Origin of the sequence: Pseudomonas syringae pv. tagetis, from assembly GCF_022557255.1 — a bacterium.
GTDB classification, from domain to species: Bacteria; Pseudomonadota; Gammaproteobacteria; order Pseudomonadales; family Pseudomonadaceae; genus Aquipseudomonas; species Aquipseudomonas caricapapayae.
In genome coordinates this window covers 5,386,259-5,616,944 of sequence record NZ_CP092923.1, presented here as the reverse complement: position 1 = coordinate 5,616,944, position 230,686 = coordinate 5,386,259, and the positions used below count along the sequence as shown (strand labels likewise).

Genomic DNA, 230,686 nt, shown 5'->3' with positions numbered 1-230,686 from the left:
CTGCCTTGGTCTGAGTGGATCATTACTTGCTGCTGTGGTTTGCGTCGCCACACAGCCATCAACATCGCATCGATAGCCAGGTCGCTGCACATCCTTGGCTTCATTGACCAACCAATTACTTGGCGTGAGAACAGATCCAGCACTACTGCCAGGTAGAGCCATCCTTCATAGGTGCGGATGTAAGTGATATCGGTCACCCAGACCTTGTTCGGCTCACTGACCTTGAACTGCCGCGCGAGGTGGTTGGGCGAGGCCACTGTTGGTTTTCCACCGTAAAACCCTGGACGCCGCCGATAGCCCGTTTGCGAACGCAGCCCCTCCGCCTGCATCAAGCGCCCGACCCGATTTCGCCCGCATGCCTCTCCCAGCTCACGTAGGTCATCGTGAATTTTGCGATAGCCGTATACACCTCCGCTTTCCAGCCAAGCGTGTTTGATCAAGCCAAGCAGACGTTGATCTTCTTTCGCTCGGGCAGATTGAGGCTCGGCCAGCCAAGCGTAGTAGCCGCTGGCGTGCACCTTGAGGGTTTGGCAAAGGCGCCTCACCGGGTAAGCAGTCGAGTGCTTCTTGATGAAGGCGTACTTCAGCCACACTCCTTGGCAAAGTACGCGGCGGCCTTTTTTAAGATGTCTCGCTCTTCAGTCACGCGCTTAAGTTCAGCGCGTGGATTGCGCAGTTCTGCCTGCTGATCGTCGTCTTGCTGACGCTGCTCTTGGGGCTTGCTGTAGACCTTGATCCAGGCGTAAAGGCTGTGCACGGACATGCCCAGGCGCTGGGCGACATCGGCGACAGGTTTGCCTTTTTCGGTCACTTGCTTGACCGCTTCGATCTTGAATTCTTCGGGGTAACGCTGACGACTCATGGCACCTCCTATTTGGGCCTCATTATGAGGCTTGGAGGTGTCTAGGAAACCAGGGGCGATTCACAGCTTTCCCACCACGGGTTACATAATCGAAGTGATGCATATGCACTCGGCAATCTGCAGTTAGCGTGAGTTTCGCGCAGGTGGGTAGTAAGCCACGCACGCGAAAACACTCTGCTGTCACGGAGTGCATTGCCGCAAAAAAAATGCTCATAGGCTCATTGTGGCAGCTGTGTGGCACAGACCCAAGGGTTTTTGTTGCCAAGAATGAGGTAGGTGCAGCAGGGTCGAATCATGGGCTAACAAGAAGGTCGCGAACAAAAAGCCAGTGGAAAAAGCACTTATCCCCCTCCCGCCGACGGGGTCCGCGTCCGTTTTTTGTGCAAACCCAGATGCGATGAAAGCAATACTCCAGCCCAAGCCAGCCGTGGGGTTGCGTAGGGGAGCTGCAATTGCACAACGTGCAAGCTTGTGCAGGAAAATGTCAGCGCCTTGCACAGCGAGCGACAGGGCGGTGCAGGCGGGGGCAATCCTCGGAAGCCCGGCCTGCTTGGGCGAAAAATTGGAAAACCGAGGAATGGGGTGGTTTTCCAAATCGACACCGGTCTCAAAGCTGCGCACCAGGGCATCGGCGGCCAGATCAGATCCAACCTCTACAACTCAAGCAGACCGGGATCTGTAGCCGCATTCAGGGGCCTTTGGAGATTGCACACGATTGCACGCGCTGGTGACGATCTACAGGCCTTCATGCCTTGCAGTCAGGTTTTCGAAAAAGGGCGTTTTAAATGAGATCGAATCTCAGGTATGGGAGGGTGTTTTCAAAAAGAGCGATATTAGCTATATGACCCACGAACCTAGGCTGGAGGCCACGGTTTTACTGGGCTGCGCGTATTACATCGAAACGTAATATGAAGCGATATGAAAGGTAATATTTTCCTGAAACCCCCGGATTCATTGGGTTTTAGGGAATGAAAATATAGCTTTAGTAAAAGGTAATATTATCGCCTTTGTATCGCTTCAATATTACCTTTGCCCGGAAACGCTGAAAGCCACGGCCTGCAAGGGCTGCAGCCATTTTTCCCGAGCCGTATTACTAATATTACCTTTTTTCTGACCCCCCTCAGATTTTGAACGGGGCACCCTGTACCGAGCGGTTGGCCAGGGTCTCGCGCTACTGCTCATGAGCGTCTGTAGCTGCGGTTGGAGCTCGACGGGGAGCGCGTAAGACAGGCCCGATCGGTGGCCTTGTTACGTGGCTTATTACGTCTGGGGGAAAAAACAAGGGCCTGCATCGCTGCAAGCCCTTGATTTATATGGTGCCGGCACCAGGAGTCGAACCCGGGACCTACTGATTACAAGTCAGTTGCTCTACCAACTGAGCTATACCGGCGTAATGGGCTGCGAGTATATAGAGTCTGATGCGCTTGTAAAGCCTAGCTGTCTGATTCAGTTGAAAAAAGTCGACCGTTGGCGCTTCGGGTCGGATACGGGCGGGTGGTGGTGCAGGACGTTTCTGTTGGTTTTGGCGGAATGGTCTGTTTGGTGGGGCGGATCGGGGCCGTTTTGGGTGTTGATTTTGCTGCTGGCACGAACAGCTTTTGCAGATCGGAGCGCTGGTTTTTTAACCTGGTCGCGCAAACCGATGTGTCCAGCGTTGATGGCTATCTGGTGCATGAAAGAGCGCGGAGCGGGGCTAGGCATTTTGGGGCGGTTGCGGGAGCGGAGGGCTTTGCATAGGCTTGTTCTCAACGGCCCAGGCTACTGAGTCAGCAGCACGGGTCGTTAGCTTTTCAGCCAGGCAGATAAAGGACTATCTCATGAGTGGCGCGATGGATCGTAACCGGACTTGGGGTGTTGTATGCCGCGGACGGGTCATTCACTGAAGAGTTGTTGAAGGATATTTGCAGTTGCGTCTGGCCTTTCGGCTTTGCGCAGGGTGGGGCTGAGGATGGCTGTCTGAATCGCATGAATGTGCGTCTGGACGCTCACGAAAGCTTCATCGATGTTTCAAGAAATGCCCGGATCCTCTGGATTCGGGCATTTTCTTGTGGGCTGGTTCTGCTTGCGTGGCATTTGCACTGGAGATATGGGCTTTTTGGCCGATATAGCTGTATCAAAAATGGCAGTCAGCCATGGACAGCAAGTGCAATGCAGAGAACGCCTACGCATTACGAGCTGCTGAGTGTTGCTCGCGATGCCTCTCCTGAGCAGATCAAGAGGGCTTATCGCAAGCTGGCGCAGAAGCTGCACCCGGACAGGAATCCCGACCCGTACGCCTCGGACATGATGGGCGTCGTCAACGCGTCCCACGATGTGCTGGCGGACCCTTCACGGCGTGCGGCGTATGACGCTCAGCTTGCCGCCGATGAGCATAAGGCGCGTATGGACGCGCTGCGTCGCAAGCAGGCGCGTGCGGCGGGTGGCCAGGCGGTTCATGCGTACGCCGCCACTTCTGCTGCAGCCACTGTGACGCCTTCCCGGGCGGCTCGGCCGGGCCCGACTGCCAAGGCTTCTTCTTCCGCTGCATCATCTTCCCATGGCAAGCGTCGCCGCAGCGCTTGGCGTTGGGCACTGGTGTTTGTGGTGTTTTGTGCGGGCGGGGCATGGATGGGCTACGACCCGGATGCAGGCAAGGCCTATGTGCCAGCCGAGCCAGTGCCGGTTGCGCAGACGTGGGTCAAGCCAGCGCCCGTTACGCCGGTTGAGGAGCCTGCGGCCAGCCCTGCCAAACCGGTGGATGCTGCGGCGTCCGAGTGTGAGGTGCCGGCGCTTGATCCGATGGGCGCGCCGTGGCCGGACAAGCCGGGCTATGTGAAGGACATGCCGGTGCTCAAGGACAACGGCTGGTCGCAGATCACTGTGGATAATTCGGCTGGCGAGTCGGCGGTGTATGCCAAGGTCACGGATGCGGTGGGGCGCAGAGCGTTTCGGCATGCGTTCGTGCCAGCCGGAGCAGTGTTTACGTTTGCCAAGATGGACCCGGGGCTGTATCTGCTCAAGTACAAGATGATGAGCACGGGCTGCGCTTTTGCGTCGGGCCGGATCTTGCTGGAGGAAACGCCGATGGGCAGTCAGATCAAGTCCAGCGCTTACAAGCTGACGCTGCGCAAGCTGCAGAATCGCAGTGTGCCGTTTGCGCGGTTGAAGGAGGATCAGTTTTAGCGGTTGAGCCGTGACGTGTATGCGGCGTCGCCTGTTCAGTCTTCGCGGATAAGCGACGCGTCGCCCGGTCCGCTCCCAACGGGTTCTGCACACGTGTGTTGAGATCATGTTTTGCAACGCTTTCAGGCCGGTTTTTGCAGGCTTGATCTCTTTCTTTTGAAGGACATTTCCGAGAGAATCCCTAGCCGCTTGCGCCCCTCGATATGTGCTTCTACTCTCCGCCCGTCGCTGCACATCAGTGATCGGGTTTAGTAGCCCGTAGTGAGTTAAGGCGTAACACAGCCGCGCTTCATCAGGCGTTGTCCCGATGCTATGGCGACTGTGCGCTTGGCACCTTCGGGTGCGCCGGTTCTTAGCTCACCGGTCTACTAACTCGCGTACAGTTGCCGCCCTTCGTTTAGTAGCGAAAAGGCAGCGACTTCATAGAAGGAGCTAAGCATGGTCAAAATTACCCCCGATCCCCCCAAAAAACAGTCCGGCACCGCGCCGGTCTTCGATAATGCCGTCGTCAAGCGTGCCATGGCGTATTACCTGCCGGTCTCGCGACCCGCCAAGGAAGCCCAGGACAGCAAGTTCGACTTCATCAGCCTGGAAGCGACATTGGTACATGCACTGGATTTCCTGCGTTGTGCATCGGCCACCGCGCACGAACTGGGCAATGAACTGACCGGATCGCAACGTGATCTGCTGTTCGCGTCCATGCACATGGTGGAAATGGCGAGCGTCATGGTCGAGCGTTCGCTGGAGTGTGTCGAAGAGGTGTGAAACCTCGCGCCAGACAGGTCATGCACAGGCACTTTGCAGTGCATGATCGAGCCACGCAAAAGGCTTGTTCCAGAGCCTTTACCAAATCTTTATGCACAATTGCTGCATAAAGAAATGCGCGTGTTACCAGATATACGTATTTGGACGGAATGGGCCGCAAGGCATTGTTTTTGCGGGTTCCGGAAAGGATTGCGGGAAAAAATAAGGGGCTTCAGTAACTGGTGCGCCAAGCTTTAACGCACTCATCCACATTTTCATCAACAGACTTATCCACAGGTTGCTCAATCGATTTACATCACGATTTTCGAGCCAGAATCAGCAGGTTGCGCGGTGTAATCCGGCTGTCACAGAAAGTGCCAACGCTGACGCTATAACCCTGCTCGTGGACATACATCGCACGGTCCAGCACCAGCCACATTTCCAGCGGCCGGCGGAACAGGTCGCGGACCAGCTCCAGATTGCGCACTTCGGCCAGCCTCTTCCAGCCAGCGGCCTCCAGAGCAGGCCAGTCCTGCTGGCCGGGAGCCGGCAGATTTTTCAGTTGTGCCAGATGGCCGCAATAGTCTGCGTAGGACGCGTCCAGCCATGATGTCGGCAGCGAAGGCGTGGGCAGATAGTCGTCGATGCCGCGCAGGTTGCGCTGCAGCAGGTCGAAGCCCAGGCGACGGGCCATCGAGGTGTCGCGTTGACGACGTACCCGAGCGCCGGCTGTCACGGTTTCGCTGAGTGGCAGGCCGAGTTCGTCTCGCGACAGCTTCAAACCGGACGCCTTGCCCTCGCCGGACAGCGGCTGATAAAGGTCGTGCCGGGTGCGGTTGTAACAGCATGGCGCGATTGCCATGTAGCGGCAGCCGGTCTGGCTGGCCAGCTCCATCAACTGAATGTGCAGGTCGCCGCAGGCATGCAGCGCCACGGGTGTGTGTTCGGGTTGCAGGCAGCGCCAGGCGTCGTCGGCCATTACGTCCTGTTGCACATGCCGCGCCTCGATGCCTTGCCGGGCACTGAGGGTCAGGCCCGCTTCGATCAGCGCGGGGTCGCGCTCCAAACAGGTCAGGCGCTGACCACGCTCGATCAGCCGACGCCCCAGATGGCCTTTGCCCGCGCACCAGTCCAACCAGTGAGTCGCAGTGTCGCGTTTGTCCAGATGGCTGGCGAAGGCTTCGATCTGCTGCCATTTGCGCCCCGGCACGTCGACACTCATGCGCGCATCGACGGGCTGCAGAGGGTGAGCGGGCAATTCGCAGACATGGCTGAGGGCAACGGCTTCGCTGGCCAGTTGCGTGAACGGGAACGGTGCGTCGAGGCGCGCCGGGTGGTTGTGCGCGGCCTCGGCCTGCTCCAGCGTGCGTTGTCGCAGCCAGTGCGCCAGCTCAGGGTATTTGTCTTCCCAGGGCAGGCGCAGGTGCGTGAACGGTTTGGGTCGCCACAAGGCCTGATGCGCGAACAGAAAGCTGTCCAGCGCACGGAAGTGGCTGCCGAGGTGTTCATCCTGCAAGCAAGGTTCAGAGGGCATAGTGGCGGCCTCGCGGGGCAAGGTGCTGACTGGATCGACGCCAGCACCCTTCATATCAGCGCCCCTGACTGGCGTCTACACGCAAGAGCTTTTCCAGCAGGCGGAAGCCTTGCACCAGCACGAACGTCATGACCAGATAGAACATACCGGCAGCGAAAAAGATTTCAACCGGCAGGTAGGTGCGGGCGATGATCGTACGCGCCATGCCGGTCAGTTCCAGCAGGGTGACGGTGCTGGCCAGCGCGCTGGCCTTGAGCATCAGAATGACTTCGTTGCTGTAGGCAGGCAGGCCGATGCGTGCTGCGCGTGGCAGGACGATGTAGAACAGCGCCTTCCATTTCGACATGCCCAGCGCCCGTGCCGCCTCGACTTCGCCTGCCGGGACCGCCTGAATCGCGCCACGCAGGATTTCTGCGATGTAGGCGGCAGTGTGCAGGGTCATGGTGACGACCGCACACCAGAACGGGTCGCGCAGGTAGGGCCACAGTGGCCCCTGACGCACGGCATCGAACTGGGCCAGCCCGTAATAGACCAGAAACAGTTGCACCAGCAGAGGCGTGCCGCGAAAGAAAAAGATGTAGGCGTAGGGCAGGGCGCGCACCGGCCAGTGCCGCGATGCGCGGGCGATGCCCATCGGGATGGCGAGGATCAGCCCGGCAATGACGGCAATGGCCACCAGTTCCAGCGTCAGGGTCGCGCCCTGTGCCAGGCGTGGCAGCCACTTTATGATGACTTCCCAGTTCATGACGCGCTCCTCAGAAAGCCGCGGCTGGCGCGTTTTTCGAGGAAATACATGCCGATCATGGCCAGCACGGTCAGGCCCAGGTACATGATGGCCGCGACCATGTAGAACGTGAAGGCCTGTTTGGTGAAGCTGACGGCGATTTGCGCATGGCGCATGATTTCTTCCAGGCCGATCACCGAGACCAGCGCGGTGTCTTTCATGAGGATCATGAACAGGTTGCCCAGGCCGGGCAGGGCGATGCGCCACATTTGCGGCAGAACCAGCTTGAATAGGATGCGCGAGCGCGACATGCCCAGCGCCAGTCCGGCTTCACGGTGGCCTTTGGGAATGGCGAGAATTGCCCCGCGAAACACCTCGGTGGCGTACGCGCCGAAGCACAAGCCCAAAGCGATAACCCCGGCAGAGAAAGCGCTCAATGCCAGATTGGGGATGCCGAACAGCTCGCCCAGCGCACGCATGCCGTTGACGGTGCCGAAGTAGATCAGCAACACCCAGAGCAGCTCGGGAATGCCGCGTACCAGCGTCGAGTAGGTGCTGCCCAGCCATTGCAGTGGCTTGTAGGGCGAAGTTTTGGCCAAGGCGCCGAGCAGTCCGAGCAGCAGTCCCAGGCACAGGGCCGAGAGTGCAAGCTGAACCGTCATCAGCGCGCCAGCCGCAAGGGCTGGGCCGAATCCGTGGAGATCAATGTTCATGGGCAGGCTTTGTCAGGACCGGTCGCCGCGCTTCAACCGCAAGCAGCGGCGACGCTGTCGGGTGAATCAGAGAATGCTGAAAGGAAAATACTTGTCGTTGATCTTTTTGTAGGTGCCGTCAGCGATGATTTCTTTCAGGGCTGCATTCAGGCGCTCGCGCAATGGGTCGTCGCCTTTGCGCACAGCGATGCCGATCTTGTCATTCTCTACAACGGGCTCGCCCTTGAACTCGAAGTTCTGGCCAGCTTCGCTTTTCAACCATTCATAGCTGACGTACTTGTCCGCCAGCATGACGTCGACGCGGCCGGATAACAGGTCCAGGAAAGCGTTTTCCTGGGTGTCGTAGAGTTTGGCGTCCAGGATATCGAGCTTGTCTTCCAGCCAGGTAGCCGCCAGGGTCGAGCGCTGCGCCCCCACCGACTTGCCCGCCAGGCTTTCTTTGGCCTTGTCGATCGAAGACACATCGATGGAGGACGTTTTCGGTGCCAGAAATTGCAGTTTGTTCGAATAGTACGGATCGGTGAAATCGACCACGTCCTGGCGCTCTTTGGTGATCGACAGCGAGGAGATCAGGAAGTCGAACTTCTGGGCGTTTAGCGCCGGGATGATGCCGTCCCAGTCGGAGGTCACCACTTCGCACTCGACTTTCATCTTGGCGCACAGGGCGTCGCCGATCTCGCGATCAAAGCCGACTACCTGCCCGCTGGCATCCTTGTTGTTGAACGGAGGGTAAGCCCCCTCGATGCCCATTTTCAGTTTTTCGGCAAAGGCACTGCTGCTGAACGCCAGTGTGGCCGCGGCGATCAGCAAGATCTTTTTAAACGACTGCATGGGTGTTGCTCCGTTAGCGGTGACTCGACATGAATTGTTTGCAGCGTGCCGACAGCGGGTTTTCGAACACTTGCTGCGGTGTGCCCTGTTCTTCGACCATTCCCTGATGCAAAAACACCACTTCACTTGATACCTGACGCGCAAAATTCATTTCGTGAGTCACCAGCAGCATGGTCCGGCCTTCCTCGGCCAGCGCGCGGATGACCCCCAGCACCTCCTGAACCATCTCTGGATCGAGTGCCGAAGTGGGCTCGTCGAACAGGATAACCCTGGGCTGCATGGCCAGCGTGCGTGCAATGGCAGCGCGTTGCTGCTGGCCGCCGGAAAGCTGCGCCGGGTAGGCATGACGCTTGTCGGCGATACCTACTTTTGCCAGCAGCTCTTCAGCCACTTCGATGGCTTCGGCCTTGCTCTGACCCAGGACACGACGCGGGGCTTCGATGATGTTATCGAGCACGCTCATGTGCGGCCACAGGTTGAAGTTCTGGAACACGAAACCGATCTGGCTGCGCAGTCGATTGATCTGCCGGTTATCGGCGGCGATCAGTTGACCGTTGCGCGCAGCCTTGAGTTTCAGTTCTTCGCCGGCCACCAGAATCTGCCCCTGATGCGGGTTTTCCAGCAGGTTGATGCAGCGCAGCAGTGTGGACTTGCCGGAACCTGATGAGCCGAGGATGGAGATGACATCGCCGTCGCGTGCGGTCAGCGAGATGCCTTTGAGCACCTCAAGCTGATCGTAGCGTTTGTGCAGGTTGCGGATTTCCAGGGCGGGCGTGGCCTCAGCCATGTGGGGTCCTCATCGAAGTGTGCGCTCTTGCTGCTGGCGAACGCCAAGCTAGCACAGCGTTTGAAGGACAACCATCAGCGTTGCAGGCTGAATTTGACGGCCATCGCCGGGTTGTCGCGTCGCAACAGCAGCCTGTCGCTGGAAAGCAGGCATGATGCCTGTTTCAGGCAGGCGTGCGCGAAAAAGGCGCGATGTTGCCAGCTTTGGCCGGGTGTTGGAAGCAGCTTTTGCCGAGCGGCAGCCTGTTGTGCGCACCATCTTTGAGCTGGTCGGTGGCTTGAGTGCCTTTTTGGTGCGCGCGTGTAGACGATTCTGAGGCGTTCGGTAACAAATCCTACAGATCAGGCAGACAGATCGCTTTTCTCCATGCCCCGGTGGTCAAGCCGCACACCGTGTATTCTCTGAGCGACGTCGTTTTTGAAATATTTTGGCGTAATTCTTGCGTCAAAAATAAAGAACGGCACCGTAGGTTTCTCTTTACGTAACGCTCCGGTGTGTCTCGCTCGTCTTGCACAGGTGGTTTTATGAGCAGTACCGCTAACTCTTCCGAGCTCGAACAAGGGCTGAAACCTCGACACATTACGATGCTGTCGATCGCTGGCGTGATTGGCGCAGGATTGTTCGTCGGCTCCGGCCACGCGATTGCCGAAGCTGGCCCTGCCGTGCTGCTGGCTTACGCCGCTGCAGGTACGCTGGTTGTGCTGGTGATGCGCATGCTGGCCGAAATGGCCGTGGCCTCGCCTGACACCGGGTCGTTTTCGACCTACGCCGACCGTGCCATCGGTCACTGGGCCGGGTTCACCATCGGCTGGTTGTACTGGTGGTTCTGGGTGTTGGTGATTCCGCTGGAAGCCAACGCTGCCGCGACCATTCTGCATGCCTGGTTCCCGAACATCGCGATCTGGATGTTCACGCTGGTCATCACATTGCTGCTGACTGCGACCAATCTGTTCAGCGTGAAGAACTACGGGGAATTCGAGTTCTGGTTCGCGCTGATCAAGGTAGTGGCAATCATCGCTTTCGTAGTGCTGGGTGTGGCGGCGATCTTCGGCCTGCTGCCGACCAGTAACGTCAGCGGTGTCAGCCATCTGTTCGACACCGGGGGCTTCCTGCCTAACGGCATGGGTGCGGTGCTGGCGGCGATGCTGACCACCATGTTCTCGTTCATGGGCACCGAAATCGTGACCATTGCCGCGGCCGAGTCCAAGAACCCCGGCAAGCAGATCACCAAGGCCACCAATTCGGTGATCTGGCGGATCTTCCTGTTCTATCTGGTTTCGATCTTCATCGTTGTGTCGCTGGTGCCCTGGAATGATCCGCGCCTGGCCGAGGTAGGTTCGTATCAGACCGTGCTCGATGCGATGGGCATTCCGAACGCCAAGCTGATCGTCGATCTGGTGGTGTTGGTGGCAGTGACCAGTTGCCTGAACTCGGCACTGTATACCGCTTCGCGCATGCTGTTCTCGCTGGGCAAGCGCGGCGATGCCCCGGCGGTATCAAGGCGCACCAGCAAAGGCGGCACGCCTCACTGGGCGGTGATCATGTCGACAGCGGCAGCGTTCCTGACCGTATTCGCCAACTACGTCGCACCTGCGGCCGTGTTCGACTTCCTGCTTGCCAGCTCCGGTGCCATCGCCCTGCTGGTGTATCTGGTGATCGCGGTTTCGCAGCTGCGTATGCGCCAGAAGCGCATCGCTGCGCGCGAGGCCATCGACTTCAAGATGTGGCTGTTCCCATGGCTGACCTGGGCGGTCATCGCGTTCATCGTGGCGGTGCTGACGATCATGCTGCTGCAGGAAGACCATCGCATCGAAATCATCGCCACCGGCGTGCTCAGTCTGTTGGTGATCGGCGCCGGCCTGCTTGTTTCACGTCGCCGTAAAGCCGGGCGTGTGGGGGCTGCTGCGCTGGGTTGATCTGGCTACCGTGCTGATGCCTGGCATCGGCACGGTCCTCCGTCAGCGTGCCGCCCTGGTGTCTCTCTTCATCAGCAGGTCGGAGGCCAGGGTGTAATCCTTCTGGAAGGCAGGGCTTTCGATCCATTCGATTGCCGTGTCTTCATCCTCATCGTGATACATGGCGCGGTACACGATCAGCAGACCCATCATGAAGTCCGTGGCGGGATCTTCTTCCTCTTCGGAAACGACCAGTGCCAGCACCGGGTATTGCAGGAAGACCACGCACAGCGCCAGCTGGCTGATGGCTTCTGCTGTTTTCATGGCGGTGAAAAGATCGTCGTAGTCAGCCGGATCGAAGCCGTTCTCGACAATGTCACTGAAGTCGAAGGTATTCAGATCGAGTTCGACATCATCAAACGGCTGATTGACCAGCGCCGAGGCAAACACCGGATGAACCAGGCTGGTTGCGGCCTTGCCCGAGCGGTTTTGTTTGGCCTTGATCTTTGCGCGCTTGGCACGTTTTTGCTGCTTGTCTGGCGAGGCCATGAACGGTCCTTTGGCTGGCGTGAGGTGCAATGGCCGCTATTGAAGCGCAGACGTGGTAAATAACCAAGGTTTTGCTGGTTTTGACCCGCATCTGCAAATTACCGCGCTCACGCCAGACGCCGCGCTCATCTGGCGTTTCGAAGGGCCGGGTTGTCCGGGTCATAACCATTGGCTGCCAGCGATAACTTCAATCTGGCGAGAAAAGGCAGCCCATCCATTCGCAAGGCGTCACTGATAACTTCTGCTCGCGACATTCCATGACCTCTGGCGTCTCCGAGGATGCTTTCTGCATAGGACAGACCGGTGCTCAGGGATTGCATGCTCATAGGGGTGTGTTCAATGAACGCCTCTGGAGGTATGCCGCTCATCTGTTTGAGTTTGTTACCCAGCTTTTCCGCTTTTGCGAGGTCGCCGTTGATATACAAAACGGCTGAATCGGTCATTTGGCCATGGCAGGCGGGACCTATGACTTTACCTTGTGTGATCGCACTTTCCTTCTCGATCAGTGCAGCCATGGCGCGCGTCAGCTGTGTTGCGTATTGGGGCTGTACGCCGATGGTCAATCGCCCTTGATGCTTACCTTCGCGGCGTTCATGTCTGGGGGTAATTCGATAGAAAAACGTTTTTGCGTTTGGACTCTCTGCAATGTACTTGTCCAGGTTGCGGTCCTTTTTATTCACCACTTTGTCATGATCCTGGCTGCGCACCTCAATGCCGTGTTTGCCGTTCAGTGCCTTTAGCGTTTGCAGGAACTCTTCTTGCTGCTCCTCGCTCATGGGGCGAGAGTGAGGAGCATCATTTTTATAGATTTTGTAGATGTCCATCCGAGAAGGGTTGGACAGCTTTTCCGCCTGCTTGGCCCACTCATGAAAGCTGTCAAAAGTATTTTGCGCTGCCTGTCTGGCCGTGGGTTTGATGGCTGTTGCGGCTGAGCTGCTTTCGCCCCGCTCAAGGTTGTCAAAGCGTCTATCCGGCACAGGGCTCTGGTGCAAGGCAGTACGTGTCGATGCGGCTTTCTGATTGAGTACTTGGGCAATCTGCGCGCGCTGACTGCTGCCGCCTACCAGCTGGGAGACCCCTTTGAAAAAGCTTTTCGCTTTGGATTGTTGTTCGGGGCGAAGGACTGCGATCGTTCCGTCATCGGCTGCTTGAATCTCGTATCTTTTGCCGTCGACCTCAAGTTGACCATTGGCTTTGAGCGCTGGAATATCAAGGTTCGACTGTCTGAGCTCTTGCACACTGGAGAAGCGTGACTGAATGGGGTTCATAGGTTGATTCTCACGAAAAGGGACATCGGGTCTTGACGCGCTTATTGGCTGGCTTCACGCCAGCTCCTCATCCACTCCAGCAGACTCGCCATTTCACGCTTGAGCATCGGGACGCCGAGTTTTTCTCGAGGAATGCTTTGATACGCGTGATAAAGGCCGCTTTTCTCGTCCAGACCAAGACCGGGGCCTGCATTGAGTAACGGATTGAGCGCTCCAGCCAGAAGACGCTGCTGAGGTATGTCTTCGGGCGTCTCAAGCAAGCCGATCAACAGCAGGCGTTCGCGCGCGTGATCGCATAACAGCGTCAGCGCAAACGTGTTGTCGATGATCATGTTGCACGCCCCGTGATCATCAAATGCCAGCGGTTGCATGTCGAGGGATCGGGATAAGTCATCTAGCAGAGTCTTGTAGAAAAGGTTACTCATTAGCCTGCTCATCAACGCAAGTTCATCAATGAGTGGAGCGTCTGCTCAAGGCGGTTCCGTGCGTGCACTGAAAAATGCTCAAGCGTTCCAGCACCGTAAGCGTATGGCCAACACAGATTGTGCGATCAACGGTCTGATCCGTAGATGTTAGAATCAGCGGCAAGCCTGACTTAACGCGGGTACGCATTGGGCGTTTTGGGACGTCAACCTTGGATAACCAGACGGACCGGAAGGTGCAGTAATGTTTCTAAGTCTTGAAGTTCGCAGCTATGAGAGGGAAAACCCTCACCACCACCACGAGCATGCTCAATTGGTACTGCCGATTCGTGGCGAAATGGAAATTGACGTAAACGGTTGCGGCGGCTGCATAGATCAATCATTGGCAGCGCTTGTGACACCTGGCTCGATCCATTCGCAGCAGACTAACCTCGATAGCCGTTTTTTAGTCTTGGACTGTGCGCCGACGACTCTGGAAACGCTCCATATCGAGCGTCTCGCTCAGAAAATATATGTGCCCATTTCCCCCGCAACTCGTCGGCTTATAGAGTTCGCTGAGCTAATCGGCAACGCACAATTGTCCATCGCGGCCTCCCAATTGGGGCCTCTGCTTTTGTCGTCCCTAAATCCGGAAATCTCCTGCTTTCCAGACCCCATGGAGCAGTTGATCGCTCGTCTTCGGGCGGATCCTGGAGCGAACTGGAGCAATGAGGCCATGGCCAAAGTGGCAAAAATGAGCATGAGTCAGCTGCACCAACGTTTCCGGCTACGGTTCGAGATGAGTCCGCAAGCTTGGTTGACTGATTTACGCCTGCAAGAAGCTCAACGATGGTTGCGTGGAACCTCATTGACCATATCCGAGATTGCCTTGCGTGCCGGTTTTTGCGACCAGGCATCGCTGACCCGTGCCATGCAGCGCGTGAGGGCCACGACCCCGGCGGTTTATCGTAAAACGCAAAAACAGTCTGGGTAAAACATCCCGCAGTTACCGACAATACTCCCCGAATCAGTTGCTCCAGACTTCATCCATAACGCTTTGGAGCGCGGATGAAATGTTTGCTGATCGATTACTGCTAAAGGGCATTGTCTACGGAGTTTGCGCGGGCCTGTGTTGGGGAGTGATCTTCCTCGGCCCCCAGCTCACCCCGGGGCTGAGCGGCCTGCAATTCGCCGTTCTGAGATTTCTCTGCTACGGCGCGATTTCGGTGGCCTTGCTTATGCCCCGCTGGAGGCGCGTTTGCGCCAATCTCACTATGGCCGACTGGAAGTCACTCTTCTGGCTTAGCCTGATTGGGAACCTCATTTACTACACGCTGGTGGGCACCGGTGTGCAGTTGGTTGGCATTGCCACAACGTCTCTGATCGTCGGACTCATTCCGGTGGTCGTCACGCTGGCAGGTCGTCATGACGTCAACGCCGTTTCTTTGCGCAAGCTCACTCCCTCGCTGTGCTGCGCTGTGGGCGGGGTCACACTTATCAGCTGGCACGCGCTGATCAACGGCGACAGGCCCGATACACTGACAAACATCGCCGGAATTCTATGCGCGGCGGGCGCGTTAGTGACATGGAGTTGGTTCGCAGTGAGCAACGCTCGGCGGCTGGCTCAGGTAGCCAGCGTTTCCGCCCATGACTGGGCACTGCTGACAGGGGTCATGACTGGCGCTCAATCACTGCTTTTGGCGGCACCTGTCCTGGGTTGGCAGGTCGGAACGCATGGCAATTCCGAATGGCTAAATTTTGTCATGGTAGCCGGTGGCGTAGCGTTTTTATCTTCGGTTGTGGGGGGGGCGTGCTGGAATCAGGCGAGCCGACTTCTACCACTGGCACTAAGCGGACAAGTGCTCGTGATTGAGACGTTAGCGGCGCTAGTATTTGGATTTCTATGGGAGCATCGGCTGCCCGACTCATATGAAATTGCGGCGATTGCACTTCTGGTTACCGGTGTCGTGTGGTGTCTGAATTGTCATCGTACTCCCCGTCACTCTCCGGCTGTTTAACTCGTACAGAGACGCTACAGCGACAGGAATACGGAATACCCCTACCAGTTGTGATTAATTGGTCACCAACTATGCGGTAGCAGCTGATCGATCTCATTCGCCCGGTGAGTCGGCAGGCGCGTGAGAACATCTCTCAGATACGCATACGGATCAAGACCATTCAGCCGCGCCGACTGGATCAGACTCATGATCGCCGCCGCGCGTTTTCCGCTGCGTAGCGAGCCTGCAAAGAGCCAGTTCTTGCGCCCAAGAGCCCATGGCCGGACGCATACCCAGCACCGAACAGTCGACACAAAGCGGGACAATAAAAAAACCGCAGGGCGCGGTTTTGGGTTGGTGCGGGTTATGCCGTCGTCATCGTTTGCCTGGTTTGGCAAAGGCTTCGGCTTCGTCCATGCGGGTGGCAAACATGTTCACGGCCTCGACCGCGTCGCTCGCGCCGTCGCGGATCTGGACGATGACCTGTCCGGCCTGATCGGCCAGGGTCACACCACGGATGGCACCTTCCTGAGTGGCGTCCATGCTCGCCACCGCTTCGCGTGTTTCGGCGAGGATCTTGCCGATCATTTCGGCAATCTCGGTGGTAGAGCCACTGGTGCGTCCCGCCAGTTGCCTAACCTCGTCGGCAACCACCGCAAAGCCGCGGCCTTGATCGCCCGCCCGTGCCGCTTCAATCGCAGCATTGAGGGCCAGCAGGTTGGTCTGGTCGGCAATGCCGCGAATGGTGTTGACGATGGCGGTGATCTGCTCGGAGCGGTCTCCCAACTGACTCACCAACTTCGCCGACGCGCCGATGTTTTCGGCAATCTGACGCATTTCCCGAGCGGTTTCCTGAATGACCAGGGTTCCCTGTTCGGCCACTTTTTCGGTCTCTGCCGAAATGTGATAAGCGCGCGACGCGCCATGCGCATCTGCTTCCTGCTTCTCGACACGGTGGGTGATGTCGCTGGCGAACTTGACGATCTTGTAGAGCTTGCCGTCGACGTCAAAAACCGGGTTATACGTGGCTTCCAGCCAGACAACCCGGCCATGTTTGCCCAGGCGCTTGAACTGATCGCCGATGAACTCGCCCTGATTCAGCTTGCGCCAGAATTCGGAGTATTCCGGGCTGTTGACCAGTGCTGGTTCGCAGAACGATCTGTGGTGTTTGCCTTTGATCTCGTTCAGCGCATAACCCATGACGTTCAGGAAGTTGCTGTTGGCAGTGATGACATTGCCATTGGGCTCGAATTCGCAAACTGCCATGGCCCTGTCTACTGCCGCCAGCTTGCTGGTGGTCTCGTTCTCCAGCATTACGCGTGCGGTAACGTCCAGGGCGTACTTGACCACCTTGAAGACGTTGCCCTGCGTGTCTGACACCGGGTTGTAGCTGGCCTCAAGCCAGACACTGTGGCCATTCTTGCCGACGCGCTTAAAGGTACCGGAGATGAATTTCCCGGCCTTCAAGGACGCCCAGAGATCGGCATACTCGCGGCTGCGCAGTACCTCCGGTTCGCAGAAGTCGCGGTGCGTCTTGCTTGCCAGCTCGTCCGCCCGGTAGCCCATCGCCGCGAGAAAGTTATCGTTGGCCCTGAGAATCTTTCCGTCGAGACCCAGCTCGACCACCGCCATCGATTTTTCCAGCGCGCTTGTCAGTCCTTTGAGTCCATCGACCTCGGCCTTCATGGCTGTCAGTTCAGCTTTGTTCTTGTTTCCGAACATAACCTGCCCCTTGGTGTATTTGTGGACTTACTGTAGTTAGAGTATCGACTCGAAACGCTGTGGCATGAATGCGCTTTGCAATAATCCGAAAAATAAATCAAGCAGTTTTTCTGGCGTCAGGAAAGTTGCGTTTTTTCTGCCAAAAAACACGCGGCACTTGAGTATCGTGGTTGCGCGAAAGTGCTTTGCCCGCCAAATCCCGGACAAAGAAAAGCCCGCGATGGGGGAGCGGGCTTAAGGATTCACACTTGAGAGCAGCTCCACAATGACGCGGCCGCTGTGAAAACTTTGTGAAGAGTGTTCACGGTGTTCACTTTTTTTCTGGCTGAATGGTGTTGGTCACTTCGGACGTCGGCACGAAGGTCTTCGACTCTTCGGCAGCCGCTTCCTTGGACGCAGCTTTGTCCTTGGCCGCTTCGGTGTTCTCTTTCGCCGCCTCGTTCACTTTTTCCTGGGCAGATTCCATTTTGTCCTGGGATTTCTCCTGATGAGCCTGAGCGTCCTGTGCTTTCTGTTCGGACTTGCTGTCGCAGGCAGCCAGACCCAGCGTGGCGGCGATGATGAGGGCGGACGCAGTAAGTTTGAGCACGGAATTTTCCTTGTGGAAGCAAATGTATGGCTTCGAGGGTGGCCAGGGAAAATTAGTTCAATGGGATGAGCGTGCTCATGGGCGCTCTCGTCCGCGCTTCTGCGTCAGCGCTATGGTTTGTGGTGGCTATGAATTTTCCAGCCTCAAACGCACGGAGAGGCTAATTTCGCTCGTGCGGCCTTCAACTCATGATCAAGGCTTTTCAAGTGGTTCAGGTATGAACCCCTGATCCCTGAGAGACTTGATGACTCCTCGAATCAGATAGTTGTTTGAAAAACCGATGGTGTACTGTCTGGCACCCGCACTGAGGGGCAAAAGCATTCCTTGATCCACTAGCTTTCTAATCAGGTAAGTTCGTTGATTGCTTGACTGTCGAGGCAGCACTTTTGCTACATCTGCAGACTTTACGATCTTCAGCTTGATTGCGGCAGACAGCACTGACTCTTCTGTTTCTGTGATCCATTCTCGTTCACGTGCGAACGCCACAGCCGGGACAAGGATGCATTTGGTCAGATAGGCATAGTCTGTGAGGCGGTCGACTTTCTCAGCCTCATCACGAATACCTTGCAGTACGTATGTGCACCACTCCTCAAGCCCTTCTTTTGTTCCTTTGTCGGCCTTGGCAAGCATGGCGTAATAACGCTCTCGATCATTGCAGAACACGGCCGTAGGATTCAGGACGCACCCGCCTGTGCTGACGTTGAAGCCGTACTTTATCAAGAGTGCGTAGGTAAGCAGTCTGACCACGCGACCATTGCCGTTGCCAAATGGATGTATCCATCCAAATCTGTGGTGGGCCAACGCTACCTTCATGAGATCGTATTTTGGAGAGTCTTCACGATTCACGAAGTCGACAAGCTCCTGCATATAAGCCTGAACCTGAATGAAATCGGGCGGCAGGTGGTCAGATTGGGATATCTGGACACCTCCATTGCGGTAAGCGCCAGGCGTTCTGTCGCCTTCGCGTACCAAATCATCGGCCGTCATCGCGTGTAGTTCTCGAATCGTTTGCTCGGTCAGCACAGCGCCCGGCGTCATGATCTGCTCAAGGTAATCCATTGCCCTTTCAATGTTGGCAACCTCGCGCAACTGGTCCGTTGCTCGAGCCTTGCCTCCTACCTTGCTGTCTATGTAGTCCGCCAAAGTAGTGTGGTTGCCTTCTATACGGGCAGACCCAAGGCTTTCCAGTGCGTGGAAAAGCGATTTGAGTTGGTAGAACACCTGCGGTGGTGTATCGCCTTCAAGCCTGAGGCGACGTAGATGCTCCAGTTCGCTCAGCACATCAACCAGATCTGAGTCGAAGGACGGATTCAAAAGCACAAGATCATGGTGAGTAAACGTAGGCATGCGAGAAATATCTCAGTGGTCTGAAATGTTATCTTGAAAAAAATTCTGTTAGATGCCGTATTTAAAGGGCTTAGCATAGCGTGCAGAAAAAATTATCTTGAATTCAGCTTTGTGCTAAGTGAAAAGGGAGAATGGTTAAGTGGAATGTATCCTCGGTTGGTGGAGGCGGGCGCTTGACCGTGTGGTGAGAGGAGGTTTCCAGATCGAATGGGATCTGCCTACATAACTTTGGACTTACAAGAGGGGGGGCGTTTGGAAACCCCAGACAGCAAAAAGCCCGCACGAGGCGGGCTTTTTGTGTGTTTTCAGGTGTGCTTGGCATCACCTGAAAACGGAAGGTGGTGCCCAGAGACGGAATCGAACCGCCGACACGGGGATTTTCAATCCCCTGCTCTACCGACTGAGCTATCTGGGCAACGGGGCGCATTAGACGTGTTTTTCAGGAGGTCGTCAAGCGTGTTTTTTAAAAAATTCGAATTATTACCGACGCTTACGACCTCCACTGCGTGAAACGCTTTATTTTTCGGGGGGTACGTAGCCTTCGGCCTGGGCGTATTCTTCGCCCGAGAGAAATTTGTCCATCTCGGTCTGAAGGAATTTGCGGTCTTCGGCGTTCATCATGTTCAGGCGGCGCTCGTTGATCAGCAGGGTCTGGTGTTTCTGCCAGTCGGCCCAGGCTTTTTGCGAGACGTGGTTGAAGATGTCTTCGCCCTTGGCGCCAGGGTAGGGCGCGCGTTCCAGGCCAGGCAGTTCTTCTTTGTATTTGCGGCACATTACGGTGCGGGTCATGACGACTCTCCTGCGTTCAATACGTCGGCTGCGCGTTTGAGCAGCTTTTTCACCGGGGCAGCAAGGCCCAGGCGTGGCGGGGTGGCGAGGTTATACCAGAGCCAGTCGGCCTCGGCCACGTGATCGGCGGACTCGCGAACCTTGACCAGCCAGGGTTCGATGCTCAACTGGAAGTGGCTGAAGGTGTGGATAAGCCCCGGCAGTTCATGGTGCTCGCCCAGTTGCAGCGCATGTTGTGTGGCCAAGTGTTGCAGATCATCGAAGTCATCCAGTTCCGGAAGGCTCCACAGGCCGCCCCACAAGCCGCTGGAGGGGCGGCGATAAAGCAGGATCGCGCCGTCGTCGTTGGCGAGCATCGGCATGAGCGTGCGTTTCTGCGGGACAGTCTTGCGTGGTTTGGGGATCGGGTAGCGTGTTTCCAGGCCCAACATATGCGCCTCGCAACTGCGCTCCAGCGGGCAGAGCAGGCAGCTGGGTTTGCTGCGGGTGCAGAGTGTGGCGCCCAAGTCCATCATCGCCTGGGTGTAGTTGTTGACCCTGCTGTGCGGTGTGAAGCGTTCGGCAGTGGCCCACAGCTGTTTGGCCACCTTGGGTTCGCCGGGATAGCCTTCTTGCGCCGTAAAGCGCGCCAGCACACGCTTTACGTTGCCGTCGAGGATCGGCGCGCGGATGCCCATGCTCAGGCTGGCAATGGCGCCTGCGGTGGACAGGCCGATGCCGGGCAGCAGGATGAGTTTTTCGACGTCGCGGGGAAATTCGCCGTCGTGATCGGCCACGACGATTCTGGCGGTCTTCTGCAAGTTGCGGGCTCGGGTGTAGTAACCCAGACCTGTCCACAGGTGCAGCACTTCGTCCTCCGGGGCCTCAGCCAGCGCCTGCACGGTCGGCAGGGCTTCCATGAACCGGTCGAAGTAATTCAGCACGGTGCTGACTTGCGTCTGCTGCAGCATGATTTCCGATACCCAGACCCGATACGGCGTGATGCCTTGTTGCCAGGGCAGGTCATGTCGGCCATGACGGTCGTACCAGTCCAGCACGGCGCTGGAGAATTGTTCAGGTTGCATGGCCTGGTGGGCTCTCGTTGTCGGGTATGAGTAGGTAGATGAAACGTTGCGCTAGTGAAGCGCCGCCGGGGCGCTCCTGAGCAGTCCACGTTGCTTTAGCGTTTGAGCAGTCCCTTGAGGGCGTCCTTTAGCTCTGGGCTGACCTTGTCACCGAGTTTTTCATTCAGCTTGTCCTCAAGCTTCTCGCTGATTCGGTCGCCCGCCAGTTTTGCCGCGATCTGGCCGACGCCTTCCTTGTCGAGACGGCAGGCTTTGGCACCCAGCTCCAGCGGGCCGCGGCACTGCACGGGCCATTCGATGCCGACGAAGCGCGGATTGACCTCGCAGGCCGGGTCCGGCATGTCGCTCTTGTCGCCTTCGATGATGATGCCGACGCGGTAGTTCATGCCCAGGACGCGCAGGTCGATGTCCCCGTTACCGTTGACGGTCAGGCCCGGAATACGGACCTTGAGGTCCGGGTTGCTGGCCACGCCGTTGCGCACTGTCAGGTTGCCGTTGAGTTGCTGGAACGGCGTGTCCTTGGCGCGTGGTTCGCCGGTCAGCGGTTTGCGGTTCAGAGTCGAAATCCCCTTGCACAACTGCTGCTCCAGGTTGGCGTTGACCAGCACGCCGTTATTTAGCACGAAGCTGGCGGTGCCGTTGAGGCTGTCGATCAGGGCTTTTTCGCTATTGCCGGTGCCGCTCAGGTGGCTGTCGAGGGTCAACAGGCCGCGTACCGGCGGTGTCTGACCCTGGCTTTCCAGAATGCGTTCGACCGGCACTTTGACAATGCGCGTCTGCACATTTGCCACAGGGGTGTCCGGACGCGCGTCCAGGTTGCCCTTGACCTCGAAGTTGCCGTTGTAGAGATCGCCACTCAATGTATCGACCTTGATGACGCCAGCGTTTGCCTGGGTTTTGAACGCTGCATTGTCGATAGGCAGTTTGTTCAGGGTCAGCTTGCCGAAGTTCAGGTCGGCTTCGACATCCAGCGTGCGCAAGCGCTCCAGTGGCAGCAGTTTTGTAGTGCTCCAGGCCGCCTTGGTGGGTTGTTCGGGCAACGGTGAGTCGCCTGCAACCGCGGCGGCTTCACCCGACTGCACTTCGGATTTGCGTGCGGCCTTGGCACCTTTGCTTTCTTCGCTCTCAGCCGGGCGGTAGCGGTCGGCGTCGAAGGTGTCGCCCTTGAGCTGGACGCGCAATGCCTGCCTGGCGAAATCGTCCACCGCGATGCGGCCAGTGAACGTGCTGTCATCGACTTTCAGGTTGAGGTTTTCAAGCGCAAGGCTGGTGGGCGTGCCGGCGAGGCGCGTGACCATTTCAACCTTGCTCAGCGCGCCCTCGGACATGGCTGGCAACGGCTGGCCGATGTTTTCGAAGAACGTGCGCAGATCAAGCTGGGCAATGGACAGGCCGCCGCTGATCTGTGGGGTTTTATCCAGATCGCGGGCACGCAGCTCGCCCAGTGCCCGCAGCTGGTTGGCCGACACTTTGAGGCTGTTCCATTCGGCGATATTGGCAGCAAGGTCAACCAGCAACTGGCCTTGCGCCGAGAAGGTCACGGTCTTGCCCTGCAAAGGCTCGCCGGCGACTTCGCCGGACAGGCGCATGTCTTCGAATTGATAGCGTTTGAGCACGCGGTCCATGCGCAATTCGCCGACCAGCTCGGTCTTGGCGCGCACGACTGGCTGGTTGGTGCTCAGGAACGCCGTCAGTTTGATCGGGATGTCGGATGCTTCACGAATCGGTCCGGTACTCAGTTGAATGCTCTCGGCGGTGAAGGTCCGACCCTTTCGGGCATCGCTGTAATCCACGCGGGCGTTGTTGACCGTCAGGCTGTCGATATCCAGCCGGATTGGCTGAGAAGGGCGCTCCGCTTTGGGCGCGTCCGGTGTCGGCGCGGGTGCGGGCTCGCCAGGCGTTCCGGCACTTGCCGCAGCAGGCTTGCCGATGTCTTCCCAGTTGCCGTGACCGTTTTCATCACGGTGCAGGGTCAGGTTCAGGCCTTCGACACGAATATCGCTCATCTGCACCTGACGACGAAGCAGTGGCAGCACTCGAACGGACAGGCCCAGCATCTGCACATCGGCAAAGGGCTGATCGGGGGCGGTCAGGGTGGCGACATGGGTGTCGTGCAACTCCAGGCCGAGCCAGGGGAACAGGCTCCAGCCGATATCGCCATTGAGCGTCAGCTCGACGTTGGCCTTGTCACGTGCCAGCTGGCGAATCTCGTCTTTATAGTCGTTGGGATCAAACAGGTGGCTCAGGGCGAAGCCGAGAGCCACGATGATCAGCAACAACCCGAGAATAAACAGCCCCAGGATTTTGCCGAACGCTTTCATGGGCGAGTCCTTGTGTCGATGTTCAAAAATAGCCCACGAGTATACCGCTCTGACGAGCGTACCGGGCTGCGGATGCCGTTATTGCAGTCTGCTGCACGGTATGACGGCGCAGCAATCGTCCAGCGTCAGCCAGAGAGCAGAGGGAAAATCATGGGCCGCTTCTTCGCGTTACACCTTCCTGGCGTTTCCAGACGAGTCGAACACTCACACAGTCAGGGCGCAACTAAAGCGCGGACAGAGTTCTTCTTATCGTGTAATTGATTGTATCTATGGCGTCATAGAGCGCGCGGATTAACCTATGAAAATAGATAATAAAAAGCATGTAACGAGATGCTTATTTGCCATCAGAGAGTGATAGTCTCCGTTTTTGCTGGCTCAGGTGCGTCTTTTTGTCACGTATCTGAACAACCTGCCGATAAAACAGACATGGCCGCTCGGCATGGAGTCTGTGGCGGACCAGCGGACCATCTGCGAGCTTCACACATTGGGGTAATTATAATGAGCACAAGCACAGCCTTGGGCGGCGCTGCCGTTCAGCCTGCGTTCTTGTCCAAAGAGCGCATTATCGCCAAGCCCGGTTTCAACCGTTGGCTTGTTCCACCTGCCGCACTGGCAATCCATCTTTGTATCGGTATGGCTTACGGCTTCTCGGTGTTCTGGTTGCCGTTGTCGAAAGCCGTGGGTGTTACCGCCCCCGTCGCCTGTACTCCGGACATGGGTTTCCTCGCGCAAATGTTTGCGTCGACCTGCGACTGGCAGATTTCCATGCTGGGCTGGATCTACACCCTGTTCTTCATCTTCCTGGGTTGCTCGGCAGCCATTTGGGGTGGCTGGCTGGAACACGCAGGTCCGCGCAAGGCCGGTGTTGTTTCTGCCGTGTGCTGGTGTGGCGGTCTGCTGATTTCCGCGTTGGGTATCTATACCCACCAGATCTGGCTCATGTGGCTGGGCTCGGGCGTGATCGGCGGTATCGGGCTGGGGTTGGGCTATATCTCCCCGGTATCGACGCTGATCAAGTGGTTCCCGGACAAGCGCGGCATGGCGACCGGCATGGCAATCATGGGCTTTGGTGGCGGCGCAATGGTGGGTGCACCGCTGGCCACCGCGCTGATGGGGCATTTCGCTTCGGCTGAAAGCGTTGGCGTCTGGCAGAGCTTCGTGGTGATGGCGGTAATCTACTTCATCTTCATGATCGGCGGCGCGCTGGGCTACCGCGTTCCACCAACCGGCTGGAAACCTGAAGGCTGGACCGCTCCGGCTGCCAAGGCCAAGAACGCGATGATCACCAACCGCCACGTGCATGTCAGCGTGGCCTGGAAGACACCGCAGTTCCGTCTGGTCTGGCTGGTGCTGTGCCTTAACGTTTCGGCGGGTATTGGTATCCTGGGCATGGCTTCGCCACTCCTGCAGGAAGTGTTCGCCGGCAAACTGCTGGGCAACGATCTGACCTTCAGTCAGCTCAATGCCGACCAACTGAAAGCCATTGCTGCGATTGCAGCCGGTTTCACCGGTCTGCTGAGTCTGTTCAACATCGGCGGCCGTTTCTTCTGGGCTTCGTGCTCGGACTACATCGGGCGCAAGGCAACTTACTTCGTGTTCTTCGCGCTGGGTTTCCTGCTCTATGCATCGGTGCCGACACTGGGTCATATGGGCAGCATCGCGCTGTTCGTAGCGGCGTTCTGTGTCGTGCTCTCGATGTACGGTGGCGGCTTTGCAACGGTTCCGGCTTATCTGGCTGACCTGTTCGGTACGCAGATGGTCGGTGCGATTCACGGTCGTCTGCTGACGGCATGGGCTGCGGCCGGTGTGCTGGGTCCGGTACTGGTCAACTACCTGCGTGAGTATCAGCTCAGCCACGGTGTTGCACGTGCCGATGCCTACGACATCACCCTGTACATCCTCTCGGGTCTGCTGGTACTGGGCTTTATCTGCAACCTGCTGATTCGTCCGGTTGCCGACAAGTACTTCATGACCGACGCCGAACTGGCTGCTGAACAAGCCATCGGTCACGACAAGGGTGCCAACGCCACGACTTCGCTGGAGTGGAAGGCATCTGCAGGCAGCAAGCCGGTGGTCATCGCCGCCTGGCTGGCGGTCGGCATTCCGTTGGCGTGGGGCGTCTGGATCACCCTGCAAAAAACCGCAGTGCTGTTCCACTAAGGCCTGCCGTTGATAGAAAAGCGCTTGCACCTCGGTGCAGGCGCTTTTTTTTGCCTGTTTTTTGTGCGCTGCGCCCACGAAAATTGATTGCGATCTGACTCGTATTCATGCGGAGCACGGGAACGATGATCATCGCGTCCGGATGGTGTTCGCCGCGATAGCCATATTCAGTTGACCCTATGTACTCGAGGCACTGCCCGTTCCGGTGCATACGCTGCTACATTAGTCAGCTCTGATTTTATTGCCTGAAGGAGTTGTTTGCATGCTAGCCCACGTGGAGTCATACGCCGGTGATCCGATCCTTTCGCTGATGGAGACCTTTGGCAAGGACTCGCGGGCGGACAAGGTCAATCTGAGCATCGGTTTGTATTACGACGCACAGGGCCGTATCCCTCAGCTGGCATGCGTAGCAACGGCGCAACAGCAACTGGCCGAAGGCGAACAGGCGGCGTCTGTGTACCTGCCGATGGAAGGCCTGGCGGCTTACCGGCAGGCGGTGCAGACCCTGTTGTTCGGGGCGGATCACCCGCTAGTGCGGGCCGGGCGCGTGGCCACCATCCAGACCGTGGGCGGCTCCGGCGCACTCAAGGTCGGTGCCGATTTCCTCAAGTATGCCTTCCCTGACTCACAGGTCTGGGTCAGCGATCCGACCTGGGAAAACCATAACGCACTGTTCGGCGGTGCCGGCTTCAAGGTCAACAGCTACCCGTATTTCGATGCACAGACCGGCGGCGTCAGGTTCGAAGCCATGCTCGATACGGTGCAGGGCCTGCCTGCGCAGAGCATTCTTTTGTTGCATCCGTGCTGCCATAACCCGACCGGCAGCGATTTGTCGGTCGAACAATGGGACCGGTTGATCGAGGTGATCAAGGACCGTCAGCTCATCGCCTTTCTGGATATCGCCTATCAGGGCTTTGGCAAAGGCATCGATGAAGACGCCTACGCGATCCGTGCAATGGCCGACGCAGGGATCACAACCCTGGTCAGCAACTCGTTCTCGAAAATCTTCTCACTGTATGGTGAGCGAGTCGGCGGGCTCTCGGTTGTCTGCGAAGACGCGGCTTCTGCTGCCAATGTATTCGGCCAGCTCAAGGCGACTGTGCGACGCAACTATTCCAGCCCGCCTGCACACGGTGCCTTTCTGGTGTCAAAAGTGCTCAATACGCCGCACCTGCGCGACCAGTGGCTGAGTGAAGTCGAGGCTATGCGCCTGCGCATCATCGACATGCGCACTCGTCTGGTTGAAGTGCTGGCGCAGAAGGTTTCCGGGCATGATTTCAGCTTCATCCTCAGGCAGAGCGGCATGTTCAGCTACACCGGGCTGACACCGCAGCAGGTTGATGAACTGAAAGACGTTCACGGCATTTACATGCTGCGCAGTGGCCGTGTATGCATGGCGGGTCTGAATGAAGGGAATATCGACAAGGTATGTAACGCAATCGCGAGCCTCTTCGCTCACTAAATGCCCTGCTGGTCGTCTGTTTACTTCATGGCGGGCGCATCTGGGCCTATAATGCTCGCCTTTTTTCGCCCAATGATTTTGCGGAGCTGGTGATGGCCGAACGTAAGGCGTACGTCGAGCGCAATACTCTGGAAACCCAGATCAAAGCCTCGATCAACCTGGATGGCACCGGAAAGGCCCGATTCGATATCGGTGTGCCTTTCCTTGAGCACATGCTCGACCAGATCGCCCGGCACGGGCTGATCGACCTGGACATCGAATGCAAGGGTGACCTGGCTATCGACGACCACCATACGGTAGAAGACGTCGGGATCACCGTGGGTCAGGCGTTCAGCCAGGCCATCGGCGACAAGAAGGGCATTCGTCGTTACGGCCACGCCTACGTGCCGCTCGACGAAGCGCTGTCGCGCGTGGTCATCGACTTCTCCGGGCGTCCCGGCCTGCAGATGCATGTACCGTATACCCGCGCCACTGTGGGCGGCTTCGATGTTGACCTGTTTCAGGAGTTCTTTCAGGGCTTCGTCAACCACGCCAACGTGACGCTGCACATCGACAACCTGCGTGGCACCAACACTCACCACCAGATCGAGACCGTGTTCAAGGCCTTCGGTCGTGCCCTGCGCATGGCGGTCGAGCTGGACGAGCGCATGGCCGGTCAGATGCCATCCACCAAGGGTGTGCTCTGATGCAGACGGTTGCGGTCATCGATTACGGCATGGGCAACCTGCACTCTGTGGCCAAGGCGCTGGAGCACGTAGGCGCGGGCCGTGTGCTGATTACCAGTGACGCCAAGGTAATTCGCGAAGCCGACCGTGTGGTGTTTCCGGGTGTGGGCGCGATTCGCGACTGTATGGCCGAGATTCGCCGCCTGGGCTTTGATTCGCTGGTCAGGGAAGTCAGCCAGGACCGCCCGTTTCTCGGCATCTGCGTCGGCATGCAGGCGTTGCTCGACAGCAGTGAAGAAAATAGCGGTGTGGACTGCATCGGTATGTTTCCCGGTCAGGTAAAGTTTTTCGGCAAGGACCTGCACGAAGACGGCGAGCACCTGAAAGTGCCGCACATGGGCTGGAATCAGGTCGCTCAGGCGGTGGATCACCCGCTGTGGCACGACATTCCGGACCTGGCGCGTTTCTACTTCGTGCACAGCTTCTATATCGATGCTGCCAATCAGCGTCAGGTGGTCGGGCGTGGTCACTATGGCCTCGATTTCGCCGCTGCGCTGGCCGACGGTTCACGTTTCGCCGTGCAGTTCCATCCGGAAAAAAGCCACACCCACGGCCTGCAGTTGTTGCAGAACTTCGCCGCCTGGGATGGTCGCTGGTAAGCGCATGAGCAAAGCCAAAGGCAAGCCACCGATCCTGACCCTTTCGCCCGAGCATGAGCAGCAGGCGATCGACAAGCTCAAGCGTCTGTTCGCAGACCGCTTCGAGCTTGACCTGGGCACATTCGAAGTGGCTGAGGTGCTTGAGCTGTTCACCCGCGAGATTGCCCCGCATTACTACAATCGCGCCATTTTCGATGTTCAGCAGCACCTCAAGGAGCGGTTCGAGAGCATCGAAAGCGACCTTTGGGCGCTCGAAAAGAATTGAAATACAAGCAGCTTTTAGCGTCGCGCTTCAAGCCGCAAGAATCAGTGAGTACGCATACTTGCAGCCAATCGCTTGCAGCTTGCCGCTCTTTTTGACCAAGGAAACAGCATGCTGATTATCCCCGCTATCGATCTCAAGGACGGCGCTTGCGTGCGTCTGCGTCAGGGCCGGATGGAAGACTCCACGGTGTTCTCCGATGACCCGGTGGCCATGGCCGCCAAATGGGTCGACGGTGGTTGCCGCCGTCTGCACCTGGTCGATCTGAACGGTGCGTTCGAAGGCCAGCCAGTCAACGGTGATGTGGTCACGGCCATCGCCAGACGCTACCCGAACCTGCCGATCCAGATCGGCGGTGGCATCCGCTCGCTGGAAACCATCGAGCACTACGTAAAGGCGGGTGTGAGCTACGTCATCATCGGCACCAAGGCCGTCAAGGAGCCCGAGTTCGTGGCTGAGGCCTGCCGTGCGTTCCCCGGCAAGGTGATCGTCGGCCTGGACGCCAAGGACGGTTTCGTCGCCACCGACGGCTGGGCTGAAGTCAGCTCGGTGCAGGTCATCGATCTGGCCAGGCGCTTCGAGGCCGATGGCGTATCGGCCATCGTTTACACTGACATCGCCAAAGACGGCATGATGCAGGGCTGCAACATTCCGTTCACCGCCGCATTGGCGGCTGCCACGCGGATCCCGGTGATTGCTTCGGGTGGTATCCATAATCTGGGCGATATCAAGGCGCTGCTCGACGCCAAGGCTCCGGGCATAATCGGCGCAATCACCGGTCGTGCGATCTACGAAGGCACGCTGGATGTGGCCGAAGCTCAGGCCCTCTGCGACCGCGAACAACGCTGAACAGCTGGAGATTGAACCTGTGGCCCTAGCCAAACGCATCATCCCTTGCCTGGACGTCGACAACGGTCGAGTGGTCAAGGGCGTCAAGTTCGAGAACATCCGGGACGCAGGCGATCCGGTGGAAATCGCTCGTCGCTACGATGAGCAGGGTGCCGATGAAATCACCTTTCTCGACATCACTGCCAGCGTCGACGGCCGTGACACCACGCTGCATACCGTCGAGCGCATGGCCAGTCAGGTGTTCATTCCGCTGACCGTTGGCGGCGGCGTGCGTACCGTGCAGGACATCCGCAACCTGCTCAATGCGGGTGCGGACAAGGTCTCGATCAATACTGCTGCAGTGTTCAACCCCGAGTTTGTCGGTGAAGCCGCTGCCCGCTTCGGGTCGCAGTGCATCGTGGTCGCGATTGATGCCAAGAAGGTCTCAGGGCCGGGCGAAACCCCGCGCTGGGAAATCTTTACCCACGGCGGACGCAAGCCCACCGGGCTCGATGCAGTGTTGTGGGCAAAAAAGATGGAAGAGCTGGGGGCCGGCGAGATTCTGCTGACCAGCATGGACCAGGACGGCATGAAAAACGGCTTCGACCTGGGCGTCACGCGCGCCATCAGCGATGCGCTGGGTATCCCGGTGATTGCTTCCGGCGGCGTCGGCAACCTTGAGCATCTGGCGGCCGGTGTCATAGAAGGCCACGCCAGTGCGGTACTGGCGGCGAGTATTTTCCATTTTGGCGAATACACCGTCCCCGAGGCCAAGGCCTACATGGCCAGTCGCGGGATTGTAGTGCGCTGATTCGCTGCGCTTAAAAACGAGTGTCGCTCGTTTCGGACCAAGGGTCTGAAATGACCGGCGCTCGTTTTTTTTCAGGCCCTGCGTCTCTGCTTTATTGTCTGTAAGCGACATCGCAGAGTACCGGGCTAGACAGTACATCGGGTTCACGGCACTCTGCATGCGTCGTTCACGATCGAGTGCCGGAATATGTTCAAACGTCTATTTCTTGCACTGATCGGGGCCGGAGTCTTGTTGAGTGAAGGTGCCCGAGCCGACGACCCGGTGCCTTACTCCATGGTGTTGCTGACCGAAAACTTCCCGCCGTTCAACATGGCGGTCGATGGCAAGAATTTCGCGCAGGAAACCAACATCGACGGCATTGCTGCTGAAGTGGTGCGCGAGATGTTCAAGCGCGCGAATATCGGCTACAGCATGACCCTGCGCTTTCCGTGGGACCGCGTTTACAAACTCGCGCTGGAGAAACCTGGTTACGGCGTGTTTTCCACCACCCGCCTGCCTGAGCGCGAGAACCTGTTCAAGTGGGTCGGCCCGGTAGGATCCTACGACTGGATCATGCTGGCGCGCAGCGACAGCCCCATCACATTGACGTCACTGGAGCAGGCCAGGGATTACCGGATCGGTGCCTACAAGGGCGATGCCATTGGCGAACGCCTCAACGCCATGGGCCTGAACCCGATCCTGATGTTGCGTGACCGGGACAATGTGAAAAAGCTCGCTAACGGCCAGATCGACCTGTGGGCGGTGGGCGATCCCGTTGGCCGCTATCTGGCCAAACTGGAAGGCGTCACGGGGTTCAAGATGGCGCTGCGTTTCAACAGTGCCGAGTTGTACCTGGCCGTCAACAAAAGCACGCCAGACGAAGTTGTCGCTCGCTTGCAGAAGGCACTCGACCAGATGCGCGCCGAAGGCTGGGTCGATGCCGTCAAGGCGCGCTATCAGTAATCGCTTACCCTGCCGCAGGCGACGGGATGAGGTCTTCGCGCAACGCGGATGGCTGACCGTTGATGTCGTGGGCGTAGGTGCAGATCTTCTCATCATGATCGGCTTCATTATCAACCCCTGATAAATGTGTCTTGGCCCCCATTATTGAGACACCTTCCTTTAAACCGGAATTGACACATTTATCAAGGCTGAAGCGGTGGTGGACATGTAAAGCAGGCTCGGCTTACCTCTGGTATTGAACATGCCGACGTCAGGAGGGCGTATTCATGTACCTGCTTCTGCTGAACCGAGCTGATTACAGTCAATCCTGATTCAAGTACGGCCTGATGGCAGACAGCCGTTGTGAGGGGTAAGGAAATCCGAGAGCGTTCACGGCACTCCACACGTCGGTATCTGTGAGCTTGAGTAAGCCCCAATCGGCAAAAAACTCCGTGAGGTTGCGTTTGGCGGCGATGGAAGCACTCAACACGAAATATTTAAGACCTGGGGTCGGGCCTGGATTTTCTCTGATGTAACGATGCCATGCAGGCATAAAGCCTTCGCCAAGTCCCTTGCGCAGTTGTTCAAATATTGCTTGCGGGTCAGACTCGGGCGCCCCGTAGGTTTTCGCGGTGCGTGGTAATGCCAGCCAATCCAGGGTGCCAGACCAGCGATCAGGGAAGACGTATGTGTATTCGTTTATATAGTGTTGGCTGACTGCAAGGGCATACAGATTAACGGAGACTTCGGCAAAGGGACCGTAGGAGATGTAAGAGGTTTGATAATGGTGTCCATATTCGTGCAGCGCGACCCATCGCTCAGTGGCCAGCCCCCCGAGTAGAGCCTCGCTGAACTCACCGATCGATTCTCTGTGGGGCAGGGCGATGTAACCTGTGGACGCATGGGGATTTGCACTGGCGGAGCCTTCCACCGCATAGAGCAAAAGAGCCGACCTTTTATGGATAGACGTGGAACCATCCTGCCCGCTGACCTCCGCTTCCAGGCGCATGACCTCCTCATGAGAATGCACTATGGCACTGGGGGCGACATGGGAAAACTTGAGCGTCGTGTCCCGTAATGCCGCAATAACCACGTGCGTCCCCACCAGCTCGACTTCAGGCGCATCGGTGAGGAGGAGCATTCTAAGCCATTGGAGTTGAGTGGTAACCCTATTGACGTAGTAGGGCATCGGGATCACCCCATTCCCGAAGGTTACCCGCGCTGCGCCGGTCGTGGGGCCGGTCAGCTTACGGATGTGAATGGCACCGCCCAACGGGTCTCGAATAGTGTTTAGCCCTCGGGTCAGACGCGTTGCCCGCATGTTCTCGGACTGCTCTGAAGGGTTGTTGCGGTTGGCCATGCCTTGTGTGCCGACCAGCAAGGTCAGGTTATCGACGTTGCCCCATGCCCATACCTGAATCTCTTGCCCTGCTGGCGCAAAGTAGCCGGTTGGCTGATAGTCGGCCTTGCGGAGCCACCAGGACATCTCGGCCTGCTCGGAAGCTGCGTCCTGCATGGGTCGAATAAGCAATGAGCGCGCGTGAGGGAATCCAAGCGTTGAATCCAGTGCGTAAGAGCAAGTATTTTGAGAATGGCTGCATATTCGGATACGCAAGGTATCGGCGGTATGCAGATAGTCAGGCGGTACGGACGGGTTGGAAAAGACTCCGCCGCTGACAATACCGATGCCTTTCCACTCTGTACCGGAAAATGCTTCTGCCCGCCCCGACTGCATAGTGGTTGAGCCACTGACTGAGAGGCTGTTGTCGGGGTTCCTGTGTGATGACAGGCGCGTCAGTATCGGGCGGACATGAAACGTCGTATCAGTGCCTGGAAAACCGGCTACACGCAGGCGGATGCGTTCAGGGTCTACAAGATAACTTGCAGGCACATCCGGATTAAGTAAACCCATGGCAACCGAGCCTATGGAGGCCCAGATGCCATCTGCTCTCAGTGCCTCTACCGTCGCGCCGTTTGCGCCGTAGATCGCGACAACGACCTCGACGCGATCATCTGAAACTGCCGCTATGTCGATTGCTACAATTGAAACTGCTTGCGTTGCCGGCGGTTCGGAGTCCGCTGTGGAGGTGACGCAGGTGAAGCCTTGCAACGCCCCCGCGCCAGTGATGGCTGAAGTGAAATCGCTCATCGAATGATACCTGTTGCTGCCCGGTCACTTCATGACCGAGGGAGAAATAGTGGGCAGATACGGGCCTGGACGTGATGGCCACTATGCTCGTGCCTGTGATTTTCTCGTACAACAGTGGGAGTGGTGGATATAGTCAGAGGGGATCTGCTATCGGATGTCCATACTGCCCAAACCGAGTAAACACAGTGTGTACCTGCCCTCGATCAAGGTGTACTGACAGAACTGACAGGTAGGTGTGGTTGTGCTTACTGCGTCAGCGATAAATCCCATTCTTGCCATGTGCTGCGCTCGCCTGGTTACCGCGCTCGCTGATAATGCTGCGCAGGTCGATCCATTCGACGCCCTGGGCCTTGAGTTTAGGTAACTCGCGCTCCAGCACGTCCAGCGTGACAGGGTAGGGATGACCGATAACCACTGCCGAACCGTGCTTGCGGGCGAGGTTGATAGCGGTCTGCAATTGTCGGCTGATGGCCTCTGCAGTGCGCTCGTCGTCCAGAAACACATCGCGCGAGACGCTGGCCAGACCGATACGCTGCGCCTCGGCTGCCGCCACGGTTTTCGCGCTGGTGCGGCTGTCCACGAAAAACAGATGGCGCCGTTGTAGCTCGGCCATCAGCCAGGCCATGGCGACCGGTTCGGCAGTCATCCGGCTGCCCATGTGATTATTGATACCGGCTGCATAAGGTACTTTCAGCAGGGCAGCGTTGAGACGGCTTTCCAGCTCAGGCAGTGGCAGTTCGGGATGCCAGGCGTATGGGCCTGTCGCGGGGTCCATCGGCATGTGCAGCATGACCGTCTTGCCTGCGCGATGAGCCTCGCGGGCAAACTCGGTGGCATGCGGGGTATCAGGCATGATCGCCAGCGTGACCGGGCCTGGAAGCGCCAGTGTGCGGCTGTCGCGCGCCGGATTCTGACCCAGGTCGTCAATGATCAGGCTGAGATAGGCTTTCGAGGGTTTTTCAGCCTGATCAGCTGGCGCTGCGTGGGCAGCGCCAGTGATCGAGAGGGCCAGAAGTAACAGAGCGAGAACACGCATCCGTCAATTGCCGCGGGTGATACTCAGCCCCTTCAGCAGGCTGAGTGCCTGACTGAGCTGGAAGTCGTCATCCTGCGGACGCGCCTTGGCTGCTGCGCCGCCTTTGAGGGTTGGCTTGTCGGCACCGCCGTTGCCATTGCCCAAGTGGCCCATCAGGTCGGCTTCCTTGTAGTTCTCGCCGTCGGCTTCGCTGGTGACCTTGGCCCGGCGCACCACGATGTCCGGATTGATGCCCTGAGCCTGGATCGAGCGGCCATTTGGCGTGTAATACAGTGCTGTAGTGATCTTCAGCGCGCGATCGTTGTTCAGCGGCAGGACGGTTTGTACCGAGCCTTTGCCGAAGGTGTCGGTGCCCATGAGAATCCCGCGTTTCTGATCTTGCAGGGCACCGGCAACAATTTCCGATGCCGAGGCACTGCCACCGTTGATCAGGACTACCAACGGCACGCCTTCGCTGGCATCTGCCGGATCGGCCGAGAAGCGCAACTCGGAGTTGGCGATGCGGCCTTTGGTGTAGACGATCAGGCCCTTGGTGAGGAAGTGATCCGCCACCTGCACGGCCGATTGCAGCACGCCGCCGGGGTTGTTGCGCAGGTCGAGGATCAGACCGCTCATCTTCTTGCCATTGTCCTTGCGGAATTTGGCCAGCGCCTTGCCGACTTCGTCACCGGTCTTGACCTGGAACTGGGTAATGCGGATATAGCCGTAGCCGTTTTCCAGCATCTGCGCCTTGACGCTCTTGACCTGGATGGTCGCACGCGCCAGCGTCACGTCAAACGGAGTACCACCGTCGCGCACCAGCGTCAGGGTGATCTTCTCGCCGATCTTGCCGCGCATCTTGTCGACCGCTTCCTGCATGTTCTGGCCCTGGGTCGGCGTGCCGTTGATCTTCACGATCAGGTCGCCTGCCTCAATGCCTGCCTTGGAAGCCGGTGTGTCGTCGATGGGCGAAACCACCTTGACGAAACCGTCTTCGACGCCCACTTCGATGCCCAGACCACCGAACTCGCCGCTGGTGCTTTCCTGCAGCTCCTGAAAGTCTTCCGGGCCGAGGTAGGCCGAGTGAGGGTCAAGGTTGCTGAGCATGCCCTTGATGGCGTTCTCAAGCAGGGTCTTGTCGTCCACCGGCTCGACGTAGGCTGCCTTGACCCGGTCCATGACCTCGGCAAAGGTACGCAGCTCGTCAAGTGGCAGCGGTGGCTTTGCACTGGCATTGGTCTTGGCGGGCGTGACTGCTGCAGGCGTGGCTGGCGCGGTCTTCTCGGCAGCTTGCGCCAGAGGCGCGCCGATAACGATGGCAATTGCCAGGGCCAGCGAGGTGAGGCGGGACAAATGCAGCATGTCTAACGAACTCCTACAGATATTGACGCCGACTTATCCTTGAGTGCGGCACCATTGGGCCGGATCGCTGGGGCGACCCTGCTGACGAATAGCAAAGTACAACGCTGCCGTGTCCTGACCGCCACTATTGCCGACCGTGGAAATCGCTTCACCGGCTTTTACAATGTCGCCTGCCGACTTGAGCAGGCTCTGGTTATGCCCATAGAGGGTGAGATAACCGTTGCCATGGTCGAGAATGACCAGAAGCCCGGCACCACGCAACCAGTCGGCGAACACCACTCGTCCGCCATGCACGGCATGTACCTGGCTTCCGGCTGCGGCGCTGATCATGACGCCGTCCCACTTGGTCCGTTCATCATCACCGCGGGCTTCACCGAAACGCGCAAGCAGTCGACCATCAACAGGCCATGGAAGTTTTCCTCTGGCCTCTGCAAAAGGTCCGCCGTAGGAAACTCCGGCACTGGAAACGACTGCGCCGGGGGCTTTGACCGGACGACGCGGTGCGGGTTCATCATCGCTTTTACTGCTGCTGCTATTGCTGTTGTTGCGTGCGACGGCTTCAGCTTCGCGCTGACGTTTCTCCTCCGCCTCACGTGCAGCAACCAGCGCTTTCTGGCGAGCCTCTTCGGCTTCACGTGCCTGCCGGGCCAGCGTTTCCTCGATGGTCTTGAGGACTTTGGCCAGATCGGCCTGATCCTGCTGACGGGCCTGCAGCTTCTGATCGCGGGCCTTGTAATCCTGGTTCAGCCTGGCCAGCGCCTGCTGGCGCTCCTGACGCACTTTGGCCAGCTCTTCGCTCTGACTCTCCAGGCTGCTCTTCTGCACCAGCAATTGAGCCTGTTGCAGGTCGATGTCTTTTTCGACATTGGCCAGCTGGCGCAGGGTTTCATTGAAGTTGCGCAACTGCTCCAGGCGCGCCTGGCTCAGGTAATCGTAATAGGTGAGGGTTCGGGCGAACTTCTCGGGGTGTTGCTGATTGAGCAACAGCTTGAGGTATTCCTGGCGGCCACTCTGGTAGGCGGCGCGGGCCTGGATAGCAATCAGGCGTTGCTGCTCTACACGAGCGCTGTTCAGTTTCTTTTTTTCACTGTCGAGCTTTTGCAGCTCGGCTTCCGTCTTTTTTAGTTCCTTTTGCAGGACCTCGACCTGCTTTTCCAACTTGCCCATTTCGGTTTCAGTGGTGCGCAGGTCCTTCTGGACGCCTGCACGTTCTTCCTGAAGCTTGCCCAGGACTTTTTGCAGCTCCGCCACATCCTGACGCGCAGCATCTATCTGTTTTTGGGTTTGCACGCGCTCGTCTTCGGCAAACGCCGGATTGAGCAGGCAGATCAGAGCAAGGGCAATCAAGGCGCGAAGCATGTGGATGGGCGATACCGAGGAATTGTGAGAAAAAATGTCAGGCCTAGTATGCCCGCCATGCGCTGCAAAAAAAACGCCCCGCAGCCACTGCTTTAGGGCTTGAATCATAAAAAACCGGCCTTGCCTGATGGCTATGGGCCGGTTTTCAGCGGTTTACTCTGCCACGAGGATCGAGTGGCCGGTCATTTCCTGCGGTTTCTCCATGCCCAGCAGGTGCAGCATGGTCGGTGCGACGTCAGCCAGAACGCCCCCTTCGCGGACTTTCAGCGGGCGTTTGCCAACGTATACGAAAGGGACCGGCTCCGACGTGTGCGCAGTATGCGCCTGCCCGGTGGAATCGTCGGTCATCTGCTCGACGTTACCGTGGTCGGCAGTGATCAAGGCTTCACCGCCGACTTTTTCCAGCGCCTGGGTAATACGGCCGACACACACATCCAGGCATTCCACCGCCTTGATCGCTGCTTCCATAATCCCGCTATGGCCGACCATGTCGCCGTTGGCGTAGTTGACGACAATCACGTCATAACGCTGATGCTCGATGGCATCGACAATTTTATCGGTCACTTCCGGCGCGCTCATTTCCGGCTGCAGGTCGTAGGTGGCGACTTTCGGCGATGGGATCAGAATGCGCTCTTCACCGGGAAACGGTTCTTCACGACCGCCGGAAAAGAAGAAGGTGACGTGGGCGTATTTTTCGGTTTCGGCGATGCGCAGTTGCGTCTTGCCGTTGTCTGCCAGGTATTCGCCCAGCACATTTTTCAGACTGCCCGCCGCGAAGGCCGAGGGTGCAGGGATGCTTGCAGCGTACTGGGTCAGCATCACGTAATTGACCTTGGGCTGGCGGGCGCGCTCGAAGTCCTTGAAATCGTCTTCGACGAACACGCGGGTCAGTTCACGGGCGCGGTCAGCGCGGAAGTTCATGAACACCACGGCGTCGCCGTCTTCCACGCGGGCAGGTTCGCCGATGCGCGTGGCCTTGACGAACTCGTCGTTCTCGTCACGTGCGTAAGCGGCTTCAAGCCCTGCGACACCGCTGTCTGCGTGGAATTCGGCGGTGCTGTCGACGATCAGACTGTAGGCAGTGGAGACGCGGTCCCAACGGTTGTCACGGTCCATCGCGAAGTAACGGCCAATGATCGTGGCGGTGCGGCCCTTGCCCAGACGCGCGAAGGTCTGATCCATCAGCTCAAGGGATTTTTTCGCGCTGCGCGGCGGCGTGTCGCGACCGTCGAGAAACGCGTGCAGGTAGATCTTTTCCGCGCCACGTTTGACCGCCAGTTCGGCCATCGCCACCAGGTGATCCTGATGGCTGTGAACGCCGCCATCGGACAGCAGGCCCATGATGTGCACAGCCTTGCCGGCGCTGACAGCTTTATCCACAGCGGCGCAGATGGTCGGGTTTTCGAAGAATTCGCCGTCGCGGATCGCTTTGGTCACCCGAGTGAAGTCCTGATACACCACGCGGCCGGCACCCAGGTTCATGTGCCCGACTTCGGAGTTGCCCATCTGACCGTCCGGCAGACCGACGTCCATGCCCGACCCGGAAATCAGGCCGTTGGGCATGGTCTGGTAGAGACGATCCATGACGGGCATCTTTGCCGCCAGAATGGCATTGCCTTCATGGCTTTCGCTGTGTCCGAAGCCATCCAGGATGATAAGAACCAGAGGTTTTGGCGTGGCAGTCATAGAACCCACTCGATGCTGATTGGATAAAGAGATAGACAAAGTACAAGGGAACGGCATTTTAAGGACAAGTTCAAACGGCGTCACTGCCGTACGGACTTTGGCCGACCTTGGCTGCTGTGTATACTGGCCGACATTTTAACGCCCTGGAACCTACTGATGGTTGCTCACCTGCTTGAATTCGCCACTAACCACTATTTGATCACCGGTGCCTTCGTCGTTCTGCTGGGACTGCTGATCGCGTACGAACTGAGCAAGGGCGGTGCCAGCCTGAGCACTCGCGAGCTGACCGCACTGGTCAACAGCGATCAGGGCGTGGTCATCGACGTGCGCTCGAAAAAGGATTTCACCGCAGGCCACATCGTGGGCTCCCTGAACTTTCCGCAGGACAAGGTACTGACCCGTACCGCCGAGCTGCAGAAATACAAGGACAAGACGTTGATCATAGTCGATGCAATGGGGCAGCATGCTGGCACCACCGCCCGTGAGCTGCTCAAGTCCGGCTTCAAGGCGGCCAAGCTGTCCGGCGGCATTTCCAGCTGGCGCGGCGACAATCTCCCTTTGGTGAAGTGAACATGGCTCAAGTCATCGTCTATTCCAGCGACTACTGCCCGTATTGCATACGCGCCAAGCAACTGCTGCAGAGCAAGAGCGTGGCCTTCGATGAAATCCGCGTGGACGGCAAGCCGCAGCTGCGTGCAGAAATGACCAAGAAAGCCGGTCGCACTTCTGTACCGCAGATCTGGATCGGCTCTACCCACGTGGGCGGCTGCGATGACCTGTTCGCTCTGGAGCGTGCCGGCAAGCTTGATGCGCTGCTGGCCTGATTCCCTTAAACTTTCAGCCCTACCTGACAAGGATCCGAGATGACCGATCAACCGAACAACGGCGCTGTTGCCAACGAAGAAAACGGCCCGCAATTTTCCCTGCAGCGTATCTACGTTCGCGACCTGTCGTTCGAAGCGCCAAAAAGCCCGGCGATCTTCCGTCAGGAGTGGACGCCGACCGTCAGTCTGGACCTCAACACCCGTCAGAAGCAGCTGGAAGGCGATTTCTACGAAGTCGTGCTGACCCTCTCCGTAACCGTCAACAACGGGGACGAAGTGGCCTTCATCGTTGAAGTGCAACAGGCCGGTATCTTCCTGATCAAGGGCCTGGACGATGGCGCGATGAGCCATACCCTGGGTGCGTTCTGCCCGAACATTCTGTTCCCGTATGCACGTGAAGCGATCGACAATCTGGTCGTACGCGGCTCGTTCCCTGCGCTGATGCTGGCCCCGGTGAACTTCGACGCCCTTTACGCGCAAGAGCTGCAACGCATGCAGGAAGCCGGCGAAACGCCGACTGTTCAGTAAGCGTTACCGCTGCAAGCAAAAAGCGCCTTTCGGGGCGCTTTTTTGTGTCTGTTCAAATAGCGGCGATTGACCACGCGTATCCTCGTGCATGGGTTTTACTGCGCATGCTGTTTGTATGCTTTTTATCGGGATGTTACTGACGACGCAGAGTGCGACATCAGTGACAGGGCGAAGGAACCCGACGCAGTCGGGCCGGAAACGGAGCCAGTGGATTTGGTTACTTTGGCCCCATCAAAGTAACTCGCCGAGGGGCGAAAAGCTGACCCGAGTCGAACGCAAATCCCCCTGACACCACAGAACCGCCGTATGACGCAGAGCGTCACGAACTGCGTGTCGACGCGGAGCGTCGGCACGATAATCATCAGTGCCTTCAGCCAAACTGCTCTAAAACGCTTTTCAACCGCGATCGCACAAACGACGCCGATTGCGACGTAAGTGACAGGACGAAGGAACCCGACGAAGTCGGGCCGGAAACGGAGCCAGGGGATTTGGTTACTTTGGCCCCCTCAAAGTAACTCGCCGAGGGGCGAAAAGCTGACCTGAGTCGAACCCCAATCCCCCTGACACCACAGAACCGCCGTGTGACGCAGAGCGTCACGAACTGCATGCCGACGCGGAGCGTCGGCACGATAGTCATCAATTTCCGAGCCGCGTCTTTAACCCAACTGCTCTAAAGTGCTTTTCAACCGCGATGGCAAAGACGACGCAGAGTACGACGTAAGTGACCCGAGTCGAACCCCAATCCACCTGACCTCTCAAAACCGCTTTGTGACGCGGAGCATTGGCACAAGTGTCAGTAAGATAATATCCATATGGACCGGCAAAGCCCCGCACTGGGGCCTAAGCAAATCCGTGCTGGCGCCAGGCCTCATAAACCGCCACGGCGACGGTGTTGGACAGATTCAGGCTACGGCAGCCTTCACGCATGGGCAGCCGCAGGCGGTTGTCACTGCTCAGCGAGTCGAGAATATCGGCGGGCAGGCCACGGCTTTCCGGGCCGAACAGAAATGCGTCACCTGGCTCAAAGCTGGCATCGTGAAAAGGTCGCGAGCCCTTGGTGGTGAAAGCGAACAGCCTCGGGTTGCCGATCTTCTCCAGACAGCTTGCCAGGTCAGCATGCGTCTGCAGCGTGGCATACTCGTGATAGTCGAGCCCGGCACGGCGCAAGCGCTTGTCGTCCAGCTCGAAACCCAAGGGTTCGATCAAATGCAGGGTGCAGCCACTGTTGGCGCATAGCCTGATGACATTGCCGGTATTCGGCGGAATTTCTGGTTGAAAAAGGATGACGTGAAACATGCACGGCTCCGAACGAAAGGACGGGATGCATTCTACCCCTGAAGAGGACCCGAGACCGAAGCTGTGGCCGCGTGTTCTTGGTTCGATGGCAATTGTCGGCTTTACCGTGGGCACCATTATCGGTCGTCTGCAGCAACCTGACCCGGTTGAACTGGAACAGATCGAGGAGTTGCCAGCCGGGCTGGCGCTCTGGTTCAACGAAGAACCGAAGTATCGCGGTGCCACTGTCGATGGTGCAGTGGTACTCAACGTCGATGCTTCAGGACAGCCGTGGACGGGCCAACTGAGGTTTGACAACAGGGTTGCACGCTGGAAGGTGGAACGAGGAGAGAATGGGTTGGTGCTGACGCTCCTGGCAGCCCGTCCACTTCATGGCGACTGGCGCACTGAGAAGGTGGACGGGCGCTGGAGACTGGAGGTCAGTCTCCGGGAGGAATAAAAGAGGGGAATCCCCGGCCTGCCTGTACCAAGGTCCCCAAAACTGGTGATGTAATACCTACTGCAGAGTGCGTGCCAGTTTTGAGAATTAATCCGAAAGAACAGGCTCGGCTAGTCATATCCGGTTAAGCACCGCTTGAGTCCTGAATCCCAAAAAATAAACAAACCATTGAATCTTATGGGTATTTTGTGAGGGTCAGATGCCTCGGGTTGATTTCGGCAATAGCCGATGTGAATCGTTGGCGCTGACGCCGCGAATCCTGCAAGCCGCGTCGGACGCGGTTGCCCATCGTCTGACGATGCACTCAATTTGCGCATCATCGCGCCATACACACCCATACTGATGCATTAACGCGGTTGGTCCTGCCAAGGCACCAGCTTGCGTTGCAGTGCACGCAGGCCCAGCTCCATGGCAAACGCGATAACGGCAATCACCAGAATCCCCAGAATCACAACGTCGGTCACCAGAAACTGCGCTGCCGACTGCACCATGAACCCAAGCCCGCTGGTGGCGGCGATAAGCTCTGCCGCCACCAGTGTCGACCAGCCCACGCCCAGGCCGATGCGGATCCCGGTAAGGATGTCCGGGAGCGCGCCGGGCAGGACCACATGACGAATCAACTGCCAGCGTGTTGCGCCCAGTGCCTGTGCTGCCCGCACTTTGGCCGGGTCAACGGTGCGAACTCCGGTGGCGGTAGCGATGGCAATTGGCGCGAAGATCGCCAGATAAATCAGCAACACTTTGGAGAATTCGTCGATACCGAACCAGATAACGATCAGCGGCAGGTAGGCCAGCGGTGGTATCGGTCTGTAAAATTCGATCAGCGGGTCGAAGATGCCTCGCGCAACGCGGTTGTGGCCGATGGCGATGCCCACCGGGATGGCCGTCACAATCGCTGCACCCAGGGCCAGACCGATGCGTTGCAGGCTGGCATGCAGATGCTGCCAGAGTGTGGCGTCCATGTAGCCTTTGGTTGCCAGCAGCCAGCCTTTGCTCAGCACATCCGCTGGCGACGGCAGGAACAGCGGTTCGATCCAGCCCGCGGCAGTCACGGCCCACCAGAGGGTCAGCAACGCCGCTAGGGTCAGCCCGCTGATCGCCCTGGTGCCTGGATAACCGTCTGACGCCGGGGCAGCAGGTTGTTCGGCCAACGGTTTGGCGATGCTTGCCAGGTTGTGGCGATCCATCGGCTCATGGCCGCTTACAGGCTCATGGCTGCTCATACACGCTGCTCCCGAGTGCGTTGGGAGAACACCCTGGCCAGCACATGTTCGCGGGTCTCGATGAAATGTGGATCGGATTTTATCGCACGGGCCGATTCGCCAGCGCTGTAGCGGCGGCTGAAGTCCAGGTGCAGATGCTCGTCGACCCGACCGGGGTTGGGGGCGAGCAGAACAAGATCGGTGGCGAGGAACACCGCCTCTTCTATATCGTGCGTTATCAGAAACACTGGCTTGGCGGTACGTTGCCACACTTGCAGCAACAGCTCCTGCATCTGTTCGCGGGTGAAAGCGTCCAATGCCCCGAACGGCTCGTCCATCAACAGGATGCGCGGGTCGGCTGCCAACGCTCTGGCCAGACCGACGCGTTGCCGTTGCCCGCCGGACAGCTGCCATATTCGCCTTTGATCAAAGCCCATCAGATCCACCAGTGCCAACATCTCCCGTGCTCTTGCTTCGCGTTCTGCACGGCTGACACCTGCCAGTTCAAGACCAAATGCAACATTGGCCAACACATCCTGCCAAGGCAGCAAAGCATCGTCCTGAAACACTACACCGCGCTCGGCGCTCGGCCCCTCGACGACAATCCCGTCAAGGGTAATGTGACCGCTGTCGGGTTTGATAAAGCCTGCAATCAGGTTCAGCAACGAGGTCTTACCGCTGCCGGAGGGTCCAAGCGCGACCAGCAGTTGCTGTGGGCCCAGGCTCAGATTGATGTCCGCCAGCACCGGTGCCGCTGCACCGGGATACTGTGCGCCGATACGCTCCAGCCGCAACAGGGCCATGCCGTGTCTCCTTTTAATCAAGGCGCTTAGCTAATCAAGGCGCTTAGCGAGGAATGAACCGGGTGCTGACGTAAGGCGAATAGTCAGGTAGCGGCGCGTCTACCTTGCCCTGCTCTTTAAGGAATGCTGCAGTTTTGCTCACGGCCTCAATGGTTGGTGCGCCCAGCAACGCCGTCTGTTCGGCAGCCAGCGGGTAGACGTTGCCTTGCAACAGCGCAGGAACGTCAGACGCCTTGGCACCTGACAGCCTGGTCAGCTTGTCGATATTGGCCGGGTTGGCGATCCATGCAGCGGGGTCCTGGCGATAGTGGGCATAGGCATCGAGCGTCACTTTGGCGAATGCACTGACAATCTCCGGATGTTTGCTGGCGAAGTCCTTGCGCACGATCCATGCATCGAAGGTAGGGGCTCCGACCTTGGCCAGTTCGCCGGAGGTGATCAGCACCTTGCCGGTTTCCTTCGCAACGCCCAGTGCGGGGTCCCAGACATAGGTGGCGTCGATGTCGCCGCGCTTCCAAGCCGCAGCAATGGCGGGCGGCGCAAGGTTGAGGATCGTGACCCTCGCCGGATCGATGTTCCAGTGTTTGAGTGCAGCGAGCAGGCTGTAATGGCCGGTGGAGACAAAGGGCACGGCTACCTTCTTGCCGATCAGGTCCTGTGGCGAGTCGATCCCCGAGCCATTGCGGGCGACCAGGGCTTCGGCAGCGCCAATCTGCGTTGCAATCAGGAATGCCTCAACCGGGAGTTTGCGCGTAGCGGCTGCTGTGAAGGGGCTTGAGCCGAGGTAACCGATCTGTACATCGCCGGAGGCGACCGCCGTAATGACGTCCGCCCCGTTATCGAATTTGCGCCAGGAGATTTTCGAGTCGGTGGCTTTTTCATAGGCGTTATCGGCCTGGGCAACCTTGGCCGGGTCGACGGTCGTCTGGTAGGCAACGGTAAAGTCGGCTGCTTGTGCGATGAATGTTGTGCCAGTCAACGACAGTGCAATCAGCAGGCGCAGGGGAAAATGCAGTTTCATGGTGGCGCTCCGAATCAGACGAGCTTGGGACTGGCTGGATTAGGAGCCTAAGTGATCTAAGAAAATACAAATAAATAACTTTTAGATATTAGCTTATGAAAGGTTCTTATCCGCTTACCTGCACATCAGAGGCTGTTACGCATCTGCCAATCGGCTCAGGTGCGAGACGCCGGACACCGAAATTGCTTTTTTGTTCACCTGGACGACCCTTGAGCGCGTGTTTCAGACGGTCAAAAACGCTGAAAAAAGCCTGTTTTAAGCGGTTTTTAGAAATTATTTCACGATGGCATAGCGCCAGACGTCAAAGTGGTGACAACTGTCATATTTCTTCACTAACCTCTCTGAAGTGCCCGTTTTACAAGGCTTTTACTGGCAGGCTGATTGCACCTTGCCGTTGGCGACAATGACCGGCTGGTTTGGATTTGACCGGTAAGTGGCACAAAACGAAATGATCTGACGAGCGGTACCAAAATAAATTTTGGGAATTACGCAATTAGGTCGATACACTCCGTGACGTCCTGGCTGACACGAGTTGTGACATATACCTGATTGTTATCAGGAGCTGATAAACGGTTCCTTTTGGGCATGAAGAATTTTCACTAACGTTCGGCCACCGACATGCGCGGTCTAGTCAAAAGTCGGGGTGTACAGAATCCATTGACCTCCAGGTCGGGACTGTCGCCTATCGCAATATCTCTGGGTCAGGGCAATGCCCGGCACCAGAGACATAAAAAATTAGATTCACGAGGAGCGTAGTTAATGAAGAAGTCCACCCTGGCCTTGGCCGTAACCGTCGGTGTATTGGCCCAGCAGGCCGGTGCAGCTGGTTTCCTTGAAGACAGCAAAGCGTCCGTTAGTTCTCGTACTCTGTATTTCGACAACGATTTCCGCGAAGGCACTACCCACAACAACCGTGAGACGGCCACTGGCCTGAAATTCGACTACCTGTCGGGCTTCACTCAGGGCACTGTGGGTTTCGGTCTGGATGTCCAGGGATTGGTCGGTGTTCACCTTGATGGCGGCCGTGGCAACCACGCTGCTGCAGCAAACGGCGGTATTCTGCCTACCGACACTGACGGTTCTGCGGTCAGCGAGTGGAGCCGTCTGGGCGCCAACGGCAAGGTACGCTTCTCGAAAACCGAACTGAAAGTCGGTAACGCATTGGCACCTAACCTGCCAATTCTGGTCAGCAACGACGGTCGTCTTCTGCCCCAGGCTTTCCAGGGCGGCATCCTGACCTCCAAGGATCTGGACACCGTTACCTTCACGGCTGGTCAGTTGAACAAGTCCATCGGCCGTGCTTCGAGCAACTGGACTGACCTGTCCATTGCCGGTGCTTCCGAGACTGCCGATCAGTTCCGCTTCGCCGGTGCTGACTGGAAAGTTACCAAAGACCTGACCCTGCAGTACTACTACGCCAACCTGGAAGACTTCTACAAGCAACACTTCCTGGGTCTGGTTCATGTCTACCCGATCAGCGACAACCAGTCCTTCAAGACTGACCTGCGTTATTTCAACAGCAGCTCTGACGGCAAGAACAGCGACGCCGCGACGGGCTACCGTTTCAACAACAACAACGGTTATGCCAAGAACGCTGGCGAAGTGGATAACTCCACCTGGTCTGCCATGTTCACCTACTCCTTGGGTGGCCATGCATTGATGGTTGGCCATCAGCAGGTTGGCGATGACGGCGGTATGGTTTTCCTGAACCAGGGCAACGTAACCAAGAACGGCACCAGCACTTCGAGTCTTGAAGGCAACGGCGGTTCCAGCTTCTACCTGTTCACTGACTCGATGATCAACGGCTTCAACCGTGCGGGTGAAAACACCACGTTCGGTCAGTACTCGTATGACTTCGCCAAAGTGGGTGTTCCAGGCCTGAAAGCAGCAGTTGCTTACCTGCACGCAGACGACATTCGCGACCGTACTACCGGCAAGGAAGAGTACTCGGAGTGGGAAACCGACATGCGCGTTGACTACGTGATCCAGAGCGGTCCGCTGAAAGGCTTCGGTACCACCCTGCGTCACGGTACTTACCGTGCCGATGGCGACCTGAACAACTCGACCAACACTGACCAGACCCGCCTGATCTTCAACTACACCTACAACTTCATGTAAGTGTATTGAGGTCCAGAGAAACCCCGCCTCGTGCGGGGTTTCTTTTGCCTGTTTTTTGATATTCCTGACAGCTATAGGAGGCGCATTATTTATTCTTTTTAACTTCCCTGGACAGGGCGCACAGTAGTGCTATACCAAGGCCTACCCGATACAGACAAGGAGCAACACCATGACACTGCGACTTGGCGACATCGCCCCTGACTTCGAGCAGGAATCCAGCGAAGGTCGTATCCGTTTCCACGAATGGCTCGGCGATAGCTGGGGGGTATTGTTTTCTCATCCTGCCGACTTCACGCCGGTCTGCACCACCGAGCTGGGCTTCACCGCCAAATTGAAAGACGAGTTCGCCAAGCGCGGTGTGAAAGCCATTGCGTTGTCGGTGGACCCGGTTGATTCGCATATCAAGTGGATCGACGACATCAACACCACGCAAAACACCCAGGTCAACTTCCCGATTCTGGCCGATGCCGACCGCAAGGTCTCCGACCTGTATGACCTTATTCATCCCAATGCCAACGACACGCTGACTGTGCGTTCGTTGTTCGTGATCGATCCGAACAAGAAGGTGCGCCTGACGATTACTTATCCAGCGAGTACCGGGCGTAATTTCCACGAGATTCTGCGCGTTATCGACTCGCTGCAATTGACCGACAACTACAAGGTCGCCACGCCCGCCAACTGGGTGGACGGCGATGACGTAGTGATTGTGCCGTCGATCAAGGACGAAGCCGAAATCAAACAACGCTTTCCCAAGGGCTACAAGGTCGTCACACCTTATCTGCGCCTGACACCTCAGCCAAACCGCTAATTTTCGATCTACCAAGCGTGGGGTTATTCGGGCCGATTTATCGGCCCTTTTTTATGGCGTTCGAGCACCTCTCGTTCACTTCAGTGCCGGACCATCAAGACAGGACGCAGAGCATCCAGAACGGTATGCCGACGCGGAGCGTCGCACGATAGTCGACGTGCCTGGCGCGGCACACTCAGATTAAGCATCTCACGGTAGTCGAGACCATCGTTCCTCGCGCTCCAGCGTGGGAATGCCGTGCGTGACGCTCTGCGTCTCAAATCTGCATCGCGCCGCAGAGCCAGAGTCGGACGCAGAGCGTCCAGAACGGCATGCGACGCGGAGCGTCGCACGATAGTCGACGTGCCTGGCGCGGCACACTCAGATTGAGCATCTCACGGTAGTCGAGACCATCGTTCCTCACGCTCCAGCGTGGGAATGCCGTGCGTGACGCTCTGCGTCACAAAATCTTCGTCGCGCCGCAGAGCCAGAGTCGGACGCAGAGCGCCCAGAACGGCATGCGCCGCGGAGCGTCGCACGATAGTCGACGTGCCTGGCGCGGCACACTCAGATTGAGCGTCTCACGGTATTCGAGGTCATCGTTCCTCACGCTCCAGCGTGGGAATGCCGTGCGTGACGCTCTGCGTCACAAATCTTCGTCGCGTCGCAGAGCCAGGGTCGGACGCAGAGCGTTCAGAACGGCATGCGACGCGGAACGTCGCACGATAGTTGAAAAATAGTGCGGTCCTTCATATTCATTTAAGGAATAACTAAATGAAAAAATAAGATTTATAGATATAAAAAAGTGCTGTTAAGGTCGTGCCTATTCCCGCCTTGTTCGTCTCCTACTGGCCGATCAGGCACTGGCCAACACCCCGCTAAAGGAGCGCGTATGCGCACTGTCATTTTGCGTCGAAGTCTTGTCGCGCTGTTTGCTGCTGCGGTCGCTCTTGGTGCGGTCACGCAGGCCCAGGCGGAAGACCTGCGCATCGGTTATCAGAAATACGGCACGCTGGTGCTGCTCAAGGCCAAGGGCTCGCTGGAAAAGCGTCTGGCCGAGCAGGGCGTCAAGGTTCAATGGACAGAGTTCCCCGGTGGCCCGCAGCTGCTTGAAGGTCTGAACGTAGGCTCCATCGACTTCGGTGTAACCGGCGAAACACCGCCTGTCTTCGCCCAGGCCGCTGGCGCGGACCTGCTGTACGTGGCTTACGAGCCACCGGCGCCGACCAGTGAAGCGATCCTGGTGCCCAAGGATTCCCCTGTTACCTCGGTCAAAGACCTGAAAGGCAAGAAAGTCGTCCTCAATAAAGGTTCGAACGTCCATTACCTGTTGGTCAAGGCGCTGGAAGATGCGGGCCTGAAATACACCGACATCCAGACTGTCTTCCTGCCTCCGGCCGATGCGCGCGCCGCTTTCGAGCGCGGCAGCGTAGACGCCTGGGTCATCTGGGACCCGTACCAGGCTGCTGCGGAAAAACAATTGCAGGCGCGGACCTTGAAAGACGGCACCGGCATCGTCGACAACCACCAGTTCTATCTGGCGACCAAGCCTTACGCGCAAAAGAACCCGAAGGTGATTCAAGCCCTGGTGGAAGAAGTCCGTGCGGTGGGCGAGTGGTCCAAGGCTCACCCTGACGAAGTGACCCAACAGGTCGCGCCGTTGCTGGGGCTGCCCGCCGACATCACCCTGACTTCAGTAAAACGCCAAGGCTACGGTGCACTGTTCATAACTCCACCGGTTGTAGCGGCGCAGCAGAAAATTGCCGACACCTTCTATCAGCTCAAACTGATTCCAAAGCCGCTCAGCATCGCTGATGTGGTCTGGACACCTCCTGCTGCTGTTGCTCAAGCACAGTGATCGTCAGGCCCTTCGAGGAGACAACTCCATGAGCCTCAGTGCTTCGCAACGCATCGTTCACCGGCTGGCGCCCTGGGCACTTCCAGTCCTGTTGCTGGCCGTCTGGCAGCTGTCAGTCAGCGCCGGGTGGTTATCCACACGTATTCTTCCTGCACCCAGCGCAGTCATCGAGGCGGGTATCAATCTGGTCGCGAGTGGCGAAATCTGGACGCATCTGGCGATCAGCGGCTGGCGTGCCGGGATCGGTTTCGCTATCGGCGGCGGCATCGGCCTGGCTCTGGGCTTTATTACCGGCCTGAGCAAATGGGGCGAGCGCCTGCTGGACAGCTCGGTGCAGATGATTCGCAACGTCCCGCATCTGGCGCTGATCCCGCTGGTCATCCTGTGGTTCGGTATCGACGAGACCGCCAAGATATTCCTCGTGGCGCTGGGCACTCTGTTCCCGATTTATCTGAATACCTACCACGGCATCCGTAACATCGATCCGGCGCTTGTGGAGATGTCACGCAGCTACGGCCTGTCTGGTTTCAGCCTGTTCCGTCATGTGATTCTGCCGGGTGCGATGCCGTCGATTCTGGTGGGCGTGCGCTTTGCGCTGGGCTTCATGTGGCTGACGCTGATTGTGGCGGAAACCATTTCTGCCAGCTCCGGCATCGGCTATCTGGCGATGAATGCGCGGGAGTTCCTGCAAACCGACATCGTGGTACTGGCCATCGTGCTGTACGCCGTGCTCGGCAAGCTGGCCGATCTGGCTGCCCGCGGTCTGGAGCGTGTCTGCCTGCGCTGGCACCCGGCGTATCAAGTGAGCAAAGGCGGTGCAGCATGACCAGTCTTAAACAGCAACCTCCGCATTTGCTGCGTGGTATCCCGCTGGCAGTACGCAACCTGAAAAAGGCGTTTGGCACTCGCGAAGTGCTTAAGGACATCGACCTGCATATTCCGGCCGGTCAGTTCGTCGCCATCGTCGGCCGTAGCGGCTGCGGTAAAAGTACCTTGCTGCGCCTGCTTGCCGGCCTCGACAAGCCAACCGAGGGTCAATTGCTAGCAGGTTCTGCACCACTGGACGACGCTCGTGAAGACACGCGTTTGATGTTCCAGGAGGCGCGTTTGCTGCCCTGGAAAAAGATCATCGATAACGTCGGCCTTGGCCTGAGCGGCGATTGGCGGGCGCAGGCGCTTGAAGCGCTTGAGGCCGTTGGCCTTGCCGAGCGCGCCAACGAGTGGCCAGCGGCATTGTCCGGTGGCCAGAAGCAACGTGTTGCTTTGGCTCGTGCGCTGATTCACAAACCGCGTCTGCTGTTGCTTGATGAGCCTCTGGGCGCGCTGGATGCTCTGACCCGCATCGAGATGCAGCAACTGATTGAAAAACTGTGGGGCCAATACGGCTTCACGGTGCTGCTGGTGACTCACGACGTCAGCGAGGCTGTGGCCATTGCCGACCGAGTCATCCTGATCGAAGAAGGCCAGATTGGCCTGGACCTGCTGGTCGACCTGCCGCGTCCACGTGTTCGTGGCTCGCATCGCCTTGCGGCACTGGAAGCCGAAGTCCTCAACCGCGTGCTGGCCCTGCCAGGCTCGCCACCTGACCCGGAACCGTTTTCGCCACTGCCCACGCAACTGCGCTGGGCAAATTAACCCTGATCCCCAAAGGAAGACATGCCATGACTATCAAAGCCATCAACGTTCGTAACCAGTTCAAAGGCACCATCAAGGAAATCGTTCACGGCGACGTACTGTCGGAAATCGACGTACAGACCGCTTCCGGCGTTGTGACCTCGGTCATCACCACCCGCTCGGTAAAAGAGCTGGAACTGGTCGTCGGCAGCGAAGTAATCGCCTTCGTGAAGTCGACTGAAGTCTCCATCGCCAAGCTGTAAACGATGGGCAAAAAACACCCCGGACGGTTATAGCCCTCCGGGGTGTTTAGCTTTTTTACCTAGCCGTTCTGTGAGGTAGGCGAAGTATCGGTTTTGCCGGATGCTGGCGTCATGATGTTTCTTGCTTTAGCTACTCTGCTCATAATGCGGTCCTCTTGACTAAAAACATCGGCAAATACAACCCCAAATAAGCATCAAACACCCGCATGCCTTCCTCAGCCATGCGCGGTGTGATCGCGTCATGCAACTGCACTGACCGCGCATATACCCGGTCCCCCAGTTCCATCGCCAGCGCAAACACATCCACGTCATCCGGCAGCGCGGGCAGTTGAAAGTGGCGATCGAATACCTCCAGCATCAGTTGCCCCAGTTCTATGTCATGTTGGCGGTCGGCCTGGTTGATTTCAGTCAGGCCGTGCTGGGCGAGGATCAATTGGCGGGCGGCGGCGTCGGCGTTGTAGATGGCGAGCATGCGCAGTTCGACGATGCGTGACAGATCGCGCCAGGTGGTGAGCTGATCGTGATCGATGGGTGCTTGCAGCGATGCGCGGAAGGCGGCGTGGATATCGGCGGTCAGTGCTTCAAGCAGGGCCGGAACGCTGGCGAAGAAGTGATACACCGACGACGGCGGAATGCCGGCGCGCTCGGCAACGCTGTAGATCGACAGGCTGGCCACCCCTTGCTCGGCAAGCAGCGTGCGTGCGGCGTCGAGAATCGAGTCGATTCTGGCCTGGCTGCGTGCTTGAGGTTTACGAGGTGCGGCGGCGCGTGTCATGGGCGTGGCTCTTGGCTGGGCTGCGGGGATTGTAAGGGATTCTGACGGGATGAATCGCTGTCGTCGCCAAACGATTATCGCTCCCGCGCTCCGCGCTCATCGGTATACAAAAATCCAACTGTTTATCGTGCCAATGCTCCGCGTTGGCATGCAGTTCGTGACGCTCTGCGTCACAAATTCGGGCCGCACTGCATGTTCAAGATCGGACGCAGAGCGTCCAGAACGGCATTCCCACGCTGGAGCGTGAGGAACGATAGGTGTCCGGGGCATGCACGCCAGACAAAAACGCCGCAAGGCTCAAAGCCTGCGGCGTTTTGTAGTGCTCAGCCTCAATCAGACCGTATGCAGATACCAGTTGTACTCGAGGTCGGAGATGGAGTGTTCGAACTCCTCCAGCTCGCTCTCTTTACAGGCCACGAAAATATCGATGTATTTCGGATCGATGTATTTGGCCATGACTGGGTCATCGTCCAGCTTGCGCAATGCGTCGCGCAGGTTGTTCGGCAGGCTCTGTTCATGCTGCTCGTAGGAGTTGCCTTCTACCGGGGCACCAGGCTCGACCTTGTTGACCAAGCCGTGATGTACGCCCGCCAGGACAGAAGCCATCACCAGGTACGGGTTGGCATCGGCCCCGGCAACGCGGTGTTCGATGCGCACAGCATCTGCGCTGCCGGTCGGCACGCGCACGGCTACGGTTCGGTTATCCAGGCCCCAAGTCGGCGAGTTGGGGACATAGAACTGGGCACCGAAACGGCGGTACGAGTTGACGTTCGGGCACAGAAAAGCCATTTGTGCCGGCAGGGTCTCGAGCACACCGCCGATTGCGTGACGCAATGCGGCGTTCTGCTCGGGATCCTCGCTGGTGAAGATGTTCTTGCCGTCGCGATCCAGAATCGAGATGTGAACGTGCAGACCATTGCCCGCCTGACCCGGATAGGGTTTGGCCATGAAGGTCGTGTCCATCTCGTGATCGTAGGCAATGTTCTTGATCAGGCGCTTGAGCAGCACGGCGTAATCGCACGCCTTGATGGCATCCGCGACGTGATGCAAGTTGACTTCGAACTGTGCCGGGGCGCTTTCCTTGACGATGGCGTCGGCAGGGATGCCTTGCTCCTTGGCACCTTCAAGGATGTCCTGAAGGCAGTCGACGTATTCGTCGAGGTCATCGATCAGGTAGACCTGTGTCGAATGCGGGCGTTTGCCGGAGATCGGGGAGCGTGGCGGTTGCGGGCGACCGTTCACGTTCTCCTGGTCGATCAGGTAGAACTCCAGTTCGAACGCTGCGCAGATGGTCAGGCCCATTTCATCGAATTTGGCGACGACCTGACGCAATACTTCGCGCGGATCGGCAAAAAACGGATCACCTTCGATTTCGTGCATGGTCATCAGCAATTGCGCGGTAGGGCGCTTTTGCCACGGCTCGTTGCACAGGGTATCGGGGATGGGGTAGCAGATACGGTCGGCATCACCGATATCCAGGCCCAGACCGGTGCTTTCCACCGTGGAGCCATTGATATCCAGGGCAAATAAAGAGGCCGGCAGGTTGATGCCTTTCTCGTAAACCTTATGGAGGCTGGTGCGTTCGATGCGTTTGCCACGCACCACACCATTCATATCTGCAATCAGAAGGTCAACGTACAGAACCTCAGGATGTTCCTTAAGGAACGCGTTCGCTTCGTTAAGCTGAACGGCACGCGGGGGTACCGACATGATGCAACACCTTTGTTGTTAAAAATATCAATCATCAATGATTGCGGATCTCAGTCAATCCGAAAGCCATGATGAAGTCAATAGAGCCACTTTTGCCCTAAAACTGCGCCATATGGCCTTTTTTGCTGCTATTTAGGGCGTTTTATTCTGTTTCCTGGTAATGCTGAATACAGGCTTGAGCGGCCTGTCTTCTATTATTAACGGGCTGTTGTATAAAAAAATGAACGAGGCTAAGCTCGATCGCAACCCAATAGAGCAACAATAGCGGGGGTCCAATGCGTCACCTTCCCTTGGTCGACACGCAGGTATCCAGTCGGTACCGCGCCCATCATGCCTGTGATATCAGTGCTCGTGGTGGATTGACGCACATTGCGACATTCCCGGACGGCCATCAGAGCCCGTCTGCTCTACTCTCAAGGCTGGACATTACCACTATAACGGCGTCGTCAGTGTGACCGTCCCGTCTGGAAATCCGGCTCTGCAGCTGTCACCTTACCCCTATTCGGCTCTCGCCGAAACGAGTTGTACCCATGACGCCGATGCGTCTAGAAAACGCCTGATCACGATCAGGACAATAAAACCCTGAGGTATTTATGAGTACCAACCTCGACCAGCTCACCGATTGGTTGAAAGAACACAAGATTACCGAAGTCGAATGCATGATGTCCGACCTTACCGGCATCACCCGCGGCAAGATCTCGCCGACCAACAAATTCATCGCTGAAAAAGGCATGCGTCTGCCTGAAAGCGTGCTGTTGCAGACGGTAACCGGTGACTATGTAGAGGACGATATCTACTACGAGCTGCTGGACCCGGCAGACATCGACATGATTTGCCGCCCCGACCAGAACGCGGTGTATCTGGTGCCCTGGGCGGTAGAGCCCACAGCGCAGGTGATTCACGACACCTACGACAAGCAGGGCAACCCTATCGAGCTGTCGCCGCGCAACGTCTTGAAGAAGGTCCTGAAACTCTACGCCGATCAAGGCTGGCAGCCCATCGTGGCACCCGAGATGGAGTTTTACCTGACCAAACGCAGTGATGACCCCGACTATCCGCTGCAGCCGCCAATCGGTCGCTCCGGGCGGCCCGAGACCGGGCGGCAGTCGTTCTCCATCGAAGCTGCCAATGAGTTCGACCCATTGTTCGAAGACGTCTATGACTGGTGCGAGCTGCAGAATCTGGATCTGGATACGCTGATCCACGAAGACGGCACGGCGCAGATGGAAATCAACTTCCGTCACGGCGACGCTCTGTCTCTGGCTGATCAGATTCTGGTGTTCAAGCGCACCATGCGCGAAGCCGCCCTCAAGCATGACGTTGCGGCGACCTTCATGGCCAAGCCGATGACCGGCGAGCCTGGCAGTGCCATGCACCTGCACCAGAGCATCATCGACATCGAGACCGGCAAGAACATCTTCTCGAATGAAGACGGGACCATGAGCGAGCTGTTTCTGAACCACGTCGGTGGTCTGCAGAAGTTCATTCCCGAGCTGTTGCCGCTGTTCGCGCCCAACGTCAACTCGTTTCGCCGCTTTCTGCCCGACACTTCGGCCCCGGTGAATGTCGAGTGGGGCGAAGAAAACCGCACCGTCGGCCTGCGCGTGCCGGATGCCGTGCCGCAGAACCGCCGTGTGGAAAACCGTCTGCCGGGTGCCGATGCCAATCCTTATCTGGCCATCGCCGCCAGCCTGCTGTGCGGGTTTATCGGCATGGTCGAAGGCATCAACCCGAGCGCGCCAGTGGTCGGACGTGGCTACGAGCGGCGCAATCTGCGTCTGCCGTTGACCATCGAAGACGCGCTGGAGCGCATGGAAAACAGCAAGACCATTGAAAAATACTTGGGCAAGAAATTCATCATCGGTTATGTCGCGGTCAAGCGCGCCGAGCATGAAAACTTCAAGCGCGTGATCAGTTCCTGGGAGCGGGAATTCCTGCTTTTCGCCGTCTGATCGCGCAGAGCGCTGCTGCGGCTGATGCACGGCGCTCTGACAACTGACCTGATCAAAGGAAGTGCTGCATGAGTGCCAACAACCCGCAAACCCTCGAATGGCAGGCCCTGAGCAGCGAGCATCACCTGGCACCGTTCAGCGATTACAAGCAGTTGAAAGAGAAAGGCCCGCGCATCATCACTCGCGCCGAGGGCGTTTATCTGTGGGACAGCGAGGGCAACAAGATCCTCGATGGCATGTCCGGCCTGTGGTGCGTTGCCATTGGCTATGGTCGCGAAGAGCTGGCCGACGCTGCCAGCAAGCAGATGCGTGAGCTGCCTTACTACAACCTGTTTTTCCAGACCGCCCACCCGCCGGTGCTGGAGCTGGCCAAGGCTATTTCCGAGATCGCTCCACAAGGCATGAATCATGTGTTCTTCACCGGCTCAGGCTCCGAAGGCAATGACACGATGCTGCGCATGGTTCGTCATTACTGGGCGCTCAAGGGGCAGCCGAACAAGAAAACCATCATCAGCCGCGTCAACGGTTATCACGGTTCGACCGTCGCCGGAGCCAGTCTGGGCGGCATGACGTACATGCACGAGCAGGGCGACTTGCCGATCCCGGGGGTGGTGCATATTCCGCAGCCGTACTGGTTCGGCGAAGGTGGCGACATGACACCTGACGAGTTTGGGGTGTGGGCTGCCGAGCAACTGGAAAAGAAAATTCTCGAACTGGGCGTCGAGAACGTCGGGGCATTCATCGCCGAGCCGATCCAGGGCGCGGGCGGTGTGATCATCCCCCCCGAGTCCTACTGGCCAAAGATCAAGGAGATCCTTTCCCGCTACGACATCCTCTTCGCCGCCGATGAGGTGATTTGTGGCTTCGGGCGCACCAGTGAGTGGTTCGGTAGCGATTTCTACGGCCTCAAGCCAGACATGATGACCATCGCCAAAGGGCTAACCTCCGGTTACGTGCCGATGGGTGGCCTGATCGTACGCGATGAAATCGTTGCGGTGCTCAACGACGGCGGCGATTTCAATCACGGCTTCACCTACTCGGGGCATCCGGTGGCGGCTGCGGTTGCGCTGGAGAACATACGTATCCTGCGCGAAGAAAAGATCGTCGAACGGGTCAAGTCGGAAACGGCACCGTATTTGCAAAAGCGTTTGCGTGAGTTGAGCGATCATCCACTGGTGGGCGAAGTCCGCGGCGTCGGGCTGCTGGGGGCCATCGAACTGGTGAAGAACAAGGTCACTCGCGAACGTTACACCGACAAGGGCGCGGGAATGATCTGTCGAACCTTCTGCTTCGATAATGGCCTGATCATGCGGGCTGTGGGCGATACGATGATCATTGCGCCGCCATTGGTGATCAGTGTTGCGGAAATCGACGAGCTGGTCGAAAAGGCTCGCAAATGCCTGGACCTGACGCTGGCGGTATTGCAGGACTGAATCCGCAAAAAAAGTGTCGATTCAAGCGCGATGTGCGTTGTTTTAGGGGCCTTGGCTTGTAAGCCTGCCCAGGAAATTGCCAGACTAATGGCTACACGCCGCTAACTGACGGTCAGTGATAAAAATACATTGGAGCTACGCATGAAAAAATTTGGCAAGACCCTTCTCGCGCTGTCCCTGATGGGCGTTGTGGCCGCCGCTGCGCAGGCCGATGACAAAGTGCTGCACGTCTACAACTGGTCCGATTATATCGCGCCGGACACCGTTGCCAAGTTCGAGAAGGAATCGGGCATCAAGGTGGTCTACGACGTTTTCGACAGCAACGAGACGCTGGAAGCCAAATTGCTCGCTGGCAAGTCCGGCTATGACATTGTTGTGCCGTCCAACAACTTCCTGGCCAAGCAGATCAAGGCCGGTGTTTATCAGGAACTGGACAAGTCCAGACTGCCGAACTGGAAGAACCTGAACGAATCGCTGCTCAAGGCCGTGTCGGTCAGCGATCCGGATAACAAGCATGCCTTCCCGTACATGTGGGGGTCGATCGGTATCGGCATCAACCCGGACAAGGTCAAGGCTGCACTGGGGGCCGATGCGCCGGTCAACTCGTGGGATCTGCTGTTCAAGCCGGAGAACGCTGCCAAGCTGAAATCGTGTGGCATCAGCTTCCTCGACTCGCCGACCGAAATGTTGCCGATTGCCTTGCATTATCTGGGCTACCCGACCGACTCTCAGGACAAGAAGCAGCTTGCCGAAGCTGAAGCGCTGTTCATGAAGATTCGTCCGTCGATCGGCTATTTCCACTCGTCCAAGTACATCTCGGACCTGGCCAACGGCAACATCTGTGTAGCCGTCGGTTACTCGGGTGACATCTATCAGGCCAAGTCGCGTGCTGCCGAGGCCGGTGGCAAGGTCAAAGTTGCCTACAACATTCCGAAAGAAGGCGCTGGCAGCTTCTATGACATGGTCGCCATTCCCAAGGATGCCGAAAACGTCGAAGGTGCCTACAAGTTCATGACCTTCCTGATGAAGCCGGAAATCATGGCCGAAATCACCAACGCAGTACGCTTCCCGAATGGCAACGCAGCGGCCACGGCACTGGTCGACAAGGAAATCACCAGTGACCCTGGCGTTTATCCACCTGCCGATGTCCAAGCCAAGTTGTATGCAATCGCGGACTTGCCGGCTGCAACCCAGCGGATCATGACCCGCAGCTGGACCAAGATAAAGTCAGGTAAATAAGCCTGTCATCAAACCTGTGGATGCTGCGTAGCCTTGGCCACGCAGCCTCCAGCAGACAGGAATATTGCCTAAACCTTTGCTGGATGGACGCATAGACGGTAAGTTGCGCGCCGGTTTGGTTTTCCGGACGCCCTCCGGCGCTCAGGCCCCTCTGTTAAAAGGACTCATTCTTTGTCTATTTCTATTTTTTCCAAAACCTTGCTGGCGGCTGCCGGGCTGATGCTGACGATCAGTGCTCAGGCTGAATCCACCGTGCATATTTATAACTGGTCCGATTACATCGGCAAGACCACGCTGGCGGACTTTGAGGCGACCACGGGCATCAAGCCGATGTACGACGTGTTCGACTCCAACGAAACCCTGGAAGCCAAGCTGCTGGCCGGACGCACGGGCTACGACGTGGTGGTGCCGTCCAATCATTTCCTCGGCAAGCAGATCAAGGCCGGCGCTTTCCAGAAACTCGACAAGTCGTTGCTGCCCAACTACAAGAATCTCGACCCGGCGCTGCTCAAGCGTCTGGAGAAGAACGACCCTGGCAACCAGTACGCAGTGCCGTATCTGTGGGGCACCAACGGCATCGGTTACAACGTCGACAAGGTCAAGGCCGTGTTGGGCGTCGACAAGATCGACTCCTGGGCAGTGTTGTTCGAGCCTGAAAACATCAAGAAGCTGTCCATTTGCGGCGTAGCGTTTCTCGACTCTGCCGATGAAATGTTGCCGGCAGTGCTCAACTACATGGGGCTGGACCCCAACAGCACTAAGGAAGCCGATTACAAGAAGGCCGAAGCCAAGCTCATGGCGATTCGTCCTTACGTGACCTATTTCCATTCCTCCAAATACATTACCGACCTGGCCAATGGCGACATCTGTGTTGCGGCCGGTTTTTCGGGTGACGTGTTCCAGGCCAGGTCCCGTGCGGAAGAAGCAGGCAAGGGCGTGAAGCTTGCCTACAGCATCCCGAAAGAGGGCGGCAACCTGTGGTTCGACATGCTGGCAATCCCGGCGGACTCGAAGAACGTCAAGGCCGCCAGCGCTTTCATCAACTACATGCTTGACCCCAAGGTAATCGCCAAGGTCAGCGATGAAGTCGGCTACGCCAACCCCAATCCCGCTTCCGGCGAGTTCATGGACCAGAGCATCCGTACCGATGAAGCGGTTTATCCGCCTCAGGAGGTGCTGGACCGCCTGTTCGTGAACAGCGAGTTGCCACCCAAGGTGCAACGTCTGATGACCCGCAGCTGGACCAAGGTCAAGTCGGGCAAATAAAAATCCAGCTCCCGGCCGTATTGGCCGGGTTGCGTACCTGTTGGGAGTTTCACCCATGGCAGTTGCCTCCGGCGCCTACAAGAAAGCCCTCGAAGGCGGTCAGCAACCCAAAGAGGTGCTGGTCAAGATTGATCGGGTCACGAAAAAGTTCGACGAGACGATTGCGGTGGACGACGTGTCCCTGCAGATCAACAAAGGCGAGATATTCGCCCTGCTTGGCGGCTCCGGTTCCGGTAAATCGACACTGCTGCGCATGCTGGCCGGGTTCGAACGGCCTACCGAGGGCCGCATCTACCTCGACGGTGTCGACATTACCGACATGCCGCCGTACGAACGTCCGATCAACATGATGTTCCAGTCCTACGCCCTGTTCCCGCACATGACCGTGGCGGACAACATCGCCTTCGGCCTGAAACAGGACAAGCTGGCCAAGCCGGAAATCGAAGCCCGCGTGGCGGAAATGCTCAAGCTGGTGCAGATGACTCAGTACGCCAGGCGCAAGCCGCATCAGCTCTCGGGTGGTCAGCGTCAGCGTGTGGCCCTGGCCCGTTCGCTGGCCAAAAAGCCCAAGCTGTTGCTGCTCGACGAGCCAATGGGGGCGCTGGACAAGAAGCTGCGTTCGCAGATGCAGCTGGAACTGGTAGAGATCATCGAGCGCGTTGGCGTGACCTGCGTGATGGTGACCCACGATCAGGAAGAGGCCATGACCATGGCCGAGCGCATCGCGATCATGCACCTGGGCTGGATCGCGCAGATCGGCAGCCCGATCGACATCTACGAGACCCCGACCAGCCGTCTGGTCTGCGAATTCATCGGCAGCGTCAACCTGTTCGAAGGCGATGTGATCGAAGACATGGAAGCTCACGCGCTGATCCGCAGCCCCGAGCTGGAGCGCAATATCTACGTCGGCCACGGCGTCAGTACGTCGGTGGAAGACAAGCACATCACCTACGCGCTGCGCCCGGAGAAACTGCTGATCACCACCGAGCAGCCGGGCTTCGAATACAACTGGTCGCGTGGCAAGGTCCACGACATCGCCTATCTGGGCGGTCACTCGGTGTTCTACGTCGAGCTGCCGGGCGGCAAGCTGGTCCAGTCGTTCGTCGCCAACGCCGAGCGTCAGGGCGCACGGCCTACCTGGGGCGATGAAGTCTACGTCTGGTGGGAAGACGACAGCGGCGTGGTACTGCGCTCATGAAAATCCGCAAGATCAAGCGCGCGTTCGAGCGCATAAAGCCCAACGGGCGGCAGATGGTCATCGGCGTGCCGTTCCTCTGGCTGTTCCTGTTCTTTGCCTTGCCGTTTTTGATCGTGCTCAAGATCAGCTTCGCCGAAGCCGACGTCGCGATCCCGCCGTACACAGAGATTTTCAGTTACGCCGACGAAAAGCTGCAGATGGTCCTCAACTTCGCCAACTACACCTTGCTCAGTGGCGACGACCTGTACGTTTCGGCCTATCTGGGTTCGCTGAAAATGGCCTTTATCAGCACGCTGCTGTGCCTGCTGATCGGCTATCCGATGGCCTATGCCATCGCCAGCGCCCGTAAAGACCTGCAAACCGTACTGTTGCTGCTGATCATGATGCCGACCTGGACCGCAATCCTGATCCGCGTCTACGCCTGGATGGGCATTCTCAGCAACAACGGGCTGCTCAATGCCTTCCTGATGTGGCTGGGCCTGATCGACGCGCCGTTGCAGATCCTCAACACCAACCTGGCGGTGTACATCGGCGTAGTCTATTCCTACCTGCCATTCATGATCCTGCCGCTGTACGCCAACCTTGTGAAGCACGACACCAGCCTGCTGGAGGCTGCGTCCGACCTGGGTTCCAGCACGTTCAACAGCTTCTGGAAAATCACCGTGCCGTTGTCCAAGAACGGCGTGATCGCCGGCTGCATGCTGGTGTTCATTCCCGTGGTGGGCGAGTTCGTGATCCCCGAGCTGCTGGGTGGTCCGGAAACCCTGATGATCGGCCGCGTGTTGTGGCAGGAATTCTTCAACAACCGTGACTGGCCGGTGGCTTCGGCGCTGGCGGTCATCATGCTGCTGGTGTTGATCGTGCCCATTATCCTGTTCAACCGCAGTCAGGCTAAAGAACTGGAGGGCAAGGCATGAGCCGCTTTCGATTCTCGAACCTGATGCTGGTCCTGGGTTTGCTGTTCATCTACGCGCCGATGGTGATTCTGGTCATCTACTCGTTTAACGCCTCGCAGCTGGTGACGGTCTGGGGCGGCTGGTCGGTGAAATGGTACGTCGGCCTGCTGGACAACTCGCAACTGATGGGCTCGGTGATGCGCTCGCTGGAAATCGCCTGCTACACCGCCGTTGCGGCGGTGGCGCTGGGCACCATGGCTGCGTTTGTGCTGACCCGCATCAGCCGCTTCAAGGGCCGCACGTTTTTTGGCGGGCTGGTGACTGCGCCGCTGGTGATGCCGGAAGTGATCACCGGCCTGTCGCTGTTGCTGCTGTTCGTGGCCATGGCGCAGCTGATCGGCTGGCCGCAGGAGCGCGGCATCATGACCATCTGGATCGCGCACACAACGTTCTGCGCCGCCTACGTGGCGGTGGTGGTGTCGGCGCGGCTGCGTGAGCTGGACCTGTCGATCGAGGAGGCGGCCATGGATCTGGGGGCACGTCCGTGGAAGGTGTTCTTCCTGATCACCATCCCGATGATCGCGCCATCGCTTGCTGCCGGGGGCATGATGTCGTTTGCGTTGTCGCTGGACGACCTGGTACTCGCCAGTTTCGTCTCCGGGCCGGGATCGACGACCTTGCCGATGGAAGTGTTCTCGGCCGTGCGTCTGGGTGTGAAGCCTGAGATCAACGCGGTTGCCAGCCTGATCCTGCTGGCCGTGTCACTGGCGACCTTCCTGGTGTGGTTCTTCACCCGCCGCGCCGAAAACAACCGCAAACGTGCTATCCAGCAAGCCATCGATGAAAGTGCAGCAGATGCCTGGAAGCAACCAGACCCGAGGCGTGCTCCGACGGCCTGACAGCTGCGGCACGGCAGGACGCAGAGCGCCCGGAACTGCATGCCTGCGCAGAGCGCTGGAACGATGACCACACTGGATTTGAGATCAGGTTATCGTTTCACGCTCCAGCGTGGGAACGCAGTTCTCTCCGCGCCCGATCCTGATCCTGATCCTGATCCTGATCTTGCGGCGCGGCGCCTTGGCACGATATTCACCTAACTGCTACGCGCCCGGCACCAACCGCAAAACCCCTTCCGTATGCTCCGCCACGTCCTTCTCGCTGAAGCGCTGCGGCACGTATTCGCCGCTCACAAACGCCTTGGCCTGATCCGAATAATGCTTGTCGAACGGCACGCCGCTTTGCCCTACCGGGTTGATCCCCAGGCTATGGGCCGGATCGGCGAAGTCGATGAGGCGGCGGGTCGAGGGGCCGTAGCCGACCGGCCATGGGGCAGGGCGGATGCTGGATGACAGGTTATTCGGTACTTCATGCGTGCCCGGTGCGGCATAGGGGCCAACGTTGAAAATCATGTCCAGCGGCTTCTGTGAACCCATCGGGTGGCCCTGCGTGAGGGTGTGGGCCTTGCCCCACACCCATTCATCCGGGTTGGTGCCGTACAACGACTTCAAGTGCGACACGCTGGCCCGCCACGCTACCTTGACAGTATTGGCGCGACTTTCTTCGTGGGGGGAATTGCGATTGTTCCACCACGGCGAATCGGCATCGGCGGCCAGGCGCGGCAGGGCGGCGTCCAGTACGCGGGTCGACAGCAGTGTTTCAAACATCGTGTCGCCCAGTTCGTCGTGGAAGGTCTCTTCGGTCAGGTCGAACAGGAACTGGTTGAACAGCGTGGCACCCACCGAATCCACAGGGTAATCGCCTTTCCAGCTGGCCATGCGCTCCACAAGGGCGAGTTCGTCCGGGTCACTGACGACGCCGCGCAGCACCGGGATCAAGGGGGTGAGAATGCTCGGTGCATAGTCGGTCTGCGTACCCAGTTGGAGCGCTTTGCTGGCTGCCAGGTCCCACTTGACCGTAGAGTCGCTCAGTTGCCGGTTCAATTCCTGACCGCGCTCGGCCGGGTTGTAGTAACCGGGAATCTGCATGCCGGTCGGCGACAGGGGCTGGAAGTTGGCTGACACGATGTAGCCACGCGCCGGGTTTTCTTCGTGCGGGTTGGCGCTGAACGGGTAGAAACCGAGTTTATCGGCCTGCGCCGTGCTGCCATCCAGAATGAAGCCGGGGTTGACGCCTTCCGGGCGGATCGGCAATTGCGCCGCTGCCCACCAGCCGATGTCACCCTTGGCATTGGCCCAGACGATATTGAGACCCGGCGACTGGATCTTCTCGGCGGCGTTACGCATCTTCTCCAGCGTATCGGCACGGTTGGCCTCGTAGAAACCATCCAGTACCGGGTTGGCCGACACCAGAAAGGACCACCACATGGCAATCGGCGTCTGGCCCGCGTTCTTGCCCATCACATTATTGACGATCGGGCCGTGCGGCGACTCCAGCAGCGTCAGAACGACTGGCGATTGACCTTTGACTGCAATCTGTTGCTCGGTGCGGGTCATGTTGACCCATTGCCCGTGATACCAGACCTGATCGGGATTATCAGGATTGGTCTTCTCGGCGATCAGGTCCACGTCATCGTTCTGGAACATGGTCAGGCTCCAGCCAAAATCCATGTTGTGCCCCAGAAACGCAAACGGATTGAGCCCCGGAAAATGTCCGTACAGCTCAAAGCCCGGCGCAGACAGCTGCGCTTCGTACCACACAGAGGGCACGGAGAAGCGGATATGCGGATCGCCTGCCAGTATCGGTTTGCCGCTTTGCGTGCGGCTGCCGGAAATCGCCCAGGCGTTACTGCCCTCGAACTGCGGCAGACCCGCGTCTTCCAGCGCTGTGTGGCTCAACCGGGCCAACTGCGCCAGGCCTTTCCAGTCGCCGCTGGCCAACGCCGGCCTGGTGCCCAGAACGCCGTCCGGATGCCAGTCCAGGTCAAACACCTTCAAATAGTTCGGACCCAGCTGATCGCGCACATACGTCAGCAGTGGTTCGGTTCTGAACGCTGCCGCGAAGCTGTACGCCAGGTAGCCACCGATGCTGACCGTGTCTTCGGTCGTAAAGCGCCGCTTGGGGATGCCCAGCGCGTCGAATTCCATCGGCCTCGCATGAGTGTCCTGATACTGATTGACGCCGTCGATGTAGGCTTCCAGTGCTTTCCAGGTGGGCGTGTTCTTGTCCTGACGTGCGACATAAGCGTCGGCATGCTGGCGAATTCGCAGGGTACGAAACAGTTTGTCGGTCTCGACCAGGTTCGGTCCAAGTATCTCCGCCAGTTCGCCGCGCGCCAGGCGCCGCAGCATTTCCATCTGGAACAGCCGGTCCTGAGCATGGGCATAACCCAGTGCACGGTAAAGATCGGCTTCGTTTTCGGCCCGGATGTGCGGCACGCCACGTTCGTCATACCGCAGAGTAACGGGGGCCTGGAGACGACTCATGGCAATTTCGCCATCACGGACCGGTTGTTTGCTATTGACGTACCAGCCCGCGCCACCTGCAAGGACGGCGATGACAATAGCGAGAATGACGAGGCTGCGTTTCATCCGGTTTCTCTATAAATGGCGTGAGGCATGGGTGAGTACTATGGTGAACAACATGGCAGCAGACTGACTGCCGGCCTTGCTGGATACAGCGCGAAAGCCTACCGCGATCAAGTGCAAAGCAGGCATTAAGATAGCGCTCGCTATCGTACAGACCGATGGCGATACGCCGATTCATGACTCAAATACGTGATTGCAGCGGCGCAGCTTGCCATGCCGGAGCATACAGAAGAATATCGTTACACAATTTTACTCACCGCCTGCCGGAATCTGGAAGCCACATGTCCGCCACGTTTGACCCCGATAAACTACGCGCCAGCCTGCTGCCGCTGAATGTCATCGACCCGCTTTCCATGGACGGACTGGCCTATCAGCGTTTCTACGGGCTGGCCGGGCTAGGCGGTGAAAAAGTCATACGCAGCTGGCTGGGGCGGCTTGATGTCGCGGGTTACGAGGTTGTCGGGCAGGTGTGGATGCCTGACAGTCCGGTCGCCACGCTGTTTCTGTTTCACGGGTTCTATGACCACATGGGGCTGTACCGTCATGTGATCGAGTGGGCGCTGAATTACGGGTTTGCCGTGATCGCCTGCGACTTGCCGGGGCACGGACTGTCCAGTGGCAGTCGGGCCTGTATCAATGACTTCGCCGAATACCAGCTCGTGCTGCAACGCCTGCTGCTTGAGGCCGAAGGCCTGGGGCTGCCGCACCCTTGGCACCTTTGCGGGCAAAGCATGGGTGGCGCCATCGTGACCGATCACCTGCTGCATCAGGGGCATGACACGCCAGCGCAAGGTGAGGTGATCCTCCTGGCACCTCTGATCAGGCCAAGGGCCTGGGGCTGGTCGCGGTTGAGTTATCAACTGCTGAGACCGTTCGTCAACGGCATTGCCCGGCGCTTCACGGAAAATTCCAATGCGCCCGCGTTCCTGCCTTTTCTATTGGCGGACCCTTTGCAGCCACGCCGCTTGCCCACTGCCTGGGTCGGCGCGCTGTCGAAATGGATCGTGCGTATCGAAAGCGCACCACGCAGCCTGCGCAGCCCGCTGATCATTCAGGGCGAAGCGGACATGACGGTGGACTGGTCTCACAACCTTGCGGTGCTGAACGGCAAGTTCAGCCAGCCGCAGATTCTGATGTTGGGCCATGCCCGACATCATCTGGCCAACGAGTCGCCGGAGTTACGGGCAAGGTATTTTGACTTTCTGGAAGGGCGACTTCGTTAGGCTCTTCCAGCCTTGCCGGCCTGCAGGGCCTTTACCTGCCGCCGCAGGCGAAAGTTATCAATGGCCAGCGTGACGAGCGTCAACGTCCCCAATACGGCTGAGGCGTCCTGCCCCAGAGAACTCCAGAACAGCCAGGCTAAAAAAGCCATTGCAATAGCGGTAGCGAGTAGGGCCAGAGAGTCCTTCATACGGTTGTTTCCATTCAATTGGCCTGAGGCGCTTGAGAAATCGGGCGGTTTTACTGACCGGGATTCAAACTCGACGCACTTTGCCCGACCGCCAGTCCGGCGCGAATCGCGGCCAGTGCGGCTTGATAATAGGCTTTGCCTTCGGGCGACTCGGCGAAGGTCGAGAACTCTTCGAGTTCCGGATCGGAGAGGTCGCGGTAGACATACAGCAGCGTGTTATTGAGATCAGCGCTGATCTGCGCCATCAGGCGTTCGCGCTGGCCTTCGAGCATGCCTTGCGCCTGACCGCCGCCCAACAGACCGGGAATCATCTGGCTCAGACTGTCGGCGGCAACGCCGGCGATAGCCAGGCTGACTTCCGCCCCCGCCTGCCTGGCAGGCAGCGCCTGGGCGAGGTGGCCGATCAGCAACTGACGCGTTGCATCCGCTTCGATATGAGGCAGACCCTGCGCATGCTTGGCCAACTGGTCGGCGCGGGTAGCAGTCAGCTCTGCATTGACGATCTTGCGGCCCAGTGGCGATTGAAAGAATTGCAGTGCCGGGCTCGGATCCTTGAGGCCTTCGCGCAGGCGCTTTGACGCGCGCTGGTCCATGGCCTGGGGGGCGAAGCGCTGATTGCTGTTATTGACCAGCGCCTGATAAACAGCGGGCGGCAGGTTGTTGCTGTAGCGCTGTTGGGCAGCCTTGAGAGCATCGTTGAAATGCGCGCGCTGTTCCGGCCAGCCTGCAGCTTTATACAACTGATCGTAGCTGTCTGCCCAGGCAGGTGAGGTGCAGAACATCAACAGCAAAACAAACAAACGACGCATTGGGGACTCCTGTCGGCAGGCCGCTATTCTCCGGGTGTTGGCGGGGACTTGTCGAGTTATGAGTGCCTTTGGCGAATGAAATCTCCCGCGTGTGATACGGCATGTATACGCCTCTGTCGGATTTCATGGCTTATGGATACTATGCACGCCATGCACATACCCTCTGACCATCCACTGCTGCTTCGAATCGTCGACGACCTGGCCGCCAACGGCTGGTCGCAGCAGAATATTTTCCTGCCCGAAGCTCTGACTCTGGAACTTGAGCAAGAGTGCCGAAAACGTGCTGCCGAAGGCGAGCTCGAACCTGCCGCTATTGGCAAAGGGCCGGCGCAGGAAATACGCGAAGGCATTCGTGGTGATCGCATCCAGTGGCTTGAAGCAGGGCAGGTGCAATGCGGCGACAGTTATCTGCACCTGATGGAAAGCTTGCGTCAGGCGCTCAATCGCGGCCTTTTCCTGGGACTGGAAGACTACGAAAGCCATTTTGCGCTGTATCCTCCCGGCGCTCGCTACCTCAGGCATGTGGATCGTTTCCGCGATGATGATAAGCGCGTGGTGTCGGCGGTGCTCTACCTCAATAATGCCTGGCTGCCCGAGCATGGTGGTCAGTTGCGCATGTACCTCAAGGGGGATGTCGCTTACGACGTCCAGCCTACAGGTGGCTGCCTGGTGGTTTTTCTGTCCGGTGATATTCCCCACGAAGTCATGCCCGCCAGCCGAGACCGACTGTCATTGACGGGCTGGTTCAGACGCCGAGGCAATGAGCTGTTCCAGTGACGTTTATGGCGCGATCATGAAAACTGTTTCATGAATGCGGTGAGCCATTAAGCCAGACTGCGGTCTATCGTGAGCATTCCTGAACCGACGGATTTGTTGTGTGAGGGTCGACTTACTTCAACTGGAGCCGGAGCAATCATGAAGTCCTTATTTTCTGGAACGATGGTCGCGGGCCTGTTGCTCAGCGCATCCATGCTGGTCAACGCCGCCGATATGCCACGCACCGCATCCCCTGAAGGGGCCGAGGTGTACATCATCTCGCCCAAGGATGGTGAAACCGTCACTTCACCGTTCAAAGTGCAATTCGGTCTTAAAGGCATGGGCGTTGCGCCGGCAGGTGTGGATGTTCCCGAGACCGGTCACCATCATCTGCTGATCGACGTGAAGGACCAGCCAGCGATGGATGCTCCGCTGCCGGTCAGTGACAACATCCGCCACTTCGGCAAAGGCCAGACCGAGACCGAAATCAACCTGCCACCGGGCCAGCACACACTGCAGTTGCTGATGGGCGACAAAGGCCATATGCCGCTGAACCCTTCGGTCGAGTCGAAGAAGATCACCATCAATGTGAAGTAGGTGTGTCAGCGAGGTGGGGAGCCGGGCGTCACGAAAAGGCATTCGGGAGCACTGGGCTTTCAGGCTTCTGCCCAAAGGGCGTGGGAGCTTCAGGAGGTTACGACGGCTGCGATGGGCTGCGAAGCGGCCCTGAAACCTGCTACCTCCGGTGTGTCTGATGTTTGCTGCCGGTTCCCGGCAGTTCGCGGACAAGTCCGCTCCCACACAATCTAAGCGTCGCCCGGTCCGCTCCCACGCCCTTTGGGCAGAATCAGAAGCAGACTTAGTGGGGCGGTATTAAAACAACACGCGGCTGCGGATGGTGCCTTTGATCTGTTGCAGCTTGGCCTGGGCGAGGTCCGAGTATTCGGCGTCGACGTCGATGACCACGTAACCGACCTTCTCGTTGGTCTGCAGGAACTGACCGGAGATGTTGATGCCGTTCTCGGCGAAGACCTTGTTGATCTCGCTGAGCACGCCCGGGATGTTCTCGTGGATGTGCAGCAGGCGGTGCTTGCCAGGGTGAGCCGGCAGGGCAACTTCCGGGAAGTTGACCGAGGACACCGACGTACCGTTGTCGCTGTACTTGACCAGCTTTTCCGCCACTTCCAGACCGATATTGGCCTGCGCCTCGGCAGTCGAACCACCGATGTGCGGCGTCAGGATCACGTTGTCCAGACCACGCAGCGGGCTTTCGAAGATGTCGTCGTTCGAGCGTGGCTCTACCGGGAACACATCGATGGCCGCGCCGATCAGGTGCTTGTCCTTGATCGCGTCAGCGAGGGCATCCAGCTGGACAACGGTGCCGCGTGCCGCGTTGATCAGGATGCTGCCCTTCTTCATCGCGCGAATTTCTTTTTCGCCGATCATCCACTGGGTTTCCGAGGTTTCCGGCACATGCAGGGTCACGATGTCGGACATGCCCAGCAGTTCGTTCAGGCTGGACACCTGGGTGGCGTTGCCCAGTGGCAGCTTGGTCAGGGTGTCGTAGAAATACACCTGCATGCCCAGGCCTTCGGCCAGAACCGACAGTTGGGTACCGATCGAGCCGTAACCGATGATGCCCAGCTTCTTGCCGCGGATTTCGAAGGAATTGGCCGCGCTCTTGATCCAGCCGCCACGGTGGCAGGAAGCATTCTTTTCGGGGATGCCTCGCAGCAGCAGGATCGCTTCGGCCAGCACCAGCTCGGCCACCGAACGGGTATTGGAGTAGGGCGCATTGAACACCGCAATACCGCGCTCGCGCGCTGCATTGAGGTCAACCTGGTTGGTGCCGATGCAGAAGCAGCCGACTGCAACCAGTTTTTTGGCGCAATCGAACAGCTCTTCGGTCAACTGAGTGCGTGAGCGAATACCGATGAAGTGCGCATCGGCGATCTTTTCTTTCAGTTCGGCTTCCGGCAGAGACTTGGTGTGGTACTCGATGCTGGTATAGCCGGCTGCCTTGAGGACGTCGACAGCGGACTGATGGACGCCTTCGAGAAGAAGGAACTTGATCTTGCTCTTGTCGAGGGAAGTCTTGCTCATCTGCGTAAACCTGTGTCCCGAAGAAAATTGGCAGGGGGTGCCCGGTTCGGCTCTGGGCACGACTCACGGGGGGCGTATGCTAGCATATGAGCCCCGCGAAACCTCATCCCGTAACGTGAACCGTTCTCAGGATGCCCATGAATTGTTCGAGAGTTGAGTCCATGACCGATCGCGCTTTGATTGATGAGCTGCAGACCGTGGTTGACACCGGCAAGGTGCTGACCGATGCCGATTCTCTGCAGACTTACGGCAAGGACTGGACCAGGCAATTCACCCCTGCGCCGCTGGCCATCGTGTTTCCGAAGACCACCGAACAGATACAGGCCATCGTACGCTGGGCCAATGAACGGCTCGTGGCGCTGGTGCCATCCGGGGGACGAACCGGGCTGTCTGCAGCAGCGGTGGCAGCCAACGGTGAAGTGGTCGTGTCGTTCGATCACATGAATCAGGTGCTGGAGTTGAATCTGACCGATCGAACGGCGGTCTGCCAGCCTGGCGTGATCACTCGACAGTTGCAGGCCCTGGCCGAAGACAACGGCCTTTATTACCCGGTCGATTTCGCCTCTTCGGGCTCCAGCCAGATTGGTGGCAACATCGGTACCAACGCAGGCGGTATCAAGGTCATTCGCTACGGCATGACGCGCAATTGGGTCGCGGGCCTTAAAGTGGTCACCGGCAAGGGCGACCTGCTGGAGTTGAACAAGGACCTGATCAAGAACGCTACCGGCTACGACTTGCGTCAGCTGTTCATCGGGGCGGAGGGTACGCTGGGTTTTGTCGTCGAAGCCACTATGCGCCTCGACCGTGCGCCGAAAAACCTCACCGCAATGGTGCTGGGCACCTCGGACTTCAACTCGATCATGCCGGTGTTGCATGCCTTTCACGGCAAGCTCGACCTGACCGCTTTCGAGTTCTTTTCCGACAAATCCTTCGCCCGTGTCATGGCGCGCGGTGATGTACCGTCGCCCTTCGACACGCCATGCCCGTTCTATGTGCTGCTGGAGTTCGAAGCAACCACCGAGGACCTGGCCGATCAGGCGCTGGCGACCTTCGAGCACTGCGTCGAGCAGGGTTGGGTGCTCGACGGTGTGATGAGCCAGAGCGAACAGCAACTACGCAATCTGTGGAAACTACGCGAGTACATCTCCGAAACCATCTCGCACTTCACCCCGTACAAGAACGATATTTCCGTCACCGTTTCGAAAGTGCCGGAATTTCTGGCCGAAATCGACGCCATCGTCGCTGAACACTACCCGGATTTTGAAGTGCTGTGGTACGGCCATATTGGCGACGGCAACCTGCACTTGAACATCCTCAAGCCCGAAAGCCTCGACAAGGCTGAGTTCTTCTTCAAATGTGCGCAGGTCAACAAGTGGGTGTTCGAGACAGTGGAAAAATACAACGGCTCGATTTCCGCCGAGCACGGGGTCGGGATGACCAAGCGCGACTATTTGACGTACAGTCGCTCGCCGGTTGAAATCGAATACATGAAAGCGTTGAAAGCGGTGTTCGACCCTAATGGCATCATGAATCCGGGGAAAATATTCGCCGTTTGATGCCTGTTGGATCGCACACCGGGATGCCAACACAGCCACGCCACACTTACCAGACCCAGGAGACGTCATGAGCTACCAGCACAAATATGTCGATGGCACCAACATCCACTTCCCGCTGGGCAAAGTGGTCTGCATTGGCCGTAACTACGCCGAGCACGCCAAGGAGCTGGGCAACCCGGTGCCTACCGAACCGCTGTTGTTCATGAAGCCCGGCAGTGCGGTGGTTGCGCTGGAAGGAGGGTTCACCATCCCGGCAGATCGCGGCTCGGTGCATTACGAAGCCGAGATCGTGGTGTTGATCGGAAAGCCTTTGAGCAAAAACCCTTCACGTGAAGAAGTGCTCGACGCTATCAGTGGCTTCGCGCCCGGCCTGGACCTGACCCTGCGCGATGTCCAGTCGCGTCTGCGTGAGAAAGGTCTGCCATGGGAGCTGGCCAAATGCTTCGACGGTGCTGCGGTGATCCCGCCGTTCGTTCCCGCCGAGACCTTTCCTGACCTGACCGACATCGGCATCCGCCTGACCATCAACGGCAAGGTGGTTCAGGATGGCAACAGCAACCTGATGCTCAACCCGATTGTGCCGATGATCCAGCACATGGCTGCCAACTTCTCGTTGCAGGCCGGTGACCTCATCATGACCGGCACCCCTGCGGGCGTAGGCCCGTTTGAAGCCGGTGACGAAATCGTCCTGGAGCTGGTCGGGCAGACGCCGTTCAGCAGCGTCGTTCGTTAAGCGCATACCCGCCTCATGCTTCATCCAGAGCCACGCGGGTCATTCCCGGGTGGCTTTTGTTTATCCGGTGGTTGATAGTTCAGTCCGTTTTGCGTTTTTTTCACACCTGCTCTGGATAATCCCGCCGACCTGCGCGGGTGCGCACTCGCGGACGCCCAGTTGTTACGAACCGTTGTCACGAAGTCCAATTTGCTCAGGAACACTTGAATGGCCATTCCTGCCTCAACGCCGCCTCGCGCCAAAAAACGCTTTGCCTTTATACGAAACATGCGCTGGTATTCGTGGCTGTTACTGGTTGCCCTGATGGGCTATGGCCTGGCGTTCGCAATGCACTGGGATGATCGTGCCTTGCTGTGGTTTCAGGAAAGATTCGAGAGCAAGGCGGGTCGTCACGCCAGTATCTGGCTGCCGGACTATCATGTAGATATCGATGCCAAGGTGTTGTCGGGCATGGAAAAGGACGAAGCTTCGGATCTTTCCTACAACCCGCTTACCAAAACGTTGTTTGCGGTCATGGGCAAGAATGCATTTCTGGTGGAGCTGACGCTCACAGGCGATGTGCTGCGCAAGATCCCTCTGGTGGGCTGGAGCAATCCGGAAGGGGTTGCAGTCATGAACGACGGGCTGATGGCGATTACCGACGAGCGTCAACACATGTTGACCATCGTCAAGGTGACCGCCGATACCACCAGCCTGAACATTGCGGATTTTCCCCAGTACGATCTGGGCAAGTCTGCGAACCAGAACAAGGGTTTTGAAGGCATTGCCTGGGACCCGCGTCGTCAACAGTTGATACTGGGGGAAGAGCGTCCGCCGGCATTGTTTATCTGGCAAAGCAACGGCAGTGACGTGCTGAAAGGTGACAAGCAGCAACTTCCGAGTCGTGCGCTGGACATGCGCAACCTGTCCTCGCTGAGCATCGACCCGCGCACAGGTCATATGCTTGCGCTTTCGGCCGACTCTCATCTGTTGCTGGAAGTCGACGAACAGGGCGAGCAGGTGAGCTTCATGACCCTGCTGGGCGGCATGAATGGCTTGAAGGATACGATCCCACGTGCCGAAGGTGTTGCGCTGGACGAAGCCGGTACGTTGTACATGGTCAGCGAACCGAACCTGTTCTATTCGTTTCACAGGACGCTTCGCAAGCACTGAGCCAGGACGGCAGATACGTCAATAGCCGATACACATTCGGCAAAAATATAGCACCATGCCATTAAGCTTGCTTTCAGAATGGCGTGGTATCAATGCCGCCCGCTCAACCTGCCGAGTCACCTCAATGCGCCGCTCCATCCGCTCTTTATTCCTGCTTGTCGTCCTTGTTCCGTTGGTTGTGCTGTTCATGCGCGCCAATGAGCGCTACCGCTACGTGGAGCGCGTATTGTTCGACTGGCAAGTGTTCTGGCAGTCCGACTCGCTTCAGGCCATTGGTCTTGATCAGTATCGTGCTGTGACAGAAGAGCAGGTTATCAAGGGGCTTGAGGATGATGTCTCGGGCCTGAGCTACGACCCGTACCGCAAGAGCCTGTTCACGGTGACCAACCAGAATCCTGAACTGGTCGAACTCAGCCTGGATGGTCGTGTGCTGCGACGTATTCCGCTGGTGGGGTTTGGCGATGCAGAGGCCGTTGAATACATCAGCCCCGGCGTTTACGTCATCAGTGATGAGCGTCAACTGCGGCTGATTCAGATTCATGTGGATGACAACACCAAAAGTCTGAACGCCGCCGATGCCGAGCAACTGACGCTGGGGCTGACGACCAGTGGCAATAAAGGCTACGAAGGTCTGGCCTATGACTCGCGCGGCAAGCGCCTGTTTGTCGCCCGCGAGCGCGATCCTGTGCAAATCATCGAGGTGCGCGGCTTTCCCAGAGTCAATGCCGATGCACCGGGTAATCTCCAGGTGATCACTGACGGCAAACGTGATGGCAAGCTTTCCGTGCGCGATCTGTCCAGTCTGCAGTTCGATGAGGCGAGCGGCCACCTGCTGGCGCTGTCCGATGAGTCGAAACGCATCCTGGAACTCGATACCACTGGCCGGCCGATTGGCAGTGGTTCGCTGAAAAAAGGCGACATGGGCTTGAGCAGGAGCGTGCCACAGGCCGAAGGCATGGCCATGGACGACGAAGGAACGCTGTATCTGGTCAGCGAGCCGAACCTGTTTTATGTGTTCCGCAGGCCTTGAGTCTTTGAGGCACATGCCCACCTTGCGTGGGCATGTGCGATTTTATAAGCGTGTCAGGGTCTTCACGCCTTCAGCGGTACCCAGCAGCAGCAGGTCGGCCGGGCGGGCGGCGAACAGGCCGTTGGTGACTACGCCGACAATGGCGTTGATCTGTGCTTCCAGTTCCACCGGGTTGGTGATGCTCATGTTGTGCACGTCGATGATGATATTGCCGTTGTCGGTCAGGACGCCTTCACGATAAACCGGGTCGCCGCCCAGCTTCACCAATTGCCGGGCAACGTGACTGCGGGCCATCGGGATAACCTCGACCGGCAGCGGAAAGGCGCCCAGCACCGGCACCAGCTTGCTGCCGTCGGCGATGCAGATAAAGGTTTTGGCCACGGCCGCAACGATTTTTTCGCGAGTCAGCGCTGCGCCGCCGCCCTTGATCAGGTTCAAGTGCTCGTCGCTTTCATCAGCGCCGTCGACATAAAACTCCAGATCGCTGACCGTGTTCAGCTCATAGACCGGAATGCCATGACCCTTGAGACGCGCTGCCGTGGCTTCCGAGCTGGCAACCGCGCCGTCGAATGCTGCCTTGTGCCTGGCCAGTGCATCGATGAAGCAGTTGGCCGTGGAGCCGGTGCCGACGCCCACAATGCTTTTGTCATCGAGCTTGGGGAGGATAAAGTCGACAGCTGCCTGGGCGACTGCCTGTTTGAGTTGATCCTGGGTCATGCGGGCTCCACGGTGCCTGGTGTAGATAGAAGAGGGGGTGCAAAAAGGCCCGCATTATAGCGGCGACTGCGTTGCAAAGCCCTGTCATTCGTATGGTCGTCTTTCGGCACGCAGGGTAGACTTCCCGGCCTTGCCCGCTTCGTCAGTGATGCCACCCCGATGCTTGAACAGTACGTCAAGAAAATCCTCACCTCCCGCGTGTATGACGTGGCCATCGAAACCCCGCTGCAGGGTGCTCGCCAACTGTCCGGGCGGCTGGGCAATCAGGTGTTGCTCAAGCGCGAAGACCTGCAGCCGGTGTTCTCGTTCAAGATTCGCGGGGCGTACAACAAGCTGGCGCAACTGACCCCACAAGAGGCCGCATGCGGCGTGGTCACCGCTTCGGCGGGCAACCACGCGCAGGGCCTGGCGCTGGCAGCGCGTGAACTGGGCATTCTGGCCACCATCGTCATGCCGCGCACCACCCCGGAAATCAAGGTCGAGGGCGTGCGCTCACGAGGTGCCACAGTGGTGCTGCACGGCGATTCATTCCCCGAAGCGCTGGCTTACTCGCTGAAACTGGTCGATGAGCAGGGCTTCGTTTACATCCATCCCTATGACGATCCCGACACGATTGCCGGGCAAGGCACCGTGGCGATGGAAATCCTTCGTCAGCAGCCGGGCCGCCTGGACGCCATTTTCGTGCCGGTCGGTGGCGGCGGTCTGATTGCCGGTATCGCGGCTTACGTCAAATACCTGCGCCCGGAAATCAAGGTGATTGGTGTCGAACCGGACGATTCCAATTGCCTGCAGGCCGCAATGGCCGCAGGTGAGCGCGTGGTGTTGAGCCAGGTCGGTCTGTTTGCCGATGGCGTGGCGGTGGCGCAGATCGGCCATCACACCTTTGAGGTGTGCCGTCATTATGTCGATGAAGTGATCACCGTCAGCACCGACGAGATTTGCGCTGCGATCAAGGATATCTACGACGACACCCGCTCGATCACCGAGCCTGCGGGCGCGCTGGGCGTGGCCGGGATCAAGAAATACGTCGAACAGCGCGGCATCAGCGGCCAGACGCTGGTGGCGATCGACTCCGGGGCCAACGTCAACTTTGACCGCCTGCGTCACGTTGCCGAGCGCGCCGAGCTGGGCGAAGGCCGCGAAGCGATCATTGCCGTGACCATCCCCGAGCAACCGGGCAGCTTCAAGGCGTTCTGCGAAGCCATCGGCAAGCGCCAGATCACCGAATTCAACTACCGCTACCACACCGACCGTGAAGCCCACATTTTCGTCGGCGTGCAGACCCATCCGGAGAACGACCCGCGCAGCGCGCTGATCACCAGCCTGACCGGCCAGGGTTTTCCGGTGCTGGACCTGACCGACAATGAACTGGCCAAACTGCACATCCGTCACATGGTCGGCGGGCATGCCGAGCGCGTCGACGATGAGGTGGTGCTGCGTTTCGAGTTCCCTGAGCGGCCGGGCGCGCTGTTCAACTTTCTCAACCGCCTGGGCGGGCGCTGGACCATCTCGATGTTCCATTACCGCAACCACGGCGCAGCCGATGGCCGCGTGGTTGCCGGGCTGGTCGTGCCCGAAGAGGAACGGCATCTGGTGGGGGCGGCGCTGGACGAGATTGGTTACCCGTACTGGGACGAGAGCGAGAACCCGGCGTACCGGTTGTTTTTGGGCTGACGTTAGACGCAGAGCAGGCTTCTGCCTGCAGGGCGTCGCCCGGTCCGTACACATAACGCGCTTCTGCCCGGAGGGCATGGGAGCGGACTTGTCCGCGAAGGGCTGCGAAGCGGCCCTGATACCGGTAACCTCGGTTGCGTCTGAAGTACCGTGTGTACCGGTCTTGCTGCCGGTTCCCGGCAGTTCGCGGACAAGTCCGCTCCCACACAAGCGAAGCGTCGCCCGGTCCGCTTCTACATTCTGATCCAAGAGGAGCACCCCGTAATGGAACCCATCACCACCCTCAATACCCTGCACATCGCCGCCATCGCGTTGTTGCTGATCAGCGCTCTGGTGTTGGCCAGCGGGGTGGTGAAGGTGCGCCTTGAAGGCGACACGACCGTGCAGAATCGCCTGCTCAAGCGGCCATTGCTGTTTTTCTGGGTGCTGATGGCCGTGTGTCTGGCAACGCTGCCGTTCAGCGGCTGGTGGCTGGTGCATCTGAAAGGCTTGTCGCTGGGCCAGACCTGGGTGCTGGGCAGCAGTGTGCTTTACACCCTGGGTCTATGCAGTTGGGTGTGGCTGGTGGCCAGGCTCAACCGCTTGCGCCTCGGTGCCAAGGGCGGCAAGCGAGGCTTTACCCTGGCGCTGACCGTGATCAGTGTCGTGTGCTTTGTGGCGATGGCCGGTCTGATGGGCTTCAAACCGGCCTGAACGGTGCCAGTATTCAGTTGCGCAGGGTAATCACCGGCCAGCCACGACGTCCGGCTTCGGCGCGCAATTTGTCGTCTGGATCGACCGCAACAGGGTTGGCTACCTGCTCCAGCAACGGCAGATCGTTCATCGAGTCGCTGTAGAAGTAGCTGTCCTCAAGGCTGAATGCATTGTCTTCCAGCCACTGATCAAGGCGTGTCACCTTGCCTTCACGGAAGCAAGGCACACCTGTAGTGCGGCCTGTGTAGCGTCCGTCAGCCATTTCGCACTCGGTGGCCAGCAGCGTATCAATCCCCAACCGCGCCACGATAGGAGCCGTCACAAAGCGGTTGGTGGCGGTAATCACCACCAGCTTGTCGCCGGCCTCGCGGTGTTTGTCGATCAATTCCAGTGCCTTGGGCAGCATGATCGGTTCGATGCAGTCGCGCATGAACTCGCGATGCCACTGCTCGAGCTGCGCCATGTCAGTGTTGCCCAGAATCTCCAGGGTGAAATTCAGGTAGTCGGTCATGTTCAGCGTACCGGCCAGGTAATCCTGATAGAACTCGTCATTGCGGGCTTTGTAGGTGGTGGCATCAAGGATCCCTCGCTGGCACAGATAATCGCCCCAGGCGTGATCGCTGTCGCCGCCCAGAAGCGTGTTGTCGAGGTCGAATAAAGCCAGGCGCATAGGGTTACTCGCTGAAATAGTTGAAAAAAGAGCCCCAGAATACGAGGTTTTCACAAGTCTTCACATAAGGTGATAAGCCTCGTTGCTGGTTTGATCGCCTTTGTGGAACAATGCGGCGACATGCGTTTGCGAGGTTGTTGCCGTGATCGACCCCGATGGTTTCCGTCCTAATGTCGGGATTATTCTGACAAACGATGCTGGTCAGGTCCTATGGGCTCGGCGTATTAACCAGGATGCCTGGCAGTTTCCTCAGGGTGGTATCAACCCGCAGGAGACGCCGGAAGACGCGCTTTATCGTGAATTGAACGAAGAAGTCGGGCTGGAACGACACGATGTGCAAATACTTGCCTGCACTCGAGGCTGGTTGCGCTATCGTCTGCCGCAACGCCTGGTCCGTACGCACAGCCAGCCGCTGTGTATCGGCCAGAAGCAAAAATGGTTTCTCCTGCGCCTGATCTCCAACGAGCAGCGGGTGCGGATGGATTTGACCGGTAAACCGGAGTTCGATGGCTGGCGCTGGGTCAGTTATTGGTATCCGTTAGGCCAGGTGGTGACATTCAAGCGCGAGGTGTATCGACGCGCACTCAAAGAGCTTGCCCCGCGCCTGTTATCGCGCGACTGACACGGAGTTCGACCCCGAGCCATGCTCAATACGCTGCGCAAGATCGTCCAGGAAGTTAACTCCGCCAAGGATCTCAAGGCGGCGTTGGGCATTATTGTGTTACGCGTCAAGGAGGCCATGGGCAGCCAGGTCTGCTCGGTCTACCTGCTCGATGCCGAGGTCAACCGCTTTGTACTGATGGCCTCCGAGGGCCTCAACAAGCGCTCCATCGGTAAAGTCAGCATGGCACCGAATGAAGGCCTCGTCGGTCTGGTCGGTACACGCGAAGAACCGCTGAACCTCGAAAACGCTGCAGATCACCCTCGTTATCGTTATTTCGCCGAGACCGGGGAAGAGCGTTATGCCTCGTTTCTGGGCGCGCCGATCATCCACCACCGTCGTGTGGTCGGCGTGTTGGTGATCCAGCAAAAGGAGCGCCGCCAGTTCGACGAGGGCGAAGAAGCCTTCCTCGTGACCATGAGCGCGCAACTGGCGGGCGTTATCGCGCATGCCGAAGCGACCGGCTCGATTCGCGGTCTGGGTCGCCAGGGCAAGGGCATTCAGGAAGCCAAGTTCGTGGGTGTTGCCGGTTCGCCAGGGGCGGCAGTCGGTGTGGCGGTGGTCATGCTGCCGCCTGCCGATCTGGAAGTGGTACCGGACAAGACCGTCACTGATATCGCCGCCGAGCTGGCGTTATTCCAGAACGCGCTGGAAGGTGTGCGCAATGACATGCGCACCCTGTCAGCCAAACTCGCTACCCAGTTGCGCCCCGAAGAGCGGGCGCTGTTCGACGTCTACCTGATGATGCTCGATGACGCCTCGCTGGGCAGCGAAGTGACCGATGTCATCAAGACCGGCCAATGGGCGCAGGGAGCCTTGCGCTCGGTGGTCAGCGAGCACGTCAAACGTTTCGAACTGATGGACGATGCCTACCTGCGCGAGCGGGCTTCGGACGTCAAGGACCTGGGCCGACGTTTGCTGGCTTATCTTCAGGAGGCGCGGCAGCAGGCACTGGTCTATCCCGACAACACGATCCTGGTCAGCGAAGAGCTGACCCCGGCCATGCTGGGCGAGGTGCCGGAAGGCAAGCTGGTCGGTCTGGTGTCGGTTCAGGGTTCCGGCAACTCCCATGTTGCGATTCTGGCGCGGGCCATGGGCATTCCCACGGTCATGGGGTTGGTGGACTTCCCTTACTCCAAGGTCGATGGCATCGATCTGGTGGTTGACGGTTATCACGGCGAAGTCTTTACCAACCCCAGCGAAATCATGCGCAAGCAGTTCGGCAAGGTGGTGGAGGAGGAACGTCAGCTCTCGCAAGGCCTGGATGCCCTGCGCGAACTGCCTTGTGTGACCCTCGACGGCCATCGCATGCCGCTGTGGGTCAATACCGGTCTGCTCGCTGACGTCGCACGCGCGCAGCAGCGCGGTGCTGAAGGGGTAGGGCTGTACCGCACTGAAGTGCCGTTCATGATCAATCAGCGTTTCCCGAGTGAAAAGGAACAGCTGGCCATTTATCGCGAGCAACTGGCCGCCTTCCATCCGCTGCCGGTGACCATGCGCAGCCTGGATATCGGCGGCGACAAGTCGCTGTCTTATTTCCCGATCAAGGAAGACAACCCGTTTCTGGGCTGGCGCGGTATCCGCGTCACCCTCGACCACCCGGAAATCTTTCTGGTCCAGACCCGCGCCATGCTCAAGGCCAGCGAGGGCCTGAACAACCTGCGCATTCTGCTGCCGATGATCTCCAGCACCCACGAAGTGGAAGAAGCATTGCACCTGATCCACCGGGCCTGGGGTGAGGTGCGCGACGAAGGCACCGACGTGCCGATGCCGCCGGTGGGCGTGATGATCGAAGTGCCTGCGGCGGTCTACCAGACCCGCGATCTGGCACGTCAGGTGGATTTCCTTTCGGTGGGTTCCAACGACCTGACCCAATACCTGCTGGCGGTCGACCGCAACAACCCGCGTGTGGCCGACCTTTATGACTACCTGCACCCGGCTGTGCTCCAGGCCCTGCAAAGCGTGGTGCGTGATGCACATGCCGAGGGCAAGCCGGTGAGCATCTGCGGCGAGATGGCCGGTGACCCGGCTGCCGCCGTGCTGTTGATGGCAATGGGCTTTGACAGTTTGTCGATGAACGCCACCAACCTGCCGAAAGTGAAGTGGATGCTGCGCCAGATCAACCTCAGCAAGGCCAAGGAACTGCTCGCGCAATTGATGACCAACGACAACCCGCAAGTCATCAGCAGCTCCCTGCAACTGGCCCTGAAAAACCTCGGCCTGTCGCGGATGATCAACCCGAGCTCGGTCAAAGGGCACTAAGCGCCACGACAGTCAGAGATTATCGTTCCTCACGCTCCAGCGTGGGGATGCCGTGAGTGACGCTCCGCGTCACAAGTCCGCGCAACATCGCATGCTCAAGACCGTACGGCTGGACACATCAGGCGCATCTTTTTTCACTTCGTTCAGGCGGCTTCCATCGGTCGCCGCTAGAGCATCCTGCCGGGCTCCGGTAACATGCGCGCCTGATTCAGTCGCTCGCAAGGGCGTTCCAATTGAGGAGTCGCAATGCTGCCTTACCCGCAGATTGACCCGGTAGCTGTCGCTATCGGCCCGCTGCAAATTCACTGGTACGGTTTGATGTACCTGGTCGGCATCGGCGGTGCCTGGCTGCTCGCGTCGCGTCGTCTGAACAAGTTCGACCCGACCTGGACCAAGGAAAAGCTCTCCGACCTTATTTTCTGGCTGGCCATGGGCGTGATCGTCGGTGGGCGGTTGGGTTATGTGTTGTTTTACGATCTGTCGGCGTACATCGCCAATCCGCTATTGATCTTCGAGGTCTGGAAGGGCGGCATGGCCTTCCACGGCGGCTTTGTCGGCGTGATGATCGCGGCCTGGTGGTTCGGCAAGCGCAACGGCAAGAGCTTCTTCCAGTTGATGGACTTCGTCGCCCCGCTGGTGCCGATCGGCCTGGGAGCCGGGCGTATCGGCAATTTCATCAATGCCGAGCTGTGGGGCAAGCCGACCGATGTGCCGTGGGCGATGGTCTTTCCGCCGTTCAGCGACCCTGCGCAGCTGGCGCGCCACCCGTCGCAGCTGTATCAGTTCGCGCTGGAAGGCGTCGCGCTGTTCATCATCCTCAATCTGTACGCCCGCAAACCACGCCCTACCATGGCCGTTTCCGGCATGTTCGCGCTGTTTTACGGCATTTTCCGCTTTGTGGTCGAGTTCGTCCGCGTACCTGATGCCCAGCTTGGCTATCTGGCGTGGGGTTGGGTCACCATGGGCCAGGTGCTTAGTCTGCCGATGATCATCGCCGGTCTGTTCCTGATCTGGCTGGCCTACAAGCGCGATCCGGCGGCTGCCAAGGCAGCGGTTTAATACCGAAACGCCGGGTGTCTGCGCCCGGCGCGTTCAACAATGCAGGTGATTTATGAAGCAATATCTGGAACTGGTCGCTCATGTGATCAAGCACGGGACCTTGCAAGCCAACCGTACCGGCGTGAATACCATCAGCTTTCCGGGTGCGATGCTGCGTTATGACTTGCAGGAAGGTTTTCCGGCAATCACCACACGGCGCATGGCGTTCAAATCGGCTATCGGCGAGATGGTCGGCTTTCTGCGTGGCGTAAACAACGCCGCCGAATTCCGCGAACTGGGCTGCAAGGTCTGGGATCAGAACGCCAACGAAAACGCTCAGTGGCTGAACAACCCGTTCCGCAAGGGCGAGGACGATCTGGGCGAAATCTACGGCGTGCAATGGCGCAAGTGGCCTGCCTACAAGCGCATCGATGCCGGCAATATAGCGGCGATCGAACTGGCACTCGGCGAGGGTTATCGCCAGATTGCCGAATCGGAAGAAGACGGCCAGTCGTTCGTGGTGTTGTACAAGGCCATCGACCAGATTCGCCAGTGCATCGACACCATCATCAATGACCCGGGCAGTCGCCGCATCCTGTTCCACGGCTGGAACTGCGCACAGCTCGATGAAATGGCCCTGCCGCCGTGCCACCTGCTGTACCAGTTGCACCCGAACCCGCAGACCCGCGAAATCTCGCTGACGCTGTACATTCGCTCCAACGACTTGGGCCTCGGCACGCCGTTCAACCTGACCGAAGGCGCGGCACTGCTGAGCCTGATCGGCCGCCTGACCGGCTACACACCGCGCTGGTTCACCTACTTCATCGGCGATGCCCATGTGTACGAGAACCACCTGGACATGCTCAACGAGCAAATGACCCGCGAGCCGTATCCGATGCCGAAACTGGTGATCTCCGACCGCGTGCCCGAGTTTGCCAGGACTGGTGTGTACCAGCCTGAATGGCTGGAGCTGATCGAGCCGTCCGACTTCAGCCTGGAAGGCTATCAGCACCACCCGGCAATGACGGCGCCGATGGCGGTTTGAACACGTGTCTTCGCTTGCGAGCTCTTGGGCTCAGCATCATCCACAAGTACTAAAAACCTCGGGAAACAGGTTTCTGCCCGGAGGGCGTGGGAGCTTCAGGAGGTTACGACGGCTGCGATGGGCTGCGAAGCGGCCCTGAACCTGTGCCCCCGGTTATGGCCGATGTAATGTATGTGGCGGTTTTGCTGTCGGTTCCCGACAGTTCGCGGACAAGTCCGCTCCTACTGAAACAGCGGTTCGCGGACAAGCGAAGCGGCCCTGAACCTGTGTCCCCGGTTATGGCCGATGTAATGTATGTGGCGTTTTGCTGTCGGTTCCCGACAGTTCGCGGACAAGTCCGCTCCCACTGAAACAGTAGTTTGCGGACAAGTGAAGCGTCTCCTCTTAATCAATGTCCATGACTCCTCCCCACATGTGAAGCCTCGCCCTCTGGCGCTGCCACAGCTCCCGTCACTTCCAGCCTTTCCAGTATCGCGCAATGCTCTGTCGTGCCATCGCTGCAGCGACGGCGCAGGTCGAGCAGTTGTTCCTGGAGCGCTTGCAGGCTGGCGACGCGGGCGTTGACGTGTTCGATGTGTTCGTCGATCAGGGCGTTGACGTTTTCGCACTGGTCTTGCGGGCTGTCGCGCAGGTTCAGCAGGCTGCGGATTTCTTCGAGGGTCATGTCCAGGCTGCGGCAGTTGCGGATGAACGACAGGCGCTCCATGTGCGCCTGGGTATACAGCCGGTAATTGCCGTCACTGCGCGCGGGAGCCGGCAGCAGGCCCTCGCGTTCGTAATAGCGGATGGTTTCGACCTGGGTGTCGGTCAGTTTTGCCAGTTCGCCGATTTTCATTTGGACTCATCTCGTTTGAGTGCTTGACCCTATAGTGGCTACAGGGTGTTCACTTGGCAACAAGCAGAATCCTGGAGCCATAACGAATGGGCACGACGATCAAGAATTCCCCCGCACATGACCATGACCATGCTCACGGGGAGCACGCGCACGAGCAAAAGCCTGTGGAGCAGGCCCATTCGTGCTGCTCGAGCAATGCTCAACCTGCTGTAGTGACCTTTGGCGAAGCGCCTTCATCGGGCGGTCGTCTGAGCAGCTTTCGTATCGAAGCCATGGATTGCCCGACCGAGCAGACGCTGATCCAGAACAAACTGGGCAAGCTGGCCGGTGTGCAGAAGCTGGAATTCAACCTGATCAACCGCATGTTGGGTGTCTGGCACGACCTGCCGTCCACCGACCCGATTCGTGAGGCCATCAGCTCGCTGGGCATGCAGGCCGACCCGGTCGAGGAAGGTGCAGCGTCTGCCGAACCGGCACCGGTGGTGAAGAAACACTGGTGGCCGTTGGCATTGTCCGGCGTTGCGGCGCTGGGCGCAGAAGTGGTCCATTTTGCCTCGCTCGGTCCGACCTGGGTGGTTGCCTTGCTGGCACTGGTGTCGATTTTCAGTTGCGGGCTCTCGACCTACAAGAAGGGCTGGATTGCACTCAAGAACTTCAACCTGAACATCAATGCGCTGATGAGCATTGCGGTAACGGGCGCGATTCTTATCGGGCAGTGGCCTGAAGCCGCAATGGTGATGTTCCTGTTCACCGTGGCCGAGTTGATCGAAGCCAAGTCGCTGGACCGCGCGCGCAATGCGATCAGTGGCCTGATGCAACTGACGCCAGAGCTTGCCACCGTCAAGCAGGCGGATGGCAGCTGGCAGGAAGTCGAAGCCAAGAACGTCGAACTGGAAGCTATCGTCCGGATCAAGCCGGGGGAACGTGTCGGGCTTGATGGTGAAGTGGTGTCCGGCAGCTCGACTATTGATCAGGCATCGATCACCGGTGAAAGCCTGCCAGTGGAGAAGACTGTCGGCGACAAGGTTTTCGCGGGCACCATCAACCAGGCCGGTTCGCTGGAATACCGCGTAACATCTGCTGCAAACAACTCGACGCTGGCGCGCATCATCCATGCGGTGGAAGCGGCTCAGGGCTCGCGTGCGCCGACCCAGCGCTTTGTCGACAGTTTCTCCCGCATCTATACGCCAGTAGTGTTTATCGTGGCTTTGGCAGTGGCACTCGTTGCACCGCTGTTTTTTGGCGGCGAATGGTTTGACTGGATCTACCGCGCGCTGGTGCTGTTGGTGGTGGCTTGCCCGTGTGCATTGGTGATTTCCACACCGGTGACTATCGTCAGCGGCCTTGCAGCGGCGGCGCGCAAGGGGATTTTGATCAAGGGCGGGGTCTATCTGGAGATGGGCGAGAAGCTCGATTACTTGGCTTTGGATAAAACCGGCACGCTGACTCACGGCAAACCGGTGCAGACCGACTACGTGCCGTTGAACCCTGCTGTTGCCGACAGCGCCCCGGTGATTGCCGCAAGCCTCGCCGGACGTTCAGACCACCCGGTTTCCCAGGCGATTGCCAAGGCCGCCGACGGCAGTCTGACGCTGCTTGAAGTCAGTGCGTTCGAGGCGTTAGGTGGGCGCGGCGTGAAAGGCGAGATCGACGGCCAGATGTATCACCTGGGCAATCATCGCCTGGTGGAAGAACTGGGCCTGTGTTCGCCCGAGCTGGAAGCAAAGCTCGACGCGCTGGAAATGCAGGGCAAGACTGTGGTCCTGTTGCTCGACGCTTCAGGTCCGATTGCGCTGTTTGCCGTCGCCGATACGGTGAAGGAGACCAGTCGCGAAGCCATCGCTCAGTTGCATGAGCTGGGCATCAAGACGGTCATGCTGACCGGTGACAACCCGCACACGGCCAAGGCGATTGCCGATCAGGTCGGCATCGACGAAGCGCAGGGCAATCTGCTGCCTGCCGACAAGCTCAGTGCGATCGAGGCGCTTTACAGCCGCAATCACCGGGTAGGCATGGTGGGCGACGGTATCAATGATGCCCCCGCGCTTGCCCGTGCGGAGATTGGTTTTGCGATGGCTGCTGCGGGCACCGATACGGCTATCGAAACGGCAGATGTTGCCCTGATGGACGATGATCTTCGCAAGATACCGACTTTTATCGCGCTTTCACGTCGGACATCGGCGGTGCTGAAACAGAACATCGTGTTGGCCATCGTGACCAAGGTACTGTTCATCGGCATCACCTTCGCGGGGCTGGCGACCATGTGGATGGCGGTGTTTGCCGACATGGGCGTTAGCTTGCTGGTGGTGTTCAACGGCTTGCGATTGCTCAAAAAATGATCAGTCTGGACCTTTGAAGAGCGGACGCGGAGCGTCCAGAGCGGCATTCCCACGCAGAGCGCGGGAACGATAATCGATGTTGCTATCGGCTATCGCTCCTACGCTCTGCGTCTGGCTTTGTCAGCCAAACCGCTCCTGCCCCCAGGCGATGAAGGTTTCCAGTAGCGGCTTGAGAACGGCGCGAGTCGGCTCGGCCAGGTCAGGGCGGTAGTGGAAGGGCACGAATTCGTCCATGTAGGTGCTTTGCGCCAGCTCCAGTTGCACCGCGTGGATGTTGTTCGCCGGGTCGCCATAGTGACGGGTGATATGGCCGCCCTTGAAGCGTCCGTTCAACACATGGCTGTAGTCTTTGGCTTTGGCACAGACCTGCTCCAGCCTGCTGGCCAGCTCCGGGTCGCAGCTGGCGCCGTTGAAGGTGCCGAGGTTGAAGTCCGGCAGACGACCGTCGAACAAATGCGGAATATGGCCACGAATCGAATGGGCGTCGAACAGCAGCGCATAGCCAAACTCGTCACGCATGCGCTGCAGTTCCTGCTCCAGCGTCTGGTGATAGGGCGTCCAGATCTGCTCCAGATACCGCGCCCGCTCCTCGGCATCGGGTGTCAGGCCATCCTTGAACAGCGGCACGCCATCGAACAGGATCGACGGAAACAGTCCAGTGGTCGCGCCAACGTACATCGGCTTGTCGTCCGATGGACGATTCAGATCAATGACAAAACGCGAATACTCGGCGGCCAGGGTACTTGCACCCAGTTCTGCCGCGAAGTCGTACAGGCGCGGGATGTGCCAGTCGGTGTCCGGCAGGCTCAGCGCCTCGTCCACCAGAGCAGCTTCAACCACTGGCGTCAGTTTCAGACCGGCATGCGGCATGCTGATCAGCAGCGGGATGCGGCCACGGTTGAATGTCAGAACGTTATCCACAGGACTCTCCTTCAGATCGATGATTCGACGCCGTGGCGCACGATGCGTTTATCCAGATCGCCGCCTAGCCAGTAGGCCAGATCAGCCGGACGTTCGATGTTCCAGGCGACGAAATCTGCCACCTTGCCGACCTCCAGCGAGCCGTGAGTTGCGCTCATGCCCAGTGCCCTGGCGGCATTGAACGTGACACCTGCCAGCGCTTCTTCAGGCGTCATACGAAATAGCGTGCAGGCCATATTCAGCATCAGGCGCAATGACAGACCCGGCGAGGTGCCGGGGTTCAGGTCGGTGGAAATAGCAAACGGCACGCCATGCTTGCGCAGCGCGTCCATCGGCGGCAGTTGTGTTTCACGCAGGAAGTAAAACGCTCCCGGCAGCAGCACCGCGACAGTTCCGGCAGCGGCCATGGCGATGGCATCGTCTTCGGTCATGAATTCCAGATGATCCGCCGACAACGCCTTGTAGCGCGCTGCCAGGCTCGATCCACCCAATGACGAAAGCTGCTCGGCATGCAGTTTGACCGGCAGCGCCAACTGCCCGGCCGTGATAAACACCTGCTCGACCTGAGCAGGCGAGAACGCCAGGTATTCACAAAACGCGTCCACGGCATCGACCAGCCCTTCGGCAGCCAGCGCAGGAAGCATGTCGTTGCAAATGTGGTTGATGTAATCATCAGCGCGATCGGCGTACTCCGGTGGCAGAGCGTGTGCGGCGAGGCAGGTAGCGCGTACGGTGACCGGCTGGGTATTGCCCAGACGGCGGATGACACGCAGGATCTTGCGCTCGTTTTCCAGGTCCAGCCCGTAGCCTGATTTCATCTCGACGGTAGTGACGCCGTCCTTGAGCAGGTGGCGCAGACGGCGCTCGGCACTGGCGTACAGTTCGTCTTCACTGGCTGCGCGGGTGGCGCGCACTGTGCTGGCGATGCCGCCGCCCGCCGCCGCAATGTCCGCATAGCTGACACCCTGTAGACGCTGTTCGAACTCGCCACTGCGGTTGCCGCCGAATACCGTGTGCGTGTGGCAGTCGATCAGGCCGGGCGTGACCCACGCACCACCCAGGTCGATGCAGTTGTCATGTTCAGGCTCGACAAGTTCAGCCTGAGGCCCGATCCACTCGATGAGCGCTCCGGAGGTCACGATGGCGGCATCCTCGATGATCGAGTATTTGCCGTGCGCCATGCTTGCGATGTGACAGTGCTTCCAGAGCGTTTTCATTCCGAGCCTCGTTGATCAATGAGTGGTGTTGAGCGCCTTGGGTTTGACCCAGCCATAGGCAATAAGCAGCAGCCCGATCCAGATTGCGCCGACGATCAGGGCTGCACGGTTGTCCGGGAAATAACCCAGCACGCCGAAGATGAACAGCATGAAGGCGATGGCGGCAGCAGGCCCGTAAGGCCAGAACGGCACTGCGAATTTCAGTTGTGCGGCCTCTTCGCGGCTCATCGAGCGGCGCATCGCGACCTGGGTGAGCAGAATCATCAGCCAGACCCAGACGGTCGCGAAGGTTGCCAGCGAAGCGATCAGCAGGAACACGTCCTTGGGGATCAGGTAGTTGAGCAGCACGCCGCCCAGCAGCGCCACGCCCATCACCAGCACCGTCATCCACGGCACGCCATGACGCGACAGGCGGGCAAAACTTGCCGGTGCCTGACCGTCACGGGCCAGGCCGTACATCATGCGGCCCGCGCCGAAAATGTCGCTGTTGATGGCTGACACGGCAGCGGAAATCACCACAATATTGAGAATGGTCGCGGCCGATGCGATGCCCAGATTGTCGAAGATCTGCACGAACGGACTGCCCTGGGTGCCGATCTGCGGCCATGGGTAGATGCACATCAGCACAAACAGCGTCAGCACGTAGAACAGTAGAATGCGCAGCGGTACGGCATTGATCGCCTGCGGCAGGCTGCGTTGCGGGTCTTTTGCCTCGCCTGCGGTGATGCCGATGATTTCGATACCGCCAAAGGCAAACATCACCACCGCAAACGAAGCGATCAGCCCGGTGACGCCGTTGGGCATGAAACCGCCGTGCGCCCACAGGTTGCTGATGCCGATTTCGGTGCCGCTGGTCGAGCTGCCGATGCCGAAGATCATGATGCCGAAGCCTGCGACGATCATGGCCACGATGGCGCTGACCTTGAGGATGGACAGCCAGAATTCGGTTTCACCAAAGACTTTCACGTTGCACAGGTTAAGCGCGCCGATCAGGAACACGATGCCCAGCACCCAGATCCAGCGCGGCACTTCCGGAAACCAGAAGCCCATGTAAATGCCGAATGCGGTCACGTCGGCCAGGCAGACAATGATCATCTCGAACGCGTAGGTCCAGCCCAGCACGAAGCCGGCCAGCGGCCCCATGTAGCGCGTGGCGTAGTGGCTGAACGAACCGGACACCGGGTCGTGAACGGCCATTTCGCCCAGCGCGCGCATCACCATGTACACCGCTGCGCCGCCGATCAGGTACGCCAGCAGCACGGCGGGACCGGCCTGTTGGATCGCCGAGGCCGAGCCGTAGAACAACCCTGTGCCGATGGCAGAGCCCAGGGCCATGAAGCGGATATGGCGGGCGGATAGCCCGCGTTTCAAACCATCTTGTGACGTCATTTCAGGTCCATTTCATTACAGGTATGGCAAAAGCCGCGAGAACGCCTGCATCCGGCTTCCCGCAGCGATGACCAAAGCGAGCCCTGCCAGGCTCGCGGTGCATCACAGACTCGGTAGCAGACGTGCAGGAACCAGCGGGTTCAGGCAAGTGGAGGACAACAGCTGACTGGCAGCTTCGATGTCCGGCGCAAAAAAACGATCCTTTTCATAGAACGGGACCTTGCTGCGCAGCAGGCTGCGGGCTTGCTCCAGCTTCGGAGAGGTTTTCAGACCCTCGCGCAAGTCCAGACCCTGGCAGGCAGCCAACCATTCTACGGCAAGAATCCCGCGAACGTTTTCTGCCATTTCCCATAACCGCTTGCCAGCGGCCGGGGCCATCGACACATGGTCTTCCTGATTGGCCGATGTCGGCAGGCTGTCGACACTGTGCGGATGGGCCAATGCCTTGTTTTCACTGGCCAGCGCGGCGGCCGTGACCTGCGCGATCATGAAGCCGGAATTGACGCCGCCGTTGGCCACCAGGAAGGGCGGGAGCTGCGACATGTGCTTGTCCATCATCAGCGAAATGCGTCGTTCGCTCAGCGAGCCGATCTCGGCGATGGCCAACGCCAGATTGTCCGCGGCCATGGCAACCGGCTCGGCGTGGAAATTGCCACCGGATATGACATCGTTCTCGGCGGCGAACACCAGGGGGTTATCGGACACCCCATTCGATTCGATTTCCAGCACCTCGGCGGCTTGACGCAACTGGGTCAGGCACGCGCCCATCACCTGTGGCTGGCAACGCAGCGAGTAGGGGTCCTGAACCTTGTCGCAGTTGCGGTGCGACTCGGACACGGCGCTGCTTTCGCCCAACAGGTCGCGGTAGCAGGCTGCGGCGTCGATCTGCCCGCGCTGGCCGCGCGCTGCATGAATTCGCGCATCGAACGGCGAGCGTGAGCCAAGCACCGCTTCAACTGTCAGCGAGCCGCAGGTCAGGGCAGCGGCGAACAGATCCTCGCCCTCGAACAGGCCACGCAACGCGTAAGCGGTGGACACTTGCGTGCCGTTGAGCAGCGCCAGCCCTTCCTTGGCGGCCAGGGTCAGCGGTTGCAGCCCCGCCACAGCCAACGCGTCGACCGCATTCAGCCATTCGCCCTTGTAGCGCGCCTTGCCTTCGCCCAGCAGCACCAGCGACATGTGGGCCAGCGGAGCGAGGTCGCCGGAAGCTCCGACCGATCCCTTCAGCGGAATATGCGGATAAACCTCGGCGTTGATCAGCGCAATCAGTGCATCGATCACCACCCGCCGGATACCCGAAAAACCGCGGCTCAGGCTGTTGACCTTGAGCACCATGATCAACCGCACCAGATCATCGCTGATCGGCTCGCCGACACCGGCCGCATGCGAGAGCACCAGCGAGCGTTGCAGGTTTTCCAGGTCTTCGCTGGCAATCCGCGTCGAGGCCAGCAGGCCGAAGCCCGTGTTGATCCCGTAGGCAGTGCGATTCTCGGCCAGAATGCGCTCGACGCAGGCGACACTGTCGTCGATCTGCTGATCTGCGCTGCTGTCCAGCGTCAACCTGACCGGCTGCCGATGAATGGCCCGCAAATGGGCGAGGGTCAGTTGGCCGGGGATCAGGTTCAGTGCGTTGGCAGATAAGGTGGTCACGATGCAGCTACTCCTTGATTGATATCGGCAACGGCGCGTGGCCGTCCGCCGCTTTTATTGGTCTGCTGCGTAATCGCGGCAGTGCTGGAAAACCCTTTCCAGCGATGTTTCTTCTTTGAGCAGAGCGGCGCTGCTGGCGATGTCAGGAGCCAGCCAGCGGTCTTCGTCGTAAGCCGGGATACGCTCGCGGAGCAATCGCCACGCGGCACCTGTACCCACGCCAAAACCCTGTGTCTTGAGAAATTCGAATGCCTGCGCCGCAAGCAAATACTCGATGGCCAGAATCTGCGTGGTATTGCCCAGCACCTTGTGCAGCTTGAGCGCGGCGCTGGTGCCCAGGCTCAGGTGATCTTCCTGCAGCCCGGAGGTCACGTAGTTGTCGACCACTGCCGGCTGCGCCATCTGGCGGTTTTCCGCACACAGCGAGGCGGCAACGTACTGGACAATCATCATTCCCGAGTTGACGCCCGGCTGGCTGACCAGAAACGCCGGCAGGCCGCTGACCATCGGGTTGATCAGGCGGTCGAGGCGTCGTTCGGCAATCGAGCCCAGCTCAGCCATCGCCATGCACAGCAGGTCTGCCGCCATCGCCACCGACTGCCCATGCGGATTGGCTTGAGACACCACGCGGTAAGCGTCTGGCGTGCCGAGCAGCAGCGGGTTGTCGGTGACCGAGTTGAGCTCGGTCTCGATCTGGCGGATGGCGTGGGCCAATTGATCTCGGGTTGCGCCATGCACCTGGGGAATCGAGCGAATGCTCAGCGCGTCCTGGGTACGGATGCCCTGGCTGCTGGCAATCACTTCGCTGCCCGCCAGCACGCTGCGCAGGTTTTTGCCCACTTGCTGCATGCCCGGATGCGGCTTGAGGGCGAGAATGTGCTCATCGAACGCATCCACCTGGCCGCGCAGGGCTTCGAAGGTCATCGCGCCGATCACATCGGCCCATCGGGACAGACGCTTGGCATCGGCGATGGCCAGGCAACCCAGGCCGGTCATGCACGGCGTACCGTTGACCAGACACAATCCGTCCTTGGCACCCAGCGTCACCGGGCGCAGATCTTCTTCGTGCAGCGCTTGCTGCGCCGTGACGATCTGCCCGCGATAGCTGACCTGACCGACACCCAGCAACGCGATACCGACGTGCGCCATGTGCGTCAGATAACCCACCGAGCCCTGCGACGGCACTTGCGGTGTGATGCCCCGGTTGAGCAGCGCCAGCAGTGCTTCGACCACTTGCCTATGAATACCGGATTTGCCCTGGCTGTAGTTGAGGATCGCCGCGCAGATGATTGCGCGGGTCTGCTCGTCGGCCAGTGGCGCACCCACGCCACAGGCATGGCTTAGCAGCGTATTGCGCGACAGACGGCTGAGCTGTTCGTCGGGCAGTGACACGTTGCACAGCGCGCCGAGCCCGGTGTTCACGCCATAGGCGCGCTCGCCGCTGGCGACGATGCGCTGCACGATGGTCTGAGCATTGTCGATCCGTGCCCAGGCGGCCTCCGACAGGACCAGTTGCGCGCCATGCCGGGCCACAGCGACCACGTCCTGCCAGCCCGCAGGGGCTTCACCAATGACGATCTGTTCTGCTCGCGACATCTGCAACGGTCCTTAAAGGGTGGCTACGCGGCGCTGAACGAAACGATCCACGTAATCGTCGGCGGGCGAATGAAGGATTTCTTTCGGCGTACCGACCTGAATCAATCGTCCGTCCTTGAGGATCGCGATGCGATTGCCGATGCGTACGGCTTCGTCCAGGTCGTGGGTAATGAACACGATGGTCTTGTGCAGGCTGGCCTGCAGCTCCAGTAACTGATCCTGCATTTCAGCGCGGATCAACGGGTCAAGGGCGCTGAAGGCTTCGTCCATCAGAATGATGTCGGTATCGGCTGCCAGCGCTCGGGCCAGACCGACACGCTGACGCATGCCACCGGAAAGCTGATGCGGGTATTTGTTTTCGTAGCCTTTGAGGCCTACCGTCGTGACCCAGTGCTGCGCGCGTTCCTGACACAGCACTTTGCTCTCGCCACGCACTTTCAAACCGTACGCCACGTTGGCCAGCACCGTCTTGTGCGGCAGCAGGCCGAAGCTCTGGAACACCATGCTGATCTTGTGCCGGCGAAATTGGCGCAAAGCCTCCATGTCGTAACGCAGGATGTCCTCGCCATCGATCAGGATCTCGCCGCTGGTAGGGTCGATCAGCCGGTTGAAGTGGCGCACCAGCGTCGATTTGCCTGAGCCCGACAGGCCCATGATGACGAAGATTTCACCGCTGCCGATCGACAGCGACAGGTCGTTGACCCCGACCACGCAACCGGTCTGGGCCAGTACCTGATCCTTGCTCTGGTTCTGCTTGATCAGCGCCAGTGCTTCCTTTGCGCGGCTGCCGAAAATCTTGAAGACATTTTTGACGACGATCTTGTTCGGTTCCACGCTGCTCATTTGTGCGCCTCATGCCGTGGGCGGCCATAGGCCTGCGTGATTCGGTCGATGACGACCGCCAGAATGACAATGGCCAGACCCGCTTCCAGGCCGCGTCCGACGTTGAGGGTCTGAATGCCCACCAGTACGTCTTCGCCCAGTCCACGTGCGCCGATCATCGAGGCGATGACCACCATCGACAGTGCCATCATGGTGGTCTGGTTGATCCCGGCCATGATGCTCGGCATGGCCAGCGGTAATTGCACGCCGAACAGCTGTTGCCAGCGGTTGGCGCCAAAGGCGTTGATGGCTTCCATCACTTCACCGTCAACCTGACGAATACCCAGATCGGTCAGACGGATCAGCGGCGGCGCGGCATAGATCACTGTGGCGAAGATCGCCGGTACCTTGCCCAGACCGAACAGCATCAGCACCGGGATCAGGTAAACAAAGCTGGGCATGGTCTGCATGATGTCCAGCAACGGCATCAGTACCGAGCGCAGGCGATTGCTGCGCGCTGAAAGAATGCCCAGCGGAATGCCGATCAGTACCGCAATGATTGTGGCGACCAGCATCAGCGCCAGGGTTTGCATCAGTTTGTCCCACAACCCGACCGCGCCGACCAGAAACAGTAGCCCGACGATAACCACGGTGGTGACGATCTTGCGCGTTGCGTGCCAGGCGATACCGCCCACGATGATCAGCATCAGCCACCACGGTGCCATGCGCAGCAGGCTTTCCAGGTTGACGATGGCCCACAGCAAGGTGTCGGAAATGTGCCGGAACACATCGCCGTACTGCGTTACCAGTGAGTCGACGCCATCGTTCACCCAGTTGGCGATCGAGAAAGTGAAGCTTTCAGGAAACATAAGCGGCTCTCAAATGAGGTGTGTCGGGTCAACGTCAGGGCAGTCGGATCTTTCAGTCCGACTGCCCGGTCGTTTACAGCGAGGCGTCCACCTTTTTCGCGGCGTCTTCGCTGACCCATTTGTGCCAGACTTCCGGGTGCTCTTTCAGGAAAATCTTCGCCAGCTTCGGCGATTCGATGCGTTCCTTGGCCATGCGCCCCAGGTTCTGGTTAAGCAGGTCGATAGGCAGGTTGACCTTTTCCAGGATAGCGACCAGTTCAGGGGCCTCATCGTGGAACACTTTGGACACGCCGACCTTGATATCGATCGTCTTGTTTACGCCGGCTTTCTCCTCCAGGCGCACCAGGTCCACCTGTCCCATGAGCGGTGTCGGCGACCAGTAGTACGTCAGGATAGGCTCGCCACGTTTGTAGCTGGAGAGAATAGCCGCGTCCAGCGCAGGGCCGGTGCCCGGGCGGAAGTTGGTGTATTTGCTTTCCAGGCCGTAGCTCTTGAGCATTTCAGTGTTTTCCAGCTCACAGGTCCAGCCGGCCGGGCAGTTGTAGAAACGACCTTTGCCGGGTTCTTCCTGGTCCTTGAACACGGCTGAATACTGAGCCAGGTCGCTGATGGATTTCAGGTTGGGTGCCTTGGCTTCCAGCTTGCGTTTGGCGTCGCCTTCAATCACGTAGCGAGGCACGTACCAGCCTTCCACTGCACCGACTATCGGGGCACCGACACCGACCACTTTGCCCGCTGCAGCGGCCTTGTTCCAGACCTCGCTGCGGCCAACCCACTCTTCGGCAAAAATCTGGATGTCGTTGGTGCTCAGGGCGTTTTCCATGGCGATGGAGTTGCCAGGCAGAGCATCCACGGCGCAGCCGTAACCCTTGTCCAGAATGACCTGCAGCACGTCGGTCAGCAGCATTGCGCTTTCCCAGTTCAGACCGGCGAATTTCACCGGTTTGCCTGATTCGCACCAGCCAGCGGCCTGGCTTGCGCCAGCGCTGGCAAGCAAGCCTGCGGATACCAGTGTGGTCAACAGGGCCTTTTTCATTTTCATTGTCGATGCTCCTAAACCAGAAATGGATGACGGCAGCTTCAAGTAGGCATCCGGCCCGTGGGCATACTCATGCCCGTCCCCGAGGTGTGCCGGCGCGGTGACCGGCAACGCTCTTAACGTCCGATCATCGGCAGGTTCAGGCCCTGCTCTTTGGCACAGTCGATGGCGATGGCATAACCGGCATCGGCATGACGCATCACACCGGTGGCCGGGTCGTTGTGCAGTACGCGGGCGATACGCTCGGCGGCTTCGTCCGTACCGTCGCAGACGATCACCATCCCGGAGTGTTGCGAGAAACCCATGCCGACACCCCCGCCATGGTGCAGCGAGACCCAGGTCGCGCCGCTGGCGGTGTTGAGCAAGGCATTGAGCAGCGGCCAGTCGGAGACGGCGTCGGAGCCATCACGCATGGATTCGGTTTCACGGTTGGGGCTGGACACCGAGCCGGAGTCCAGGTGGTCGCGACCGATGACAACCGGTGCCGACAACTCGCCGCTGCGAACCATTTCGTTGAACGCCAGGCCGAGTCTGGCGCGCTGACCCAGCCCGACCCAGCAGATACGTGCAGGCAGGCCCTGAAAACTGATGCGCTCACGGGCCATGTCCAGCCAGTTGTGCAGGTGATCGTCGTCCGGGATCAGCTCTTTGACCTTGGCGTCGGTCTTGTAGATGTCCTGCGGGTCACCCGACAGCGCAGCCCAGCGGAACGGCCCGATGCCGCGGCAGAACAAGGGACGGATATAGGCCGGGACAAAGCCGGGGAAATCGAAGGCATTGGCAACGCCGACTTCCTTGGCCATCTGGCGAATGTTGTTGCCGTAGTCGAAGGTCGGAATACCGGCCTGCTGGAAGGCCAGCATGGCTTCGACATGCTCGGCCATCGACTGCTTGGCAGCCTTGACCACGTTGGCGGGCTCGCTCACCGAGCGGGCGCGGTACTCGTCCCAGGTCCAGCCTTTTGGCAGGTAGCCATTGAGCGGGTCGTGGGCGCTGGTCTGGTCGGTGACCATGTCCGGACGGACACCGCGACGGACCATTTCCGGCAGAATTTCTGCCGCATTGCCGCACAGGGCGATGGAGATGGCTTTACCTTCGGCAGTGTATTTGGCGATACGCGCCAGCGCGTCGTCCAGATCCACTGCCTGTTCGTCGACGTAGCGGGTCTTGATGCGGAAATCGATGCGGCTCTGCTGACATTCGATGTTCAGCGAGCAGGCCCCGGCCAGTGTGGCAGCCAGCGGTTGCGCGCCACCCATGCCGCCCAGCCCGGCGGTCAGCACCCAGCGGCCCTTGAGGTTGCCGTCATAGTGCTGACGACCGGCCTCGACGAAGGTTTCATAGGTGCCCTGGACGATGCCCTGGCTGCCGATGTAGATCCAGCTGCCTGCGGTCATCTGGCCATACATGGCCAGGCCCTTGGCATCCAGTTCGTTGAAGTGCTCCCAACTGGCCCAGTGCGGGACCAGGTTGGAGTTGGCGATCAATACGCGCGGGGCGTTGCTGTGGGTCTTGAACACGCCTACCGGCTTGCCGGATTGCACCAGCAGGGTTTCGTCATCGTTGAGCTGAGTGAGGCTTTCGACGATCTTGTCGTAGCACTCCCAGTTGCGCGCCGCGCGGCCGATGCCACCGTACACCACCAGTTCGTTGGGGTTTTCAGCGACTTCCGGGTCGAGGTTGTTCATCAACATGCGCAGCGGCGCTTCGGTCATCCAGCTTTTGGCAGTCAGTCGAGTGCCGCGTGCAGCACGCACGACGCCTTCACGATGGCGGGTCCAGTCCTGCTTCAAGTCTTGATTATTCTCGGTCACAAAAAAATCCTCGGCGATCAATTCGAACCAGCCCGTTGAAGGGCGAGCAGTGCCTGGCGAAGCAGGCCGATTCAGTTGGGTAGCGAACAGAATGTTTAACCTGTCTCTACTTGTACATACAAGCATATGCAATCAGAAGACCAACTTTAACGAGCTGCAGTTTTTTGCGACTCAAATCGGCATGCAGCGCTGTGTTTCCGAGGGTTTAAAGATTCTTGCACGCAAGCGGAGTTTCTGTGGGGCAGGGCTGGAGTTGTTACCTGAGAGGCTTTTTGCGCAGTTTTGGGGCGGCAGGTAACAGGTTGGTGCGTGAAATGTGTGGGTGCCGCCCGGATCAGAATCGAGCCTTCACGAGCGGTCGAAGAGGCCAGGTTTGATGATCACCAAATGGCCTCGGTGGTATGGGAACGAACCTGCTCAAGCGCGCGTCATACCCAGGCCTGAGCCAGCATTCACCGGCCTGAGATTAGGTCTCGCAAGCGTTTTCATGTTTAAATTGAACGCTCGTTCAAGTTAAACCGGTGGTTCGCTGCCCGCTCACAACAGGAGGCTTACCCTTGCCGTATCCGCTTTTTGCAGTTGGTTTTATCAGTCCGGAGGCACGCAACCGATGAGTTCTCCGAGTACTTCTTCAAGCGGCATGGTCCGCATGAATGCTCCAGTGTTCTATTTCGCTGCGAGTTTTATTCTGATTTTCGGCATCGTTGTCATCGCCTTCCCGCAAGCCAGCGGTGAGTGGTTGCTGGCGGCGCAAAACTGGGCGGCCAATACGGTCGGCTGGTACTACATGCTGGTCATGACCCTGTACCTGGTCTTCGTGGTGGTCACCGCCTTGTCGGGCTTCGGCAAGATCAAGCTCGGTGCCGACCACGACGAACCCGAGTTCAGCTACCTCTCGTGGGCCGGCATGCTGTTCGCCGCCGGGATCAGTATCACGCTGTTCTTCTTCTGCGTGTCAGAGCCCCTGACGCACCTGTTGCAACCGCCGCAGGGTGAGGGCGGCACCGCTGAGGCGGCGCGCCAGGGCATGCAGTTGCTGTTTCTGCACTGGGGCCTGCACGGCTGGGGTGTATTTGCCTTTGTCGGCATGGCGCTGGCCTATTTCGCCTACCGACATAACCTGCCGCTGGCCCTGCGTTCAGCCCTGTATCCGCTGATCGGCAAGCGCATCAACGGCCCCATCGGCTACGCGGTCGACGGGTTCGGCATTATTGCGACCATCTTCGGGCTCGGCGCTGACATGGGCTTCGGTGTGCTCCATCTGAATTCCGGTCTGGATTACCTGTTTGGCGTGGCCCATACCCACTGGATTCAGGTCGGTCTGATCACGCTGATGATGGGCGCAGCGATTCTGGTGGCGATAGCCGGTGTCGACAAGGGCGTACGCGTCATGTCCGACATCAACATGCTGCTGGCCTGTGCGCTGCTGCTGTTCGTGCTGTTCGCCGGTCCGACGCAGCATTTGCTCAACACGCTGGTGCAGAACATCGGTGACTACCTCGGGGCGCTGCCGAGCAAGAGCTTCGACGTCTACGCCTATAACGAGCCAAGTGACTGGCTGGGCGGCTGGACAGTGTTCTATTGGGCCTGGTGGATTGCCTGGGCACCGTTCGTGGGCCTGTTCATCGCGCGTATTTCCCGCGGTCGGACCATCCGTGAGTTCGTTTTCGGTGTGCTATTGATCCCGCTGGGTTTCACCCTGGCCTGGATGTCGATCTTCGGTAACAGCGCCATCGATCAAGTGCTCAACCACGGCATGACTGCGCTGGGCCAGTCGGCTATCGATGATCCGTCGATGACCCTGTACCTGTTGTTGGAAACCTATCCGTGGAGCAAAACGGTCATCGCGGTAACGGTGTTCATCAGCTTTGTGTTCTTCGTGACCTCTGCCGATTCGGGCACAGTGGTGTTGTCGACGCTTTCGGCCAAAGGCGGCAACCCTGACGAAGACGGTCCGAAATGGTTGCGCGTGTTCTGGGGCGTCGCTACGGCACTGATCACCAGCGGCCTGCTGTTCTCGGGCAGTATCGATGCGCTGAAGTCTGCAGTGGTACTGACCTCGCTGCCGTTCTCGCTGATCCTGCTGCTGATGATGTGGGGCCTGCACAAGGCGTTCGTCATGGAGTCCCAGCGCAAGATCGCGCAGCTGTACTCCCTCGCCCCGGCGTCCGGCGCGCGACGTGGCGGCTGGCGTCAACGTCTGAGTCAGGCCGTACATTACCCGTCGCGAGATGAGGTGTACCGCTTCCTCGACCAGACCGTACGCCCGGCGATTGATGAAGTGACCGCCGTGTTCGTCGAGAAGGGCCTGAACGTCGTCAATGTGCCGGATCCGTCCAATGACTCGGTGACCCTGGAAATCGGCCACGGTGAAGAGCGTCCATTCATTTATCAGGTACAGATGAAGGGCTTCTTCACGCCTTCGTTCGCCCGCGGCGGGATGGGCTCCAAGCAACTGAACAACCGCCGCTACTACCGCGCCGAGGTTCACCTGAGCGAGGGCAGTCAGGACTACGACCTGGTGGGCTATACCAAGGAACAGGTCATCAACGACGTGCTCGACCAGTACGAGCGGCATATGCAGTTCCTGCATCTGGTGCGTTGATCGGGACATGAGGGGCGGTTACGACTATCGCTCCTCATGCTCTGCACTGAGCCCCATGTTCAGGACAGGACGCGGAGCGTCCGGAACGGCATGCCCACGCGGAGCATGGGCACGATGGTGTCCTTGCCGGCGGCTATCGCTCCTCACGCTCCAGCGTTGGCTCGAGATTGCGTCTGGCTCACGTACTTTCCCGCTCCACCAACCTGCATTCCAGCAAATTCAGCTGCTGTATCTCTCCCTCTACCGGTAACACCCCGAGGCTTTCAAGCACCCGCGTGGCAGCCAGTATGCCGATCTCCAGTGCAGGCGGTTTGATGGTGGTCAGGCTGGGCAGCATCATTTCAGCGAAGGCGTAGTCACCAAAACCCATCAGCGCGCAATCCTGCGGAATGTGCAGGCCGGCGCGCTGGCTGGCGAGCAGGGCACCGGCTGCCAGATTGTCGTTGGCGAAGAAGATCGCATCGGGGCGCGCGGGCTGGCTCATCAGTGTGTCCATTGCCTGTTTGCCTGCCTCGAACGGCGCGCGACCGGTGTCCGGGACAAACACCCAGGGCTTGATGCCGAGCCCTTCCAGGGTCGCGACATAGCCGTCACGCCGTTCCAGTGCGCTGAAGTCGCCTGCAACGCTGTTCTGCACGAAGGCGATGCGACGGTAGCCTTTGTCGTACAGATAGCGGGCTGCCGTCACGCCGACGTCGTAGTGAGAGAAGCCAATCTGGATCGGGCTGCGTTCAGGCTGGTGATCCCAGGTTTCGATCACCGGTACATCGGTCTGCTCGATCATCTTGTCGGTGGCCTGGCTATGGAAGCGACTGGTCAACACCAGGGCCGCTGGCGACCAGCCCAGAAACGCCCTTACTGCGCTTTCTTCCTGCTCGGCGGAAAAGTAGCTGGAGGCCAGTAACAATTGGAAGCCGTGCTGACTCAGCGTGTCGCTGAAGCCCTGAATGGTGTTGGCGAAGATGGGCCCGGAGATGTTGGGAATCACCATCGCCACTATTCGGCTGCGCGCCGATGCCAGGCCACCGGCGACCAGATTCGGCACATAGCCCAGCGCATTGACCGCAGTGGCAATCCGCTCGCGCAGTTCAGGCGACACTTGCTCCGGCTGATTGAAATAGCGCGATACGGTAATGGCCGATACACCGGCCTGGCGCGCTACAGACGTGATGGTTACCCGTCCTGCACCTCGGCGTTTGCGTATCGCGGGTTTCTCGTCGGCCATGCTCGATCACTTCGTATAAAAGTAAAAAGAATATAAAACTAATTTTTCAGTATTGGACGGTCTATCCGATCTTTCCTGATACTTGTGATGTTAGCGCTAACAAAGGCGGTTTGTCTGCTACTCGCCACCGCGAATGCCCGGACCCGTTCTAGCCAGCACGCATAGTCGTCAGTGCGCATCGCACAGGCGGATCAGGGCATATTTCAGGTAGGCACGCAGATGCACACAACACGTGGGGATGGGGTCAGACACACGCTTCTGGCACAGGCAATCGATCGGGCTCATACGGCGCGGGGGCGGCGTTTTGGCTGGTTGCTGACCGGGCTGACGGCATTGCCGTGGGTTCCGGCCGTAGCAGATACCGCAGCAGCGCAGAACACAGAGACGGTAGCGCTTGAGTCCGTCACCGTGACGGCCACGCGGCGCGAAGAGTCGCTGCAAAAGGTGCCGGTCGCCGTTTCTGTGATTCAGGGCGAGCAACTGGAGCGGGACAATCGCAACGGCGTGGCCAGTATCGTGCAGCAAGTGCCGTCGTTGAATTTCCGTACCGGGGCGTCCAACAAGGACACCTCGCTGTTCATTCGCGGTGTCGGCACCATTTCCACCTCGCCAGGCGTCGAGCCGACTGTAGCCACCGTGATCGACGGCGTAGTGTATGCACGTCCGGGTCAGGCCACGCTGGACCTGCTCGACCTTGAGCGCATTGAAGTGCTGCGCGGCCCGCAAGGGACGCTGTTTGGCAAGAACGCCTCGGCGGGTGTGCTCAATGTCACGACCAAAGCGCCCACCGAAGAGACTCACGGTTATATCGATCAGTCGTATTACAGCGGCAACGAAAGTCGCACCCGCTTCGGCATCGGCGGCAGTCTGATTCCGCAGACCCTCAAGGGTTCGATCACGACGCTGTTCGGCAGCTACGACGGCAACGTCGACAACAAGCTCAATGGCCATGAAGTCAATGGCTACAACCGTAAGGGCGCGCGCGGCAAGCTGGAGTTCACGCCCAATGACGACATTACCTTTACCCTGGCGGCGGACTACATGCAGTCCCACGACGATGCGCCCAACGGTGTGGTGAGCAAGGCCCTGACTCCGGCTTTTGCCAGTGCCCTGTCTCCGGTACGTGCCGACAGCGACAACCGCGATGTGCTCAGCGATTACCGCAGCCATGTCGAGGACGTCAACAAGGGCTTGTCCGGCCAGCTCGACTGGCAACTGGGCGACTACACCCTGACCTCCATCACTGCCTGGCGCGGCTGGGACAACACCCAGTATCAGGATGGCGACCGACTTGGCACCGTTACCGCCGCGTTCCCTGGCACCGAAGACAAGGGCGACCTGGAATTCAACCAGTATTCCCAAGAGCTGCGCCTTGCATCGCCAAAGGGCCGGTTTGTCGAGTACGTGGGCGGGCTGTTCTACATGCACGGCAAGAGCGACGAAACCTACCAGCGCACGCTTGTCACGCCGACTCGTCAGGACCGCGGCGTTGCCGATTACAGCACCACCACCGACAGCTATTCGGTGTTCGGCGAGACGACCTTCAACTTCACCCCTGACCTGCGCGCAATTGTCGGCGCGCGCTGGACTCACGACGACCTGGAATACGATCACCGCCGCGTATCGACATCAGCCACGACCGTCAGCGGCATTCAGCCGGGCACCAGCAGTTCCGGTTCGGTCGACGAGGACGGCAAGTCCGGGCGTCTCGGCTTGCAGTATGACCTGAGCGACAGTGTGATGACCTACGTCACCTATTCACGCGGCTACAAAGGCCCGGCTTACAACGTGTTCTTCAATATGCAGCCGCGTGACACCGACGCGCTCAAGCCGGAGACCTCCAACACCTGGGAAGTCGGCATCAAGGCCACCACCTGGAATAATCGACTGACCACCAACCTGGCGGTGTTCCACAGCGACTACGACAACTATCAGGCGAACTTCTTCGACAGCGTTGCCGGGCAGGTGGTTACGCGGTTGATCAACGCAGGCAGCGTCAGCACGGAAGGTGTCGAGCTGGATTATGCCTTGCAGGCCACCCGGAACCTGAAATTCTCCGGCGCACTGTCCTACACCAAGGCACGCATCGACAGCTTTGCCTGCCCGGCCGGTGCCGCGGCGTCATGCAACGTCGATGGCAAAACCCTGCCCTACAGCCCGGACTGGAAAAGCTACGTTCGCGCCGATTACACCATCCCGCTGGACAACGGTCTGGATATCGAACTGGGCACCGATTACAGCTGGCAGAGTGAAGTGCAGTACGACATCAGCCAGAACCCCGACACCCGACAGGGTGCCTACGGCATCTGGAATGCCAGTGTGGCGCTGGCTGATTACAACAGTGGCTGGCGCGTCGCACTGCTCGGCAAGAACCTCGCCGACAAGTCCTACTCGCCAATGCTGGCCACAGGCGGCAGCTACGTTTACCGGTCTGTACCGCGTGATGACGAGCGTTATTTCGGCGTGCAACTGCGCAAGGATTTTTGAGGCGTGGCCCGCAGTCACACAGTAAGGAGTGAGGTATGAGCACGTCTGCTCGACAGATGAAACTGGGCGCTTTCCTGATGGCCACCGGACACCACGTCGCGGCCTGGCGTCACCCGGATGTGCCTGCGGATGCAGGGCTGGATTTCAAGCATTATCGGCATGTGGCCAGGGTCGCGGAGGCTGCGAAATTCGACACCCTGTTCGTGGCAGACAGCGTCGCTGCCGCGACCGGTGATATCGCCAGCCGCATGGCACGCTCCGATCATTTCGAGCCGCTGACACTGCTCTCGGCGTTGAGTGCGGTGACGGATAACATCGGCCTGATTGCAACGGCGACGACGACGTACAACGAGCCGTATCACGTGGCCCGCAAGTTCGCCTCGCTGGATCATCTGTCCGGCGGACGGGCGGGGTGGAATCTGGTGACGTCTGATGCCGCTGCCGAAGCGCAGAACTTCGGCCGCGCTGAACATGTGGGGCATGCCGAGCGCTACAGCCGCGCCCGAGAGTTTCATCAGGTGGTGACCGGCTTGTGGGACAGCTGGGCAGATGATGCTTTTACCCGCGACAAGGCCAGCGGTGAGTATTACGACCCGGCCAGACTGCATGTACTCAACCATCAGGGCGAGCACTTCAGCGTCAAAGGCCCGCTGAATGTGGCGCGCTCGCCGCAAGGGCAACCCGTGGTCGTGCAGGCCGGCTCCTCCGAAGTCGGGCGCGATCTGGCGGCGCAGACGGCGGAAGTGGTGTTCACCGCGCAGACCTCGCTGGCCAGTGCCCAGGCGTTTTACGCAGACATCAAGGGTCGTTTGAGCGCCTACGGACGTGACGCAGATTCGCTGAAAGTCATGCCCGGCGTGTTCATCGTCGTGGCAGAAACCGAGGCCTTGGCGAAAGCGAAATTCGAGTCTTTTCAGGAACTGGTCGAGCCTCGGGTGGGGGTTGCCCTGTTGGGGCGCATGCTGGGCAATTTCGACCTGTCGGGCTATCCGCTGGACGGCCCGTTGCCGGAATTGCCGCTGACCGACAGTGGTCAGCGCAGTCGACAGAAACTGCTCACCGAACTGGCCGATCAGGAAAACCTCACCCTGGCGCAACTGGGACGGCGTATTGCCGGTGGGCGAGGGCATTACAGCCTGATCGGTACGCCTGCGCAGATCGCCGATGAGCTGCAAGTGTGGTTCGAACACGGTGCGTCGGACGGCTTCAACGTGCTCGTGCCGCATTTGCCGGGCGGGCTGGAAGACGTTGCGCAGTTGTTGGTGCCGGAGTTGCAGCGGCGCGGGCTGTTCCGTACCGAGTATGAAGGCACGACACTACGCGAAAACCTGGGCCTGCAGCGGCCTGCTTACAGGTTTTGATTGTTACCGTGCATTCATCGTTACACACAAGGCCGCTCTGGATTATGGCCAAAGGCCCCGGTCGCTCCCACGCCCTGCGGGCAGAATCAAAGAAAGATTTGTGTATGGCAATGGCTTTAGGGCATAGACCACTGAATTAAAGGATTACCCATGAAACCATTCACCTTCATCGCCGCCATTCTGGCTTTCAGCGGCTTGCTCAATACAGCCTCTGCCGACGAGCCTGACGCCTTGCGCATCGGCTACCAGAAAGGCTCGATCACGCTGGTGCTGGCCAAGGAGCACGGCCTGCTGGAGAAGCGTTTTCCAGAAAAGAAAATCAAATGGATCGAGTTTCCGGCCGGCCCGCAAATGCTGGAGGCGTTGAACATTGGAAGCCTGGACATCGCTTCGACCGGTGACATTCCGCCCATCTTCGCCCAAGTCGCAGGTGCCGATCTGGTCTATATCGGCGCAGAAGCGGCCAAGCCGCAGGCGGAAACCCTGCTGGTGCGCAATGAAAGCCCGCTGCACAGCGTTGCGGAATTGAAGGGTCGCAAGGTCGCCCTTCAGAAAGGCTCCAGCTCCCACAACGTGGTGCTGCGTCTGCTGAACAAGGCGGGCCTGACCTTCAAGGATATTCAGCCGGTATACCTGACCCCTGCCGATGCCCGCGCCGCTTTTGAAAACGGCAGCGTCGATGCCTGGGCCATCTGGGACCCTTACTACTCCATTGCCATGAGCGAAGGCCATAGCCGCCTCTTGGCCAATGGTGAAGGGCTTGGACTGTCCGGGCCGTTCTATACCGCACGCCGGGCGTTTGCCGAGGAAAACGCTGCGTTGGTGCAGCACGTCCTTGATGAGCTGACTCTGGCCGATGGGCTGACCCGCTCGCAGCGCACCGAGAGCATTCAGATCCTGGCGCGCAGCATGGGGTTGTCCGAAGCGGTCATCACTCAGTATCTTGATCATCGACCTGAATCGCCCAGCCTGCCGATCACACCCGAAATCGTACGTGCGCAGCAGGCGACCGCCGATCTGTTTTACGACAACCACCTGATACCCAAGCGGGTCGATATCCAGCAGGTGGTCTGGCAAAAGCCATGATTCTCGCGTGGCGAGCAGATTTTTCCGGCTCGCGAACGCACCGCAGAACGCCTCGAATATCCCCAGACAAGAGAGGATTCAATGACCTACATCGCTGCCGAAAATCGTTACAACGACATGCCTTATCGCCGTACCGGCCGCAGCGGGCTGGTGCTTCCGGCGCTGTCGCTCGGCCTGTGGCACAACTTTGGCGACAGCACGCCGATCGACACGCAGCGTGCCATGTTGCGCACAGCGTTCGACCTGGGCATCAACCATTTCGACCTGGCCAACAACTACGGTCCGCCCTACGGCAGTGCCGAGATCAACTTCGGTCGCCTGCTGCGCGAAGACTTCAAGCACTACCGCGATGAATTGATCATCTCCAGCAAAGCCGGTTGGGACATGTGGCCGGGTCCTTACGGCCAGGGTGGTGGTTCGCGTAAATACGTGCTCGCCAGCCTTGACCAGAGCCTGCAACGCATGGGGCTGGATTACGTCGATATCTTCTATTCTCACCGCTTCGATCCGGACACTCCGCTGGAGGAGACCGCCGGCGCACTGGCCACCGCGGTGCAGCAGGGCAAGGCTCTGTATATCGGTATCTCCTCGTATTCCGGGTCCAAGACTCGCGAGATTGCTGCGTTGCTCAACGAGTGGAAAGTGCCGTTGCTGATCCACCAGCCGGCTTACAACCTGCTCAACCGCTGGGTCGAAAAAGACCTGCTCGACGCGACCGAAGAGCTGGGTGCCGGTGTGATTGCCTTCACTGCGCTGGCTCAGGGGCTGCTGTCTGACAAGTATTTGAACGGCGTGCCCAAGGATGCACGGGTCAACCGTCCGGGCGGTGGCTCGCTACAGGCTTCGCATCTGTCCGAGCAGAATATTGCCCATGTGCGCGCGCTTAACGAAATCGCTCAGCGTCGCGGACAAAGCCTGGCGCAAATGGCTCTGGCCTGGACGCTGCGCGACCCGCGCGTGACGTCGGCGCTGATCGGCGCGAGCCGTCCCGAGCAGATCATCGAAAACGTCGGCGCACTGAAGAACCTGGCGTTCAGCCCGGAAGAACTGGCCGAGATCGACAGTTTTGCGGTGGAAGGCGGGATCAACCTGTGGGAAAAGCCATCGCTGGCTGAGTGATGCCAGCGTTTCGCTTGTTTTGACTATCGTTACCGCGCTCCGCGTGGGAATGCAGGTCCGGACGCTCTGTGTCCTGCATTGACTGGTCGTTCATGCCAATTCAGAGCATTGGCATGAACGACCATCATATAACCACTCAGCCTTCATCAGCCTCGTCGTCATCCCCGCCATCGACCTTCATGCCCAGTTCCTTGATCTTGCGGGTCAGGGTGTTGCGACCCCAGCCCAGCAGCACGGCGGCATCGCGGCGGCGGCCGGCGGTGTGCTTGAGGGCGGTTTCGATCATGATCCGTTCGAACGTCGGCACGGCACTGTCCAGCAGGCTGGACTGACCGCGAGACAACGCCTGATCGGCCCACTGACGCAAAGCCTGCTCCCAGTTGGTGACCGGGGCGGCGTCTTGCGGCAGGCTCAGCAGTTCCGGTGGCAGGTCGCTGATGTGCACTTCACGACCCGAAGCCATGACCGTGATCCAGCGGCAGGTGTTTTCCAGCTGACGAACGTTGCCTGGCCATGGCAGGTGCTTGAGGTATTCCTCGGTCTCGGCCTTGAGCAGCTTGGGTTCGACCGCCAGTTCCTGCGCAGCACGGCTCAGGAAGTGCTTGGCCAGGGTCGGGATGTCTTCGCGACGGTCCGACATGCGTGGAATGTGAATGCGGATCACGTTCAGACGGTGAAACAAGTCCTCACGGAACTTGCCGGCCTGCACCAGGGTTTCGAGGTTCTGGTGAGTCGCGGCAATGATGCGCACGTCGACCTTGACCGGCGTGTGCCCGCCAACCCGGTAGAACTCGCCATCGGCCAGCACACGCAGCAGGCGGGTCTGGGTGTCGGCTGGCATGTCGCCGATTTCATCGAGAAACAGCGTGCCGCCGTCGGCCTGTTCGAAACGACCGCGACGCAGGTTGGCCGCGCCGGTGAAGGCGCCTTTTTCGTGGCCGAACAGCTCCGATTCCATCAAGTCCTTGGGAATCGCCGCCATGTTCAGCGCAATGAACGGCGACGCCGAACGCGGGCTGTGGCGGTGCAGTGCATGAGCGACCAGCTCTTTACCGGTCCCCGACTCACCGTTGATCAGGACCGTGATGTTGGAATGACTCAAGCGACCGATTGCGCGAAACACTTCCTGCATCGCCGGCGCTTCGCCGATGATTTCAGGGGTGCGGGTCAACGTCGGCGCGACGTCCAGACCCTGCTGTTCCTGAGCGTGCTGATTGGCACGCTTGACCAGCGAGACGGCTTCGTCGACGTCGAACGGTTTGGGCAGGTACTCGAACGCGCCACCCTGATAAGAGGCCACTGCGCTGTCCAGGTCCGAATGGGCGGTCATGATGATCACCGGCAGACGCGGATGCTGCTCGCGAATCCGTGCCAGCAGGTCCAGGCCACTGGCGCCGGGCATGCGGATGTCGGAAATGATCACGTCCGGTTGCTGACGGGCCAGACGGCTCATCACCCCGTCGGCGCTGTCGAAGCTCTGTGTGGTCATGCCTTCCTGTTGCAAGGCCTTTTCCAGTACCCAGCGGATCGAACGATCGTCGTCTACGATCCAGACAGTTTCACTACGGCTCATGTCGAAGCTGCTCCTTGTTCCAGCGGCAGGAAGATCGAGAACGTGGTGTGGCCGGGATGGCTGTCACACTCGATCAAGCCCTGGTGCTGGCTGATGATGTTCTGGGTAATGGCAAGACCTAGCCCTGTGCCATCCGGGCGGCCACTGACCATTGGGTAGAAAATGGTTTCCTGAAGTTCGGCCGGAATACCGGGGCCGTTGTCGATGATCTCGATCTTGCTCACCAGTCGATGGCGAACATGCCCGATGGTGAACTGGCGCATGGCGCGGGTACGCAGGGTGATCCGGCCCAGGCGCAGCTCGTTCTGGCCACTGATGGCCTGCATGGCGTTGCGCACGATATTGAGCACGGCCTGAATCATTTGCTCGCGGTCGATCAAGACGTCAGGGATGCTTGGGTCGTAGTCGCGCACCAATGTGATGCAGCCCTGACTTTCTGCTTCGACCAGACTGCACACTCGCTCCAGCACTTCATGCACATTGGTCATCGCCAGCGACGGCAATTTGTTGGAGCCCAGCATGCGGTCGACCAGATTACGCAGGCGGTCAGCCTCTTCGATGATGACGTTGGTGTAATCCTTGAGGCTCTCTTCCGGCAACTCGCGGGCCAGCAGTTGTGCGGCTCCGCGAATGCCGCCCAGCGGATTCTTTATTTCGTGAGCCAGGCCGCGCACCAGCATCTTGGTGGTTTCCTGCTTGGACAACTGCGCCTCTTCCTTGGTGATGCGCAGCAGCCGGTCACGCGGGTGTACCTCAAGCAGCAGCAGGGTATCGCCCTTGCTGAGAATCGGCGTCACCGCATAGTCGACAGTCAGGGTCTGACCGGTCAGTGCAGTGAGCATCGCTTCGCGTTTGGTGAAAGGGTGAGCCTGTTCGACTGCCTGACGCAGCGAACTCAAGGCTTCGGCCGACTCGGTGAACAGCTCGCTGATGAATTGCCCATGGCTGCGCTGCCCACTAATGGCCAGCAGCATTTCCGCCGCCGGGTTCATGTACTCAAGACGCAGATCGGCGTTGAGCAGAATGGTGGCAGTGGTCAGGTTATCCAGTAACAGTCTGTGCAGCGCATCGCTGATAGTCATGAATCGTGTTGACCTCTTTTGGCACATTGCAGTCGCGCAATGCTGGTGCTGGTTGGTCTGCGCCAGCAGGAGCAAAGCCACCAATACGGTGCTGTACCAGTGAAGTTGCAAAAAACAAACCAAGGCTCTGAAAAGAAGCGCTTTATCTGCAAAGGCGGGCGGTTTTTCGAGAGAGTGCCCGCATACGGCGCTACCTGCAGAGCGTTGCTGAACCAAATTGGGCTGTATTGTTGCGCAGGTGCGCATTGTGCGCACCAAAAAGGTGCTTTGATTTTATCGGGGATCAGAAGAAAGGCAGGATGCTGCTTTTCGGCTCGGGCTTGTCCTTGAGCGGGCACTCGGGGCGTACGCCGAAATCGTCATCCTTGCACGGATGAGTCGCACGCTTTTGCGCAAGGGATATGCGCTGAAGGTGAAAAGGCTGGTTGGGGGTTTTTTCCAGAACCCTGCCAAGCTCGTCAAAAATCTCCACCGATAACTGGTGCGTGCCGCGATCCACATTGCTCAGCGGGAAAACCGGGCTGCGTCCCGCCTGGCCGACGGCAACGCCATCCAGCAGCAGGCGATAACTGTGACCGGGTTGTAACACCGGTTCGCTGGTGACGGTAACGATCAGGTCGCCACCGGGATTGACCAGCGTGGTGTCCGGTTCGGGCACCAGGATTCTCAGCAACTGATAGTGAAACATCGGTTGTACTGCAGGTTTGGCGGGGTGTGCCTTCAGCGTCCGGGTCGGCGGCGTGCCGGTCATGTTGTTGCTGGGTGGAATGTCGACGCGTGTAGCGTTCTTGCGCGGCTGATCGGTAAACACCCGATTACCCTGTGCGTCTATATAGGTGTACACGTCTGCTGCTGCGGGCAGCGTCCACAGCAACAACAGCCAGGTGAGCAGGTTGCGCATTCTGTATCTGTTCATGGCTTGCCGAGGTGTACGCGCTGGACGGTCAGCGTGATGGTCTCGCTTTGCTGAATGATCCGTTCGCCGTCTTTCACGACCACCGCGAAACTGTGCTCGCCGCGATCTATGTTGACTACCTGAAAGCGTGGCAGGTTGGAGAGCTGTCCATACAGATTACCGTCCAGCAGCAGTTGCAGGCGATGATCCTGCTGCAGGCGCGGCTGGATTTTCACGCCGATGATAAACGTGCCATTGTTGGCGCGTAACGCTTCATCGGTAGGAAGGTCTGTCAGTTCCAGTACGTCATAGGCGGTTTGTGGCTGTGGCTGTGGTTGTGCCGGAGCCGATTGCGGTGGGCTGTTGACGACCGGTCTGGCGGGCACCTGTGTTTCGATGCTGTTGAGTGGCGGCAACTCGACCACCTCGGTCCTGGTGCCGTCGGGTGGCTGATTGCTGAACGCGGTGTTGCCGTTCGCATCGGTGTACTTATAGATCTGCGCCAGCGCAGGCAGGCTGATCATCAGCAGCAGGCAAATCAGACTTTGACGCATGGGACTCTCGACAGCAGGGGCACGATTGGCCGTCAGCATAGAACACATCGCCCTATGCTGCGCTATCCACCTGATGTGTCAGAGTTTTGCCGAGCAAAGGTCGGCAGTGGCCAGCACCAGCGCCTGATCGTGGATCGCGTCAGTCTGGTATCGCCGCAGCGCTGAATCCAGCTGAACCCTGCAGTTCTCGGCGTTACGTAGCGGTTGAAAGTCTGCATACGCCTGTAGCAGTTGGGTCTGCAGGCGATCCAGTTTCGGACGGATGTCGTCTGCCAGGCTGAGCCTGGCCGTGTCGGGTGCCTTGCCTGCCGCGTGCCACTGGGCGAGGAGGGCGTTCTGCACCTGTTTGTTGGCCTCGATCTGTGCGCGGAACAGACGCTGGATGTCGTCGGGATCCAGCTTGAATTCGGCAGCACGCGCCTGGGCCGCGCTGATGACTTGCTGCTCGCGCGGCGGGTCTTCAACGGCCTTGCCGCTGTCCCATTTGCTCAGTGCAACCTGATCCGCGATGCTCAGGCGCTCGCTGATTGCCTGCAGCAATGGCTCAAGGGCAGAAGGCTTTTGCTCGGCGGCAAAGGCGAAGCAGGAAGACATGCACGTCAGCGTCAGCAGGGATGTGGCCAGAAGCAGGCGCATAGCAGCTCCATCTCGAATCGGTGGGTGAGGCGAAGATTTAACTCCAGCTAACCGGTCAGAGCCAGTGTCGGGTGGTGAAGAAAACTTCACCACCCGACTGACAGGTTGCTGTGAGGCTATTGCGACAAGGGCGTCGCCGCTGTCGCTGCGTAGAAAACGATGAGTTCGACCGGCATGTCGCCGGTCTGGCCGCGATGCACGATATCGACCATTTCCGCCAGTGCATCGCCCTTTTTCAGGTGAATACGCTTCTTGCTGTCTCTGGCCTCCACCGTGATTTCTCCGGCGACCACATAGGCAGCATTGGGAATCGGGTGGCTATGCCATTTCAGTGCTGTGTTTGCAGGAATTTTGATTTTCAGGAGGGTCAGTTCCGGCCGGCCTTCGGGGTAGGACTCGTAAGGCGTACCGTCCCAGGAGGCCTGGCTTTTCAGCAGGACGCGGGAGTCGACAGTGGCTTTCGCTTGTTGGGCAGCAGCGCCGCCAGTCAGTACCAGTAGCGCTGTTGCAATAAGGAGTCGGTATGTCATGTGGGGATTAACCTTGCTGGCTGAAATTCAAGCCAGAAGTCTGCCCGGTATTTTTCTGGTAATACGGTATCCCGCTACCGCACAAAAATAAAAAATCTGTTTGTCAGAAACGAAAAGACCTCCCGAAGGAGGTCTCCCGTTACGCCGGCAATGCTGGCGTGGCTGGATCAGCAGCTGTAGTACAGCTCGTATTCCAGTGGGTGTACGAAGGTGCGAACCTTGATTTCTTCTTCGCTTTTCAGCTCGATATAGGCATCGATGAAGTCGTCGCTGAATACGCCGCCCTTGGTCAGGAACGCGCGGCCCTTGTCCAGTTCTTCCAGGGCTTCTTTCAGGCTGCCGCAAACTTGTGGGATCTCTTTGGCCTCTTCAGGCGGCAGGTCATACAGGTTTTTGTCAGCAGCGTCGCCAGGGTGGATCTTGTTCTGGATGCCGTCCAGGCCGGCCATCAGCAGGGCAGCGAATGCCAGGTACGGGTTGGCTGCCGGGTCCGGGAAACGTGCTTCGATACGACGGCCGCGTGGGCTGGAGACGTAAGGAATACGGATCGACGCGGAGCGGTTACGCGCCGAGTAGGCCAGCATGACAGGAGCTTCGAAGCCCGGGACCAGACGCTTGTAGGAGTTGGTCGAAGGGTTGGTGAAACCGTTCAGTGCCTTGCCGTGCTTGATGATACCGCCGATGAAGAACAGGGCAGTGTCGGACAGGCCGGCATAGCCTTCGCCCGCGAAGGTGTTCTTGCCATCCTTGGAGATGGACATATGTACGTGCATACCCGAACCGTTGTCACCGTACAGTGGCTTAGGCATGAAAGTAGCGGTACGGCCGTATGCATCGGCAACGTTGTGTACGCAGTACTTCAGGGTCTGGACTTCGTCAGCCTTCTTGACCAGCGTGTTGAATTTCACGCCGATTTCGTTCTGGCCGGCAGTGGCTACTTCGTGGTGGTGAACTTCCACGACCTGGCCCATTTCTTCCAGGGCGTTGCACATTGCGGTACGGATTTCGTGGTCGTGGTCGACTGGTGGCAGCGGGAAATAGCCACCCTTGACGCCTGGACGGTGGCCTTTGTTGCCGCCATCGACGTCGCCGTCGGTCATCCAGGAAGCCTGTTCGGAGAAAATCTTGAACATGGAGCCGGAGATGTCGGACTTGAACTTCACTTCGTCGAAGATGAAGAACTCTGGCTCAGGGCCTACAAAGACGGTGTCGCCGATACCGGTGGACTTCAGGTATTCCTCGGCACGGTGGGCAATCGCGCGCGGGTCGCGGTCGTAGCCTTGCATGGTCGAAGGTTCGATGACGTCGCAGACCAGCACCAGGGTCGGCTCTTCGGTGAACGGGTCGAGCAGTGCGGTTTCGTCGTCCGGCAGCAGAATCATGTCGGAGGCTTCGATACCTTTCCAGCCAGCAATGGAGGAACCGTCGAACATTTTGCCGACTTCGAAGAAATCGTCTTCCAGTGCATCGCGCGCAGGCATGGTGACGTGCTGCTGCTTGCCCTTGGTGTCCGTGAAGCGCAGATCAATCCATTTAACGTCATGATCTTTGATGAGTTGAACCGACTTCGACATGGTGTCCTCCGGGTGGCTAGAGACCGACTTGATAGAGTTGTGGTCCCTTGAATTTGGGTGATGCCGGCGCGAATACTCTGCCAAGGCAACCTGCCTCACAAGGGAGCAATTTGCATGCCAGTGCCCCGTGTTGGGTTTTTTGCTTCAAATGCAGGCTTTCAGGGGGCGAAAAGGCGTTGTGAGGGAAAAATGCGCACCTTTATGGCGCTGCAATTTGGTGCGCCGACTCTTTTTGGTGCGCGGATGATTGCGTGTACGATAACTGGTTAAACCTTGAGCAATTTCCGCTATAATCCGCGCCCCCCTTTTTTGGTCGGCACCTCGCGCTCCGTTTCCATGAAACTAATCGTTAAAGTTTTCCCTGAAATCACCATCAAAAGCCCCCCGGTGCGCAAGAAATTCATCCGGCAGTTGGGCAAGAACATTCGTACCGTGCTCCGTGAACTGGACACGGACATTGTCGTGGGTGGCGTATGGGACAACCTTGAGGTCGAAACCCGGCTGACCGACCCCAAAGTGCTGCAGGGCATCAGGGAGCGGCTGAGCTGCATGCCGGGAATTGCCAATTTCCTGCAGGTGGCCGAGTACCCGCTGGGCGATCTGGACGACATCGTTGCCAAGTGCAAACTGCACTATGCCGACCTGTTGCCCGGCAAGATGTTCTCAGTGCGTTGCAAACGCGCCGGGCGCCACGATTTCAGCTCAATGGATGTCGAGAAATACGTCGGCAGCAAGTTGCGGATGCAGTGTGGTGCTGCCGGAATCGAGCTGAAAAAGCCCGATCTGGTCGTACGGATGGAAATTCGCGACCAACGGTTGTTCGTCGTTCATGACCAACATCAGGGCATGGGCGGTTACCCGCTGGGTGCGCTGGAGCAGACACTGGTATTGATGTCCGGCGGGTTCGATTCGACCGTTGCGGCCTACCAGATCATGCGCCGCGGCCTGATGGCGCACTTCTGCTTCTTCAATCTGGGCGGACGTGCCCACGAACTGGGCGTAATGGAAGTCGCGCACTTCATCTGGAAGAAGTACGGAAGTTCGCAGCGTGTGCTGTTTGTCAGCGTGCCGTTCGAGGAAGTTCTCGGAGAAATTCTGCAGAAAGTCGATAACAGTCATATGGGTGTAGTTTTGAAGCGTATGATGTTACGCGCTGCATCCGCCGTGGCTGATCGTCTTGAAATCGATGTGCTGGTTACCGGCGAGGCTATTTCTCAGGTTTCCAGCCAGACGCTGCCAAACCTGTCACTGATCGACGCGGCGACCGACAAACTGGTCCTGCGGCCGCTGGTGGCCAGCCACAAACAGGACATCGTGGACCTGGCGACTGAAATCGGCACTGCTGATTTTGCCCGGCACATGCCTGAATATTGCGGGGTGATTTCGGTCAACCCCAAGACCAACGCCAAGCGAAATCGCGTTGAGTACGAAGAAAAACAGTTCGACATGGCGATTCTCGAGCAGGCGCTCGAGCGCGCAAAGCTGGTTTCGATCGATCGGGTCATCGACGATCTGAGCCGCAATGTCGATATAGAAGAAGTCAGCCAGGCGCTGGCCGGTCAGGTCATCATCGACATCCGTCACCCGGATGCCCAGGAAGACCAGCCGCTGCAAGTGCCCGGCGTGGAGATACAGACGTTGCCGTTCTACGCATTGAACAGCCGTTTCAAGGCACTGGATGACACGCGCCAGTACCTGCTGTATTGCGACAAAGGCGTCATGAGTCGCCTGCATGCTCACCATTTGCTCAGTGAGGGGCATGCCAATGTGCGCGTATATCGACCGAGCTAAGTGCCCGGGGCTGTTTGCCTGTGGCTTGCGTCACCGGCCCCCCGACACCAGTCGTCATGCCGTAACGGCTTTTGCCGACTCGAAATAGTTAATCGCTGCCTTTAAACAGTCAGCAGACCGAATCCTCTGATCGAGATACACAAGTGATCGAAAATCTACGCAACATCGCCATCATTGCTCACGTTGACCATGGTAAGACCACCCTGGTAGACAAACTCCTGCGCCAGTCCGGCACACTTGAGCGCAACGAGCTCAACGACGAGCGCGTGATGGACTCCAACGACCAGGAAAAAGAGCGCGGTATTACCATTCTCGCGAAGAACACCGCGATCAACTGGAATGGCTACCACATCAACATCGTGGACACCCCGGGCCACGCCGACTTCGGTGGTGAAGTAGAGCGCGTGATGTCGATGGTCGACTCCGTACTGCTGCTGGTCGATGCCCAGGACGGCCCTATGCCGCAAACCCGTTTCGTGACCAAGAAGGCGTTCGAAGCCGGCCTGCGTCCAATCGTGGTCATCAACAAGGTCGACCGTCCAGGCGCGCGTCCGGACTGGGTTCTGGACCAGATCTTCGACCTGTTCGACAACCTCGGTGCCACCGAAGAACAGCTGGACTTCAAAGTCGTCTACGCCTCGGCCCTGAACGGTATTGCCGGTCTGGAACACACCGACATGGCTGAAGACATGACCCCGCTGTACCAGTCGATCGTCGATCACGTTCCTGCGCCAAAGGTTGACCGTGACGGCCCGTTCCAGATGCAGATCTCGGCTCTGGACTACAACAGCTTCCTGGGCGTCATCGGTGTTGGCCGTATCGCTCGCGGTCGCGTCAAGCCAAACACTCCGGTTGTCGCTATCGATGCCGAAGGCAAGAAGCGTAATGGCCGTATCCTGAAGCTGATGGGTCACCACGGTCTGCACCGTGTGGACGTTGAAGAAGCAGCTGCCGGCGACATCGTCTGCATCAGCGGCTTCGACCAGCTGTTCATCTCCGACACTCTGTGCGACCCGCTGAATGTTGAAGCGATGAAGCCGCTGACCGTCGACGAGCCGACCGTTTCGATGACCTTCCAGGTTAACGATTCGCCGTTCTGCGGCAAGGAAGGCAAGTTCGTCACCAGCCGTAACATCAAGGAACGTCTGGACAAGGAACTGCTGTACAACGTTGCTCTGCGCGTTGAAGAAGGCGACACCGCCGACAAGTTCAAAGTCTCCGGCCGTGGTGAGCTGCACCTCTCGGTTCTGATCGAAACCATGCGTCGCGAAGGCTTCGAAATGGGCGTTGGTCGTCCTGAAGTGATCATCCGTCGCGTTGGCGAAGTCAAGCACGAACCGTACGAAAACGTGACCATCGACCTGCCGGAAGAATCCCAGGGCGCTATCATGGAGCAGATGGGTCTGCGTAAAGGCGACCTGACCAACATGGTTCCGGATGGCAAGGGCCGTGTTCGCCTCGAGTACAACATCCCGGCCCGTGGCCTGATCGGTTTCCGTAACGAGTTCCTGACCCTCACCTCCGGTGCAGGCATCCTGACCTCGATCTTCGACCGTTACGACGTGATGAAGTCCGGCGACATGTCCGGCCGTCAGAACGGCGTTCTGGTTTCGGTTGAAACCGGCAAGGCACTGACCTACTCCCTGGAAACCCTGCAAGCGCGCGGCAAGCTGTTTGTCGAGCACGGTCAGGAAATCTACGGTGGTCAGATCGTTGGTCTGAACAGCCGCGACAACGACCTGGGTGTGAACCCTACCAAAGGCAAGAAGCTCGACAACATGCGTGCTTCGGGCAAAGACGAAACCATCGCTCTGGTTCCACCTGTCAAGTTCACCCTTGAACAGGCTCTGGAATTCATCCAGGACGACGAGCTGTGCGAAGTCACGCCGAAGTCCATCCGTCTTCGCAAGAAGATCCTGGACGAAAGCGGGCGTACCCGCGCTGCCAAGAAAGCCAAGGCTTGATACCTGCCCTGCGCTGAATAAAAAACCCCGGTCGAGAGACCGGGGTTTTTTTTGACCTGCTGATCACCGCAATGAGGTTCAGGGCTTGATATCCAGGGCCTGCCGCTTTCCGGCCACGGGTGCCAGCAGCAGTTCGATCCGCTGTTTGCGGATCCCGTCGGCAGCCGCTTCGGCCAGTGCCGCGTCGGTGATGATGGTGTCGAACTGCTCGAGTCCGGCCACCTTGTACATGCCGAAGGTGCCGTATTTGGAGCTGGTGGCGATCAGTACCGTCTGCGATGCAGACTGCATGGCGGCCTGCTTGACCTCGACCTTCAGCGCCGACGGCGTGGTGGTGCCGCGTTGCAGGTCCCACGAGCTGGTGGACATGAAGGCCACGTCGGTGGCCAGTTGCCGCAAAGTGGCTGCAGCGAGCCCGCCGACGCTCGAACGGTTCGGGTGATCCAGCAGGCCGCCTGTGTGGATCACATCCACATGCGCAGCATCGGCCAGCGCGTTGACCACACCAAAGTCGTTGGTCACTACCGTCATGCCTGACAACGCAATGATATGCGGCACGATTTCCAGCGTGCTGGTGCCTGCGTCCAGGTAAATCGTCATGTCCGGATGCAGAAGCCCCGCTGCGAGTCGCGCCATGCCTTGTTTGTGCGGCAGCTCGACAACCGCCTTGGACTGGTGGCTGGGTTCGCTGTGGACCTGGCTGGCGATACGCACGCCACCTGTGACCGAATAGGCACGGCCTTCCTGTTCCAGTTGGGCGATATCGCGGCGGATGGTCATGTGCGAGCAATCGAACATCTCCATCAACTGATGCACGCTGAGCACCTGATGCTTGCGCAACTGACGCAGCATCAGCTCCCGGCGCTGATCAGGAATCATAGGTGTACCGCCGGAAATGGCGATCTCCTCTTCAGTGGACATTCGTACTCCTGTACATCAATGAGCCGCCTCAGGCAGCAGACGGTCCGCGCATCTTAGCCAATCGCTTCGGCAATGGAAGCGGCGACCGGCGTTTTTTGCGTGGTGCGGCTCATCCTTGCATCCGTCGCTGCCTAACTCATCCAGTTGCCACCATCGACATTGTAGGTCTGCGCCACCACGTATTCGCTGTCGCCAGAGGCGAGAAAGATCGCCATGCCGGTCAGGTCATCCGCCGTGCCCATGCGTCCGTAAGGCACCTGTTCGCCCACTTGTTTCTTCTTCTCGCCCAACGGCCGGTTTTCATACCGGGCGAACATCGCATCGACGCCGTCCCAGTGTTCACCGTCGACCACGCCCGGTGCGATGGCGTTGACGTTGATGCCATGCCTGATGAGGTCCAGACCGGCTGATTGCGTCAGGCTGATAACCGCCGCCTTGGTCGCGCAGTAAACTGCCACCAGCGCTTCGCCGCGGCGACCGGCCTGGCTGGCCATGTTGATGATCTTGCCGCCGTGCCCCTGGGCAATCATTTGCTTCGCCGCTGCCTGCAACGTGAACAGCGTGCCGGCGACATTGATTGAAAACAGCCGCTCGTAGCTGTCGCGGTTGATGTCGACGATCGGGGCCAGATCAAACAGCGCGGCGTTGTTGATGAGGATATCCAGCTTGCCGGTCTGCGCGACCACTGTGGCGATGGCCTGATCGATGGACGCCTGTTCCGTCACGTCCATCCTGACTGCATAAGCGTTCGGGTCCAGCTCGGTTGCCGTGGCCTGTGCGCGCTCCAGATTGATGTCGGCAATGGCTACACGAGCACCTTCCCGAATATAGGCCTGTGCAAAGGCGCGCCCTATGCCCCGCGCCGATCCGGTGATCAGCGCGCTTTTACCTTCAAGTCGTTTCATGGTTCATCATCCGTCCAATACAGTTGAGGGCTGCCGCTTTACTTCGGATAACCGGCGCGTTTCATCTCGCGCTCGGTGACCGCCTGTGCAGCAGTAAGCGCCTGTTCAGTGGTGCTCTGGCCGGTCACGGCGGCCGAGAACAGCTTGCCGACCGAGGTGCCGATGGTCTGAAACTCCGGAATCGTCACGTACTGGATGCCCACGTAAGGCACGGGTTTGGCCGAGGGGTGTGCAGGGTCGGCGTGTTGCATCATTTGCAACGTGACCTTGGCGAACGGCGCGGCTTTCAGGTAAGCCTCGCTGTAGGTAGAAGTCCGGGTGCCAGGCGGTACATTGCTGATACCGTCTTTCTCGGCGACCAGCTGGATGTAGGCCTTGGACGTCGCCCAGGTGATGAACGTCCTGGCTGCTTCCTTGTGCCTGGAGGTGGCCGGTATCGCCAGCGACCAGGCATAGAGCCATGACGAGCCCTTGTCGGTTACTTCGACCGGCGCAGGCGCAAAGCCGACGCTGTCGACCACCTTGCTCTGCTCCTTGTCGGTGGTGAACGAGCCGGCCACGCTGGCGTCCACCCACAACGCGCATTTACCGCTGTTGAACAGTGCGAGGGTTTCGTTGAAACCGTTGCTCGACACGCCCGGCGGGCCGTAGTTTTTCAGTGTATCGACGTAAAAATTCGCCGCCTTGCTCCATTCCGGGCTGGTCAGTTCCGGCTTCCACTGCTCATCGAACCAGCGCGCGCCGAACGCATTGGCCATGGTGCTGAGCAGCGCGATGTTCTCACCCCAACCGGCCTTGCCACGCAGGCACATGCCGTAAACACCCTTGTCGGGCTGATGCAGCTTCGCGGCGAATTCGCCCAACTGCGTCCAGGTCGGGTGTTCGGGCATGCTCAAGCCTGCCTGCTTGAACAAGTCGGTGCGGTAATAAGTAATGGTGCTTTCGCCGTAAAAGGGCAGGGCATAAAGCGTGTCCTTGACTGACAAGCCTTGGCGCACCGAGGGAAAGATGTCCTCCAGATCGTAGTCCGGCGCAAGACCGGTGATCGGCTCCAGCCACTGTTTTGCACCCCATAGCGGGGTCTCGTAGGTGCCGATGGTCAACACGTCGAACTGGCCACCCTGCGTGGCGATGTCGGTGGTCAGGCGCTGGCGCAGGACGTTTTCTTCCAGCACTACCCAGTTGAGTCTGATGTCAGGATGTTGCTGCTCGAAGATTTTCGACAGACGCTGCATGCGGATCATGTCACCGTTGTTGACGGTGGCGATCGTCACGGTTTCGCTGGCCTGAGCGGCCATGCCGATAAGGGCGACGGACACGCCCGCTGACAGAAAAAGCGCTTTCCGGATGTTCATCTTATGGCACTCCATCCCGCGCCTTGACTGGCGGGAGTCATTGTTTTTGTTGTTGGCCACGGCCCGATCACCATGGTGGACGGCGTGATTACAGCAGCCTGTCGAGACCTGAACAAACGCATGGCGAATCATCGGCTGATACTTTTTTAACCGAAGCCTGCCCGGCTGTCCGAAAGCAAAAAAGTATCAGCGCCGGATTCAGTGCGCGCTAGCATTCGCCGAACAGGGCAGCGTATGTTTGGGTGTCCACAGAGCATTCATAACGATAAAAGGGGCATCCAGTGCCTGACAGTCGAGCTGCCTTGTTCGAGCAGCGTCCCGCCGAGTTTGAAGTCATTCTGCCGCAGCCCGATCACTGCTTTCGCTGGTACGAGCATGACTATCCGTACGCTTTGGCGCGCTGGAACCACCATCCTGAGTTTGAAATCCATCTGATCCGCCAGGGCAGCGGCAAGCTGGTGGCCGGTGATTATATTGGCGAGTTTGGTGCAGGCCATGTCGCCCTGATTGGTCCCGATCTGCCCCACGACTGGATTGGCGATCTGGCCCCCGGCGAGCACCTGGCCGGGCGTGATGTGGTGCTGCAGTTCGACGGCGCGGCCTTGCTTGCACTGCGCGGCACGTTGCCGGAACTGGGCGACTTGCAGCGTCTGTTCGAGCAGGCGCGTCGCGGTCTGCAGTTCAGTGGGGAAACAGCGCTTCATGCGGCGCAACTGCTGGAGGGCGTAGGCCCGGCACAGGGCTTGGAGCGCCTGATTCTATTTCTGCAATTGCTCGACACTCTGATGAAAGCGCCCGTGCAGAACGTTCATCTGCTGGCCAGTGCCTGTTACGCCCCGACGCTGGATGCGCGCAGCTCCGAACGGATCAACAAGGCGTTCGACTATCTGTTGACCGAGCTGACCAGTGATATCCGGCTGTCAGTGATTGCCCGGCGACTGGACATGAGCGATCCGGGCTTTTCACGCTTCTTCAAACGCACCACCGGACACTGCTTCATTGACCTGATGCGCAAACTGCGGGTCCAGCGTGCGTGCCGGTTGCTGTTGCAAAGCGAGATGTCGGTGTCGGACATCTGCTTTGAAGTCGGCTACGCCAACCTGTCCAACTTCAACCGGCATTTCCGCGTAGAGATGCAGCAGACGCCCAGTGAATACCGGCGCGCCGCTGCAAGTGTCTGATCAGTGCTGTGCCGGGTCTTGCGCTTGCGGGGCGCGTGTCACGGCATGCACCAGCTTGCCGATGGTCAGGCCCTGCAAAAGGATCGACAGCAACACCACGATGTAGGTGATGCTCAGCAGCAGGTCGCGCTCCGGCCCGTTCGGCAAGGCCAGTGCCAGTGCAACCGAGACGCCGCCGCGCAAACCACCCCAGGTCAGGATGCGGATTGTGCCGTGCGGCACCTTGCGCCAGCGTCGCAACAGCAGAATGGCCGGGGCCACGGTGACAAAGCGCGACAGCAGAATCGCCACGGCCAGCAGGCTGGCTGCAATCAGGTGTTGCCATGAGAATGGCAGCAGCAACAGCTCCATGCCGATCAGCGCGAACAGCAGCGCGTTGAGCATGTCATCCAGCAGCTCCCAGAAGCCATCCATGTAACGACGGGTCATGTCGTTCATCGCCAGATTGCGCCCCAGGTTGCCGATGATCAGCCCGGCCACGACCATCGCAATCGGGCCGGATACGTGCAGCTCAGAGGCCATCGCCGAGCCGCCGATCACCAGCGCCAGTGTGAGCATCACCTCGATCTGATACTGCTCGATGCTCTTGATCATCAGGTACACGGCGTAACCGATCAGGCCACCGAACAGCACACCGCCCGCGGCTTCGTGAACGAACAGCAGAGCGGTTTCGCCCACCGTCGGCGTCTCGCCGAGCTGCGCGATACCCAGCAGAACAGTGAACACCACCACTGCGGTACCGTCGTTGAACAGGCTTTCGCCGACAATCGTGGTCTTGAGGGGCTTGGAGGCGTTGGCGGTACGCAACACGCCGAGCACCGCAATCGGGTCGGTGGGCGAGATCAGCGCACCAAACAGCAGGCAGTACAACGGGCTGACGTGCCAGCCAAACAGGGCAAAGATCCAGTAGGCCAGCGCGCCGATCACGGTGGTGGCAATCAACACACCGAAGGTTGCCAGCAGGCCGATGGGCCAGCGGTAGCTTTTCAGGTCGGCAAGGTTGACGTGCAGAGCACCGGCGAACAGCAGGAAGGACAGCATCCAGTTCATCAGCAGATCGCCGAAGTCGATCTGACCGATCAACTGCTGCACGCGGTCTTCCAGGCCGGGAAAGCCCAGAAAGCTCAGGCCTTGCAGAAGCAACGAGAACATCAGCGCCGTGACCATCACGCCAATGGTGGGAGGCAGACCGATAAAACGATAATTCACATAGGTCAGCAGCGCGGTGAGGCAGATAAAACCAGCAGCAAGTTCAAGCATCCGTCATTCCAGAATCCGTAAGTGCAGTGTCTCGATCACCGTAACCGAGCCTGTGTTGGATGGACCGGATCTACCTCCAGACACATCGCGACACGCCACAGTGGGGTTTGCGTTGACCACGCAGATGCGGTGATGTTGCAAAAAGTACGGAATCGGCGCACGAGAAAAGCTTGAAAGCGGGGAACACGCGGAGCGTTGCAGACGCAAAAAAGTCAGCCCGGATAACGGTCCGGGCTGACGGGGGATGTAACGGTGGGTGGCCTCCCTGGCAGGTTCAGAATCATTGGCTGTTTCTGCACCCGCTCAGGATTTGGTACTGCACGGTGTTCAGCTTGCCTTTGGAGTCCTCGTAGGTCATCAGTTTCGGCATCACGCTGCAGGTTTGCAGATCCGGAGATTTGCGAATCACCTTGGCGACGTCCAGCTTCATTCCGTACGTGTACTCCTTGATCTCAGGCATCGGCTTATTGTGGGTGGCGGCATACTTTTGCACGCTGGCCTGGTGTTCTTTGATGACCGTAGTGGCTTTGACTTCATCAGGGCTGTAAGCATAAGCGCTGAGCGGCGAAAGTATAACCAGAGCCAGTAATAACGATTTGGCGGTGCGCATTTTCTTTTGTCTCCGTTGGAAGTTGACTCGACCTTAACAAGTGCCCGTTAACCGGAACGTGGCTGAAACATTACAAATCGGTCATCTCGCAGATGTCAGCTTTCTAACAGTATTGTCATTGTCCGCTCACCTTCCTGTTAGCTCTGCGCACGTAAGCTTGTTTCATCCCTGGCGAGCACAGCGCTCTCAGGAACGCCTACACACCCAAGAGGTAATGATGATGAAACTGATCAAGTCGATGGTCTTCGCCGTAGCTGCCTTGTCTGCCACTGCAGCCTTCGCCGACGACGGTAACGAGTTCGCAAGCCCTGCTGCCGACAAGATGCGTCTTGCACAGGAATTGCGCTTCAAGGAACAGAACAGCAGCAACAAAGCCGAGCGGTACGTCAATTCAGACGACAACGCCAAGGCCGAGCGGTCGACCAAGTCCGAAGGCTGAAGCCGTTGACGGTTGACCCGTTGCACCCCCATTCGCCCTTTGTAGCAGCTCCCTGCTCCTTTGGTCGGGGCGAATCTTTAAGCGTCCTCCGGGGCGCTTTTTTTATGCCTGGCAAGAGAATGTCGGGTGCATCGGTCAAAGCGTGTTTTATTTTTATAAAGCCAAGACGACGCTGTCGCGCGCTTCCTTTCATATTTGTAATTCTGCCGTCACCTCGACGTTATCTTCGCCCCTTCAAGATGGTGCCCCGCTGGCAGCTCTCGTACCTATAAAAAGAGCCAGGTCGACACGTTTAAAACAATCTGCCGATTAGACGGAGCGCACATGAATCAACTCAGAACACTGTCCCTGGCCCTGTGCTCGACACTTGCGGGTGTAGCACCGGTTGCGGTAATTGCCGAAGAGCAAAAAGAAGGCTTCATTGAAGGCAGTACGCTGACCGTACTCAACCGCAACTTCTACATGAACCGCGACCACCGTAACGGCGAGTCCAGCCCGACCGGCAGTGGTTACTCCGAAGCGTGGGCGCAGGGCATTATCGGGCGATTCCAGTCCGGTTTCACTCAAGGTACGTTCGGCGTTGGCGTCGATGCCTTTGCCATGATCGGCATCAAGCTCGACACCGGTGACGGGCGAAACGGCGGACGCAGCGCGTTTGACGTGCTGCCGGTCGACGGGGAGGGCAATGCCCGGGACGAGTACACCAAGGTGGGTGGCTCGCTGAAAGCCAGAGCCTTCAACACCGTGGTGAACGTGGGCGATGTCTTCCCGTCCACACCGGTAGTCGCGTTCGGCGACTCTCGTCTGCTGCCTGAAAGCTTTCGCGGCGTCACAGCAATCAACAACAGCATCAGCGGCCTGACCCTGCAAGGCGGTCGCCTGCACGCCATGAGCCAGCCCGTCTCCAGCAACCTGCGCGACGGTTTCGTTACCTTCTACGGCGGCGCGGTCGACTCGCCCTGGGTCGCCTACTTTGGCGGCGACTACCAGGCTACCGACGCGCTGAGCCTGGGCCTCTACACCAGCCGACTCAAAGACGCCTGGGATCAGAAATACGCCTCCGCTGCCTATGTACTGCCGCTCTCTGACGATCTGGCACTGACCGGCAGCCTGAACTATTACAACGCCACCGACGAAGGAAAAAAGCTGCTCGGCGAATTCGACAACGACATCTGGAGCGCAAAAGTCGCCCTGCAATACGGTGCACACACCCTGTCGCTCTCGCACCAGCGCAACGAAGGCGATGACGATTTCGACTACCTCAGGCAGTCCGACTCCATCTACCTGGCCAACTCCATCCAGTACAGCGACTTCAACTCACCCAAGGAGCGCTCCTGGATGGTCACCTACAACCTCGACATGTCCACCTTCGGCGTGCCCGGCCTGTCATTCATGACCCGCTACGGCAAAGGCACCGACGCCGACTACTCCAACGCCAACAACACCTACATGCGCCGCGACGCACAAGGCAACCCGCTGACCGACCAGAAACGCTGGGAGCGCGATATAGAAGCGAAATACATTGTGCAGACCGGATCACTGAAAGACCTGTCGCTGCGCGTGCGTCAGGCGACGACCCGGGCCACGGCGTTCGAGTCTGATCTGGATGAGGTGAGGGTGATTGTGGAGTATCCGTTGAGTGTGCTTTGACCGCACACCATGCGTCTCCAACAGCATCAATCAAAGCGTCCTTCGGGACGCTTTTCGTTGTACGGTGCCTTTGTCCGCACGCGTTCTGGAACTGCAACTTCGTTTCGGTCACTCAGTGAGCGCTCAAGAGCCGGGTTGATGCATTGCCGTTGCTCATTTGAAATCAACAACGGCGCTCAACTGGAAGAGAAGGGTCAATGGCGGTTACCAAAGCAGTCTTCACCGAGGGCTCGGTGTTGCGGCATGTTGTGTTCATGACCAGCACCAGTGCGACCAGCCTGTTGTCGATCTTTCTGATCGAAGTGCTGACCGTGGTCTATATCGCGATGCTGCGTGACGACAGTTTGCTGGCTGCGTTCGCGGTGGCCAAGACCCTGCTGTTCTTCCTCATTTCGATGATCCTTGGTATCGCCGTGGCGGTCTCTTCAACTGTGTCGAGAGCCTTGGGCAGTGGCGTGCCGGATGAAGCCAGACGCCTCGCCAGCAGTGGTTTGCTGCTTGGCATCATGGCTACCATTTGTGGCGCTGCGCTTGAACTGGTGATTCTCGATCAAGCCATCCGCATGCTGGGCGCAGAGGGCAACAGTTTCGCAGCGACGCGTGAGTATCTGTGGCTAACCCTTCCGGCTTCGGTGCTGGTCGCTGTCGAGCAGCTATGTGTGCAGATCCTGCGCAGCGCAGGCTTCGGCAAACAGGCGATGTGGACCCTGCTGACGGCGACTGCCGCCGTTGCCATCGCAGATCCGCTGCTTATTGTGGTGTTCGATCTGGGCCTGGTGGGTGCCGGCGTCGCCTACCTGATATCGAGCCTGGTATCGGCCTGTCTGGGGTTTTACTACGTCCACCGAGTCGCCCGCCTGACCTGTCGAATCAGTCTGACGCACCTGTCTGGTGACATCAGCAACATCGGCCGAACAGCCGCGCCCGCAGTCGTCGGCAACCTGGCGACGCCGGTGGGTATGGCCTACGTAATGGCTGCGATGGCGCCATTCGGGTCTCAGGCACTGGCGGCTATCGGGGTGATCGACAGGGTCATTCAGGTAGCGTTTTGTGTGGTGTTTGCCTTGCCCGGCGCGCTGATCCCGATACTGGGGCAAAACCTCGGCGCAATGAACACAGCCCGCGTATCGCAAGCTGTGAAAACCACTTACGGGTTGTTGATCTGCTACGGCGCAGCCACCTCGCTGCTGCTGATTCTGTTGGCTGAGCCGTTGGCCAGACTGTTTCATGTTACCGGCGAAGGTGTGCTGGTGTTTTCCGCATTCTGTCGCTGGGGCGGCCTGCTCTGGACCCTGATAGGACTCCAGTTCATCGCCACCTCCATCTTTCTCAGCGTAGGAAGGCCGATGTACGTAACGCTGTTCGGCTGGCTACGCGCTAGCCTGGGAACCGTACCGTTCGTGTGGTACGGCGCACAGGCATTTGGCAGCGTCGGGGTGATGCTCGGGCAGCTGCTGGGCAACACAGTAGTGGCCTTTTGTGCCTGCTGGGTAGCCCATCTGCTCATGAAAAAGATATCGAGCAACAAGGCCAACTCCATAGGGAACCGATCCTTCCATCGGGGTAACTCATAGCCCACGCTTTGCCCACCCTTCGCCGCCGAGGGGGAAGGCAGGTCGTACAGATAATCAAAAAAAATGGACTATAGAGGACTCTCATGACTGCCTACGATGTAGAAAAGGAATGGAGCAGAATTTACAATACTGCCGCTAAAACCCACCAGAACAATGACTTTGAAGGTTTCACCTACCAGGACTTCAGAACACATGTACCGATCATGGACAAGGAAGGCTTTACGGCGCAGACCGAACGCTGTCTGGAACGCAACGAGCGAAACTGCCTGATCGGCTTTACCAGCGGCACCAGTGGCAACCTCAAACGCTGTTATTACTACTACGACTGCGAAGTCGATGAAGACAGCTCACGCTCCAACGTCTTTCGCAGCAACGGCTTTATTCAACCCGGTGATCGCTGCGCCAACCTGTTCACCATCAACCTGTTTTCTGCCCTGAACAACATCACCACCATGATGGCCGGCAACTGCGGTGCGCATGTAGTGTCGGTGGGTGACATCACCCTGCTGACCAAGAGTCACTTCGAGGCACTCAACTCGATCAAGCTCAACGTACTGCTTGGCGTACCATCGACCATCCTGCAGTTCATCGATGCCATGCAACAGCACGGCGTGCACATCGACATCGAAAAGGTCGTCTTCAATGGTGAAGGCCTGAAAACCTTCCAGAAGAAAATCATCAGGGAAGCCTTTGGCGAACAGGTTTCCATCGTCGGTGTGTATGGCAGTTCCGAGGGCGGCATTCTGGGTTTCACCAACAGCCCTTGCCACACCGAATACGAGTTTCTGTCCGACAAGTATTTCATCGAAAAAGAAGGCGACAGCATCCTCATCACCTCGCTGACCCGCGAGAACTTCACACCGCTGCTCAGGTATCGCCTGGGAGACACCGCTACCCTTTCGATGAAGGGCGACAAGCTCTACCTGACTGACATCCAGCGAGAGGACATGAGCTTCAACTTCATGGGCAACCTCATCGGTCTGGGCATCATCCAGCAGGCGATCAAACAGACACTGGGCCGCTCCCTGGAAATCCAGGTCCACCTGTCAGTGACCGAAGCACGCAAGGAACTGGTGACCGTTTTCGTTCAAGCCTCGGAAGTCGATGAAGGCGAACGCACCCGAATCGAAACAGCCATCGCCGATATCCCGGACATCAACGAGGCGTATCAGAAAGACCAGGGCAGCGTTTCGGTCCTGCGCAAGGATGCCAGAGACTACGCCGTCTCGGAGCGAGGCAAAATGCTCTACATCATCGACCGCCGAAACTGAACGGCTGATGTGAAGGCATGAACACGCTGCACCGACGGGGTCTTTGGGCTGTGTGGGTGCAGTTGGCGATGCGAGGTTGATCGCGCCAGTTCAGCGACAAGTCGTATTTACTGCAGCTTGCGACCGACTGAGGTGCTGGATGAGTTGATGCGCTACGAGATGCCTCAACGAGTCGGATGGGTTGTGGCAGGGTGGTTGCGTACTGCCAGGTCTTGCGGCCCAGAGCGTCATAGCCAAAGCAGGTGCGATAGATCTCGCGGTGCAGGTCGTCGCGCTCCATGTCGCTGATCAACTGACCATCGAGGTTCAGTTGATGCAAGTGACCGCTGCCGTAATACAGGTGATTCAGGTGCTGGCCGGTGGGAAGGGGCAGCGTGGTCAAGTTGCTGAGCGGATCGTAGTCGTAGGTCAGCGCGTCTTAGGCGCAATGTTCTTGGCCAGTCGCCCCAATTAACCTACGGTGTAATGTTAATCAGTTAGCTGGCTATCAATATGACTCTCTAACAACGCTAAATCAAAATTACTGTCCTTAATTATTTTCTTGTTAGAGATTATTTTCTTAAGTAAGTCTTTTTTTGAATTTTTGAATTTTTGAATTTTTGAATTTTTGAATTTTTGAATTTTTGAATTTTGCATGATGGCGCAATGTATAAAAATAGCAGGGTATGCATAAATGTTTGGGGCGTCATTCACGTCTTGAATTGTGCGTTCGCTTGCAGTTATGCAGCCTGCGATTTTTGGTATGTAATCTTCTTCAATAATTTGTCTGATATGCTTGATTATAGCGACGGCATCTTCAGGGGACGGTGTTTTTAATACGCCACCACTCACCAGTGTGAGTTTTTTATCTTCTATTTTCAATGTGGTATAAGCGCTACACGTTTTGTTCAGTAAGTTGCTTTTGTAGGGGGCAATAAAGTTGGCAGTACATTCGAAAATAGGTCCGCCGAAAACGTGCCAGCCGAGATAGTAGCCATTGGCGTTGGTAAGGTGTTCCAAATAAAGTTCGGCAACATATGCTTTTTCAAACTTAAATTTTAGTTTGTTTTTATATGCAAAAATTTTTATTTTTTCTGTGCCGATTGACTTGGATGGGTCGATGGCTTTAAGCTCTTTTAATAGTTACTTTTCAAATATTTTTCTGTTTTCCAAGCTCATAAAATCACCTATATTTTAATATGCTAAAGATCGCATTGTGAGTTGCTCCTTTGCCGCCCAGTTCAATGCCGCGCTGCCCTTTAGTTTCAACTTTAAAGTCCCTGCAATTCCTGTTGATTGCTTGATGACCCCCCGCCTAAGTAAATAGTGGTGTTGGCAGGTGTGGACATGTTGTATATGTTTTCTGCTTTTTGGTTTTTTGTGAACCCGCCTGATCTGTGTTTTACTTCAAATACGTGAATTACACCATTTTTATCTTTGGTCACGAAGTCAGCACGTATTCTGCTACCGTTAACCTTCATTTTCAGTTCTTCTGCAAGTACCTCGTAATTATTGCGCTCAAGATCAAGTTTGGCTTTAAGTCGTCCTTTTTCACCACTTGCAGCACTCTTGCAAAAACCCCAAGGATCAACCCACCCATAAGGATTGGGCGCATACAGATAGAGATTATCCCCACCACTCAACCCAATCGGATCCTGCGTAATAAACCGCCCGATCTCCGGATCGTAATACCGAAACGTGTTGTAGTGAAGCCCCGTCTCCACGTCGAAATACTGACCCTGAAACCTCAGGTTCTGCTCGACCTCGTTCACCGCCAGCTGCTTGATCAGCCCCCACGGTGCGTACTTGGCCTGCCAGACGATGTGCCCTTCGGCGTCGGTCATCTCCAGTGGGGTGCCGATTTGGTCGGTGTGGTAGTAATAAACCTTATTTTTATCCTCGCCTTCGCGTTGATCAACACGCGCGAGCGGCGCATAGCTGCCGGGTTCGTAGAGGTACAGGCTGCTCTGCTCGGGGCTTTTTGCGCAGATATCAAGGATCAATCCACCCCCAAACTCCTAAGTTCTGATGCATTTTCCTTCTTAGGAGAGTCCGGCCACATATAATGTATTATCGATTAATTTAATATGAAGAACCACGCCATAAGTAACAGGCTTATCTTACTCATGGCCTCCATCTTCGTAGCTCTCAAATTCCCAAAGGCCAAGTCTTGATACTTTTTTTGAAACCTCATTCCAATTCGCACCTGAACAACTCAGCAAGAATTTCTCAATGGTGTGAATGATTTTCTGATAATTGTACTCTCGGACAATAATATAATGCATCCCTACAAGGACCTCATCCAGTCCGAGTTTTTTTTCAATCCACTTTGGAGTGCATACCTCAATATCAAATGATTCCTCCCCATCTTCATCTGCTGGGCCGATCATCGCTTGAAGGAGAAAGCTAAAATCATCCGAGCATTCTGGATGGTGATTTTCAAGATTGTAAATGTCGGGGCTATGAACCCGCTTTAATTTTGCGTTCATGATTTAGTCCGTGATGTCCAAATGAGCATTTGACTGCCACTTCTTTGTCTCTTGACCTGGAAACCTTTGCTCAAAATTCGCCTGAGTTCCTTTCTGATATGGTTTGTAAGTAGGTGGTCTATACTGCCTCAAGCCATTCTCACTAACTAACGTTTTTCCATCACTAGCTACTTTATATCCATCACCAACCCAAGCTTTTCCCATAACGTCTGCTTGTTCTCTTGTGCCAGAGCCAATGCCGAAATTACCTTTCCCTTTCGTGGCCTCAGTGAGTTTGCCACTCAGTTTTGCCCAATCGCCTGCTACTCTCGCACCACCCGAAGAACTATTGCACAAACCCCAAGGATCAACCCACCCATAAGGATTAGGCGCATACAGATAAAGATTATCCCCCCCACTCAACCCAATCGGGTCCTGCGTTATAAACCGCCCGATCTCCGGATCGTAATACCGAAACGTGTTGTAGTGAAGCCCCGTCTCCACGTCGAAATACTGACCCTGAAGCCTCAGGTTCTGCTCGACCTCGTTCACCACCAGTTTCTCAACCGCACCCCACGGCCGATATTTGGCCTGCCAGACGATCTGTCCTTCGGCGTCGGTCATCTCCAGCGGTGTGCCAATCTGGTCGGTGTGGAAGTAATAAATCCTGTTCTCCACCTCGCCGTCTCGCTGATCAACACGGGCGAGTGGCGCATAGCTGCCCGGCTCGTATAAATACAGGCTGCTCTGCTCAGGACCCTCTTCACGCAGCAGCCGTAATCCCTGCCAGAGAAAACGCTTTTGGTCGGTCTGCCCCTTGATCTCCGACTGTTTGCCAACACGCCTGCCCAGGCTGTCGTACTGGTAGCTGCTGGTGCTTTCCACCTGGCTGTTGGCCATGGTTTCGGTTTTGATGAGGCGGTTTTCGCTGTCGTAGGTGAAGGTCTGCCAGCGTACGATGCCGACGATTTTCTCGACCAGATTGCCCCACGCGTCGTATTTGTATTCGTGGTTGCTCCATTGCTTGATGCGGTTGTCTTTGACGCGGTCGAAGCGGCTGGTGTTGAAGTTCAGGCGGTTGCCAGCGTCGTCGTAGCGAAAGGCTTCGCCCTCAAAGCGTTTTTCGGGGTTGTGTTCAAGCAGGCGGCCGTTGGCTTCGTACTCGTAGGTGACCTCGCCACGCAGTTTGTCGAGGGTGCGGCTCAGTTCGCCGGCCGGGTCGTATTCGTAGCGGCGGTGGATCGGGTTGTAGGTGTGCTCGACGTAGCGCTCTGGTTTTATGAGCGGGTTCTGTATCTGCGACAGTTTTTCAGCGGGCAGGGTGGTTGCGTACTGCCAGGTCTTGCGGCCCAGAGCGTCATAGCCAAAGCAGCTGGTGAGTTTGCCCTGGGTGCGATAGATCTCGCGGTGCAGGTCGTCGCGCTCCATGTCGCTGATCAACTGACCATCGAGGTTCAGTTGATGCAAGTGACCGCTGCCGTAATACAGGTGATTCAGATGCTGGCCGGTGGGAAGGGTCAGCGTGGTCAGGTTGCTGAGCGGATCGTAGTCGTAGGTCAGCGCGCCTTGCGGTGACGTCTCCTGTGTCAGACGGCCCAGAATATCGTAGGCAAATTCCAGTTTTTCAGCGATGACACCGAGTTTTCTGCCGCCATCGGTGGGCGTGCGCTGAATGGACAGCAGGCGGTCGCTGTCATCGTAGGTAAAATCCTGACGAGCGTCGTTGTTGAGTCTGGCCAGCAAGCGGCCAATCGGGTCGCGCTCGAAATGCGTGCTGCGTTGTGGCCGTTCACCTTTTTCGCCGTAGCCGATTTCCTCGACCTGTGTCAGGTGTCCGCCGAGGTTGTAGCTGAAACGGCGGGTCAGCTGGTCGATGCGCTTTTCTTCGGTCAGCCGGTCGGAGTCGTCGTAGGCAAATGTGTAAGTGGCGGCGTTTTCATTGGTCAGTGTGGCAAGACGCAGGGCCTTGTCGTACTGGTAGCCCACGATCAAACCCTTGGGGTCCTGGCGTCTGATCGGCAGGCCACGGGCGTTGTAGGTGAAGCTCTCGCGGGTACCGTCCGGATGATTGATGCGCAGCACTTCGCCGCCGGGTTTGCGCTCCATTGTGGTGGTTTCTGATTCGGTTTTTAAAGAGCTGGTTTTAATATCCAGGATCAATAACTACAGTTTCAATATCAAGAACTAGCAGAGATACAATCAAGGCTGCCTCCTCGACTCTATGGAGTAACTACAGCTAGCGCTGCTCCGAACTCACCATGTAAATTTATTTATTCGGTGCAGGGTATTTCTACAAGGGTAAATCCCTTGAGTTTGCGCTCCAGGATACGCTCTTTTACGTGCTCGCTGACAATGATGGTTTGCGGACTTTCCAAAATTCTAAACATGTCATGCTTAATGGTCGACACGTTTTTGAGCGCCATTTTATAAACTACATATCCATTAGGTCCTTGGTCGTATTTTGATTTTTCTTTGTCCAAATGATTTTCTAATAGTGTAGTTACGAAAAAACCTACCAGACCTTCTTGAGGCGATTCCAGTTTTAATGGTTGTTGTTTTTTTGTGCATTGCAGTGCTTCTATCGCTTTTTCGGAAGCTATAAGGATGGGCCTAAAAAAAGTATATATGTCAGATAAAGGCCTTTTCTTGTGGTCATCTTCGTTGTACTTGACTTTGAAGGCTTCATCACCTTTCAGTTCTACCTTGCCGTATGCCAGCTGGATTGCAAATTGTTGAAGGCTATTTGAGCTGTCTCCATCAATCAATGTTTTGTATCTATCGTCTTGAGTGATTTTATAATATTTCACAGTGTCACCTAAATAAATTGGCCCACTTACTGTCACGAGAGGCTGCAAGAAGCTCGCTACGTATGTTGTCTAAAGTCTTCATTACCATTGGTTTGCCTCCTGCTTGATCGGCGGCAATTATCATTTCGTTCACATTCTCAAAGTAGACATTGGGATGTTTCCCATTATGTGCTATTCCGGGCAGATTAAAGTCTGTGTTGTTCCTGTTTGGTAAGAATACACCATTAGCAGGGTCGTCAATATCAATTTTATGTTTAGCCATTATTCTTCTTGCGGGCTCCGCTAACTTCGATGTGTCTCCGACGATATGGTGTGCTGCTGAGTTGGCTGGTCGTGCGATGCCACTATTTACCATTCTGGAACTTAAAATCTTAGAACACAGTCCGAGAGGGTCGATTCTGGATGTTGAATTAACAGCATACAGATAGAGATTATCCCCACCACTTAACCCAATCGGATCCTGCGTAATAAACCGCCCGATCTCCGGATCGTAATACCGAAACGTGTTGTAGTGAAGCCCCGTCTCCACGTCGAAATACTGACCCTGAAACCTCAGGTTCTGCTCGACCTCGTTCACCACCAGCTTCTCAACCGCACCCCACGGCCGATATTTGGCCTGCCAGACGATCTGCCCTTCGGCGTCGGTCATCTCCAGCGGTGTGCCAATCTGGTCGGTGTGGAAGTAGTAAATCCTGTTCTCCACCTCACCGTCTCGCTGATCAACACGGGCGAGTGGCGCATAACTGCCCGGCTCGTAGAGGTACAGGCTGCTCTGCTCAGGACCCTCTTCACGCAGCAGCCGTAATCCCTGCCAGAGAAAGCGCTTCTGGTCGGTCTTACCCTTGATCTCCGACTGTTTGCCAACACGCCTGCCCAGGCTGTCATATTGATAGCTGCTGGTGCTTTCCACCTGACTGTTGGCCATGGTCTCGGTTTTGACCAGACGGTTTTCGCTGTCGTAGGTGAAGGTCTGTCAACGCACGATGCCAACGATTTTCTCGACCAGATTGCCCCAGGCGTCGTATTTGTATTCGTGGTTGCTCCACTTTTTGAGGCGGTTGTCTTTAAGGCAGTTGCCTCTCTAATTTCAGTAAAAATCTACCTTGTCGATAAGTTCTTATAGAGATACAAGAAATATTCAATTATAAAATTAGTCGTTTTTGTTATAGATAACTATCTTGCTGCCTTTGTTATCAAAAAAGATACTATTGACCGCGTCGCCAGAGTAGTCAACAAATAACCTAATGCCAGGTATGCTATTGCTTGAAAAAGTTGTGATTTCCACAATTTTCATATTTTCCCACTTGTAACGATAACTCCAAAATTCCGAATCCGAGTCTATCCTGCATGCCCTAATAGGCAGCCCTTTTTCAAACTCGACAGCCTTCAACCAATTAACTTCTCCGAAATTATTTTTTCTAATAGAGTATCTTATTCCACTGTCTGTCTTTGTTGACTCTATTTCACTGAGTAGCCCCATCCTATCGAAGGATTCGACTCTAATTAAAGTGTTGCCTAAAAAATAATTTTTATAAACATTCTTTTTGTTTTTTGGTTCGTGAGCTAAAAATTCGGCAGGCTTCACGCCTGACATTTCTAAGTCTAAAGGTATAATAGAGCATGCAGGCCCCTTAGACCAAGAAACCTTATAGTCTAGGTTAGTATTAAATGAAAAAGCTTTTTGGAAGTCATTATTTTCCAAGTGCTCCAAAGTCAAATTTTTAAATGCTATTAAGTCATCATGGCTCATTGGGGTCTACCTCGCTTTTGGAAACTCTATTCCGTCAGATAACGATTTTTTAATCATGCTTAGAGAATTCAGGAATTCTTCTCTGGTCTGCGCGCCGGATAAGATTTCAAATATATATTGTCTGTAGGCGTTTCCATGGACTCCGGCGCCTTTGTGTGGCGTTGTATTTGTGCCAGGAATTCTGTCTGACTTGTTGTTAGGAAGCCAAATCCCATTAGGTTTGTCATTGATTTTTATTTTAAAGCCTTCCATCTTTTCACGTAATGCTTTCATCATTGGGTCTTTTGAGTTGGATAGCACAATATGATGAGCATCAAACTTTCCACCGCCCAACGGGCTGCTACCGAGATTTGCTCTTAATAGTCTCGCATCAGAAGTACATGAAAGACCGAACGGATCAACCCACCCATAAGGATTAGGCGCATACAGATAGAGATTATCCCCGCCCGACAACCCAATCGGATCCTGCGTAATAAACCGCCCGATCTCCGGATCGTAATACCGAAACGTGTTGTAGTGAAGCCCCGTCTCCACATCGAAATACTGACCCTGAAACCTCAGGTTCTGCTCGACCTCGTTCACCACCAGCTTCTCAACCGCCCCCCAAGGCCGATATTTGGCCTGCCAGACGATCTGCCCTTCGGCGTCGGTCATCTCCAGTGGTGTACCAATCTGGTCGGTGTGGAAGTAGTAGACCTTGTTCTCTGCCTCGCCCTCTTTCTCATCAACACGGGCCAGCGGCGCATAACTGCCGGGCTCGTACAGATACAGGCTGCTCTGTCCCGGGCTTTCTTCACGCAGCAATCGAAGGCCTTGCCAGAGAAATAGTCGATGGTCGGTCTTACCCTTGATCTCCCACTGTTTGGCAACGCGTCTGCCCAGGCTGTCGTACTGGTAGCTGCTGGTGCTTTCCACCTGACTGTTGGCCATGGTCTCGGTTTTGACCAGACGGTTTTCGCTGTCGTAGGTGAAGGTCTGCCAACGCACGATGCCGACGATTTTCTCGACCAGATTGCCCCACGCGTCGTATTTGTATTCGTGGTTGCTCCATTGCCTTAGGCGGTTGTCTTTGACGCGGTCGAAGCGGCTGGTGTTGAAGTTCAGGCGGTTGCCAGCGTCGTCGTAGCGAAAGGCTTCGCCCTCAAAGCGTTTTTCGGGGTTGTGTTCAAGCAGGCGGCCGTTGGCTTCGTACTCGTAGGTGACCTCGCCACGCAGTTTGTCGAGGGTGCGGCTCAGTTCGCCGGCCGGGTCGTATTCGTAGCGGCGGTGGATCGGGTTGTAGGTGTGCTCGACGTAGCGCTCTGGTTTTATGAGCGGGTTCTGTATCTGCGACAGTTTTTCAGCGGGCAGGGTGGTTGCGTACTGCCAGGTCTTGCGGCCCAGAGCGTCATAGCCAAAGCAGCTGGTGAGTTTGCCCTGGGTGCGATAGATCTCGCGGTGCAGGTCGTCGCGCTCCATGTCGCTGATCAACTGACCATCGAGGTTCAGTTGATGCAAGTGACCGCTGCCGTAATACAGGTGATTCAGATGCTGGCCGGTGGGAAGGGTCAGCGTGGTCAGGTTGCTGAGCGGATCGTAGTCGTAGGTCAGCGCGCCTTGCGGTGACGTCTCCTGTGTCAGACGGCCCAGAATATCGTAGGCAAATTCCAGTTTTTCAGCGATGACACCGAGTTTTCTGCCGCCATCGGTGGGCGTGCGCTGAATGGACAGCAGGCGGTCGCTGTCATCGTAGGTAAAATCCTGACGAGCGTCGTTGTTGAGTCTGGCCAGCAAGCGGCCAATCGGGTCGCGCTCGAAATGCGTGCTGCGTTGTGGCCGTTCACCTTTTTCGCCGTAGCCGATTTCCTCGACCTGTGTCAGGTGTCCGCCGAGGTTGTAGCTGAAACGGCGGGTCAGCTGGTCGATGCGCTTTTCTTCGGTCAGCCGGTCGGAGTCGTCGTAGGCAAATATGTAAGTGGCGGCGTTTTCATTGGTCAGTGTGGCAAGACGCAGGGCCTTGTCGTACTGGTAGCCCACGATCAAACCCTTGGGGTCCTGGCGTCTGATGGGCAGGCCACGGGCGTTGCGTGCCAGATGCGTGGTCTGGTCCTTGCCGTTGGTGTGCGTGAGCACCTGGCCGTGGGCGTTGTAGGTGAAGCTCTCGCGGGTGCCGTCCGGATGATTGATGCGCAGCACTTCGCCGCCGGGTTTTCGCTCCAGTGTGGTGGTGTTGTTCAGGGCATCAGTGACGGCGACCAGTTGATCGCGTTCGTCGTATCGGTACCAAGTGCTCTTGCCCGAGCAGTCCTGAAAGCGCTCGACCTGCGCCAGGTTGTTCCACCACAGGTATCTGGATTTGTAGGTCGCATCGATGATGGTGTGTGGCAGGCCATCTTCGCCGTTGAGGTATTCGGTCTTTTGGCCCAGCGCATCGATTTCGGCAACCAGATTGCCTTTCGAATCGTAGCGGGCCGTCCAGATGGCACCGTCAGGGTAAGTGACCTGTTTGACCAGTGTGGTCTTGTAGTGATGCTGATAACACGTGGCTCGGCCCAGCGGGTCGGTTTCTGCAGTCAGGCGCGACAGATCGTCGTATTCGAAGCCCAACTGATTGCCGTCGGGCAGCGTCAGACCGGTGATATTGCCAGTGTCGTCCAGCGCGATACGGTACTGCTCACCGCCGAAATCAGTGCTGGCGATGACGCGACGGTCCTTGTTGTAAATCACCTCGGCGCGACGGTCCAGCACATCGGTTACGCGCGTCTGGCGCGCCTCGAAATCATAATCGAACTGAAAGTGCTCGCCGTCGCTGGTCCAGTGCTCGACTACGCGCGGCTTGCCGTCGAGAACTTCCCAGCGGTATTCGCAACTGAGCCCCAGTGCATTGGCGTGGCGGGTCATCAGGCCATCGGTGTAGCTGAAATTACGCACCGAGTCGCCATTGCGGTTGTACACACTGTTCAACTGGCCATTGTCGTCGTAGCCATAGCGCACAAGCGTTTCGACGGCCTGGTCGCCGACGATCCGCTTGACGGTGCTCAGACGGCTGGTCACCTCGTCGTAATGCAGGTGTACGCGTTGCCCGCCAGTGGCGCAGATGTCGGTTAGAACGCTGTCTTCGCTGCGCACGAAATGCAGAAAATGACCGAGGGCGTTTTCGATGCGTTGCAGGGGAACAGGCTGATTGTCGTCGGGAACTTCGCCGAAGTAGTAAAAGACGTTATCCAGCGTTTGCAGCAGGTAATGACCGCCCTCGGTGCGCACCAGATACATCTGTTCCTGTGCGTTGTAGATGCGCTGGTTGTAGTCCAGCGTCACGAACGGCACGCTGCGGCCCTGATTGTCGCTGAGGTACAGAAAGCTACCCTTGCGCCGCAGGCTTTGTTCCCACGGCAACACCCAGCCTTTGCCAAGCGCGCTGTCGACCGTCAGGTCGCTGGCGTAGAAGCGTGTCCACTCGATCGGCATCAGGCCCGGCAGACTGAAATCGGACTCGTCGATCAGCAGTTTGCGCCCGGTGGTAGTGTCGACCGGGTTGCCGTGCAGGCCTCCCAACACTTTTTCGGCCACAGGGGCGACGCCGAAGCGAAAAATGGCGTCTCCGAGAAAGACTCCGCCCATGAACTGCAAAGCGCAAGGGCCTGCCGCTTTCAGGCCAGCCTGCAGGCCCAGCTTGGCAATGCTGAGAACGGCCTTTGCACCGCCTGCCACCACCAACAGAATGTCCACGGTGTAGCGTGCCATCGCCGACACTTCGTCATCCACCGGCAGGTAGCGTTGCGTACCGCCGCCGATGAAGACGTTGGGCGAGCCGGTGCCGATTTTCGCGCCGCAGGTCAGTTTGTCGCCCTTGCGTGCGGCGGGCTGGCCGTTGATGAAGACGTTGCTGGAGCCTTCGGCCACCTTGACGATCGGCGAGTGCTTGTCACACACGGCGGTGCTTTCGATGGCAAACGCAGCGGGTCGACCGTTGATGAACACATTGGGCGAGGCAGATTCGATCTGCCCCGCGGGAGAGCTGAAGGCGCTGCCGATACTCTCCCCGATGCTGGCAATGGCATTCCCCGCGAGGCCGACAGCCATGGCCAGTAAAAAACCGCCGAACCCGCAGGTGGCGACGGTGAACGAGACATACGCCACGGCCGCGATGCCCACAATCGCGCCGAGCACAAAGCCCGCCATTGCTCCGGTGTGTTCGATTTCATCCAGTAACCGCGCTGCCTCGAACATCGCTGTTACTCCTGCTGGCTGCGGGTAATTGGGGGCCGATCACCTGAAGTGACGCTGATGTTCTGCAACGGATAGTCCATTAAAGCGTGTCCTGTCAGCGATGAAATGAGAGTTCAGGGGGCGGTCAGGCCTTCAAGCATGCTGTCGAAATCCAGCAACCAGGTTTGCAGCGCGGGTTTTTCCGAGTCAATCACGCAGCCCACGCTCAACCATTGGCGTTCGTTATGATCGGCGACCGGCACGATCGACCCGATCAGGCGTCCATGCCGTTCTTCGAGGCCTGCGCGAAAATGAAAATCCAGCGCCAGCGCTGCATTGCCCGCCAACAGCGTTTCATAGTGGCGAATGATTTGGACTTCGCCATGCAGTGGCCGCAGCGTCTTGAGCTCCTCGGCGAACGCTTCTGCAAGCGTTGCCTCTTCAGGCACATCGCGACGTTGAATGGAAACTGCAACAGGCTCTCCATCAACCTGAACAGTGGCATCGATCGCGCTGCACCTGAAGCCTTCGGGAAAGCTGAATCGGAACCCGCCGAAATTGAAACTGCAGGCCGCGTCGAGCAAGGGTTTTGGAACAGGAATGAGTGCTTCGGCACGATCAAGTGCCTGCTGCGCGGCAGCCCGCTCGGCTTCCTCGCGAGCCAGCGCCTCGTCAGCCAGTCGGCGTTCGGAAATACGGTCGTAAAGACTGGTGCGCCTCATATGCCATGAACCTTGTTCATCAACTGCCACATCTCCTTATGCAGGCACATTCTGCCGCACAGCCCATTTGTAAGTAGACAATAAAGACTTGGACGGGACTGTTACATATCCAGTGTCTGACTGGAGACCAGGAAAGGCCTGAAAGTCCCGTGGGATAAAAGCTACGGACGAGTTCTACTTTCAAAGGCGAGTGTTTCGACCTTCCTTTAACTGAAAGTTCACTGCGTGCAGGTGAAAGCTCCAGGAGGCTCTGTACCGAGCTTTCTGGAGCTTTTGCGGCTGCTTTGAAGCCTATTTCATCGCCTCAGACGCCTCTTCCTCCCGCCGATGCGCCCACTGATATAACGCCGGCAACACCAACAACGTCAGCGCTGTCGACGACAGAATCCCGCCAATCACGACCGTCGCCAGCGGTCGCTGCACTTCGGCGCCAGTCCCGGTGGCGAGGGCCATCGGGATGAAGCCGAGGGATGCGACGAGTGCGGTCATCAGCACCGGGCGCAGGCGGGTGAGGGCTCCTTCGTTGATGGCATCGTGCAGTGAGTGGCCTTGTTCGCGCAGGCTGCGTATGAAGGCGATCATCACCAGGCCGTTCAGCACCGCGACACCCGACAGGGCGATGAAGCCCACGCCTGCGGAGATCGACAGGGGAATGTCGCGTAGCCACAGGGCCATGACGCCGCCGGTCAGGGCGAACGGGATGCCGGTGAAGACCAGCAGGCCGTCCTTGAGGTTGTTGAACATCATGAACAGCAGCGCCAGTACGAGCAGCAGCGCCACCGGCACGACGATCTGCAGGCGTTTCGCAGCCGATTGCAGCTGCTCGAATTGCCCGCCCCAGTTGGTCCAGTAGCCGGCAGGGATCTGTACGCCGTTGTCGATGGTGGTGCCCGCTTCTTCGACAAACGAGCCGAGGTCCCGACCGCGCACGTTGGCGCTGACGATCACGACACGCTTGCCGTTCTCGCGGCTGATCTGGTTCGGGCCGAGTACCAGATCAAGGCTGGCGACTTGCGACAGCGCGATGAAGCTGATCTGCTGGTTGCTGCTGGCACTGGCAGGCACCGGAATGAGCAGGCTGGAGAGGCCGTTCACGTCGGTGCGCAGTTGTTCGGACAGGCGCACCACCATGTCGAAGCGGCGATCACCTTCATACAGCGTGCCTGCCTGACGACCGCCCAGGGCAATGGCGATGGCGTCCTGCACATCGGCCACGTTGAGGCCATAGCGCGCCGCCTTGTCGCGGTCGATGTTGATGGTCAGCACCGGCAGCCCAGTGGTTTGCTCGACCTTGACTTCCGAGGCACCGGGCACTTTTTGCAGGGTGGCGGCGATTTTCGCGGCGGTCTGGTTCAGCACGTTCATGTCATCGCCGAAGACCTTCACCGCCACGTCGCTGCGCACCCCCGAAACCAGCTCGTTGAAGCGCAACTGGATGGGCTGGGACAGTTCGTAATTGCTGCCCGGCACACTGGCGGCAGCCTTTTGCAGGTCGGCGATCAGGGTTTCACGGGATTTGTCCGGATCCGGCCATTCGCTTTGCGGCTTGAGCATCACGTAGCTGTCGGAGATGTTGGGCGGCATCGGGTCGGCGGCGATCTCGGCGGTGCCGGTACGGGCGAATACGCGCTGTACTTCCGGGACCTTGTCGATGATGGCTTTTTCCAGTCGCTGCTGCATGTCCACCGATTGGGTCAGGCTGGTGCCGGGAACCCGCAGCGCCTGCAAGGCGAAGTCGCCTTCGCTCAAACTCGGGATGAACTCGCTGCCCATGCGGCTGGCGGTGAAGCCGGACAACACGATCAGCACGACGGCGGTGCCGAACGCTATCGAGCGATGCCCCAGTACCCAGCCCAGTATCGGCGCATAGCGCAGGCGGGCGTTGCGCATCACGAAACCTTCCTCTTCCTTGACCTTGCCGGTCACGAACATGGCGATGGCAGCGGGTACGAAGGTCACCGAAAGAATCATGGCGCCGAGCAGGGCGATGACCACGGTGAAGGCCATCGGGTGGAACATTTTGCCTTCCACGCCGGTGAGGGCAAAGATTGGCAGGTACACGACCATGATGATCAACTGACCGAAAATCAGCGGGCGGCGTGCCTCTCTGGCGGCGGCAAAGACCTCGTGAAAGCGTTCCGAGCGGGTCAGCATGCGGCCGTGTTTCTTCTGCGCGTGCGCCAGCCTGCGAATCGCGTTTTCGACGATCACCACCGCGCCATCGACAATGATGCCGAAGTCCAGTGCACCCAGGCTCATCAGGTTGGCGCTGACCTTGTTGGTGAACATGCCAGTGAAGGTGAACAGCATGGCCAGCGGAATCACCATGGCGGTGATCAGCGCAGCACGGATGTTGCCGAGGAACAGAAACAGAATCACGATGACCAGAATCGCGCCTTCGATCAGGTTCTTCTTGACCGTCGCGATGGCTTTTTTGACCAGATTGGTGCGGTCATAAACCGTTACCGCTTCGACGCCCTCGGGCAGCGTGCGGTTGATGTCGGCGAGTTTGGCGGCCACCGCCTGCGACACCGTCCGGCTGTTTTCACCGATCAGCATGAACACCGTGCCGAGTACCACTTCGCGGCCGTTTTCAGTGGCTGCGCCGGAGCGCATTTCCTTGCCGATACCGACCTCGGCCACGCTGCTGACCCTGATGGGCGTGCCCTGCACATTGGCGATGACGATGTTGGCGATGTCGTCGACAGTGCCCAGTTGGCCGGGTGCGCGTATCAACAGTTGCTCGCCGCCGCGCTCGATGTAACCGGCACCGACGTTGGCGTTGTTGCGCTCCAGGGCTGCCACCAGATCGTTCAGTGTCAGTTTGTAGGCGGCCAGCTTCTTGGGGTCGGGCGCAATCTGGTACTGCCTGGCGAAACCGCCGATGGTGTTGATCTCGGCCACGCCTGGCACGTTGCGCAACTGCGGTTTGATGATCCAGTCCTGAATCACCCGCAGGTCAGTCGGCGTGTAAGGCGTGCCATCCTCTTTCAGCGCGCCCTCGCGGGCCTCGACTGTCCATAGAAAGATCTCGCCGAGGCCGGTGGAGATCGGTCCCATCATCGCATCGACGCCTTCCGGCAACTGGTCCTTGGCAATCTGCAGGCGCTCGTTCACCAGTTGGCGGGCGAAGAACAGGTCAGTGCCGTCCTCGAAAATCACCGTGACCTGGGACAGGCCCGAGCGCGACAGCGAGCGCGTTTGTTGCAGGCCGGGCAGGCCCGCCATGTTGGTCTCGATGGCGAAGGTGATGCGCTGCTCGGTTTCCAGCGGTGAGAAACCGGGCGCAGACGTGTTGATCTGCACCTGTACGTTGGTGATGTCGGGGACGGCATCGATAGGCAGTTTCTGGTAACTGGCAATGCCCAGCCCAGCCATGAGCAGCACAGCAAGCATCACGACGATACGCTGTTCAATCGCGAATTGGATCAACCGTTCAAACATGGAGGTGTACTCGTGTGACGCAGATCAATGGGCGTGCTCGGCGGAACCTTTGCCCAGCTCCGACTTGAGGATGAAACTGCCGGCGGCGGCCACTTGTGTGCCGGCCGCCAGGCCCTTGACGATTTCCACATGGCCGCCATCGCGGCGGCCAGGCGTCACGGGTGTCAGTTGAAACCCTTCAGCGTTGCGCACGAAGACTGAAGGTTTGTCTTCAATCGACTGGATCGCAGATTCGGGAATGCTGACCGCCACGCCGGTCTGTTCGGCGGCGACTTCGACCGACACAAACAGGCCGGGACGCCAAGCGCCCTGCGGGTTGGCCAGGGTCACGCGCACGGCGGCGGCGCGGGTCTGCTCGCCCAGCAGGCTGCCGACATAACCGATCTTTCCGTCGACCCGCGCATTGAGGTCGGGCGCGCTGACGATCACCGGACGACCGACAACCACTTTATCCAGGTCCTTTGGCGCTACGCCGAAGGTGGCCCAGACGCGCGAGAGGTCGGACAATGTGAAGGCGTTGCTCGCTTCGCTGACCATTTCGCCGATGCCCAGATGTTTTTCCACGACCACTGCGTCAAACGGTGCGATCAACTCATAGCGGCTTCCGGCGGAAGGATTGAGGCTGGCACCGATGGCGCTGATTTTTTGCCGGGCATTGGCCAGGTTGATGTCGGCTTCCTGAAAGTCCTGGCGCGCCTGCAAGTAGTCCTGCTCGGCGGAGATCCTGTCTTCCCACAGTTTCTTCTCGCGTTGCAGCGTAAGGCGTGCCAGTTCCTGGCGTCGCTGTGCGGCGTTCAGCTCGCTGCGTTGGTCGGAGATTTGCTGGCTGGCGATCACGGCCAGCACCTGGCCCTTTTTCACGGTCTGGCCCAGATCGACCTTGACCGCTTCGACCACGCCGCTGACACGCGGCACGACATGCGCGGTGCGGTCCTCGTCGAAGCGAATCTCGCCGGGGAAGGTCACGGTGGTGCTCATTTGCCGGGGTTCGGCGGTTGCCAGCTCGATGCCAGCCGTCTTGATTTGCTCGGCGCTCAGCTCGATGTGTCCCTCTTCCTCTTCTTCATGGGAAGACTCGGCGGCTACGGCGTCCGGTTTTTTCGCCTCGTTGCCGTGGCCCGGCTCCTCAGTGTGCTCTGGCTCGTCAGCGTGCCCAGACTCGGAATCATGCGCGTGTTCCTCTGCCGATGGTTTGGGTTCGGCTGCGAACGGCAGCATCTGCGGGTTGAGTGCCAGACTGCCCAGACCAATGATGGCCACCACCGCCAGCGCGAGGGCAATGCTTCGTTTGTTATTCATGAAAGCTCCCGGCGATCAGGTGCGTGCAGCACCTTGCGCTCGATATAGGCGAAAAAAGACAGTCAGGGGTTGACGCTGAACCGGTTGAGATCACCGTGGATACGCTCTACGGCGACACGCGCTTCGGTGGCGGTTGCCAGCGATTCCAGATACTGGCTGCGCGCTGAAATCAGCGTTCGTTGCGCGTCCAGCACTTCCAGAAAACCGAACTTGCCCATCTCGAAACCACGCGTTGCCGTGTCGACGGCACGTTGCGCGGCAGGCAGGATGACCTGATCGAAGGACTCGACTTCCTGCGCGGCAGTGCTCCACTGATCGAGGGCGGACTGCGTCTGGGTGCGCAGCTTGAGTTCGACGGCGTTGCGCAGATCGCGTGACTGGTCGGCGCGACGTGATGCCGCGAGCACGTTGCCCTGATTGCGGTCGAACAACGGCAGCGGCATCGACAGGCCCACGACGTTGACCCGTTCGCGCTCTTCGCGACTGTACTGGCTGCCGACGCTGACGGTCAGGTCCGGGATGCGCTTGGCACGCTCTGAACCCAATGTGGCTTCGCGTTGTTCTATCTGGGCCTGGGCGAGGCGCAGTTCGGCGGACTGATTGATGGCGGTCAGGATCTTCGCGGTCGGTGGCCGCTTGCCCGGCGAGAGGTCGGTGTAGTCCAGACGCTCGAAAGCGGTGACCGGCGAACCGGTGGTGCGCGCCAGCTCGCGGTTACTGTTGATTTTCAGGGTCTCGGCGCGCCGAACCAGCAGGTCGGTTTCGGCCAGTTGCACCTGTGCGCGGGTGGCTTCGACCGGTGACACCTTGCCCGCCCGAACGCGCCCTTCGGCGACCTGCAGGCCGCGTTCGGCAAGTGTTCTGGACTGACGCGCCAGGTCCAGGCCGGCCTGCGCCCGTGCCGCCGCGTAGAACGCCTGAACCACTTCGGCGCGCAGCTCGTTGCCGCGCCGCTCCAGCTCCAGCCGGGCGGCGTCCTGACCCTTGCTGGCCGCTTCGATGCGCGCTCCGCGCTTACCGCCCAATTCCAGGGCCTGGCTGAGCATCACCGTTGTGGTGCTGGTCTCGCGGCGTGTGTCTTCCACTTCCCACGACACCACCGGGTTGGGGATCAGCCCGGCCTGCTGGCGATCACCCTCGGCAACGCCAATCTCCCATTGCGCTGCGGCGAGTTCCGGATTGCGGGCGAATGCTGCTTCCAGCGCCTGAGCCAGGCTGATGCCCTGCGCTGCCGCGATGCCGGGAGCAGCCAGCGGTAACAACAGCAGACAAAGTACGGCGGCTCTCATACCGGACCCCCTGCCAATCGATCGGTATGCCGAGTGCGAACGTCATTCTTCAGTCGCATGAATCGCCCCATCAAAACAAAAAACAAACACGCACCTGAGCGCTGAAGTTGGCTGGAGGGGACTTTATGCAACCGGAGCTATCAGAGGGATTGCTGGAAAATTACGATTTTGTTATCCAGCGAGATGGGGGTTTCTTTTCAGTACACTGCACGGCATCGTCATCATCCGTTCATCAAACAGGAAGCCCCGTCATGCGAATCCTTGTCGTCGAGGACGAGCCGAAAACTGCCGAGTACATGCATCAGGGTCTGACCGAAAGTGGCTATGTCGTCGATATCGCCGCAACCGGGCTCGATGGGCTCTATCTCGCGCAGCATCAGGCTTACGATGTGGTGATACTGGATGTGAACCTGCCGGAAATGGACGGCTGGGAGGTGTTGAGCCGCCTGAGAAAGACCGTCAGCACGCGCATCATGATGGTCACTGCGCGAGGACGTCTCGAAGAGAAGGTCAAGGGCCTGGAGATGGGGGCCGATGATTATCTGGTCAAGCCGTTCGAGTTTCCCGAGCTGCTGGCCCGGGTCCGCACCTTGATGCGGCGCAGCGAGCAGACCACCACCTCCAAGGTGTTGCAGGTCGGCGATCTGGAACTTGATCAAGGGCGGCACCGGGCGTTTCGCGGCAGCCAGCGTATCGACCTGACGACCAAGGAGTTCGCGCTGCTGCACTTGCTGATGCGGCACAGCGGCGAGGTCATGTCGCGCACCCAGATCATCTCGCTGGTCTGGGACATGAACTTCGATTGCGACACCAACGTGGTGGAGGTGTCGATCCGTCGCCTGCGGGCGAAGATCGACGATCCGTTCGAGACCAAGCTGATTCATACCTTGCGCGGCGTAGGTTATGTGCTGGAAGTCCGTGAATGAAACCGACGCGTCTGTCGACGCGCATGAGCCTGACAGTCACTGCGCTGATCGCTTTTCTGGTGCTGGTGATGGAGACGTTCGCGTATGCGGCCATTTCCCATCAACTGGACCTGCGTGCCGAAGACAGCCTGAAGGAGAAGTTCGCGCAGATCGAACACGGTCTGAGTGAGGGGTTTCTCGGCGTCGAGGACATTGTTCAGTACCCACACACGCTGCGTGACCAGATTGTCGGGCATGACAGTTATGCGCTGACCATCTTCGACGCAGGCAATCCCCGTCAGGAACTGATGAATGTCGGCAACGAAGAGGGGCGTAATCTCCCGATTGTCGGCACTGAAGGCGTGCCACAGGGTTTTCAGCAGTTGACGTCGCTACATGGGCACAAGATTTTGCTGGGGTACAAGGAGATTCGTCTCAAGACGGATCAGGATATTCTGGTTCGGCTGTCGATGGACCGCGAAAGCGACACCACGCTGCTGCATGCCTATGTGAAGTCGACGTTCATGGTGCTGCCGGTGATCTTGCTGGTGATCGGCTTTGGTGCCTGGTGGGTGGTGCGTCGGGGGCTCAGGCCGTTGGGGGCGTTCAGAAAAGTAACGGCGCTGATCTCGGCTCGCGATCTGTCTCATCGCATGAAGGTCAAAGGCCTGCCTGATGAATTGCGCGACCTGGCACATGCGGTCAACTTCATGCTGCACCGGCTGGACGGCGATGTGCAGCAACTGGCGCAGTTCTCGGACGACCTCGCGCATGAATTGCGCTCGCCGATGAACAATCTGATGGGCAAGGCGCAGGTCACGCTGTCCAGACCGCGTCCTTCGGAGGAGTACAAACAGGCCCTGGAATCCTGTACCGAAGAGCTGGAGCGCATGTCGCGCATGATCAGCCAGATGTTGTTTCTGGCCAGCGTCAGCCAGCCTGCAGCGCCCTTGCCGGTCGAGGTCATCGATCTGCGGGAAGAGGCGGACAAGGTCGCCGAGCTGTTTTCATCCTCGGCGGAGGATCGCGATATTACCTTGCAGGTCCAGGGTAGCGCGAAGGCCACGGGCGACAGGCTGATGATTCAGCGAGCGATTTCGAACCTGCTGTCCAACGCCATTCGCCATGGCCTGTCCGGCAGCGTCATTACCATCACGCTGGCCACGCATGAAGATGAGGTTTCGCTGGCGGTGCGCAATGCGGGTGAGGGCATCGATGCCGAGCACCTGCCACGGCTGTTCGATCGTTTCTACCGGGTTCATGTCAGCCGTGCGCGACAGCAGGGTGGTACTGGGCTCGGGCTGGCGATTGTGCGCTCCATCATGAGCCTGCATGAAGGGCAGGTGACGGTCGAGAGCGAGCCGGGTCGCTTCACGACGTTCAGCCTGATCTTCCCTAAACTGGTGTAATGCATCAGGTTGCCGGTCGTTCTTCAAGAACCTTTGGCCGACCCCCGGCTCATAGCTTGTGAGCGGGTAATGCCCGGATGCTTCCGACGAAGCCAAATCGATAAGGATGGACCTATGACAGTTGCTTTCTGGTGCGTGCTGGTTGCGATATTGCTGCCGATTGGCTGTGCTGGCATCGCCAAGTTCGGCAGCGGAAAATTTGGCAGCGGGCACAATCATGACCCGCGCGCCTTTCTCGACAAGCTCGAGGGTTTCCCGCGCCGCGCGCACGCTGCGCAGCTCAACAGCTATGAAGTGACCCCGGCGTTCGCGGCGGCGGTTATCATTGCGCACATTGCCGGCAATGCGCAGCTGGTGACGATTGATGTACTTGCCGTGCTGTTTATCACCAGCCGCCTGTTGTACATCATCTTCTATCTGGCGGACCTGGCCGCACTGCGGTCGCTTGTCTGGCTGGTGGGCATGGGCCTGATCATCGCGTTGTTCGGGGTGTCGGCTTTCCCGGCCGTTTCCTGACGGTCAGGTTGCGGCGCTGTCGGTAATCCGTTGCGCCGCTGCCTTTATCAGTCGTCCGGCTGGACTTTCTCGAGATCGGTCTGGGCTTCCTGCAACTCTTTGCGCGACTCGGCGAGCTTGTCCTTACGCTTGTTGATCTTCTCCGGATCCCCTTTGTCCATGGCCTTGTTCAGGTCGTTCTGACGGCGGCTGACTTCCTGTTTGGCGTCCAGCACCTTTTGCTTTCTCTGCTTGATCAATGAGGTCTCGGTACAGTTGGCATTGACTTCTGCGAGCGCCTTTTCAAGTCCGGTCTGTTCGGCCTTGTTGCCCTCAGTCTTGGCGTCCTGAATCCTGCTGCTGATCTCCTGGCTTTTGATCTGGCACTCGGAGGGCGCGGGTGCCTGTTCCTCTGCCAGCAGGGTTGTGGCCAGCAGCGTGCAACTGGTGAAAAGGATCAATGGTGATAAAAACTGCATATGAACTCCGTTTGAATACGGACAGAAAAATGAACGTCCGCTACTTAAAACCTGAAATACCCTGGGCCTGCAATTGCTGGCTCAATGCCTGTACTTGTGGGTCCTGAAAAAAAGATTTCAGCTTCGTTGCCCGACCAGGCCCTACGCCCGGTTCTGCCTGCCATTGTTCGACGCTACGCCCGGCCAGTTCGTGCCAGTTGTCAGGCAGTTTCGCGCCTCCTGTGGGCGGCAGTCCGATGGCCTTGAGCCATGTCTGAAAAGGCTTTTCACGGGCACTTTGCAGGCTGGTGAGCAGTTTAGCGCTGCTGCGCTCGGCGAAGCCGGGAATGTTAGCAAGCTCAGCATGATTCAGGTTCATCCAATCGAGCAGACCTTCTATTCGGCCGCTTTCAATGAGCTTGTCCCAGGTCCCCGGACCGACGCCGGGCAACGCAAGACCCTTTTTGCCGCTGAGCCAGACCAGTCTGGCGCGGAACTGGCTTTCACAGCCCGGCGTGGCTTGCCAGCAGCTCAACGCATGAAAGTCTTCGGCGTTCGGGATGATCATTTCAGCGCGTTCGGCGGCCCGCGATATCACTCCGTCAAGTCTTGGAATCGTCAGCCCGGCCAGACTCACGGCGACCTGATCGCCGGGCCTGATATCCAGTTTTTGCCAGCGCTGCAGCGAACCGGTGCCGATGCGACTGACGATACGGTCGTCGAGGCGCACTGGCGTCAGTTCCAGGACCGGCGTAATCCGGCCACTGCGACCGATATTGAAGCTGACCTTGCGCACCTCGGCCAGCGCCTGGGCGTAAGGATGCTTCCAGGCCGCGATCCAGTAAGGCGCAGTGGCTTGCCAGCGCTGCATGGGTGGTCGCTGGCCCTGACGGATGATCACGCCATCGGTAGCGAATGGCAGTGGGTTGCGATACCAGTGCTCGCGCCATTGCGCGGCCTGGGCATGATTTTCCAATGGGTGCGTGTAAGCTTCGCTGTCCTCAAAACCCATGGCTTGCAGGCCTGCGAGTCGTTGCGGCATGTCGGCAGGCCCGCTCGGCCAGTCCCAGACGAACAGGCCGATGGCATCGGCCTGTTGTGGGCTGATCGTCTGCCGCGCCAATAGCCCTGCGACCTTGCTGCGCGCATTGACGCTGCCTGCTGCTGCCTGCACATGATCGGCCAGCCGCCAATAGAGTTCGCCTTGCAGAATCACAGCGTCCTGCCGGGGCAAGTGCTTGGGAATGGCCTTTATGAGTCGCGCCTGCGAGGTCCAGTCCTGGCCTTTGAGCCCATCCCCCCGGCTGATCGCCTGGATCAGTCTGCCCTTGTCGTAGACCAGCGTAACGGCTACCCCATCGACCTTGGGTTGAACCCACACGTCGCTTCGGCCCTTGAGCCATCCCATGACACTTTTATCATCTGCCAGCTTGCTGACGCCCGTGTGCGGAACAGGATGCGCCAGCGGGCCAGACGCGGTTTTCAAAGGGTGATCGTCAATCGCCGCAACGGCAAAGCACGATCGCCAGGCGTCCAGCTTCAGTCGTGACTGATCGTAAAGCGCGTCCGGGATCTGCGAAATGCCACGGCGATGGTAACTGTCGTCCCATTCTGCGATCTGCTGCTGCAGGGCCGCGATCTCGATGTCTGCCCTGGCGGGAGACCAGTCGGGGCACTGGCTGGCATGGCCGAGAGGGGTGAGGAGTATCAGAAAGGCGCAGGTCATCAGGCGTAAGGCAAACGGCATCGAAGCATCCTTGCGTTAGGAATGGGCTCGATGAGGCTAGTTGCTGATGCGCTGTGCAGACGAATGGCCTGGTTACCGGGTTTTGCCATAGCACCGGGCGGCGCATTTGAAACCGGACGTGGAGCGTCCAGAACGGTGTATCGACGCGGAGCGTCGGCACAATAATTACGGGACTATCGTTCCGCACGCCCTCGGACAGACGAAAAAAAGCCCCGGACGACCAGGTCGTCCGGGGCCTTTTACAGGGTGTTACAGGCCGGCAGCTGCGCGCAAGGCATCGGCGCGGTCGGTTTTTTCCCAGGTGAAGGCGGTGAAGGTGTCATCGCCAACGGTCATTTCGACCGGGGTACGACCAAAGTGGCCGTAGGCCGCAGTGGCCTGATACATCGGGTGCAGCAGGTCGAGCATGGTGGTGATCGCGTAGGGACGCAGGTCGAAGTTGTCGCGAACCAGCTTGATGATCTTGTCGTCGGACAGCTTGCCGGTGCCGAAGGTGTTCAGCGAGATCGAGGTCGGCTGAGCAACGCCGATGGCGTAGGAAACCTGGATTTCGCAACGCTCGGCCAGGCCGGCAGCAACGATGTTCTTGGCAACGTAACGACCTGCGTAGGCGGCCGAACGGTCAACCTTCGATGGGTCCTTGCCGGAGAAGGCACCACCACCGTGACGGGCCATGCCACCGTAGGTGTCGACGATGATCTTGCGGCCGGTCAGACCGCAGTCGCCTACCGGGCCACCGATGATGAAGTTGCCGGTCGGGTTGATGTGGAACTGGGTGTCCTTGTGCAGCAGATGCGCCGGGATGACGTGCTTGACGATCAGTTCCATCACGCCTTCACGCAGGTCCTTGTAGGACACATCCGGGTTGTGCTGAGTCGACAGCACGATGGCGTCGACGCCGACAACCTTGCCGTTTTCGTAACGGCAGGTGACCTGGGATTTTGCATCCGGGCGCAGCCAAGGCAGCAGGCCGGACTTGCGGGCTTCAGCCTGGCGCTGTACCAGCTGGTGAGAGAAGGTGATCGGCGCTGGCATCAGCACGTCGGTTTCATTGCTGGCGTAACCGAACATCAGGCCCTGATCGCCAGCGCCCTGATCTTCAGGCTTGCTGCGGTCAACGCCCTGAGCGATGTCTACCGACTGCTTGCCGATGATGTTCATCACGCCGCAGGTCGCGCCGTCGAAACCGACGTCGGAGCTGTTGTAGCCGATGTCGAGGATGACGTTACGCACGATGTCTTCCAGATCGACCCAGGCCGAAGTCGACACTTCGCCAGCGATGATCGCGACACCGGTCTTGACCAGTGTTTCGCACGCTACACGGGCGTATTTGTCTTCAGCGATGATGGCGTCCAGAACCGCGTCGGAAATCTGGTCGGCGATCTTGTCCGGATGCCCTTCGGACACGGACTCGGAGGTGAAAAGTGAGTATTCGCTCATCTCTACGGGTTTCCTTCATTTTACCGATGGTGAGTGTCGCCAGCCGGTCGCTGAAAATGGCGAACCTGGATCTGGAAACCATTACGTAAGCCTACATAGAGGCTTTCCCCGGGAACTAGCCCCGCAGCGATGGCCCAATGGGCCAGGTCTTCCTGCTCGAAACCTAACCAGAGATCGCCACAGGCCTCCCTGGCCCAGCTCTGGTCATGACTACACAATTCTGTTACCAGCAAGCTACCGCCGGGTTTTACGTGTTCGGCCAGTTGCCTCAAGGCTTCGGCCGGTACTGCGAAATGGTGCAGCACCATGTTGAGGACGACGCAGTCGGCACTGACTTTAGCGTCTGTCAGTGCATCGGCCAGTCGCAATTCGACGTTGGCCAGTGACTTGCGCTCGCAGACGCCACGTGCCAGGTCAAGCATCACCGGGCTGTTGTCCATCGCGATGACCTGCCGGAAGCGTCGAGCCAGCTCTGGCAGAAAGCCGCCGTCACCGGGGCCTACTTCCAGAGCCGTGGCCTGCGCGCCGAAGCTCAGTTTGTCGAGCAATGTCAGCAGGCTCTCGCTGTACTGCGCCAAACCGGCGATTAGGTCCTGCTGGGCGCGAAACTTTTCTGCGGTGCGGGCAAAGAAATCCTGACTGGCCAAGGCACGTTGCCGATGCACCAGACCGATTCGGCTCTGTACATCGTCCGGCAGGTCCAGCGTATCCACTTCATCAAGCAGCGCCGCATGCAGTCTGCCGCCCGGCAGATCGGTATGAGGCAGGGCGCGGCGGTAGAAAATTGCGTTGCCTTCGCGCCGTGTGGCTACCAGATCAGCCTGCGCCAGCACCTTGAGGTGGTGACTCATGCCGGACTGGCCAATGGCAAAGATCTGCGCCAGTTCAAGTACGCCGAACGAATCATTGGTCAGCACACGCAGCACGTTCAGCCGCAGAGGGTCGCCGCCGGCCTTGCACAATGCAGAGAGGTCGTCGCATGCATCATGGCGAATTGCAGGTACACGCAGGTTCATAGCTGCGCAGTCTAGAGAGCGATCCGGAGTGCCGCAAGGGCAATATCAAAAAGTTTTGATATTGCTGGATGGATGGCATCGGTCAGCCATTGTGAACTTGTCGCGCTGACGGACGATCAAGTCTTTGCAGGCCAAATAATGTCCGTAACGCGGGAAAAAAGCCTATGGTCGATTATCTTTCATTGCCCCCGGCCTGTCCCTGAGGGAAAATGACCTTCTTTTTTCTCAGTCCTATTTCTTAATTCCCAGGAGATCAGCGATGCCAAGCCGTCGTGAGCGTGCCAACGCTATTCGTGCCCTCAGCATGGATGCCGTGCAAAAAGCCAACAGCGGCCATCCGGGTGCCCCTATGGGCATGGCGGATATCGCCGAGGTTCTATGGCGCGATTATCTGAAGCACAACCCGGCAAACCCTGCATTTGCCGACCGTGATCGTTTCATCATGTCCAATGGCCACGGCTCGATGCTGGTCTATTCGCTGCTGCACCTGACCGGTTATGACCTGTCCATCGACGACCTGAAAAACTTCCGCCAGCTGCACAGCCGCACACCGGGTCACCCGGAGTTCGGTTATACGCCTGGTGTCGAGACCACCACCGGTCCGCTGGGTCAGGGTTTTGCCAACGCTGTGGGTTTCGCCGCTGCCGAGAAGACCCTCGCCGCGCAGTTCAACCGTCCAGGTCATTCCATCGTTGATCACCATACCTACGTGTTCATGGGTGATGGCTGCATGATGGAAGGCATTTCCCACGAGGTCGCTTCGTTAGCCGGCACGCTGCAACTGAGCAAACTGATCGCGTTCTATGACGACAACGGCATCTCCATCGATGGCGAGGTGGAAGGCTGGTTTACCGACGATACGCCGAAGCGCTTCGAGTCCTACGGCTGGCTGGTCATCCGCAATGTCGACGGTCACGACCCCGAAGAAATCAAGACGGCCATCGATACCGCACGCAAGAGCGATCAGCCAACCCTGATCTGCTGCAAGACCACCATCGGTTTTGGCTCGCCTAACAAGCAGGGCAAGGAAGAGTCCCATGGTGCTCCACTGGGTGCCGACGAAATCGCCCTGACCCGTGCGGCGTTGAAATGGACCCACGGTCCTTTTGAAATTCCGGCTGATATCTACGCCGAGTGGAATGCGAAAGAAAAAGGTCTGGCTGCCGAAGCCGAGTGGGATCAGCGTTTTGCCGCGTACTCCGCCGCGTTCCCCGAGCTGGCCAACGATTTCATCCGTCGCATGAGCGGCGAATTGCCTGCCGATTTTGCCGAAAAATCAGCAGCCTACGTTAAGGACGTCAACGCCAAGGGCGAGACCATCGCCAGTCGCAAGGCCAGCCAGAACGCGCTGAGCGCACTGGGCCCGTTGCTGCCGGAAATTCTGGGCGGTTCGGCCGACCTTGCCGGGTCCAACCTGACCATCTGGAAAGGCTGCAAGAGCATTACTGGCGAAGACCCTAACGGCAACTACCTGCATTACGGTGTTCGCGAGTTCGGCATGGGCGCCATGATGAACGGTATCGCCCTGCACGGCGGCTTCGTGCCTTACGGTGCAACCTTCCTGATCTTCATGGAATACGCTCGCAACGCGGTGCGTATGGCTTCGTTGATGAAGAAGCGCGTGATCTACGTGTTCACCCATGACTCCATCGGTCTGGGCGAAGACGGTCCGACTCACCAGCCAATCGAGCAATTGACCAGCCTGCGCACCACGCCGAATCTCGACACCTGGCGTCCGGCGGATGCCGTGGAATCGGCAGTGGCCTGGAAACACGCTATCGAGCGCAACGATGGCCCGTCGGCGCTGATCTTCTCGCGTCAGAACCTGACTCATCAGGCGCGTGACGAGAAGCAACTGTCCTACATCGCGCGTGGCGGCTACGTGCTGCGTGACTGCGCTGCCGAGCCTGAGCTGATCCTCATCGCGACCGGTTCTGAAGTCGGTCTGGCTGTGCAGGCGTATGACAAGCTGACCGAGCAGGGGCGCAACGTTCGTGTGGTCTCCATGCCGTGCACCAGCATTTTCGAAGCTCAGGACGCTGCGTACAAGCAAGCTGTTCTGCCGCTGCAGGTTAGCGCGCGTATTGCCATCGAGGCGGCTCACGCCGACTACTGGTACAAATACGTGGGCCTGGAAGGTCGCGTGATCGGCATGACCACCTTCGGCGAGTCGGCACCTGCTTCAGCGCTGTTCGAAGAGTTCGGCTTCACGCTGGAAAACGTCCTGAGCATTGCTGACGAGATGCTGGAAGACTGATCAGCTGCTTGATGGTTTGTGTTTGATTTTGTGGGAGCGGACTTGTCCGCGAATGCAGCAACTCGGTAAATCAGCTACACCGAGTGCTCCCATTCGCCGACAAGCGAAGCGTCGCCCGGTCCGCTCCCACATGATTGTTATTTCCTGGCGAAAATTTCATGCCCCAGCCCCGCCCTTATAAAGTTGCTCTGAACGGTTACGGCCGGATTGGTCGTTGTGTCGTTCGTGCATTGTGCGAGCGCGGGGCCAGGGCCGGGTTTGAAGTGGTTGCCATCAACGACTTGGCCGACATGGCCAGTCTCGAATACCTCACGCGTTTTGACTCCACACATGGCCGGTTCCCCGGCGAAGTGCGGGTCGAAGGGCAATATCTGCACATCAATGACCACTGCATCAGGGTCTTGCGCAGCGCAACGCCGGAAGACATCGACTGGGCCGGGCTGGAAGTCGATCTTGTGCTTGAGTGTTCCGGTGTCTACAACACGCGCGAAGACGGTCAGCGCTTTCTGGATGCCGGTGCGCCGAGGGTGCTGTTCTCCCAGCCGATGGCCAGCGAGCGGGATGTCGATGCCACCGTGGTGTTCGGCATCAACCAGCAAAGGCTCACCGGCCACGAGCTGCTGGTCTCTGCCGCCTCGTGCACCACCAATTGCAGTGTGCCGCTGCTGCGCTTGCTGGATCAGGCCATCGGCCTTGAGTACATCACCATTACGACCATCCACTCGGCGATGAATGATCAACCGGTGATCGACGCTTACCACCACGAGGATCTGCGCCGTACCCGCTCGGCGTTCCAGTCGATCATTCCGGTGTCCACCGGTCTGGCGCGCGGAATCGAGCGGCTGCTTCCGGAACTTGCCGGCCGAATTCAGGCCAAAGCTGTTCGTGTGCCGACCGTGAATGTGTCGTGTCTGGACATTACCTTGCAGATGTCGCGAGACACCGATGCGGTCGAGATCAACCGCATCCTGCGCGAGGCCGCCACCAGCGGCCCGCTCAAGGGTTTGCTGGCCTACACTGAGCTGCCGCACGCCAGTTGCGATTTCAACCATGACCCGCATTCGGCGATTGTCGATGCGAGTCAGACCCGCGTTTCCGGTCCCAGGCTGGTCAATCTGCTGGCCTGGTTCGATAACGAATGGGGTTTTGCCAATCGAATGCTCGACGTCGCCGATCACTTTCTGCGCGTCGCTGACCAATAACAGTAAAAAAACAGGAATGCTCATGACCGTCTTGAAGATGACCGACCTCGATCTGCAAGGTAAACGTGTACTGATCCGCGAAGACCTCAATGTCCCGGTAAAGGACGGCGTTGTCAGCAGTGATGCACGTATTCTTGCTTCGCTGCCGACCATCAGGCTGGCATTGGAAAAAGGCGCGGCCGTCATGGTCTGCTCGCACCTGGGCCGTCCGACCGAGGGCGAATTTTCTGCCGAAAACAGCCTGAAACCGGTTGCCGACTATCTGAGCAAGGCGCTGGGTCGTGACGTTCCGCTGGTGGCGGATTATCTGGACGGTGTCGACGTGAAGGCAGGAGATGTCGTCCTGTTCGAGAACGTTCGCTTCAACAAGGGCGAGAAAAAGAACGCCGACGAGCTGGCGCAGAAATATGCGGCACTGTGCGACGTGTTCGTGATGGACGCTTTCGGCACCGCTCACCGCGCAGAGGGTTCCACTCACGGCGTAGCCAGATTTGCCAAGGTTGCCGCTGCCGGTCCGTTGCTGGCTGCAGAGCTTGAAGCGCTGGGCAAGGCTCTGGGCGCGCCGGCCCAGCCAATGACCGCCATCGTTGCCGGTTCCAAGGTCTCTACCAAGCTGGACGTACTCAACAGCCTGAGCGGGATCTGCAATCAGTTGATCGTAGGCGGCGGCATTGCCAACACCTTCCTGGCTGCCGCTGGTCACAAGGTCGGCAAATCGCTGTATGAACCTGATCTGCTCGACACTGCACGTTCCATCGCTGCCAAGGTCAGCGTGCCATTGCCGACCGATGTCGTGGTCGCCAAGGAGTTCGCCGAGAGCGCTGCCGCTACCGTCAAACTGATCGGTGAGGTTGCCGAGGACGACATGATTCTCGATATCGGCCCGCAAACTGCTGCGCATTTCGCCGAATTACTGAAATCTTCCGGGACTATCCTGTGGAACGGTCCGGTCGGCGTGTTCGAGTTCGATCAGTTCGGTGAAGGCACCAGGACGCTAGCCAAAGCCATCGCCGAAAGCCAGGCGTTTTCCATCGCGGGCGGTGGCGACACGCTGGCGGCCATCGACAAGTACGGTGTTGCACAACAGATTTCCTACATTTCGACCGGTGGCGGTGCGTTCCTCGAGTTCGTGGAAGGCAAGGTTCTGCCAGCGGTGGAAGTGCTCGAACAACGCGCCAAGGCTTGAATGAAAGCTTTGGACAAGGAGTGGTCAATGGTCAGGGCGTTACCGTGGTTTCTCATCGCAGGTTTACTGGCCGGTTGCGCGGGCAAGCCTGTGGCTGAAGAGGTGGAGAGCGACTCCCCGACCCAACCGCTCCAGTTGAGTTGCTATCAGGCGGGCTGGCAGGCCGAAACCGTGCCTGTGGTTTACAAGCGCGGTGGCCCGGAGGTGTGGGATCGTTATGAATTCATGCCCAGAACAGGCAACGTAGGGTGTCTGTGAGTCAGGTCTGAAACCCGTTGGCAACATTGACGGGCTTCGGCGGTCTTTAAAGAGTGGATATATTTCCGGGAAAGGAGTTTCGCCATGAAGATCGCTGCCCTGGCTCTGATGAGCTGCGTTGTACTGGCTGGTTGTACCGGTTCTGGTTCGCGTGCCAAGACCTGTCAGATATTCAGCCCGGCCTCCGTGAATGTGCCGACGACCGAGAACAGTCAGCGGGTCGAAGCACATGTCACCGGCGAGCCGGCCGACGACCGTAAACAGGAACAGAACTGCCCCTGAGCGTTGAAATGACCGGCATATGCCGTATTTCGCAGGGCAGCCAGGAGACGTAATGAAAGGCGTGATTGCCCTCGGGGTTTTGGCAGTGCTCGGCGGTTGTTCAAGCATGAGCACACCGCAACAGAATGACCCGTGGAATCGTTGGGTGTGTGACAGCAATGCAGAGGTCAACTGGCGTTACATCGATTCGGCCAAAAAGGAAGTCGATGTGCGTCTGAATCAGAGCGATCAGGTGTTCAGGCTCAAGGCTGAACCCGGCGCTGCCAGCGGAACGCTTTACAGCAACAACGTGTTGGCATTCGTCAACAAGGGTAGCGAAGGCCTGATCTACTGGGACGCTACCAACGATCTGATCGGTCGCGGCTGCAAGGCCAGATAATTCGGATCTCGAGCACACACGCACGGCCTTCGTGGCTGAGCTTATAACTTGAATGGCAGCCGCCACTACGGCAGGCTTGCTCGATTAACGACCCTACCGGGAGAGAGACAGACAATGGCACTTATCAGCATGCGCCAGATGTTGGACCACGCAGCCGAATTCGGCTATGGCGTTCCAGCTTTCAACGTAAACAACCTGGAACAGATGCGCGCCATTATGGAAGCGGCCGACAAGACCGACTCCCCGGTGATCGTCCAGGCTTCTGCCGGTGCCCGCAAATACGCCGGCGCGCCGTTCCTGCGTCACCTGATCCTCGCCGCCATCGAAGAGTTTCCGCACATCCCGGTGGTCATGCACCAGGACCACGGCACCAGCCCTGACATCTGCCAACGCTCGATCCAGCTGGGCTTCAGCTCGGTCATGATGGACGGTTCGTTGCGCGAAGACGGCAAGTCTCCGGCCGACTATGACTACAACGTCGATGTTACCCGTCGCGTCGTATCCTTTGCTCACGCCTGCGGCGTTTCTGTGGAAGGTGAGCTGGGCGTGCTGGGTTCGCTGGAAACCGGTATGGCCGGTGAAGAAGACGGCGTTGGTGCGGAAGGTGTTCTGGATCACAGCCAGATGCTCACCGACCCTGAAGAAGCCGCTGACTTCGTCAAGCGTACCCAGGTCGATGCTCTGGCCATCGCTATCGGCACCAGCCACGGTGCTTACAAGTTCACCAAGCCGCCTACCGGCGACATCCTGGCGATCGAGCGCATCAAAGAGATTCACAAGCGAATCCCGAACACTCACCTGGTGATGCACGGTTCTTCTTCCGTTCCGCAGGAATGGCTGAAGATCATCAACGAGTTCGGCGGCGACATCAAAGAAACCTACGGTGTGCCGGTCGAAGAAATCGTCGAAGGCATCAAGCACGGCGTGCGCAAGGTCAACATCGATACCGACCTGCGCCTAGCGTCCACCGGTGCAATCCGCGAATTCATGGCCAAAAACCCGAGCGAGTTCGACCCGCGCAAATACCTGGCCAAGACTGTCGTGGCCATGCGTGATGTGTGTATCGCGCGTTACGAAGCGTTTGGCACTGCCGGCAACGCCTCGAAGATCAAACCGATCTCCCTGGACGCCATGTTCGAGCGCTACGCGCGTGGCGAACTGGATGCCAAGGTCAATTGAGTTGACCAGGCACTGAAGAAACCCGCAGAAATGCGGGTTTTTTTATGTCAGGTCAGAAGTAACTGCGCGGCGAATGAATGTGACGCGGAGCGTCACGAACTGCATTCCCACGCTGGAGCGTGAGGAACGATAATCCCCGCTATCGTGCAGACGCCCTGCGTCCTCTCTTGCAGCGCTTAAACACTCTTCATCATCCCCGCACACGCCGCCTTGTACGCCTCGTGCTGGTACTTGTTCAGCGTGTCGGGCAGGGCGAAGGTGTGTTTCTTGTTCTGCGCATTGACGGTCTGCGGTGAGATCAGCACCACGTTGCAATCGGACATCAGTTGAAAGATGGTTTCGATCTTGAAGGTGGTCGGGCCGCCAGCGAATTCGCCTTTCTTGCTGCGCTTCTTGATAACCACATGGCTGATGCCGTTTTCACGCACGAAACCGGCAAGTTGCGTGGAGAAGGCTTTGACGTTGGCGGCCTCGTCATCGTCCTCCAGTGCAAGCTTCTTCGTGGCGAGCGGCAAGTGCTCGATGTCGCCATTACGTCGAGTGGCGAGGGCGAAGATGGCTTCGCTGCCTTTGATTTCTACACCGCAAATAATCATGAGAAAACCTGATGAGCTCGTTCATAAAAGAGGCAGGTTATCTCATCGTAGACGTTATTCCTGCGCTATCGACTCCAGATACTCCGAGCGTTCATCGCTCATGCGCGCAATGCAGTCATTCTCACTGATGGTGAATGCCTTGCTGCCCGCAGCAGAGGGAAATACCTCGACGGCGCAATCGGCATCACGCAGCTTCTCCCAGGCTTGCTGGGCAGTCTTGAGTTTGCTGGTAAAGTCGTTGAACTGAGTCTTGTTGGCGACGAACTGGGACTGAACCCGTTTGAGCAGATTGTCGAAGTTTTCCTTGAGCAACTGCTCGGCCGTAGTGCGGCTGTAAACCGAACATTCCAGTGTCTGCTTGTCGTCCTCTACACCGTCGCACGGCGATGCATCCGGATTCTGAGCTGCATGCGCGCCTGTCACGGCTGTCGTCATCAGGGCCAGGGTCAGGAAAAACGTTTTCATCGAGTCGCTCCGATCCATTGATAGGCTGGATTCTGTCTCAAGCGCGAGACAATGAACAGGTTTACGACACCGCAAGACGATGCGCCGCCACCCTTTGTCGCATCTTGACGCTTTCGGCAAACCCCCTGTCGTTTTTGCACCCGGTTCTCCCGACCCTCCGGCATATGCTGACCCCATTAGCGCCGACAGCCGATTCGGTGCGCCAGAATCAAAAAGGGGACAGCCTGATGAGCCCAGCCGAATTGCACGCCGACAGCATCGTTATTGACGGGCTGATCATCGCCAAGTGGAATCGCGAGCTGTTTGAAGACATGCGCAAGGGCGGCCTGACCATGGCCAACTGCACCGTGTCGGTATGGGAAGGCTTTCAGGCCACCATCAACAGCATCTGCACCAGCCAGAAGCTGATGCGTGAAAACAGCGATCTGGTCATGCCGGTGCACACCACCGCCGACATTCGCAAGGCCAAGGAACTGGGCAAGACCGGGATCCTCTTCGGCTTTCAGAATGCACATGCTTATGAAGACCAGATCGGCTACGTCGAGATCTTCAAGAAGCTGGGCGTTGGCATCGTGCAGATGTGCTACAACACCCAGAATCTGGTGGGCACCGGCTGCTATGAGCGTGACGGCGGATTGTCGGGTTTCGGCCGTGAAATCGTTGCTGAAATGAACCGGGTCGGGGTGATGTGCGACTTGTCCCACGTCGGTTCGAAAACCTCGGAAGAGGTCATTCTCGAATCGAAAAAGCCGGTCTGCTATTCCCACTGTCTGCCGTCCGGCCTCAAGGAACATCCGCGCAACAAGTCCGACGCCGAGTTGAAGTTCATTGCCGACCACGGCGGTTTTGTGGGGGTGACCATGTTCGCGCCATTTCTGGCCAAGGGCATCGAATCGACCATCGACGATTACGCCGAAGCCATCGAATACGTGATGAACATCGTAGGTGAGGACGCTATCGGCATTGGTACTGACTTCACCCAAGGCCACGGCCAGGATTTTTTCGAATACCTGACCCACGACAAGGGCTATGCCCGTCGCCTGACCAACTTCGGCAAAATCATCAACCCGCTGGGCATCCGCACCGTGGGCGAATTTCCCAATCTGACTGAAACGCTGCTCAAACGGGGTCATCCCGAACGCGTGGTGCGCAAGATCATGGGTGAGAACTGGGTCAACGTTCTGGCCGACGTCTGGGGCGAATAACCCGCCAGCCATACCTTATCGAATTGAACCCCCACGGCTCTTGAGGCGGTGGGTGTAACCCGAATCATCTGGAGTTTGACCCCATGGCTAAAATCGCCCCGCAACTGCCCATCGAAGTCGACAGCGAAACCGGCGTCTGGACCTCCGATGCGTTGCCGATGCTGTATGTGCCCCGACATTTCTTCGTCAACAACCACATGGGGATCGAAGAGGTTCTGGGCGCTGATGCCTACGCCGACATCCTCTACAAGGCAGGTTACAAATCAGCCTGGCACTGGTGCGAAAAGGAAGCTGAATGCCACGGCCTGCAAGGCGTAGCCGTGTTCGAACACTACATGAAGCGTCTTTCGCAGCGTGGCTGGGGACTGTTCAGCATTCAGGACATCGATATCGAGAAAGGCACTGCCAGCGTGAAGCTGGAGCACTCCTGCTTCGTGTATGTCTACGGCAAGGTCGGGCGCAAGGTCGATTACATGTTCACCGGCTGGTTCGCCGGGGCGATGGATCAGATCCTTGCAGCCAGTGGCAGCTCGATTCGCACGGTTGCCGAGCAGGTCTACGGTGGCTCCGAAGAAGGTCATGACGACGGACTGTTTGTCGTCAAGCCGCTGTAAATCGAGGATCGCGTTATGGCTTTCGAAGCGATGTTCCAGCCGATCCAGATCGGCAAGCTCACTATCCGCAATCGCGTGCTCAGCACCGCGCACGCCGAGGTGTACGCCACCGACGGCGGCATGACCACGGATCGTTATGTGAAGTATTACGAGGAGAAAGCCAAGGGCGGCATCGGTCTGGCCATTTGCGGCGGCTCTTCAAGCGTTGCCATCGACAGCCCGCAAGGCTGGTGGAAGTCGGTCAACCTGGCGACCGACAGAATCATCCCGCATTTCCAGAACCTTGCCGATGCCATGCACAAGCATGGCGCCAAGATCATGATCCAGATAACCCACATGGGTCGTCGCTCGCGCTGGGATGGCGATCACTGGCCTACCCTGATGTCGCCATCCGGCATTCGCGAGCCGGTTCACCGGGCGACCTGCAAGACCATCGAGCCGGAGGAAATCTGGCGCGTGATCGGCAACTATGCCAGCGCTGCGGCCCGCGCCAAGGCCGGTGGCCTGGACGGCGTCGAATTGTCGGCGGTGCACCAGCACATGATCGACCAGTTCTGGAGCCCGCGGGTCAACAAGCGTACCGATGAGTGGGGCGGCAGTTTCGAGAACCGCATGCGCTTCGGTCTGGAAGTCATCAAGGCAGTGCGCAAGGAGGTCGGCCCCGACTTCTGTGTAGGGCTGCGCATCTGCGGCGACGAGTTCCACCCTGATGGTTTGAGCCACGAGGACATGAAGCAGATCGCCAGGTATTACGACGAGACCGGCATGATCGACTTCATCGGTGTGGTGGGCTCGGGTTGCGACACTCACAACACCCTGGCCAACGTCATTCCGAACATGAGTTATCCACCGGAGCCGTTCCTGCATCTGGCGGCCGGGATCAAGGAAGTGGTCAAGGCTCCTGTGCTCCACGCGCAGAACATCAAGGACCCGAATCAGGCAACGCGGATTCTGGAAGGCGGCTATGTCGATATGGTCGGCATGACCCGCGCGCACATTGCCGACCCGCACCTGATCGCCAAGATCAAGATGGGGCAGATCGATCAGATCAAGCAGTGCGTCGGTGCCAACTACTGCATCGACCGTCAGTATCAAGGGCTGGACGTGCTCTGTATCCAGAACGCCGCCACCTCCCGCGAATACATGGGCGTGCCGCACATCATCGAAAAATCCGCCGGGCCGAAGCGCAAGGTCGTGGTGGTCGGTGCCGGTCCTGCCGGGATGGAAGCTGCACGGGTGTCTGCCGAACGCGGGCATGACGTAACCCTGTTCGAAAAGAAGGACTTCATCGGCGGGCAGATCACTACCGCGTCGAAGGCACCACAGCGCGACCAGATCGCGGGCATTACGCGCTGGTTCCAACTGGAGCTGGCGCGCCTGAAGGTCGATCTGCGTCTGGGGACCGCAGCCGATGCTGCAACCATCCTCGACCTGCGTCCGGACATCGTGGTGCTGGCGGTAGGCGGACATCCGTTTCTGGAGCAGAACGAACACTGGGGCGCGGCAGAAGGGTTGGTGGTCAGCAGTTGGGATGTGCTGGATGGCAACGTTGCGCCGGGCAAGAACGTGCTGGTCTACGACACGATCTGCGAATTCACCGGCATGTCGGTAGCCGATTTCCTGGCCGACAAAGGCAGCCAGGTCGAGATCGTCACCGACGATATCAAGCCGGGCGTGGCGATTGGCGGTACCTCGTTCCCGACCTACTACCGCAGCATGTACCCCAAGGAAGTGATCATGACCGGCGACATGATGCTGGAAAAGGTCTATCGCGAGGGCGACAAGCTGGTGGCGGTGCTGGAAAACGAATACACCGGTGCCAGGGAAGAGCGAGTGGTCGATCAGGTGGTAGTGGAAAACGGTGTGCGTCCTGACGAGGCGATCTACTACGCGCTCAAGGAAGGATCGCGCAACAAGGGCCAGATCGACATCGACGCGCTGTTCGCCATTCAGCCACAGCCTTCGTTGAGCCAGCCGGGTGACGGTTACTTGCTGTTTCGTATCGGCGATTGCGTGGCGCAGCGTAATACCCACGCGGCGATCTATGACGGCTTGCGGCTGTGCAAGGATTTTTGACGGCAGTTCAGGTTCTTGACTCCAAGCGGCCAGTAAAAGCCTTCTCAGTGCTTTTTCTGGCGGCTTGAAGCCTGCAGCTCGCGTCTTGAGGGCAACTCAATGCTAGACACCCTTCTTCCGATCCTGCTGTTCAGCGCCATGGCCCTTGCGGCGCTGGGTGCCTGGCGTCGGGTAACCCTGTGGCGCAACGGTCGGCCTTCTAAAGTCGATTTGCTCGGCGGGCTGCTGGCCATGCCCAAACGCTATATGGTCGATCTGCACCACGTGGTTGCGCGTGACAAATACATTGCCAATACCCACGTTGCCACAGCAGGCGGCGCGGTAGCTTCGATTGTGCTGGCGATTCTGGTGCACGGTTTCGGTCTGCATAATCGCGTGCTCGGCTATGCGTTGCTGCTGATGACGGCGGTGATGTTTGTCGGCGCGGTGTTTGTCTATTGCCGTCGTCTCAATCCGCCTGCGCGTCTGTCGAAGGGGCCGTGGATGCGCCTGCCGAAAAGCCTCATGGCGTTTTCCGCAAGTTTTTTTCTGGTCACCTTGCCGGTCGCCGGGTTTCTCCCGGAGCACTTCGGCGGATGGCTGGTGGTCGCGGTCCTCGGGCTTGGCGTTTTGTGGGGCGTGAGCGAGCTGTTTTTTGGCATGACCTGGGGCGGCCCGATGAAGCACGCTTTCGCCGGAGCCTTGCACCTGGCCTGGCACCGTCGTGCCGAGCGCTTCGGTGGCGGACGCTCCACCGGGCTGAAGCCGCTGGACCTGAATGATCGCACTGCGCCACTGGGCGTGGAAAAACCCAAGGACTTCACCTGGAATCAGCTGCTGGGTTTCGATGCCTGCGTGCAGTGCGGCAAATGCGAAGCGGCCTGCCCGGCGTTTGCGGCAGGCCAGCCGCTGAACCCCAAGAAGCTGATCCAGGACATGGTGGTCGGCCTTGCCGGTGGCACCGATGCAACATTTGCCGGCAGTCCGTATCCATCGCTGGACGGCAAAGGCAAGCCGCTGGGCGAGCATGGTGGCAATCCGCATCAGCCCATCGTCAACGGGCTGGTGGACGCCGAAACGCTGTGGTCCTGCACCACGTGCCGTGCCTGCGTCGAAGAGTGCCCGATGATGATCGAGCACGTCGATGCCATCGTCGACATGCGCCGTCACCTGACCCTCGAAAAGGGCGCGACGCCGAACAAGGGTGCCGAAGTGCTGGACAACCTGATCGCCACCGACAACCCCGGCGGTTTCGCACCGGGCGGACGAATGAACTGGGCGGCCGATCTGAACCTGAACCTGCTCAGTGAAAGAAAGACTGTGGACGTATTGTTCTGGGTGGGCGATGGCGCATTCGACATGCGCAATCAACGAACCTTGCGCGCCTTCGTCAAAGTCCTCACGGCGGCCAGGATAGATTTCGCCGTATTGGGCCTCGAAGAGCGCGACAGCGGTGATGTAGCGAGGCGTCTGGGTGATGAGGCAACCTTTCAGATGCTTGCCCGACGTAACATTCAAACCCTGGCAAATTACCGTTTCCAACGCATCGTCACCTGCGACCCGCACAGTTTTCATGTGCTGAAAAACGAATACGGCGCGTTTGGCGGCGACTATCAGGTGCAGCATCACAGCACCTTCATGGCCGAGCTGGTGCGCAGCGGCGCTTTGAAGCTGGGCCAGCACAAAGGCACCAGCGTGACTTATCACGACCCCTGTTACCTGGGCCGCTACAACGGCGAATACGAGGCTCCCCGTGAAGTGCTGCGTGCACTGGGGATCGAGATCAGGGAAATGCAGCGCTCGGGTTTTCGTTCCCGCTGCTGTGGCGGCGGTGGCGGCGCGCCCATTACGGATATCCCCGGCAAACAGCGGATTCCCGACATGCGCATGGACGACATCCGTGAAACTGCTGCCGAGCTGGTGGCTGTAGGTTGTCCACAGTGCACGGCGATGCTTGAAGGCGTTGTCGAACCGCGACCGCTGATCAAGGACATCGCTGAACTGGTAGCCGATGCGTTGGTTGCGGAAGTTATCCCCAGCCCGTCCGTTCCCGCCAGACGTGAACCTGCGGAGGTAAATTGATGAGTGACGTAATCCGCCGTGACCCTCGCGCCGAATGGATCGCCCGCAATCGACTGCACCCGCTGCACGCGGCCATGCAACCTGCACAAACTACCTGGATGGGACCGAATGGCCTTATGCGCAAGAACGTGCATGGCCTTGGGTTCATCGGCCCCGGCGGAATCAAGCGCATCGACCGCAGCGGCGCGCAGCAGGGCGGGGCGGTCAAGCGTTCGGCGACCGCAGCTGTGCAATTGCCGCTGCATATCATCAGTGAGCCGGCATTTTATATCAGTGTGGTTCCCGACATGGTCGGCGGCCGCCTGAGCAGCCACGATCGCGATCTGCTAGGGCTTGCGCGTCAGTTGGCGGGGGCCGAGGGGGCTGTGCTGGTGATCGTGTTCGGCGAGCATAAAGAAACTGGATTCGACACGGCCGGGGTGGATCGCCTGCTGATAATCAACGGCACCGAGTTCGACGGTTATTCACCGGAGCAACGCGTACAGGGCCTGCGCGCTGTGGATAACCAGTTCAGCCCGCGCCATTGGCTGCTGCCGGACAGCCGTACCGGCGGTGGCGAACTGGGAAGACGTTTTGCCGCGAGCATTGGCGAGCGACCCGCGACGCGGGTCTGGCAGGTCAAGGATCAGCTGTGCATAAGCCGCGCAGGTGCAGGCCGCGAAGACCTGATTCGGCCTGTCGCACGCTTGATTCTGGCTGCTGTGGAATGCGCCGAACCGGTCAGCGAAACTCGCCACGAGGTTGTGTCCGTGGAGTTATCCACACGTGTGGCGCGTAGCCTGCCGCGTATCGAGGATCTGGGTGCTGTAGCCGTCGATCCTGGAGTTATCCCCATGGCCGAAGCCGAATTTATCCTGTCCGGCGGTAACGGTGTCAGGGACTGGGACCTTTTTCATCGCGCCGCTGCGGTTCTCGGCGCTACGGAGGGTGCGTCCCGGGTAGCGGTAGACGATGGGTTCATGGGCCGCGAACGTCAGGTCGGTGCCAGTGGCACCTGGGTCACGGCAAGGGTTTATGTCGCGATCGGTATCTCCGGGGCCATTCAGCACCTGCAAGGTATCGGTGCCTGTGACAAGGTCATTGCGATCAATCTGGATGCGGGGTGCGACATGATCAAGCGCGCTGATCTTTCGGTCATCGGTGAGGGTGCCGAGATCCTCACCGCGTTGATCGCAGCGGTTGAAGCCTGGCGTAGCGGGGAGAAACGTGATGCGGCTTGAACCCGGGAATTTATCTGTGGATAAACCTGCGTTGCAGATCATCAGTCTGGTGTCTATTGGGGCGCACCCGACATCAGGTCGCGCACGTCGCGCCGAACAGGATGCACGCGCTGTCGAGCTGGGCCTGCAACTGGCTGGGGATAACTTGCAGGTGTTGCACGCCGGTAATCCAGAAGAGCCAGCATTACGGGCTTATCTGGGAATGGGCTTGAGTGAGCTGCATGTGCTGGAGCAGCCGGACGGTGCCGATGCGCTGGTCGCTTTGACGGACTATATCCGTGGTTCTGCCGCACAGGTGGTGTTGAGCGGCAGCCAGGCGGAAACGGGAGAAGGATCGGGCATGTTGCCGTTTTTGCTGGCTGAAAGGCTGGGCTGGCCACTGGTAACTGGCCTGGCTGAAGTCGAGTCGCTGAATAATGGCACCGCCCTGGTGCTGCAGGCTCTGCCTCGTGGCCAGCGTCGTCGCCTTCAGGTTCGTCTGCCGTTTATAGCCACTGTGGATAACGCGGCTCCCAAACCCCGGCAAAGTGCATTCGGGCCTGCGCAACGTGGAGGGCTGGCCGTAGACAAGCCAGAGGTAATCATGGATGACTTGTTCACAGCCCAATCGCTACAGCCCGCCAAACCGCGACCCAAGCGTCTCAAGGTGATCAAGGCCAAGAGCGGTGCAGAACGTATGAAAGCGGCTACCGCCAAAGCCAGCGCGGGGACAGGGCTTGTGCTGAAGGGCTTGTCGTCCGAGGAAAGTGCAGCGGCGATCCTGAAGCTACTGGTCGATGAGGGTGTGGTGCGGTGAAACAGCAGACTTACACACATTATGTGTGCGTGCAGTTGTGGATAACGTGTTTGCTGATCGCTCGACCCCGGGAATTACGTGGCTTTGAAGGCGGTGATCATAAAATGATCAGATTTGATTAACAGTATTTGACCCTGAGTGTGGATAAACAGGCCCTCTCTGGAGAGACATTACGTAATTGCCCACAATCTCTGTTGGTGTGCCTGTGGGTAAGTTGTTCATGATTGTCTGAACGCCTTTATTTACGAGGTCTTTAGAGGTTTGTACGAAAAACGATCAAAGCTTGGCGCATGGTTTGGCAGAGGCTTCTCAAAGCGGCGCAGGGGTGTGGATTCAGGATTTCTCCAGAGCGTTACTCTGCTGAGCAGCGTTATCCCCAATGCTTGTTGGTGCCTCTGTGGATAAAGTGTTGGCGTCTGGCTGCAGCCTTCGAAATACGGGCTTTACAGTGAGTTGGTTGAAAAGTAACCAGCTCATCAGTATGCCCTATCCAGTACCTGGATGAGTTGCTTGATCATCCATGCGAGTGTGCTTAATTACCGGGAAGTTTTAGTTGCTCCCCGGCAATGCCGTTTGAGCAGTTAGTGTTTAGAAGCCGTCGACCGCCCAATCAATTCCCACAAGGAGGCGGAGCCAGGTTGCTCTGGCGACCATTCAGGGATTGATCGATGGGCCTGAATGCATTTGTAGGTAATATCCTGGTGTGTCACCCGTTGGCCTATCTGATACTGCACGCCTGGCGCCCACACCGTCACATCACCCTCGCTCTCGAATTCAGTCGTGACGGTCAGAGGGTCGCTTGCATCGGAAAAACGGCCATTTGGGCTCTGCGCGATAATCTTGTAACTGTATTCAGTTGAAGGAGCGAGTCCAGCGTCGGTATAAGTGGTTTGTGGCGCGTCGACAATAGCAATCCGCATTTCATTCCGGTAAACAAGATACTGCCTGATGCTTCCTGCAGAGGCTGTCCACTTAAAGGACACGCTGTAAGCCGTGATATCCGTTGCTTTGAGATCAGTGGGTTTTGATGGCGTTTGATCCTGATCCATGTATACCTTCAGCACTGGGGACAGGTCTGATGTGTTCCCTTCGGTGTCAGTCGCGCTGATCCGATAATCGTAGACAGCGCCAGGTGAGACATTTTTATCGACAAACGGTGGTGCCGTTGGATTACCTGTCAGCTTGTCGTTTTTGAACAGATTATAGTGCAGGATCGGGCGTGCACTTTCTGAAAGGCGCCATATCAGCGTTACCGATTCCTTTGTCTGCATTGACAATGTAAGCTCAGCAGGTGCTGAAGGTTTCTCGGGCGCAGGCGTTTCGCCCCCGGTAAGGTAGCCGTAGCGGTTCGCAAACTCCCAGTCGTATTCCTTGCCGGTCTTGTCCTTGCCAGCATCCCAGTTGACTGACCAGGTCATCAGACCGCGAATCGGGTTGCCTTCGGCTTCCAGTCTGTCCAAGGCGTATTTCACGTCCTCGGCGTTGATCACATAGCCGGTTGCGGCACCGTCATTATTGGAGGGTAAACCGATAGCAAACTTGTTTGCCGGAATTTTCGTGAAGCCGCGCGTACCGTGGATCAGGCTATCGGTCAGGTAATAGAGGAAGCTTTTCTTGTGCGCATCATTGTTTTGCGTCACCCATAGATTGAGCTCGTCAACCCATATGCCATCGCCGCCCTGATTGTAGTATTGAGGTGCGATGAAGTCGTAGACCCCTTCCAGTGCATCGATGTAAGAAAGGTATGCGCCGCCACTTCTAAAGGACGTGAGCAAGGCTAAGGCTTCTTTCAGAAAAGGAAAGAAGATGATGATTTCTTTCAGCAGCGGCGTCAGCAGAGGAGTATCGCGAGCAGGAGCCCTCAGATAAGGAAACTCTGGGGCCATGCTGATAATGAAGTGCTTGCCTTCGGTCTTGTAATATTCACGCACCATTTTCAGTGCAGCGGGTAACACCGTCCGATTATCTGCAAAGGTAATAGCGGACTGTTCAAGATCGATGTCCAGGCCGTCAAAACCGTAGACTTCGACCAGACGAATAATTTCATAGGCCAAGGATTCCTCTTGGCCCGCATGCAGCTCAATATGCGCATCAGCCCCGCCAAGAGAGATCAGCACCGCGCGGTTCTGTGCATTCAGCGCTGCCACTTGGGCTCGAAATGCTTCATCACTCAGGTTGTAAGGCTTGAAGGTCGGTATGCCGGCGCCTTTCATGAACGCCACCGCCACTACGTTGTAAGCTTCTTTGATGTCTGTCAGGGCCATCTCTTTGAACAGCCCCTGCTGGTAACCCTGGCCTGGTTCAGAGGGCCAGTTATGCCAGAACCCCATGAGGATTTTTTTCCCGGATATATCCGTCATGGCCGACGCAGCGTCGATGTTGGTGTTTTTGTATTGCGCGATGACTTTCTTGTCGAGCATGGTTCGTGTCTCCGTCCGTTGGATTGACTTCAACGGGAGTTGATCACGAAGTTTTTTTTCACGTAACTGTCAGAAATGACGGTGTCGGCGGGAAGCTATTTGTGCAGGCGTGGCCAGGGCAGACTCACTTCGTGAATGAAATGAGTCTGCCCTGGAGGAACGGGCGCGTTGGCGGGACAACTTCCTACTCGTGATTGACCGCCACGCCCTTCAGATACGGTGCGGGCTCCGCGCCAAGGTTTTCCAGCATGCGTGAGCTGTACCAGTCGACGAAGTTGACCACGCCGAACTCATAGGTCTTCGAGTAAGGCCCGGGTTGGTAGGCCGTTGAGTTGATGCCGCGCTGGTTTTCTTCGGCAAGGCGACGGTCCTGGTCATTGGTGGCATCCCAGACCTGACGCATGCGTTCAACGTCGTAATCCACACCCTCGACCGCATCCTTGTGGACGATCCATTTGGTGGTGACCATGGTTTCCTGTGCACTGATTGGCCACACCGTGAACACGATGATGTGATCCCCCATGCAGTGGTTCCAGGAGTGCGGCAGATGCAGAATACGCATCGACCCGAGGTCCGGGTTCTGGATGCGGCCCATCAGTTTTTTGCAGCCGACCTTGCCGTCCAGGGTCATCGACACTGTACCCTTGAGAAGCGGCATGCGCACGATACGGTTACGCAGGCCGAAGCTGGCGTGGGCGTAGGGGATTTTCTCTGCATCCCACGCCGCGGCGGAGGCGGCGACGTGATCTTTGAAAGCCTGATCGGCACGCGGGTCTGTGACATCGTCCCATTCCAGCAGTGTCTTGAGCAGCTCGGGGTGCGAGCCGCCGCAGTGGTAGCACTCGCGGTTGTTCTCCAGTACCAGTTTCCAGTTGGCTTTTTCCATCAAGGTGGTCTGTACAGCCACCTTGGTGTTCTCCATGTCATAGGGTTCCATGTAATGCCGCAGTGTCGCCAGGAACTCATCGATGGCAGGCGGATTCTCGGCAAGGCTGATGAATATGTACCCGCCTGCTGTCTTCACGTGTACCGGCTTGAGCCCGAACTGCTTCATGTCGAAGTCGTCGCCCATTTCAGTGCCCGCATACAGCAGGCGCCCGTCCAGCTCATACGTCCACTGGTGGTAGTGGCAAACCAGTTTGGCGACCTTGCCTTTCTCGGCAGTGCACAGCCGTGAGCCGCGATGGCGGCAGACGTTGTGGAACGCATTGACTGCACCGTCCGGACCGCGCACGACCAGAATCGGGTTCTTGCCGATCTGCAATGTCAGGTAATTGCCCTTGGTCGGGATTTCGCAGGTCATCCCGGCAATCAGCCACTCCTTGTGAAAGATCTCCTGCATGTCGATTTCAAACAGTCGGTCATCACTGTAGAAAGGCTGCGGCAGCGAGTACGTGCGCTCACGATTCTGCAGCATCTCGGCAGTGGCCTTGCGTGCAGGTTCCAGCGGATCGCCCAGGCTCAAGGTTGCGGTGACGTCCATCGATTAAATCCCCCATGACCGCGTCATGGGCGGCCTGCGAATGTGGCTGATACGGGTCTGATTGCGTTGCGCGCTTGACGATAGATCAGTCGATCATGCTCATGACCCTTGAGGGCGAGTGTGGAGCCGGGCGCGCAGTGAACCTTATCCATGGGCGACATGGCCGCATCCGTTCCCGACGCGACAGGCCTTGTTGGACGGGGCTGGTCGCGGTAAGTACGTGAATGTCGTTGATAGGTAAATGGTCGCCTTGCGCGTTACGCAGAATCCGCAGCATGAGAGGCCGACAGTCGGCCGTGGAGATCGAGTATGTCCCAAAGTTTCCTGAGCCCGGTGACAACCCAGACATGGGCCAACGGTCGCCACCTGGTACGTGTCGTCAAAGTCATCCAGGAAACCTGGGACGTACGCACCTTCTGTTTCATGGCCGATCAGCCGATCATGTTCTTCTTCAAGCCAGGGCAGTTCGTGACTCTGGAGCTGGAAGTCGACGGTTTGCCGATCATGCGCTCGTACACCATCTCCAGCTCGCCGTCGGTGCCCTATAGCTTTTCGATCACCGTCAAGCGCGTGCCGGGTGGCAAGGTCTCCAATTACCTGCACGACACGCTGACTGAAGGGCAGGAATTGGCGGTGCACGGGCCGGTCGGGCTGTTCAATGCCATCGACTTCCCGAACCCGAAGATTCTTTACCTCAGCGGCGGCGTCGGCATCACGCCGGTGATGTCCATGGCGCGCTGGTTCTATGACACCAACGCCAACGTCGACATGGTGTTCGTGCACAGCGCTCGCTCACCCAAGGACATCATCTACCATCGCGAGCTGGAGCACATGGCGTCGCGGATCGACAACTTCAGCCTGCACCTGGTGTGTGAAAAGCACGGGTTGGGCGAGCCGTGGGCCGGCTATCGCGGCTACCTGAACCAGAAAATGCTCGAGCTGATGGCGCCGGATTTCATGGACCGTGAGGTGTTCTGTTGCGGCCCGACGCCGTATATGACAGCGGTCAAGCGTCTGCTGCAGGAAAACGGTTTCAACATGGCGCAATACCATGAAGAGTCGTTCGGCGCTACGCCGCCTGAAGCCAGAGCCGATGCTGTCGAGCAGGCCGAAATCGCTGCCGACGCGCCAGACGTCGACGCCGCCGATCTGCATCAGGTGGAGTTCACCGACACCGGTAAGAGCATCCGCGTGGCACCGGGCGAAACCGTCCATGCCGCCGCCGCCAAACTCGGCCTGATGATCCCCAAAGCCTGCGGCATGGGCATCTGCGGGACCTGCAAGGTGATGAAACTGAGCGGCGAAGTAGAGATGGAACACAACGGCGGCATTACCGACGAGGACGTCGCGGAGGGGTACATTCTGTCCTGCTGCAGCGTTCCGAAAGGGGACGTACGGATCGAGTATTGAGCGCATCCGACGCACTGCACGTTCAGGACAGGACGCAGAGCGTCCGGAACTGCATGCCCACGCTGGAGAATGGGCACGATAGTGTTCTCTCGGGCACTTATCGTTCCGCACGCTCCAGCGTGGGAATGCCTTTCGTGACGCTCTGCGTCACAAATCTTCGCCTCGGCGCGGACCTGGGGAGGGGCAGCGGCTTTTTTCAGCTCATGAGCAACAAGGTCATGATCCACTGTGACTCTGCCTGTAAGCCGCCAGTGCGGGCAGCAGTTGCTGGTCGATGGCCTGGCGTACGGCGGGGAGGAGGGTAGCGCTGCCGGTCAGGAGCTGTTCTACCAGACGCCGCAAGGCTGTAGCGCGTTCCGCATTCAGGCCGCAGACCGCGTTCGCGCAGGCTTGCTCAGCGGTTGCGCCACCGGGTGCTTCGAAGCCCAGGGCTCTGAGTTGGCCGAGCAGGTCTTCCTGGTCAATCAAATCTGCATGCATCATGGCGTCTGTTCCTGTGATCGGGCTTTTTTCCGATTCTGGTAGGGCAACCTGCCAAGGGCAAGTCCTGTACGTCGCGCATGGCAGGATTGACTACAGGTGCGTCGTTTTCAGTTCGCGGTCATTGGGTTTGCAGGTTTTCTATCGTGTTGTCGACCATGACTTTCGCCATTTCCACCAGATGCATGATGGTAAGCGTCATGTCCCGCTGTGCGCCGGTCATGCTGTCGCTGAATTCATAGGCGCTGGTGGCGGCGCAGCGCAGCAGATCGCTGGCATGCATCAGGGCGTCTTCGTGGCTGACGTCGGGGCTGGCGCTGTAAAGGGGTGGGTCGGGGACGATTTTCAACATGTGATGTATCTCCTGGAGTTTTAGAAGACCATCACCGTCGGCTACTAAGCGAGGGTGGTGATCATGCGCAGGTAGTAGCCCGGTCCAGGAACCCCGGTGCATCCGAGGATGCCCCACGCACGACCACCATAAAAGCGCAGGCCGTGAAAGGGCACCTGCACAAGGTGGCGCAATGCGCCTGGATAACGAGGGCTACTAATCCTCATCGCTGAATATGCAGCGACGGGCGCAGAGTAGTGATCGAAATCGGCAGGCACAAGAGGCCGGGAGTTTCTCGGAAATTTCCTTCAAGCGAAAGAGACGGGTCCCGCAAATTCGTTACAAATTCTTGTTAATTGCTCAGGTTTGCTAAACTGCGCAGCTTGCCAGGAGCTGCCATGAATTACCGTCACGCCTACCATGCCGGCAACCACGCCGACGTGTTCAAACACCTGATACTGACTCGCTTGATCGCCCTTATGGCGCGCAAGGAGCAACCGTTCGCCTATCTTGATACTCACGCCGGGCTCGGGTTATACGACCTCAAGGGCGATCAGGCCACCCGTACCGGAGAATGGCTGGAAGGTGTCGGCCGTCTGTGGAACGCGTCAGACCTGCCTGCGCTGACCTCTGCTTATCTGCAAGTGCTGCACGAGATGAACCCCGATGGCGAGCTGCGCTACTATCCCGGCTCGCCGGAACTGGCCCGCCGCCTGACGCGTGAGCGCGAGCGTGTGTTGCTCAATGAAAAGCACCCCGAAGACGGGCGCCTGCTCAAGGAAAACATGAAGGGCGACCGCCGCGTTGCGGTGCATCTGGGGGAAGGCTGGCACGTGCCGCGTGCCTTGTTGCCGGTGGCGGAGAAGCGGGCCGTGATGCTCATCGACCCGCCGTTCGAGCAGCTCGACGAAATGAAACGTTGCGCCGTCGCGCTCAAGGAAACCATCGGGCGCATGCGCCAGACGGTGGCCGCGATCTGGTATCCGATCAAGGATCCACGTCAGCTGCGCCGCTTCTATCAGGACCTGGCAGAAACCGGCGCGCCCAAACTGCTGCGTGTCGAGTTGTACGTTCATCCGCTGGACACCCCGGCCAGCCTTAACGGCTCTGGCCTGGCCATCGCCAATCCGCCATGGGGTCTGGAAGAGGAACTGCGTGAGCTGATGCCCTATCTGGCTGAAAAACTGGGCCAGACCCAGGGCGGCTGGAAAATGGACTGGTTGATCGCCGAGTAGGCGTTCCTGCATCCGTCACTGCATGCCCACGCAGAGCGCTCAACGTGACACACAGGTCCTGACAGGCTTTAGAAGACGGTGTAGAGCGGACCGGGCGACGCTTCGCTCGTCCGCGATCTGTGTGTTTTGTGGGAGCGGACCGGGCGACGCTTCGCTTGTCCGCGAAGAGGGTCGTCCATCCGCAAAAAACTGTCGCCCCCACCATCGCCTTCGCGGACAAGTCCGCTCCCACACAAGCGCTCCTACGCCCTCCGGGCAGAAGCCCGAGGAGAGTGCCTCAAGCCGGCAGGCAAACCCCGGTGCCGCCCAGGCCGCAGTAGCCCTGGGGGTTCTTGGCCAGGTATTGCTGGTGGTAGGCCTCGGCGAAGTAGATCGTCGGGGCTTGTTCGATTTCAGTGGTGATTTCGCCTAGCCCGGCCTTGTTCAGTTCCGCCTGGAAGGCCGCAGAACTGGTCTTGGCGACGTCGAGCTGCTCGGGTGTGGTGCAGTAGATGACCGAGCGGTACTGCGTGCCGATGTCGTTGCCCTGACGCATGCCCTGGGTCGGGTTATGCGCTTCCCAGAATACTTTGAGCAGCGACGCGTAGCTGATTTTCTCAGGCTCGTAGACGACCAGCACGACCTCGGTGTGGCCGGTCAGACCGGAGCAGACTTCTTCGTAAGTCGGGTTCGGCGTAAATCCGCCCGCGTACCCCACGACAGTGCTCACCACACCTTCCTGTTGCCACAGGCGGCGCTCTGCGCCCCAGAAGCAACCCATGCCGAAGATGGCGAATTCGACATTTTTCGAAAACGGCCCCAGCAGCGGATTACCGTTGACGAAGTGAGTTTCCGGAAGCGCCATAGGCGTTTCGCGACCTGGCAGTGCTTGTTCGGCGGTAGGCAATACGTTTTTGTTCACTAGAATTTCCGAGCGCAGAGTCATGAACCATATCCTCTCGTTTAGAGACAGGCAGCGGTGGCCAGGACGGATGAATGGAGTAGATAAGTCCCGTTACACGCAGAAACAAGGGCTGCCGTGTAATAACAGACCGACAGTGTGCCCGAGAGAGCAGGGTGCAGGGAAGGTGGTCAGGCGGACGGGCGACGTGGGTAGCGATTCAGTTTCTCGATCAGCTCTTCGCCGGGGATAGGTCTGTCGAACAGATAGCCCTGACCTACATCGCAACGATGGCGGCGCAGAAATGCCAGCTGGGCGGCGGTTTCAATGCCTTCGGCGACCACTTTGAGCTTGAGGTTGTGAGCCATCGCGATGACGGCCGAGGTGATTTCCATGTCGTCTTCATCATCCGGAATATCGCGAATGAAGCTGCGATCGATCTTGATCACGTCGATAGGGAATTTTTTCAGGTAGCTGAACGACGAGTAGCCAGTGCCGAAGTCATCCATGGCCAGCGACAGACCGAGTTTCTTCAGCGAATCCAGCTGCTGGCGGGTGTCTTCGGTGGCTTCGAGCAGCAGACCTTCGGTCAGTTCCAGTTCCAGCAGCGAAGGGTCCAGCTCTTCTTCTCTGAGGATGGAAGCAATCGACGACACCAGCTCGGGGTCGGAAAACTGCTTGGGTGACACATTGATCGCCACCTGCAGGTTGCCGAAGCCGGCGGCGGTCAGGTCCTTGCTCATGCGGCAGGACTGACGAGCAACCCATTTGCCGATGGGGATAATCAGGCCGGTCTCTTCTGCCACGCTGATGAACTGGTCGGGGCGGATCATGCCTTTTTCAGGATGATTCCAGCGCAGCAGCGCTTCCATGCCCAGCAGACGGCCGGTCAGCAGGCACAGCTTGGGCTGATAGAACACCTCCAGCTCGTTCTGGGTCAGGGCGCGGCGCAGGTTGTTTTCCACAAACAGCTTATAGCTGGCCTCGGCATTCAAGGCTTCGGTAAATACCTGAACCTGATGTTTGCCGTTGGCTTTGGCCTTGTGCAGGGCCAGGCCGGCGTTTTTCATCAGGGTCTGCGGGTCACGGCCATGCAGCGGCGCGCAGGCAAGGCCCACCGAGCCGGTGACGCTGATCAACTGATTGTCGACGAACATCGGTTTGTCCAGGGTGGCCAGGACCTGGCTGGCGGTGGCCTGTCCAGCCTCCTGATCGGTGTTGTCGAGCAGAACGGCGAATTCGTTACTCGCAAAGCGTGCCAGTACGTCGGACGGGCTCAGCGTGTTGCGCAGGCGTCGTGCCAGACTGATCAGCAGTTTGTCGCCGGTCTGGTGGCCGAGGCTGTCATTGATGCGCTTGAAGTTGTCGATGTCGACCAGCAACAGACTCATCGGTGTGTCGGTGTCGCGGGCAAAACGTTCGTCCAGGTTGCGAATGAACGCCGGGCGGTTGCCCAGATTGGTCAGGTTGTCAGTGTAAGCCAGGCGCTCGATACGCTGCTGGGCCAGCTTGCTCTGCGTGATGTCTTCATAAATGCCGATGTAGTGGGTCAGCTCGCGATTATCGCCATACACCTTGGAAATCGACAGCTGGCCCCAGTAGGGTTCGAGGTTCTTGCGTCGACTCTTGAACTCGCCCTGCCAGCTATTGCTATTGGTCAGGCTAGAGTTCGCTTCCAGCAGCAACTGATTGAGATTTTCCAGCGCAGGCAATTCCGAAAGCTTGTGCCCGGAGACCTCATCGGAACTGTACTGGGTGATCGCTGTAAAGCTGGGATTGACGTACTCGACTACGCCGTTGCAGTTGACCAGCAGAAAGGCGTTGGCGCTTTGTTCGACTGCACGCTGAAAGAGGTGCAGTGCATTGGTCGCCGCCCGACGGTTGTGGTTGTTGATGACCTGGGCGAACTGGTCGGCCAGCTCGCCGGCGAACGCGATTTCATCGGACTGCCATTCACGTGAAGAAGCGGATTGCTCCAGGCAGAGCACGCCAATGACCTGTCCGTCAATGCGGATACTGGCATCGAGGACAGCCTTGTGTTCTCCAGGCGTGAGGATTTCGGCCATTTCGCGGGTGCGCGGGTCGGTCTGGATATTACTGGCGTCGATCGCCCTGCTGGTATTGAGCGCTTGCAGATAGGTGGGATAAGGGCTGATATCAATCGGCGTACGCGACTGATAGTCGCCGCTTTCCCGACGGTAGTCAGTGATCGGCTCCAGACGCTTGTCGATAAGGTTCCAGATACTGACATGGTCGACATCGTAGATGTCACAGGCACTTTTGGTGATCAGTTTTGCTGCTTCGAGCAAGGTGTTGGCCGTGGTGTAACGATGGCGGGTCAGGCGCAGGATCAGGTCCTGCTGGGCACGCACGCGCTCCAGATGCGCAAACTGATCACGCTGGGCACGCTGGTTGAGCTCCAGGGCAATCTGCAGGCGCAGGTTACGCGTTTCTAGATCGGAATCAGTGGCCGGCTCGCCTTCTGTGACAAGGTCATCGACGATCAGAAAATAACCACGTAACAGATGACGGTTGTGCTGCTTGTAGGCTTCGCCGATCTCCAGCAAGCCAAGCGCGCCCTTGGGGCTGTGCAGAGTGTAGCGAATCAGGTAATTCGGAGACGAGGCCAGTTGCAGCTGGATGTCATCGTGTAGTTGATAACGTGCTTCCGGCTCCATGAGGCTGGCATAAGGGGATCCAATCAAGGCGCAAAGGTCGACGGCGGGCAAGCCGAACTGCTTTTCGCAATTCGGATCAAGAAACAATAGCGCCCAATTGGCTTCATTCAGCCGCTCGAAACGCAGCATTCCCAGGCGCGAAGGCACTGGCAATTGCGTCACTACCTCGGCTGCGGATCTACCGGCAGCATCGGTTTGGCTTTTCATGAACAAACTCGCTTCCGGAATACTAGTCGCGACAGGCGTAAAGCCCACTTTCGCGTATGGCAAGGTTGCATCATGCGGCCCGTGCTTACAAGAGACCACAGTGGCTTAGTGCTATAAAAGTGTCGGCCGATTGCCCAGGTTCTTCAATGTATCTGGTCGGATACTTGAAACGGCCTGTTTTTCGGGCAAAGCCCCTATTTTAAAGAGGGTATTCGCCCTGCAGATTTGCGCCCGTCGGGCAGGGTTGTCAATCAGGTTCTGGCTGATTCGGCGTCCTTTGCCGGTAATTGCAGGAAAATCCCGGCCGCAAACATGGCCAGCACTCCTACACTCAGGAAGGTCAGCTGAAATGCTTCCAGAACATTGCTGACTTCGCCAGTGGCAACTTCTTCGCTGAACCCGCCCAGCAATGCCGCAGCGCTTGCAACCCCAAGGCTCAGCGACAGTTGAGCCACCACCGAGAGCAGGCTGTTGCCGCTCGCCGCGCTGGCATCGTCCAGATCGATCAGGGTGACGGTGTTCATCGCTGTGAACTGCAAGGAGTTGACGGCACCCAGCAGTCCCAGGTGCACCAGCAATACCCAGTAGGGCGTCTGCACATCCACCAGCGCAAGACTTGCCAGCAGGATACCCAGCAGCAGTGTGTTACCGGTCAGAATGACGCGATAGCCCAGATGCTCGATCAGCCAACGCGCGACGGTCTTGGCGAACATTCCCGCAGCTGCCAGCGGCAACATGCTCATACCCGCCTCAGAGGGCGAATACCCCAGCGCAACCTGCAACAGCAACGGGATCAGGAACGGCAGGGCACCGCTGCCCAGGCGGGCGAACAGATTGCCCAGAATGCCTACGGCAAATGTTCGGGTGCGAAACAGCGAAGGGGCAAACAACGGCGATTCGATCTGCCCGGCGCGCAGCCAGTAAGCCGCCAGACAGCCCGTCCCGGCAAACAACAACAGCACCACGCGCATGTGCGGCAGGTGCAGCTCGCCCAGCCCTTCCAGAGCAATGGTGATCAGCACCATCGCTGCGCCAAACAGGATGAACCCGACGCCGTCAAACCGCGTTCGGCCGCCTCCGGGAAGGTCGGGGATGAAGTGTTTGACGGCATAACAACCGAGTATTCCGACCGGAATATTGAGCAGGAAAATCCAATGCCAGCTCAGGTACTCGACCATCCAGCCGCCGAGCGTCGGGCCCAGCAAAGGCCCCAAAAGACCGGGCACGGTGATAAAACCCATGATCCGAACCAGCTCCGACCGTGGATATGCACGCAAGACGATCAGGCGCCCGATGGGCAGCATCAGCGCGCCGCCCAGCCCCTGGATCACCCGTGCCGCCACCAATACGTTGAGCGACCAGGACAGTGCGCACAGCAATGATCCGAAGCTGAACAGCAGGATGGCGCTGAAAAAGATCCGCTTGATCCCGAACCGGTCGGCAATCCAGCCCGACGCCGGGATCAGCAGCGCGATGGTCAGCATGTAGGCAATGACCACCGACTGCATGCGCAGCGGGTCTTGTGCCAGGGAGCTGGCCATGGACGGCAGAGCGATATTGAGAATCGTACCGTCCAGGCTTTGCATGAAGAACGCAATGGCGATGACCCACGGCATCCAGCGCAGGGTCTTTTCATCCATGAGCGGCGCTGCTGAGTTCGACATAGGCTCCTGCTACAGGGTAAGGGTGAGTTGGCTGATCAGCGCACCAGGCAGCTGGATCGACCCCGTCTGGCGCTGAGTGTAGGTGCTCGACTGGAGAATCAGCTCCCGCTCGCGTGTCAGGCCCTCCAGTGCGCTACCCAGCAGACTGTAGGCGCTGTCATCGAAACGAATGGTGCTGACCGGCGCGACGATCTTGCCGTCTTCGACCCAGAACGTTGCGAAACGTGTCATCCCGGTCAGGCGTGCGGCGGCGCGGTCCGAGAAGTTCAAGTACCACAGGTTGCTGATGTAAAGGCCTGTGCCGAGTCTTTCAAGGATCTGATCCAGCTCCAGCGCACCGCCGGCAATGCTCAACGCGCTGGGCCCTTCACCGTAATCCGCGCCGTTGGCGGGCAGGTTGTATTCGGCGGCGCTGCTCGAGTCCACCAGGCGCTCGCCGGCCTGACCGTTGACGATCAGGGTCAGGTCCTTGCGCGGGTAGCCTTCGCGTGAGAAGGCTGGCGAGAGCGAACCGCTGACCTGCTCGTCGAAGTTGACCAATGGGCTGAAACGAGTCTCGCCGTCATACAGTCGCTGCAGCGGGCTGCGTTTGCTGGCCAGTGCCTGCGCGGAAAACCCGCCCCAGGTGAGCATGCCGATGACTTCGTCCAGTGCTGCCGGAGCCAGATAGGCGCGGTATTGACCGGGCTGAAGGGTGTGCAGTGGACGGCCGAGAAATTCCAGTTGCTCATGGGCCTGCTGAAAACGCTGCACAAAGGCTGCATTGTTCCAGTCGTGACCTGCGTAGCTGGCTTTTACGGCCTGGCCGTTTTCATGGAACAGGCTCCATTCGAAATTGAAGCTATTGGCCTGGTGCCAGCCCAGCGCGCCCCACGAGCTGGCGAAGCCACGATACAGCGGGCCTGCCGCGTAAAAGCCCACCAGGTCCAGACCTTCTGACAATCCGCTGATCTGCTCGACGACCAGCGCACTGTCAGGCGGGGGCAGGTCTTGCACGTTGCTGCTTTGCCACGCTTGAGTGTTGGGCAACAGATAAGGGTCTTTCGCCAGCGAAGGCAACGTTTCGCGCAATTGCTGCAAGGCTTCGGCGAGGCGGCGGGTGTCGGTCTCCTCATCTCCTGACAGGGTCAGTTCCAGGTTGGCATGCCGCCCGTCATCGATCAGTTTGAAGGTCGCAATGACTTGCTGCACGCTCCCGGCCTGTCGAACCTGGCCGTGATTGAATCGAATAAAGTCGGATGCTTCGGCGTCGTAGGCCAAGGTGAAGTGTTCTGTAGGGCTGATGCCAGCCTTGAGCACGGCGACCAGCGCCTCGAATTGCTGTTGGTGCGACATCAGGCATCCCCTCCAAACACATCGACATTGGCAAAAACACACGCCGGAGAGGCATGACCGACACGAATGACCTGATTGGGTTCGCCCTTGCCACAGTTGGGCGTGCCCAGCACCTTGAAGGTACTGGCATCACCGACTGCGCTGAGGTTCTTCCAGAACTGTGCAGAGATCGCTCGATAGTTGGGATTCTTCACCACGCCCTTGAGTTCACCGTTTTCAATCAGTTGGCCCCATTCGCAGCCGAACTGGAACTTGTTGCGCGCGTCATCAATGGACCAGGAGCGATTGCTCGACATCAGAATGCCGTGTTCTATGTTGCCGATCAGGCTGTCCAGCGTCTGGTTGCCCGGTTCGATGTTCAGGTTGGCCATGCGGTCGATGGGCGCGCGGTTCCAGCCGCAGGCGCGGCTGTTGGCAACCCCGTCCAGGCCGCTGCGGTATTGCGACAGCGCGCCGCCCAGCGGGCGTTGCAGCAGGCCGTCACGAATCAGGAACTGTTTGCTGGCAGCCGTCCCGTCATCGTCGTGCGCGTAACTGGCCAGTTGTTCGGGAATGTCCGGGTCGAACGTTACGTTCAGCAGACTTGAGCCGTATTGCAGGGTGCCGAAATCAGTGGTCTTGACGAAGCTGGTGCCAGCGTAATTGCGTTCGTCGCCGAGAATCCGGTCCAGTTCCAGCGGGTGACCGATGGACTCGTGAATCTGCAGAACCATCTGATCCGGCATCAGCAACAGATCGCGCGGGCCTGATGGCGTGTTGGGTGCGAGGATAAGCTGCAAGGCCTCATCGGCCACTCTGGCCGCAGACCCGATAAGGCCGCAACTGCTCAGCACCTCGAAGCCGCCCTGCTGGCCGAAATTGTCGCCGCCCAGGTTGCGCGTCTGGCTGTCGCGACCGTCGTAGGCCGTCACGCTCATGCCGGGAAACACGAAGCGCTGCGCCTGACGAAGCTCCGCGCCCGCGCTATTCAGGTAAATCTGTTCGACCGTTTCCAGTCCCAGTACGGCCTGCCAGTTGACCAGCCGCTGGTCTTGCGGGACAGCGCTGGACTCCGCCATCAGCAGGCCGATGCAGTCGCTCAGCGGCGGGAAGGCTTGATCCATGTGCGGTGACAGATAGTCCGCTTTGGCGGTCGAAACGGCTTGATCGCTCAGGTTCAGCAGCGCATGCGGTGCCAGACGACGAGCCAGCGCTTCGGCCTGATGCAAGGCTGCCTGCAAACCCTGTCGGGAAATGTCATTGGTGGCGGCGTAGGCTTCAACGCCGTTCAGGCGCACGGTCAGCATCGCGCCCTCGTCGCGGCTCAGCGATGGCGGCTCGGCCACATTCTTGCGCACGCAGAGGCGTTGGCCTGAGCGGTGCACATAACGTACGGAAAAGAATTGCGCTTCACTCTGCAGAGCAGCGAAGTGCTGTTTGAGCCGGGCGGAGAAGTCGAACATGCAGACAAGTTCCTTCTTGAGGGCGGTCGGTAAAGTCCGGACGGCCTTGTGAGCCGTTTGCCTTTGAGAAAGAGATTACCCCGTAGATTGCCCGGCTGCACCTGCAAGCTTGATTTAGACGCTTCAGCCCTGCATTACCAGCTTGATATCGGCGGCCAGTTCGCGCACGCGCTCCTCCTCTGTGTCCCATGAGCACATGAAGCGTGCGCCGCCGTTGCCGATGAAGGTGTAGAAACGCCAGCCTCTGGCGGTCAATGCGGCAATGGCCGGTTCCGACAATTGCAGGAAGACGCCATTGGCCTGCACCGGAAACATCAGCTCCACGCCCGGAATATCCCTGACCAGTTCGGCCAGGAGCTGTGCACAACGGTTGGCATGGCGTGCGTGTTTGAGCCAGGCGTCGTTTTCCAGCAGACCGACCCACGGCGCAGACAGAAAGCGCATTTTCGACGCCAGTTGCCCGGCCTGCTTGCAGCGATAATCGAAGTCTTCGGCCAGGTCATGGTTGAAGAACAGGATGGCTTCGCCTACGGCCATGCCGTTTTTGGTTCCGCCGAAGCACAACACATCAACGCCGGACTTCCAGGTCAGTTCAGCCGGAGACGCCTCCAGAAAGGCACAGGCGTTGGAGAACCGCGCACCGTCCATGTGCAGATGCAGGCCCAGTTCCTTGCAGGTCGCGCTGATCGCCTTGAGCTCTGCGGGTTGATACACGCCGCCGACCTCGGTCGCTTGAGTCAGGGTTACGACGCGCGGCTTGGGGTAGTGAATGTCCTGACGCTTGAGCGCTACTTCGCGAATCGATTCCGGGGTCAGCTTGCCGCCCGCGCTGCGAGCCGTCAGCAGCTTGGAGCCATTGGAGAAAAACTCTGGCGCTCCGCACTCATCGGTTTCGACGTGAGCCGTTTCCGAGCAGATGACACTGTGGTAACTCTGGCACAGCGATGACAGCGCCAGCGAGTTGGCCGCCGTGCCGTTGAAGGCAAAAAACACTTCGCAGTCGGTTTCGAACAGACGACGGAAATCATCTGAAGCGCGTGCAGTCCATTGATCGTCTCCATAGGCACGTTGATGCCCTTTGTTCGCCTGCTCCATGGCCGCCCACGCTTCAGGGCAGATACCGGAATAGTTGTCGCTGGCGAACTGTTGGCTTTGGTCTGTCATGGCCGATTCCTTATGGGCGATTATGGTGCGCACTGTAGCGACAATATAAGGTGCGGTCATGTGTTGGCTGCACGACCCAATTCCGCATTCAGGAGCAATATGGATCTTTCCAACCCGCCTTTTCTGCCCGGACGCAACAAGGCGCTGGACCTGCTCAAGTGGCTGGCGATGCTGAGCATGGTGCTCGATCATCTCCGCTACGTGGGGTGGTCAGTTGATTTTCTTTACGTGCCGGGGCGTTTCGCCTTTCCCTGGTTCTGTCTGGCGATTGCCGTAAACCTTTCACGGCGCAGCGCCGCCATTGTGGCCCCGCGTGTGCAATGGCGCTACCTGGGCTGGCTGCTGGTATTTGCTGCGTTATCGGAGATCCCGTATCGCTTGTTCATGGCGGACACGACCGTCCTGAACGTGATGCCGACCCTGCTGCTGGGGCTGCTGATTGCTCAAGGCTGGCGGCACCGTAATGTCACAACCCGGACCATGGCCATCGTCGCGCTGCTGCTGGGCGCGGTTTTTCAGCAGCAATTGATGTTTGGTTTTGCCGGCGTGCTGCTGCCACTGGTCTTTGTACTGGTATTGGAAAAACGGCTTTGGTATTCGGTGTTTCCGGCGGCTTTTTGTCTGGCAGGCAATGCCTGGCCACAGATGATTGCCGGCGCGAGCTGGGGCGATCCGGTTTCCATCGGTTCGATAGTCGCCTGCCTGTTGGCTCCTGCGCTGGGCATGGCGCTACTGCGTAGCAAACCAGAGTTTGCAGTGATCCCGATGCGACGCTGGGCCTATGCGATCTACCCGCTGCATTTTCTGGTCTTGCTGGGGGTGCGGGCGGTGCTGGAACCATAACTATCGTGCGACGCTCCGCGTCGCACGCCGTTCTGGACGCTCTGCGTGCTCTTGCAACGCAGAGCGCCCCTTCAGGCATCAGCTGTTAGGCAGCAACCTGCAGGTGATGCTCTTGATATACCGCGTCTCGGCAATGGCCGGGTGTACCGGGTGGTCCGGGCCTTGGCCCCCGCGTTCCAGCAGCTGGATGTTGCGGTCCAGATGGCGGGCGCTGGTCAGGAGGATGTTTTGCAGGTCGTCTTCCGGCAGGTGCATCGAGCACGATGCGCTGACCAGAATGCCGTCCTTGCTGAGCAGGCGCATGGCTTGCTCGTTCAGGCGGCGGTAGGCGCCTTCACCGTTCTTCATGTCTTTCTTGCGTTTGATGAACGCAGGCGGGTCGGCGACGATGACATCAAAACGCTCTTCAGCGGCTTTTAGCTCCTTGAGCGCTTCGAAGACGTCGCCTTCGATGCAGGTCATTTTTTCTGCAAAGCCGTTCAGCGCCGCATTGCGCTCCACGCCATCCAGTGCAAAAGACGAGGCATCGACGCAGGTCACGTCGCTGGCACCAAAGGCTGCTGCCTGAATCCCCCAGCCACCGATGTAGCTGTACAGGTCCAGCACACGCTTGCCTTTAACGTAAGGCGCTATGCGCGCGCGGTTCATGCGATGGTCGTAGAACCAGCCGGTCTTCTGTCCGGCCATGACCGGCGCTTCGAACCTGACGCCGTTCTCTTCCAGCGCAACCCATTCAGGAACCAGACCGAACACGGTCTCGACGTAACGATTCAGGCCTTCCGCATCACGAGCGGCCGAATCGTTCTTGAACAGGATGCCGCTTGGCTTGATGACCTGTACCAGCGCCGCAATGATATCGTCCTTGTGGTTTTCCATCGTGGCCGAGGCCAGTTGAACCACCAGAATGTCACCAAACCGGTCCACCACCAGACCCGGCATCAGGTCTGAATCGCCGTAGACCAGACGGTAGAAAGGCTTGTCGAACAGGCGCTCGCGCAGCGACAGTGCGACGTTGAGGCGATGCACGAGCAGGGATTTGTCGAGTGGCAGCTTAATGTCGCGCGACAGCAAGCGTGCGCAGATCAGGTTGTTCGGGCTCATCGCGACGATGCCCAGCGGCTTGCCGCCCGCAGCTTCGAGGATTGCCTGATCACCGGCTGCAAAGCCATGCAGCGGGGTGGCGGCTACGTCGATCTCGTTGCTGTAGACCCACAGATGACCGGCGCGCAGGCGGCGGTCGGCGTTGGCTTTGAGGCGCAAGCTAGGCAGGGACATGACGTCGCTCCTGAAAAAAGAGCGGGATTATAGCGCGTCATCCCGGTCATGCGCCGGGATGACTGCAATAATCGCAGCCGATTACGCTGACAGCGCTTCGATCAGTTTGCTGTTGAAAGCAGGGATATCATCCGGCTGGCGGCTGCTGATCAGCGTACCGTCGGTTACCACCTCCTGGTCAACCCACTTCGCGCCTGCGTTGACCAAGTCATCTTTCAGCGTCTTGAAGCTGGTCAGCGTTTTACCTTTCACCAGCCCCGCCGATATCAGCAGCCAGCCACCGTGGCAAATGACGGCCACCGGCTTGCCGGAGGCCTCGATGTCCTTGACGAGCTTCTGTGCATCGGTGTCTATGCGGATCGTATCGGAATTCTGTACGCCGCCCGGCAGGACCACGCCGTGGTAGTCGTTGGCGTTGGCAGCCTTGAACGTGCGGTCGATCTTGAAGTCGTCGGCAGGTTTGTCGTGATTCCAGCCTTTGACCTTGCCCTCGTCGGTGGAAAGAATTTCCACGGTGGCACCTGCTTGTTCCAGCGCTTCCTTCGGGCCGGTCAGTTCGACCTGTTCGAAACCGTCGGTTACAAGAATTGCGATGTGTTTGCCTGTCAGTGCTTTGGACATGGGATCCTCCAGTGTCTGGCTATGGTGTGGCGTCTGGCGGGCCGTTTTGCGGTCGCCATTCACGCCGTCAACACAAGGTCCGAAGCCTGGCGTTTGGCAAAGTTCCGAGAATATCTTCGTCTCGGGTGATGGACCGTTTCCCCGCAAGGGGTCAGAATCCAGACATTACCGTGAGTAAAATTCTATGTCTGAAGAGCTAAGTCCAGAACAGATCCAGCAAGCGTTGCAGGGCATCAGCGTGCCCCCGCAGCCGCAGATCATGGTGGATCTGCAGATGGAGCAATACATGCCCGATCCGGACCTGGGAGCAATTGCCCGACTGATTGCGCAGGATCCAGGGCTGTCCGGGGCGTTGCTGAAAATTGTCAATTCTGCTCACTATGGCCTGTCCAACAAGATCGCCTCGATCGAAAAGGCCGTGAATCTGCTTGGCAGCCGCACCGTCATCAACCTGATCAACGCGCAGTCGATCAGAGGCGAGATGACCGATGAAACCATCGTCGCGCTCAACCGCTTCTGGGATACGGCGCAGGATGTTGCAATGACCAGTCTCACGCTGGCCAAGCGCATCGGCTCGCAGACTGTGGATGAATCCTACGCGCTGGGCCTGTTCCATGACTGTGGCATTCCGTTGATGCTCAAGCGTTTCCCGAATTACATGCCCGTGCTGGAAGATGCCTACGCCAATGCAGGACCCGATTGCCGCGTCGTCGATACCGAAAACAACGCGTTCGATACCAACCACTCGGTCGTCGGCTACTACACCGCCAAGTCATGGCGCTTGCCTGCGCACGTTACCGACGCGATCGCCAATCATCACAACGCTTTGGCGATTTTTCAGGACGATACCAGTCGAAATGCTCCACTCAAGAACCTCTTGGCTCCCCTGAAGATGGCTGAGCATATCTGCCAGTCTTATCAGGTATTAGGCAACCAGGACGAAGATCACGAATGGGAATGCATTGGTGCGCTGGTGCTGGATTACGTGGGTTTGTCCGAATATGACTTTGAATACCTGAGGGAAAGCATCCGCGAGCTGGGTGCGCGCTGATCCTGCGCGCCGCCAGGCTGTCCTATCTGCACGACCGAGTTACCCATGCCTGAATTACCCGAAGTCGAAACAACCCGTCGTGGCATTGCGCCCCATCTTGAAGGTCAGCGTGTCAGTCGTGTGATCGTGCGCGATAGCCGTCTGCGCTGGCCCGTCCCCGAAGACCTGGACATCCGTCTGTCCGGACAGCGCATCGTGCAGGTGGATCGACGCGCCAAGTACCTTTTGATTCAGGCCGAAGCAGGCACCTTGATAAGCCATCTGGGCATGTCGGGCAATCTTCGCCTCGTTGAAGCCGGGCTTCCGGCGCTCAAGCACGAACATGTCGATATTGAGCTGGAGTCCGGACTCGCCCTGCGTTACACCGACCCGCGCCGCTTCGGGGCGATGCTCTGGAGTCTCGATCCGCATAACCACGAGCTGTTGATTCGTCTGGGGCCGGAGCCGCTGACCGACCTGTTCGACGGTCAGCGCCTTTACGAGCGCTCGCGGGGCAAGTCGATTGCGGTCAAACCGTTCGTCATGGACAACGCCGTGGTGGTCGGGGTGGGCAATATTTATGCGACCGAAGCACTGTTCGCGGCGGGTATCGACCCGCGCCGTGATGCCGGCAGCATCTCACGTGCGCGTTATCTGAAGCTCGCCATCGAGATCAAGCGGATTCTGGCCTACGCTATAGAGCGTGGTGGCACCACACTCCGAGACTTCATCGGCGGCGACGGCAAACCGGGGTATTTCCAGCAGGAGTTATTCGTCTACGGACGTGGCGGTCAACCATGCAAGGTGTGCGGTACGACGTTGCGTGAGGTCAAGCTGGGTCAGCGCGCCAGTGTCTACTGTGCAAAATGCCAGCGCTGAAATACCCCTGACCCGGTGCCTGGGCCATTTGCTTAACCCGCGTCCCTGTTTATAGTGATGGCACCTTAATCCGCTACGCCTGAAGGACCAAGCCATGAGCCCGTTTCGTATTCTCGCTGCCACGCTGACGCTGTTAATTGGCCTGCAAGCGCTGCCTGCGATTGCTGCCGACGTCTCCACGGGCAGCGGCGATCCGGTCTACACGATTCAGAACCCGCCAGCGTTCGCGATGATCGGCGACTTGCTGATCGCTCGTCCGCTGTTGATCGCGGCCACGGTTATCGGCACGGGACTGTTTGTGATTGCAGCGCCCTTTGCCGCGGCTGGCGGCAACCTCGGTGCAACGGGTAAGGCGCTGGTCGTCGATCCAGGCAAGGCGGCCTTTGTGCGTTGTCTAGGTTGCACCGGCGACGGGTACGGCAAGCAGCAGTAAAACCTGTATCAGGCTTTGCTGGTGATGATCCGGTACTTGTCCATCAATTGCTCTTTGCTCTCGACGTGGTTTTCATCCAGAGGGATGCAGTCGACCGGGCAGACCTGCTGGCATTGAGGCTCGTCGTAGTGACCCACGCATTCGGTGCACAGGTTCGGGTTGATCACGTAGATCTCCTCACCTTGTGAAATCGCCTCGTTTGGGCACTCGGGTTCGCAGACGTCGCAATTGATGCAATCGTCAGTGATGATAAGGGACATGAATTGCTCCTGCCGCGGCCGACGCCGGGGCACATTAAAACCAATGCGGCGAATTGTGCCGCATTAGGCTTCGGGATGCACCTTCACATGCAGTGCGTCTAGTGCTTGAAGCGCTCGGTCAGCGCCTGAGCGACGGCAGGGTGAACGAATTTGGTGATATCGCCGCCCAACGCCGCGATTTCACGTACCAACGTCGAGGAAATGAACGAATAGCGCTCCGAGGGCGTCAGGAACAGGCTTTCAACGTCCGGTGCCAATTGGCGATTCATGTTGGCCAGTTGAAACTCGTACTCGAAGTCCGATACCGCGCGTAAGCCGCGCAGAAAGACATTGGCGTTCTGTTCCTTGGCAAAGTGCGCGAGCAGCGTCGAAAAACCGACAACTTCCACGTTAGGCAGGTGTTTGGTGACTTCGCGGGCCAGCTCGACGCGTTGCTCCAGAGGGAACAGCGGATTTTTCTTCGGGCTGGCGGCAACCGCAATGACCACTTGGTCGAACAGGCGCGAGGCGCGCTCGACCAAATCTCCATGGCCCTTGGTAATCGGGTCGAAGGTGCCTGGGTACAACACTCGGTTCATCGCGTCGTCCTGGTCGGAGTCCGTTGTGGGACTCGGATGGTATCGCAGCCTTCCCGATGGGCCAAGCTGCGCAGTAGGTCTCACGCGTCGTATTGTGCCGATTATCGGCCATGTCTCAGCCGAAACCCGCAAATTCGGGGTTATTTACCGTGATGGGAATAATGTTCAGGGCTCGGTAGTGGGTGCAGATTCTGTGCACGGGCGTGGCAAAACAAGCCTGGGTCCTATCGAGCCTCGAATCGGCTTGCCGAGGCATGATTCCGGCGAGCAGGCGGGTATTCGGGCTTTGCGACAAACGGTTTTTGGGTGAGGTGTCACCCCGCGGCTGCACGCTGCCTGCGTCGACTTGACACTGCCACTGCTTCGATTCTGCCACCATTGCAGCATCTGCCTGGGATAAGATTGCCATCATCTGATCAGCAATTAGAGTGGCCTGGCCCAGCATGGCATCCCGTACCAAAACCCGTGAACGCATCGTGCAAACCAGTCTGGAGCTGTTCAATCAGCAGGGTGAGCGAAGCGTGACCACCAATCATATTGCTGCGCACATGGAAATCTCGCCCGGCAATCTCTATTACCACTTCGCCAACAAGCAGGCGATCATTGCCGAGCTGTTCACTGAGTACGAGATACTGGTGGGCAGTTTTCTCACCCTGCCGACAGATCGCCTGCCGGCCATCGAGGACAAGCGCGATTATTTCCTGACGATAATCGATGCGATGTGGCGCTACCGGTTCCTGCATCGCGACCTTGAGCATCTGCTGACCTCGGATGCCGAACTGGCAAGACGTTACCGGCGCTTTTCGTACCGCTGCCTGATGCAGGCGATGACCATCTATCGCGGGTTCATCAAGGCGGGCATCCTGAAAATGGATGAGTCGCAGATCGAGTGGACCAGTCTCAACACCTGGATCGTGTTGACGTCGTGGGTGCGTTTTCTGTGCACCAACCGGGAAAACTCTACCGAGTTGAACCAATCAGCGATTCGACGTGGCGTCTATCAGGTTCTTATGCTCGAATCTGTCTTTGTCGCGCCTCAGGCTCGCGAAGCGTTCGACGCGTTGTGCGCAACGTTTCATTCGCCGCTGCCCGAGGTTCTGATGTGAATTTCAGAGCCGATGAGTAGCCTGCTCGTCGGTTTTCTGCCACAGGAGTGTGTCATGTCCATTGCGCAACTAATCAGCCCCGAGCAACTGGCTGCACGCCAGAAAACCCCAGGCCTGGTGATTCTCGATTGTCGTTATGCGCTTGAAGATTCCGACTACGGTCAGCGCAGTTACGCCCAGGGGCGTATCGAGGGCGCGTCCTTTGCCGATCTGAAGCGCGACCTCAGCGGGCCAGTGATCAAGGGCAAAACGGGACGCCACCCGCTACCGGAGCCCGAGGCATTGTTACAGTGCTTTCAGGCGTGGGGCATCAACGCTGACAGCGATGTCGTGCTGTATGACGATGGCTCGGGAATGTATGCCGCACGTGCTTGGTGGTTGCTGGCCTGGATGGGCAAGCGCGAAGGTGTTTATCTGCTCGATGGCGGGTTGAAGGCCTGGCACGCGGCCGGATTGCCGTTGAGCCTCGATGCGCCGATTCATGAGCCGGGTCGTTTCGGCGGAGAACCGGACATGTCGATGGTGCTCAGTGGCAGTCGCTTGCATGGCCGTCTCGGACGCCCGGAAATGACCCTGATCGATGCCCGCGCCGAAGCGCGCTTTCGAGGCGACGTAGAGCCTCTGGACCCGGTTGCCGGGCACATCCCCGGCGCTCAGTGTGCGGCATGCACTGACAATCTGGGGCCGGATGGACGCTTTTTACCGCCTGATCAGCTCAGGCAGCGTTTCGCCGAAAAGCTACAGGGTCGTCCACCGGAAAGTCTGGTGTCCTATTGCGGTTCGGGGGTCACTGCCTGCCATAACCTGTTCGCCCTTTGCCTGGCCGGCTATCCGTTGGCAACGCTCTATGCAGGCTCGTGGAGTGAGTGGATCAACGATCCTGAGCATGAAATCGCCACTGGCGCCAGTTGATCCGTCGTCAATCCGCGCAGGCGCTTGCCCGCTCCTGTGCGGCGGTCAGCCATAGCGGGATGCGACGTTCGAGGTAATAACCCGGATTGCGTAGCGAGCCATCGACAAAACCGACATGCCCGCCTTTGCTGTGCAGTTCGAATTCGGTGCAGGACGACAGCTCGCTCGGCTCGGGCAGGCTGTGAGGGAATACGAACGGGTCGTCGCGGGACTGGATAATCAGCGTCGGTGTCCTGATCTGGCCAAGGTAATAGCGACTCGAGGCCCTGCGGTAGTAATCCGTGGCATCGGTAAAACCATGCAGCGGCGCAGTCACCCGGCCGTCGAAGTCCCAGAACGTGCGCATGTTCTCCAGTGAGCCCAGTGCGGCGAGTTCGGCAAGCCCCTCGCTGATGCCTTCATGCTGGAAGCGGTTCTGTTTGTCCCGGATATAAGCCAGCATTTCGCGCATGAAGTGCCGCTGATAGACCCTGGAAAACCCTTGGCCGATACGATTGGCGCATTCGTCCAGACGAAACGGTACAGACACCGCAACGGCCCCCAGCAGGTTACTGTCTGCGCCGTACTCTCCCAGGTACTTGAGCAACACATTGCCGCCCAGCGAATATCCTGCGGCGTACAAGGGCGCCGACGGACGCAGTGAGCGTAAATGAGCGATTACTTCGGCCAGATCCTCGCTGGCACCGGAGTGATAACTGCGCGACAGCAGGTTCGGCTCTCCCGAGCACCCGCGCCAGTTCAGCGCTACGCTGGCCCAGCCTTGTGCTGCCATCGCTTTTTGCAGACCGGCTACGTAAGGCGAATTGGACGACCCGGTCAGGCCATGAAGCACCAGCACAAGAGGTTTGTCGGCATCAACCGGACCGTGCCAGTCCATGTCCAGAAAGTCCCCGTCCTTCAACCACAACCGCTCGCGAGTACGCGCCAGCAACGTGGGTTTGCGCAACAGCGGGCCCCACAGCGTCTGCAGATGCGGATTGCCCATGCCGACGGCCGGTACGAACGGATTGAGATGGGGCAGGAAGGGAGGCTGTGTGGGCACGGGCTTGCTCAACGATCAATTCAGGGGCTGACGCTGTACGTTGCCACCAAGTGGGTCGGGATGTAAGTGGCCTGACGGTATCCATTGCGCGTAGAGCTGCATTTCGTGACGCTTCGCATTGCAAAAGAGGATGCGGAGCGTTGCGCGATAGTTGAAGTTATCGTTCCGCACGCTCCCGTATTGATTAACCCCGCTGCCACAGCGCGTAATACACTTGGCCAGCCTTTTTCTCGCGGTGCAATCGCCAGCTACCCGGCAAGCCGGTGGTCGATGGCGGTGTCTCGCTTTCGGTGTAGATCCAGGCGGTATCTGCCAGCCAGCCGTGGCTTTCCAGCAGGTTGCAGGCTGAAGCCAGCAGGCCTTGATGGAAGGGCGGGTCGAGAAAGACCACGTCGAAGGGCGATGCAGCGGCGGTTTCCAGATGGCGCAGGGCGTCAGTCTGCGAGACCTGGCCACTGATGCAGTTCAGTGCGTTGAGGTTCTGGCGCAGGCTGGCGATGGCCGCCGCGTTGCTGTCCAGTGCCAGGCCCATGCTGGCACCTCGGGACAGGGCTTCGAAATACAGCGCGCCGCTGCCGGTGAAGACGTCCAGCACTCTGGCTCCGGCAATATAGGGGGCCAGCCAGTTGAACAGGGTTTCGCGCACGCGATCAGGCGTCGGGCGCAGGCCGGGGGCGTCGGGGAAGGTCAGCCGGCGGCTGCCCCATTCTCCGCCGATGATACGAAGCTGACCCAGGCCGTTATGGCCCTTCGGACGTGGATTGGCCATCAGTGTTCCGGGACCCCTGCAGGTTGGCGGGCGGGCTTGTCGGTGGGCGCTGGCAGTGGTTTTTGCTCCACGGTCGGGCCAACGGTGACAATGACCATCTTATCGGCGCTCAGATGCTTGCTCATCGCCGCTTTCACCTGTTCGACCGTCACGCTCTGGGCAGCGGCCATGTAGTCTTCAAGGTAGGTCAGCGGCAGGTTATAGAAACCGATGGCACCCAGTTGGCCGACGATGGCGGAATTACTGGCTGCGGTCAGCGGGAAGCTACCGGTCAGTTCGCGTTTCACATCGTCGACTTCTTTCTGGGTCGGGCCGTTGGCGAGGAAGTCGCGAACGATGTCCTGCACCAGTTTGAGGGTGTTTTCACTCATTTCCGCACGCGTTTGCAGGCCGATCATGAACGGTCCGGCAACCTGCATGGGGGTGAAGCCGGACGAGACACCGTAGGTCAGGCCACGTTTTTCCCGCACTTCGGTCATCAGTCGGCTGCCAAAGCCGCCACCGCCCAGCACCGAGTTACCCACGGTCAGCGCCGCGTAATCCGGATCGTTGCGGTCGATGCCCAGTTGCGCGAGCATCAGGTGGGTCTGGTTGGATGCAAACTCGATGTGCGTGGCACCTGCCTTGGGTTCGACAGGGTCGGCGACTTTGGCCAGGGCCGGGCCTTTGGGCAGCGAGGCGGATACCTGAGCGGCGACGGCTTGTGCTTCATCTCTCGACAGGTCGCCCACCAGTGCGATCACTGCGTTACCAGCCGCATAGCCTTTGGCGTGGAAAGCCTTGAGCTGAGCCAGAGTAATGGCGTTGATGCTCTTGGCGTCACCCTCGCTCGGGTGAGCGTAGGGATGGTCGCCGTACAGACGATTGAACAGTTCCTTGCTGGCGATAGCGCCGGGGTTCTGCTTCTGGCTCTCGAAACTGGCGATCAACTGGTTCTTGATGCGCGCCAGAGAGTCGGCAGGGAAGGTGGGTTTGCCCACGACTTCGCTGAACAGCTTCAGGGCGGGGTCGCGTTTGTCGGCAGCACTCAGGCTGCGTAGGGACGTCACGGCCATGTCGCGGTAGGAACCGTTGCTGAAGTCGGCCCCCAGTCCTTCGAAGCCCTGAGCGATGGCGCTGACGTCCTTGCCTTTGATGCCCTCGTTGAGCATGGCGTTGGTCAGCAGGGCGATGCCGGGGGATTTCTGGTCCTGGCTACTGCCTGCGGCAAATGTCAGGCGCATGTCGAACATCGGCAATTCGCGGGACTCCACGAACAGCACCCTGGCGCCCTCGGCGGTGTTCCAGGTCTGGATATTCAGGGCGCGACGGGCCGGAGCCTTGCCGTCCAGTTCCTTGAGGGTTTGCAGGTTGCTGCCCAGCGCCGGAGCGCCCGGCTCGGCAGGGGTGGCAGTGTCGGCAGCGGCTGGCAGGGCGACAAGGGCACCGAGCGAACCGGCCAGGATCAGGCCAAGCAGCGCATGACGTGGAGCATTGCGCGTGATCATTTGGCTTTCTCCTCAGGCAGAACGTGTGCAACGCTGAGGCGCTCACGGGTGAAATAAGTGTTGGCAGCCTTCTGGATGTCTTGCGGGGTCACGCTCTGCAGCGCTTCCAGCTCGTTGTCCATCAGCTTCCAGGACAGGCCGACGGTTTCCAGTTCTCCGATCATGGTTGCCTGGCTGGTGATCGAGTCGCGCTCATAGACCACGCCGGCAATAACCTGGGCTCTTACGCGCTCGAGTTCCTCTGCGGACGGTGCCTTGGTTTTCAGCTCATCAAGCAGACGCCAGATACCGGCTTCTACATCGGCCAGGGTCTTCTTCTTCTGCTGGTTGGGTGTGGCGCTGATCATGAACAGGCTGTCGCCGCGAGCAAAGGCGTCATAGCGCGACGAGGCGCCGGAGACCAGTTCTTCGCCACGTTCCAGACGTGAGGGGATGCGTGCGCTGTAACCGCCGTCGAGCAGTGCTGCAATCAGGCGCAGAGCGTTTGCCGAACGCTGATCTTCAGCGGTCGCGACGCTCGGCACATTGAAGCCGTAAATCAGGCTGGGCAGTTGGGTCTTGACGTGCAGGGTGATCTTGCGCTCACCCGGCTCTGCCAGTTCCAGTGGCTTTTTCGAAGGCGGTATGTCGCGGCGCGGGACCGGCCCGAAGAAGCGTTCTGCCAGGGCTTTGACTTCGTCCGGCTGCACATCACCGACCACCACCAGCGTTGCGTTGTTCGGCGCATACCAGGATTCGTACCAGTGGCGCAGTTCTTCAACCTTCATGCGTTCCAGGTCCGCCATCCAGCCAATGGTCGGCGTGTGGTAGCCGCTGGCGGGGTAGGCCATCGCCTTGAAGCGCTCGAACGCCTTGCCTATCGGCTTGTCATCGGTGCGCAGACGGCGCTCTTCCTTGATGACTTCGATCTCGCTGCTGAATTCGTCGGCGGGCAATTTCAGGGTGGCCATGCGATCGGCTTCCAGTTCCAGCGCGACGCTCAGGCGATCACGGGCCAGCACCTGATAGTAGGCGGTGTAGTCATCGCTGGTGAACGCATTCTCTTCAGCGCCCAGATCGCGCAGAATCAGCGAGGATTCACCCGGGCCGGTCTTGCTGCTGCCTTTGAACATCATGTGTTCAAGCGCGTGGGACAGGCCGGTCTGACCCGGCGTTTCGTAGCTGGAGCCGACCTTGTACCAGATCTGCGAAACCACCACCGGGGCGCGGTGGTCTTCGCGGACAATAACCTTCAGGCCATTGTCGAGGGTAAATTCATGGGTCGGTTGCGGATCGGCAGCCAATGCTGTCAAAGGCAGACAAACTGTGCTGAGCAGCAGGCCTGCGGCGCGGCGGGCTAAAGCATTCATTCGTAGTTTGAACCTGTAGAACGGCCCGCGTGAACTTAGCGTCGGCGAGCGCGGGGGTGTTAGGATACTGATCCGTTTGCTTCAGAGACAGCCTTCACTGGCCAATTGCGAGTGAAACCTGTCTGAAACGCAGGTAAAGGTAGCTGGACAAGCGGCCGTTGAGTGAACAAGAAGTCCTAAACGCAGTCTGTTTTGCATGTCAGAATTTTTCCGGGTCGCCCTCTGGCGTCCCGCAACCTTGAGATAGCCGTCCTCCATGTTTGGTTCCAACGACGACAAGAAGACCCCAGCCGAGGCTGGAGAGAAGAAAGGCCTGTTCGGATGGCTGCGCAAGAAACCGCAGCAAACCGAGCCAGCGCCGCAAGAATTATCCCCGACGCAACCCGATCCGGTCCCTGACCAGGTTGTGACAACGCCGCAGGTTGAGCCTCCTGTTGCCTCGCAATCCGCATCCGGGAGCACCGCCCAGGCGGCTGCACCTGCGCCGCAAGCCCCTGTCGAGCCTGGTGCGCCGTCGCCTCAGCCCTGGCTGACCTTGCCGGTAACTGAAGAGCCCGTAGCACTGAGTGACGAGCGCGAGCCGCATGTTACTCCGGCTATTCCAGAGCAGAGTCATGCTGCACCCGCACCCGCACCCGCACCCGCAGCGCCTATGCCCGTCGCATCGGAACCCGCAGTCGATATCTTGCCGGTCGATATTCCTGAGCCTGTGCTGGTCCGGCCTGCACCGGAGCCAGTCGTTGCGCAGGCAGTGCCACAGCCTGTGCAAGCTGTTCGGGAAGTACCTGCGGTCCCAGCCTCGGTCCCGGTACAAGAGCCTGAAGCCGCCAAGGTCGGTTTCTTCGCGCGCCTCAAGCAGGGGCTGTCGAAAACCAGCGCCAGTATCGGTGAAGGCATGGCCAGCCTTTTTCTGGGCAAGAAAGCCATCGATGATGACCTGCTTGAAGAAATCGAAACCCGCCTGCTGACGGCAGATGTCGGCGTTGAAGCCACGTCGGTCATCATTCAGAGCCTGACTCAGAAGGTCGCCCGCAAGCAGTTGACCGACGCCCAGGCGTTGTACACCTCGTTGCAGGGCGAGCTGGCTGCGATGCTCAAGCCTGTCGAGCAGCCCCTGGTCATCAAGGCCGAACACAAGCCGTTCGTGATTCTCGTAGTCGGCGTCAATGGTGCGGGCAAGACCACGACCATTGGCAAGCTGGCCAAGAAGCTGCAACTGGAAGGCAAGAAAGTCATGCTGGCAGCAGGTGACACCTTTCGTGCTGCGGCTGTCGAGCAATTGCAGGTCTGGGGTGAGCGCAACCACATTCCGGTCATCGCCCAGCACACCGGTGCCGACTCTGCTTCGGTCATCTTCGATGCTGTGCAAGCCGCCAAGGCTCGCGGTATCGACGTGCTGATTGCCGACACCGCCGGCCGTCTGCACACCAAAGACAACCTGATGGAGGAGTTGAAGAAGGTTCGCCGTGTGATCGGCAAGCTGGACGCCGACGCCCCCCATGAGGTGTTGCTGGTCCTCGACGCAGGCACCGGGCAGAACGCTATCAATCAGGCCAGGCAATTCAACCAGACGGTCACGCTGACCGGGCTGGCGCTGACCAAGCTGGATGGCACTGCCAAGGGCGGCGTGATTTTCGCCCTGGCCAAGCAGTTTGGCTTGCCGATTCGCTATATCGGCGTCGGTGAAGGTATCGATGATCTACGTACCTTTGAGGCCGAACCCTTTGTTCAGGCACTGTTTGCGGAGCGGGAGCGTTCATGATTCGATTCGAGCAGGTCGGTAAGCGCTACCCGAATGGACATGTCGGGCTGCATGAACTGAGCTTTCGAGTACGTCGCGGCGAATTTCTGTTCGTCACGGGTCATTCCGGTGCAGGCAAAAGCACCCTGCTGCGCCTGTTGCTGGCCATGGAGCGTCCGACCACCGGCAAGCTGATGCTGGCCGGTCAGGACCTTGGGCAGATCAGCAACGCACAGATCCCGTTTCTGCGTCGTCAGATCGGCGTCGTGTTCCAGAACCATCAACTGCTGTTTGACCGAACGGTGTTCAACAACATCGCATTGCCCTTGCAGATCCTCGGCCTGTCCAAGCCCGAGATCGCCAAGCGGGTCGATTCGGCCCTCGAGCGCGTGGCACTGTCCGACAAGGCCGAGCTGTATCCAGGTGATCTTTCCACAGGGCAGCAACAGCGTGTCGGGATCGCCCGCGCCATTGTTCATCGCCCGGCCCTGCTGCTGGCCGATGAACCGACTGGTAACCTCGATCCACGCCTTGCAGCGGAAATCATGGGTGTGTTTGAAGATATCAACCGGCTGGGGACCAGCGTGCTGATTGCCAGTCACGACCTTGCCTTGATCGCCCGCATGCGCCATCGCATGCTGACCCTGCAGCGCGGTCGTCTGATCGGTGACGGGGAGGCCGGAGTATGAGTGCTACACGCAGCCCCAAGGTGTCTGAGCGCGTTGCGCCCAAAGCCGCCGATCCAGTGCCGCCGAAAAAGAAAAAGCAGCGCCACGATCACGATGATGACGGCCCGGATTTCAACGCGCTGTTGTCGGCCTGGCTGGAAAGCCATCGGTCCAGTCTGGTGGACAGCCTGCGACGTCTGGGCAAACAACCCATTGGCAGCTTCTTCACTTGCCTGGTTATGGCGATTGCCTTGAGCCTGCCGATGGGCCTGTCGTTGCTGTTGAGCAATGTCGAGCGCCTGGGTGGTTCATGGCAGCGTGCAGCGCAGATTTCCATCTACCTGAAAATGGATGCCAGTACCGCTGATGGCACTCGCCTGCGTGACGAGATCAAGTCGATGCCCGGCGTGGCAGACGCTGAGTACATCAGCAGCGAACAAGCGCTGGGTGAGTTCAAGCAGCAGTCCGGGTTGGGCGAAGCACTCAAGGAATTGCCGGAGAACCCGCTCCCGGGCGTGGTGCTGGTAACGCCGGATGAGGTCGACAAGCCTGCACTGGAAGCCTTGCGCACGCGTTTGGCGGAACTGCCTAAAGTCGAGCAGGCGCAACTCGATCTGGTCTGGGTCGAAAGACTGGCCGCTATCCTCAAGCTGGGTGACCGGTTCGTCTTCGGCTTGACGGTTCTGCTGGTCTCGGCTTTGCTGTTAGTAATTGGTAACACAATACGTTTACACATTGAAAACCGCCGTACTGAAATCGAAGTCATCAAGCTTGTGGGTGGCACTGACAGTTACGTACGCAGGCCCTTCCTCTATATGGGCGCGCTGTATGGTTTCGGGGCAGGAATTCTGTCCTGGGGCGTTCTGGCTTATGGCCTGAACTGGCTGAACGGAGCGGTCGTCGGGTTGGCGGGTCTTTACGGAAGTGACTTCGCGCTGGCTGGTGTTCCGATGGGCGATGGTCTTTCGCTCTTGCTTGGAGCGGTTCTGTTAGGGTATATCGGTGCCTGGATTGCGGTCGCCCGCCACTTGCGTGAGCTGGCGCCCCGATAGAGCCAAATTATTGTTTCACCAGACTGGCCTCTGAAAATCAAGGAACTTGGTTAGCGGTTCCGGGTCAATCTGGCTAGTGCTGAACTGCACATCACATGTGCGCTGGAGGTTTTTTCGTATGACCACTTCTTTGCAACCTGCTTATGCTTTAGTCCCGGGTGCGAACCTTGAGGCCTATGTGCACACGGTCAACAGCATTCCCTTGCTGACGCCCGAGCAGGAGCGTGAACTGGCTGAGAGTCTCTACTATGAGCAGGATCTGGACGCGGCCCGACAAATGGTCCTCGCCCACCTGCGCTTCGTCGTGCACATCGCGCGCAGTTATTCGGGTTACGGTCTGGCTCAGGCTGACCTGATCCAGGAAGGCAACGTCGGTCTGATGAAGGCCGTGAAGCGCTTCAATCCCGAAATGGGCGTGCGTCTGGTTTCTTTTGCCGTGCACTGGATCAAGGCCGAGATTCACGAGTTCATCCTGCGCAACTGGCGTATCGTCAAGGTCGCCACGACCAAGGCGCAGCGCAAGCTGTTCTTCAACCTGCGCAGTCAGAAGAAGCGTCTGGCCTGGCTGAACAACGATGAAGTCCATCGCGTCGCAGAAAGCCTTGGCGTCGAGCCGCGTGAAGTCCGTGAAATGGAAAGCCGTCTGACGGGCCACGACATGGCCTTTGACCCGGCTGCCGAAGCGGATGACGACAGCGCCTTTCAGTCACCGGCCAATTATCTGGAAGACCACCGTTACGATCCGGCGCGTCAACTGGAAGACTCCGACTGGACCGACAACTCCACCGCCAATCTGCATCAGGCGCTGGATGTGCTCGACGAACGCAGCCGCGATATTCTCTACCAGCGCTGGTTGGCAGAGGAAAAAGCCACGCTGCACGACTTGGCGCAGAAGTACAACGTCTCTGCCGAGCGTATTCGTCAGCTGGAAAAAAGCGCGATGAACAAGCTCAAGACGTCGATAGCCGCGTAAGGCTACCCGGACGAAAAACGCCCCGAGATGATCGGGGCGTTTTTGGTTGTGTATCAGCTATCGTGCGGCGCTCTGCGTCCTCTATGCGACGCGGAGCGCGCGTCAAGCCCTCACCATCTCTGGCTGCTGTTCAACCCCTGCAGGTATTCATCACCACCCAACTGACGCATTTGCTGACGAATCCAGCCTGCACGGCGAGACACGTAACTGCTCGGGTGGCTGGCGCTCCATTGGCGAGGGTTGGGGAGGACGGCAGCCAGGTAGCTGGCCTGTTGGGCAGAAAGCGCGCTGGCATTGGTGCGGAAGTGATGCTGCGCCGCAGCCTGGGCACCGAACACGCCTTCGTCCCATTCAACGCTGTTCAGGTACACCTCAAGGATGCGCTCCTTGGACCACAGCAGCTCGATAAGCAGGGTGAACCACGCTTCCAGTCCCTTGCGCAAGTAGCTGCGGCCGGACCACAGGAACAGATTTTTCGACACCTGCTGGCTCAACGTGCTGGCACCGCGAATAGAACCGCCTTGCTCGTTGTGCAGAATGGCGGCCTGAATCGCATCGACGTCAAAGCCCCAATGCTCGGCAAACTTCTGGTCTTCGCCAGCAATGACCGCGATTTTGAGGTTGTTGGAAATTTTGTCCCACGGTTCCCAGTCGCGCTGCAGGTCGATGGGCTCGCCGTCGACCCAGGATTCGACCTTGCGCTCGACCATCAGCGCCGTACCCGGTGGCGGTACCCAGCGCAGGATCAAAACCACGAAAACACTGCTCGCGGCGAACCACAGCAGGGCTTTGACGATGCGACGAAGAATAGACTGCAGCATAGAGATGGCTTGGCCGAACCCGTTGAGCGGGCCATTATACAGACCCTGCGCCTTTCGACGATTTTTCACTGGAGTTCCTGATGCTTCGTAGCTTTTTGATGCTTGCCGCGTTCTTCGGCTTTACGGGTGTGGCCCTGGGCGCATTTGCGGCGCACGGTCTCAAGGAGCGCTTGAGTGCCGAGTACCTGGAGGTGTTTAACACAGGCGTGCTTTATCAACTGATTCACGCGTTGGCTCTGCTGGGCGTGGCGATACTGGCAACGCACATCCCCGGACGCCTGATCACCTGGGCCGGGTTTTCCTTCGCAGTCGGTATTCTGCTGTTTTCCGGCAGCCTCTATGCCTTGACCCTCACCGGGTTCAGCAAGCTGGGCATCGTCACGCCGTTCGGTGGCCTGGCATTTCTGTTCGGCTGGTCGATGCTGGGGCTGGCGGCCTGGAGGCTGGGTTCTGCTCCTTGAGTGATGGCTTGAACGGCAGGCCGTGCTTGAGACGAATGGCGTGGCTTTGCCTTGGTCATACCGGCTGATCGGGCTAGAATGCTCGCCCCCTAAAAGTGATGGCTGCTCCCGCATGCACATTCAGTTGAACGGTGAACCCTTTGAATTGCCCGATGGTGAAACCGTCGCGGCATTACTGACCCGCCTGGACCTTGCCGGACGCCGGGTTGCGGTGGAACTGAACCTGGATATAGTGCCGCGCAGCCAGCATGTGACAGCCGTCCTTCGTGAGGGCGATCAGGTCGAAGTGGTTCATGCCATTGGTGGCGGGTAGTCGGCAATCCGCACTGCGCCCACCCCCATCTGCCCGTAATGAGGATTTCCAATGAGCAATGTTCGCAGCGACAAGCCTTTCGTTCTGGCCGGTCGGACCTTCGCGTCGCGCCTGTTGGTAGGCACCGGCAAGTACATCGATATGGAACAGACCCGTCTGGCCATCGAGGCCTCGGGTGCCGAGATCGTCACCGTGGCCGTACGTCGCACCAACCTGGGCCAGAACCCGGGTGAGCCAAACCTGCTGGACGTACTGCCACCCGACCGCTACACGATTCTGCCGAATACTGCTGGCTGCTTCGATGCGACCGAGGCTGTGCGTACCTGCCGCCTTTCGCGGGAACTGCTCGACGGCCGCAATCTGGTCAAGCTCGAAGTGCTGGCCGACCAGAAAACCCTGTTCCCGAATGTGATCGAAACGCTCAAGGCCGCCGAGATCCTGGTCAAGGACGGTTTTGACGTAATGGTTTACACCAGCGATGACCCGATCATCGCCCGCCAGCTGGCGGAAATCGGCTGTATCGCGATCATGCCGCTGGCCGGACTGATCGGCAGCGGGCTGGGGATCTGCAACCCGTACAACCTGCAGATCATTCTTGAAGAAACCCAAGTGCCTGTGCTGGTCGATGCCGGTGTCGGCACCGCGTCCGACGCCACTATTGCGATGGAGCTGGGCTGTGAAGCCGTGTTGATGAACTCGGCCATCGCCCATGCCCGGCAGCCGGTCATGATGGCCGAAGCCATGAAGCACGCTGTAATTGCTGGTCGTCTGGCCTACCTTGCCGGGCGTATGCCACGAAAACTCTATGCCAGCGCATCTTCGCCGCTGGATGGCCTGATCAAGTAAGAGCCCGTTGATGACTGATTCGCACGTATCGCACCCAGAGTCGCCTGCTGTAGAAGAGGGCGAAGAGCGCCCGCACCGCCGCATCAAGAGTTTCGTGATGCGCGCCGGTCGCATGACCGAAGGTCAGCAGCGCGGCCTTGATCAGGGTCGCCCGTTGTATGGCCTTTCTCTGACTGAGGTGCCGGTGGATTTCGATCAGGTATTCGGTCGTTCTGCACCGCGCACTCTGGAGATCGGTTTTGGCATGGGCCACTCGTTGCTGGAAATGGCGGCAGCGGCTCCGGAGCACGATTTCATCGGTGTCGAGGTGCATTCTCCTGGCGTGGGCGCGCTGCTCAATGGCGTGCTGACCCAGGGGCTGACCAATGTACGCGTCTACGATTGTGACGCCATTGAAGTGCTCAACCGTTGCATCGCGGATAACAGCCTTGATCGCCTGATGCTGTTCTTCCCGGATCCGTGGCACAAGAGCCGTCACCACAAGCGCCGCATCGTGCAGCCCGAGTTTGCAGCATTGGTACGCAGCAAGTTGAAGGTTGGCGGTGTGTTCCACATGGCCACCGATTGGGGGCCGTACGCGGAATACATGCTGGAAGTGATGAGCGTAGCGCCCGGTTATCGCAATCAGGCCGACGACAAGCAGTACGTACCCCGCCCGGCCGAACGCCCGATTACCAAGTTCGAGCGCCGTGGCGAAAAGCTCGGCCACGGCGTCTGGGATCTGAAGTTCGAAAAGATCGACTGAACAGGCAGCTCGTGCCCGGTCCCTCGGGCACGACCCTGCAACAGAAAGCGTATCCCGCCTCTTATTGAATTTCGTCCGGCTTGACGATTACCCAGTTCTTGTCAGCCGTGACCGGCAACTTCTCTTTGGCCTGAGCTTCGGCGTTGTCCTTGATCATGCCGTTCAACTGGGTCATGTACTTGTCTTTGCGGTTGATCCACAAGTGCACGCCGCCCTTGCTCACATCGACGCTGTGAAACAGCATGTAGCCGTCGCTGGTCGGGGTATCGCCGCCAACCAGCACCGGTTTTTTCCACTGGTCGATGTAGGTCAGAATCGCCGCCTGCTTACCGGCCATCCAGGTGGCCGGGGTCCACAGGTAAGGCGTCAGTTCCAGACCCATGTTGCTTTTCGCATCATATTTGCCGGCGGTGATCTGCTTGCGGGCAGTGGTCAGCTCGCCGGTCTTGCGGTCTTTCAGCAGCGTGGTGACGCCTATCACGTTCTGCGGTTTGACGTTGTAACCGTACTTGGGATCGGCGGCGACCATGCGCACCAGCTCTTCGGACGCTGCGGTCATCACGTAGACCTCGATGCCGTTCTCCATCAGCTTGTTGTACAGCTCGGTCTGGCCAGTGAATACGCGGGGCGGCTCGACATTGAGCTGCTTGACGGTATCGCCGTCGTAATAGGTCGCAGGGATCGGCTTTTTCAGGGCCATCAGCTCATCGACGTAGCCTTTCAGCTCCTGCAGCGTAAAGCCGGAAAACACCTGCGCGACCCACGGGTAGCAGACCATGTCGTCTATTTCGCAAAGACGGTAGTAGTAACTGAACAGGCTTTCCTTGTGTTCGGCGGTGTCTTTGAAAGGGATGAGTTTCAAGGAAGGATCGAGCGTTTCGCGGGTAATCAGCCCTTTGTTTTCCATGTACGGCAGCAGCGACTCTTCAAGGTCGAAGCGGTAGCTGGTGTTGTCCATGTCAAAAACCGCGTAGTTGCCCTTGTTGGCGTTGGCGGCAATCATCGCGTCGAGCGCCTTGGCGGCAGGCTCAGGCCAGTGCTTCAATTCAGTGGCAGCAAAGGACTGGCTGGCAAGCCCGGCACAGAGTGCGGCAGCCAGCAGTTTTGGCGCGATTTTCATAGGCGATTTCCCCTTGTCATAAAAACGAAGGGGCAGACCGTAACAAAATATTGTGAAGGCAAAAGTACGTCAGCGACCCGAAAAAGGCCTAAAGACGTCGTTTGCCCCTTTGTTTGCGACGCTAAAACCAAAAGCGACACTTTTGTTGCAGTTTTTTGTGGGCAACCGTTGTTGCACTGAAAACAGCGATCAGGTGCGTTCCCAGACTTCAAAATTGTAAGCAGGCTTGTCGTCGACGGCGGCGTTTTCGGCAGTGGACACCAGCGTCCATTGCGCCTTGTCGAACTCAGGAAACCACGCGTCGCCTTCCGGGCTCAGTGCGACGCGAGTCAGGTAGAGACGATCTGCCCGATCAAGGGCCTGAGCGTAAAGCTGAGCGCCGCCGATCAGCATCAGCTCGTCCACGCCCTGTTGCTGCGCCCACTGTTCGGCACGCACGACTGCGGCGTCCAGCGAGGCGAAGACTTCGGCGCCTTCAAGCTGCAGGCCGGTCTGGCGGCTGACCACCAGATTCAAACGACCGGGTAGCGGACGGCCGAGCGAATCCCAGGTCTTGCGGCCCATGATGATCGGCTTGCCGAGCGTCGTTGCCTTGAAATATTTGAAATCCCCCGGCAAATGCCAGGGCATGGAGTTTTCGACGCCGATCACTCGGTTTTCACCAAGGGCGGCAATCAGGCTGAGGGGGAGGTGAGTTTTCATGCCGCGAGGATATCAGAGGTCACGGGGCAGGCGAATGAACTGACACACGCCGTGCTCAGTCCCATGACAGCGGTTATGCTCGCCGCTGAATTCAATCAAGAGACACTGTGTGACTGTATTGACCCCACTCGATACCCTCTGGCTGACCGAAGCCGTGCGCCTGCGCGAACAACAGGCTGGCGCGCTGGACGATCAGGACGCCAATCGCCGTGCCCGCGCTGCCGGGGGCGATCTGACTGCCCGCCTTACCCATCGCGCCCTCGGGTTGGCAGAGCGTGACGGCATGCTCGGCGTATTGCACCGCTGGAAGCAGGGTGCGCGGCTGGCAATCATTGCATTGGCGATGCTCGCGCTCATCAGTGGCGCAGGCTTGGCGTTCGCTGCAATGGGCGACGGGCAGGCCCCGGTCAATGTGTTCTGGGCGCTGGGCAGTTTGCTTGGGCTGAACCTGGTGCTGTTGCTGACCTGGACGCTGGGGCTGATCTTCGCTGGACGCAGCAATACCGGATTGGGCCGGTTATGGCTGTGGCTGAGTGAAAAGCTCGCCCGTGATGCGCAGGTCGCGCAACTCGCACCTGCTCTGATCCTGCTGCTGCAGCGTAAGCGCCTGAATCGTTGGGTGCTGGGGCTGGTGGTGCACAGCCTGTGGCTGCTGGCGCTGTTCAGTGCGCTGGCGGTGCTGTTAATGCTGATGGCAACCCGGCGTTATGGATTCGTCTGGGAAACCACTATTTTGAGCGGCGACACCTTTGTCAGCCTGACCCAGGCCCTCAGTACGGTGCCAGCCTGGCTGGGCTTCAGCGTGCCGGACGAAACCATGATTCGTGCCAGCGGCAATGGCGCTTTGAGTATCGAGAGTGCCCGCCAGGCCTGGGCTGCGTGGCTGGTGGGGGTGTTGCTGGTCTACGGCATCGTGCCGCGTCTGCTGCTGGCCGGCTTCTGTCTGTGGCGCTGGAAGCAGGGGCGGGCAGCGCTGCGCCTTGACCTTGATTTACCTCAATACCTTGAATTGCGTGAGCGCCTGATGCCCAGCAGCGAGCGTTTGGGCGTCAACGATGCCGAGCCTGCTGCGCTGCATCAGGTGCAGTCCAGCGCAGGAGCAACCGAAAGCAACGGCGCGCTGCTGGTGGCAATCGAGCTGGATGATCAGCAGTTCTGGCCGCCCGAGCTACCGCCCGGTGTGGCCGATGCAGGCATTCTCGACAGCCGTGAATCGCGCCACAAGCTGCTGGAGCAACTGACCCGGTTCCCGCCTTCGCGCATGGTGATCGCGTGTGATCCGCGCCGCTCGCCGGACCGCGGCAGCCTGGCGCTGATCGCCGAACTGGCGCGCTGCGCCGGAGCAACGCGCATCTGGCTGTTGCCCGCGCCTGCCGGGCAGACGCTTGATTCGGAGCGTTTGGGCGACTGGCACGTCGCCCTGGATCAATTGCAGTTGCCGCACGCCGACACTGTGCCCTTGAACTGGCTGGAGACAGGCCATGACTGAAGCAGACGGCACTCGCGCGATCAAGCTGGCGGTCGTCGGTCATACCAACGTCGGCAAGACCTCGCTGCTGCGCACCCTGACCGGCGATGTCAGCTTCGGCGAAGTGTCACACCGGCCCAGCACCACCCGCCACGTGGAGGGCGCACGCCTTTCTGTGGACGGTCAGGCCGTGGTCGAGCTGTACGACACGCCCGGTCTGGAAGATGCCATTGCGCTGCTCGATTATCTGGAGCGCCTCGACCGTCCCGGCGAGCGCCTGGATGGCCCGGCGCGGCTGGCGCGTTTTCTGGAGGGTAGCGAAGCACGGCAGCGCTTCGAGCAAGAGGCCAAGGTCATGCGCCAGTTGCTCGGTTCGGATGCCGGTCTGTATGTGATCGATGCGCGTGAGCCGGTGCTGGCCAAATACCGTGACGAGCTGGCGGTACTGGCAAGCTGCGGCAAGCCGCTGCTGCCGGTTCTGAATTTTGTCAGTGCGCAGCAGCACCGTGAGCCCGAGTGGCGAGAGGCTCTTTCACGTCTGGGCCTGCATGCGCTGGTGCGTTTCGACAGCGTGGCACCGCCGGAAGACGGCGGCCGTCGTCTGTATGAAAGCCTGGCGTTGCTGCTGGAAAGCGCGCGGCCTCAGCTCGAGCGTTTGATTGAAGATCAGGAGAAGCAACGTCGCGCCAGAAAGCACAGCGCGGCGCGTCTCATCGCCGAGTTGTTGATTGATTGTGCGGCCTGTCGGCGCAGCGTCGAGACCACGCCAGAGCATGAGCAGCAGGCGGTGGAGGCCTTGCGCGAGGCTGTCCGGCGGCGCGAGCAGCAGAGTGTCGAGGCGCTGCTCAAGCTGTATGCGTTTCGCAAGGGCGATGTTACCAGCAGCGATTTACCGTTGATGGACGGCCGTTGGGGGGATGACCTGTTCAATCCGGAAACCCTCAAATTGATGGGCGTGCGCGTTGGTGGCGGCGTGGCCGCTGGCGCTGCGGCCGGGGCAGGGGTCGACCTGATGGTCGGCGGCGTGACGCTGGGCGCGGCGGCGTTGGTCGGGGCGATTGCAGGGGGGGCGTTATCCACGGCGCGCAGCTACGGAGGCCGGTTGCTGGGCAAGCTCAAGGGGCGCAGAGAACTGACCGTCGACGATGCGGTACTGCGTCTGCTCGCCCTGCGTCAGCGCCACTTGCTGCTGGCGCTGGGTGTCAGAGGTCACGCAGCCCTGCACAGCATGGAATTGACCACACCGCAGGACAAGACCTGGCGCAAAGGCAAAATCCCCGAGCCCCTGTCACGCGCCCGCGCCCACCCACAATGGTCGACGCTCAACCCGCAGCCCAGGCCTAATCAGGGCGAAAGGCAGGAAGCTATCGATGAGTTGGCGGAGGCGGTATTGCAGGACTGAGCCTTCAGGCGCTGAGGACAGGACGCAGAGCGTCGGCACGATAGTTACGGGGCCATCGCTCCGCACGCTCCAGCGTGGGAATGCCTTGCGTGACGCTTCGCGTCACAGATTTATGACGTGCCGCCGAGTGATGGCCAGAGGGATTCAGACTGCCTGCCAGACAGTGAAACGCGTCGCTGATTTTTTATTGATTGATCGTTCAATAAAAAAACTTTAGACTGCCGTCACCACTTTGGTACAACGATCACTGCAGACATCGGGAGATTTGCGCCAATGCCCAAGGTCGGAATGCAACCCATCCGCCGCCAACAACTGATCCAGGCCACGCTCACTGCGGTCGATCAGGTCGGTATGGGCGATGCCAGTATCGCCTTGATTGCGCGACTGGCGGGCGTCTCCAACGGCATCATCAGTCACTATTTTCAGGACAAGAACGGCCTGATCGCTGCCACGATGCGGCACCTGATGAACGCCTTGATCCAGAACGTCCGCGAGCGTCGGCAGGCGCTGACCGAAGACAGCCCCAGGGCTCATCTGCAAGTGATTATCGAAGGCAACTTCGACGCCAGCCAGGTCAGCGGCCCGGCCATGAAAACCTGGCTGGCTTTCTGGGCGACCAGCATGCATCACCCTTCGCTGCATCGTTTGCAGCGTATCAACGACCATCGTTTGTATTCGAACCTGTGCTGTCAGTTCCGCCGTACCTTGCCACTGGAACAGGCACGCAGCGCCGCTCGCGGACTGGCAGCCCTGATCGACGGGCTGTGGTTGAGAGGCGCACTGTCAGGCGATGCATTCGACACTGAGCAAGCGCAACGGATCGCCTACGAATACATGGATTTTCAATTGGCGAAATCGGCAGGCTGAGCGCTTCAGAAGCCTGCTTGCCGAACGACTGGACACGCGTGTTGCCCAATGTTTCCGGCACACTGAGATCAGTCATCGCCCCCCCCCTGAATTTGCGAGGACTTTATGGCCCGTTTTGAACTGCAGAAACTTTACATCGATGGCGGTTATGTCGATGCCAGCAATCCCGAAACCTTCGACGCCATCAACCCGGCGAACGGCGAAGTACTGGCGCAGATCCAGCGCGCCGGCAAAGACGACGTCGAGCGCGCAGTCGTGGCTGCTGAAAAAGGCCAGAAAATCTGGGCTGCGATGACTGCCGTCGAGCGTTCGCGGATTCTGCGTCGTGCCGTCGACATTCTGCGCGAGCGCAACGATGAACTGGCGGCCTTGGAAACGCTGGACACCGGCAAGGCCATCTCCGAAACACGCTTCGTGGATATCGTGACCGGCGCCGACGTGCTGGAGTATTACGCAGGTCTGGTCCCTGCCATCGAAGGCGAGCAGATCCCGTTGCGCGACTCTTCGTTCGTGTACACCCGCCGCGAGCCGCTGGGTGTGGTTGCAGGTATCGGCGCATGGAACTACCCGATCCAGATTGCACTGTGGAAGTCCGCCCCGGCGCTGGCGGCGGGCAACGCGATGATCTTCAAGCCAAGTGAAGTCACGTCGCTGACGACCCTGAAACTGGCAGAGATCTACACCGAGGCCGGCGTACCGGACGGCGTGTTCAACGTGTTGACCGGCAGCGGTCGTGAAGTCGGCACCTGGATCACCGAACATCCGCGTATCGAGAAAGTCTCTTTTACCGGCGGCACCGACACGGGCAAGAAAGTCATGGCCAGTGCTTCGAGTTCGTCGCTCAAGGAAGTGACCATGGAGCTGGGCGGCAAGTCGCCGTTGATCGTGTTCGACGACGCCGATCTGGATCGTGCTGCCGACATCGCGATGATGGCCAACTTCTACAGTTCCGGCCAGGTCTGCACCAACGGTACGCGCGTGTTTGTGCCGAACGCCCTGAAAGCAGAGTTCGAAGCGAAAATCCTGGAGCGTGTGAAGCGCATTCGCGCCGGTAATCCGGAAGACGAGAATATCAACTTCGGCCCATTGGTCAGCTTCGAGCACATGGAAAGCGTGCTCGGCTACATCGCCAAGGGCAAAGAGCAGGGCGCACGCCTGCTGTGTGGCGGTGATCGTCTGACCGGTGGTGTGTTCGACAAGGGTGCCTTCGTCGCACCGACCGTGTTCACCGATTGCACAGACGAGATGACCATCGTGCGTGAAGAAATCTTCGGTCCGGTGATGAGCATCCTCGGTTACGACACCGAAGAAGAAGTGGTGCGCCGCGCCAACGACACTGACTTCGGTCTGGCCGCAGGCATCGTGACGCGCGACCTGAACCGCGCTCACCGCGTGATTCATCTGCTGGAAGCCGGTATCTGCTGGATCAACGCATGGGGCGAGTCGGCGGCACAAATGCCGGTCGGTGGCTACAAGCAGTCAGGCGTCGGCCGTGAAAACGGTATCAGCTCGCTGGCGCAGTACACGCGCATCAAATCGGTACAGATCGAACTGGGCGACTACGCCTCGGTTTTCTAAGCACGGTTCAAGTGGCACGCGGCAAGCCTCAAGCAGACGCAATCAAAAGATGTTTGCCGCACCCCATTTTCACAAGTATCGCTTCGCTGCTTCTGCTTGCAGCCGAGGCTTGAGACTTGCCGCTCTATGAGGGAGCCTCTATGACGACTCAATCCGAATACGACTACATCATCATTGGTGCCGGCTCGGCCGGTAACACCCTGGCAGCCCGTCTTACCGAAGACGCGGGCGTTACTGTTCTGCTGCTGGAAGCCGGTGGCCCGGACTACCGTCTGGATTTCCGTACCCAGATGCCTGCCGCACTGGCATTCCCGCTGCAGGGCCGCCGCTACAACTGGGCTTACGAGACCGAGCCAGAGCCGCACATGAACAACCGCCGTATGGAATGCGGTCGTGGTAAAGGCCTGGGTGGCTCGTCGCTCATCAACGGCATGTGCTACATCCGTGGCAACGCGATGGACTATGACGGCTGGGCAAAAGAGCCGGGTCTGGAAGACTGGAGCTACCTTGATTGCCTGCCGTACTTCCGCAAGGCTGAAACCCGTGACATCGGTCCGAACGACTACCACGGTGGTGAAGGCCCGGTCAGCGTCACCACGCCCAAGGCTGGCAACAACCCGCTGTTCCACGCGATGGTCGAAGCGGGTGTGCAGGCCGGCTTCCCTCGCACCGACGACCTCAATGGTTATCAGCAGGAAGGCTTCGGTCCGATGGACCGCACCGTGACCCCCAACGGTCGTCGGGCGAGTACCGCCCGCGGTTATCTGGACGAGGCGAAGAAGCGCTCGACCCTGAGCATCGTGACTCACGCCCTGACCGATCGCATCCTGTTCGAAGGCAAGCGTGCCGTCGGCGTGGCCTACCTTGTGGGCGACAGTGACACCCGCATCGAGGCCCGTGCCCGCAAGGAAGTGTTGTTGTGCGGCGGGGCAATCGCTTCGCCACAGATCCTCCAGCGCTCCGGCGTCGGCCCTGCCGAGGTTCTGAACAAGCTCGATATTCCGGTGGTTCATGACCTGCCGGGCGTTGGCCAGAATCTTCAGGATCACCTGGAGATGTACCTGCAGTACGCCTGCACGCAGCCGGTGTCGCTGTACCCTTCGCTGAAGTGGTGGAACCAGCCTGCCATTGGTGCAGAGTGGATGTTCCTCGGCACGGGTATCGGCGCGAGCAACCAGTTTGAAGCCGGTGGTTTCATTCGTTCCAGCGAAGCGTTCGAATGGCCGAACATTCAGTATCACTTTCTGCCGGTCGCGATTAACTACAACGGCACCAAGGGCGTTCAGGAGCACGGGTTCCAGGCTCACGTCGGCTCCATGCGTTCGCCGAGTCGTGGTCGTGTGCAGGTCAAATCCAAAGACCCGCGCGAGTACCCGAGCATTCTGTTCAATTACATGGCCAGCGAGCAGGACTGGCAGGAGTTTCGCGATGGCATTCGCCTGACCCGCGAAATCATGCAGCAACCGGCACTGGACCCTTACCGTGGTCGCGAAATCAGCCCCGGCATTGATGTGCAGTCCGATGAAGCGCTGGATCAGTTCGTGCGTGAGCACGCCGAAACGGCCTACCACCCGTCCTGCTCGTGCAAGATGGGCACTGACGAGATGGCCGTTGTCGACGGTCAGGGTCGCGTGCACGGTCTGCAAAGCCTGCGCGTGGTCGACGCCTCGATCATGCCGATCATTACCACGGGCAACCTGAATGCCCCGACGATCATGATCGCCGAGAAAATCGCCGACAGGATCCGCGGTCGCCAGCCTCTGCCACGCAGCACCGCCGACTACTTCGTGGCTGGCGACAAGCCTGCACGAGGCAAACCGTTGCGCGAGATCAGCCACCAGACCTGATCTGACGACCTGGTCGTCCTCACACGGTGAGGGCGACCGGCGTAACTCCGGCTGCCTTCTGTCCAACTCGCTCCGGCGAGGGCACCCTTTCCACGTCAGAATCCCCCCTTTCTTATTATCCGCGTCATCCTCCCGACGGACGCGAATTGCCACTACCTCTCCGCTCTGCCACAATCGCGAATGATTCTCTTTAGTTAGAACTTTCTCATCGAGGCCATTCGTGTCGTCAGTCCCAAGCACTCATAGCGAGATTGTCGGTGCCCTTTATCGCGACCATCGCGGTTGGCTGCTGGCCTGGCTCAGACGCAATGTTGCCTGCCCACAGCGTGCCCAGGATTTGAGTCAGGACACGTTTGTGCGCCTGCTCGGACGTCACGAGTTGCTGACGCCCAGAGAACCGCGAGCCTTCCTGGCAACCGTCGCGAAGGGGTTGATGTTCGACCACTTTCGACGCGCTGCGCTGGAGCAGGCCTATCTCGGAGAACTGATGCAAGTTCCTGAAGCCGAGCAACCCTCGCCGGAAGAACAGATGCTGGTTCTTGAAGATCTGAAAGCGATCGATCGCATGCTGGGCAGCCTGTCCAGTAAAGCCCGGGCAGCGTTTCTGTACAGTCGTCTGGACGGTCTGGGCCACGGCGAAATTGCCGAGCGGCTGGGCGTTTCCGTTTCGCGCGTCAGGCAATATCTGGCTCAAGCCATGCGCCAGTGCTACGTGGCGCTCTACGGTGAGCCGACATGAACGCCAGACCGGTGTCCGCGCGCGTTCTCGATGCCGCTATACAGTGGCAATTGAATATGGATGGCAGCGGCGGCAATGATGCAGACCTTGCCCGCTGGCTGGCTGCCGACGAAGAGCATGCCAGGGCCTGGAACCAGTTGGGCATGGTCAATCAGCGCTTCGCTCTGCCCGCCGGTCCGGCACGCAAGGCGTTGCAGCAGTCGCCGGGTGCCCTGCGGCATAGCTTGCGCAAGCTCGGCGGCGGTGTGGCCGGTGTGGTCATGGCGCTGGGGCTAGCGCTGTTCGTGGGGGATCGTTATCTGCCGATGGATTACTGGCTTGCCGACCAACGCACCGCCATTGGTGAGCAGCGCGAAGTGCGTCTGGCGGACAACACGCTGATTCGCCTTAACACCCACAGCGCAATCGATGTGCGCTTCGATGCGCAACAACGTCGGGTGATCTTGCAGGACGGTGAAATCCTGGTGCAGACCGGCAGCCATGACGATCCACGCCCGTTCATCGTTGAAACAGCGGATGGCCGATTGCGCGCCCTGGGTACGCGCTTTCTGGTCCGACGCGAGTCCGATGCAACGCTGCTCAGCGTGCTGCAGTCGGCGGTTGCCGCCGCTGCGCGTAATGCGCCGGGTGAACAGGTGCTGCGCGAAGGCCAACAGGTTCGCCTGACACGCAACGGACTTGGCCCATTGCTCAGCATGCCTTCCGGCATCGATGCCTGGACGCGCGGCATGCTGGTGGTGGACAACGCCCGTCTGGTCGACATGCTCGCTGAACTGGGTCGCTATCGTACAGGGCACCTGGGTGTCGACCCGAAAGTGGCAGACCTGCGCATCACTGGTACGTTCCCGCTGACCGACACCGACCTGGCGCTCAAGGCGCTGTTGCCGACCTTGCCGGTGCAGATCGAACAGCACACCGCGTGGTGGGTCACCGTGCAGGCCAGGGATGAGCAGGCCAGCGTCAATCCGGCAAAACTCTGAAACATACCTGTTCATGTCGGCACCGCCTTGCCCTGACACTTTTCCGGTTTCGAGCGGCTTAGTCTTACACGTCATTTTGCAGATGCGCTCGGTTCTGCGCTTCTTCGCCTGTGGATAAACCATGAAAAGCCAAACCGTGCGCCGCTGGTCCATCGTGCATACCTGGAGCAGCCTGATTTGCACCCTGTTTTTGTTGATGCTGGCTGTCACCGGCTTGCCGCTGATCTTTCATCATGAAATCGATCATTTGCTGGGCGACGCCCCGCACTACAAGGAAATGCCTGCCGAGACGCCGCATCTGGATCTTGAGCAACTGGCCAAGGCTGCTGAAGCGTATCGTCCTGGCGAGGTGATGCAGTATTTCGGCTGGGACGACGAAGATCCCAACGGGGTAATGGCGATCACCGCCGCAACCGCGGGGACGGAGCCCAACTCATCACACACCTTCGCCCTTGATGCGCGTACCGGCGAGGCGCTGGAAATGCCTTCTGCCAATGGCGGCTTCATGATGGTCATGCTGCGTCTGCACGTAGACATGTACGCCAATCTGCCCGGCAAGCTGTTGCTGGCTTTCATGGGCTTGCTGTTTGTGGTGGCAATCGTGTCCGGGACCGTGCTGTATTCGCCTTTCATGCGCAAGCTGGAGTTCGGTCAGGTGCGGGTCAACAAGTCCACTCGCACACGCTGGCTGGACCTGCACAACCTGATCGGCGTGGTGACACTGACCTGGGCGCTGGTGGTGGGCGTGACAGGGGTGATCAGTGCATGCGCCGACCTGCTGATTGCGTCATGGCGCAACGACGCACTGGCGACCATGATTGCGCCGTACAAAGACGCGCCGCCATTGACTCAACGGGCACCGGTCACACGATTACTGGAAATTGCCGAGTCCGCAGCGCCCGGGATGCAGGCCGATTTCATCGCTTTTCCGGGCACTCGCTTTTCCAGCGAGCACCATTACGCCGTGTTCCTCAAAGGCAACACACACCTGACTGCGCATCTGGCCACGCCGGTACTGATCGACGCGCAGACGCTGCAAGTGACCGCCGTGGTCGAACGTCCCTGGTACATGGATGCGCTGGGAATGTCGCAACCCCTGCATTTTGGTGATTATGGCGGCATGCCGATGAAGGTGCTCTGGGCAGTGCTGGATATGCTGACCGTCATTGTGCTCGGCAGTGGCGTGTACCTGTGGTGGGTGAGACGACGTGTCGCCCTATCGGTGAACGCGGCTCAGGCTCAGGTGGCGCAATGAGTTCGAAGCCATCCCGATTCTGGAAGACCTTTGCGATACCTGCCGTTATAGCGCTGCTCACCGCAGCCGGCCTGTCTGCGGCATTGCTGGGGGACGGCTGGTGGGACACGCTGGCGTGGCTGGCAATGGGCACAGCGGCCATGTTGAGTATCAGGGGCTTGCTGGTGCGGCGTAGCTGAATGAAACGCTGATTGCGGACCCGTTGCCCGCTGTCTAGTCTATGGGTCTGTCTCATTCGAGGAACACCCATGTCAGCGCCCACGATGACGTTGTATTTCAACGCCGCTTCGCCCTTTGCCCGCAAGGTACTGGTGATGCTTCATGAAACCGCTCAACTCGACCGTGTGCAGTTGCAGCCAACCGTCGTGACGCCAGTCAGTCCATCTGCGCAACTCAATGAAGAAAACCCGGCAGGCAAGCTTCCGGCGTTGCGTCTGGCCGATGGCAACGTGATCCACGACAGCCGCGTCATCCTCGATTATCTGGATCACCAGCATGTCGGGTTGCCACTGATCCCCCGTGAGGGATCTTCGCGCTGGAGGCGCCTGACGCTCGCGTCACTGGCCGATGCTGTACTCGACGCAGCCATACTGATTCGCTACGAAACGGCTCTGCGTCCGCAGGAAAAACACTGGGACCAATGGCTGGACAATCAGCAGCAGAAGATTGAACGCTCGCTGCATTACTTCGAAAGCAACGCAATTATCGAACTCAGCACTTCCTTCGATGTCGCATCGATCAGCGTCGCCGCGGCGCTCGGATACCTGGATTTCCGTCAGCCTGACCTGAACTGGCGCAGTGCCTATCCGCGACTGGCCGCCTGGTATCTGGACGCCAGTCAACGTCCGTCGATGCTCGCGACCCAGCCGTCGGTTTGAGTCAATCTGCGCCACGCCGCACATTCCGGACAGGACGCGGAGCGTCCGGAACTGCATGCCCACGCGGAGCGTCACACGATAGTTGAGGACGACAAACAACCTCAGCAATCAGGCTCGTCAGCGGTGTAGCGGCGAGCGGGGTTGACCGCTGCGTCGAACTCGCGCAGCGCCTTGGCACCGATCAGCAGCGGGAAGTTGAAGTGGCTGCGATCCACCAGGTTGACCTCGACCGTGCGCTTCTTGTCGCCCAGGCACAGCTCAAGATCAACGACCGGGCGCTTGGCAGGATTGATGCTTTCATCCTCGTCGTCGTCACCTTCTGCACGTCCCTTGATCTTGCTGATCCGCGACACCTTGTGCTCATACACCTTGTTGTCCGCGCCCTTGGTTGCCAGGCGGAATCGCACCCAGTCATCGCCATCACGTTTGAACAGCTCGATGTCCTTGGCCGACAGCGAGGCGGTCAGTGCGCCAGTGTCCATTTTGGCCTTGAAGGTCTGATCTACGTCCAGAACCTTGATGTTCTCGTAACGGCCATATAGCGTCGGTTCAGCAGCCATGACCGGCAGGGCCAGCAACGACAATAGTGCCAGGATCGGTTTCACGTGAGAGGTTCCTCGCAATGGTCAGCGCCTGTTTGGCGCCCGTTTTTAGACATCGAACCTGCAGTAGGTTCGGCAGCAAGCGTGTCAGGGAAGCATAAACGTCCTGACGTGAAACATTTGTAAGTACCTGTGTAATTGGCGTAAAACGCGTGGGTCTTTATGATTGCCGCCCCTGAACCTTCAAGAGTCCGTCATGCGCCGTCTGCTCACCGGCTGTTTTGTTGCCTTGCTGTTACTGATCAATACGCTGGTACTGATCGGTCCGTTATTGGTTTTTGCCTTGCTCAAGCTGCTGTTCAGAGGCCGGATGCGCGACCGCTGCTCGGCGGCTGTGATGTGGATTGCCGAAACCTGGGCCGAGATCGACAAGGTCATCTTTGCGACCTGCGTATCGACGCAGTGGGACATTCGCGGTGATGAAGGACTGCGTGGCGACACCTCTTATCTGGTCATCAGCAATCATCAGTCCTGGGTGGATATTCCCGCGCTGGTGCAGGCACTCAACCGGCGCACCCCCTTCTTCAAATTCTTTCTGAAAAAAGAACTGATCTGGGTGCCGCTGCTGGGGCTGGCGTGGTGGGGGCTGGATTATCCGTTCATGAAGCGCTACAGCAAGGCATTTCTGGCTAAAAACCCGCAACTCAAGGGCAAGGATCTGGAAATCACCAAGGCCGCCTGCGAGCTGTTCAAGCGTCAACCGGTGACCATCGTCAATTACCTGGAAGGAACACGTTTTACCCCGGCCAAACATGCGGCTCAGGCTTCGCCCTATGTCCACCTGCTCAAACCCAAGGCGGGCGGCGTTGCCTTCGTACTGGCTGCCATGGGCGAACAACTGGATGCCATTCTGGATGTCACCGTGGTGTATCCAGGGTCAGGCATTCCAGGCTTCTGGGACATGCTTTGCGGGCGCGTGCCCAAGGTGATCGTCGATATCAGGACCCGCGAGCTGGACCCGGCTCTCTGGCAGGGTGATTACGAAAATGACCCTGCGTTTCGCGAAAAAGTGCAGGGCTGGGTCAACCAGCTCTGGGTCGAGAAAGATGCACGTATTGCTGCGTTGCGACTTGAATCAGCTCCCGGTACCCCATAACCCACTCAAACTCTGCAACGCCGAACCACTGGCACCTTGCTGTCCCAGGTATTGCAGAATCAGAGGGGCAAACTGGCTGACCATCGTGCTGTCCATGCCCAACGCCTTGAAGGCGTTATTCACGTCACCCATGCTCTGCACGTTGCCCAGTGCGCTGTTGAGCATCGAGCTGTTGCCCGACTTGCCGCCCAGCAGACTACCCAGCCCGTTGGCACCGCCCAGGCTGTCCAGTGCGGACGTACCGGACATCTGCTCCAGGCCCGGGACCGATTTGGCCAACTGCGAATAATCGGTGCTGGTCAGTTTGTTCTTTGCCAGCCCTAGCAGCGCACCTGTTCCGCCAACCGCCTGTTCCGGGGTGACATTGAGCTGCGTACCGAGGGTATTGAGCAGCCCCGCGACTTCGGGTGCCGCCGTGGCTTTCTGATTGCCATTGGTGGCATTGGAGACCGCGTTTGCGGCGTCATTCAGATTAAAGGCAAATGCCGGGCTCGTTGTCAGGGCCATCAACGTTACCAAAGCCATACTGCGTGCAGTGTTCATCGCGTTACCTTCTATCAAACCTGAACCGCCCATGAGTAAGCGGTAAAGCAGACGGTTTGACTGTAGGGAGCAGAGGCTTGTTCCCTCCGCAGGAAACGGACGGCGGCATTTCTCGTTCTGCGCTGTCGAGCGTGTGTGCTGTGCGCGTCGCATTGTCATAAAAGATTTATGTATTACCGCGCTTCCTCTGCGAAACAGCAAGGTCTGGATCTTCTGAAATGTATGGAGCAATTGCAATGACCGACACCCAAACCTCAGCACTTCCCGCCAGGCCAGCCGCAAGCGTTCATGACTTGTTGGCCGCGCAGGGCAACGACCATTTGACCGCCATCCTGCTAAGGCCCCGCACTGAAGGTTTCACGTTACTGGACGAAATAACGGTGCTCGGGGCCGCCAGCTCATTTAAGCGCTGGGCAGACGATATCCAACTCCTTGGCACCTTGAAGTCGATGCTGTTTGACGATGAACTACATGCGTTCAAGGGTGGCGCCGAGCGCGTTACCCGATCCGTGAGTCCGGAAACATCCCTGACAGGACCTGAGGATGAGCGGGCAAAAGCTGTGTTCGATATCGCTCAGCGTCATCAGCGTGAGCCACATTCGCCGATCATCAGAACAGAGCGACTTGATCGCACCCGAGGCGATTACCCCAGACTATTGAATACGCTGCGGGCGCGAATACGTGACTTGAAAACCGGCACCTTTGCGATCAACAGAGAGTTTGTGGCCGTCGCCCAGGACTCTCCGCTGTTTGCGGGCGTCACCTATACCTCTTCGGTTTTGCAGCAGTTCAAGGCCTTGATCCGGCTCGCTGCCGGCATGGACACGACAGGCGATTCCAATGATGACCTGTTGCCCAAAGTGCGGCGTAAAGACCTGCGCTACGTCCTCAGCGTCTTGAATAAACGTCAGGTGGACTTCAGGCAGCCATTCACATGCGTTCTGCACGTCAGTCCCGGTGGAGGCAGTCCGGTTTATACGCTTCAGTTGCAGGGCGTTTCCGACGCCCGTCAACCGGCGAAAATTTTTTTTTCAAATCTGCACCTGCGGTACATCCGTTTCACCGACAGCCTGGCCCTGCTCGGGCCTTATCTGGCTACAGCGTATGCCAAGAGCTATCTGGCGATTCGCGATGATCAGACCGTTTCGCTGCAATGCCTGCTCGATTACTACGGGATCAGTATCCCGGCGGCAGCCAGCCGTGACGATCTGTTGGCGGGGATCGCTGCGCTTGTGCCGGGGGAGAGCGAATCCCGGGGTGCGGTGATGAAGCCTTCATTGCCTTTTACCATCGCAGAAACACAGCGCTTCGTGCTCGATACTTCACAGGTGTACACGTTTCGCCAGCGAAATGTTCAGGCGCATGGCACTGACGACTATGGCGTGATCAACAAAGAGTTGAAAAAGGAAATCCAGTGGCATCTTGCCCGGTGCCGCACCTTGCTGAACAGCCACCGGCATTTCGGCGCCTCATTGCAGGACAACGAAAACGCGTTGTTGGCGATGTTGCAGCAAACAGGTGGTATTACGCTGAAACTTGTCGTTTACGACAGCGACGGCCATCACGACATTTACCGGGAACAGCACACCGTCAATCCCTGGCACGCGAAGGACCTGTCGGGATATTTTGACGCGGCCTGCAAAGAGCTGTCGTTGTACATGATCAACACCATTCGTGATGTGGAAGGCGAGGGTGCCATCAATATCGAAAGGCTGATTGTGGAAGTCATCGTGCCCAATCCAGTCCAGCGCAGTTATCCCCTGACGGATATCGACATCGAAGCCTTCGATATCCGCAGCAAAGAACCTCCGTTTCTGTATGTGGATCCTCTATCTGAAGAGGCGTATGACGCTATCGGGTCACGGTTCATGGTCCTCACAGAGGAACTACGAAGGGTGCAATGGGAGATTGGCCAGTGTGCGACATTGCAGCACGCGGCTGATTATCTGCTGACGCATTATCGCGAGAACGTGCCTGACTTGCCGAACGCGCAGCGCCAGGTGGCGTATACCAAACGCCTGAACGATGCAGTCAATGCCTACTATCGGGTGGCCGCGGCAAATCTGGAGGCTCAGCAACGGTTGCTGGTTGTTCTGCAGCCTACCCAGTCAGAATTTGTTTCACGCGAACTCTGCCGTTATCTGGGGCTGCCCGAGCATAGCTGGCCGGTGATTGCGCGGTCTTCGTTTGATATCAGTTACGAGGCCAATTGGGTCAATACCGGTACGTTCTACAAGCACAAGAAGTCTGTCGGTTATCGAACGCTGCTGAGTGTGATGTATGACGAAGCTCTTCGCCAAGAACTGGCGCTTGCCGATGACCGTGATGAAAAGCTCGGGCGGCTGACTCAGGCGCTCGCCACTAAAACCCGTTACACCGCAAGCCTGAAGGCACTGCAAACGAAGCTGACCGGTTTATTCGATGCAAACATAGCCTTTGTGAACAACGGCAATCTGCCTTCTCAACTGACGACGCCGCAGGCAGCGTACAGGCTTGAGGCAGAGGTTTACGCCGTCAAGGCGACCGAAACCTACCGGGCGTTGGAGGCCGAGCGGATCGTGCTGGCTTCAGGCAGCGCCGCCCAACGGCTGGAATCACTTGAGTGGGCGGCGATATCGGACAGCGACAGACCGGTTCATTGCATCGAGTTATTGACCGCGGACGAGCGCGCCCGGCTTGAGGCAAGCGTTCAGGCGTTCAGGCAAATGTTAAGCGCCAGGACAAACAATGATGACATTCAGAACATGTCGACCAGTGCACAGCATGTGCTGCAAGTGGTGCGTCAGGTCGGCGGACTCATTCCTGTATTGGGTAACTTCATCAACCTGGCATTTGATATTTACGATGGCAACGACGAAGGCATAGCGCTGGACGCAATCAACATTGTTGCAGAACTCTGTCTGGGCAAAATGCGCGCCGTTCCTCCCAGGGTGCTGGGTGTGTTGATGCAGCAAGGCACCAACGTATGGACGATGGCCCAACAGATCCAGGCCCTCGGAGAGTCGATAAGAGCCAACGACTACGAGGCCTCGGTAAAAAACTTCGGCTTTCTTTTGATCGGTATGCGTTCGGCGCTGCACTGCGGTATATCAGCGGTGAAAGGGCTCAAGGCTGCTGTGTCGCGTCATCAACAGGGCGTGAACGAGCGCGAAGTTGCAGGCGAAGAACTTTTGCACAGGCAGTCGTCTGAAGGCAGCTCACATTGGCGTTTCTCCGAGGACGGGCAGATATCCGAGCGCAAGACCGGCAGAAACGTCACGCGTGTCGACTGGAATGGCAACGCGATCGTCGAGGGCGGTGCCCGTGCGGTATTGCTGGGTGGGATAAGCGAGAACATCTACATGCTCAACGGCCATGCCTGTCGTATGGTCAATGGGCTGGCCGGACCGCAATTACGCCCTCTGCATGCGCTGGATATGGAAGCAGGGCAATGGCGCAGACACCCGAATTCGGTTGCCGATGCACCACAGCTTTCACGGTTTGCCCATACCGAAGATTTTCCTGTTCTCTTCAGCGGACGACCGGAGCGCTTTCTGGCACCCGCCAACACGGTCAGTTGGTACGACAACTGCGTGGCGACGCTTGAATCGGTCCCAGCCCGGATCATGGACGCAGATAACAGAGCAACCGGGCAGAACATCGCAGTTGGCGTCATTGAGCATAAGTACGTCACCGAACACGATGGGCATGTCGAGGTGCTCGAACATGCGGGGCATTCAGTCGACACTACCTCGTTCATTCGCGCTGACGGTAGCCGTCTGGAAATCGATAAGGCGCTGCCTGCCATTCCGAGCTACAACCCTGAAATTCAGGCAAAAATTGTCGCTGCGCAAGGCATGTTCGTTACCGTCCAGATAACCGATACCCTGGATGGGCTGGTGGGCAGAAAGACCGTAGCGGGTGTCCTGGCGACGCTCAGTGATGGCCGCGGGCAGGAACTGGTGATCGAGGCGGATCGCGGCGTGCACTACCGAGGTACTGTCGGTATGGAGAATTTTCTGGCGCTGGCACCCGGCGAAACGTTGCAAGACCAGCGTCCTGTCTCCCTGACGATGAGTAAAATCAGTGCTGACGCCGACCCCAAACGAGCGTTGCCTGACCTGTGGCGTCACCAGTCGGATTACCGCAACGGCATAGCCCATGATGACTTTGCGCTGGAACTGTTCTATGGCTCAAAGGCTGCAAACGAGGCTTATGCCCGTAACCCACGATGGGTAGCCAGCAACATCGAAGCAGTTGCCAAAATCAAGCCGCGGCTGCCTTCGTCCATCACGACTGTCGAAAATCCGTTTTATGTTCTCGACACCTCCGAGGAACTGGCCATCCTCTTTGCTGCGCGTAATCAGGCCGCACTCGCCAATACCCTGTTGGGCAATACCATTGAGTGGGGAGCAGCGTCGAAGCCCCGCGCGCTGAGTCTGGGGGAGAAGATCCTCAAGCAGGTTCGACTGACCCGCCCGCTTCTGGCCGCGCAAGGGACGATTCCAGCGCTCGCCAATGAGCGAGGAACCTTTGTCAGGCAGCTTCAGAAAACGCTGTCCGGAAACAACCTGATGATGGCCGAGGTTAGCTTGAAGTCAGGAGAGAAGGCCTGGTTTGCTCATTCACCTACCCGACAGCTCGGTATGCTGGCAGGCCACCTGGATGAACCGTTTTATCTGAGTCATTCGGGGTCCGTCATTGATCATGTCGAAGCCTGCTTTACCGACCCCTCCAGAATTGAAAGTATCGCCGTCCTGTCCCTTAATGACGTTTCGGAAACCGATGCTCGACGCATTTTTCTATCCTCGCAGCGCGGCTATGCCTATGAATCGGTCACCAGCCTCGAGCCGCCAGCCGAGCATGCCCATCTGAGCGGTGCCGACCTGCAGTTACACATCGATGACGCCATTTATCCAGAGCGAACCCGAGGCGTGGGCATTGCCAGTGCCTTTGTTGACCTGTCCGATGCCGAAGTGGTCAGTACGGGGCCAAAACGAGGCAGTTACTCCATTGGTGGTCGTGACTACATCAAACTGGATAACGGCAGAATCTACCGGGCCGTCTGGGATGAGCGCAACGGCGTCTTTCTGCTGGTGCCGCCGCAAGGACGGTCGCGCGCTGAAACCCTGGCGCTGCCCTGGGTACGCAACACAGGTGGGCACGAGTTCACGCTTATCAATCGACCTGGCTTAAAGGGCGGTAACGTTGTCAATCAGACGATCTGCAACATCCGCACACGGCGAGTGGCTGGTGCCGTCGCGTCCCACGAGCACTATGCCGCTCAGGAGGCGGCAGGCGGAGTGTTTCAGGTTCACCATGAAGACTTGAACATCATGAATGACAACGCGCTCGTCGCCGGAAAGCTCAATGTGCCATCCGACCTGTTCCACACCATCGAGCCGGATCGGGATGGCTATGTAAGGCTCGAAGCCAAGGCAGCGGTCCCCGAAAGCTGTATTTCCAGTACCGAGTTCTTGGTATCGAAATATGCAGGCGGAGAAATACCGTTCGATTATGAAGGCGAGCGCTCGGGCAACCCGGCTCCAGTCGTGCCCAATGTCGAGGTTGTCGCGCTGCGTCAGGGGCAGCCGGTGAGTCTGAATATTTCGACGACTCCTCTTGAGGGCTGGATAAAGGCCCCGGGCCATTCTGATTACTTTACTGACGAGCAATCATTTCCCGAAGTCGGAGAGGGTATCGGTTTTATCGAGCGCGAGGTGCTGGAGGGCACTCCATCCTCGGAATACCCGTTTCATTTCATGTTCGTGGCCGGGAAAGTTCTGGACCTGGAAGGGCATATCACGGGCGTGCTGGCCTCGGACTTGTCCGAAGCCGCACGAGACACTGACGAACGTGGTGCTGCAACACAATTACCCGCCAGCCGTAACTGGAATATCGGGCTTTTCGAGTCAATCGACGGTATGCGCGGAGCTCCGGCACCTGACAGTAATTACTATGCAAAAGAACACTACTACTCGGTACTGGTGAGGCCTGTGCGAGAGTAGGGCAGTACAGTTCATGGCGCTGGAGGCTTCAGCCCTCAGCGTCTTTTGATCCTGCAGGCGGAGCGGCCCTAGTAATTCTGCCAGCTGGTCGCAAGCAGAGCGTCAGCCCAGACTCGCTGCCATAGGGTTACCTCAAAGGAGTAACACCATGGCTTCGTCTGGGCAATCCGTGCTCTGCGTCTATCGCTACGATCCATTGGACCGCCTGGCCGACTGCTCACCTGTGGGGGAGGGCAGCATTGGCCTTTTCTATCAGAAGAGTCATCTGGCTACGCAGATTCACGAGCAGATACAGCACACCCTTTTGCGCACAGGCGAGCATCTTTTGGCGCAACGACGTACGGAACATAACCAGAGCGCATGTGTTTTTCTGATTACGGATCAACAGCAGTCTGTGATTGCGGCGCAGGGTTTGGCATTTGCGTATACGCCTTACGGCCATCGTCATCCTTCTGCAGGGCCGATGAACCTGCCGGGTTTTACCGGCCAGCGGGTTGATCCGGTAACGGGGCACTATTTGCTGGGCAATGGTTATCGGGCATTCAATCCCGTGTTAATGAGGTTCAATAGCCCGGACAGCCTGAGTCCGTTTGGTGAGGGTGGGTTGAATGCGTATGCGTATTGTGGGGGTGATCCGGTTAATGGGGCAGATCCGAGTGGGCATATGCCTGGACGGTTTAGATTGTCTAGACCGCTAAGATCAAGGCCAGCCTCAGTAAGCGCACGAAATACAGTGTCTGACATGGCACCGAACGCTGATGATCCACCGAACTATCGAGATGCACAACAGGCTTTAGATGATAAAAATTACCACAGGCCAATTAACAAAAAATCCGAAAAAATTGACTCAATGTGGGACAGCTATAAAAATTTAAAGGCTGATGTAACGTACGTAAAGAAAAATGTAAATGATATGAACGTGCGCAAGATTTCTCCCACTCCCGAGTATCTGAACAGAAAACTTCGCCTTGAGAAAGAGCTGTCTGATTTAGAAACCGCTTTGGAGCTGGTCCCCCCGCCTAGTTACAGTTATGCTCGTTATGGTCTAGCCACGGCACGGCCCCCAAATCATTCTAATGTTGCAGCCAAGGTACGTGGCAAGGTTGACGAACTTCGTCATCGTGGCGTGTGGGATTAATGGAACTTAATGGTCAAGTTAGTTCTGCCAGCGGTGCGGAATCAGAGCGTCAGCCCAGACTCGCTGCCATAGGGTTACCTCAAAGGAGTGACACCATGGCTTCGTCTGGGCAATCCATGCTCTGCGTCTATCACTACGATCCATTGGACCGCCTGGCCGACTGCTCACCTGCGGGGCAGGGCAGCATTGGCCTTTTTTATCAGAAGAGTCACTTTGCTACGCAGATTCAAGGGCAGATACAGCACACCCTTTTGCGCACAGGCGAGCATCTTTTGGCGCAACGACGTACGGAAAACAACCAGAGCGCATGTGTTTTTCTGACTACGGATCAACAGCAGTCTGTGATTGCGGCGCAGGGTTTGGCATTTGCATATACGCCTTACGGCCATCGTCATCCTTCTGCAGGGCTGATGAACCTGCCGGGTTTTACCGGCCAGCGGGTTGATCCGGTGACGGGACACTATTTGCTGGGCAATGGTTATCGGGCATTCAATCCCGTGTTGATGAGGTTCAATAGCCCGGACAGTCTGAGTCCGTTTGGTGAGGGTGGGGTGAATGCGTATGC

197 protein-coding genes, 2 tRNA genes and 5 pseudogenes (2 of these 204 cut by a window edge) are annotated in these 230,686 nt (G+C 58.5%); 103 read left to right on the top strand and 101 right to left on the bottom strand.

The window, feature by feature from the left end; genetic code table 11:
• Positions 1 to 862, bottom strand: a protein-coding gene (locus MME58_RS25160; protein ID WP_241409109.1) for an IS3 family transposase whose coding sequence is annotated in 2 segments (ribosomal slippage) — positions 1 to 628 and positions 628 to 862 — 1,152 coding nt in all; it reaches 289 nt to the left of the window's first position. Because the reading frame shifts where the segments join, the coding sequence is not laid out codon by codon here.
• Between the two features lie 1,314 nt (positions 863 to 2,176).
• Positions 2,177 to 2,252 (bottom strand) — tRNA-Thr (locus MME58_RS25155).
• A gap of 758 nt (positions 2,253 to 3,010) precedes the next feature.
• On the opposite strand from MME58_RS25155, the gene MME58_RS25145 reads away from it, so the two are divergent.
• Complete coding sequence (locus MME58_RS25145) at positions 3,011 to 4,024, top strand: J domain-containing protein (protein ID WP_055006252.1); 1,014 nt, start codon at positions 3,011 to 3,013, stop codon at positions 4,022 to 4,024.
• Positions 4,025 to 4,462: 438 nt separating this feature from the next.
• Positions 4,463 to 4,789 (top strand): DUF6124 family protein, encoded by a 327-nt coding sequence (locus MME58_RS25140; protein WP_055006253.1) that lies wholly within the window; start codon positions 4,463 to 4,465, stop codon positions 4,787 to 4,789.
• Positions 4,790 to 5,084: 295 nt separating this feature from the next.
• Here the strand turns inward: MME58_RS25140 and MME58_RS25135 are convergent, their stop codons facing one another.
• The 5 genes from MME58_RS25135 to MME58_RS25115 all read right to left on the bottom strand — a co-directional run bounded on the left by MME58_RS25135 (position 5,085) and on the right by MME58_RS25115 (position 9,357).
• A complete protein-coding gene (locus MME58_RS25135) occupies positions 5,085 to 6,356 on the bottom strand; it encodes a methyltransferase (protein ID WP_055006254.1) in 1,272 nt (423 codons plus the stop codon).
• Between the two features lies 1 nt (position 6,357).
• Positions 6,358 to 7,047 carry an ABC transporter permease gene (locus MME58_RS25130; RefSeq protein ID WP_054985147.1) on the bottom strand — a complete coding sequence of 230 codons (690 nt, stop codon included), beginning with the start codon at positions 7,045 to 7,047 and terminating at the stop codon, positions 6,358 to 6,360.
• Entirely contained in the window at positions 7,044 to 7,739 is a 696-nt protein-coding gene (locus MME58_RS25125) for an ABC transporter permease (protein ID WP_054985146.1), read from the bottom strand. The genes MME58_RS25130 and MME58_RS25125 overlap by 4 nt, the downstream gene beginning before the upstream one ends.
• Before the next feature lie 66 nt (positions 7,740 to 7,805).
• On the bottom strand, positions 7,806 to 8,570 hold the full coding sequence (locus MME58_RS25120) for an ABC transporter substrate-binding protein (protein ID WP_055006255.1): 765 nt from the start codon (positions 8,568 to 8,570) through the stop codon (positions 7,806 to 7,808).
• 13 nt (positions 8,571 to 8,583) lie between these two features.
• Complete coding sequence (locus tag MME58_RS25115; protein WP_054985144.1) at positions 8,584 to 9,357, bottom strand: ABC transporter ATP-binding protein; 774 nt, start codon at positions 9,355 to 9,357, stop codon at positions 8,584 to 8,586.
• Between the two features lie 151 nt (positions 9,358 to 9,508).
• On the opposite strand from MME58_RS25115, the gene MME58_RS25110 reads away from it, so the two are divergent.
• Together MME58_RS25110 and gabP are read left to right on the top strand one after the other, a co-directional pair.
• Positions 9,509 to 9,673 (top strand): hypothetical protein, encoded by a 165-nt coding sequence (locus tag MME58_RS25110; protein WP_158506064.1) that lies wholly within the window; start codon positions 9,509 to 9,511, stop codon positions 9,671 to 9,673.
• Between the two features lie 208 nt (positions 9,674 to 9,881).
• On the top strand, positions 9,882 to 11,273 hold the full coding sequence (gene gabP / locus MME58_RS25105; RefSeq protein WP_055006256.1) for a GABA permease: 1,392 nt from the start codon (positions 9,882 to 9,884) through the stop codon (positions 11,271 to 11,273).
• Positions 11,274 to 11,315: 42 nt separating this feature from the next.
• Here the strand turns inward: gabP and MME58_RS25100 are convergent, their stop codons facing one another.
• The 3 genes from MME58_RS25100 to MME58_RS25090 form a co-directional block, all read right to left on the bottom strand.
• Positions 11,316 to 11,801: a hypothetical protein gene (locus MME58_RS25100; RefSeq protein WP_054985142.1), complete on the bottom strand. Its 486-nt coding sequence runs from the start codon at positions 11,799 to 11,801 to the stop codon at positions 11,316 to 11,318.
• Positions 11,802 to 11,926: 125 nt separating this feature from the next.
• Positions 11,927 to 13,069 carry a T3SS effector HopA1 family protein gene (locus MME58_RS25095; protein WP_055006257.1) on the bottom strand — a complete coding sequence of 381 codons (1,143 nt, stop codon included), beginning with the start codon at positions 13,067 to 13,069 and terminating at the stop codon, positions 11,927 to 11,929.
• A 41-nt stretch (positions 13,070 to 13,110) separates the two neighbouring features.
• Positions 13,111 to 13,506 carry a type III secretion system chaperone gene (locus tag MME58_RS25090; RefSeq protein ID WP_162491460.1) on the bottom strand — a complete coding sequence of 132 codons (396 nt, stop codon included), beginning with the start codon at positions 13,504 to 13,506 and terminating at the stop codon, positions 13,111 to 13,113.
• Positions 13,507 to 13,735: 229 nt separating this feature from the next.
• On the opposite strand from MME58_RS25090, the gene MME58_RS25085 reads away from it, so the two are divergent.
• Both MME58_RS25085 and MME58_RS25080 read left to right on the top strand, forming a co-directional pair.
• Positions 13,736 to 14,464 (top strand): AraC family transcriptional regulator, encoded by a 729-nt coding sequence (locus MME58_RS25085; protein ID WP_055006258.1) that lies wholly within the window; start codon positions 13,736 to 13,738, stop codon positions 14,462 to 14,464.
• Between the two features lie 79 nt (positions 14,465 to 14,543).
• Positions 14,544 to 15,488, top strand: coding sequence for a DMT family transporter (locus tag MME58_RS25080; RefSeq protein ID WP_055006259.1), 945 nt, complete (start codon positions 14,544 to 14,546; stop codon positions 15,486 to 15,488).
• A 62-nt stretch (positions 15,489 to 15,550) separates the two neighbouring features.
• On the opposite strand, the pseudogene MME58_RS25075 reads toward MME58_RS25080, so the two are convergent.
• The 8 genes and pseudogenes from MME58_RS25075 to MME58_RS25035 all read right to left on the bottom strand — a co-directional run.
• A pseudogene (locus tag MME58_RS25075) lies at positions 15,551 to 15,754 on the bottom strand (transposase domain-containing protein); the annotation flags it as partial.
• A gap of 88 nt (positions 15,755 to 15,842) precedes the next feature.
• On the bottom strand, positions 15,843 to 17,189 hold the full coding sequence (locus tag MME58_RS27505) for a methyl-accepting chemotaxis protein (RefSeq protein ID WP_054985137.1): 1,347 nt from the start codon (positions 17,187 to 17,189) through the stop codon (positions 15,843 to 15,845).
• Between the two features lie 310 nt (positions 17,190 to 17,499).
• Positions 17,500 to 17,778, bottom strand: a complete 279-nt coding sequence (locus MME58_RS25060; protein ID WP_054985136.1) for a hypothetical protein — start codon at positions 17,776 to 17,778, stop codon at positions 17,500 to 17,502.
• A gap of 192 nt (positions 17,779 to 17,970) precedes the next feature.
• Positions 17,971 to 19,125, bottom strand: coding sequence for a Fic family protein (locus MME58_RS25055; protein ID WP_055006260.1), 1,155 nt, complete (start codon positions 19,123 to 19,125; stop codon positions 17,971 to 17,973).
• Between the two features lie 339 nt (positions 19,126 to 19,464).
• A tRNA-Phe gene (locus MME58_RS25050) sits at positions 19,465 to 19,540 on the bottom strand.
• A gap of 101 nt (positions 19,541 to 19,641) precedes the next feature.
• Complete coding sequence (locus MME58_RS25045) at positions 19,642 to 19,914, bottom strand: oxidative damage protection protein (RefSeq protein WP_002555777.1); 273 nt, start codon at positions 19,912 to 19,914, stop codon at positions 19,642 to 19,644.
• A complete protein-coding gene (gene mutY, locus MME58_RS25040; RefSeq protein ID WP_054988648.1) occupies positions 19,911 to 20,978 on the bottom strand; it encodes an A/G-specific adenine glycosylase in 1,068 nt (355 codons plus the stop codon). Before mutY ends, MME58_RS25045 begins: the two co-directional genes overlap by 4 nt.
• Before the next feature lie 95 nt (positions 20,979 to 21,073).
• Positions 21,074 to 23,299, bottom strand: a complete 2,226-nt coding sequence (locus MME58_RS25035; RefSeq protein ID WP_055006261.1) for an AsmA family protein — start codon at positions 23,297 to 23,299, stop codon at positions 21,074 to 21,076.
• 498 nt (positions 23,300 to 23,797) lie between these two features.
• On the opposite strand from MME58_RS25035, the gene MME58_RS25030 reads away from it, so the two are divergent.
• The 8 genes from MME58_RS25030 to MME58_RS24995 all read left to right on the top strand — a co-directional run bounded on the left by MME58_RS25030 (position 23,798) and on the right by MME58_RS24995 (position 31,088).
• Positions 23,798 to 25,459 (top strand): OFA family MFS transporter, encoded by a 1,662-nt coding sequence (locus tag MME58_RS25030; protein ID WP_055006262.1) that lies wholly within the window; start codon positions 23,798 to 23,800, stop codon positions 25,457 to 25,459.
• Between the two features lie 262 nt (positions 25,460 to 25,721).
• Entirely contained in the window at positions 25,722 to 26,921 is a 1,200-nt protein-coding gene (locus tag MME58_RS25025; protein ID WP_054988645.1) for an amino acid aminotransferase, read from the top strand.
• Between the two features lie 92 nt (positions 26,922 to 27,013).
• The gene (gene hisB / locus MME58_RS25020) at positions 27,014 to 27,607 is read left to right on the top strand and encodes an imidazoleglycerol-phosphate dehydratase HisB (RefSeq protein WP_002551454.1); all 594 of its coding nucleotides are present in this window, start codon (positions 27,014 to 27,016) and stop codon (positions 27,605 to 27,607) included.
• Complete coding sequence (hisH, locus tag MME58_RS25015) at positions 27,607 to 28,245, top strand: imidazole glycerol phosphate synthase subunit HisH (protein ID WP_055006263.1); 639 nt, start codon at positions 27,607 to 27,609, stop codon at positions 28,243 to 28,245. Before hisB ends, hisH begins: the two co-directional genes overlap by 1 nt.
• A gap of 4 nt (positions 28,246 to 28,249) precedes the next feature.
• On the top strand, positions 28,250 to 28,510 hold the full coding sequence (locus MME58_RS25010; RefSeq protein ID WP_055006264.1) for a DUF2164 domain-containing protein: 261 nt from the start codon (positions 28,250 to 28,252) through the stop codon (positions 28,508 to 28,510).
• A gap of 108 nt (positions 28,511 to 28,618) precedes the next feature.
• Positions 28,619 to 29,356: a 1-(5-phosphoribosyl)-5-[(5-phosphoribosylamino)methylideneamino]imidazole-4-carboxamide isomerase gene (gene hisA / locus MME58_RS25005; RefSeq protein WP_055006265.1), complete on the top strand. Its 738-nt coding sequence runs from the start codon at positions 28,619 to 28,621 to the stop codon at positions 29,354 to 29,356.
• A gap of 19 nt (positions 29,357 to 29,375) precedes the next feature.
• Positions 29,376 to 30,146 (top strand): imidazole glycerol phosphate synthase subunit HisF, encoded by a 771-nt coding sequence (hisF, locus tag MME58_RS25000; protein WP_055006271.1) that lies wholly within the window; start codon positions 29,376 to 29,378, stop codon positions 30,144 to 30,146.
• Between the two features lie 186 nt (positions 30,147 to 30,332).
• On the top strand, positions 30,333 to 31,088 hold the full coding sequence (locus tag MME58_RS24995) for a substrate-binding periplasmic protein (RefSeq protein WP_055006266.1): 756 nt from the start codon (positions 30,333 to 30,335) through the stop codon (positions 31,086 to 31,088).
• Positions 31,089 to 31,389: 301 nt separating this feature from the next.
• Here the strand turns inward: MME58_RS24995 and MME58_RS24990 are convergent, their stop codons facing one another.
• The 5 genes from MME58_RS24990 to gpmI form a co-directional block, all read right to left on the bottom strand.
• On the bottom strand, positions 31,390 to 33,216 hold the full coding sequence (locus MME58_RS24990) for a M60 family metallopeptidase (protein ID WP_055006267.1): 1,827 nt from the start codon (positions 33,214 to 33,216) through the stop codon (positions 31,390 to 31,392).
• A gap of 253 nt (positions 33,217 to 33,469) precedes the next feature.
• A complete protein-coding gene (locus tag MME58_RS24985; protein WP_055006268.1) occupies positions 33,470 to 34,252 on the bottom strand; it encodes a divergent polysaccharide deacetylase family protein in 783 nt (260 codons plus the stop codon).
• 3 nt (positions 34,253 to 34,255) lie between these two features.
• Positions 34,256 to 35,593 (bottom strand): S41 family peptidase, encoded by a 1,338-nt coding sequence (locus MME58_RS24980; protein WP_054988638.1) that lies wholly within the window; start codon positions 35,591 to 35,593, stop codon positions 34,256 to 34,258.
• A gap of 33 nt (positions 35,594 to 35,626) precedes the next feature.
• A complete protein-coding gene (locus MME58_RS24975) occupies positions 35,627 to 36,952 on the bottom strand; it encodes a murein hydrolase activator EnvC family protein (RefSeq protein ID WP_054988637.1) in 1,326 nt (441 codons plus the stop codon).
• Positions 36,953 to 37,105: 153 nt separating this feature from the next.
• Positions 37,106 to 38,638, bottom strand: a complete 1,533-nt coding sequence (gpmI, locus tag MME58_RS24970; RefSeq protein WP_055006269.1) for a 2,3-bisphosphoglycerate-independent phosphoglycerate mutase — start codon at positions 38,636 to 38,638, stop codon at positions 37,106 to 37,108.
• 156 nt (positions 38,639 to 38,794) lie between these two features.
• Between gpmI and MME58_RS24965 the strand changes: the two genes are divergently transcribed.
• The 3 genes from MME58_RS24965 to secB are packed head-to-tail and all read left to right on the top strand — an operon-like array spanning position 38,795 to position 39,990.
• Positions 38,795 to 39,208: a rhodanese-like domain-containing protein gene (locus MME58_RS24965; protein WP_054988635.1), complete on the top strand. Its 414-nt coding sequence runs from the start codon at positions 38,795 to 38,797 to the stop codon at positions 39,206 to 39,208.
• A gap of 2 nt (positions 39,209 to 39,210) precedes the next feature.
• Entirely contained in the window at positions 39,211 to 39,462 is a 252-nt protein-coding gene (gene grxC / locus MME58_RS24960) for a glutaredoxin 3 (RefSeq protein ID WP_054988634.1), read from the top strand.
• Positions 39,463 to 39,501: 39 nt separating this feature from the next.
• Positions 39,502 to 39,990 (top strand): protein-export chaperone SecB, encoded by a 489-nt coding sequence (gene secB, locus MME58_RS24955; RefSeq protein ID WP_002551468.1) that lies wholly within the window; start codon positions 39,502 to 39,504, stop codon positions 39,988 to 39,990.
• An 840-nt stretch (positions 39,991 to 40,830) separates the two neighbouring features.
• Here the strand turns inward: secB and trmL are convergent.
• Entirely contained in the window at positions 40,831 to 41,286 is a 456-nt protein-coding gene (trmL, locus tag MME58_RS24950; RefSeq protein WP_054986783.1) for a tRNA (uridine(34)/cytosine(34)/5-carboxymethylaminomethyluridine(34)-2'-O)-methyltransferase TrmL, read from the bottom strand.
• On the opposite strand from trmL, the gene MME58_RS24945 reads away from it, so the two are divergent.
• Complete coding sequence (locus MME58_RS24945) at positions 41,285 to 41,725, top strand: hypothetical protein (RefSeq protein ID WP_054986784.1); 441 nt, start codon at positions 41,285 to 41,287, stop codon at positions 41,723 to 41,725. The genes trmL and MME58_RS24945 overlap by 2 nt on opposite strands.
• 347 nt (positions 41,726 to 42,072) lie before the next feature.
• Here the strand turns inward: MME58_RS24945 and tauC are convergent, their stop codons facing one another.
• Genes tauC through tauA form a run of 3 tightly spaced genes read right to left on the bottom strand, consistent with a single transcriptional unit; the run spans position 42,073 to position 44,751 of the window.
• The gene (gene tauC, locus MME58_RS24940; protein ID WP_055006965.1) at positions 42,073 to 42,948 is read right to left on the bottom strand and encodes a taurine ABC transporter permease TauC; all 876 of its coding nucleotides are present in this window, start codon (positions 42,946 to 42,948) and stop codon (positions 42,073 to 42,075) included.
• Positions 42,945 to 43,730, bottom strand: a complete 786-nt coding sequence (tauB, locus tag MME58_RS24935; protein ID WP_054986786.1) for a taurine ABC transporter ATP-binding subunit — start codon at positions 43,728 to 43,730, stop codon at positions 42,945 to 42,947. The genes tauC and tauB overlap by 4 nt, the downstream gene beginning before the upstream one ends.
• A 43-nt stretch (positions 43,731 to 43,773) precedes the next feature.
• The gene (tauA, locus tag MME58_RS24930) at positions 43,774 to 44,751 is read right to left on the bottom strand and encodes a taurine ABC transporter substrate-binding protein (RefSeq protein WP_055006966.1); all 978 of its coding nucleotides are present in this window, start codon (positions 44,749 to 44,751) and stop codon (positions 43,774 to 43,776) included.
• A gap of 759 nt (positions 44,752 to 45,510) precedes the next feature.
• Between tauA and MME58_RS24925 the strand changes: the two genes are divergently transcribed.
• The 6 genes from MME58_RS24925 to MME58_RS24900 all read left to right on the top strand — a co-directional run bounded on the left by MME58_RS24925 (position 45,511) and on the right by MME58_RS24900 (position 51,391).
• Complete coding sequence (locus tag MME58_RS24925; RefSeq protein WP_054987263.1) at positions 45,511 to 46,869, top strand: OprD family porin; 1,359 nt, start codon at positions 45,511 to 45,513, stop codon at positions 46,867 to 46,869.
• A gap of 169 nt (positions 46,870 to 47,038) precedes the next feature.
• Entirely contained in the window at positions 47,039 to 47,677 is a 639-nt protein-coding gene (locus tag MME58_RS24920) for a peroxiredoxin (protein ID WP_055006967.1), read from the top strand.
• 871 nt (positions 47,678 to 48,548) lie between these two features.
• Positions 48,549 to 49,514 carry a sulfonate ABC transporter substrate-binding protein gene (locus MME58_RS24915; protein ID WP_055006968.1) on the top strand — a complete coding sequence of 322 codons (966 nt, stop codon included), beginning with the start codon at positions 48,549 to 48,551 and terminating at the stop codon, positions 49,512 to 49,514.
• A gap of 28 nt (positions 49,515 to 49,542) precedes the next feature.
• A complete protein-coding gene (ssuC, locus tag MME58_RS24910; RefSeq protein WP_032614408.1) occupies positions 49,543 to 50,340 on the top strand; it encodes an aliphatic sulfonate ABC transporter permease SsuC in 798 nt (265 codons plus the stop codon).
• Entirely contained in the window at positions 50,337 to 51,149 is an 813-nt protein-coding gene (gene ssuB, locus MME58_RS24905; protein ID WP_010195713.1) for an aliphatic sulfonates ABC transporter ATP-binding protein, read from the top strand. Before ssuC ends, ssuB begins: the two co-directional genes overlap by 4 nt.
• Before the next feature lie 26 nt (positions 51,150 to 51,175).
• Positions 51,176 to 51,391 (top strand): TOBE domain-containing protein, encoded by a 216-nt coding sequence (locus MME58_RS24900; RefSeq protein WP_002555770.1) that lies wholly within the window; start codon positions 51,176 to 51,178, stop codon positions 51,389 to 51,391.
• Positions 51,392 to 51,530: 139 nt separating this feature from the next.
• Here MME58_RS24900 and MME58_RS24895 read toward each other — a convergent pair whose 3' ends face one another.
• Positions 51,531 to 52,166 carry a TetR/AcrR family transcriptional regulator gene (locus MME58_RS24895; RefSeq protein WP_054987259.1) on the bottom strand — a complete coding sequence of 212 codons (636 nt, stop codon included), beginning with the start codon at positions 52,164 to 52,166 and terminating at the stop codon, positions 51,531 to 51,533.
• Positions 52,167 to 52,499: 333 nt separating this feature from the next.
• Positions 52,500 to 53,876 carry a glutamine synthetase family protein gene (locus MME58_RS24890; protein ID WP_054987258.1) on the bottom strand — a complete coding sequence of 459 codons (1,377 nt, stop codon included), beginning with the start codon at positions 53,874 to 53,876 and terminating at the stop codon, positions 52,500 to 52,502.
• Positions 53,877 to 54,469: 593 nt separating this feature from the next.
• On the opposite strand from MME58_RS24890, the gene MME58_RS24885 reads away from it, so the two are divergent.
• The 7 genes from MME58_RS24885 (at position 54,470) to MME58_RS24855 (ending at position 62,759) form a co-directional block, all read left to right on the top strand.
• The gene (locus tag MME58_RS24885) at positions 54,470 to 55,828 is read left to right on the top strand and encodes a glutamine synthetase family protein (RefSeq protein ID WP_002555767.1); all 1,359 of its coding nucleotides are present in this window, start codon (positions 54,470 to 54,472) and stop codon (positions 55,826 to 55,828) included.
• 68 nt (positions 55,829 to 55,896) lie between these two features.
• Positions 55,897 to 57,261: an aspartate aminotransferase family protein gene (locus tag MME58_RS24880; protein ID WP_055006969.1), complete on the top strand. Its 1,365-nt coding sequence runs from the start codon at positions 55,897 to 55,899 to the stop codon at positions 57,259 to 57,261.
• A gap of 141 nt (positions 57,262 to 57,402) precedes the next feature.
• On the top strand, positions 57,403 to 58,500 hold the full coding sequence (locus MME58_RS24875) for a polyamine ABC transporter substrate-binding protein (RefSeq protein ID WP_054987256.1): 1,098 nt from the start codon (positions 57,403 to 57,405) through the stop codon (positions 58,498 to 58,500).
• Between the two features lie 171 nt (positions 58,501 to 58,671).
• Positions 58,672 to 59,766, top strand: a complete 1,095-nt coding sequence (locus MME58_RS24870) for a polyamine ABC transporter substrate-binding protein (RefSeq protein WP_054987255.1) — start codon at positions 58,672 to 58,674, stop codon at positions 59,764 to 59,766.
• Positions 59,767 to 59,821: 55 nt separating this feature from the next.
• Positions 59,822 to 60,964 carry a polyamine ABC transporter ATP-binding protein gene (gene potA / locus MME58_RS24865; RefSeq protein ID WP_055006970.1) on the top strand — a complete coding sequence of 381 codons (1,143 nt, stop codon included), beginning with the start codon at positions 59,822 to 59,824 and terminating at the stop codon, positions 60,962 to 60,964.
• Positions 60,961 to 61,881: an ABC transporter permease subunit gene (locus tag MME58_RS24860; RefSeq protein WP_003372160.1), complete on the top strand. Its 921-nt coding sequence runs from the start codon at positions 60,961 to 60,963 to the stop codon at positions 61,879 to 61,881. The genes potA and MME58_RS24860 overlap by 4 nt, the downstream gene beginning before the upstream one ends.
• Complete coding sequence (locus MME58_RS24855) at positions 61,878 to 62,759, top strand: ABC transporter permease subunit (RefSeq protein ID WP_055006971.1); 882 nt, start codon at positions 61,878 to 61,880, stop codon at positions 62,757 to 62,759. The genes MME58_RS24860 and MME58_RS24855 overlap by 4 nt, the downstream gene beginning before the upstream one ends.
• A 201-nt stretch (positions 62,760 to 62,960) precedes the next feature.
• Here MME58_RS24855 and MME58_RS24850 read toward each other — a convergent pair whose 3' ends face one another.
• Positions 62,961 to 65,348 (bottom strand): penicillin acylase family protein, encoded by a 2,388-nt coding sequence (locus MME58_RS24850; protein WP_054987252.1) that lies wholly within the window; start codon positions 65,346 to 65,348, stop codon positions 62,961 to 62,963.
• 278 nt (positions 65,349 to 65,626) lie between these two features.
• On the opposite strand from MME58_RS24850, the gene bipL reads away from it, so the two are divergent.
• Positions 65,627 to 66,568, top strand: coding sequence for a phospholipase BipL (bipL, locus tag MME58_RS24845; RefSeq protein WP_055006972.1), 942 nt, complete (start codon positions 65,627 to 65,629; stop codon positions 66,566 to 66,568).
• Here bipL and MME58_RS24840 read toward each other — a convergent pair.
• Both MME58_RS24840 and MME58_RS24835 read right to left on the bottom strand, forming a co-directional pair.
• A complete protein-coding gene (locus MME58_RS24840; RefSeq protein ID WP_055006973.1) occupies positions 66,565 to 66,756 on the bottom strand; it encodes a hypothetical protein in 192 nt (63 codons plus the stop codon). The two genes, bipL and MME58_RS24840, sit on opposite strands and share 4 nt — an antisense overlap.
• 50 nt (positions 66,757 to 66,806) lie before the next feature.
• On the bottom strand, positions 66,807 to 67,565 hold the full coding sequence (locus MME58_RS24835) for a DUF2059 domain-containing protein (RefSeq protein ID WP_054987249.1): 759 nt from the start codon (positions 67,563 to 67,565) through the stop codon (positions 66,807 to 66,809).
• Positions 67,566 to 67,706: 141 nt separating this feature from the next.
• On the opposite strand from MME58_RS24835, the gene MME58_RS24830 reads away from it, so the two are divergent.
• Both MME58_RS24830 and MME58_RS24825 read left to right on the top strand, forming a co-directional pair.
• Positions 67,707 to 68,342 (top strand): 2OG-Fe(II) oxygenase, encoded by a 636-nt coding sequence (locus tag MME58_RS24830; RefSeq protein ID WP_054987248.1) that lies wholly within the window; start codon positions 67,707 to 67,709, stop codon positions 68,340 to 68,342.
• Positions 68,343 to 68,480: 138 nt separating this feature from the next.
• Positions 68,481 to 68,918, top strand: a complete 438-nt coding sequence (locus tag MME58_RS24825; RefSeq protein ID WP_054987247.1) for a DUF4399 domain-containing protein — start codon at positions 68,481 to 68,483, stop codon at positions 68,916 to 68,918.
• A gap of 276 nt (positions 68,919 to 69,194) precedes the next feature.
• Here the strand turns inward: MME58_RS24825 and serA are convergent, their stop codons facing one another.
• Positions 69,195 to 70,424 carry a phosphoglycerate dehydrogenase gene (serA, locus tag MME58_RS24820; RefSeq protein ID WP_055006176.1) on the bottom strand — a complete coding sequence of 410 codons (1,230 nt, stop codon included), beginning with the start codon at positions 70,422 to 70,424 and terminating at the stop codon, positions 69,195 to 69,197.
• A 161-nt stretch (positions 70,425 to 70,585) separates the two neighbouring features.
• Here serA and MME58_RS24815 point away from each other — a divergent pair, with 161 nt between their 5' ends.
• The 4 genes from MME58_RS24815 to MME58_RS24800 all read left to right on the top strand — a co-directional run bounded on the left by MME58_RS24815 (position 70,586) and on the right by MME58_RS24800 (position 74,895).
• Positions 70,586 to 71,980 (top strand): FAD-binding oxidoreductase, encoded by a 1,395-nt coding sequence (locus MME58_RS24815; RefSeq protein ID WP_055006175.1) that lies wholly within the window; start codon positions 70,586 to 70,588, stop codon positions 71,978 to 71,980.
• 67 nt (positions 71,981 to 72,047) lie between these two features.
• Positions 72,048 to 72,713: a fumarylacetoacetate hydrolase family protein gene (locus MME58_RS24810; RefSeq protein ID WP_054985102.1), complete on the top strand. Its 666-nt coding sequence runs from the start codon at positions 72,048 to 72,050 to the stop codon at positions 72,711 to 72,713.
• Between the two features lie 207 nt (positions 72,714 to 72,920).
• Positions 72,921 to 73,865 (top strand): SdiA-regulated domain-containing protein, encoded by a 945-nt coding sequence (locus MME58_RS24805; RefSeq protein ID WP_054985101.1) that lies wholly within the window; start codon positions 72,921 to 72,923, stop codon positions 73,863 to 73,865.
• 124 nt (positions 73,866 to 73,989) lie between these two features.
• Positions 73,990 to 74,895, top strand: a complete 906-nt coding sequence (locus MME58_RS24800) for an SdiA-regulated domain-containing protein (protein WP_055006174.1) — start codon at positions 73,990 to 73,992, stop codon at positions 74,893 to 74,895.
• 42 nt (positions 74,896 to 74,937) lie between these two features.
• Here the strand turns inward: MME58_RS24800 and rpiA are convergent, their stop codons facing one another.
• Positions 74,938 to 75,612, bottom strand: coding sequence for a ribose-5-phosphate isomerase RpiA (rpiA, locus tag MME58_RS24795; RefSeq protein WP_055006173.1), 675 nt, complete (start codon positions 75,610 to 75,612; stop codon positions 74,938 to 74,940).
• Positions 75,613 to 75,771: 159 nt separating this feature from the next.
• Here rpiA and ilvA point away from each other — a divergent pair, with 159 nt between their 5' ends.
• Both ilvA and MME58_RS24785 read left to right on the top strand, forming a co-directional pair.
• Positions 75,772 to 77,286, top strand: a complete 1,515-nt coding sequence (ilvA, locus tag MME58_RS24790; RefSeq protein ID WP_055011026.1) for a threonine ammonia-lyase, biosynthetic — start codon at positions 75,772 to 75,774, stop codon at positions 77,284 to 77,286.
• 264 nt (positions 77,287 to 77,550) lie between these two features.
• On the top strand, positions 77,551 to 77,979 hold the full coding sequence (locus tag MME58_RS24785) for a DUF2269 family protein (RefSeq protein ID WP_054984336.1): 429 nt from the start codon (positions 77,551 to 77,553) through the stop codon (positions 77,977 to 77,979).
• Between the two features lie 13 nt (positions 77,980 to 77,992).
• On the opposite strand, the gene MME58_RS24780 is transcribed toward MME58_RS24785, so the two are convergent.
• The gene (locus tag MME58_RS24780; RefSeq protein WP_054984337.1) at positions 77,993 to 78,649 is read right to left on the bottom strand and encodes a histidinol-phosphatase; all 657 of its coding nucleotides are present in this window, start codon (positions 78,647 to 78,649) and stop codon (positions 77,993 to 77,995) included.
• Positions 78,650 to 78,791: 142 nt separating this feature from the next.
• Between MME58_RS24780 and MME58_RS24775 the strand changes: the two genes are divergently transcribed.
• The 4 genes from MME58_RS24775 (at position 78,792) to MME58_RS24760 (ending at position 83,655) form a co-directional block, all read left to right on the top strand.
• Positions 78,792 to 79,271 carry an RNA pyrophosphohydrolase gene (locus MME58_RS24775; RefSeq protein WP_002555745.1) on the top strand — a complete coding sequence of 160 codons (480 nt, stop codon included), beginning with the start codon at positions 78,792 to 78,794 and terminating at the stop codon, positions 79,269 to 79,271.
• A 21-nt stretch (positions 79,272 to 79,292) separates the two neighbouring features.
• Positions 79,293 to 81,572, top strand: a complete 2,280-nt coding sequence (gene ptsP, locus MME58_RS24770) for a phosphoenolpyruvate--protein phosphotransferase (RefSeq protein WP_002555744.1) — start codon at positions 79,293 to 79,295, stop codon at positions 81,570 to 81,572.
• A gap of 246 nt (positions 81,573 to 81,818) precedes the next feature.
• The gene (lgt, locus tag MME58_RS24765) at positions 81,819 to 82,631 is read left to right on the top strand and encodes a prolipoprotein diacylglyceryl transferase (RefSeq protein ID WP_054984338.1); all 813 of its coding nucleotides are present in this window, start codon (positions 81,819 to 81,821) and stop codon (positions 82,629 to 82,631) included.
• A gap of 52 nt (positions 82,632 to 82,683) precedes the next feature.
• Positions 82,684 to 83,655: a thymidylate synthase gene (locus MME58_RS24760; RefSeq protein WP_054984339.1), complete on the top strand. Its 972-nt coding sequence runs from the start codon at positions 82,684 to 82,686 to the stop codon at positions 83,653 to 83,655.
• 388 nt (positions 83,656 to 84,043) lie between these two features.
• Here the strand turns inward: MME58_RS24760 and cadR are convergent, their stop codons facing one another.
• Entirely contained in the window at positions 84,044 to 84,490 is a 447-nt protein-coding gene (gene cadR / locus MME58_RS24755; protein WP_055006066.1) for a Cd(II)/Pb(II)-responsive transcriptional regulator, read from the bottom strand.
• An 86-nt stretch (positions 84,491 to 84,576) separates the two neighbouring features.
• Between cadR and MME58_RS24750 the strand changes: the two genes are divergently transcribed.
• Complete coding sequence (locus MME58_RS24750; protein WP_055006067.1) at positions 84,577 to 86,829, top strand: heavy metal translocating P-type ATPase; 2,253 nt, start codon at positions 84,577 to 84,579, stop codon at positions 86,827 to 86,829.
• A 120-nt stretch (positions 86,830 to 86,949) separates the two neighbouring features.
• On the opposite strand, the gene hutG is transcribed toward MME58_RS24750, so the two are convergent.
• The 9 genes from hutG to hutU all read right to left on the bottom strand — a co-directional run bounded on the left by hutG (position 86,950) and on the right by hutU (position 98,146).
• A complete protein-coding gene (hutG, locus tag MME58_RS24745) occupies positions 86,950 to 87,750 on the bottom strand; it encodes an N-formylglutamate deformylase (RefSeq protein ID WP_054988509.1) in 801 nt (266 codons plus the stop codon).
• 11 nt (positions 87,751 to 87,761) lie between these two features.
• Positions 87,762 to 88,967: an imidazolonepropionase gene (hutI, locus tag MME58_RS24740; protein ID WP_055006068.1), complete on the bottom strand. Its 1,206-nt coding sequence runs from the start codon at positions 88,965 to 88,967 to the stop codon at positions 87,762 to 87,764.
• A gap of 15 nt (positions 88,968 to 88,982) precedes the next feature.
• Entirely contained in the window at positions 88,983 to 90,356 is a 1,374-nt protein-coding gene (locus MME58_RS24735) for an amino acid permease (RefSeq protein WP_054988511.1), read from the bottom strand.
• A 102-nt stretch (positions 90,357 to 90,458) separates the two neighbouring features.
• Positions 90,459 to 92,006: a histidine ammonia-lyase gene (gene hutH, locus MME58_RS24730; RefSeq protein ID WP_055006069.1), complete on the bottom strand. Its 1,548-nt coding sequence runs from the start codon at positions 92,004 to 92,006 to the stop codon at positions 90,459 to 90,461.
• Between the two features lie 54 nt (positions 92,007 to 92,060).
• Positions 92,061 to 93,602, bottom strand: a complete 1,542-nt coding sequence (locus MME58_RS24725; RefSeq protein WP_055006070.1) for an HAL/PAL/TAL family ammonia-lyase — start codon at positions 93,600 to 93,602, stop codon at positions 92,061 to 92,063.
• Positions 93,603 to 93,614: 12 nt separating this feature from the next.
• On the bottom strand, positions 93,615 to 94,445 hold the full coding sequence (locus MME58_RS24720; protein ID WP_054988514.1) for a quaternary amine ABC transporter ATP-binding protein: 831 nt from the start codon (positions 94,443 to 94,445) through the stop codon (positions 93,615 to 93,617).
• Positions 94,442 to 95,293: an ABC transporter permease gene (locus MME58_RS24715; protein ID WP_005733871.1), complete on the bottom strand. Its 852-nt coding sequence runs from the start codon at positions 95,291 to 95,293 to the stop codon at positions 94,442 to 94,444. Before MME58_RS24715 ends, MME58_RS24720 begins: the two co-directional genes overlap by 4 nt.
• A 73-nt stretch (positions 95,294 to 95,366) precedes the next feature.
• Positions 95,367 to 96,335, bottom strand: a complete 969-nt coding sequence (locus MME58_RS24710) for an ABC transporter substrate-binding protein (RefSeq protein WP_055006071.1) — start codon at positions 96,333 to 96,335, stop codon at positions 95,367 to 95,369.
• A gap of 113 nt (positions 96,336 to 96,448) precedes the next feature.
• Positions 96,449 to 98,146, bottom strand: coding sequence for a urocanate hydratase (gene hutU / locus MME58_RS24705; RefSeq protein ID WP_054988543.1), 1,698 nt, complete (start codon positions 98,144 to 98,146; stop codon positions 96,449 to 96,451).
• Positions 98,147 to 98,795: 649 nt separating this feature from the next.
• Between hutU and betT the strand changes: the two genes are divergently transcribed.
• Entirely contained in the window at positions 98,796 to 100,751 is a 1,956-nt protein-coding gene (gene betT, locus MME58_RS24700) for a choline transporter BetT (protein WP_174518951.1), read from the top strand.
• 178 nt (positions 100,752 to 100,929) lie between these two features.
• Here betT and MME58_RS24695 read toward each other — a convergent pair whose 3' ends face one another.
• Positions 100,930 to 101,976 carry a LacI family DNA-binding transcriptional regulator gene (locus MME58_RS24695; protein ID WP_055006072.1) on the bottom strand — a complete coding sequence of 349 codons (1,047 nt, stop codon included), beginning with the start codon at positions 101,974 to 101,976 and terminating at the stop codon, positions 100,930 to 100,932.
• Positions 101,977 to 102,195: 219 nt separating this feature from the next.
• Here MME58_RS24695 and MME58_RS24690 point away from each other — a divergent pair, with 219 nt between their 5' ends.
• The 4 genes from MME58_RS24690 (at position 102,196) to mgrA (ending at position 108,029) form a co-directional block, all read left to right on the top strand.
• Entirely contained in the window at positions 102,196 to 104,463 is a 2,268-nt protein-coding gene (locus tag MME58_RS24690; RefSeq protein ID WP_054988544.1) for a TonB-dependent receptor, read from the top strand.
• A gap of 35 nt (positions 104,464 to 104,498) precedes the next feature.
• Positions 104,499 to 105,824 (top strand): LLM class flavin-dependent oxidoreductase, encoded by a 1,326-nt coding sequence (locus tag MME58_RS24685; RefSeq protein ID WP_055006073.1) that lies wholly within the window; start codon positions 104,499 to 104,501, stop codon positions 105,822 to 105,824.
• Between the two features lie 150 nt (positions 105,825 to 105,974).
• Complete coding sequence (locus tag MME58_RS24680; RefSeq protein WP_055006074.1) at positions 105,975 to 106,910, top strand: sulfonate ABC transporter substrate-binding protein; 936 nt, start codon at positions 105,975 to 105,977, stop codon at positions 106,908 to 106,910.
• A gap of 81 nt (positions 106,911 to 106,991) precedes the next feature.
• The gene (gene mgrA / locus MME58_RS24675) at positions 106,992 to 108,029 is read left to right on the top strand and encodes an L-glyceraldehyde 3-phosphate reductase (RefSeq protein ID WP_055006075.1); all 1,038 of its coding nucleotides are present in this window, start codon (positions 106,992 to 106,994) and stop codon (positions 108,027 to 108,029) included.
• A gap of 136 nt (positions 108,030 to 108,165) precedes the next feature.
• Here mgrA and ntrC read toward each other — a convergent pair whose 3' ends face one another.
• From ntrC to glnA, 7 genes are all read right to left on the bottom strand, one after another.
• The gene (gene ntrC / locus MME58_RS24670) at positions 108,166 to 109,602 is read right to left on the bottom strand and encodes a nitrogen regulation protein NR(I) (RefSeq protein ID WP_002555721.1); all 1,437 of its coding nucleotides are present in this window, start codon (positions 109,600 to 109,602) and stop codon (positions 108,166 to 108,168) included.
• Positions 109,599 to 110,684 carry a nitrogen regulation protein NR(II) gene (gene glnL, locus MME58_RS24665; protein WP_002555720.1) on the bottom strand — a complete coding sequence of 362 codons (1,086 nt, stop codon included), beginning with the start codon at positions 110,682 to 110,684 and terminating at the stop codon, positions 109,599 to 109,601. The genes ntrC and glnL overlap by 4 nt, the downstream gene beginning before the upstream one ends.
• A 283-nt stretch (positions 110,685 to 110,967) precedes the next feature.
• The gene (locus MME58_RS24660; protein ID WP_082427431.1) at positions 110,968 to 111,600 is read right to left on the bottom strand and encodes a DUF4124 domain-containing protein; all 633 of its coding nucleotides are present in this window, start codon (positions 111,598 to 111,600) and stop codon (positions 110,968 to 110,970) included.
• Positions 111,597 to 112,133: a DUF4124 domain-containing protein gene (locus tag MME58_RS24655; RefSeq protein ID WP_082427433.1), complete on the bottom strand. Its 537-nt coding sequence runs from the start codon at positions 112,131 to 112,133 to the stop codon at positions 111,597 to 111,599. The genes MME58_RS24660 and MME58_RS24655 overlap by 4 nt, the downstream gene beginning before the upstream one ends.
• Before the next feature lie 78 nt (positions 112,134 to 112,211).
• Entirely contained in the window at positions 112,212 to 112,769 is a 558-nt protein-coding gene (locus MME58_RS24650; protein ID WP_054988526.1) for a chorismate mutase, read from the bottom strand.
• 116 nt (positions 112,770 to 112,885) lie between these two features.
• A complete protein-coding gene (locus tag MME58_RS24645; RefSeq protein WP_054988527.1) occupies positions 112,886 to 113,299 on the bottom strand; it encodes a cupin domain-containing protein in 414 nt (137 codons plus the stop codon).
• Between the two features lie 167 nt (positions 113,300 to 113,466).
• Complete coding sequence (glnA, locus tag MME58_RS24640) at positions 113,467 to 114,873, bottom strand: glutamate--ammonia ligase (protein ID WP_054988528.1); 1,407 nt, start codon at positions 114,871 to 114,873, stop codon at positions 113,467 to 113,469.
• Positions 114,874 to 115,209: 336 nt separating this feature from the next.
• Here glnA and thiI point away from each other — a divergent pair, with 336 nt between their 5' ends.
• On the top strand, positions 115,210 to 116,664 hold the full coding sequence (gene thiI / locus MME58_RS24635; RefSeq protein ID WP_055006082.1) for a tRNA uracil 4-sulfurtransferase ThiI: 1,455 nt from the start codon (positions 115,210 to 115,212) through the stop codon (positions 116,662 to 116,664).
• Positions 116,665 to 116,807: 143 nt separating this feature from the next.
• Positions 116,808 to 118,628: a translational GTPase TypA gene (gene typA / locus MME58_RS24630; protein ID WP_055006078.1), complete on the top strand. Its 1,821-nt coding sequence runs from the start codon at positions 116,808 to 116,810 to the stop codon at positions 118,626 to 118,628.
• A gap of 78 nt (positions 118,629 to 118,706) precedes the next feature.
• On the opposite strand, the gene MME58_RS24625 is transcribed toward typA, so the two are convergent.
• From MME58_RS24625 to MME58_RS24615, 3 genes are all read right to left on the bottom strand, one after another.
• Positions 118,707 to 119,549: a DeoR/GlpR family DNA-binding transcription regulator gene (locus MME58_RS24625; protein WP_054988530.1), complete on the bottom strand. Its 843-nt coding sequence runs from the start codon at positions 119,547 to 119,549 to the stop codon at positions 118,707 to 118,709.
• A 131-nt stretch (positions 119,550 to 119,680) separates the two neighbouring features.
• On the bottom strand, positions 119,681 to 120,454 hold the full coding sequence (locus MME58_RS24620; protein WP_055006079.1) for an L-iditol 2-dehydrogenase: 774 nt from the start codon (positions 120,452 to 120,454) through the stop codon (positions 119,681 to 119,683).
• Between the two features lie 38 nt (positions 120,455 to 120,492).
• Positions 120,493 to 121,752 (bottom strand): ABC transporter substrate-binding protein, encoded by a 1,260-nt coding sequence (locus tag MME58_RS24615; RefSeq protein ID WP_371913028.1) that lies wholly within the window; start codon positions 121,750 to 121,752, stop codon positions 120,493 to 120,495.
• Positions 121,753 to 122,090: 338 nt separating this feature from the next.
• On the opposite strand from MME58_RS24615, the gene MME58_RS24610 reads away from it, so the two are divergent.
• Positions 122,091 to 122,990, top strand: coding sequence for a helix-turn-helix domain-containing protein (locus tag MME58_RS24610; protein WP_055006080.1), 900 nt, complete (start codon positions 122,091 to 122,093; stop codon positions 122,988 to 122,990).
• Here the strand turns inward: MME58_RS24610 and MME58_RS24605 are convergent, their stop codons facing one another.
• Both MME58_RS24605 and MME58_RS24600 read right to left on the bottom strand, forming a co-directional pair.
• Positions 122,991 to 124,250 carry a cation:proton antiporter gene (locus MME58_RS24605; protein WP_054988534.1) on the bottom strand — a complete coding sequence of 420 codons (1,260 nt, stop codon included), beginning with the start codon at positions 124,248 to 124,250 and terminating at the stop codon, positions 122,991 to 122,993. It abuts the gene before it with no gap.
• A gap of 280 nt (positions 124,251 to 124,530) precedes the next feature.
• Entirely contained in the window at positions 124,531 to 124,860 is a 330-nt protein-coding gene (locus MME58_RS24600; protein ID WP_054988535.1) for a DUF2790 domain-containing protein, read from the bottom strand.
• Between the two features lie 214 nt (positions 124,861 to 125,074).
• On the opposite strand from MME58_RS24600, the gene MME58_RS24595 reads away from it, so the two are divergent.
• The 4 genes from MME58_RS24595 to MME58_RS24580 all read left to right on the top strand — a co-directional run bounded on the left by MME58_RS24595 (position 125,075) and on the right by MME58_RS24580 (position 129,794).
• The gene (locus MME58_RS24595) at positions 125,075 to 125,299 is read left to right on the top strand and encodes a hypothetical protein (RefSeq protein ID WP_054988536.1); all 225 of its coding nucleotides are present in this window, start codon (positions 125,075 to 125,077) and stop codon (positions 125,297 to 125,299) included.
• Between the two features lie 324 nt (positions 125,300 to 125,623).
• Positions 125,624 to 126,949 (top strand): OprD family porin, encoded by a 1,326-nt coding sequence (locus tag MME58_RS24590; protein WP_054988537.1) that lies wholly within the window; start codon positions 125,624 to 125,626, stop codon positions 126,947 to 126,949.
• Between the two features lie 197 nt (positions 126,950 to 127,146).
• A complete protein-coding gene (locus tag MME58_RS24585) occupies positions 127,147 to 128,523 on the top strand; it encodes an MATE family efflux transporter (RefSeq protein ID WP_054988538.1) in 1,377 nt (458 codons plus the stop codon).
• An 83-nt stretch (positions 128,524 to 128,606) separates the two neighbouring features.
• Entirely contained in the window at positions 128,607 to 129,794 is a 1,188-nt protein-coding gene (locus MME58_RS24580) for a phenylacetate--CoA ligase family protein (RefSeq protein ID WP_054988539.1), read from the top strand.
• A 184-nt stretch (positions 129,795 to 129,978) separates the two neighbouring features.
• Here MME58_RS24580 and MME58_RS27910 read toward each other — a convergent pair.
• The 13 genes and pseudogenes from MME58_RS27910 to MME58_RS24515 all read right to left on the bottom strand — a co-directional run.
• Positions 129,979 to 130,244, bottom strand: a pseudogene (locus MME58_RS27910) (hypothetical protein); the annotation flags it as partial.
• An 18-nt stretch (positions 130,245 to 130,262) separates the two neighbouring features.
• On the bottom strand, positions 130,263 to 130,793 hold the full coding sequence (locus MME58_RS24570; protein WP_241409108.1) for a hypothetical protein: 531 nt from the start codon (positions 130,791 to 130,793) through the stop codon (positions 130,263 to 130,265).
• 539 nt (positions 130,794 to 131,332) lie between these two features.
• Positions 131,333 to 131,755 (bottom strand): annotated as a pseudogene (locus MME58_RS27625) (RHS repeat domain-containing protein); the annotation flags it as partial.
• Positions 131,756 to 131,893: 138 nt separating this feature from the next.
• Complete coding sequence (locus MME58_RS24560; protein WP_055004830.1) at positions 131,894 to 132,262, bottom strand: immunity 8 family protein; 369 nt, start codon at positions 132,260 to 132,262, stop codon at positions 131,894 to 131,896.
• Positions 132,263 to 132,265: 3 nt separating this feature from the next.
• Positions 132,266 to 134,362: pseudogene (locus MME58_RS24555) on the bottom strand (RHS repeat-associated core domain-containing protein); the annotation flags it as partial.
• Positions 134,363 to 134,511: 149 nt separating this feature from the next.
• Positions 134,512 to 135,048 (bottom strand): hypothetical protein, encoded by a 537-nt coding sequence (locus MME58_RS24550; protein ID WP_055006042.1) that lies wholly within the window; start codon positions 135,046 to 135,048, stop codon positions 134,512 to 134,514.
• Between the two features lie 4 nt (positions 135,049 to 135,052).
• Positions 135,053 to 136,117 (bottom strand): annotated as a pseudogene (locus tag MME58_RS24545) (RHS repeat-associated core domain-containing protein); the annotation flags it as partial.
• 81 nt (positions 136,118 to 136,198) lie between these two features.
• Complete coding sequence (locus MME58_RS24540; protein WP_054988542.1) at positions 136,199 to 136,798, bottom strand: hypothetical protein; 600 nt, start codon at positions 136,796 to 136,798, stop codon at positions 136,199 to 136,201.
• A gap of 6 nt (positions 136,799 to 136,804) precedes the next feature.
• Entirely contained in the window at positions 136,805 to 141,007 is a 4,203-nt protein-coding gene (locus MME58_RS24535) for an RHS repeat-associated core domain-containing protein (protein ID WP_241409106.1), read from the bottom strand.
• A 113-nt stretch (positions 141,008 to 141,120) separates the two neighbouring features.
• Entirely contained in the window at positions 141,121 to 141,708 is a 588-nt protein-coding gene (locus MME58_RS24530; RefSeq protein ID WP_055006033.1) for a hypothetical protein, read from the bottom strand.
• Between the two features lie 291 nt (positions 141,709 to 141,999).
• A complete protein-coding gene (locus MME58_RS24525; protein ID WP_055006032.1) occupies positions 142,000 to 145,152 on the bottom strand; it encodes a CusA/CzcA family heavy metal efflux RND transporter in 3,153 nt (1,050 codons plus the stop codon).
• 24 nt (positions 145,153 to 145,176) lie between these two features.
• A complete protein-coding gene (locus MME58_RS24520) occupies positions 145,177 to 146,451 on the bottom strand; it encodes an efflux RND transporter periplasmic adaptor subunit (protein ID WP_055006031.1) in 1,275 nt (424 codons plus the stop codon).
• Positions 146,452 to 146,513: 62 nt separating this feature from the next.
• Entirely contained in the window at positions 146,514 to 147,740 is a 1,227-nt protein-coding gene (locus MME58_RS24515; protein WP_055006030.1) for a TolC family protein, read from the bottom strand.
• A 251-nt stretch (positions 147,741 to 147,991) separates the two neighbouring features.
• Here MME58_RS24515 and MME58_RS24510 point away from each other — a divergent pair, with 251 nt between their 5' ends.
• The 3 genes from MME58_RS24510 to MME58_RS24500 all read left to right on the top strand — a co-directional run bounded on the left by MME58_RS24510 (position 147,992) and on the right by MME58_RS24500 (position 150,570).
• Positions 147,992 to 148,666, top strand: coding sequence for a heavy metal response regulator transcription factor (locus tag MME58_RS24510; protein ID WP_054987123.1), 675 nt, complete (start codon positions 147,992 to 147,994; stop codon positions 148,664 to 148,666).
• On the top strand, positions 148,663 to 150,054 hold the full coding sequence (locus MME58_RS24505) for a heavy metal sensor histidine kinase (RefSeq protein ID WP_054987122.1): 1,392 nt from the start codon (positions 148,663 to 148,665) through the stop codon (positions 150,052 to 150,054). Before MME58_RS24510 ends, MME58_RS24505 begins: the two co-directional genes overlap by 4 nt.
• 114 nt (positions 150,055 to 150,168) lie before the next feature.
• The gene (locus MME58_RS24500; protein ID WP_054987121.1) at positions 150,169 to 150,570 is read left to right on the top strand and encodes an MAPEG family protein; all 402 of its coding nucleotides are present in this window, start codon (positions 150,169 to 150,171) and stop codon (positions 150,568 to 150,570) included.
• Between the two features lie 47 nt (positions 150,571 to 150,617).
• Here MME58_RS24500 and MME58_RS24495 read toward each other — a convergent pair whose 3' ends face one another.
• The 4 genes from MME58_RS24495 to MME58_RS24480 form a co-directional block, all read right to left on the bottom strand.
• Positions 150,618 to 151,028, bottom strand: a complete 411-nt coding sequence (locus tag MME58_RS24495; RefSeq protein WP_054987120.1) for a DUF1090 domain-containing protein — start codon at positions 151,026 to 151,028, stop codon at positions 150,618 to 150,620.
• A 40-nt stretch (positions 151,029 to 151,068) separates the two neighbouring features.
• Positions 151,069 to 152,754, bottom strand: coding sequence for an NAD-dependent DNA ligase LigB (ligB, locus tag MME58_RS24490; protein WP_055006029.1), 1,686 nt, complete (start codon positions 152,752 to 152,754; stop codon positions 151,069 to 151,071).
• Between the two features lie 249 nt (positions 152,755 to 153,003).
• Positions 153,004 to 154,194, bottom strand: coding sequence for a methionine adenosyltransferase (metK, locus tag MME58_RS24485; RefSeq protein ID WP_002555698.1), 1,191 nt, complete (start codon positions 154,192 to 154,194; stop codon positions 153,004 to 153,006).
• Positions 154,195 to 154,214: 20 nt separating this feature from the next.
• A complete protein-coding gene (locus tag MME58_RS24480) occupies positions 154,215 to 155,210 on the bottom strand; it encodes an ArsR/SmtB family transcription factor (protein ID WP_054988727.1) in 996 nt (331 codons plus the stop codon).
• 259 nt (positions 155,211 to 155,469) lie between these two features.
• Here MME58_RS24480 and tkt point away from each other — a divergent pair, with 259 nt between their 5' ends.
• The 7 genes from tkt (at position 155,470) to fba (ending at position 161,953) form a co-directional block, all read left to right on the top strand.
• Positions 155,470 to 157,467 carry a transketolase gene (gene tkt, locus MME58_RS24475; protein WP_055006028.1) on the top strand — a complete coding sequence of 666 codons (1,998 nt, stop codon included), beginning with the start codon at positions 155,470 to 155,472 and terminating at the stop codon, positions 157,465 to 157,467.
• A gap of 158 nt (positions 157,468 to 157,625) precedes the next feature.
• Entirely contained in the window at positions 157,626 to 158,669 is a 1,044-nt protein-coding gene (gene epd, locus MME58_RS24470) for an erythrose-4-phosphate dehydrogenase (RefSeq protein ID WP_054988729.1), read from the top strand.
• Positions 158,670 to 158,691: 22 nt separating this feature from the next.
• Positions 158,692 to 159,855: a phosphoglycerate kinase gene (locus tag MME58_RS24465; RefSeq protein WP_055006027.1), complete on the top strand. Its 1,164-nt coding sequence runs from the start codon at positions 158,692 to 158,694 to the stop codon at positions 159,853 to 159,855.
• Between the two features lie 27 nt (positions 159,856 to 159,882).
• Positions 159,883 to 160,113, top strand: a complete 231-nt coding sequence (locus MME58_RS24460) for a putative periplasmic lipoprotein (protein ID WP_054988731.1) — start codon at positions 159,883 to 159,885, stop codon at positions 160,111 to 160,113.
• An 84-nt stretch (positions 160,114 to 160,197) separates the two neighbouring features.
• Entirely contained in the window at positions 160,198 to 160,395 is a 198-nt protein-coding gene (locus tag MME58_RS24455) for a hypothetical protein (protein ID WP_054988732.1), read from the top strand.
• Positions 160,396 to 160,447: 52 nt separating this feature from the next.
• Positions 160,448 to 160,774, top strand: a complete 327-nt coding sequence (locus MME58_RS24450; protein ID WP_054988733.1) for an MliC family protein — start codon at positions 160,448 to 160,450, stop codon at positions 160,772 to 160,774.
• 114 nt (positions 160,775 to 160,888) lie between these two features.
• Positions 160,889 to 161,953: a class II fructose-bisphosphate aldolase gene (gene fba, locus MME58_RS24445; RefSeq protein WP_003372623.1), complete on the top strand. Its 1,065-nt coding sequence runs from the start codon at positions 160,889 to 160,891 to the stop codon at positions 161,951 to 161,953.
• A gap of 176 nt (positions 161,954 to 162,129) precedes the next feature.
• Here fba and MME58_RS24440 read toward each other — a convergent pair whose 3' ends face one another.
• Together MME58_RS24440 and MME58_RS24435 are read right to left on the bottom strand one after the other, a co-directional pair.
• A complete protein-coding gene (locus MME58_RS24440; RefSeq protein ID WP_055006026.1) occupies positions 162,130 to 162,549 on the bottom strand; it encodes a DUF3010 family protein in 420 nt (139 codons plus the stop codon).
• Between the two features lie 54 nt (positions 162,550 to 162,603).
• Complete coding sequence (locus tag MME58_RS24435) at positions 162,604 to 163,014, bottom strand: lysozyme inhibitor LprI family protein (RefSeq protein ID WP_054988734.1); 411 nt, start codon at positions 163,012 to 163,014, stop codon at positions 162,604 to 162,606.
• A gap of 227 nt (positions 163,015 to 163,241) precedes the next feature.
• On the opposite strand from MME58_RS24435, the gene MME58_RS24430 reads away from it, so the two are divergent.
• From MME58_RS24430 to etfB, 6 genes are all read left to right on the top strand, one after another.
• Positions 163,242 to 164,219, top strand: coding sequence for a dipeptidase (locus MME58_RS24430; RefSeq protein ID WP_004880223.1), 978 nt, complete (start codon positions 163,242 to 163,244; stop codon positions 164,217 to 164,219).
• A gap of 83 nt (positions 164,220 to 164,302) precedes the next feature.
• Entirely contained in the window at positions 164,303 to 164,833 is a 531-nt protein-coding gene (locus MME58_RS24425) for a DUF5943 domain-containing protein (protein WP_054988735.1), read from the top strand.
• 15 nt (positions 164,834 to 164,848) lie between these two features.
• Positions 164,849 to 166,909 carry a dimethylglycine demethylation protein DgcA gene (gene dgcA, locus MME58_RS24420; RefSeq protein WP_054988736.1) on the top strand — a complete coding sequence of 687 codons (2,061 nt, stop codon included), beginning with the start codon at positions 164,849 to 164,851 and terminating at the stop codon, positions 166,907 to 166,909.
• Between the two features lie 99 nt (positions 166,910 to 167,008).
• Positions 167,009 to 168,970 carry a dimethylglycine demethylation protein DgcB gene (gene dgcB / locus MME58_RS24415; RefSeq protein ID WP_054988737.1) on the top strand — a complete coding sequence of 654 codons (1,962 nt, stop codon included), beginning with the start codon at positions 167,009 to 167,011 and terminating at the stop codon, positions 168,968 to 168,970.
• Entirely contained in the window at positions 168,970 to 170,190 is a 1,221-nt protein-coding gene (gene etfA, locus MME58_RS24410; protein WP_054988738.1) for an electron transfer flavoprotein subunit alpha, read from the top strand. The genes dgcB and etfA overlap by 1 nt, the downstream gene beginning before the upstream one ends.
• Positions 170,180 to 170,986, top strand: a complete 807-nt coding sequence (etfB, locus tag MME58_RS24405; RefSeq protein WP_054988739.1) for an electron transfer flavoprotein subunit beta — start codon at positions 170,180 to 170,182, stop codon at positions 170,984 to 170,986. Before etfA ends, etfB begins: the two co-directional genes overlap by 11 nt.
• A gap of 581 nt (positions 170,987 to 171,567) precedes the next feature.
• Here etfB and MME58_RS24400 read toward each other — a convergent pair.
• Positions 171,568 to 173,406, bottom strand: coding sequence for a fibronectin type III domain-containing protein (locus tag MME58_RS24400; protein ID WP_055006025.1), 1,839 nt, complete (start codon positions 173,404 to 173,406; stop codon positions 171,568 to 171,570).
• 184 nt (positions 173,407 to 173,590) lie between these two features.
• Positions 173,591 to 174,889 (bottom strand): glycine-betaine demethylase subunit GbcA, encoded by a 1,299-nt coding sequence (gbcA, locus tag MME58_RS24395; RefSeq protein WP_054988741.1) that lies wholly within the window; start codon positions 174,887 to 174,889, stop codon positions 173,591 to 173,593.
• 309 nt (positions 174,890 to 175,198) lie between these two features.
• Here gbcA and gbcB point away from each other — a divergent pair, with 309 nt between their 5' ends.
• Positions 175,199 to 176,299 (top strand): glycine-betaine demethylase subunit GbcB, encoded by a 1,101-nt coding sequence (gene gbcB, locus MME58_RS24390; RefSeq protein ID WP_054988742.1) that lies wholly within the window; start codon positions 175,199 to 175,201, stop codon positions 176,297 to 176,299.
• Positions 176,300 to 176,515: 216 nt separating this feature from the next.
• Here gbcB and MME58_RS24385 read toward each other — a convergent pair whose 3' ends face one another.
• Positions 176,516 to 176,782 carry a hypothetical protein gene (locus MME58_RS24385; protein WP_054988743.1) on the bottom strand — a complete coding sequence of 89 codons (267 nt, stop codon included), beginning with the start codon at positions 176,780 to 176,782 and terminating at the stop codon, positions 176,516 to 176,518.
• A gap of 118 nt (positions 176,783 to 176,900) precedes the next feature.
• The gene (locus tag MME58_RS24380; protein WP_054988744.1) at positions 176,901 to 177,131 is read right to left on the bottom strand and encodes a DUF6124 family protein; all 231 of its coding nucleotides are present in this window, start codon (positions 177,129 to 177,131) and stop codon (positions 176,901 to 176,903) included.
• Positions 177,132 to 177,508: 377 nt separating this feature from the next.
• Between MME58_RS24380 and MME58_RS24375 the strand changes: the two genes are divergently transcribed.
• Entirely contained in the window at positions 177,509 to 178,345 is an 837-nt protein-coding gene (locus MME58_RS24375; RefSeq protein WP_055006024.1) for a 23S rRNA (adenine(2030)-N(6))-methyltransferase RlmJ, read from the top strand.
• 277 nt (positions 178,346 to 178,622) lie between these two features.
• On the opposite strand, the gene msrA is transcribed toward MME58_RS24375, so the two are convergent.
• The 6 genes from msrA to MME58_RS24345 form a co-directional block, all read right to left on the bottom strand.
• Entirely contained in the window at positions 178,623 to 179,270 is a 648-nt protein-coding gene (msrA, locus tag MME58_RS24370; protein ID WP_055006023.1) for a peptide-methionine (S)-S-oxide reductase MsrA, read from the bottom strand.
• Between the two features lie 146 nt (positions 179,271 to 179,416).
• Positions 179,417 to 182,110, bottom strand: coding sequence for a bifunctional diguanylate cyclase/phosphodiesterase (locus tag MME58_RS24365; RefSeq protein ID WP_054988747.1), 2,694 nt, complete (start codon positions 182,108 to 182,110; stop codon positions 179,417 to 179,419).
• A 251-nt stretch (positions 182,111 to 182,361) separates the two neighbouring features.
• Complete coding sequence (gene mdtD / locus MME58_RS24360) at positions 182,362 to 183,774, bottom strand: multidrug transporter subunit MdtD (protein WP_055006022.1); 1,413 nt, start codon at positions 183,772 to 183,774, stop codon at positions 182,362 to 182,364.
• Between the two features lie 9 nt (positions 183,775 to 183,783).
• Positions 183,784 to 185,109: a TldD/PmbA family protein gene (locus MME58_RS24355; protein WP_055006021.1), complete on the bottom strand. Its 1,326-nt coding sequence runs from the start codon at positions 185,107 to 185,109 to the stop codon at positions 183,784 to 183,786.
• Positions 185,109 to 186,551, bottom strand: a complete 1,443-nt coding sequence (locus MME58_RS24350) for a TldD/PmbA family protein (protein WP_055006020.1) — start codon at positions 186,549 to 186,551, stop codon at positions 185,109 to 185,111. The genes MME58_RS24355 and MME58_RS24350 overlap by 1 nt, the downstream gene beginning before the upstream one ends.
• 123 nt (positions 186,552 to 186,674) lie before the next feature.
• Positions 186,675 to 187,715 (bottom strand): threonine aldolase family protein, encoded by a 1,041-nt coding sequence (locus MME58_RS24345; RefSeq protein WP_241409105.1) that lies wholly within the window; start codon positions 187,713 to 187,715, stop codon positions 186,675 to 186,677.
• A 99-nt stretch (positions 187,716 to 187,814) separates the two neighbouring features.
• Between MME58_RS24345 and MME58_RS24340 the strand changes: the two genes are divergently transcribed.
• Entirely contained in the window at positions 187,815 to 188,558 is a 744-nt protein-coding gene (locus MME58_RS24340) for a TraX family protein (RefSeq protein ID WP_054988751.1), read from the top strand.
• 78 nt (positions 188,559 to 188,636) lie between these two features.
• Here MME58_RS24340 and MME58_RS24335 read toward each other — a convergent pair whose 3' ends face one another.
• Entirely contained in the window at positions 188,637 to 189,833 is a 1,197-nt protein-coding gene (locus tag MME58_RS24335) for a class I SAM-dependent rRNA methyltransferase (protein ID WP_055006019.1), read from the bottom strand.
• An 81-nt stretch (positions 189,834 to 189,914) separates the two neighbouring features.
• The gene (locus tag MME58_RS24330; protein ID WP_054987837.1) at positions 189,915 to 190,454 is read right to left on the bottom strand and encodes a type 1 glutamine amidotransferase domain-containing protein; all 540 of its coding nucleotides are present in this window, start codon (positions 190,452 to 190,454) and stop codon (positions 189,915 to 189,917) included.
• Between the two features lie 238 nt (positions 190,455 to 190,692).
• On the opposite strand from MME58_RS24330, the gene MME58_RS24325 reads away from it, so the two are divergent.
• The 3 genes from MME58_RS24325 to MME58_RS24315 all read left to right on the top strand — a co-directional run bounded on the left by MME58_RS24325 (position 190,693) and on the right by MME58_RS24315 (position 192,796).
• Positions 190,693 to 191,505 (top strand): HDOD domain-containing protein, encoded by an 813-nt coding sequence (locus tag MME58_RS24325; protein ID WP_174518962.1) that lies wholly within the window; start codon positions 190,693 to 190,695, stop codon positions 191,503 to 191,505.
• A 45-nt stretch (positions 191,506 to 191,550) separates the two neighbouring features.
• The gene (mutM, locus tag MME58_RS24320; protein WP_054987835.1) at positions 191,551 to 192,363 is read left to right on the top strand and encodes a bifunctional DNA-formamidopyrimidine glycosylase/DNA-(apurinic or apyrimidinic site) lyase; all 813 of its coding nucleotides are present in this window, start codon (positions 191,551 to 191,553) and stop codon (positions 192,361 to 192,363) included.
• A gap of 94 nt (positions 192,364 to 192,457) precedes the next feature.
• Positions 192,458 to 192,796 (top strand): hypothetical protein, encoded by a 339-nt coding sequence (locus tag MME58_RS24315; protein WP_055006017.1) that lies wholly within the window; start codon positions 192,458 to 192,460, stop codon positions 192,794 to 192,796.
• Positions 192,797 to 192,804: 8 nt separating this feature from the next.
• Here MME58_RS24315 and MME58_RS24310 read toward each other — a convergent pair whose 3' ends face one another.
• The 3 genes from MME58_RS24310 to MME58_RS24300 all read right to left on the bottom strand — a co-directional run bounded on the left by MME58_RS24310 (position 192,805) and on the right by MME58_RS24300 (position 194,079).
• Entirely contained in the window at positions 192,805 to 193,056 is a 252-nt protein-coding gene (locus MME58_RS24310) for a YfhL family 4Fe-4S dicluster ferredoxin (protein WP_003316325.1), read from the bottom strand.
• A 98-nt stretch (positions 193,057 to 193,154) separates the two neighbouring features.
• Positions 193,155 to 193,634, bottom strand: coding sequence for a pantetheine-phosphate adenylyltransferase (gene coaD, locus MME58_RS24305; RefSeq protein WP_054987833.1), 480 nt, complete (start codon positions 193,632 to 193,634; stop codon positions 193,155 to 193,157).
• 115 nt (positions 193,635 to 193,749) lie between these two features.
• Entirely contained in the window at positions 193,750 to 194,079 is a 330-nt protein-coding gene (locus tag MME58_RS24300) for a hypothetical protein (protein WP_054987832.1), read from the bottom strand.
• On the opposite strand from MME58_RS24300, the gene MME58_RS24295 reads away from it, so the two are divergent.
• A complete protein-coding gene (locus MME58_RS24295; protein WP_054987831.1) occupies positions 194,078 to 194,740 on the top strand; it encodes a TetR/AcrR family transcriptional regulator in 663 nt (220 codons plus the stop codon). The genes MME58_RS24300 and MME58_RS24295 overlap by 2 nt on opposite strands.
• 54 nt (positions 194,741 to 194,794) lie before the next feature.
• Positions 194,795 to 195,652 carry a sulfurtransferase gene (locus MME58_RS24290; RefSeq protein WP_055006016.1) on the top strand — a complete coding sequence of 286 codons (858 nt, stop codon included), beginning with the start codon at positions 194,795 to 194,797 and terminating at the stop codon, positions 195,650 to 195,652.
• A gap of 7 nt (positions 195,653 to 195,659) precedes the next feature.
• Here MME58_RS24290 and MME58_RS24285 read toward each other — a convergent pair whose 3' ends face one another.
• The 4 genes from MME58_RS24285 to MME58_RS24270 all read right to left on the bottom strand — a co-directional run bounded on the left by MME58_RS24285 (position 195,660) and on the right by MME58_RS24270 (position 200,299).
• Positions 195,660 to 196,694 (bottom strand): hydrolase, encoded by a 1,035-nt coding sequence (locus MME58_RS24285; protein ID WP_054987840.1) that lies wholly within the window; start codon positions 196,692 to 196,694, stop codon positions 195,660 to 195,662.
• Between the two features lie 184 nt (positions 196,695 to 196,878).
• The gene (rsmD, locus tag MME58_RS24280; protein WP_055006015.1) at positions 196,879 to 197,463 is read right to left on the bottom strand and encodes a 16S rRNA (guanine(966)-N(2))-methyltransferase RsmD; all 585 of its coding nucleotides are present in this window, start codon (positions 197,461 to 197,463) and stop codon (positions 196,879 to 196,881) included.
• On the bottom strand, positions 197,463 to 198,950 hold the full coding sequence (locus MME58_RS24275) for a M16 family metallopeptidase (RefSeq protein WP_054987828.1): 1,488 nt from the start codon (positions 198,948 to 198,950) through the stop codon (positions 197,463 to 197,465). The genes rsmD and MME58_RS24275 overlap by 1 nt, the downstream gene beginning before the upstream one ends.
• A complete protein-coding gene (locus MME58_RS24270) occupies positions 198,947 to 200,299 on the bottom strand; it encodes a M16 family metallopeptidase (RefSeq protein WP_054987827.1) in 1,353 nt (450 codons plus the stop codon). The genes MME58_RS24275 and MME58_RS24270 overlap by 4 nt, the downstream gene beginning before the upstream one ends.
• Before the next feature lie 256 nt (positions 200,300 to 200,555).
• Between MME58_RS24270 and ftsY the strand changes: the two genes are divergently transcribed.
• From ftsY to rpoH, 4 genes are all read left to right on the top strand, one after another.
• Positions 200,556 to 202,061 (top strand): signal recognition particle-docking protein FtsY, encoded by a 1,506-nt coding sequence (ftsY, locus tag MME58_RS24265; protein ID WP_055006014.1) that lies wholly within the window; start codon positions 200,556 to 200,558, stop codon positions 202,059 to 202,061.
• The gene (ftsE, locus tag MME58_RS24260; RefSeq protein WP_002555631.1) at positions 202,058 to 202,729 is read left to right on the top strand and encodes a cell division ATP-binding protein FtsE; all 672 of its coding nucleotides are present in this window, start codon (positions 202,058 to 202,060) and stop codon (positions 202,727 to 202,729) included. Before ftsY ends, ftsE begins: the two co-directional genes overlap by 4 nt.
• A complete protein-coding gene (gene ftsX / locus MME58_RS24255; RefSeq protein WP_054987825.1) occupies positions 202,726 to 203,760 on the top strand; it encodes a permease-like cell division protein FtsX in 1,035 nt (344 codons plus the stop codon). The genes ftsE and ftsX overlap by 4 nt, the downstream gene beginning before the upstream one ends.
• Before the next feature lie 118 nt (positions 203,761 to 203,878).
• On the top strand, positions 203,879 to 204,733 hold the full coding sequence (rpoH, locus tag MME58_RS24250; RefSeq protein WP_002555629.1) for an RNA polymerase sigma factor RpoH: 855 nt from the start codon (positions 203,879 to 203,881) through the stop codon (positions 204,731 to 204,733).
• Positions 204,734 to 204,843: 110 nt separating this feature from the next.
• Here rpoH and mtgA read toward each other — a convergent pair whose 3' ends face one another.
• The gene (gene mtgA / locus MME58_RS24245; protein ID WP_054987839.1) at positions 204,844 to 205,554 is read right to left on the bottom strand and encodes a monofunctional biosynthetic peptidoglycan transglycosylase; all 711 of its coding nucleotides are present in this window, start codon (positions 205,552 to 205,554) and stop codon (positions 204,844 to 204,846) included.
• Positions 205,555 to 205,634: 80 nt separating this feature from the next.
• Here mtgA and MME58_RS24240 point away from each other — a divergent pair, with 80 nt between their 5' ends.
• The 4 genes from MME58_RS24240 (at position 205,635) to trmB (ending at position 207,919) form a co-directional block, all read left to right on the top strand.
• A complete protein-coding gene (locus MME58_RS24240; protein WP_054987824.1) occupies positions 205,635 to 206,015 on the top strand; it encodes a DUF423 domain-containing protein in 381 nt (126 codons plus the stop codon).
• 112 nt (positions 206,016 to 206,127) lie between these two features.
• Positions 206,128 to 206,328 (top strand): sulfur carrier protein ThiS, encoded by a 201-nt coding sequence (gene thiS / locus MME58_RS24235; RefSeq protein ID WP_054987823.1) that lies wholly within the window; start codon positions 206,128 to 206,130, stop codon positions 206,326 to 206,328.
• Positions 206,329 to 206,379: 51 nt separating this feature from the next.
• The gene (locus tag MME58_RS24230) at positions 206,380 to 207,174 is read left to right on the top strand and encodes a thiazole synthase (protein WP_055006013.1); all 795 of its coding nucleotides are present in this window, start codon (positions 206,380 to 206,382) and stop codon (positions 207,172 to 207,174) included.
• A gap of 97 nt (positions 207,175 to 207,271) precedes the next feature.
• Positions 207,272 to 207,919 (top strand): tRNA (guanosine(46)-N7)-methyltransferase TrmB, encoded by a 648-nt coding sequence (gene trmB, locus MME58_RS24225; RefSeq protein WP_221034566.1) that lies wholly within the window; start codon positions 207,272 to 207,274, stop codon positions 207,917 to 207,919.
• Between the two features lie 61 nt (positions 207,920 to 207,980).
• Here the strand turns inward: trmB and MME58_RS24220 are convergent, their stop codons facing one another.
• Positions 207,981 to 209,039: an HAD family hydrolase gene (locus tag MME58_RS24220; protein ID WP_054987820.1), complete on the bottom strand. Its 1,059-nt coding sequence runs from the start codon at positions 209,037 to 209,039 to the stop codon at positions 207,981 to 207,983.
• Positions 209,040 to 209,228: 189 nt separating this feature from the next.
• Positions 209,229 to 209,741, bottom strand: a complete 513-nt coding sequence (locus MME58_RS24215) for a dihydrofolate reductase (protein WP_054987819.1) — start codon at positions 209,739 to 209,741, stop codon at positions 209,229 to 209,231.
• Between the two features lie 109 nt (positions 209,742 to 209,850).
• Between MME58_RS24215 and MME58_RS24210 the strand changes: the two genes are divergently transcribed.
• From MME58_RS24210 to MME58_RS24165, 10 genes are all read left to right on the top strand, one after another.
• Entirely contained in the window at positions 209,851 to 211,230 is a 1,380-nt protein-coding gene (locus MME58_RS24210; RefSeq protein ID WP_055006012.1) for a DUF2868 domain-containing protein, read from the top strand.
• Entirely contained in the window at positions 211,223 to 212,611 is a 1,389-nt protein-coding gene (locus MME58_RS24205) for a GTPase/DUF3482 domain-containing protein (protein ID WP_055006011.1), read from the top strand. Before MME58_RS24210 ends, MME58_RS24205 begins: the two co-directional genes overlap by 8 nt.
• A gap of 273 nt (positions 212,612 to 212,884) precedes the next feature.
• Positions 212,885 to 213,478, top strand: a complete 594-nt coding sequence (gene betI, locus MME58_RS24200; RefSeq protein WP_054987816.1) for a transcriptional regulator BetI — start codon at positions 212,885 to 212,887, stop codon at positions 213,476 to 213,478.
• Positions 213,479 to 213,583: 105 nt separating this feature from the next.
• Complete coding sequence (betB, locus tag MME58_RS24195) at positions 213,584 to 215,056, top strand: betaine-aldehyde dehydrogenase (protein ID WP_054987815.1); 1,473 nt, start codon at positions 213,584 to 213,586, stop codon at positions 215,054 to 215,056.
• A gap of 140 nt (positions 215,057 to 215,196) precedes the next feature.
• Positions 215,197 to 216,903 (top strand): choline dehydrogenase, encoded by a 1,707-nt coding sequence (betA, locus tag MME58_RS24190; RefSeq protein WP_054987814.1) that lies wholly within the window; start codon positions 215,197 to 215,199, stop codon positions 216,901 to 216,903.
• Positions 216,904 to 217,123: 220 nt separating this feature from the next.
• Positions 217,124 to 217,642: an RNA polymerase sigma factor gene (locus MME58_RS24185; RefSeq protein ID WP_054987813.1), complete on the top strand. Its 519-nt coding sequence runs from the start codon at positions 217,124 to 217,126 to the stop codon at positions 217,640 to 217,642.
• Positions 217,639 to 218,622, top strand: a complete 984-nt coding sequence (locus tag MME58_RS24180; RefSeq protein ID WP_054987812.1) for a FecR domain-containing protein — start codon at positions 217,639 to 217,641, stop codon at positions 218,620 to 218,622. The genes MME58_RS24185 and MME58_RS24180 overlap by 4 nt, the downstream gene beginning before the upstream one ends.
• Positions 218,623 to 218,743: 121 nt before the next feature.
• Positions 218,744 to 219,877 carry a PepSY-associated TM helix domain-containing protein gene (locus MME58_RS24175; protein WP_055006010.1) on the top strand — a complete coding sequence of 378 codons (1,134 nt, stop codon included), beginning with the start codon at positions 218,744 to 218,746 and terminating at the stop codon, positions 219,875 to 219,877.
• A complete protein-coding gene (locus tag MME58_RS24170; protein WP_054987810.1) occupies positions 219,874 to 220,056 on the top strand; it encodes a hypothetical protein in 183 nt (60 codons plus the stop codon). The genes MME58_RS24175 and MME58_RS24170 overlap by 4 nt, the downstream gene beginning before the upstream one ends.
• Positions 220,057 to 220,125: 69 nt before the next feature.
• On the top strand, positions 220,126 to 220,755 hold the full coding sequence (locus tag MME58_RS24165) for a glutathione S-transferase family protein (RefSeq protein ID WP_055006009.1): 630 nt from the start codon (positions 220,126 to 220,128) through the stop codon (positions 220,753 to 220,755).
• A 101-nt stretch (positions 220,756 to 220,856) separates the two neighbouring features.
• Here MME58_RS24165 and rloA2 read toward each other — a convergent pair whose 3' ends face one another.
• Positions 220,857 to 221,360: a retropepsin-like aspartic peptidase RloA2 gene (rloA2, locus tag MME58_RS24160; protein ID WP_054985711.1), complete on the bottom strand. Its 504-nt coding sequence runs from the start codon at positions 221,358 to 221,360 to the stop codon at positions 220,857 to 220,859.
• Positions 221,361 to 221,553: 193 nt separating this feature from the next.
• Between rloA2 and MME58_RS24155 the strand changes: the two genes are divergently transcribed.
• The gene (locus MME58_RS24155) at positions 221,554 to 222,453 is read left to right on the top strand and encodes an acyltransferase (RefSeq protein ID WP_055006008.1); all 900 of its coding nucleotides are present in this window, start codon (positions 221,554 to 221,556) and stop codon (positions 222,451 to 222,453) included.
• Here the strand turns inward: MME58_RS24155 and MME58_RS24150 are convergent.
• A complete protein-coding gene (locus MME58_RS24150) occupies positions 222,433 to 222,996 on the bottom strand; it encodes a DUF2780 domain-containing protein (protein WP_054985713.1) in 564 nt (187 codons plus the stop codon). The genes MME58_RS24155 and MME58_RS24150 overlap by 21 nt on opposite strands.
• A 236-nt stretch (positions 222,997 to 223,232) precedes the next feature.
• Here MME58_RS24150 and MME58_RS24145 point away from each other — a divergent pair, with 236 nt between their 5' ends.
• The 3 genes from MME58_RS24145 to MME58_RS24135 all read left to right on the top strand — a co-directional run.
• Positions 223,233 to 228,983 carry a hypothetical protein gene (locus MME58_RS24145; RefSeq protein WP_055006007.1) on the top strand — a complete coding sequence of 1,917 codons (5,751 nt, stop codon included), beginning with the start codon at positions 223,233 to 223,235 and terminating at the stop codon, positions 228,981 to 228,983.
• A gap of 148 nt (positions 228,984 to 229,131) precedes the next feature.
• A complete protein-coding gene (locus MME58_RS24140) occupies positions 229,132 to 230,121 on the top strand; it encodes an RHS repeat-associated core domain-containing protein (protein WP_082427405.1) in 990 nt (329 codons plus the stop codon).
• 95 nt (positions 230,122 to 230,216) lie between these two features.
• A protein-coding gene (locus MME58_RS24135; RefSeq protein WP_233590919.1) for an RHS repeat-associated core domain-containing protein crosses the window boundary here: on the top strand, positions 230,217 to 230,686 show its beginning. Its footprint extends 613 nt past the window's final position; 470 of the gene's 1,083 nt are visible here — the first part of the coding sequence; the start codon lies at positions 230,217 to 230,219; its stop codon lies beyond the right edge, outside the window.

Excerpts from the sequence above, each read along its gene's own strand:
- MME58_RS25145 (WP_055006252.1), top strand. The coding sequence starts at position 3,011 with ATGCAGAGAACGCCTACGCATTACGAGCTGCTGAGTGTTGCTCGCGAT.
- MME58_RS25140 (WP_055006253.1), top strand. The coding sequence starts at position 4,463 with ATGGTCAAAATTACCCCCGATCCCCCCAAAAAACAGTCCGGCACCGCG.
- MME58_RS25135 (WP_055006254.1), bottom strand. The coding sequence starts at position 6,356 with ATGAAGGGTGCTGGCGTCGATCCAGTCAGCACCTTGCCCCGCGAGGCC.
- MME58_RS25130 (WP_054985147.1), bottom strand. The coding sequence starts at position 7,047 with ATGAACTGGGAAGTCATCATAAAGTGGCTGCCACGCCTGGCACAGGGC.
- MME58_RS25125 (WP_054985146.1), bottom strand. The coding sequence starts at position 7,739 with ATGAACATTGATCTCCACGGATTCGGCCCAGCCCTTGCGGCTGGCGCG.
- MME58_RS25120 (WP_055006255.1), bottom strand. The coding sequence starts at position 8,570 with ATGCAGTCGTTTAAAAAGATCTTGCTGATCGCCGCGGCCACACTGGCG.
- MME58_RS25115 (WP_054985144.1), bottom strand. The coding sequence starts at position 9,357 with ATGGCTGAGGCCACGCCCGCCCTGGAAATCCGCAACCTGCACAAACGC.
- MME58_RS25110 (WP_158506064.1), top strand. The coding sequence starts at position 9,509 with ATGATGCCTGTTTCAGGCAGGCGTGCGCGAAAAAGGCGCGATGTTGCC.
- gabP (WP_055006256.1), top strand. The coding sequence starts at position 9,882 with ATGAGCAGTACCGCTAACTCTTCCGAGCTCGAACAAGGGCTGAAACCT.
- MME58_RS25100 (WP_054985142.1), bottom strand. The coding sequence starts at position 11,801 with ATGGCCTCGCCAGACAAGCAGCAAAAACGTGCCAAGCGCGCAAAGATC.
- MME58_RS25095 (WP_055006257.1), bottom strand. The coding sequence starts at position 13,069 with ATGAACCCCATTCAGTCACGCTTCTCCAGTGTGCAAGAGCTCAGACAG.
- MME58_RS25090 (WP_162491460.1), bottom strand. The coding sequence starts at position 13,506 with ATGAGCAGGCTAATGAGTAACCTTTTCTACAAGACTCTGCTAGATGAC.
- MME58_RS25085 (WP_055006258.1), top strand. The coding sequence starts at position 13,736 with ATGTTTCTAAGTCTTGAAGTTCGCAGCTATGAGAGGGAAAACCCTCAC.
- MME58_RS25080 (WP_055006259.1), top strand. The coding sequence starts at position 14,544 with ATGTTTGCTGATCGATTACTGCTAAAGGGCATTGTCTACGGAGTTTGC.
- MME58_RS27505 (WP_054985137.1), bottom strand. The coding sequence starts at position 17,189 with ATGTTCGGAAACAAGAACAAAGCTGAACTGACAGCCATGAAGGCCGAG.
- MME58_RS25055 (WP_055006260.1), bottom strand. The coding sequence starts at position 19,125 with ATGCCTACGTTTACTCACCATGATCTTGTGCTTTTGAATCCGTCCTTC.
- MME58_RS25045 (WP_002555777.1), bottom strand. The coding sequence starts at position 19,914 with ATGACCCGCACCGTAATGTGCCGCAAATACAAAGAAGAACTGCCTGGC.
- mutY (WP_054988648.1), bottom strand. The coding sequence starts at position 20,978 with ATGCAACCTGAACAATTCTCCAGCGCCGTGCTGGACTGGTACGACCGT.
- MME58_RS25035 (WP_055006261.1), bottom strand. The coding sequence starts at position 23,299 with ATGAAAGCGTTCGGCAAAATCCTGGGGCTGTTTATTCTCGGGTTGTTG.
- MME58_RS25030 (WP_055006262.1), top strand. The coding sequence starts at position 23,798 with ATGAGCACAAGCACAGCCTTGGGCGGCGCTGCCGTTCAGCCTGCGTTC.
- MME58_RS25025 (WP_054988645.1), top strand. The coding sequence starts at position 25,722 with ATGCTAGCCCACGTGGAGTCATACGCCGGTGATCCGATCCTTTCGCTG.
- hisB (WP_002551454.1), top strand. The coding sequence starts at position 27,014 with ATGGCCGAACGTAAGGCGTACGTCGAGCGCAATACTCTGGAAACCCAG.
- hisH (WP_055006263.1), top strand. The coding sequence starts at position 27,607 with ATGCAGACGGTTGCGGTCATCGATTACGGCATGGGCAACCTGCACTCT.
- MME58_RS25010 (WP_055006264.1), top strand. The coding sequence starts at position 28,250 with ATGAGCAAAGCCAAAGGCAAGCCACCGATCCTGACCCTTTCGCCCGAG.
- hisA (WP_055006265.1), top strand. The coding sequence starts at position 28,619 with ATGCTGATTATCCCCGCTATCGATCTCAAGGACGGCGCTTGCGTGCGT.
- MME58_RS24995 (WP_055006266.1), top strand. The coding sequence starts at position 30,333 with ATGTTCAAACGTCTATTTCTTGCACTGATCGGGGCCGGAGTCTTGTTG.
- MME58_RS24990 (WP_055006267.1), bottom strand. The coding sequence starts at position 33,216 with ATGAGCGATTTCACTTCAGCCATCACTGGCGCGGGGGCGTTGCAAGGC.
- MME58_RS24985 (WP_055006268.1), bottom strand. The coding sequence starts at position 34,252 with ATGCGTGTTCTCGCTCTGTTACTTCTGGCCCTCTCGATCACTGGCGCT.
- MME58_RS24980 (WP_054988638.1), bottom strand. The coding sequence starts at position 35,593 with ATGCTGCATTTGTCCCGCCTCACCTCGCTGGCCCTGGCAATTGCCATC.
- MME58_RS24975 (WP_054988637.1), bottom strand. The coding sequence starts at position 36,952 with ATGCTTCGCGCCTTGATTGCCCTTGCTCTGATCTGCCTGCTCAATCCG.
- gpmI (WP_055006269.1), bottom strand. The coding sequence starts at position 38,638 with ATGACTGCCACGCCAAAACCTCTGGTTCTTATCATCCTGGATGGCTTC.
- MME58_RS24965 (WP_054988635.1), top strand. The coding sequence starts at position 38,795 with ATGGTTGCTCACCTGCTTGAATTCGCCACTAACCACTATTTGATCACC.
- grxC (WP_054988634.1), top strand. The coding sequence starts at position 39,211 with ATGGCTCAAGTCATCGTCTATTCCAGCGACTACTGCCCGTATTGCATA.
- secB (WP_002551468.1), top strand. The coding sequence starts at position 39,502 with ATGACCGATCAACCGAACAACGGCGCTGTTGCCAACGAAGAAAACGGC.
- MME58_RS24945 (WP_054986784.1), top strand. The coding sequence starts at position 41,285 with ATGCACGGCTCCGAACGAAAGGACGGGATGCATTCTACCCCTGAAGAG.
- trmL (WP_054986783.1), bottom strand. The coding sequence starts at position 41,286 with ATGTTTCACGTCATCCTTTTTCAACCAGAAATTCCGCCGAATACCGGC.
- tauC (WP_055006965.1), bottom strand. The coding sequence starts at position 42,948 with ATGAGCAGCCATGAGCCTGTAAGCGGCCATGAGCCGATGGATCGCCAC.
- tauB (WP_054986786.1), bottom strand. The coding sequence starts at position 43,730 with ATGGCCCTGTTGCGGCTGGAGCGTATCGGCGCACAGTATCCCGGTGCA.
- tauA (WP_055006966.1), bottom strand. The coding sequence starts at position 44,751 with ATGAAACTGCATTTTCCCCTGCGCCTGCTGATTGCACTGTCGTTGACT.
- MME58_RS24925 (WP_054987263.1), top strand. The coding sequence starts at position 45,511 with ATGAAGAAGTCCACCCTGGCCTTGGCCGTAACCGTCGGTGTATTGGCC.
- MME58_RS24920 (WP_055006967.1), top strand. The coding sequence starts at position 47,039 with ATGACACTGCGACTTGGCGACATCGCCCCTGACTTCGAGCAGGAATCC.
- MME58_RS24915 (WP_055006968.1), top strand. The coding sequence starts at position 48,549 with ATGCGCACTGTCATTTTGCGTCGAAGTCTTGTCGCGCTGTTTGCTGCT.
- ssuC (WP_032614408.1), top strand. The coding sequence starts at position 49,543 with ATGAGCCTCAGTGCTTCGCAACGCATCGTTCACCGGCTGGCGCCCTGG.
- ssuB (WP_010195713.1), top strand. The coding sequence starts at position 50,337 with ATGACCAGTCTTAAACAGCAACCTCCGCATTTGCTGCGTGGTATCCCG.
- MME58_RS24900 (WP_002555770.1), top strand. The coding sequence starts at position 51,176 with ATGACTATCAAAGCCATCAACGTTCGTAACCAGTTCAAAGGCACCATC.
- MME58_RS24895 (WP_054987259.1), bottom strand. The coding sequence starts at position 52,166 with ATGACACGCGCCGCCGCACCTCGTAAACCTCAAGCACGCAGCCAGGCC.
- MME58_RS24890 (WP_054987258.1), bottom strand. The coding sequence starts at position 53,876 with ATGTCGGTACCCCCGCGTGCCGTTCAGCTTAACGAAGCGAACGCGTTC.
- MME58_RS24885 (WP_002555767.1), top strand. The coding sequence starts at position 54,470 with ATGAGTACCAACCTCGACCAGCTCACCGATTGGTTGAAAGAACACAAG.
- MME58_RS24880 (WP_055006969.1), top strand. The coding sequence starts at position 55,897 with ATGAGTGCCAACAACCCGCAAACCCTCGAATGGCAGGCCCTGAGCAGC.
- MME58_RS24875 (WP_054987256.1), top strand. The coding sequence starts at position 57,403 with ATGAAAAAATTTGGCAAGACCCTTCTCGCGCTGTCCCTGATGGGCGTT.
- potA (WP_055006970.1), top strand. The coding sequence starts at position 59,822 with ATGGCAGTTGCCTCCGGCGCCTACAAGAAAGCCCTCGAAGGCGGTCAG.
- MME58_RS24860 (WP_003372160.1), top strand. The coding sequence starts at position 60,961 with ATGAAAATCCGCAAGATCAAGCGCGCGTTCGAGCGCATAAAGCCCAAC.
- MME58_RS24855 (WP_055006971.1), top strand. The coding sequence starts at position 61,878 with ATGAGCCGCTTTCGATTCTCGAACCTGATGCTGGTCCTGGGTTTGCTG.
- MME58_RS24850 (WP_054987252.1), bottom strand. The coding sequence starts at position 65,348 with ATGAAACGCAGCCTCGTCATTCTCGCTATTGTCATCGCCGTCCTTGCA.
- bipL (WP_055006972.1), top strand. The coding sequence starts at position 65,627 with ATGTCCGCCACGTTTGACCCCGATAAACTACGCGCCAGCCTGCTGCCG.
- MME58_RS24840 (WP_055006973.1), bottom strand. The coding sequence starts at position 66,756 with ATGAAGGACTCTCTGGCCCTACTCGCTACCGCTATTGCAATGGCTTTT.
- MME58_RS24835 (WP_054987249.1), bottom strand. The coding sequence starts at position 67,565 with ATGCGTCGTTTGTTTGTTTTGCTGTTGATGTTCTGCACCTCACCTGCC.
- MME58_RS24830 (WP_054987248.1), top strand. The coding sequence starts at position 67,707 with ATGCACGCCATGCACATACCCTCTGACCATCCACTGCTGCTTCGAATC.
- MME58_RS24825 (WP_054987247.1), top strand. The coding sequence starts at position 68,481 with ATGAAGTCCTTATTTTCTGGAACGATGGTCGCGGGCCTGTTGCTCAGC.
- serA (WP_055006176.1), bottom strand. The coding sequence starts at position 70,424 with ATGAGCAAGACTTCCCTCGACAAGAGCAAGATCAAGTTCCTTCTTCTC.
- MME58_RS24815 (WP_055006175.1), top strand. The coding sequence starts at position 70,586 with ATGACCGATCGCGCTTTGATTGATGAGCTGCAGACCGTGGTTGACACC.
- MME58_RS24810 (WP_054985102.1), top strand. The coding sequence starts at position 72,048 with ATGAGCTACCAGCACAAATATGTCGATGGCACCAACATCCACTTCCCG.
- MME58_RS24805 (WP_054985101.1), top strand. The coding sequence starts at position 72,921 with ATGGCCATTCCTGCCTCAACGCCGCCTCGCGCCAAAAAACGCTTTGCC.
- MME58_RS24800 (WP_055006174.1), top strand. The coding sequence starts at position 73,990 with ATGCGCCGCTCCATCCGCTCTTTATTCCTGCTTGTCGTCCTTGTTCCG.
- rpiA (WP_055006173.1), bottom strand. The coding sequence starts at position 75,612 with ATGACCCAGGATCAACTCAAACAGGCAGTCGCCCAGGCAGCTGTCGAC.
- ilvA (WP_055011026.1), top strand. The coding sequence starts at position 75,772 with ATGCTTGAACAGTACGTCAAGAAAATCCTCACCTCCCGCGTGTATGAC.
- MME58_RS24785 (WP_054984336.1), top strand. The coding sequence starts at position 77,551 with ATGGAACCCATCACCACCCTCAATACCCTGCACATCGCCGCCATCGCG.
- MME58_RS24780 (WP_054984337.1), bottom strand. The coding sequence starts at position 78,649 with ATGCGCCTGGCTTTATTCGACCTCGACAACACGCTTCTGGGCGGCGAC.
- ptsP (WP_002555744.1), top strand. The coding sequence starts at position 79,293 with ATGCTCAATACGCTGCGCAAGATCGTCCAGGAAGTTAACTCCGCCAAG.
- lgt (WP_054984338.1), top strand. The coding sequence starts at position 81,819 with ATGCTGCCTTACCCGCAGATTGACCCGGTAGCTGTCGCTATCGGCCCG.
- MME58_RS24760 (WP_054984339.1), top strand. The coding sequence starts at position 82,684 with ATGAAGCAATATCTGGAACTGGTCGCTCATGTGATCAAGCACGGGACC.
- cadR (WP_055006066.1), bottom strand. The coding sequence starts at position 84,490 with ATGAAAATCGGCGAACTGGCAAAACTGACCGACACCCAGGTCGAAACC.
- MME58_RS24750 (WP_055006067.1), top strand. The coding sequence starts at position 84,577 with ATGGGCACGACGATCAAGAATTCCCCCGCACATGACCATGACCATGCT.
- hutI (WP_055006068.1), bottom strand. The coding sequence starts at position 88,967 with ATGAAAACGCTCTGGAAGCACTGTCACATCGCAAGCATGGCGCACGGC.
- MME58_RS24735 (WP_054988511.1), bottom strand. The coding sequence starts at position 90,356 with ATGACGTCACAAGATGGTTTGAAACGCGGGCTATCCGCCCGCCATATC.
- MME58_RS24725 (WP_055006070.1), bottom strand. The coding sequence starts at position 93,602 with ATGTCGCGAGCAGAACAGATCGTCATTGGTGAAGCCCCTGCGGGCTGG.
- MME58_RS24720 (WP_054988514.1), bottom strand. The coding sequence starts at position 94,445 with ATGAGCAGCGTGGAACCGAACAAGATCGTCGTCAAAAATGTCTTCAAG.
- MME58_RS24715 (WP_005733871.1), bottom strand. The coding sequence starts at position 95,293 with ATGTTTCCTGAAAGCTTCACTTTCTCGATCGCCAACTGGGTGAACGAT.
- MME58_RS24710 (WP_055006071.1), bottom strand. The coding sequence starts at position 96,335 with ATGAAAATGAAAAAGGCCCTGTTGACCACACTGGTATCCGCAGGCTTG.
- betT (WP_174518951.1), top strand. The coding sequence starts at position 98,796 with ATGAATGCTCCAGTGTTCTATTTCGCTGCGAGTTTTATTCTGATTTTC.
- MME58_RS24695 (WP_055006072.1), bottom strand. The coding sequence starts at position 101,976 with ATGGCCGACGAGAAACCCGCGATACGCAAACGCCGAGGTGCAGGACGG.
- MME58_RS24690 (WP_054988544.1), top strand. The coding sequence starts at position 102,196 with ATGCACACAACACGTGGGGATGGGGTCAGACACACGCTTCTGGCACAG.
- MME58_RS24685 (WP_055006073.1), top strand. The coding sequence starts at position 104,499 with ATGAGCACGTCTGCTCGACAGATGAAACTGGGCGCTTTCCTGATGGCC.
- MME58_RS24680 (WP_055006074.1), top strand. The coding sequence starts at position 105,975 with ATGAAACCATTCACCTTCATCGCCGCCATTCTGGCTTTCAGCGGCTTG.
- mgrA (WP_055006075.1), top strand. The coding sequence starts at position 106,992 with ATGACCTACATCGCTGCCGAAAATCGTTACAACGACATGCCTTATCGC.
- ntrC (WP_002555721.1), bottom strand. The coding sequence starts at position 109,602 with ATGAGCCGTAGTGAAACTGTCTGGATCGTAGACGACGATCGTTCGATC.
- glnL (WP_002555720.1), bottom strand. The coding sequence starts at position 110,684 with ATGACTATCAGCGATGCGCTGCACAGACTGTTACTGGATAACCTGACC.
- MME58_RS24660 (WP_082427431.1), bottom strand. The coding sequence starts at position 111,600 with ATGAACAGATACAGAATGCGCAACCTGCTCACCTGGCTGTTGTTGCTG.
- MME58_RS24655 (WP_082427433.1), bottom strand. The coding sequence starts at position 112,133 with ATGCGTCAAAGTCTGATTTGCCTGCTGCTGATGATCAGCCTGCCTGCG.
- MME58_RS24650 (WP_054988526.1), bottom strand. The coding sequence starts at position 112,769 with ATGCGCCTGCTTCTGGCCACATCCCTGCTGACGCTGACGTGCATGTCT.
- MME58_RS24645 (WP_054988527.1), bottom strand. The coding sequence starts at position 113,299 with ATGACATACCGACTCCTTATTGCAACAGCGCTACTGGTACTGACTGGC.
- glnA (WP_054988528.1), bottom strand. The coding sequence starts at position 114,873 with ATGTCGAAGTCGGTTCAACTCATCAAAGATCATGACGTTAAATGGATT.
- thiI (WP_055006082.1), top strand. The coding sequence starts at position 115,210 with ATGAAACTAATCGTTAAAGTTTTCCCTGAAATCACCATCAAAAGCCCC.
- MME58_RS24625 (WP_054988530.1), bottom strand. The coding sequence starts at position 119,549 with ATGTCCACTGAAGAGGAGATCGCCATTTCCGGCGGTACACCTATGATT.
- MME58_RS24620 (WP_055006079.1), bottom strand. The coding sequence starts at position 120,454 with ATGAAACGACTTGAAGGTAAAAGCGCGCTGATCACCGGATCGGCGCGG.
- MME58_RS24615 (WP_371913028.1), bottom strand. The coding sequence starts at position 121,752 with ATGGCCGCTCAGGCCAGCGAAACCGTGACGATCGCCACCGTCAACAAC.
- MME58_RS24605 (WP_054988534.1), bottom strand. The coding sequence starts at position 124,250 with ATGCTTGAACTTGCTGCTGGTTTTATCTGCCTCACCGCGCTGCTGACC.
- MME58_RS24600 (WP_054988535.1), bottom strand. The coding sequence starts at position 124,860 with ATGCGCACCGCCAAATCGTTATTACTGGCTCTGGTTATACTTTCGCCG.
- MME58_RS24595 (WP_054988536.1), top strand. The coding sequence starts at position 125,075 with ATGATGATGAAACTGATCAAGTCGATGGTCTTCGCCGTAGCTGCCTTG.
- MME58_RS24590 (WP_054988537.1), top strand. The coding sequence starts at position 125,624 with ATGAATCAACTCAGAACACTGTCCCTGGCCCTGTGCTCGACACTTGCG.
- MME58_RS24585 (WP_054988538.1), top strand. The coding sequence starts at position 127,147 with ATGGCGGTTACCAAAGCAGTCTTCACCGAGGGCTCGGTGTTGCGGCAT.
- MME58_RS24580 (WP_054988539.1), top strand. The coding sequence starts at position 128,607 with ATGACTGCCTACGATGTAGAAAAGGAATGGAGCAGAATTTACAATACT.
- MME58_RS24560 (WP_055004830.1), bottom strand. The coding sequence starts at position 132,262 with ATGAACGCAAAATTAAAGCGGGTTCATAGCCCCGACATTTACAATCTT.
- MME58_RS24540 (WP_054988542.1), bottom strand. The coding sequence starts at position 136,798 with ATGAGCCATGATGACTTAATAGCATTTAAAAATTTGACTTTGGAGCAC.
- MME58_RS24535 (WP_241409106.1), bottom strand. The coding sequence starts at position 141,007 with ATGTTCGAGGCAGCGCGGTTACTGGATGAAATCGAACACACCGGAGCA.
- MME58_RS24530 (WP_055006033.1), bottom strand. The coding sequence starts at position 141,708 with ATGAGGCGCACCAGTCTTTACGACCGTATTTCCGAACGCCGACTGGCT.
- MME58_RS24525 (WP_055006032.1), bottom strand. The coding sequence starts at position 145,152 with ATGTTTGAACGGTTGATCCAATTCGCGATTGAACAGCGTATCGTCGTG.
- MME58_RS24520 (WP_055006031.1), bottom strand. The coding sequence starts at position 146,451 with ATGAATAACAAACGAAGCATTGCCCTCGCGCTGGCGGTGGTGGCCATC.
- MME58_RS24515 (WP_055006030.1), bottom strand. The coding sequence starts at position 147,740 with ATGAGAGCCGCCGTACTTTGTCTGCTGTTGTTACCGCTGGCTGCTCCC.
- MME58_RS24510 (WP_054987123.1), top strand. The coding sequence starts at position 147,992 with ATGCGAATCCTTGTCGTCGAGGACGAGCCGAAAACTGCCGAGTACATG.
- MME58_RS24505 (WP_054987122.1), top strand. The coding sequence starts at position 148,663 with ATGAAACCGACGCGTCTGTCGACGCGCATGAGCCTGACAGTCACTGCG.
- MME58_RS24500 (WP_054987121.1), top strand. The coding sequence starts at position 150,169 with ATGACAGTTGCTTTCTGGTGCGTGCTGGTTGCGATATTGCTGCCGATT.
- MME58_RS24495 (WP_054987120.1), bottom strand. The coding sequence starts at position 151,028 with ATGCAGTTTTTATCACCATTGATCCTTTTCACCAGTTGCACGCTGCTG.
- ligB (WP_055006029.1), bottom strand. The coding sequence starts at position 152,754 with ATGCCGTTTGCCTTACGCCTGATGACCTGCGCCTTTCTGATACTCCTC.
- metK (WP_002555698.1), bottom strand. The coding sequence starts at position 154,194 with ATGAGCGAATACTCACTTTTCACCTCCGAGTCCGTGTCCGAAGGGCAT.
- MME58_RS24480 (WP_054988727.1), bottom strand. The coding sequence starts at position 155,210 with ATGAACCTGCGTGTACCTGCAATTCGCCATGATGCATGCGACGACCTC.
- tkt (WP_055006028.1), top strand. The coding sequence starts at position 155,470 with ATGCCAAGCCGTCGTGAGCGTGCCAACGCTATTCGTGCCCTCAGCATG.
- epd (WP_054988729.1), top strand. The coding sequence starts at position 157,626 with ATGCCCCAGCCCCGCCCTTATAAAGTTGCTCTGAACGGTTACGGCCGG.
- MME58_RS24465 (WP_055006027.1), top strand. The coding sequence starts at position 158,692 with ATGACCGTCTTGAAGATGACCGACCTCGATCTGCAAGGTAAACGTGTA.
- MME58_RS24460 (WP_054988731.1), top strand. The coding sequence starts at position 159,883 with ATGGTCAGGGCGTTACCGTGGTTTCTCATCGCAGGTTTACTGGCCGGT.
- MME58_RS24455 (WP_054988732.1), top strand. The coding sequence starts at position 160,198 with ATGAAGATCGCTGCCCTGGCTCTGATGAGCTGCGTTGTACTGGCTGGT.
- MME58_RS24450 (WP_054988733.1), top strand. The coding sequence starts at position 160,448 with ATGAAAGGCGTGATTGCCCTCGGGGTTTTGGCAGTGCTCGGCGGTTGT.
- fba (WP_003372623.1), top strand. The coding sequence starts at position 160,889 with ATGGCACTTATCAGCATGCGCCAGATGTTGGACCACGCAGCCGAATTC.
- MME58_RS24440 (WP_055006026.1), bottom strand. The coding sequence starts at position 162,549 with ATGATTATTTGCGGTGTAGAAATCAAAGGCAGCGAAGCCATCTTCGCC.
- MME58_RS24435 (WP_054988734.1), bottom strand. The coding sequence starts at position 163,014 with ATGAAAACGTTTTTCCTGACCCTGGCCCTGATGACGACAGCCGTGACA.
- MME58_RS24430 (WP_004880223.1), top strand. The coding sequence starts at position 163,242 with ATGAGCCCAGCCGAATTGCACGCCGACAGCATCGTTATTGACGGGCTG.
- MME58_RS24425 (WP_054988735.1), top strand. The coding sequence starts at position 164,303 with ATGGCTAAAATCGCCCCGCAACTGCCCATCGAAGTCGACAGCGAAACC.
- dgcA (WP_054988736.1), top strand. The coding sequence starts at position 164,849 with ATGGCTTTCGAAGCGATGTTCCAGCCGATCCAGATCGGCAAGCTCACT.
- dgcB (WP_054988737.1), top strand. The coding sequence starts at position 167,009 with ATGCTAGACACCCTTCTTCCGATCCTGCTGTTCAGCGCCATGGCCCTT.
- etfA (WP_054988738.1), top strand. The coding sequence starts at position 168,970 with ATGAGTGACGTAATCCGCCGTGACCCTCGCGCCGAATGGATCGCCCGC.
- etfB (WP_054988739.1), top strand. The coding sequence starts at position 170,180 with ATGCGGCTTGAACCCGGGAATTTATCTGTGGATAAACCTGCGTTGCAG.
- MME58_RS24400 (WP_055006025.1), bottom strand. The coding sequence starts at position 173,406 with ATGCTCGACAAGAAAGTCATCGCGCAATACAAAAACACCAACATCGAC.
- gbcA (WP_054988741.1), bottom strand. The coding sequence starts at position 174,889 with ATGGACGTCACCGCAACCTTGAGCCTGGGCGATCCGCTGGAACCTGCA.
- gbcB (WP_054988742.1), top strand. The coding sequence starts at position 175,199 with ATGTCCCAAAGTTTCCTGAGCCCGGTGACAACCCAGACATGGGCCAAC.
- MME58_RS24385 (WP_054988743.1), bottom strand. The coding sequence starts at position 176,782 with ATGATGCATGCAGATTTGATTGACCAGGAAGACCTGCTCGGCCAACTC.
- MME58_RS24380 (WP_054988744.1), bottom strand. The coding sequence starts at position 177,131 with ATGTTGAAAATCGTCCCCGACCCACCCCTTTACAGCGCCAGCCCCGAC.
- MME58_RS24375 (WP_055006024.1), top strand. The coding sequence starts at position 177,509 with ATGAATTACCGTCACGCCTACCATGCCGGCAACCACGCCGACGTGTTC.
- msrA (WP_055006023.1), bottom strand. The coding sequence starts at position 179,270 with ATGACTCTGCGCTCGGAAATTCTAGTGAACAAAAACGTATTGCCTACC.
- MME58_RS24365 (WP_054988747.1), bottom strand. The coding sequence starts at position 182,110 with ATGAAAAGCCAAACCGATGCTGCCGGTAGATCCGCAGCCGAGGTAGTG.
- mdtD (WP_055006022.1), bottom strand. The coding sequence starts at position 183,774 with ATGTCGAACTCAGCAGCGCCGCTCATGGATGAAAAGACCCTGCGCTGG.
- MME58_RS24355 (WP_055006021.1), bottom strand. The coding sequence starts at position 185,109 with ATGTCGCACCAACAGCAATTCGAGGCGCTGGTCGCCGTGCTCAAGGCT.
- MME58_RS24350 (WP_055006020.1), bottom strand. The coding sequence starts at position 186,551 with ATGTTCGACTTCTCCGCCCGGCTCAAACAGCACTTCGCTGCTCTGCAG.
- MME58_RS24345 (WP_241409105.1), bottom strand. The coding sequence starts at position 187,715 with ATGACAGACCAAAGCCAACAGTTCGCCAGCGACAACTATTCCGGTATC.
- MME58_RS24340 (WP_054988751.1), top strand. The coding sequence starts at position 187,815 with ATGGATCTTTCCAACCCGCCTTTTCTGCCCGGACGCAACAAGGCGCTG.
- MME58_RS24335 (WP_055006019.1), bottom strand. The coding sequence starts at position 189,833 with ATGTCCCTGCCTAGCTTGCGCCTCAAAGCCAACGCCGACCGCCGCCTG.
- MME58_RS24330 (WP_054987837.1), bottom strand. The coding sequence starts at position 190,454 with ATGTCCAAAGCACTGACAGGCAAACACATCGCAATTCTTGTAACCGAC.
- mutM (WP_054987835.1), top strand. The coding sequence starts at position 191,551 with ATGCCTGAATTACCCGAAGTCGAAACAACCCGTCGTGGCATTGCGCCC.
- MME58_RS24315 (WP_055006017.1), top strand. The coding sequence starts at position 192,458 with ATGAGCCCGTTTCGTATTCTCGCTGCCACGCTGACGCTGTTAATTGGC.
- MME58_RS24310 (WP_003316325.1), bottom strand. The coding sequence starts at position 193,056 with ATGTCCCTTATCATCACTGACGATTGCATCAATTGCGACGTCTGCGAA.
- coaD (WP_054987833.1), bottom strand. The coding sequence starts at position 193,634 with ATGAACCGAGTGTTGTACCCAGGCACCTTCGACCCGATTACCAAGGGC.
- MME58_RS24295 (WP_054987831.1), top strand. The coding sequence starts at position 194,078 with ATGGCATCCCGTACCAAAACCCGTGAACGCATCGTGCAAACCAGTCTG.
- MME58_RS24300 (WP_054987832.1), bottom strand. The coding sequence starts at position 194,079 with ATGCTGGGCCAGGCCACTCTAATTGCTGATCAGATGATGGCAATCTTA.
- MME58_RS24290 (WP_055006016.1), top strand. The coding sequence starts at position 194,795 with ATGTCCATTGCGCAACTAATCAGCCCCGAGCAACTGGCTGCACGCCAG.
- rsmD (WP_055006015.1), bottom strand. The coding sequence starts at position 197,463 with ATGGCCAATCCACGTCCGAAGGGCCATAACGGCCTGGGTCAGCTTCGT.
- MME58_RS24275 (WP_054987828.1), bottom strand. The coding sequence starts at position 198,950 with ATGATCACGCGCAATGCTCCACGTCATGCGCTGCTTGGCCTGATCCTG.
- MME58_RS24270 (WP_054987827.1), bottom strand. The coding sequence starts at position 200,299 with ATGAATGCTTTAGCCCGCCGCGCCGCAGGCCTGCTGCTCAGCACAGTT.
- ftsY (WP_055006014.1), top strand. The coding sequence starts at position 200,556 with ATGTTTGGTTCCAACGACGACAAGAAGACCCCAGCCGAGGCTGGAGAG.
- ftsE (WP_002555631.1), top strand. The coding sequence starts at position 202,058 with ATGATTCGATTCGAGCAGGTCGGTAAGCGCTACCCGAATGGACATGTC.
- ftsX (WP_054987825.1), top strand. The coding sequence starts at position 202,726 with ATGAGTGCTACACGCAGCCCCAAGGTGTCTGAGCGCGTTGCGCCCAAA.
- rpoH (WP_002555629.1), top strand. The coding sequence starts at position 203,879 with ATGACCACTTCTTTGCAACCTGCTTATGCTTTAGTCCCGGGTGCGAAC.
- mtgA (WP_054987839.1), bottom strand. The coding sequence starts at position 205,554 with ATGCTGCAGTCTATTCTTCGTCGCATCGTCAAAGCCCTGCTGTGGTTC.
- MME58_RS24240 (WP_054987824.1), top strand. The coding sequence starts at position 205,635 with ATGCTTCGTAGCTTTTTGATGCTTGCCGCGTTCTTCGGCTTTACGGGT.
- thiS (WP_054987823.1), top strand. The coding sequence starts at position 206,128 with ATGCACATTCAGTTGAACGGTGAACCCTTTGAATTGCCCGATGGTGAA.
- MME58_RS24230 (WP_055006013.1), top strand. The coding sequence starts at position 206,380 with ATGAGCAATGTTCGCAGCGACAAGCCTTTCGTTCTGGCCGGTCGGACC.
- trmB (WP_221034566.1), top strand. The coding sequence starts at position 207,272 with ATGCGCGCCGGTCGCATGACCGAAGGTCAGCAGCGCGGCCTTGATCAG.
- MME58_RS24220 (WP_054987820.1), bottom strand. The coding sequence starts at position 209,039 with ATGAAAATCGCGCCAAAACTGCTGGCTGCCGCACTCTGTGCCGGGCTT.
- MME58_RS24215 (WP_054987819.1), bottom strand. The coding sequence starts at position 209,741 with ATGAAAACTCACCTCCCCCTCAGCCTGATTGCCGCCCTTGGTGAAAAC.
- MME58_RS24205 (WP_055006011.1), top strand. The coding sequence starts at position 211,223 with ATGACTGAAGCAGACGGCACTCGCGCGATCAAGCTGGCGGTCGTCGGT.
- betI (WP_054987816.1), top strand. The coding sequence starts at position 212,885 with ATGCCCAAGGTCGGAATGCAACCCATCCGCCGCCAACAACTGATCCAG.
- betB (WP_054987815.1), top strand. The coding sequence starts at position 213,584 with ATGGCCCGTTTTGAACTGCAGAAACTTTACATCGATGGCGGTTATGTC.
- betA (WP_054987814.1), top strand. The coding sequence starts at position 215,197 with ATGACGACTCAATCCGAATACGACTACATCATCATTGGTGCCGGCTCG.
- MME58_RS24180 (WP_054987812.1), top strand. The coding sequence starts at position 217,639 with ATGAACGCCAGACCGGTGTCCGCGCGCGTTCTCGATGCCGCTATACAG.
- MME58_RS24175 (WP_055006010.1), top strand. The coding sequence starts at position 218,744 with ATGAAAAGCCAAACCGTGCGCCGCTGGTCCATCGTGCATACCTGGAGC.
- MME58_RS24170 (WP_054987810.1), top strand. The coding sequence starts at position 219,874 with ATGAGTTCGAAGCCATCCCGATTCTGGAAGACCTTTGCGATACCTGCC.
- MME58_RS24165 (WP_055006009.1), top strand. The coding sequence starts at position 220,126 with ATGTCAGCGCCCACGATGACGTTGTATTTCAACGCCGCTTCGCCCTTT.
- MME58_RS24155 (WP_055006008.1), top strand. The coding sequence starts at position 221,554 with ATGCGCCGTCTGCTCACCGGCTGTTTTGTTGCCTTGCTGTTACTGATC.
- MME58_RS24150 (WP_054985713.1), bottom strand. The coding sequence starts at position 222,996 with ATGAACACTGCACGCAGTATGGCTTTGGTAACGTTGATGGCCCTGACA.
- MME58_RS24145 (WP_055006007.1), top strand. The coding sequence starts at position 223,233 with ATGACCGACACCCAAACCTCAGCACTTCCCGCCAGGCCAGCCGCAAGC.
- MME58_RS24140 (WP_082427405.1), top strand. The coding sequence starts at position 229,132 with ATGGCTTCGTCTGGGCAATCCGTGCTCTGCGTCTATCGCTACGATCCA.